Annotated in this window: 205 protein-coding genes, 1 tRNA gene, 3 rRNA genes, 1 other RNA gene, 5 pseudogenes and 1 other annotated feature (1 of these 216 only partly in view); of the genes and pseudogenes, 129 read left to right on the plus strand and 86 right to left on the minus strand. The window is 53.9% G+C overall.

What is annotated here, in order from left to right; all coding sequences use genetic code 11:
• The 4 genes and pseudogenes from K7H21_RS06290 to K7H21_RS06305 all read left to right on the plus strand — a co-directional run.
• Positions 1 to 464 carry the end of a fimbria/pilus outer membrane usher protein gene (locus tag K7H21_RS06290; RefSeq protein WP_004123911.1) on the plus strand. Its footprint begins 2071 nt before the window's first position, so only the last 464 of its 2535 coding nucleotides appear in the window; its start codon lies off the left edge, out of view; its stop codon occupies positions 462 to 464.
• 48 nt (positions 465 to 512) lie between these two features.
• On the plus strand, positions 513 to 1577 hold the full coding sequence (locus K7H21_RS06295) for a fimbrial protein (RefSeq protein ID WP_049114728.1): 1065 nt from the start codon (positions 513 to 515) through the stop codon (positions 1575 to 1577).
• A 135-nt stretch (positions 1578 to 1712) separates the two neighbouring features.
• Positions 1713 to 2507: a CatB-related O-acetyltransferase gene (locus K7H21_RS06300; RefSeq protein WP_112167337.1), complete on the plus strand. Its 795-nt coding sequence runs from the start codon at positions 1713 to 1715 to the stop codon at positions 2505 to 2507.
• Between the two features lie 35 nt (positions 2508 to 2542).
• Positions 2543 to 3295: pseudogene (locus K7H21_RS06305) on the plus strand (transporter substrate-binding domain-containing protein); the annotation flags it as partial.
• A 59-nt stretch (positions 3296 to 3354) separates the two neighbouring features.
• Here K7H21_RS06305 and K7H21_RS06310 read toward each other — a convergent pair.
• On the minus strand, positions 3355 to 4275 hold the full coding sequence (locus K7H21_RS06310; RefSeq protein ID WP_049114725.1) for a LysR substrate-binding domain-containing protein: 921 nt from the start codon (positions 4273 to 4275) through the stop codon (positions 3355 to 3357).
• Positions 4276 to 4419: 144 nt separating this feature from the next.
• On the opposite strand from K7H21_RS06310, the gene K7H21_RS06315 reads away from it, so the two are divergent.
• The 11 genes from K7H21_RS06315 to K7H21_RS06365 all read left to right on the plus strand — a co-directional run bounded on the left by K7H21_RS06315 (position 4420) and on the right by K7H21_RS06365 (position 14599).
• Positions 4420 to 5196, plus strand: a complete 777-nt coding sequence (locus K7H21_RS06315; protein ID WP_004123898.1) for an SDR family NAD(P)-dependent oxidoreductase — start codon at positions 4420 to 4422, stop codon at positions 5194 to 5196.
• Positions 5197 to 5259: 63 nt separating this feature from the next.
• Positions 5260 to 6453, plus strand: coding sequence for an MFS transporter (locus K7H21_RS06320; RefSeq protein WP_087828903.1), 1194 nt, complete (start codon positions 5260 to 5262; stop codon positions 6451 to 6453).
• 387 nt (positions 6454 to 6840) lie between these two features.
• Positions 6841 to 8235 (plus strand): cytochrome-c peroxidase, encoded by a 1395-nt coding sequence (locus K7H21_RS06325; protein ID WP_087828904.1) that lies wholly within the window; start codon positions 6841 to 6843, stop codon positions 8233 to 8235.
• A 10-nt stretch (positions 8236 to 8245) separates the two neighbouring features.
• Complete coding sequence (gene ccmA, locus K7H21_RS06330) at positions 8246 to 8887, plus strand: cytochrome c biogenesis heme-transporting ATPase CcmA (RefSeq protein WP_032741933.1); 642 nt, start codon at positions 8246 to 8248, stop codon at positions 8885 to 8887.
• Positions 8887 to 9543 carry a heme exporter protein CcmB gene (gene ccmB, locus K7H21_RS06335; RefSeq protein WP_223035655.1) on the plus strand — a complete coding sequence of 219 codons (657 nt, stop codon included), beginning with the start codon at positions 8887 to 8889 and terminating at the stop codon, positions 9541 to 9543. Before ccmA ends, ccmB begins: the two co-directional genes overlap by 1 nt.
• A 99-nt stretch (positions 9544 to 9642) precedes the next feature.
• Positions 9643 to 10380 (plus strand): heme ABC transporter permease, encoded by a 738-nt coding sequence (locus K7H21_RS06340; protein WP_004123892.1) that lies wholly within the window; start codon positions 9643 to 9645, stop codon positions 10378 to 10380.
• Entirely contained in the window at positions 10377 to 10580 is a 204-nt protein-coding gene (gene ccmD / locus K7H21_RS06345) for a heme exporter protein CcmD (RefSeq protein WP_004123891.1), read from the plus strand. Before K7H21_RS06340 ends, ccmD begins: the two co-directional genes overlap by 4 nt.
• The gene (gene ccmE, locus K7H21_RS06350; RefSeq protein WP_004123890.1) at positions 10577 to 11056 is read left to right on the plus strand and encodes a cytochrome c maturation protein CcmE; all 480 of its coding nucleotides are present in this window, start codon (positions 10577 to 10579) and stop codon (positions 11054 to 11056) included. Before ccmD ends, ccmE begins: the two co-directional genes overlap by 4 nt.
• Complete coding sequence (locus K7H21_RS06355) at positions 11053 to 12990, plus strand: heme lyase CcmF/NrfE family subunit (RefSeq protein WP_004123889.1); 1938 nt, start codon at positions 11053 to 11055, stop codon at positions 12988 to 12990. The genes ccmE and K7H21_RS06355 overlap by 4 nt, the downstream gene beginning before the upstream one ends.
• Positions 12987 to 13544 carry a DsbE family thiol:disulfide interchange protein gene (locus K7H21_RS06360; protein ID WP_142445162.1) on the plus strand — a complete coding sequence of 186 codons (558 nt, stop codon included), beginning with the start codon at positions 12987 to 12989 and terminating at the stop codon, positions 13542 to 13544. The genes K7H21_RS06355 and K7H21_RS06360 overlap by 4 nt, the downstream gene beginning before the upstream one ends.
• Complete coding sequence (locus tag K7H21_RS06365) at positions 13541 to 14599, plus strand: cytochrome c-type biogenesis protein CcmH (RefSeq protein ID WP_004123882.1); 1059 nt, start codon at positions 13541 to 13543, stop codon at positions 14597 to 14599. The genes K7H21_RS06360 and K7H21_RS06365 overlap by 4 nt, the downstream gene beginning before the upstream one ends.
• Here the strand turns inward: K7H21_RS06365 and K7H21_RS06370 are convergent.
• Genes K7H21_RS06370 through speB form a run of 7 tightly spaced genes read right to left on the minus strand, consistent with a single transcriptional unit; the run spans position 14596 to position 21519 of the window.
• Positions 14596 to 15528 carry a 2-hydroxyacid dehydrogenase gene (locus tag K7H21_RS06370; protein WP_223035656.1) on the minus strand — a complete coding sequence of 311 codons (933 nt, stop codon included), beginning with the start codon at positions 15526 to 15528 and terminating at the stop codon, positions 14596 to 14598. The two genes, K7H21_RS06365 and K7H21_RS06370, sit on opposite strands and share 4 nt — an antisense overlap.
• 5 nt (positions 15529 to 15533) lie before the next feature.
• On the minus strand, positions 15534 to 16262 hold the full coding sequence (locus tag K7H21_RS06375) for a class II aldolase/adducin family protein (protein WP_004123879.1): 729 nt from the start codon (positions 16260 to 16262) through the stop codon (positions 15534 to 15536).
• Positions 16263 to 17783, minus strand: a complete 1521-nt coding sequence (locus K7H21_RS06380; RefSeq protein WP_004123878.1) for an amino acid ABC transporter permease/ATP-binding protein — start codon at positions 17781 to 17783, stop codon at positions 16263 to 16265.
• A 24-nt stretch (positions 17784 to 17807) separates the two neighbouring features.
• On the minus strand, positions 17808 to 18611 hold the full coding sequence (locus tag K7H21_RS06385; protein ID WP_004123877.1) for an ABC transporter substrate-binding protein: 804 nt from the start codon (positions 18609 to 18611) through the stop codon (positions 17808 to 17810).
• A 9-nt stretch (positions 18612 to 18620) separates the two neighbouring features.
• Entirely contained in the window at positions 18621 to 19697 is a 1077-nt protein-coding gene (locus K7H21_RS06390; RefSeq protein WP_004123875.1) for an isopenicillin N synthase family dioxygenase, read from the minus strand.
• A gap of 12 nt (positions 19698 to 19709) precedes the next feature.
• A complete protein-coding gene (locus K7H21_RS06395) occupies positions 19710 to 20558 on the minus strand; it encodes a sugar phosphate isomerase/epimerase family protein (RefSeq protein ID WP_142471556.1) in 849 nt (282 codons plus the stop codon).
• Positions 20559 to 20568: 10 nt separating this feature from the next.
• A complete protein-coding gene (gene speB, locus K7H21_RS06400; protein WP_004123871.1) occupies positions 20569 to 21519 on the minus strand; it encodes an agmatinase in 951 nt (316 codons plus the stop codon).
• A gap of 115 nt (positions 21520 to 21634) precedes the next feature.
• Between speB and K7H21_RS06405 the strand changes: the two genes are divergently transcribed.
• The 7 genes from K7H21_RS06405 (at position 21635) to K7H21_RS06435 (ending at position 31625) form a co-directional block, all read left to right on the plus strand.
• The gene (locus tag K7H21_RS06405) at positions 21635 to 22546 is read left to right on the plus strand and encodes a LysR family transcriptional regulator (protein ID WP_032742189.1); all 912 of its coding nucleotides are present in this window, start codon (positions 21635 to 21637) and stop codon (positions 22544 to 22546) included.
• A gap of 296 nt (positions 22547 to 22842) precedes the next feature.
• On the plus strand, positions 22843 to 23247 hold the full coding sequence (locus K7H21_RS06410) for a hypothetical protein (protein ID WP_004123864.1): 405 nt from the start codon (positions 22843 to 22845) through the stop codon (positions 23245 to 23247).
• Entirely contained in the window at positions 23244 to 25148 is a 1905-nt protein-coding gene (locus tag K7H21_RS06415; protein WP_223035657.1) for an FKBP-type peptidyl-prolyl cis-trans isomerase N-terminal domain-containing protein, read from the plus strand. The genes K7H21_RS06410 and K7H21_RS06415 overlap by 4 nt, the downstream gene beginning before the upstream one ends.
• 285 nt (positions 25149 to 25433) lie before the next feature.
• Positions 25434 to 26342, plus strand: coding sequence for a dihydrodipicolinate synthase family protein (locus K7H21_RS06420; RefSeq protein ID WP_004123859.1), 909 nt, complete (start codon positions 25434 to 25436; stop codon positions 26340 to 26342).
• A 15-nt stretch (positions 26343 to 26357) separates the two neighbouring features.
• On the plus strand, positions 26358 to 28325 hold the full coding sequence (locus K7H21_RS06425; RefSeq protein WP_087828911.1) for a YjhG/YagF family D-xylonate dehydratase: 1968 nt from the start codon (positions 26358 to 26360) through the stop codon (positions 28323 to 28325).
• A gap of 288 nt (positions 28326 to 28613) precedes the next feature.
• Positions 28614 to 29993 (plus strand): MFS transporter, encoded by a 1380-nt coding sequence (locus K7H21_RS06430; RefSeq protein ID WP_004123857.1) that lies wholly within the window; start codon positions 28614 to 28616, stop codon positions 29991 to 29993.
• A gap of 12 nt (positions 29994 to 30005) precedes the next feature.
• Positions 30006 to 31625, plus strand: coding sequence for a glycoside hydrolase family 43 protein (locus K7H21_RS06435; protein ID WP_223035658.1), 1620 nt, complete (start codon positions 30006 to 30008; stop codon positions 31623 to 31625).
• A gap of 4 nt (positions 31626 to 31629) precedes the next feature.
• On the opposite strand, the gene K7H21_RS06440 is transcribed toward K7H21_RS06435, so the two are convergent.
• The 4 genes from K7H21_RS06440 to K7H21_RS06455 all read right to left on the minus strand — a co-directional run bounded on the left by K7H21_RS06440 (position 31630) and on the right by K7H21_RS06455 (position 36383).
• On the minus strand, positions 31630 to 32388 hold the full coding sequence (locus K7H21_RS06440) for an IclR family transcriptional regulator (protein WP_004123850.1): 759 nt from the start codon (positions 32386 to 32388) through the stop codon (positions 31630 to 31632).
• A 113-nt stretch (positions 32389 to 32501) separates the two neighbouring features.
• A complete protein-coding gene (locus tag K7H21_RS06445; RefSeq protein ID WP_004123848.1) occupies positions 32502 to 33272 on the minus strand; it encodes a MurR/RpiR family transcriptional regulator in 771 nt (256 codons plus the stop codon).
• Between the two features lie 193 nt (positions 33273 to 33465).
• The gene (locus K7H21_RS06450) at positions 33466 to 34827 is read right to left on the minus strand and encodes a 6-phospho-alpha-glucosidase (RefSeq protein WP_049114792.1); all 1362 of its coding nucleotides are present in this window, start codon (positions 34825 to 34827) and stop codon (positions 33466 to 33468) included.
• An 11-nt stretch (positions 34828 to 34838) separates the two neighbouring features.
• Positions 34839 to 36383 (minus strand): PTS transporter subunit EIIC, encoded by a 1545-nt coding sequence (locus K7H21_RS06455; RefSeq protein WP_004123842.1) that lies wholly within the window; start codon positions 36381 to 36383, stop codon positions 34839 to 34841.
• A 311-nt stretch (positions 36384 to 36694) separates the two neighbouring features.
• Between K7H21_RS06455 and evgA the strand changes: the two genes are divergently transcribed.
• From evgA to K7H21_RS06490, 7 genes are all read left to right on the plus strand, one after another.
• Positions 36695 to 37324 carry an acid-sensing system DNA-binding response regulator EvgA gene (evgA, locus tag K7H21_RS06460; protein ID WP_004123841.1) on the plus strand — a complete coding sequence of 210 codons (630 nt, stop codon included), beginning with the start codon at positions 36695 to 36697 and terminating at the stop codon, positions 37322 to 37324.
• A gap of 212 nt (positions 37325 to 37536) precedes the next feature.
• On the plus strand, positions 37537 to 40506 hold the full coding sequence (locus K7H21_RS06465; RefSeq protein WP_261365656.1) for a response regulator: 2970 nt from the start codon (positions 37537 to 37539) through the stop codon (positions 40504 to 40506).
• A 459-nt stretch (positions 40507 to 40965) separates the two neighbouring features.
• Positions 40966 to 41484: a helix-turn-helix transcriptional regulator gene (locus K7H21_RS06470; protein ID WP_004123835.1), complete on the plus strand. Its 519-nt coding sequence runs from the start codon at positions 40966 to 40968 to the stop codon at positions 41482 to 41484.
• 102 nt (positions 41485 to 41586) lie between these two features.
• Positions 41587 to 42105 (plus strand): fimbrial protein, encoded by a 519-nt coding sequence (locus K7H21_RS06475; protein ID WP_004123832.1) that lies wholly within the window; start codon positions 41587 to 41589, stop codon positions 42103 to 42105.
• 46 nt (positions 42106 to 42151) lie between these two features.
• Positions 42152 to 42829 (plus strand): fimbrial biogenesis chaperone, encoded by a 678-nt coding sequence (locus K7H21_RS06480; protein ID WP_004123828.1) that lies wholly within the window; start codon positions 42152 to 42154, stop codon positions 42827 to 42829.
• Positions 42830 to 42840: 11 nt separating this feature from the next.
• The gene (locus K7H21_RS06485) at positions 42841 to 45342 is read left to right on the plus strand and encodes a fimbria/pilus outer membrane usher protein (RefSeq protein ID WP_223035660.1); all 2502 of its coding nucleotides are present in this window, start codon (positions 42841 to 42843) and stop codon (positions 45340 to 45342) included.
• Positions 45343 to 45356: 14 nt separating this feature from the next.
• Positions 45357 to 46370, plus strand: a complete 1014-nt coding sequence (locus K7H21_RS06490) for a fimbrial protein (RefSeq protein WP_004123822.1) — start codon at positions 45357 to 45359, stop codon at positions 46368 to 46370.
• A 65-nt stretch (positions 46371 to 46435) separates the two neighbouring features.
• On the opposite strand, the pseudogene K7H21_RS06495 reads toward K7H21_RS06490, so the two are convergent.
• The 3 genes and pseudogenes from K7H21_RS06495 to arsH form a co-directional block, all read right to left on the minus strand.
• A pseudogene (locus K7H21_RS06495) lies at positions 46436 to 46926 on the minus strand (integrase arm-type DNA-binding domain-containing protein); the annotation flags it as partial.
• A gap of 544 nt (positions 46927 to 47470) precedes the next feature.
• Positions 47471 to 47689, minus strand: coding sequence for a hypothetical protein (locus tag K7H21_RS06500; RefSeq protein ID WP_010434242.1), 219 nt, complete (start codon positions 47687 to 47689; stop codon positions 47471 to 47473).
• 300 nt (positions 47690 to 47989) lie between these two features.
• The gene (arsH, locus tag K7H21_RS06505; RefSeq protein WP_189095340.1) at positions 47990 to 48688 is read right to left on the minus strand and encodes an arsenical resistance protein ArsH; all 699 of its coding nucleotides are present in this window, start codon (positions 48686 to 48688) and stop codon (positions 47990 to 47992) included.
• An 85-nt stretch (positions 48689 to 48773) separates the two neighbouring features.
• Between arsH and K7H21_RS06510 the strand changes: the two genes are divergently transcribed.
• The 3 genes from K7H21_RS06510 to arsC are packed head-to-tail and all read left to right on the plus strand — an operon-like array spanning position 48774 to position 50866.
• Positions 48774 to 49094 (plus strand): metalloregulator ArsR/SmtB family transcription factor, encoded by a 321-nt coding sequence (locus tag K7H21_RS06510; protein WP_189095332.1) that lies wholly within the window; start codon positions 48774 to 48776, stop codon positions 49092 to 49094.
• Between the two features lie 44 nt (positions 49095 to 49138).
• A complete protein-coding gene (locus K7H21_RS06515) occupies positions 49139 to 50428 on the plus strand; it encodes an arsenic transporter (RefSeq protein ID WP_024274589.1) in 1290 nt (429 codons plus the stop codon).
• 12 nt (positions 50429 to 50440) lie between these two features.
• Positions 50441 to 50866, plus strand: a complete 426-nt coding sequence (arsC, locus tag K7H21_RS06520) for a glutaredoxin-dependent arsenate reductase (protein ID WP_213751563.1) — start codon at positions 50441 to 50443, stop codon at positions 50864 to 50866.
• A 303-nt stretch (positions 50867 to 51169) separates the two neighbouring features.
• Here arsC and K7H21_RS06525 read toward each other — a convergent pair whose 3' ends face one another.
• The 3 genes from K7H21_RS06525 to K7H21_RS06535 all read right to left on the minus strand — a co-directional run bounded on the left by K7H21_RS06525 (position 51170) and on the right by K7H21_RS06535 (position 52850).
• The gene (locus K7H21_RS06525; protein WP_024274587.1) at positions 51170 to 51574 is read right to left on the minus strand and encodes an H-NS family histone-like protein; all 405 of its coding nucleotides are present in this window, start codon (positions 51572 to 51574) and stop codon (positions 51170 to 51172) included.
• 561 nt (positions 51575 to 52135) lie between these two features.
• Entirely contained in the window at positions 52136 to 52363 is a 228-nt protein-coding gene (locus tag K7H21_RS06530; RefSeq protein WP_010434226.1) for a hypothetical protein, read from the minus strand.
• A gap of 268 nt (positions 52364 to 52631) precedes the next feature.
• Positions 52632 to 52850 (minus strand): cold shock domain-containing protein, encoded by a 219-nt coding sequence (locus K7H21_RS06535; RefSeq protein ID WP_189095330.1) that lies wholly within the window; start codon positions 52848 to 52850, stop codon positions 52632 to 52634.
• Between the two features lie 278 nt (positions 52851 to 53128).
• On the opposite strand from K7H21_RS06535, the pseudogene cspF reads away from it, so the two are divergent.
• The 3 genes and pseudogenes from cspF (at position 53129) to K7H21_RS06550 (ending at position 62325) form a co-directional block, all read left to right on the plus strand.
• Positions 53129 to 53341, plus strand: a pseudogene (cspF, locus tag K7H21_RS06540) (cold shock-like protein CspF).
• Positions 53342 to 53443: 102 nt separating this feature from the next.
• Positions 53444 to 53587 carry a YnfU family zinc-binding protein gene (locus tag K7H21_RS06545; RefSeq protein WP_228961026.1) on the plus strand — a complete coding sequence of 48 codons (144 nt, stop codon included), beginning with the start codon at positions 53444 to 53446 and terminating at the stop codon, positions 53585 to 53587.
• 155 nt (positions 53588 to 53742) lie between these two features.
• A complete protein-coding gene (locus K7H21_RS06550; protein ID WP_213751562.1) occupies positions 53743 to 62325 on the plus strand; it encodes a GH36-type glycosyl hydrolase domain-containing protein in 8583 nt (2860 codons plus the stop codon).
• A 19-nt stretch (positions 62326 to 62344) separates the two neighbouring features.
• Here K7H21_RS06550 and K7H21_RS06555 read toward each other — a convergent pair whose 3' ends face one another.
• Complete coding sequence (locus tag K7H21_RS06555) at positions 62345 to 62578, minus strand: hypothetical protein (RefSeq protein ID WP_004132711.1); 234 nt, start codon at positions 62576 to 62578, stop codon at positions 62345 to 62347.
• 153 nt (positions 62579 to 62731) lie between these two features.
• Between K7H21_RS06555 and K7H21_RS29315 the strand changes: the two genes are divergently transcribed.
• The 5 genes from K7H21_RS29315 (at position 62732) to K7H21_RS06580 (ending at position 66583) form a co-directional block, all read left to right on the plus strand.
• Positions 62732 to 62908 carry a YnfU family zinc-binding protein gene (locus K7H21_RS29315; protein ID WP_213076229.1) on the plus strand — a complete coding sequence of 59 codons (177 nt, stop codon included), beginning with the start codon at positions 62732 to 62734 and terminating at the stop codon, positions 62906 to 62908.
• 69 nt (positions 62909 to 62977) lie between these two features.
• Positions 62978 to 63250, plus strand: a complete 273-nt coding sequence (locus K7H21_RS06565) for a hypothetical protein (protein WP_016247220.1) — start codon at positions 62978 to 62980, stop codon at positions 63248 to 63250.
• Between the two features lie 202 nt (positions 63251 to 63452).
• Positions 63453 to 64361: a kdo(2)-lipid IV(A) palmitoleoyltransferase gene (gene lpxP, locus K7H21_RS06570; protein ID WP_032938037.1), complete on the plus strand. Its 909-nt coding sequence runs from the start codon at positions 63453 to 63455 to the stop codon at positions 64359 to 64361.
• Between the two features lie 773 nt (positions 64362 to 65134).
• Complete coding sequence (locus K7H21_RS06575; protein ID WP_047058004.1) at positions 65135 to 66124, plus strand: glycosyltransferase; 990 nt, start codon at positions 65135 to 65137, stop codon at positions 66122 to 66124.
• A 3-nt stretch (positions 66125 to 66127) separates the two neighbouring features.
• Positions 66128 to 66583 carry a hypothetical protein gene (locus tag K7H21_RS06580; RefSeq protein WP_223226960.1) on the plus strand — a complete coding sequence of 152 codons (456 nt, stop codon included), beginning with the start codon at positions 66128 to 66130 and terminating at the stop codon, positions 66581 to 66583.
• 79 nt (positions 66584 to 66662) lie between these two features.
• Here K7H21_RS06580 and K7H21_RS06585 read toward each other — a convergent pair whose 3' ends face one another.
• The 13 genes from K7H21_RS06585 to K7H21_RS06645 all read right to left on the minus strand — a co-directional run bounded on the left by K7H21_RS06585 (position 66663) and on the right by K7H21_RS06645 (position 75131).
• Entirely contained in the window at positions 66663 to 67037 is a 375-nt protein-coding gene (locus tag K7H21_RS06585) for a TA system toxin CbtA family protein (protein ID WP_032938032.1), read from the minus strand.
• A 38-nt stretch (positions 67038 to 67075) separates the two neighbouring features.
• Positions 67076 to 67435: a type IV toxin-antitoxin system YeeU family antitoxin gene (locus K7H21_RS06590; protein WP_049101822.1), complete on the minus strand. Its 360-nt coding sequence runs from the start codon at positions 67433 to 67435 to the stop codon at positions 67076 to 67078.
• A gap of 22 nt (positions 67436 to 67457) precedes the next feature.
• A complete protein-coding gene (locus K7H21_RS06595) occupies positions 67458 to 67679 on the minus strand; it encodes a DUF987 domain-containing protein (protein ID WP_032938028.1) in 222 nt (73 codons plus the stop codon).
• 13 nt (positions 67680 to 67692) lie between these two features.
• Positions 67693 to 68175 (minus strand): RadC family protein, encoded by a 483-nt coding sequence (radC, locus tag K7H21_RS06600; protein ID WP_032938026.1) that lies wholly within the window; start codon positions 68173 to 68175, stop codon positions 67693 to 67695.
• Between the two features lie 240 nt (positions 68176 to 68415).
• A complete protein-coding gene (locus K7H21_RS06605; protein WP_075206252.1) occupies positions 68416 to 68895 on the minus strand; it encodes an antirestriction protein in 480 nt (159 codons plus the stop codon).
• A 79-nt stretch (positions 68896 to 68974) separates the two neighbouring features.
• Entirely contained in the window at positions 68975 to 69796 is an 822-nt protein-coding gene (locus tag K7H21_RS06610; protein ID WP_071067384.1) for a DUF932 domain-containing protein, read from the minus strand.
• Positions 69797 to 69906: 110 nt separating this feature from the next.
• Positions 69907 to 70119: a hypothetical protein gene (locus K7H21_RS06615; RefSeq protein ID WP_032938024.1), complete on the minus strand. Its 213-nt coding sequence runs from the start codon at positions 70117 to 70119 to the stop codon at positions 69907 to 69909.
• A 109-nt stretch (positions 70120 to 70228) separates the two neighbouring features.
• Positions 70229 to 70702 carry a hypothetical protein gene (locus K7H21_RS06620; RefSeq protein ID WP_189095326.1) on the minus strand — a complete coding sequence of 158 codons (474 nt, stop codon included), beginning with the start codon at positions 70700 to 70702 and terminating at the stop codon, positions 70229 to 70231.
• A gap of 73 nt (positions 70703 to 70775) precedes the next feature.
• Entirely contained in the window at positions 70776 to 71405 is a 630-nt protein-coding gene (locus K7H21_RS06625; protein ID WP_032938019.1) for a hypothetical protein, read from the minus strand.
• A 97-nt stretch (positions 71406 to 71502) separates the two neighbouring features.
• Positions 71503 to 72180: a helix-turn-helix transcriptional regulator gene (locus K7H21_RS06630; protein WP_032938016.1), complete on the minus strand. Its 678-nt coding sequence runs from the start codon at positions 72178 to 72180 to the stop codon at positions 71503 to 71505.
• Between the two features lie 55 nt (positions 72181 to 72235).
• Positions 72236 to 72964: a DUF3944 domain-containing protein gene (locus K7H21_RS06635; protein WP_189095324.1), complete on the minus strand. Its 729-nt coding sequence runs from the start codon at positions 72962 to 72964 to the stop codon at positions 72236 to 72238.
• Between the two features lie 587 nt (positions 72965 to 73551).
• A complete protein-coding gene (locus K7H21_RS06640; RefSeq protein ID WP_224232184.1) occupies positions 73552 to 74715 on the minus strand; it encodes a hypothetical protein in 1164 nt (387 codons plus the stop codon).
• A 191-nt stretch (positions 74716 to 74906) separates the two neighbouring features.
• Positions 74907 to 75131, minus strand: a complete 225-nt coding sequence (locus K7H21_RS06645) for a helix-turn-helix transcriptional regulator (RefSeq protein WP_032938002.1) — start codon at positions 75129 to 75131, stop codon at positions 74907 to 74909.
• 315 nt (positions 75132 to 75446) lie between these two features.
• On the opposite strand from K7H21_RS06645, the gene K7H21_RS06650 reads away from it, so the two are divergent.
• Positions 75447 to 76193: a hypothetical protein gene (locus K7H21_RS06650; RefSeq protein ID WP_032938000.1), complete on the plus strand. Its 747-nt coding sequence runs from the start codon at positions 75447 to 75449 to the stop codon at positions 76191 to 76193.
• A gap of 326 nt (positions 76194 to 76519) precedes the next feature.
• Positions 76520 to 77173 (plus strand): acrylate utilization transcriptional regulator AcuR, encoded by a 654-nt coding sequence (gene acuR, locus K7H21_RS06655; RefSeq protein ID WP_032937998.1) that lies wholly within the window; start codon positions 76520 to 76522, stop codon positions 77171 to 77173.
• 72 nt (positions 77174 to 77245) lie between these two features.
• On the opposite strand, the gene acuI is transcribed toward acuR, so the two are convergent.
• Together acuI and K7H21_RS06665 are read right to left on the minus strand one after the other, a co-directional pair.
• On the minus strand, positions 77246 to 78229 hold the full coding sequence (gene acuI, locus K7H21_RS06660) for an acrylyl-CoA reductase (NADPH) (RefSeq protein ID WP_139512558.1): 984 nt from the start codon (positions 78227 to 78229) through the stop codon (positions 77246 to 77248).
• A gap of 631 nt (positions 78230 to 78860) precedes the next feature.
• Positions 78861 to 79295 carry a winged helix-turn-helix transcriptional regulator gene (locus K7H21_RS06665; RefSeq protein WP_196550652.1) on the minus strand — a complete coding sequence of 145 codons (435 nt, stop codon included), beginning with the start codon at positions 79293 to 79295 and terminating at the stop codon, positions 78861 to 78863.
• Between the two features lie 71 nt (positions 79296 to 79366).
• Between K7H21_RS06665 and K7H21_RS06670 the strand changes: the two genes are divergently transcribed.
• Both K7H21_RS06670 and K7H21_RS06675 read left to right on the plus strand, forming a co-directional pair.
• Positions 79367 to 80320 carry an aromatic alcohol reductase gene (locus K7H21_RS06670; protein ID WP_032937994.1) on the plus strand — a complete coding sequence of 318 codons (954 nt, stop codon included), beginning with the start codon at positions 79367 to 79369 and terminating at the stop codon, positions 80318 to 80320.
• Positions 80321 to 80645: 325 nt separating this feature from the next.
• On the plus strand, positions 80646 to 80981 hold the full coding sequence (locus K7H21_RS06675; protein WP_032937991.1) for a FlxA-like family protein: 336 nt from the start codon (positions 80646 to 80648) through the stop codon (positions 80979 to 80981).
• Between the two features lie 244 nt (positions 80982 to 81225).
• Here the strand turns inward: K7H21_RS06675 and K7H21_RS06680 are convergent, their stop codons facing one another.
• Positions 81226 to 81693, minus strand: a complete 468-nt coding sequence (locus K7H21_RS06680; RefSeq protein ID WP_032937984.1) for a DMT family transporter — start codon at positions 81691 to 81693, stop codon at positions 81226 to 81228.
• 14 nt (positions 81694 to 81707) lie between these two features.
• The gene (locus K7H21_RS06685; RefSeq protein ID WP_189095322.1) at positions 81708 to 83108 is read right to left on the minus strand and encodes an amidohydrolase family protein; all 1401 of its coding nucleotides are present in this window, start codon (positions 83106 to 83108) and stop codon (positions 81708 to 81710) included.
• A gap of 144 nt (positions 83109 to 83252) precedes the next feature.
• Between K7H21_RS06685 and K7H21_RS06690 the strand changes: the two genes are divergently transcribed.
• Positions 83253 to 84143, plus strand: a complete 891-nt coding sequence (locus K7H21_RS06690; RefSeq protein WP_032937982.1) for a LysR family transcriptional regulator — start codon at positions 83253 to 83255, stop codon at positions 84141 to 84143.
• A 141-nt stretch (positions 84144 to 84284) separates the two neighbouring features.
• Here K7H21_RS06690 and K7H21_RS06695 read toward each other — a convergent pair whose 3' ends face one another.
• On the minus strand, positions 84285 to 84866 hold the full coding sequence (locus K7H21_RS06695; protein ID WP_223035661.1) for an NAD(P)H-dependent oxidoreductase: 582 nt from the start codon (positions 84864 to 84866) through the stop codon (positions 84285 to 84287).
• A 71-nt stretch (positions 84867 to 84937) separates the two neighbouring features.
• A complete protein-coding gene (locus K7H21_RS06700; protein ID WP_032937978.1) occupies positions 84938 to 86128 on the minus strand; it encodes an MFS transporter in 1191 nt (396 codons plus the stop codon).
• An 86-nt stretch (positions 86129 to 86214) separates the two neighbouring features.
• Here K7H21_RS06700 and K7H21_RS29320 point away from each other — a divergent pair, with 86 nt between their 5' ends.
• Complete coding sequence (locus tag K7H21_RS29320; RefSeq protein ID WP_032937977.1) at positions 86215 to 87009, plus strand: AraC family transcriptional regulator; 795 nt, start codon at positions 86215 to 86217, stop codon at positions 87007 to 87009.
• 399 nt (positions 87010 to 87408) lie between these two features.
• On the opposite strand, the gene K7H21_RS06710 is transcribed toward K7H21_RS29320, so the two are convergent.
• From K7H21_RS06710 to smpB, 3 genes are all read right to left on the minus strand, one after another.
• Positions 87409 to 88650 (minus strand): integrase, encoded by a 1242-nt coding sequence (locus K7H21_RS06710; protein WP_039077571.1) that lies wholly within the window; start codon positions 88648 to 88650, stop codon positions 87409 to 87411.
• Between the two features lie 204 nt (positions 88651 to 88854).
• Positions 88855 to 89218, minus strand: a transfer-messenger RNA (tmRNA) gene (ssrA, locus tag K7H21_RS06715).
• Between the two features lie 144 nt (positions 89219 to 89362).
• Positions 89363 to 89845: an SsrA-binding protein SmpB gene (gene smpB, locus K7H21_RS06720; RefSeq protein WP_004104655.1), complete on the minus strand. Its 483-nt coding sequence runs from the start codon at positions 89843 to 89845 to the stop codon at positions 89363 to 89365.
• Between the two features lie 149 nt (positions 89846 to 89994).
• Between smpB and K7H21_RS06725 the strand changes: the two genes are divergently transcribed.
• Together K7H21_RS06725 and K7H21_RS06730 are read left to right on the plus strand one after the other, a co-directional pair.
• Positions 89995 to 90432, plus strand: coding sequence for a type II toxin-antitoxin system RatA family toxin (locus K7H21_RS06725; RefSeq protein ID WP_004123817.1), 438 nt, complete (start codon positions 89995 to 89997; stop codon positions 90430 to 90432).
• Positions 90422 to 90712, plus strand: a complete 291-nt coding sequence (locus K7H21_RS06730; protein WP_004123815.1) for an RnfH family protein — start codon at positions 90422 to 90424, stop codon at positions 90710 to 90712. Before K7H21_RS06725 ends, K7H21_RS06730 begins: the two co-directional genes overlap by 11 nt.
• Before the next feature lie 66 nt (positions 90713 to 90778).
• Here K7H21_RS06730 and bamE read toward each other — a convergent pair whose 3' ends face one another.
• The 3 genes from bamE to nadK form a co-directional block, all read right to left on the minus strand.
• Positions 90779 to 91120 (minus strand): outer membrane protein assembly factor BamE, encoded by a 342-nt coding sequence (gene bamE, locus K7H21_RS06735; protein WP_004123807.1) that lies wholly within the window; start codon positions 91118 to 91120, stop codon positions 90779 to 90781.
• A gap of 147 nt (positions 91121 to 91267) precedes the next feature.
• The gene (gene recN, locus K7H21_RS06740; RefSeq protein WP_004123801.1) at positions 91268 to 92929 is read right to left on the minus strand and encodes a DNA repair protein RecN; all 1662 of its coding nucleotides are present in this window, start codon (positions 92927 to 92929) and stop codon (positions 91268 to 91270) included.
• Positions 92930 to 93015: 86 nt separating this feature from the next.
• On the minus strand, positions 93016 to 93894 hold the full coding sequence (nadK, locus tag K7H21_RS06745; protein WP_004123797.1) for an NAD(+) kinase: 879 nt from the start codon (positions 93892 to 93894) through the stop codon (positions 93016 to 93018).
• A gap of 124 nt (positions 93895 to 94018) precedes the next feature.
• Here nadK and grpE point away from each other — a divergent pair, with 124 nt between their 5' ends.
• Positions 94019 to 94609, plus strand: a complete 591-nt coding sequence (grpE, locus tag K7H21_RS06750; protein ID WP_004123793.1) for a nucleotide exchange factor GrpE — start codon at positions 94019 to 94021, stop codon at positions 94607 to 94609.
• Positions 94610 to 94673: 64 nt separating this feature from the next.
• Here grpE and K7H21_RS06755 read toward each other — a convergent pair whose 3' ends face one another.
• Together K7H21_RS06755 and K7H21_RS06760 are read right to left on the minus strand one after the other, a co-directional pair.
• Positions 94674 to 95963, minus strand: coding sequence for an HlyC/CorC family transporter (locus K7H21_RS06755; protein ID WP_004123790.1), 1290 nt, complete (start codon positions 95961 to 95963; stop codon positions 94674 to 94676).
• Between the two features lie 18 nt (positions 95964 to 95981).
• Complete coding sequence (locus K7H21_RS06760) at positions 95982 to 96773, minus strand: cytochrome C assembly family protein (protein ID WP_004123787.1); 792 nt, start codon at positions 96771 to 96773, stop codon at positions 95982 to 95984.
• Between the two features lie 164 nt (positions 96774 to 96937).
• Between K7H21_RS06760 and ffh the strand changes: the two genes are divergently transcribed.
• The 7 genes from ffh (at position 96938) to K7H21_RS06795 (ending at position 102522) form a co-directional block, all read left to right on the plus strand.
• The gene (gene ffh / locus K7H21_RS06765) at positions 96938 to 98305 is read left to right on the plus strand and encodes a signal recognition particle protein (RefSeq protein WP_004123779.1); all 1368 of its coding nucleotides are present in this window, start codon (positions 96938 to 96940) and stop codon (positions 98303 to 98305) included.
• A 215-nt stretch (positions 98306 to 98520) separates the two neighbouring features.
• On the plus strand, positions 98521 to 98769 hold the full coding sequence (gene rpsP / locus K7H21_RS06770; RefSeq protein WP_004123777.1) for a 30S ribosomal protein S16: 249 nt from the start codon (positions 98521 to 98523) through the stop codon (positions 98767 to 98769).
• 18 nt (positions 98770 to 98787) lie between these two features.
• A complete protein-coding gene (gene rimM / locus K7H21_RS06775; protein ID WP_004123774.1) occupies positions 98788 to 99336 on the plus strand; it encodes a ribosome maturation factor RimM in 549 nt (182 codons plus the stop codon).
• 45 nt (positions 99337 to 99381) lie between these two features.
• Complete coding sequence (gene trmD, locus K7H21_RS06780; protein WP_004104636.1) at positions 99382 to 100149, plus strand: tRNA (guanosine(37)-N1)-methyltransferase TrmD; 768 nt, start codon at positions 99382 to 99384, stop codon at positions 100147 to 100149.
• Positions 100150 to 100188: 39 nt separating this feature from the next.
• Positions 100189 to 100536 (plus strand): 50S ribosomal protein L19, encoded by a 348-nt coding sequence (rplS, locus tag K7H21_RS06785; protein ID WP_004104634.1) that lies wholly within the window; start codon positions 100189 to 100191, stop codon positions 100534 to 100536.
• 120 nt (positions 100537 to 100656) lie between these two features.
• Entirely contained in the window at positions 100657 to 101094 is a 438-nt protein-coding gene (locus K7H21_RS06790; protein WP_139529795.1) for a DUF2946 domain-containing protein, read from the plus strand.
• Between the two features lie 54 nt (positions 101095 to 101148).
• Complete coding sequence (locus K7H21_RS06795; protein WP_223035662.1) at positions 101149 to 102522, plus strand: PepSY-associated TM helix domain-containing protein; 1374 nt, start codon at positions 101149 to 101151, stop codon at positions 102520 to 102522.
• A gap of 5 nt (positions 102523 to 102527) precedes the next feature.
• On the opposite strand, the gene K7H21_RS06800 is transcribed toward K7H21_RS06795, so the two are convergent.
• Genes K7H21_RS06800 through K7H21_RS06810 form a run of 3 tightly spaced genes read right to left on the minus strand, consistent with a single transcriptional unit; the run spans position 102528 to position 104747 of the window.
• The gene (locus tag K7H21_RS06800) at positions 102528 to 103010 is read right to left on the minus strand and encodes an OmpA family protein (RefSeq protein WP_004136929.1); all 483 of its coding nucleotides are present in this window, start codon (positions 103008 to 103010) and stop codon (positions 102528 to 102530) included.
• Between the two features lie 11 nt (positions 103011 to 103021).
• Positions 103022 to 104245, minus strand: coding sequence for a diguanylate cyclase DgcN/YfiN (dgcN, locus tag K7H21_RS06805; protein ID WP_223035663.1), 1224 nt, complete (start codon positions 104243 to 104245; stop codon positions 103022 to 103024).
• Positions 104238 to 104747: a regulatory sequestration protein YfiR gene (locus tag K7H21_RS06810; protein ID WP_223035664.1), complete on the minus strand. Its 510-nt coding sequence runs from the start codon at positions 104745 to 104747 to the stop codon at positions 104238 to 104240. The genes dgcN and K7H21_RS06810 overlap by 8 nt, the downstream gene beginning before the upstream one ends.
• A gap of 344 nt (positions 104748 to 105091) precedes the next feature.
• Between K7H21_RS06810 and aroF the strand changes: the two genes are divergently transcribed.
• The 3 genes from aroF to K7H21_RS06825 all read left to right on the plus strand — a co-directional run bounded on the left by aroF (position 105092) and on the right by K7H21_RS06825 (position 108234).
• The gene (gene aroF, locus K7H21_RS06815) at positions 105092 to 106162 is read left to right on the plus strand and encodes a 3-deoxy-7-phosphoheptulonate synthase AroF (RefSeq protein ID WP_004123753.1); all 1071 of its coding nucleotides are present in this window, start codon (positions 105092 to 105094) and stop codon (positions 106160 to 106162) included.
• A 9-nt stretch (positions 106163 to 106171) separates the two neighbouring features.
• Positions 106172 to 107293, plus strand: a complete 1122-nt coding sequence (gene tyrA / locus K7H21_RS06820) for a bifunctional chorismate mutase/prephenate dehydrogenase (RefSeq protein ID WP_223035665.1) — start codon at positions 106172 to 106174, stop codon at positions 107291 to 107293.
• A 68-nt stretch (positions 107294 to 107361) separates the two neighbouring features.
• Positions 107362 to 108234 carry an SMP-30/gluconolactonase/LRE family protein gene (locus K7H21_RS06825; protein WP_223035666.1) on the plus strand — a complete coding sequence of 291 codons (873 nt, stop codon included), beginning with the start codon at positions 107362 to 107364 and terminating at the stop codon, positions 108232 to 108234.
• Here K7H21_RS06825 and pheA read toward each other — a convergent pair.
• The 4 genes from pheA to bamD form a co-directional block, all read right to left on the minus strand.
• Positions 108231 to 109391: a bifunctional chorismate mutase/prephenate dehydratase gene (pheA, locus tag K7H21_RS06830; protein WP_004123744.1), complete on the minus strand. Its 1161-nt coding sequence runs from the start codon at positions 109389 to 109391 to the stop codon at positions 108231 to 108233. The genes K7H21_RS06825 and pheA overlap by 4 nt on opposite strands.
• A gap of 30 nt (positions 109392 to 109421) precedes the next feature.
• Positions 109422 to 109546, minus strand: a sequence feature (Phe leader region).
• The gene (gene pheL, locus K7H21_RS06835) at positions 109498 to 109545 is read right to left on the minus strand and encodes a pheA operon leader peptide PheL (protein WP_101706155.1); all 48 of its coding nucleotides are present in this window, start codon (positions 109543 to 109545) and stop codon (positions 109498 to 109500) included. (Overlaps the previous feature by 48 nt.)
• Before the next feature lie 106 nt (positions 109547 to 109652).
• Positions 109653 to 109988: a ribosome-associated translation inhibitor RaiA gene (raiA, locus tag K7H21_RS06840; RefSeq protein ID WP_004104616.1), complete on the minus strand. Its 336-nt coding sequence runs from the start codon at positions 109986 to 109988 to the stop codon at positions 109653 to 109655.
• Positions 109989 to 110259: 271 nt separating this feature from the next.
• Positions 110260 to 110997, minus strand: coding sequence for an outer membrane protein assembly factor BamD (bamD, locus tag K7H21_RS06845; RefSeq protein WP_004123741.1), 738 nt, complete (start codon positions 110995 to 110997; stop codon positions 110260 to 110262).
• Between the two features lie 132 nt (positions 110998 to 111129).
• Here bamD and rluD point away from each other — a divergent pair, with 132 nt between their 5' ends.
• From rluD to K7H21_RS06885, 8 genes are all read left to right on the plus strand, one after another.
• Positions 111130 to 112110 carry a 23S rRNA pseudouridine(1911/1915/1917) synthase RluD gene (gene rluD, locus K7H21_RS06850; protein ID WP_004123738.1) on the plus strand — a complete coding sequence of 327 codons (981 nt, stop codon included), beginning with the start codon at positions 111130 to 111132 and terminating at the stop codon, positions 112108 to 112110.
• On the plus strand, positions 112107 to 112838 hold the full coding sequence (yfiH, locus tag K7H21_RS06855) for a purine nucleoside phosphorylase YfiH (RefSeq protein ID WP_004123735.1): 732 nt from the start codon (positions 112107 to 112109) through the stop codon (positions 112836 to 112838). The genes rluD and yfiH overlap by 4 nt, the downstream gene beginning before the upstream one ends.
• A gap of 127 nt (positions 112839 to 112965) precedes the next feature.
• On the plus strand, positions 112966 to 115539 hold the full coding sequence (clpB, locus tag K7H21_RS06860; RefSeq protein WP_139529792.1) for an ATP-dependent chaperone ClpB: 2574 nt from the start codon (positions 112966 to 112968) through the stop codon (positions 115537 to 115539).
• A gap of 453 nt (positions 115540 to 115992) precedes the next feature.
• Positions 115993 to 117532 (plus strand): 16S ribosomal RNA (locus K7H21_RS06865).
• A gap of 87 nt (positions 117533 to 117619) precedes the next feature.
• Positions 117620 to 117694, plus strand: a tRNA-Glu gene (locus K7H21_RS06870).
• A gap of 190 nt (positions 117695 to 117884) precedes the next feature.
• A 23S ribosomal RNA gene (locus tag K7H21_RS06875) occupies positions 117885 to 120790 on the plus strand.
• Between the two features lie 200 nt (positions 120791 to 120990).
• Positions 120991 to 121106, plus strand: a 5S ribosomal RNA gene (rrf, locus tag K7H21_RS06880).
• Together the 16S, 23S and 5S rRNA genes with 1 tRNA gene alongside form the textbook arrangement of a ribosomal RNA operon.
• Before the next feature lie 318 nt (positions 121107 to 121424).
• A complete protein-coding gene (locus tag K7H21_RS06885) occupies positions 121425 to 122723 on the plus strand; it encodes an MFS transporter (RefSeq protein ID WP_004123728.1) in 1299 nt (432 codons plus the stop codon).
• 2 nt (positions 122724 to 122725) lie between these two features.
• On the opposite strand, the gene K7H21_RS06890 is transcribed toward K7H21_RS06885, so the two are convergent.
• From K7H21_RS06890 to trxC, 5 genes are all read right to left on the minus strand, one after another.
• Positions 122726 to 123040, minus strand: a complete 315-nt coding sequence (locus tag K7H21_RS06890) for a YfiM family lipoprotein (RefSeq protein WP_411209005.1) — start codon at positions 123038 to 123040, stop codon at positions 122726 to 122728.
• A 52-nt stretch (positions 123041 to 123092) separates the two neighbouring features.
• Positions 123093 to 124448, minus strand: coding sequence for a CDP-diacylglycerol--serine O-phosphatidyltransferase (gene pssA, locus K7H21_RS06895; protein WP_004123725.1), 1356 nt, complete (start codon positions 124446 to 124448; stop codon positions 123093 to 123095).
• Positions 124449 to 124541: 93 nt separating this feature from the next.
• Positions 124542 to 127220, minus strand: a complete 2679-nt coding sequence (locus K7H21_RS06900) for a bifunctional acetate--CoA ligase family protein/GNAT family N-acetyltransferase (RefSeq protein WP_004123724.1) — start codon at positions 127218 to 127220, stop codon at positions 124542 to 124544.
• A gap of 35 nt (positions 127221 to 127255) precedes the next feature.
• On the minus strand, positions 127256 to 127954 hold the full coding sequence (locus K7H21_RS06905) for a tRNA-uridine aminocarboxypropyltransferase (protein ID WP_004123723.1): 699 nt from the start codon (positions 127952 to 127954) through the stop codon (positions 127256 to 127258).
• A gap of 69 nt (positions 127955 to 128023) precedes the next feature.
• A complete protein-coding gene (gene trxC, locus K7H21_RS06910; RefSeq protein WP_004104599.1) occupies positions 128024 to 128449 on the minus strand; it encodes a thioredoxin TrxC in 426 nt (141 codons plus the stop codon).
• A 203-nt stretch (positions 128450 to 128652) separates the two neighbouring features.
• On the opposite strand from trxC, the gene K7H21_RS06915 reads away from it, so the two are divergent.
• Positions 128653 to 129726 carry a tRNA/rRNA methyltransferase gene (locus K7H21_RS06915; protein ID WP_004123719.1) on the plus strand — a complete coding sequence of 358 codons (1074 nt, stop codon included), beginning with the start codon at positions 128653 to 128655 and terminating at the stop codon, positions 129724 to 129726.
• Between the two features lie 55 nt (positions 129727 to 129781).
• On the opposite strand, the gene ung is transcribed toward K7H21_RS06915, so the two are convergent.
• Positions 129782 to 130471, minus strand: a complete 690-nt coding sequence (ung, locus tag K7H21_RS06920) for a uracil-DNA glycosylase (RefSeq protein ID WP_049113002.1) — start codon at positions 130469 to 130471, stop codon at positions 129782 to 129784.
• Between the two features lie 311 nt (positions 130472 to 130782).
• Here ung and grcA point away from each other — a divergent pair, with 311 nt between their 5' ends.
• Positions 130783 to 131166, plus strand: a complete 384-nt coding sequence (grcA, locus tag K7H21_RS06925; protein ID WP_004123715.1) for an autonomous glycyl radical cofactor GrcA — start codon at positions 130783 to 130785, stop codon at positions 131164 to 131166.
• A gap of 55 nt (positions 131167 to 131221) precedes the next feature.
• Here grcA and K7H21_RS06930 read toward each other — a convergent pair whose 3' ends face one another.
• Positions 131222 to 132586 carry a PTS transporter subunit EIIC gene (locus K7H21_RS06930; RefSeq protein ID WP_142481720.1) on the minus strand — a complete coding sequence of 455 codons (1365 nt, stop codon included), beginning with the start codon at positions 132584 to 132586 and terminating at the stop codon, positions 131222 to 131224.
• 284 nt (positions 132587 to 132870) lie between these two features.
• Between K7H21_RS06930 and K7H21_RS06935 the strand changes: the two genes are divergently transcribed.
• Positions 132871 to 134061: an enolase C-terminal domain-like protein gene (locus tag K7H21_RS06935; RefSeq protein WP_032742187.1), complete on the plus strand. Its 1191-nt coding sequence runs from the start codon at positions 132871 to 132873 to the stop codon at positions 134059 to 134061.
• On the opposite strand, the gene K7H21_RS06940 is transcribed toward K7H21_RS06935, so the two are convergent.
• Complete coding sequence (locus K7H21_RS06940; RefSeq protein WP_004123709.1) at positions 134062 to 134781, minus strand: GntR family transcriptional regulator; 720 nt, start codon at positions 134779 to 134781, stop codon at positions 134062 to 134064.
• A 116-nt stretch (positions 134782 to 134897) separates the two neighbouring features.
• A complete protein-coding gene (srmB, locus tag K7H21_RS06945; RefSeq protein ID WP_004123707.1) occupies positions 134898 to 136223 on the minus strand; it encodes an ATP-dependent RNA helicase SrmB in 1326 nt (441 codons plus the stop codon).
• A gap of 132 nt (positions 136224 to 136355) precedes the next feature.
• Here srmB and trmN point away from each other — a divergent pair, with 132 nt between their 5' ends.
• Positions 136356 to 137096 carry a tRNA(1)(Val) (adenine(37)-N(6))-methyltransferase TrmN gene (gene trmN / locus K7H21_RS06950; RefSeq protein ID WP_004123705.1) on the plus strand — a complete coding sequence of 247 codons (741 nt, stop codon included), beginning with the start codon at positions 136356 to 136358 and terminating at the stop codon, positions 137094 to 137096.
• On the opposite strand, the gene nadB is transcribed toward trmN, so the two are convergent.
• Complete coding sequence (gene nadB / locus K7H21_RS06955; RefSeq protein WP_087828477.1) at positions 137081 to 138700, minus strand: L-aspartate oxidase; 1620 nt, start codon at positions 138698 to 138700, stop codon at positions 137081 to 137083. The genes trmN and nadB overlap by 16 nt on opposite strands.
• Before the next feature lie 285 nt (positions 138701 to 138985).
• On the opposite strand from nadB, the gene rseD reads away from it, so the two are divergent.
• From rseD to acpS, 12 genes are all read left to right on the plus strand, one after another.
• The gene (gene rseD / locus K7H21_RS29325) at positions 138986 to 139084 is read left to right on the plus strand and encodes a rpoE leader peptide RseD (RefSeq protein ID WP_157261965.1); all 99 of its coding nucleotides are present in this window, start codon (positions 138986 to 138988) and stop codon (positions 139082 to 139084) included.
• A 39-nt stretch (positions 139085 to 139123) separates the two neighbouring features.
• Positions 139124 to 139699, plus strand: coding sequence for an RNA polymerase sigma factor RpoE (gene rpoE / locus K7H21_RS06965; protein ID WP_004104583.1), 576 nt, complete (start codon positions 139124 to 139126; stop codon positions 139697 to 139699).
• Positions 139700 to 139731: 32 nt separating this feature from the next.
• Complete coding sequence (gene rseA / locus K7H21_RS06970; RefSeq protein WP_004123700.1) at positions 139732 to 140382, plus strand: anti-sigma-E factor RseA; 651 nt, start codon at positions 139732 to 139734, stop codon at positions 140380 to 140382.
• Positions 140382 to 141338, plus strand: coding sequence for a sigma-E factor regulatory protein RseB (rseB, locus tag K7H21_RS06975; RefSeq protein WP_004123691.1), 957 nt, complete (start codon positions 140382 to 140384; stop codon positions 141336 to 141338). Before rseA ends, rseB begins: the two co-directional genes overlap by 1 nt.
• A complete protein-coding gene (gene rseC, locus K7H21_RS06980) occupies positions 141335 to 141814 on the plus strand; it encodes a SoxR-reducing system protein RseC (RefSeq protein WP_004123689.1) in 480 nt (159 codons plus the stop codon). Before rseB ends, rseC begins: the two co-directional genes overlap by 4 nt.
• 185 nt (positions 141815 to 141999) lie before the next feature.
• Positions 142000 to 143799 (plus strand): translation elongation factor 4, encoded by a 1800-nt coding sequence (gene lepA / locus K7H21_RS06985; protein ID WP_004123687.1) that lies wholly within the window; start codon positions 142000 to 142002, stop codon positions 143797 to 143799.
• A gap of 14 nt (positions 143800 to 143813) precedes the next feature.
• Complete coding sequence (gene lepB, locus K7H21_RS06990; protein WP_004123684.1) at positions 143814 to 144788, plus strand: signal peptidase I; 975 nt, start codon at positions 143814 to 143816, stop codon at positions 144786 to 144788.
• Positions 144789 to 145012: 224 nt separating this feature from the next.
• A complete protein-coding gene (rnc, locus tag K7H21_RS06995) occupies positions 145013 to 145693 on the plus strand; it encodes a ribonuclease III (RefSeq protein ID WP_004104573.1) in 681 nt (226 codons plus the stop codon).
• Positions 145690 to 146595 (plus strand): GTPase Era, encoded by a 906-nt coding sequence (gene era, locus K7H21_RS07000; protein WP_004123681.1) that lies wholly within the window; start codon positions 145690 to 145692, stop codon positions 146593 to 146595. Before rnc ends, era begins: the two co-directional genes overlap by 4 nt.
• A gap of 198 nt (positions 146596 to 146793) precedes the next feature.
• The gene (recO, locus tag K7H21_RS07005; protein WP_004134893.1) at positions 146794 to 147531 is read left to right on the plus strand and encodes a DNA repair protein RecO; all 738 of its coding nucleotides are present in this window, start codon (positions 146794 to 146796) and stop codon (positions 147529 to 147531) included.
• Between the two features lie 11 nt (positions 147532 to 147542).
• On the plus strand, positions 147543 to 148274 hold the full coding sequence (gene pdxJ, locus K7H21_RS07010) for a pyridoxine 5'-phosphate synthase (protein WP_004123677.1): 732 nt from the start codon (positions 147543 to 147545) through the stop codon (positions 148272 to 148274).
• Positions 148274 to 148654: a holo-ACP synthase gene (gene acpS / locus K7H21_RS07015; protein WP_004123676.1), complete on the plus strand. Its 381-nt coding sequence runs from the start codon at positions 148274 to 148276 to the stop codon at positions 148652 to 148654. The genes pdxJ and acpS overlap by 1 nt, the downstream gene beginning before the upstream one ends.
• A 28-nt stretch (positions 148655 to 148682) precedes the next feature.
• Here the strand turns inward: acpS and K7H21_RS07020 are convergent, their stop codons facing one another.
• Together K7H21_RS07020 and K7H21_RS07025 are read right to left on the minus strand one after the other, a co-directional pair.
• Entirely contained in the window at positions 148683 to 148943 is a 261-nt protein-coding gene (locus K7H21_RS07020; protein WP_004114478.1) for a YfhL family 4Fe-4S dicluster ferredoxin, read from the minus strand.
• Between the two features lie 162 nt (positions 148944 to 149105).
• Positions 149106 to 149954, minus strand: coding sequence for a MurR/RpiR family transcriptional regulator (locus K7H21_RS07025; protein WP_004123673.1), 849 nt, complete (start codon positions 149952 to 149954; stop codon positions 149106 to 149108).
• 208 nt (positions 149955 to 150162) lie between these two features.
• Between K7H21_RS07025 and yfhb the strand changes: the two genes are divergently transcribed.
• Both yfhb and tadA read left to right on the plus strand, forming a co-directional pair.
• Entirely contained in the window at positions 150163 to 150798 is a 636-nt protein-coding gene (gene yfhb / locus K7H21_RS07030; RefSeq protein ID WP_004123671.1) for a phosphatidylglycerophosphatase C, read from the plus strand.
• A 58-nt stretch (positions 150799 to 150856) separates the two neighbouring features.
• Positions 150857 to 151363 carry a tRNA adenosine(34) deaminase TadA gene (tadA, locus tag K7H21_RS07035; RefSeq protein ID WP_223035667.1) on the plus strand — a complete coding sequence of 169 codons (507 nt, stop codon included), beginning with the start codon at positions 150857 to 150859 and terminating at the stop codon, positions 151361 to 151363.
• Here the strand turns inward: tadA and mltF are convergent.
• Entirely contained in the window at positions 151360 to 152976 is a 1617-nt protein-coding gene (gene mltF / locus K7H21_RS07040) for a membrane-bound lytic murein transglycosylase MltF (protein WP_123828931.1), read from the minus strand. The genes tadA and mltF overlap by 4 nt on opposite strands.
• A 174-nt stretch (positions 152977 to 153150) precedes the next feature.
• On the opposite strand from mltF, the gene purL reads away from it, so the two are divergent.
• From purL to glnB, 5 genes are all read left to right on the plus strand, one after another.
• Entirely contained in the window at positions 153151 to 157038 is a 3888-nt protein-coding gene (purL, locus tag K7H21_RS07045) for a phosphoribosylformylglycinamidine synthase (RefSeq protein ID WP_112165710.1), read from the plus strand.
• A gap of 563 nt (positions 157039 to 157601) precedes the next feature.
• On the plus strand, positions 157602 to 159032 hold the full coding sequence (locus K7H21_RS07050; RefSeq protein WP_112165712.1) for a sensor histidine kinase: 1431 nt from the start codon (positions 157602 to 157604) through the stop codon (positions 159030 to 159032).
• Between the two features lie 20 nt (positions 159033 to 159052).
• Positions 159053 to 159757 (plus strand): two-component system QseEF-associated lipoprotein QseG, encoded by a 705-nt coding sequence (qseG, locus tag K7H21_RS07055; protein ID WP_049112993.1) that lies wholly within the window; start codon positions 159053 to 159055, stop codon positions 159755 to 159757.
• Entirely contained in the window at positions 159744 to 161081 is a 1338-nt protein-coding gene (gene glrR / locus K7H21_RS07060; protein ID WP_004123653.1) for a two-component system response regulator GlrR, read from the plus strand. Before qseG ends, glrR begins: the two co-directional genes overlap by 14 nt.
• Positions 161082 to 161146: 65 nt before the next feature.
• Positions 161147 to 161485 carry a nitrogen regulatory protein P-II gene (gene glnB / locus K7H21_RS07065; protein WP_002914032.1) on the plus strand — a complete coding sequence of 113 codons (339 nt, stop codon included), beginning with the start codon at positions 161147 to 161149 and terminating at the stop codon, positions 161483 to 161485.
• 93 nt (positions 161486 to 161578) lie between these two features.
• On the opposite strand, the gene hmpA is transcribed toward glnB, so the two are convergent.
• Entirely contained in the window at positions 161579 to 162769 is a 1191-nt protein-coding gene (gene hmpA, locus K7H21_RS07070; protein WP_223035668.1) for an NO-inducible flavohemoprotein, read from the minus strand.
• A 324-nt stretch (positions 162770 to 163093) separates the two neighbouring features.
• Here hmpA and glyA point away from each other — a divergent pair, with 324 nt between their 5' ends.
• Positions 163094 to 164347, plus strand: a complete 1254-nt coding sequence (gene glyA, locus K7H21_RS07075) for a serine hydroxymethyltransferase (protein ID WP_004134918.1) — start codon at positions 163094 to 163096, stop codon at positions 164345 to 164347.
• Positions 164348 to 164403: 56 nt separating this feature from the next.
• Here the strand turns inward: glyA and K7H21_RS07080 are convergent, their stop codons facing one another.
• Together K7H21_RS07080 and K7H21_RS07085 are read right to left on the minus strand one after the other, a co-directional pair.
• On the minus strand, positions 164404 to 164871 hold the full coding sequence (locus tag K7H21_RS07080; RefSeq protein ID WP_227631508.1) for a DoxX family protein: 468 nt from the start codon (positions 164869 to 164871) through the stop codon (positions 164404 to 164406).
• A 29-nt stretch (positions 164872 to 164900) separates the two neighbouring features.
• On the minus strand, positions 164901 to 166097 hold the full coding sequence (locus K7H21_RS07085; RefSeq protein ID WP_004123640.1) for an ROK family transcriptional regulator: 1197 nt from the start codon (positions 166095 to 166097) through the stop codon (positions 164901 to 164903).
• A 112-nt stretch (positions 166098 to 166209) separates the two neighbouring features.
• Between K7H21_RS07085 and K7H21_RS07090 the strand changes: the two genes are divergently transcribed.
• From K7H21_RS07090 to K7H21_RS07105, 4 genes are all read left to right on the plus strand, one after another.
• A complete protein-coding gene (locus tag K7H21_RS07090; RefSeq protein WP_142445886.1) occupies positions 166210 to 169485 on the plus strand; it encodes a DUF5107 domain-containing protein in 3276 nt (1091 codons plus the stop codon).
• Positions 169486 to 169555: 70 nt separating this feature from the next.
• Positions 169556 to 170992 (plus strand): sugar porter family MFS transporter, encoded by a 1437-nt coding sequence (locus K7H21_RS07095; RefSeq protein WP_087828484.1) that lies wholly within the window; start codon positions 169556 to 169558, stop codon positions 170990 to 170992.
• Positions 170992 to 171828: an aldose 1-epimerase gene (locus tag K7H21_RS07100; protein WP_087828485.1), complete on the plus strand. Its 837-nt coding sequence runs from the start codon at positions 170992 to 170994 to the stop codon at positions 171826 to 171828. The genes K7H21_RS07095 and K7H21_RS07100 overlap by 1 nt, the downstream gene beginning before the upstream one ends.
• Before the next feature lie 77 nt (positions 171829 to 171905).
• Entirely contained in the window at positions 171906 to 173039 is a 1134-nt protein-coding gene (locus K7H21_RS07105) for a 3-phenylpropionate MFS transporter (protein WP_049115870.1), read from the plus strand.
• Here the strand turns inward: K7H21_RS07105 and csiE are convergent.
• A complete protein-coding gene (csiE, locus tag K7H21_RS07110) occupies positions 173036 to 174313 on the minus strand; it encodes a stationary phase inducible protein CsiE (RefSeq protein WP_223035669.1) in 1278 nt (425 codons plus the stop codon). The genes K7H21_RS07105 and csiE overlap by 4 nt on opposite strands.
• Before the next feature lie 124 nt (positions 174314 to 174437).
• Between csiE and K7H21_RS07115 the strand changes: the two genes are divergently transcribed.
• The 3 genes from K7H21_RS07115 to K7H21_RS07125 all read left to right on the plus strand — a co-directional run bounded on the left by K7H21_RS07115 (position 174438) and on the right by K7H21_RS07125 (position 176981).
• The gene (locus tag K7H21_RS07115; protein WP_223035670.1) at positions 174438 to 175076 is read left to right on the plus strand and encodes a DUF1007 family protein; all 639 of its coding nucleotides are present in this window, start codon (positions 174438 to 174440) and stop codon (positions 175074 to 175076) included.
• The gene (locus K7H21_RS07120; protein WP_223035671.1) at positions 175067 to 176047 is read left to right on the plus strand and encodes a nickel/cobalt transporter; all 981 of its coding nucleotides are present in this window, start codon (positions 175067 to 175069) and stop codon (positions 176045 to 176047) included. Before K7H21_RS07115 ends, K7H21_RS07120 begins: the two co-directional genes overlap by 10 nt.
• Before the next feature lie 367 nt (positions 176048 to 176414).
• A complete protein-coding gene (locus tag K7H21_RS07125; RefSeq protein WP_123828942.1) occupies positions 176415 to 176981 on the plus strand; it encodes a hypothetical protein in 567 nt (188 codons plus the stop codon).
• 45 nt (positions 176982 to 177026) lie between these two features.
• Here K7H21_RS07125 and suhB read toward each other — a convergent pair whose 3' ends face one another.
• Positions 177027 to 177830, minus strand: a complete 804-nt coding sequence (gene suhB, locus K7H21_RS07130) for an inositol-1-monophosphatase (RefSeq protein WP_004123618.1) — start codon at positions 177828 to 177830, stop codon at positions 177027 to 177029.
• A 120-nt stretch (positions 177831 to 177950) separates the two neighbouring features.
• On the opposite strand from suhB, the gene trmJ reads away from it, so the two are divergent.
• From trmJ to sseB, 11 genes are all read left to right on the plus strand, one after another.
• Positions 177951 to 178682, plus strand: a complete 732-nt coding sequence (trmJ, locus tag K7H21_RS07135) for a tRNA (cytosine(32)/uridine(32)-2'-O)-methyltransferase TrmJ (RefSeq protein ID WP_004123616.1) — start codon at positions 177951 to 177953, stop codon at positions 178680 to 178682.
• Between the two features lie 232 nt (positions 178683 to 178914).
• On the plus strand, positions 178915 to 179406 hold the full coding sequence (iscR, locus tag K7H21_RS07140) for a Fe-S cluster assembly transcriptional regulator IscR (RefSeq protein ID WP_004104510.1): 492 nt from the start codon (positions 178915 to 178917) through the stop codon (positions 179404 to 179406).
• 177 nt (positions 179407 to 179583) lie between these two features.
• Positions 179584 to 180798, plus strand: a complete 1215-nt coding sequence (gene iscS / locus K7H21_RS07145; RefSeq protein ID WP_004134936.1) for a cysteine desulfurase — start codon at positions 179584 to 179586, stop codon at positions 180796 to 180798.
• A 26-nt stretch (positions 180799 to 180824) separates the two neighbouring features.
• On the plus strand, positions 180825 to 181211 hold the full coding sequence (gene iscU / locus K7H21_RS07150; RefSeq protein WP_002913991.1) for a Fe-S cluster assembly scaffold IscU: 387 nt from the start codon (positions 180825 to 180827) through the stop codon (positions 181209 to 181211).
• Between the two features lie 19 nt (positions 181212 to 181230).
• Complete coding sequence (gene iscA, locus K7H21_RS07155) at positions 181231 to 181554, plus strand: iron-sulfur cluster assembly protein IscA (protein WP_002913979.1); 324 nt, start codon at positions 181231 to 181233, stop codon at positions 181552 to 181554.
• A gap of 75 nt (positions 181555 to 181629) precedes the next feature.
• Positions 181630 to 182145: a co-chaperone HscB gene (gene hscB, locus K7H21_RS07160; RefSeq protein WP_223035672.1), complete on the plus strand. Its 516-nt coding sequence runs from the start codon at positions 181630 to 181632 to the stop codon at positions 182143 to 182145.
• Positions 182146 to 182160: 15 nt separating this feature from the next.
• A complete protein-coding gene (gene hscA / locus K7H21_RS07165) occupies positions 182161 to 184011 on the plus strand; it encodes a Fe-S protein assembly chaperone HscA (protein ID WP_004123608.1) in 1851 nt (616 codons plus the stop codon).
• A 1-nt stretch (position 184012) separates the two neighbouring features.
• Complete coding sequence (gene fdx, locus K7H21_RS07170; protein WP_004104503.1) at positions 184013 to 184348, plus strand: ISC system 2Fe-2S type ferredoxin; 336 nt, start codon at positions 184013 to 184015, stop codon at positions 184346 to 184348.
• 1 nt (position 184349) lies between these two features.
• Positions 184350 to 184550, plus strand: coding sequence for a Fe-S cluster assembly protein IscX (gene iscX, locus K7H21_RS07175; RefSeq protein WP_004104502.1), 201 nt, complete (start codon positions 184350 to 184352; stop codon positions 184548 to 184550).
• A gap of 107 nt (positions 184551 to 184657) precedes the next feature.
• Positions 184658 to 185944, plus strand: a complete 1287-nt coding sequence (pepB, locus tag K7H21_RS07180) for an aminopeptidase PepB (RefSeq protein WP_004123606.1) — start codon at positions 184658 to 184660, stop codon at positions 185942 to 185944.
• Between the two features lie 96 nt (positions 185945 to 186040).
• Positions 186041 to 186817, plus strand: coding sequence for an enhanced serine sensitivity protein SseB (gene sseB, locus K7H21_RS07185; protein WP_223035673.1), 777 nt, complete (start codon positions 186041 to 186043; stop codon positions 186815 to 186817).
• A 43-nt stretch (positions 186818 to 186860) separates the two neighbouring features.
• Here the strand turns inward: sseB and K7H21_RS07190 are convergent, their stop codons facing one another.
• From K7H21_RS07190 to sseA, 3 genes and pseudogenes are all read right to left on the minus strand, one after another.
• Positions 186861 to 187688 carry a hypothetical protein gene (locus tag K7H21_RS07190; RefSeq protein WP_004123602.1) on the minus strand — a complete coding sequence of 276 codons (828 nt, stop codon included), beginning with the start codon at positions 187686 to 187688 and terminating at the stop codon, positions 186861 to 186863.
• Between the two features lie 68 nt (positions 187689 to 187756).
• A pseudogene (locus K7H21_RS07200) lies at positions 187757 to 188399 on the minus strand (DUF5066 family protein).
• 160 nt (positions 188400 to 188559) lie between these two features.
• On the minus strand, positions 188560 to 189405 hold the full coding sequence (gene sseA / locus K7H21_RS07205; RefSeq protein WP_142470136.1) for a 3-mercaptopyruvate sulfurtransferase: 846 nt from the start codon (positions 189403 to 189405) through the stop codon (positions 188560 to 188562).
• Positions 189406 to 189613: 208 nt separating this feature from the next.
• On the opposite strand from sseA, the gene K7H21_RS07210 reads away from it, so the two are divergent.
• The 13 genes from K7H21_RS07210 to K7H21_RS07270 all read left to right on the plus strand — a co-directional run bounded on the left by K7H21_RS07210 (position 189614) and on the right by K7H21_RS07270 (position 207570).
• Complete coding sequence (locus K7H21_RS07210) at positions 189614 to 194560, plus strand: alpha-2-macroglobulin family protein (protein WP_154922296.1); 4947 nt, start codon at positions 189614 to 189616, stop codon at positions 194558 to 194560.
• Positions 194561 to 196885: a peptidoglycan glycosyltransferase PbpC gene (gene pbpC / locus K7H21_RS07215; RefSeq protein WP_087828492.1), complete on the plus strand. Its 2325-nt coding sequence runs from the start codon at positions 194561 to 194563 to the stop codon at positions 196883 to 196885.
• A 162-nt stretch (positions 196886 to 197047) separates the two neighbouring features.
• Entirely contained in the window at positions 197048 to 197479 is a 432-nt protein-coding gene (gene ndk, locus K7H21_RS07220) for a nucleoside-diphosphate kinase (protein WP_004114414.1), read from the plus strand.
• A 409-nt stretch (positions 197480 to 197888) separates the two neighbouring features.
• On the plus strand, positions 197889 to 199055 hold the full coding sequence (rlmN, locus tag K7H21_RS07225; RefSeq protein ID WP_004123586.1) for a dual-specificity RNA methyltransferase RlmN: 1167 nt from the start codon (positions 197889 to 197891) through the stop codon (positions 199053 to 199055).
• A gap of 277 nt (positions 199056 to 199332) precedes the next feature.
• Positions 199333 to 200298, plus strand: a complete 966-nt coding sequence (gene rodZ / locus K7H21_RS07230) for a cytoskeleton protein RodZ (protein ID WP_004123583.1) — start codon at positions 199333 to 199335, stop codon at positions 200296 to 200298.
• A 26-nt stretch (positions 200299 to 200324) separates the two neighbouring features.
• Positions 200325 to 201446: a flavodoxin-dependent (E)-4-hydroxy-3-methylbut-2-enyl-diphosphate synthase gene (gene ispG / locus K7H21_RS07235; protein WP_004123581.1), complete on the plus strand. Its 1122-nt coding sequence runs from the start codon at positions 200325 to 200327 to the stop codon at positions 201444 to 201446.
• 91 nt (positions 201447 to 201537) lie between these two features.
• On the plus strand, positions 201538 to 202812 hold the full coding sequence (gene hisS / locus K7H21_RS07240; protein ID WP_004123579.1) for a histidine--tRNA ligase: 1275 nt from the start codon (positions 201538 to 201540) through the stop codon (positions 202810 to 202812).
• Between the two features lie 34 nt (positions 202813 to 202846).
• Complete coding sequence (locus K7H21_RS07245; RefSeq protein ID WP_004123578.1) at positions 202847 to 203467, plus strand: YfgM family protein; 621 nt, start codon at positions 202847 to 202849, stop codon at positions 203465 to 203467.
• A gap of 10 nt (positions 203468 to 203477) precedes the next feature.
• Positions 203478 to 204656: an outer membrane protein assembly factor BamB gene (gene bamB / locus K7H21_RS07250; protein ID WP_004104478.1), complete on the plus strand. Its 1179-nt coding sequence runs from the start codon at positions 203478 to 203480 to the stop codon at positions 204654 to 204656.
• A 114-nt stretch (positions 204657 to 204770) separates the two neighbouring features.
• The gene (gene der / locus K7H21_RS07255; RefSeq protein WP_004123577.1) at positions 204771 to 206249 is read left to right on the plus strand and encodes a ribosome biogenesis GTPase Der; all 1479 of its coding nucleotides are present in this window, start codon (positions 204771 to 204773) and stop codon (positions 206247 to 206249) included.
• Between the two features lie 158 nt (positions 206250 to 206407).
• Positions 206408 to 206785, plus strand: a complete 378-nt coding sequence (locus K7H21_RS07260) for a TonB family protein (RefSeq protein ID WP_004123575.1) — start codon at positions 206408 to 206410, stop codon at positions 206783 to 206785.
• A 58-nt stretch (positions 206786 to 206843) separates the two neighbouring features.
• Positions 206844 to 207236, plus strand: a complete 393-nt coding sequence (locus tag K7H21_RS07265; protein ID WP_004123572.1) for a cell envelope integrity TolA C-terminal domain-containing protein — start codon at positions 206844 to 206846, stop codon at positions 207234 to 207236.
• A 118-nt stretch (positions 207237 to 207354) separates the two neighbouring features.
• Positions 207355 to 207570, plus strand: a complete 216-nt coding sequence (locus tag K7H21_RS07270) for a zinc ribbon domain-containing protein (RefSeq protein WP_004123550.1) — start codon at positions 207355 to 207357, stop codon at positions 207568 to 207570.
• Here the strand turns inward: K7H21_RS07270 and K7H21_RS07275 are convergent.
• The 3 genes from K7H21_RS07275 to xseA all read right to left on the minus strand — a co-directional run bounded on the left by K7H21_RS07275 (position 207567) and on the right by xseA (position 210391).
• A complete protein-coding gene (locus K7H21_RS07275) occupies positions 207567 to 207911 on the minus strand; it encodes a protealysin inhibitor emfourin (RefSeq protein ID WP_004123545.1) in 345 nt (114 codons plus the stop codon). The genes K7H21_RS07270 and K7H21_RS07275 overlap by 4 nt on opposite strands.
• A complete protein-coding gene (locus tag K7H21_RS07280; RefSeq protein WP_223035674.1) occupies positions 207908 to 208936 on the minus strand; it encodes a M4 family metallopeptidase in 1029 nt (342 codons plus the stop codon). Before K7H21_RS07280 ends, K7H21_RS07275 begins: the two co-directional genes overlap by 4 nt.
• 81 nt (positions 208937 to 209017) lie before the next feature.
• Positions 209018 to 210391 carry an exodeoxyribonuclease VII large subunit gene (gene xseA, locus K7H21_RS07285; protein ID WP_004123541.1) on the minus strand — a complete coding sequence of 458 codons (1374 nt, stop codon included), beginning with the start codon at positions 210389 to 210391 and terminating at the stop codon, positions 209018 to 209020.
• A gap of 158 nt (positions 210392 to 210549) precedes the next feature.
• Between xseA and guaB the strand changes: the two genes are divergently transcribed.
• The 3 genes from guaB (at position 210550) to K7H21_RS07300 (ending at position 214152) form a co-directional block, all read left to right on the plus strand.
• Positions 210550 to 212016: an IMP dehydrogenase gene (gene guaB / locus K7H21_RS07290; RefSeq protein WP_004123540.1), complete on the plus strand. Its 1467-nt coding sequence runs from the start codon at positions 210550 to 210552 to the stop codon at positions 212014 to 212016.
• Positions 212017 to 212084: 68 nt separating this feature from the next.
• Positions 212085 to 213662 (plus strand): glutamine-hydrolyzing GMP synthase, encoded by a 1578-nt coding sequence (gene guaA / locus K7H21_RS07295; protein ID WP_004123537.1) that lies wholly within the window; start codon positions 212085 to 212087, stop codon positions 213660 to 213662.
• Positions 213663 to 213993: 331 nt separating this feature from the next.
• Positions 213994 to 214152, plus strand: coding sequence for a helix-turn-helix domain-containing protein (locus tag K7H21_RS07300; protein ID WP_049112977.1), 159 nt, complete (start codon positions 213994 to 213996; stop codon positions 214150 to 214152).
• Here the strand turns inward: K7H21_RS07300 and K7H21_RS07305 are convergent.
• The 5 genes from K7H21_RS07305 to mdlC form a co-directional block, all read right to left on the minus strand.
• Positions 214149 to 215057: a ketopantoate reductase family protein gene (locus K7H21_RS07305; protein ID WP_142468029.1), complete on the minus strand. Its 909-nt coding sequence runs from the start codon at positions 215055 to 215057 to the stop codon at positions 214149 to 214151. The two genes, K7H21_RS07300 and K7H21_RS07305, sit on opposite strands and share 4 nt — an antisense overlap.
• The gene (locus tag K7H21_RS29330) at positions 215054 to 215314 is read right to left on the minus strand and encodes an OprD family outer membrane porin (RefSeq protein ID WP_049112975.1); all 261 of its coding nucleotides are present in this window, start codon (positions 215312 to 215314) and stop codon (positions 215054 to 215056) included. Before K7H21_RS29330 ends, K7H21_RS07305 begins: the two co-directional genes overlap by 4 nt.
• A gap of 132 nt (positions 215315 to 215446) precedes the next feature.
• Entirely contained in the window at positions 215447 to 216925 is a 1479-nt protein-coding gene (locus K7H21_RS07315) for an aldehyde dehydrogenase family protein (protein WP_112165517.1), read from the minus strand.
• Between the two features lie 34 nt (positions 216926 to 216959).
• Positions 216960 to 218294, minus strand: a complete 1335-nt coding sequence (locus K7H21_RS07320) for an MFS transporter (protein WP_004123524.1) — start codon at positions 218292 to 218294, stop codon at positions 216960 to 216962.
• Positions 218295 to 218364: 70 nt separating this feature from the next.
• Positions 218365 to 219954 (minus strand): benzoylformate decarboxylase, encoded by a 1590-nt coding sequence (gene mdlC / locus K7H21_RS07325; RefSeq protein ID WP_004123521.1) that lies wholly within the window; start codon positions 219952 to 219954, stop codon positions 218365 to 218367.
• Between the two features lie 119 nt (positions 219955 to 220073).
• Between mdlC and K7H21_RS07330 the strand changes: the two genes are divergently transcribed.
• Both K7H21_RS07330 and K7H21_RS07335 read left to right on the plus strand, forming a co-directional pair.
• The gene (locus K7H21_RS07330) at positions 220074 to 220979 is read left to right on the plus strand and encodes a LysR family transcriptional regulator (protein WP_004123517.1); all 906 of its coding nucleotides are present in this window, start codon (positions 220074 to 220076) and stop codon (positions 220977 to 220979) included.
• Positions 220980 to 221069: 90 nt separating this feature from the next.
• Positions 221070 to 221279 (plus strand): annotated as a pseudogene (locus tag K7H21_RS07335) (transposase); the annotation flags it as partial.
• A gap of 720 nt (positions 221280 to 221999) precedes the next feature.
• Here K7H21_RS07335 and K7H21_RS07340 read toward each other — a convergent pair.
• On the minus strand, positions 222000 to 223196 hold the full coding sequence (locus K7H21_RS07340; RefSeq protein WP_223035675.1) for an MFS transporter: 1197 nt from the start codon (positions 223194 to 223196) through the stop codon (positions 222000 to 222002).
• 98 nt (positions 223197 to 223294) lie between these two features.
• Between K7H21_RS07340 and K7H21_RS07345 the strand changes: the two genes are divergently transcribed.
• On the plus strand, positions 223295 to 224182 hold the full coding sequence (locus K7H21_RS07345; protein WP_004123509.1) for a LysR family transcriptional regulator: 888 nt from the start codon (positions 223295 to 223297) through the stop codon (positions 224180 to 224182).
• Between the two features lie 16 nt (positions 224183 to 224198).
• Here K7H21_RS07345 and K7H21_RS07350 read toward each other — a convergent pair whose 3' ends face one another.
• On the minus strand, positions 224199 to 224390 hold the full coding sequence (locus K7H21_RS07350) for a YfgG family protein (RefSeq protein WP_004123505.1): 192 nt from the start codon (positions 224388 to 224390) through the stop codon (positions 224199 to 224201).
• A 370-nt stretch (positions 224391 to 224760) separates the two neighbouring features.
• Between K7H21_RS07350 and K7H21_RS07355 the strand changes: the two genes are divergently transcribed.
• Positions 224761 to 226983, plus strand: coding sequence for an EAL domain-containing protein (locus K7H21_RS07355; RefSeq protein WP_004123503.1), 2223 nt, complete (start codon positions 224761 to 224763; stop codon positions 226981 to 226983).
• 37 nt (positions 226984 to 227020) lie between these two features.
• Here the strand turns inward: K7H21_RS07355 and ppx are convergent, their stop codons facing one another.
• Complete coding sequence (gene ppx, locus K7H21_RS07360; protein WP_004123501.1) at positions 227021 to 228562, minus strand: exopolyphosphatase; 1542 nt, start codon at positions 228560 to 228562, stop codon at positions 227021 to 227023.
• A 3-nt stretch (positions 228563 to 228565) separates the two neighbouring features.
• The gene (gene ppk1, locus K7H21_RS07365) at positions 228566 to 230626 is read right to left on the minus strand and encodes a polyphosphate kinase 1 (protein ID WP_004123499.1); all 2061 of its coding nucleotides are present in this window, start codon (positions 230624 to 230626) and stop codon (positions 228566 to 228568) included.
• Positions 230627 to 230686 lie beyond the last annotated feature (60 nt).

Below are 230686 nucleotides of genomic sequence, written 5' to 3' on the forward strand. Positions count from 1 at the left end.
GCAGCAACGTGCATACCGACTGGCGGGGTTATGCGGTGGTGCCCTCGCTGACGGCGTATCGCAAAAACACCATTACGCTCGATACCGAATCGCTGGCCGACGATGCCGATGTTGAACTTGAAGGACAGACGGTGATCCCCGGCGGCGGGGCGGTGGTGCAGGCAAACTATCAGACCCATATCGGCAACCGAGTACTGTTTACGCTCAGCGATAGCCGCGGTCCGCTGCCGTTTGGCGCCAGCGTTCGCCTGCGTAAGGCTGAAGACGAGCAAGGCGCGGTTCCGGGCGGCATGGTGGCTGATGGCGGGCAGGTCTATCTGAGCGGTATCCCGCAAGAAGGGACGCTTGATGTTGCCTGGAACGCCGACAATATCTCGCGGAAATGCGCGCTGCATTTCCATCTTACCGATACCGTACAGCAGGGACAGAGTCCGGTAAAAACCGTCTCTGGCGTTTGCCAGTAGGTCAGCACTGAGGTGATTTTGCGCATAGTATCGTTTTTATTGCTACTGATGGCCGGGATTTATAGCCACGGCGGGTGGGCGGAAACCTGTAAAGGGGATATCGGTCAGATGACCGTTAACGTCCAGAATATTAAGTATCTGCCTACGCTGCCGCTGAATACGCAGATGACCAGCGTGATGGCGGATAACGGCAGCGGGATTCATTTCACCTGCGATCTTCAACTGCCGAAAGCGGCGGCTAAACGTCTGGTGTATCGGCAGCTTAAAACCGCCTCATCGCCCCTGTCGATCGGCGGCCAGCACGTTTTTCCCTCCGCGCTGGACGGCATGGGCTACACGTTGGGCTTTCAGTGCAGCGGCGGCGCCATTCGCGTGATTGATGGCAGCCATGCGGCCGGTAGCGCGGAGTCCGTGACGGTTTGCGACAGCAATGAAATAGCTAACCTGCTGACGCAGCAGCAGATTGTGGTGAAAGTCTTCGTGACGTTTTATAAGACCGGCGAGGTCGCTCTGGCCAGCGGTAACCACGCTAACGTTCCGGCGCAGCCGCAGATTGGTGAACTGACTATTCAGCAGCAGGCCGATAGCAGCGCCGCTTTTGTCGCCAGCCCGCCGGTCACTCTCGATATGGCCGCGCTGAACGTCGATATCGGCAGCAGCGGCAGTTGTCAGGTCTCAACCGCGAATATTCACGTCAGCCTCGGCGCGGTAAATAAAGCGGAGTTTAAAGGCAAAAACACCGTCGGCGGCAGCGCCAGGAGCTTCTCCATTCCGGTCTTCTGTTCCACGCCGACCGATATCCGTATTGGTTTTTTTGGCGTGACGACGCAAACCGGGGGGACGGATACCCTGGCGCTCAGCAAAGACAATGCCTCCGCGAGCGGGGTGGGCGTCAGGCTGACCTACGGCAATAACAGCGCCCCGGCGCCAGCAGTCGGAACCGGCGTCAAAATCAACGAAGCCAGCAACTTACCTGTGCTCAAGCGAATTACCGCCAGCAGCGCCGGCGCGGCGGAAAATATCAACTTCAACGCCCAGTACATACAGACGGATGACGCGGTAACCGCCGGTACCGCCAATAGCATGGTGACGTTTGCGCTGGAGTATAACTGACCGTCGCTTTCGCGCTGCGGCTCACAAAAAAGAGATGTCATAACGATTTTTCGCACAGTGAGCGGATCGGTACGCTATCAATGATCGAGAGATTAAGCGGCTGACCGGGAGTACTTATGTGCGGGAAAATCGAAAATGAAAATCGCCTTTGGTGAGCTTAAGCCTCTTTTGCAGGCGCAGCGCGTTTTTGTCGGCGGGCAGAAACTGGTCTGCGCCCACGCCTTTTACCGTGATGACCTGCCGATCGATGTACCGGAAAACCTGGCCACCGAGGCCTATACCACCTACTGGGGGCGCTGCGGTGAACGGCTGGCCTCACTGGGTGCTTTTAGCTATACGCGAACCCTGCTGCCAGCGCTCATCAGGGTAGGGCGCTACACCTCGATTGCCGATCGGCTACAGGTGCTGGGCGACCGGCATCCGTTGGAGTGGGCCAGCGCCAGCCCGGTTTTTTATGCTCATCACTCTGGCGTGATGGCGACGCTGGCAGCCGACAGCGGCAGGCCCAACCAGTTTTACCCTTTTGAGAAAACGCCCCGGCCAATAACCATCGGCAACGATGTGTGGATTGGTCAGAATGTCACCCTGGCGCAGGGCATCACGATTGGCGATGGGGCAGTGATTGCCGCCAACGCGCTGGTGGTCAAAGACGTCGCGCCGTACGCCATCGTCGGTGGTCATCCGGCGAAGGTCATCCGCATGCGCTTTAGCGAGGCGATTATCGAGCAACTGCTGGCGCTACGCTGGTGGCGTTACTCTGCCCAGGATATTGCCGTTTGTCCGGTTAATCAGGTTGAACGCTTTTGCGAGCTGCTCGCCGGGCGCGTCGCTGAAGGGACGCTGTCCGCTTTTTCGCCGCCGGTATTGACGGCGACCATGATTAAAGATTTTATGGCGAATAAACAGCATCCGCCGCGCAGCGCGGTGTAATCAGAAACGGTTCACATTTGGACAAGGATAAAAAGATGAAGTTGAAGTCAGGTATTGCTTTCATCATTGCCGCCATCGCCTTTGGCGCTCAGGCGCGCGACATGAACAGCATCCAACAAAGCGGCGAACTTAAAGTCGGCGTGCCGGGAGACTACGCGCCGCTGGCGTTTCACAATAAAGCCGGAGAGCTGCTGGGCTACGATGTGGATATGGCGAAAGATCTCGGCAAGCGCCTTGGCCTGAAGGTGCGCTTCGTGCCGACCAGCTGGCCAACTCTCTCCGCCGATCTGAAGGCCGACAAGTTTGATATCGCCATGGGCGGGGTGACGGAAACCGCGGCGCGGGCGAAAGATTTCGCGTTAAGCCAGCCGGTGGTGCCGAACGGCAAAATTGCGCTGGCTAACTGCGCGGCAGCGCCGGCCCTCGGTAGCCTGGAAAAAATCGACCAGCCGAACGTGAAGGTGGTGGTGAATCCGGGGGGAACCAACCAAAGCTTTGTTGATGAACATATCAAGCATGCGCAAATTATCCGGGTGAAAAACAATATCGATAACCTTGAAGCGCTGCGGCAGAAAACGGCGGATATGATGGTGACCGACCTGATCGAAGGCGTCTATTACCAGAGCAATGAACCGGGCGTATTCTGCGTGGCTAACGAGACGCCGTTCCCGGGAACCGCGAGCTTTAAAGTCTATATGATGAATAAAGATAACCCGCAGCTGCTGGAGAAAGTAAACCAGTGGCTGGATAGCCAGGATAAAAATGTGCTTAAGCAGAAGTGGCGCATTCATGACCAGGTAAACCATAAAGCAATAAAGGTTTTCTATGCGGATCTGGCGGAAGATAATCAGCGCATCGGGTTTTCCGCCAGTACATCGTGAAGCAGCCAGTCATAAAACACCTTCACTTCCGGACGCATGATCGCATGCTGCGGCGTCACGATGTAGTAGGACCAGGTTAGCGGCCAGCGGCGGGTGGCCTGTAGCTGGACGAGTTGCCCCGTGGCGAGGTGCTGCCTTACCAACGCCCGGCGGACGAGGGCGACGCCGCGCCCGCTGAGGGCGGCAAGGATAACCGCCGACGTTGAGTCGATATGCATCCCGCTATCGCGCGCCGTCGGGGCCTGAGCCGCGGCCAGCACATCCTCCCATGAGGGAAAGCTGGCACCGGGATGCGGCGTATCATCATGAATCAGCTTTTGCGCCGCCAGCCACTCGCCGCAGGTGGTTTTGTCTGCCGGGACGATAAGTGGGCTGCACACCAGCAACGCCTCTTCATCCATCAGCCAGGTTTTATCGACCCCGGGCCAGTCACCGCGGCCGCAGCGAATACCTAAATCCGCTTCGCCGTGGGCCACATCCATCAGCTTTTCCGTAACGTTGAGGCGCAGGTCGATATTTTCATGGGCGGCGGAGAAGCGATTTAAGCGCTCCATCAGCCAGTTCATCATCAGCACCTGCGAGGCGGTGATCACCACCACCGAACGCGCCCGGCGGCCGCGAAGCTTATTCAGCCCGCTCTCCAGCTTATCCAGTCCCTGAGTAATATCCTGCAGCGCTTCCTGGGCCTCGCTCACCAGGGTCAGACGCGCTTTACCGGCACGGGTGCGGTGCAGCAGCGGATGGCCGACCCACTCTTCCAGCGCCCTGACCAGCTGCCCGACGGCGGCGGGGGTCACCCCCAGCTCGCGCGCCGCGCCGGTAAAGCTGCCGTGGCGGGCGGTGGCTTCAAAAGCGTGAAGCCATTTCAGTCGGTTAAGCGATCGCATGCTGGATATCCCTCAGTCAAATTTCGCCTCAGTATAGGCCATCAAGATAGATTTTCTTTGCTGCAGGACTATTTCTTCTCATTCGTCAGCGCGGTTCAGGGCAGGCATGCTGAGGCCATACAAGCAACCGTGAAGAGGTGAATGATGAATACGACGTTTATGGGAAAAAAACTGCTCGTGATTGGCGGGACCAGCGGTATGGGGCTGGCGACGGCCAAACGGGTGGTGGAGAATGGCGGCAGCGTGGTGTTGGTGGGCAATCGTCGGGAAAAGGCCGAACAGGCGCGTCAGGCGCTGGCGACATACGGTAAGGTGGATATTCTCGTGGCCGACCTGATGAGCGAGGCCGGTATGCAGCAGGTCATGGCGAACATCAATGCAGAGCATCAGGATATCAGCCTGCTGGTCAACGCTGCCGGCGTCTTCTTCCCGAAGCCGTTTATCGAACATGAAATGGCCGATTACGATCGGTATATGAATCTCAACCGCGCGACGTTTTTTATCACCCGTGAGGTGGTGCGCAATATGCTGGTCAACGGCATCAAAGGCTCGATTGTGAATATCGGGTCGATGTGGGCGCAGCAGGCCATCGGCGCGACGCCGTCCTCGGCATACTCCATGGCGAAGGCGGGGCTGCATGCGCTGACGAAAAACCTGGCGATTGAGCTGGGCGGTAGCGGTATTCGGGTCAATGCGGTATCTCCGGCGGTGGTGCATACGCCAATCTATGAAAACTTTATTCCTGAAGAGGATGTGAAGGCTGTGATGAATAGCTTTGACGGCTTCCATCCCGTTGGCCGCGTCGGCACGCCTGATGATATCGCGCAGACCGTCACTTTTCTCCTCAGCGAGAGCACCCGCTGGGTGACCGGTGCGGTTTGGGATATTGATGGCGGCGTGATGGCTGGTCGGAATGTCTGATTACGTTCATTATGTCAGTCAGGGTATTGGCATAACGAAAACGAATTCAGGATAAAAGAGTCCATGAGCGCTGAGATAACGCTGCCCGTCGGGCAGCAAAACCAGAATATTATTCGCCTGGCGACGGCACAGGCGCTGGCGGGAGCAAACTCGGTGGTGTTTTACGCCACAGGGGCGATTGTTGGCAACGCCATCGCGCCCGTACCGACGCTGGCAACGCTGCCTGTCACCATTTTTGTGCTGGGTATGGCGGCCTGCATACTGCCGTTTGGCGAACTGGCCAGACGGCGCGGACGCAAGACGGTCTTTATGACCGGCACCGGGGCCGGTGTGTTGACGGGAATGCTGGCGGCGCTGGCGGTGGTGCTCGGTTCGTTCTGGCTATTCTGTATCGCGGCCTTTTTCGGCGGCGCCTATGCGGCGGTGGCGGTTTCTTTCCGCTTTGCCGCCACTGATGGCGTCAGCGGCGAGCGGCGCGCCCGGGCGCTCTCCCTGGTTATGGGGGGCGGCGTGGCGGCGGGGGTTATCGGCCCGATGCTGGTGACCGGCACCATGAATCTGTGGCCACCACACACCTTCGCAATGACCTTTATCGCTCAGGGACTGGTGGCGGCGCTATCGGCGCTGGTTTTACTGGGGGTAAAAACCGCCGCGCCGGTGGCGCAGACCCAATCTGGCGGGCGTCCGCTGGGCGAAATCGTACGCCAGCCGGGGTTTTCCCGGACGGTATTCAGCGGCGCAATCTCCTATATGGTGATGAATTTTTTGATGACCGCCGCGCCGCTTTCCATGCACATGCACGGTATCTCGCAGCAGGCATCGAATCTGGGCATTCAGTGGCACGTGATCGCCATGTATGGCCCAGGATTTTTTACCGGCAAGTTGATTAATCGCTTCGGCGCCCGGCGTATTAACGCTGCAGGGTTGATTCTACTGGTGCTGTCGGTGATGGTTGGCCTCGCCGGTATCGACATTATGCACTACTGGCTGTCGCTTATTCTGCTCGGCATTGGCTGGAACTTCGGCTTTACCGGCGCGTCGGCGCAGATTATGGATTTCCACCGCCCGGAAGAGAAAACCCAGGTGCAATCGCTGAACGATTTTATTGTCTTCGGGGTCATGATGATTGGCTCGTTTTCCTCCGGCGCATTGATGAATCTCTTCGGCTGGAATGCCGTGCTGTGGGGGTCACTGGTGCCGGTTGTGGTTGCGCTGATCGCATTATTGTTCGGCAGGCGTCCAACATTAAGAGGATAAGCCGCTTCGCTTTTTAAACGCGAGCGGAAGTATTTTTCCGCTCTTTATTTTTGTCACGACAGCATTTTTCAAATGTGAATTGATTGCATGAAATAGAATTCATATCTCATTTTTTCAGGTGATGGATCTCGTTAATGCGATCCCTCACATCCGCTTATGAACCTTTATAAGATAAAAGGAAATATGTGTGGGTGAGTTTTTATCCCCGGAGTGAGGTGCGGGATAATATTTAGATGATAGGGCTGGCTTATTATATCTATAGGTCCTGCCTGTCGTGGGTTTTGACGTTAATCAATATACGCAGTGCTTTCACCGCTATTATGTTACGTGAAATTATAAGTATAAGACGTCATTATCTCAGCTGCAATGCCTCAAAGGAATGATCTTATGAAGAAAATTGCGACCATTACGGCCTCTGTCATTACCGCAGGCTTGTTATGTTATTTAGGGTTGTCAGGCTATATCTGGTATTACGACAATCAGCGTATTAAAAAAAACGAGCAGCAACTCTCGGCGGTTGACGAAAATAATAAAGTTCTCTCTTTTTTTAGTGAAAAAGGTTGCGACTACTGCCATACGCCAGCGGCGGCGTTGCCCTTTTACGCCTCTTTTCCCGTAGCCAAACAGTTGATGGATTATGATGTGCGGCTGGGATACAAATCCTTTAGCCTGCAATCCGTGCGTACCTCCCTGATTGACGATAAACCCGTTTCACAAAGTGAATTAAACAAGATTGAGTGGGTTATGCAGCATCAAACGATGCCGCCCACGCGTTACGTCGCGCTGCACTGGGCCGGCAGTGTGAGCGACAGCGAACGTATTGAGATACTCAACTGGATAAAGCACCAGCGCGAGCGCTACTACGCCAGCGCGGATACCGCCGCGGAGCATCGTAATGAACCTCTCCAGCCGATCCCTAAAAAACTGCCCGTCGATGAGCAGAAGGTTGCGCTGGGTTTTCGTCTTTATCATGACGCGCGAATATCGGGCGACAGCACAATATCTTGCGCACACTGTCACGCCTTAAACGCGGGCGGGGTAGATGGCAGAAAAACGTCCATTGGCGTAGGGGGGGCTATTGGGCCAATTAATGCGCCAACGGTATTTAACGCTGTCTTTAATATTGATCAATTCTGGGACGGTCGGGCGTCAACGCTGCAGGAACAGGCCGGTGGCCCGCCGTTAAACCCCATTGAGATGGCATCAAAATCCTGGGGAGATATTATTAATAAACTGGATAAAGATCCTGTATTGAAAAAGGATTTTTTAGCCGTTTACCCGCAAGGTTTTAGCGGTGAACGCATTACTGATGCTATCGCTGAATTTGAAAAAACATTAATTACCCCCGATGCGCCATTTGATAATTGGCTGCGCGGTGATGAAGGCGCTCTGACCGCCCAACAAAAACATGGCTATCAGCTATTTAAGGATAATAAATGTGCTACCTGTCACGGCGGTATTATTCTCGGCGGCCGCTCTTTTGAACCTCTGGGGCTGAAGCGTGATTTTGATTTTGGCGAAATAACGGCTGCTGATATTGGCCGAATGAATGTGACTAAACAAGTTCGTGATAAATTACGCCAAAAAGTGCCGGGTCTGCGTAATGTGGCTCTCACCGCCCCCTATTTCCATCGCGGTGATGTTCCGACGCTTGATGGCGCGGTAAAACTTATGCTGCGCTATCAGGTCGGTACTGAATTAGCACAAAAAGATATCGATGATATTGTCGCTTTTCTGCATAGCCTGACCGGTGTCTATACGCCATATCAGCCTGGGCAATAACGGTATGACGATGAGCGAACGTTCCCGGAGTTGGCTGAGGGCCATTAAACTGTACCGCGAATGCGATGGTCGGACGCTGATGAAGGATTTTTCATTCAGCGTTTCGCCGGGCGATTGGGTGCAGATCGCCGGAGGCAACGGTGCGGGGAAAACGACCCTCCTGCGCCTGCTCGCCGGACTGGCTCGCGCGGATGCCGGTGAAATCTACTGGCAAGGCCAACCCCTGCATCGCGTGCGCGACGGCTACCAGCAAAACCTGCTGTGGATTGGCCATAAGCCGGGAATCAAAGCCCGTCTGACTGCCCTGGAAAATCTACGCTTTCTTTATCAACACGACGATATCGCTCAATGCCGGGAGGCCCTGGAACAGGCGGGGCTTGCCGGCTACGACGATACTCCCGTTAACCAGCTCTCCGCCGGTCAGCAGCAGCGCGTGGCGCTGTCGCGTCTCTGGCTGACCCGCGCCCGGCTGTGGATCCTCGACGAACCTTTTACAGCTGTCGACACGGCAGGCGTCGAGCGCCTGATTCAGCGCATGGCGCAGCACACGGAACAAGGCGGCATCGTTATCTTCACCACCCATCAACCCATTACCGCGGCGTCCGGCAGGATACGGCGCATTGCGCTGAGCGGCGAGGGGACGGAACGGTGATGTGGCGGATTTTTTGTCTTGAACTGCGGGTCGCGTTTCGCCATCGCGCGGAAATCGCCAATCCGCTGTGGTTTTTTCTGATGGTCATCACCCTGTTCCCGCTGGCTATTGGTCCGGATCCGCAGCTTCTGGCGCGGCTGACGCCCGGCATTATTTGGGTCGCTGCGCTGCTCTCCTCGCTGCTGGTGCTGGAGCGCTTGTTTCGCGACGACTTTCAGGACGGCAGCCTCGAACAGCTGATGCTGCTGCCTTTGCCGTTGCCGGCAGTGGTGCTGGCTAAGGTGATGGCTCACTGGACGGTGACCGGTCTGCCCCTGCTGATCCTGTCGCCGCTGGCGGCGCTGCTGCTGGGCATGGACGTCTATGGCTGGAAAATTATGGCGCTGACCCTGCTGTTAGGGACGCCAACGCTGGGATTCCTCGGCGCGCCGGGCGTGGGGCTCACCGTCGGGCTTAAGCGCGGCGGCGTGCTGTTAAGCGTACTGGTTCTGCCGCTGACGATTCCGTTACTCATTTTTGCCGCCGCCGCGATGGATGCGGCGGCTATGCATCTGCCCGTTGAGGGGTATATGGCGATTCTGGGCGCGCTGCTGGCGGGCAGCGCAACGTTAAGCCCTTTTGCGACGGCGGCGGCGCTTCGCGTCAGCATGCAGTAGCGCCTGTCTCCCTGATGGCGCTTATCAGGTTTGCGACGGCGGGTGGTTTTCAGGCCCGCGCTTATCAATAGATTCATCTTTATTTCTGGTGACTGAAATATGAGGAAAACAGGGATTCGACTAACGCATCCGCCGCGGCTTTATCAGCTCTGCGGCAGGGTTGCGCCGTGGCTGGGCGGCGTCAGCGCGCTGGTGCTACTCGCGGGCTGGGTCTGGGGATTTGGCTTTGCGCCCGCGGATTATCAGCAGGGCGACAGCTATCGCATTATCTATCTGCACGTGCCGGCGGCCATGTGGTCTATGGGCATTTATGCCCTGATGGCGGTGGCGGCATTTATTGGCGTGGTCTGGCAGATGAAGATGGCGAATCTGGCGCTGGCGGCAATGGCGCCCGTGGGGGCGGTATTTACTTTTGTGGCGCTGGTGACCGGAGCCGCGTGGGGGAAACCTATGTGGGGCACCTGGTGGGTTTGGGATGCCAGATTAACCTCTGAGCTGGTGCTGCTATTTCTTTACGTCGGCGCGATTGCGCTGTGGCACGCTTTTGACGACCGCCGTCTGGCCGGTCGCGCGGCGGGTATTGTGGTGCTTATTGGCGTGGTGAATTTACCGATCGTTCACTACTCGGTGGAGTGGTGGAACACCCTGCATCAGGGTTCGACGAATATGCAGCAAAGCATCGACCCGGCGATGCGCACGCCGCTGCGGCTGGCGATTATCGGCTACCTGCTACTGTTTATCACGCTGGCGCTAATGCGCATGCGGAATCTCATTTTGCTCATGGAAAAACGTCGTCCGTGGGTAAGCGAGCTGATTTTAAAAAGGGGCCGTCGATGAACTGCGCATTTGCAAACTGGAGCGATTTCCTGGCCATGGGCGGCTATGCCTTTTACGTCTGGCTGGCGGCGGCATTGACCGTTATCCCGCTAATGGCGCTGGTCGCGCACAGCGTTATACAGCATCGGATCATCCTGCGTGGCATCGTACAGCAGCGCGCTCGTGAAGCCCGGATGCGCGCGGCGCAGGAGGCAAGATGAATCTTCGCCGCAAAAATCGGCTGTGGGTCGCCCTCACGATCCTCGCCGGGCTCACGTTGACCACCGCGCTGGTGCTCTACGCGCTGCGCTCGAGTATCGACCTGTTCTATACGCCCGGCGAAATCCTCTATGGCAAGCGCGAAACGCAGCAACGGCCCGAGCCCGGTCAGCGTCTGCGCGTCGGCGGGATGGTCATGCCCGGCAGCGTGAAGCGGGATCCGAACTCGCTGCGGGTGAGCTTTAGCATCTATGACGCCGAAGGTTCGGTGGATGTCAGCTACGACGGTATTCTGCCGGACCTGTTTCGTGAAGGGCAGGGCGTGGTGGTGCAGGGCGAGCTTGATGAACAACGCCGGGTACAGGCGAAAGAGGTGCTCGCCAAACACGATGAGAGCTATACCCCGCCGGAAGTGGAAAAAGCGATGGAGAGAAACCATCGCCGGCCGGATAGCGCCTACAGGGATGCCTCCTCATGATGCCTGAAGTCGGCAACGGGCTGCTGTGTCTGGCGCTTGGCGTTGCGCTACTACTTTCCGTCTATCCGCTGTGGGGCGCAGCGCGGGGCGATAGGCGAATGATGGCCTCTTCCCGGATATTTGCCGGGCTGCTGTTTATCCTCGTAATGGGCGCCTTTATGGTGCTGATTAACGCCTTGATTACGAACGACTTTACGCTGAACTATGTGGTCAACAACGCCAATACTCAGCTGCCGGTCTGGTACCGCGTGGCCGCGGCCTGGGGCGCTCATGAAGGTTCGCTGCTGCTGTGGGTGCTGCTGATGAGCGGCTGGACGCTGGCGGTAGCGCTGCTCAGCAGGCGGATGCCGCTCGATATCGTTGCCCGAGTGCTGGCGGTGATGGGAATGATAAGCGTCGGCTTTCTGCTGTTTATTCTGTTCACCTCCAACCCGTTTGCCCGTACGCTGCCGGAATTCGCCATTGAAGGGCGCGACCTGAATCCGCTGTTGCAGGACCCCGGGCTTATCTTCCATCCACCGCTGCTGTATATGGGCTATGTTGGATTTTCGGTCGCCTTTTCCCTGGCGATAGCCTCGCTGTTGAGCGGACGGTTGGATAGCGCCTTCGCGCGCTTTTCACGCCCGTGGACGCTGGCAGCGTGGGTCTTCCTGACGCTCGGTATTGTGCTGGGCTCCGCATGGGCGTACTACGAGCTGGGCTGGGGCGGCTGGTGGTTCTGGGATCCGGTGGAAAACGCGTCGCTGATGCCATGGCTGGCCGGCACCGCGCTGCTGCATTCGCTGGCGGTTACTGAACAGCGCGCCAGCTTCAAGGCGTGGACGCTTCTGCTCGCCATCTGCGCATTTTCACTCTGTCTGCTGGGGACCTTTCTGGTGCGTTCCGGCGTGCTGGTCTCGGTTCATGCTTTTACCTCCGATCCGGCGCGCGGCATGTTTATTCTTGCCTTTATGGTGCTGGTGGTTGGCGGCGCTTTGCTGCTGTTCGCCGCGCGTGGCTATAAGGTGCGCTCGCGGGTAAATAATGCGCTCTGGTCGCGCGAGTCACTGCTGCTTGGCAACAACGTTCTGCTGATTACCGCGATGCTCGCGGTGCTGCTGGGTACGCTGCTGCCGCTGGCGCATAAACAGCTGGGCCTCGGCAGCATTTCGATTGGCGCGCCGTTCTTTAACACGATGTTCAGCGGGCTGACGGCGCCGTTTGCGCTGCTGCTGGGCATCGGCCCGCTGGTGCGATGGGGGCGAGATCGCCCGCGCAGGCTCAGGCGGCTGCTGGTTATCGCCAGCGCAAGCACGTTGGCGCTGGCGCTTCTGTTGCCATGGTGGTTTGGCGATAAGATTGTCGCCATGACGGTGGTCGGGCTGGCGATGGCCTGTTGGGTCTTTACGCTGGCGATGGTGGAGATCGCCTGGCGGGTTTCACGCGGCGCCAGAAAGACACTCAGCTACTGGGGAATGGTCGCAGGCCACCTCGGGCTGGCGGTCACCATTGTGGGCATCGCTTTTAGCCAAAATTACAGCGTGGAGCGCGATGTGCGTATGCGCACGGGCGACAGCGTCGACATCCATGAATACCGCTTTTCCTTCCAGGAGGTCAAAGAGATTCTCGGCCCAAACTATCGTGCTGCCGTCGCGGTCATTGGCGTCACGCGAAACGGCGAACCGCAGGCGATACTGAATGCGGAAAAACGGTTTTACGCCAGCAGCAACGCCATGATGACCGAAGCGGCGGTTGACGGCGGATTTACCCGCGATCTCTATGCCGCGCTGGGTGAGGATCTGGGCAACGGCGCCTGGGCCGTGCGCCTCTATTATAAACCGTTCGTGCGCTGGATTTGGGCGGGAGGAGTGCTGATGGCGTTGGGCGGAGTATTGTGCCTGAGCGATCCACGCTACCGCCGGCGTCGCGGACACCCTACCGCGGAGGTCGGATGAAGCGTGGTATGATGGTGATCCCGCTGGTCATTTTTATGGCCATTATGCTGCTGCTGGTATGGCAGCTGGCGCGTAATGCGCAAGGGGACGATCCCGCCAGCCTGGAGTCGACGCTGATTGGCCAGCCGGTGCCGCTTTTTCGCCTTGAGGCGTTGGAGGATAGCAAGCGGCATTTTCAGGCGGATGTGCTGAGTCAGGGCGAACCGCTGCTGCTTAACGTCTGGGCAACCTGGTGCCCGACGTGTCGCGCAGAGCATCGGTATTTAAATCAGCTTTCCGCGCAGGGGATCCGCGTGGTTGGTCTGAACTACAAAGACGATCGGCTGAAAGCGATAGACTGGCTGAAAACGCTGGGCAATCCCTATGCGCTGAGCCTGTTTGACGGTGACGGAATGCTTGGCCTGGATCTCGGAGTCTACGGCGCGCCGGAGACGTTTTTGATCGATGGGCAGGGGATCATTCGCTACCGCCACGCGGGCGATCTTAACGATCGGGTGTGGGAACGTGAATTCAGGCCGCTGTGGGAGAAGTACGGTAGGGAGGCCGCGCCATGAGATTTCTACTGAGTGCGCTGATGCTGCTGCTTTGCGCGCACGCGCTGGCCGCTATTGATGTCATGCCGTTTAAAGATGAGGAGCAGGAACAGCGGTTTCGCCTGCTTACGGAGCAGCTTCGCTGCCCGAAATGCCAGAACAATAGCATTGCTGATTCCAGTTCCGCGATCGCGGCCGACCTGCGGCAGAAAGTTTTTGCGCTCATGCAGGAAGGGAAAAGTAACGATGATATCGTGGACTACATGGTGGCGCGCTACGGCAACTTCGTCACCTACGATCCGCCATTAACCCCGCTGACTATTCTGCTGTGGGTATTGCCGGCCACCGCGATCGCCATCGGCGGTTGGGCGATAGTGGCCCGTTCGCGCCGCCGCGTCAGGATCGGACTGGAGGCGTTTTCTGCCGGCCGGGCGCCTGAGAGCAAACCCGCCGGGCCGTGGGTTTATATACCCGGCGCGGTCATTGCGTTGGCGGTAGGCGCGGCCAGCTATTGCCATACCGGCCACTATCAGCAGGTGAGAATCTGGCAGCAGGCGGTGGACCAGACGCCGGCCCTGCTGGCGCGGGTACAGGAACCAAAGGCGTTGCCGCTTGATGAAGACGATTTGCGGCGTCTGGCCCTCGGGTTACGCACCAGACTGTGGCAAAACCCGGACGCCAACGTTGAGGAGTGGCTTATGCTCGGGCGGATTGGCAGGATCCTGGACAACGCCGGTATGGTGACTCAGGCTTATGCTCGCGCTTACGCGCTGGCGCCAGAGAACGATCGGGCGGCATTTAGCTATGCGGAGGCGCTACTGCGGGTATCGGACCCACGGGGTGACGCGCTGGTGCGTCAGCTGATGGCGCACCAGCGCGTTAACGCCCGCCTGCTTAATCTGTATGCGCTTAGTGCGTTAGAACAGGCGCATTTTAGCGAGGCGCTGACGGCGTGGAAGACGCTGCTGAACCTATTACCGCCTGACGATGCGCGTCGAGCGGTCATTGAGCGTCACATTAACCAGACGGAGCAACGGTTAACCCATGGCGATCCCGCCGCCGAAGCGCCGGGTTAATAACCGCTCTGTTTATTCACCAGGTTTTTCAGCGGCAGCGCCTGCCGCTGCCGCTGGATGTTATCCAGCAGCTGGCGGGCAATCACCTCCGTCTGCGCGATGGAGGCCATATGCGGAGTGATAACCACCTGCGGATGCTGCCACAGCGGGTCTTCCTGGGGCAGCGGTTCGACGGGGAAGACGTCCAGCAGCGCGCCGGAGAGCTTGCCGCTATCCAGCGCCTCGAGCACGTCCAGATTCACCATATGCTCGCCGCGTCCGCAGTTAATTAGCGCTGCACCGTCAGGTAGTTGCTCCAGTAAAGGGTGGGCAAGGATGCCTCGCGTCTGATCCGTTAACGGCAGGACGTTGATCAGCGCATCCAGTTGGCCAAGAAATTCGCCAGCCTGAGCATCTCCGTGATAACAACGCACGCCAGCAAGGGATTTTTCACTGCGCGCCCAGCCGGAAACCTTATATCCCAATCCGGCAAGCTGCGCGGCGATATAGCCGCCAATTTCGCCGAGGCCCATGACCCCAACGTGATAATCGGCTGCCGCTCGCTGCGGATACATTTTCCAGATGCGCTCGCGCTGGTGAGCCAGCGCCCGGTCAAAGCGCCGCTGAAACCACAGCACGCCCCACAGCGCGTATTCAAACATACCGTGACGAAAATCTTCATCCACCACCCGACAGAGCGGAACATCGCTGGCGAAAACGCTGGCGGGTAAATGGTCGACGCCGGCAGACGCGGCCTGGATCAGCTTCAGTTGAGGCGAGCGCACCAGCAGTTGCGGGTCGGGAAACCAGCAGCAGGCATATTGCGCCTCGCGGGCGGCGGGGTCCTCTGGCAGAACCGCTTTCACTTCCGGGAATAGCGCGAACGCGGCGCAAATCTCCCGGGTATACTGAGGATCGTTACAATCCACGACGAGGGTGAACTGAGTCATAGGCATTAGCTCTTATAAGAAGTATCAAGACGGTCGAGGCGGCGCAGCCACGCCTGCCACACCAGCTGGCGTTCATGTTCAACCCCCATCAACTGCTCGCAGGCGTGCCGGCTCAGCGGCTCGGGTATCGTATGGATGGGGCCGAGCGGCGCCAGCTGCGCGGCGGCCATCTGAATCTCGCAGGCGCGGTTCAGGTAGTACATGATGTAAAACGCATCGGCGACGGTGCGGCCGACCGACAGCAGCCCGTGGCTTTGCAGGATCATGGCGATGTTCTCGCCGAGCGAGCGCTGGATCCGCACGCGTTCATCGAGATCGAACGCCACGCCTTCATAAGGATGGTAGCCGACGCGTTGATAAAATTCGGTGCTGATTTGGTTAAGCTGCAGCAGCCCGTCTGCGCAGGCGGCAACTGCCATCCCCGGCAGCGTATGGGTGTGGATCACGCAGTGGGCGTCTTCGCGGGCCATATGGACCGCGCTATGAATCGTAAAGCCCGCCGAGTTCGCCGGAGCGCTGCCTTCGACGACCTTCCCCTGCATATCGACCACGATTAAGTTGCTGGCGGTGACTTCGTCAAACATCATGCCGAAGGGGTTAATCAAAAACCGCGGCTCGCCGTCGCCGGGCAGGCGTACGGAGAAGTGGGTATACAGCGTGTCTTCCCAGCCGAAGAGCGCCGCCAGACGATAGGCGGCGGCCAGCTGCTGGCGTAGTTCCCGTTCAGTTGCCATTTATTGTACTCCCATAAATTCACGAATGCGGGTCAGGGACGGATCGGCGACATCGCCGCGAATGCGCTGCGGCGGCATATCGCTCTGCACGACGCCGTTTTCCATCATCACCACCCGGTCAGAAATTGATAAGGCGAAGTCCATCTCGTGGGTCACGATAATCATCGTCATGCCTTCGCGGGCGAGGGACTGAATGACCTTCAGCACTTCGCCAACCAGTTCGGGGTCCAGCGCCGACGTGGGTTCATCAAACAGCATGATGTCCGGTTTCAGCGCCAGGGCGCGGGCGATGGCTACGCGCTGCTGCTGGCCACCGGAGAGCTGGTATGGGTACTTTTCGGCGTGCGCCAGCAGACCGACGCGATCCAGCAGCCACAGCGCTTGCTCCCTGGCGGCGGCGCGATCAAGCAGCTTGTGATAGAGCGGGGCGAGCATCACGTTATCCAGCACCGTACGGTGGGGAAATAGGTTGAAGCCCTGGAACACCATGCCGATACGGCGTACGCCGGCGCGCATTTGCTGTTTATCGACAATGGATGCGCCTTTCAGATAATCCTCGCCGTAAAGAATGATCTCGCCGCCGTCGATGCTCTCAAGGGCGTTAATCGTACGGATCAGGGTAGTCTTGCCGGAGCCGGACGGGCCGATGATGCTGATTACCTCGCCGTTTTCCACTTTGAGGTCGATGCCTTTCAGCACGTGGTGCTGGCCCCAGGATTTTTCGATGGCGTGCAGATCCAGCGCCGGTGGGTTGCCGCTGGCGGCCTGCGCTTTTTGCGTCTGTACCGGCGGCTTCAGGTTCTGGCGCAGGGTTGCGCATTCACTCTCATTGAGCGTTTGCGGACGCTTACGCTGAATATCCAGCAGGTTTTCCAGCCCCCTGAACAGCCAGGTAAACACCGTCACTACCATGACGTAATAGACGGCGACCGCCAGCAGCGTCTCCATGACGAGGAAATTCTGCGCATACAGGCGCTGGCCGGTCAGCAGCAGTTCCGGCAGCGAAATAACCGACAGAATTGAGCTGAGTTTGATGATGGTGATGTATTCGTTAATCAGGGTAGGCAGGGAAATACGAAACGCCTGCGGGATAATAATTAAGCGCTGAACGCCGATAAAACTAAAACTTAAGGCATGGCCAGCTTCGCTTTGCCCTTTGGCGACAGAAAGCAGTCCGCCGCGATGGATTTCCGCCATATAGGCCGCTTCGGTCACCGTCATCGATACCAGCCCGGCAATAAACGGAATGCCGAGCAGCGGTTGGGTGGCCGGAAACAGCTGCGGTAGGTTATAGACAAAGACCAGCAGGACCATCAGCGGCACGCTGCGGAAAAACCAAATATAGAGTTCGACGGGAACCTTCAGCCAGCGCGGGCCGGAGAGCTTGGCGCAGGCTAAAAGAAAACCTAATATCAGGCCAATAAACCAGGACAATGAACTGACGACAACGACGGTGACACATGCCTGCCAGAATGCCCCAACGCTAAATAATGAGAAAAAGTATCCCCAATCGAACTCCATACCGACTCCCGTTTCATTATTGTATTAATTGATGCTTTCTAAGTTGTATTTCTTGATGATGGCGTCATATTTGCCGTTGGCTTTAAGGGTGGCTAACGTTGATTTAATGGCCTCGGCCAGCTCGGTGTTGCCTTTGGCGACGTAGATTCCCAGAGGCAGCGGATAGACCAGGCGGCTCGAGCTAATGGCCAGGCGGCCGCGGCTTTTCTCGACGATAATTTGCGCCGCCGGGGCGATTTCTAACTGGGCGTTGATATTTTTCGACAGCAGGGCCTGGGACGCTTCCGGCGCGGTCGGGAATTCCTGAATACTTATGGCCGGTTTGCCGTTTTTCAGACAGTACTCGTCGGAGTGCGTTTTCAGGCTCGAAACCCAGGCGGTGCCCGCCTGCAGACCTACCTTCACGCCGCACAGTTCGTCTTCCGTTTTTGGCTGAATAGCGCTGCTTTTCAGCGCAATGATTGACGCGCCGGACAGGGCATAAGGGATAGCGTCCGCCTGCTTCTGACGCTCGGGCGTCACGTACATACCGGAGATCACCGCATCGTATTTTTTACCGATGCCTAAGATCAGACTGGTGAATTTCGTGTCGATAAGCTGCGGTTTGGCCTTCAGATGTTCAGCGATCAGCGCCGCGAACTCCGGGTCGATACCGACAATATTGTTGTTGCTGTCGTAGGACTCAAAGGGCGGATAGGTCACCTCCATCCCCACTTTAAAGACGCCCTCGGTCAGCAGCTCCGCGGCCTGAGCCAGCGGTGAAAAACAAGCGGTGACGGCGATGGATAAAGCCACACGGCGCGAGAGTTTTTTTAGCGTTTTGTTCATCATTTATCCTCACGGGTTATTTACGGTTTTTTGCTGTGCTTGTTTTTTCAGATGGCCAAAGGTGTTAGTGCCGCGGGCGCGTTCGGGGAGCTGGAGCTCGCCACGGGTGACTTTCTCGCGCAGGTAGCGATAGGTCTGTAACGCCTGGCTCCACATATGCTCACCAATGCTCAGTTCTTGATACTCGCTGGCTTCGCCTGCCTCAAGGAAGCCCGGCAGCGGGCGAATCAGCGTGTGGTAGTCGCAGGCGAAAAACAGCGGGAAGGAGTAGCGTTCCTGCGGCACCTTGCGTACGCGGTGTGCAGTTGCAACAAATGTGCCAGCGCTCAGGACTTCGAGCATGTCGCCGATATTAATCACGAAAGCCTCTTCTCCGGTCGCGTTCTTCAGCGGCGGGGCGTCGATCCAGTCGCTATCCTCATTCAGCACTTCAAGACCCGGCTGGTCGGCGAGCAGCAGGGTGAAGCACTCATAGTCGGTATGTGCACCAATACCGGGAACGTCTTCGGCGCTGGCGTCAAAGGGGTAGTGGATCAGGCGCAGCTTCGATGGTGGGCAGGTGACCATCGACTTGAAATAGCCTTCCGGCAGGCCAAGGGCGAGAGCGAAGGCATCAAACAGGCGATGTCCAAGGGCGAAAACCGCCTCATAGTAGGCCAGCACCCGGGATTTAAACGCCGGCACGTCCGGCCACTCGTTGGCGCCAATCAGCGGCGTTTTCGCCATGACGTACGGGTGGTCGTCAGCGGCCTGAAAGCCGATATCGAACGCTTCTTTGTGATCCGGCTTGCCGGAACCGTAAATCTCTTCGCCTTCCGGAACGTAGCCTTTATGGCTTTTCGACTGCCCGATGTAGTACGCCATCTTGCGTTCCATCGGCAGGGCGAAAATCTCTTTGGCCGCCGCGCGGACCCCAGCAATCAGTTCAGGCGCGATGCCGTGGCCGGTAATGTAGAAAAAGCCGACTTCGCGGGCCGCCTGGCCGATAGCGTCGGCCACCGCCTGGCGTCGGGCGAGATCGTCGCAGTTCAGGTCGCTGATATCGATGGTCGGTAATTCAGTAAAAGAACTTTTTGCAGCGGTCATTTCTCCAGTTCCTTATTCAGTTAGCGAGATGAATTCAACAAAATGCCGCTGTTCACGCTGGGCCATCCAGGCATTCAGCGACCACAGGTCGGCGACCGGAACGTTGGTAAACGGCAGGTGATGCAGGTAGCCATCGGGGCCAAACTCCGGCGTAAGCGTGGTTTGCTGGTAGCCGCGCCGGCGCTGCGATTGCCAGATCTGTTCCCAGAAGCGCTGTTGAAACTGCAGGGCCGACTGATATTCCGGCGCGGCGGGGTGCGGCACCTGCGGTCCCTGGTCGTAGCCGACGCGGGCCTGAATATGGTGAACCCGTTCGATAAAGGCGCTGAAGTCATCGCAGGGGTCATCCAGCAGGCGTTCGCTTACCACGATCCAGTGGCTGATATCGGCGGTAAATCGTAGCTGCGGCAGCTGTTGAACGATCTCCAGCGTTAGCCACGGGCTATACAGCGACGTGGCGCGATGGGTTTCAAAGCTGCAGAACAGCTCATATTCGGCGGCGAGCTCATGCGCCCTGCCGAGAAAATCCACCTGCTGCGCCAGCGGCCAGCGGTCGTTACCGGCCAGCAGGTTGACGAAGCGCGGATTAAGCGCTTTTGCCGCCGCAAAACGTTCTTTTAAGCGCTCCAGGTGCTGCGCGGGCGTTTCGCTCTGGGCCGGAATGACGCCGCCGCCGCTGAAGACAATGGCGATATACTCCAGCGCGGACGCTTCGATGCGTTGGGCCAGCGCCCGCTGCTCTTCCACCGTCAGCGGAACCCGCGCTTCAATGCCGCAGCAGCCGACGTTTTTGAGTTCGTTGACCGTTTGCTGCCACGGGGTGGTGACGCCCCACAGCGTACGAAAGACATTAAGCTGCATGGTTTTTCCTCTATGGGTATTTCACGCCGGGGAGAACGCAGAGCATTTCATACAGCAGGTTGGCGGCCAGCTGGGATGTGTTGCCGCTGACATCGTAGGGAGGCGAGACCTCGACCAGGTCGCAACCTATGAGGTTCAGGCCGCGGCAGCCGCGCACGATTTCCAGCGCCTGAATCGACGTCAGGCCGCCGACTTCCGGAGTGCCGGTACCGGGTGCCCAGATGGGGTCGAGGCTATCGATATCAAAGCTGAGATAAACCGGGCCATCTCCCATCTGCTGGCGAACCTCGGCCATCAGTGGGGCCAGGGATTTGTGCCAGCACTGCTCCGCCTGGACCAGACGAAAGCCGCGATCGACGCCCCACTGGAAGTCGCCGGCGGCGTAGCCCTGCGCGCGTTGGCCTATCTGGACGACGCGTTTGAGATCCAGCAGCCCCTCTTCGACGGCGCGGCGGAAGGTGGTGCCGTGGGCGATCTTTTCGCCGAACATCTCATCGTTGGTATCGGTGTGGGCATCGACGTGAATCAGCCCAACCGGACCGTGCTTTTTGGTCAGCGCGCGCAGTATGGGCAGGGTAATGGTGTGATCGCCCCCGAGAGTCAGGGGGATAAGCGGAAAACTATTTAAACCGGTGTAGTAATCTTCGATAATTTGCACCGATTTGAGCAGATTGTAGGTGTTAATCGGTACGTCGCCGATATCCGCTACCGACAGGGAATCAAAAGGCGCGGCGCCGGTGGCCATGTTGTACGGACGAATCATCACCGATTCGGTGCGAATGTAGCGCGGGCCGTAGCGCGTTCCGGAACGCTGTGAGGTTCCGATATCCAGCGGGATGCCGACAAATGCTGCGTCAAGTCCCTGTAAATTATCAATAAATGGCAGGCGCATCATTGTGGCGCGGCCACCAAAACGCGGCATCTCGTTGCCACCCTGCGGTTGATGAAAGACGTTATCCATTTCAGCTCCTGAATCTGACCAACAAAACTCAACAACTGGGATAGTGCGAAAGATGTGCTGGACTTTAAATCGTCTGCCGCAAATACTTAGTTCATTTATTCGTGAACTAAACGCCATGCTTAACGACGCGACGCTCAACATTCGACAGCTCCAGGTTTTTGAGGCGGTGGCCCGTCTTGAGAGCTATGGCCGGGCCCAGCAGGAGCTGGGGATTTCCGTTTCCGCAATCAGCAATGCGATGTCGCAACTGGAAGGCCAGCTTGGCTTTAGCCTGTGCCAGCGAGGGCGCGGCGGTTTTGCGCTGACCGAAAAAGGGCAGCATTTTTTACAGCAGGCGATCCGCGTGCTGAGTGAACTGAACGAGCTGGAGCGTCAGTCGGCGCTGCTGAAAGGCGAGCATAGCGGTACGATTTGTATCTCAACGCTCGATTCCATCGAAACGGAAACCGCGCTGTCGCTGCCGGTGGTGCTGCGCAGCTTTAGCGATAAGTTTCCCAATGTGCATATCAAGCTGATTATTCGTACCCCGGCGGAACAGCTAAACGGCGTACTGAATAACCATATCGATCTCGCTATCGGCAGCTATAACTCGCGGGTGCACAACATCATCAGTGAACCACTCTATCGCGAGCAGCACTGGCTCTACTGTAGCGACCTGCATCCTATGTTCTTTAGCCGACACCTTGATAAGGATCTGATCAGCCAGTGTCCGCTGGTGACGCGCAGCTACTGGAATACCAGCGATCTGCGGCGGCGTGGCTTCAGCAAAGGCAGCGCGACCGTTGAAACCGTCGATGCGCAGCTGCTGCTGATCCTGTCCGGGAAATATATCGGCTACCTTCCCGAGCACTACGCCTGGCCGTGGATTAAGGAGAATCGCCTGCGCGTGCTGTTACCCAATGAGTTTGGCTTTCAATCTCCTTTCTCAGCGATATGCAAACGCGGGCGCAGCAATGAACCTTACCTGAAGGAGTTTCGCAATCTTCTGAAGAAGAATACGGTGGCCAGACCGAAGTGGAGTGAGTGATCTTTTGGTCTGGATTTAGAAAAAACTTATGCCTGATTTGATTTGGCAAACGCCCGTTGAATATCAGGCATATAAACTGCAGTTTGCTATTAAAAATATGAATTTGAGTAAAATCTCAGATAAAAATATCGCTTTGCACCAGGATAATTCCCATCTATTAATTGGTTAAAAAATAGCCTTTTTGTGTGTTTTTTCTGAATTAATGGCAAATCTAACGCCTGGCGTTGTTTGTTAAAATTTTTTCTGCTGGAATCGACAAATATATTTTTTGAACTTTTTTTCTAATGGATGGGAAAATGATAAGAAATAGCTTATTAGCATTGGTGTGTATTTCTGTAGGTTTATTACAGGGGTGTACTAATGTTAAAAAACCACAGAGCGCACTAATAAAAAAAGATGTGATTCAAAATGAACAGCCAGCTCAGATTCCTGCCCTACAACAGTGTATCCAGGATGCTGACGCTTTGGTTAAGCTCGATAAAAAGTTTCAGCAGGATTCAAACGAGCTGTATGGTTTAATCAACGACGCTAAGTTTTATGCTTCTGTTTCAAGCCAAACGTCGGCCAGCGTAAAGTCAACGATTACTCCACTTTTTGAATACAAGATAAATGATAAGTGTAATAGTATTTCGCAGAAATTAATTAAAGAGTTCGAAAGTCGGGCAAGAAAAGCCGAGCTTAAGGATGGGCTGGCCAGATGATGTACCATAAGGGGAAATTGAATATATATAATCTTCGCGGTTTTGCGATTTTATTGTCTCTCTTTACCCTTATTGTGATGTTTCCCGCTCGTGCTGAGAGGGGAGACTTCCTTGATAATATATCGAAACTCGAAATAAAAAATCCGCCGGCCTCAGACGCCGCCAGTGGAGATTCGGCGTCGGCTAATCAACATAACGATAGCCGTGATAAAAAAGCACCGCAGAAGCAGGACGTCGTCAGAAAGAAAGTGAATCAGACGAAAACTGAAAGTACGCTTAACGCTTTGCGGAAACAGAATGCGGAACTGACCGCTGCGGCCAAAGCGGCAGAGAAAAAGCTCGATGAAACGACGCGCCAGCTGTCGGCGCAGATTGCCGCGCTGAAAGCACAGCGTGGGCAGCAAGAGAGCGGCGATCCTGCCGCCGTTAGCGCGCTAATGAAGAAGAACGCCGAGCTGACCGCCGCCGCTGATATGGCGCAAAAAAAGCTGGATGACACGACCCGCGACCTGTCGGCGCAGATTAGCGCATTGAAGGCTCAGAATGCGCAGCGCGAAAGCGGGCAGAAAACCGCGCTGGATGCGCTAACGAAAAAGAACGCCGAGCTGACCGCCGCCGCCGATACGGCGCAAAAAAAGCTGGATGACACGACCCGCGACCTGTCGGCGCAGATTAGCGCATTGAAGGCTCAGAATGCGCAGCGCGAAAGCGGGCAGAAAACCGCGCTGGATGCGCTAACGAAAAAGAACGCCGAGCTGACCGCCGCCGCCGATACGGCGCAAAAAAAGCTGGATGACACGACCCGCGACCTGTCGGCGCAGATTAGCGCATTGAAGGCTCAGAATGCGCAGCGCGAAAGCGGGCAGAAAACCGCGCTTGATGCGCTAACGAAAAAGAATGCCGAGCTGACCGCCGCCGCTGCCGCCGCGCAGAAAAACCTGGATGACACGACCCGCACGATGTCGGTGCAAATCGCCGCGCTGCAAACCCAGAAGGAGCAGGGGGAGAGCCAGCAAAAAACCACCATCGATACGCTGACAGGAAAGAATCTGGAACTTCGCGCAGCAGCAGCAGCGACGCAGAAAAAGCTGGATGAGACCACCCGCGTGCTGTCGGCGAAGATCGCCGCGCTGAAAAATGAGAATACGCAGGGCAAAAGCCAGCAGAAAACCGCTCTCGACGCGCTGTCGAAAAAGAACGCTGAGCTCATCGCGGCGGCTGAAACGGCGCAGAAAAAATATGATGCTTCAGTCGCTGCTTTGAATGATAAAAATAAAGAATTACAGTCTACGCTCGATAGCCTGGCCATCAAGCAAAGCGATGTAAACCTGGCGGATAAAAGCAACAAAAATGCCTATGCGCTCGGCGTGTTCTACCTGACTCAGGCGCTATCCGATGTAAATAAAATGGCCGACAATAATGTCAAGCTAGCGCCTTCAGCGTTGGTTTCCGGGTTTAACGACGCTTATAATAAAAAACTTAAAATTAAAGAAAATGAAATAGAAAGTATCGTCAATATGCTTAACGAAAAACTATCGTCTAAGTACGTTGATATTGAAAAAAGAATCATGGCTAAAATCAAAAACAAGAAATATGAGGTTTTGCCTAATGGCGTCTATTTTGTGATTGATAAAAAAGGGAAGGCTCCGTACAAGCAGAATGAGACTTTATCCTTGAATATTCTGGAGAAAAAGCTTGATGGTACGCCGATACTTAATACGATGAATTCAACGATGGTGTACGATAAACAAACCGATCCTCTGATGGCGAAGGTATTATCATCGGGTTTTAAAGGCGGAACGGTTACGCTCTATGGTCAGGCCGGTTCGCTCTATAGCAGCACCCCCGATGAGATTAACCCGGACACGCTGATCTCAATTACCTTCGAATTACTTCCATAGCCGAACCAAACGGGCGCTGCGTAAGAAAGCCGCGACGCCCTACCAGGGCTATACCTCCATACAATCGCGGTACTTTGGTCAATACCTTATCGTTCAGCTGGCGCGGGTGGCAAAGACAATACAAACCACTCGATGGTTTTCACTCTTTCTGTGATCCAGATAATAAAAACCAGACTCTTGCGCGTAACCACGTTTACCTTTCCCTTCAAGGCGTCATAGTATAAACGTTAAATTAATGAACGCTGTTCTATAATGTAGAACAAGCATAAACTAAGGGGAAAGGATATGCAGCATAGTGCCCATTTCGCGGGGATTATCCCTCCTGTCTCAACTATTTTTACGCCTGAAGGCGATTTTGATCGACAAGGCACCGGGGCGCTAATTGACAACCTGATCGTGGCGGGCGTTGATGGACTGTTTTTTCTCGGCAGCGGCGGGGAGTTTTCTCAGCTCAACGTAGAGGAACGAAAAAACATTGCCGCTTTCGCCATCGCGCATGTGAATGGGCGTGTTCCGGTGCTGATTGGTACCGGCGGAACGAATGCTCGCGAGACGATCGCGCTCAGCCAGCATGCGCAGCAAAACGGTGCGGATGGGATTGTCGTTATCAATCCCTACTACTGGAAAGTCTCTGAAGCGAACCTAATCCACTATTTTCAGCAGGTGGCTGATAGCGTCACGTTACCGGTGATTTTGTATAACTTCCCGGCCCTGACCGGCCAGGATCTGACGCCGCCGTTGGTGAAAAAACTGGCGGATTCACGTGCGAATATCGTCGGTATCAAAGACACCATCGACTCTATCGCCCATTTGCGCAGTATGATTAGCCTCGTGAAGGCAGAGCATCCGCGCTTCTCCGTACTTAGCGGATATGATGACCATCTCTTCAATACCCTGCTGTTGGGCGGCGATGGCGCTATTTCTGCGAGCGGCAACTTTGCGCCTCAGCTTTCAGTTGGTTTATTGCAGGCTTTTCGCGACGGGGATCTGGCGCAGGCGTCAAAACTGAACCAGACCTTACTGCAAATTCCGCAGATATATCAGCTTGATACACCATTTGTGAATGTTATCAAAGAGGCTATGGCGCTTTGCGGTCAGCCGATTTCAACCTATGTTCTCCCACCCGCTGCACCGCTTAATACAGAGAAAAAAGCGCAGTTAGCCACTCTGCTTCAACGACTTCAACTCTGCTAGCACGCAAGGATAACTATGGCTATTGATAACATCTTCACGCCGCAAAATGAGCGTTTTTACGCCGTTACCACCCATGCTGCTGGCCCTCAGGGGGCGCTGCCTTTAACGCCGCAAATGCTGATGGAGTCGCCAAGCGGCAATCTGTTCGGTATGACGCAGAACACGGGTATGGGTTGGGATGCGAACAAACTGACGGGTAAAGAAGTCTTGATTATCGGGACTCAAGGTGGGATCCGTGCCGGGGACGGGCGGCCAGTCGCACTGGGGTACCATACCGGGCACTGGGAGATTGGTCTGCAAATGCAGGCGGCGGCGAAGGAAATTACGCGCAATGACGGTATCCCATTTGCGGCTTATGTCAGCGATCCATGCGACGGTCGTTCACAGGGGACGCACGGTATGTTTGATTCTTTACCCTATCGTAATGATGCGGCTATGGTTTTTCGCCGCCTGATTCGCTCTTTACCGACGCGTCGTGCGGTCATTGGCGTGGCCACCTGCGACAAGGGGTTACCAGCGACCATGATCGCTCTGGCGTCAATGCATGACCTGCCAACGATTCTGGTACCCGGAGGCGCAACTCTGCCGCCGACCGTTGGCGAAGATGCCGGGAAAGTACAGACTATCGGCGCGCGTTACGCCAATCATGAATTGTCGTTGCAGGAAGCGTCTGAACTGGGCTGCCGTGCCTGCGCTTCGCCGGGAGGTGGGTGCCAGTTTCTGGGAACAGCCGGAACGTCGCAGGTGGTGGCGGAAGCGCTGGGACTGGCTCTGCCGCATTCGGCCCTGGCGCCATCCGGGCAAGATGTCTGGCTGGAGATCGCCCGTCAGTCGGCGAGAGCCGTGATCGATCTTGATCATAGGGGGATTACCACCCGCGAAATTTTGACCGATAAGGCGATTGAAAATGCGATGGTTATTCATGCTGCGTTTGGCGGCTCAACGAACCTGTTGCTGCATATACCGGCGATCGCCTATGCGGCAGGATGCACGATTCCTGATGTTGAACACTGGACGCGCATTAACCGCAAGGTGCCGCGTCTGGTAAGCGTACTGCCAAATGGTCCCGATTATCACCCGACGGTGCGCGCTTTCCTTGCTGGCGGCGTACCTGAAGTGATGCTGCATTTACGCCAACTTGGTCTGCTGCATGAAGACGCTATGACGGTGACGGGCCAGACGGTTGGTGAAAACCTGGACTGGTGGCAATCTTCGGAACGGCGAGAGAAGTTCCGTCAGTGTTTGCGGGATCGGGATGGTGTAGATCCGGATGATGTTATTCTTCCTCCTGCGCTGGCGAAGTCCCGTGGATTAACATCAACGGTGTGTTTCCCGGTCGGAAATATTGCTCCTGAAGGCTCGGTAATTAAGGCAACGGCTATTGACGCATCGGTTGTAGATAGCGATGGCATTTATCGCCATACGGGGAGAGCGCGGGTATTTGTCTCAGAAGCGCGGGCCATCGGCGCTATCAAGAAGGGGGAGATTGAGCAGGGCGATATTATGGTGGTGATTGGCGGAGGTCCTTCGGGCACCGGCATGGAAGAAACCTATCAACTGACCTCGGCGTTAAAGCATATTTCCTGGGGAAAAACAGTTTCGCTAATTACTGATGCACGCTTTTCCGGCGTCTCAACCGGAGCTTGTTTTGGCCATGTTGCACCGGAAGCGCTAGCTGGAGGGCCTATTGGTAAATTACGTGATAACGATATTATTGAAATTATCGTCGATCGTAATGAATTAACCGGAAGCGTTAATTTTATAGGCACGACCGATCGGCCGCTGACGCCCGAGGAGGGGGCGTATGAACTGGCGATGCGCTCCGCGCATCCTGAACTGCGTGCCCATGCGTTTTTACCTGATGATACCCGCCTGTGGGCGGCGTTACAGTCTGTTAGCGGTGGAACCTGGCGAGGTTGTATTTACGATACCGATAAAATTATCGACGTCATTAACGCCGGTAAAAAAGCGCTCGGACTGTAGCTGAATCATAATTATCCGTCTGCGGGATTTATTTCGCGGACGGATTTTCCTTACCCGTTATTTATTATTATTTTCACTTATTCCTATAAAGATGCTCATCACAAAAGCAAAATATCATAATTCATAAATAAGATATGACCATTGCCTCTAAAATATACTCATCAGTAATATCTATCTATATCAATTGTTATATTGGCACACGATATAAGGGTGTATTCCTGATGCGCTAGCGCTCATCCAGGTCCCTCGTTTGCTTTGTATCATCTACTGGCGTTGGGGGATTCAAGAATGCAATTAACGATGAAGGATAAAATCGGCTACGGGTTGGGTGATACCGCCTGTGGCTTTGTCTGGCAGGCGACGATGTTCCTGCTGGCCTATTTCTATACTGACGTATTTGGTTTGTCAGCAGGTATTATGGGAACGCTGTTTCTGGTCTCCCGGGTGCTTGATGCGGTAACCGACCCGCTAATGGGCCTGCTGGTGGATCGTACCCGCACCCGCTATGGTCAGTTCCGCCCGTTCCTGCTCTGGGGAGCTATCCCGTTCGGTATTGTCTGTATGTTAACGTTCTATACGCCTGATTTTTCGGCAAATGGCAAAATTATATACGCCTGCGTAACCTACATCCTGCTCACTCTGGTCTATACCTTCGTTAACGTACCTTACTGCGCAATGCCTGGGGTGATTACCGCCGATCCGAAAGAGCGCCATGCTCTACAATCCTGGCGTTTTTTCCTCGCGGCGGCGGGATCGCTGGCGATAAGCGGTATTGCTTTACCGTTGGTGGGCATTATTGGCCAGGGGAATGAGCAGACAGGCTATTTTGGCGCCATGTGTGTACTGGGCCTGAGCGGAGTGGTGCTGTTGTTTGTGTGTTTCTGCACCACAAAGGAGCGCTATACCTTTGCGGTCCAGCCGGGGGCTTCGGTGGCGAAGGATCTGAAGCTGCTGCTGGGTAACGGGCAGTGGCGAATCATGTGCGCATTTAAAATGATGGCAACCTGCTCAAATGTAGTACGCGGCGGAGCAACGCTGTACTTCGTGAAGTACGTGATGGATCACCCGGAGCTGGCGACGCAGTTTTTACTCTACGGTAGCCTTGCAACCATGTTTGGCTCGCTATGCTCTTCACGTCTTTTAGGCCGTTTCGATCGTGTTAAGTCGTTCAAATGGATCATCGTGGCTTATTCGCTGATCAGCCTGCTGATTTTTGTGACACCAGCCCAGCATATTGCACTTATTTTTGCTCTCAACATCCTGTTCTTATTCGTGTTCAACACCACCACGCCGCTGCAATGGCTGATGGCTTCTGATGTTGTCGATTATGAAGAGAGCCGCAGTGGGCGTCGTCTGGACGGACTGGTGTTCTCAACCTATCTCTTCAGCCTGAAAATTGGTCTGGCTATCGGCGGAGCGGTCGTTGGCTGGATCCTGGCGTTCGTTAACTATTCCGCCAGTAACAGCGTGCAGCCGGATGAGGTACTGAGCACGATAAAAATTCTTTTCTGCGTTGTGCCTGTGGTTCTCTACGTTGGCATGTTCATCATGTTGTCGCTCTACAAGCTGTCCGATGCGCGAGTGGAGGCGATAAGCCAGCAGCTTATTAAACGCCGGGCCACGCAGAGTGAGGAACTCCCTGCCGCCGCCACAGCTATATCCCATTAACAGGAGGTTACCATGTACACTATCATCAACCCGATTCTGACAGGTTTCAATCCGGACCCTTCAATCTGCCGCCAGGGTGAGGATTATTACATCGCCACCTCAACGTTCGAGTGGTTTCCGGGCGTACGTATCTACCACTCGCGCGATCTAAAAAACTGGACGCTGGTGAGCACTCCGCTCAATCGCGTATCGATGCTGGATATGAAAGGAAATCCAGATTCGGGCGGTATTTGGGCTCCCTGTCTGAGCTATAGCGACGGAATGTTCTGGCTGCTGTATACCGATGTGAAAATCGTTGATTCACCGTGGAAGAATGGCCGTAACTATCTGGTTACGGCACCTTCGATTGAGGGGCCATGGAGTGAGCCTATCTCGATGGGTAACGGCGGCTTTGATCCTTCACTGTTTCACGACCGCGATGGGCGTAAATACTATATCTATCGTCCATGGGGGCCGCGTCATCACAGTAATCCGCACAATACTATTGTGCTGCAAGAGTATTTTCCGGCGACCGGGGAGCTTGCAAAACAGCGCAAAACGTTGTTTACCGGGACCGCGCTGGGTTATACCGAAGGCGCTCACCTCTACTATAAAGACGGTTGGTACTATTTGATGGTGGCGGAAGGGGGCACCAGTTACGAACATGCGGTGGTTATCCTGCGGTCCAGGCAGATTGACGGCCCATATGAACTTCACCCAGAAGTGACGATGATGACCAGCTGGCATACACCGGAAAACCCGCTGCAAAAAAGCGGTCATGGTTCGATGCTGGAAACGCATACCGGCGAATGGTATATGGCCTGGCTGACCAGCCGCCCTTTGCGCTTACCCGGCGTGCCGCTTCTTGCTTCTGGCGGACGTGGATATTGCCCGCTGGGACGCGAAACGGGCATCGCTCGCGTCGGCTGGCGTGACGGCTGGCCGTATGTCGAAGGCGGTAAACACGCGCCATTAACGGTTCCCGGGCCGAAAATGACGGAATGTGCGACCGTGAACAATGGCGACTGGCGCGATGACTTTACGCATGGTGCGCTGGATCCTGAGTGGCAAACCTTACGTATTCCCTTTGACGAGACGTTAGGCTCTCTGAGCGCGCGTCCCGGTTTTTTACGTCTTTATGGGCATGACTCTTTGAATTCAACTTTTACGCAGGCTACGGTTGCTCGCCGCTGGCAGCACTTCACATTCCGCGCCGAAACGCGGATGCAGTTTTCGCCCGTTCACTTTCAGCAGAGCGCAGGGCTGACGTGCTACTACAACAGTAAAAACTGGAGCTATTGCTTTGTGGATTTTGAAGAGGGGAGAGGCAGAACGCTGAAGGTTTTACAGCTCGACCATAATGTTCCTTCTTGGCCGCTGCATGACGATCCCATTGTGGTACCGGAACACGTAGAAAGTATTTGGTTACGGGTCGATGTGGACAAGCTGGTATATCGCTATGCGTATTCTTTTGATGGCAAGCAGTGGCATACGGTACCGGTAACCTATGAGGCGTGGAAACTTTCGGATGATTATGTCGGCGGACGTGGTTTCTTTACCGGCGCCTTTGTGGGCCTGCATTGCGAAGATATCAGCGGTGATGGTTGCTACGCTGATTTCGACTATTTTACCTACCAGCCGACGGTAAAGTAGGCATTTAGCCCGGGTAACCCAGCGCGCGCGAAAGCTGGAGCCCGGCTTCCTGAAGCTGCTGGCGAAAACTCGCCAGCTCTTCATCGTTCACCCGCGAGGTCAGCGTAGAGAGGCTTAATGCCGCAATGACGCGCGATTCATGGTTCCAGACAGGGACTGCCACGCAGCGGACGCCCTGTTCATTTTCTTCGTTATCAAACGCGTAACCTTGCTCGCGGGTCAGTGCCAGCGTTTTTCGTAGGGCTTCTGCGGAGGTAATGGTGGCGGGAGTGTAGGCGGTGAAGCAATAATCGATCAGCAGCGTCTCCAGTTCCTCTTTGCTAAGCCATGCCACCAGAACTTTGCCTATTGCCGTTGCGTGGACTGGCAGGCGACGGCCAATACGGGAGTAAGCGATGGCAGCTAGCTTGCCTTCGATTTTTTCAATATAAACACCCTCGCGTCCATCAAGGATGCCGAGGTGAGTGGTCTGGCCGGTGCGTGAAGAGAGCTCAGTCAGCCAGCCTTTCGCTTTCTGGCGAATATCCATGGTACCCACGACAAAGTAACCCCGTTCAACCAGCTTCATGCCAAGCCGGTATTTACCATTTTCAGGGTTTTGATCGATATATCCATGCAGCTGTAGCGTTTTGAGCAGAGAGTGAAGGGTACTTTTACTCAACCCCATTTGTTTGCTGATGTCGGTGATTTTTAGCTCTGTCGTCTGTTCATTGAACAGATTCAGGATCTGTAACGCGCGTTCAACAGATTGAATAATTGGCATGATTTACAACCATCTCCCTGGATTTATGAGGCAACGTACCCGTTTGATCGTTAAAAATCAATCCGGAGCGCGGCACTTTGGCCTGGGGAAGAGTGATTTTGGAAACGGCGTTTTTAACCGGTCGCTTCCAGCAGCAGTAAATCCATCAGCAGGACCAGGTTTGACTCAAAGGAGGTGACGCCTGAGGCCTCCGCAGCAAAATGTACCGCTTCATCATACAGCGCAAAGTGCAGATCGGCGATGCCGGCAAGGGTGTTGGCTGATGCGCGGGTAAACGCGACCACCGTCATGCCGATATTTTTTGCTATCCGCGCTTTATCAAGTACCTGTTCTGTTTCGCCGCTGCGCGATACCGCGATAAACACCTGATACCGTGCGGCATTGCTTAAGAAAATATTGCGGCTATCGCCGGGTCCGGAGATAAACGCCGTTTTGCCCAACACCTGAAGCTTCTTTGTCAGATACTCCGCAAAAAGATAAGAAAATCCGGCGCCATAGAGAAAAAAACTCTCCTTTTCGCGCAGCAACGAGCAAAAGCCATCACGTTTGTCCGCGGTGACCCAGTGAAAAGTTTGCTGATAGTTAGCGATAAATTGGTTGAAAAGACCGGGCAAATCCGCGGCGATTTGTGTTTGAGGAGCAATGTGAGGCGTTTCAGAGAGCAACTGCTTGCAGTGCCAGATAAATTCGCTGTAGCCGCTAAAACCCAGTTTCTGACACAAACGCATAATGGTAGCGGTAGAGACGAAAGTGGCCTTTGCCAACTGGCGAACGGTGATATTGCCGATCAGCAGGGGATGTTCAGTAAGGTACGACAACACCCGATATTCCGCGCGGGTCAGGGCGTTACCGCGCGTTAAAAGCGTCGCCAGCCGGTTACTCATTTCACAACCTGAATGGTGGGGATGAAAAGCAAGATCACCTCTGGAGATTAAAGGGTTACCCGAGACCCGGCTTTCGAAATAGCGTTAACTGCCCTTCATAAACGCGGGGGTGACGTTAGCCTGCGCAAAGATTGTCGTTTTTTTTTGCGCTGCCGACAAGCGGCTCAGGACTGAGCCGCGTTAAAAGCCGCTTTTATATCGCTTCACCCTCGCGCCAGGCTTTATGCAGGGCAGGCCAATACTCGCGGTTGGCGTCGATCATCTCGTCAAGGATTGCTTTCGCATGCGCCATTGTCGGGACGGTGCGATTGAGCGTAAAGGCTTGCAGCGCTTTTTCGTAGCTGCCTTCAATTGTCGCTTCCACCAGCAGCTGTTCTGATGCCAACTGCTGCTGAAGTAAGGTTTGATGAAATAGCGGCACCTGGCCCACACGGATAGGTTCCGGACCTTCTGAGGTGATATAGGCCGGGATCTCAACTACCGCATCGTAGGGCAGGTTGCTTATTGCGCCCCGGTTTTCGACCATCACCAGATGTCGTTGATGCAGGTTGAACGCCAGCGAGCGGGCAACGTCAACGATGAATTCGCCGTGTACTCCGACATGAAACGCATCCGACAGGATACCGGTGCGCTGATACTCTTCGGCGGCGGCAAACAGTTTTTTCTCCCGGCCGTTCATTACTTCATTCGCACGGGTGTAGTCAGGATCCTGATGTTCGACAATCTGGTTTGGCATCAGGTAGTACTGTAAATAGGGGTTTGGCAAATAGTCTGGGAAATTATCCATAATTGGCTGGATATTTCGCCATGTTTTCACCCACGACGGGTCGGAGTGCTGAGGGTCAGTTTTCGCGGCATCTTCAGTTAATAAACCGAATTTGGCGATATGGCGACGTAGCTCCGGCAGTTTATCTTCGCCATCGACCAGAACGCGGGTAAACCAACCAAAATGGTTCAGACCGAAGTAATCGACTTCTAGCTTATGGCGATCGACGCCAAGGATCGCGCCCATATTTCGCATCGCCGCGACCGGCATATCGCAGATGTTGAGCACTCGCGCATTCGGTCGCAGTCGGCGTACGCCTTCGGCTACGATGGCCGCCGGATTGGAGTAGTTAACAATCCAGGCTTTTTCATGCGCATAGCGGGTCACAAAATCAATCAGCTCAACCATCGGCAGGATAGTACGCAAACCGTAAGCTAACCCGCCCGGCCCGCAGGTTTCCTGGCCGACAACGCCGTGACGCAGCGGGATTTTTTCATCCTGCTCGCGCATTTTATACTGGCCCACGCGCATTTGAGCGAAGATGAAATGTGCGCCGCTGAAGGCGGCCTCGGGATCGGTTGTCACGCTAAAGCGGATGGTTGCGCTATGGTCTCGTATCACTTTCTCAACAACCGGCGCGATGGTATTTTGCCGCTTTTCATCAATATCATAGAGGCGGATTTCCGCCAGCGGAAACTCGCTCAGCCGCACCATCAGGCTTTTTACGATGCCTGGAGTATAGGTACTGCCGCCTCCGGCAATGGTCAAAATGAACGGGGGTTTAAACATGATTATCTCCTTCAGAGAAACGTCTCAACGGCTTCTCGCATTTTCTTGACGTGCAGTCCGTAGACCACCTGGACGTTATTACCTTGCTTGATGATGCCTTTCGCGCCTGTTGCCTTGAGCGCGGGTTCATCAATGATGTCGACATCTTTCACGGTGACGCGTAAACGGGTGTAGCAGTTATCAACGACGTCAATATTTTGACGCCCGCCAAGACCAGCGATAATTGATTCGCCCAGTCCGTCGTTTTTTCCTTTGGCCTGATACTCTTGTTTGCTATACAGCCGCGTCTCCTGTTGATCATCCTCACGGCCCGGCGTCTTCATATTGAATTGAAGGATCAGGAAGCGGAATACGACAAAATAGAGCGCGAACATAATGAGACCGACGCCGATATACATCGGCCAGTTTGACTTCTCGGTGCCCAGCGGGAGGTTATAAAGAATGAAATCGATAATGCCATTCGCGCCGATCGCATGAACGCCAAACAGCGAAAAGAGCATCATGCCGAGGCCGGTCAGCACGGCATGGGCAACAAACAGCAGCGGGGCAACGAACAGGAAAGAAAACTCAATAGGCTCGGTCACGCCGACCAGCAGGGAGGTCAACGCTGCCGGGATTAGTATTGCTTTTGCTGCGGCTTTACGCTCTGGCTTTGCGGTCAGGTACATCGCCAGCGCGGCGGCAGGCAGGCCGAACATTTTGCTGATGCCGCGAGCATCCCAGACCACCGTGCTGCTGAGCTGTTTGACCTGCGGGCAGGCCATTTCGGCGAAGTAAATATTACGTGCGCCCTGATAAACCGTGCCGCATACCTCCTGCGTTCCGCCCAGTTCGGTATAAAGGAAGGGGGTATAGACCAGATGATGCAGTCCTGTCGGCACCAAAATACGCTCAAGAAACCCGTAAATCGCTACACCGAAGGGGCCGGAGCCTTTAATCGCCAGGGCCATCGCGCTGATACCGTGCTGAACGAACGGCCACACTTCGCTCATCAGCACGCCAAGCAGCATTGAGACCGGCAGCATGATGATGGCAACGAAGCAGTGGCCAGAGTAGATTGCCATAGCCCCGGAGAACTGCACGGGGGAGTATTTATTGTAGAGATAGCCTGAAAGCGCACCGGTAAGGATCCCGGCGAAGACCCCCATCTCGAGTACCTGAACGCCCAGAACCATGCTCTGACCCGCCGCTTTCATTTGCTCGGGTGCCGCGAGCTTATCCTGTAGCTGAAGCGTGATGTTCATAGCGTTGATAAAGACGATAAATGTCACGAGGCCGATGAGCGCCGCGTAGCCTTTATCGCGCGTGGCCAGGCCAACAGGAATACCCACGGCGAAGATTAGCGCCAGATTCACCAGTACCGATACCGCAGATTTGGCGATTAGCTGGCCGATATTCTGTATGAAAGGATGGCCGAGGAAAGGCAGGTATTCAGCAAGGTTACCGTTACCGAGCACGTTGCCAAAAGCGATAAACAGACCCACTATCGGCAAGATAAGTACCGGTCCATACAGTGATTTTCCAAAGTTTTGTAGGGCGTTCACAGCTCGTTTCATGTTTATCTCTCTTTTAGAACTGCGCACAGGGTGCGTTTCAGGCATAAAATTAGCAGGAGCAGGGGGCGTGAATCTATTTATCTTATTGTTTTAAAAACAAATGACGCGGAAAGTAACATGTAACCTTCCGGGGTGTGAAGGCGGTAACAGTGTCTAAGGTAATGAGTAGCTTAGATTAGTAGAGGCACAAAATTGCGTGAATAACGTGCGTGGGAACAATAAATATTCATTTATAAATCAGTCCGGTGGTGCCGCCAGGCTATTATCGTAAATAGGGTGTTTCTTAAGAAGAAATTCTTTCGGGTGGGCATATGAGCGAGTGTCTATCTTGTAGTGCAATCATTGTGGATGACCATCCCCTGGCGCGCATGGCCATTCGTGGCGTGCTGGAAAAGCAGCGCATTACCATTATCAACGAGTATGAAGACGGGGCTGCGGCCCTAAAGGCGTTGGCAAAAACGGTGGTGGATATCGTCGTTGTGGACGTTGAAATCCCCGGTATTAATGGCGTTGAGCTGGTGGAAAAACTCAGAGCACAGGGTTTTACCGGGATATTAATTGTGGTGTCAGCAAAAAACGATCGTTATTACAGTAAACGCTGCGCTCAGGCGGGGGCGAACGCTTTTATTAGTAAAAGACAGGATATGGATAATATTCTGGCGGCGATTAATGCAGCGCATAATGGTTATAGCTATTTTCCTTTTTTCCTCGAAGAACCGACGGTTGCGCTAACGGATAGCCAACGTCTGGAATCACTCTCGGCGCAGGAAATGAAGGTGATGAGTTATATGCTAAGCGGCTTAGACAATTCGCAGATTGGCGCAGCCATGTTTATTAGTGCTAAAACGGTGAGTACTTATAAAACGCGGCTGATGGAAAAGTTAGGCTGTAAATCGTTGGTCGAACTCCTCTCCTTTGCCCATCAAAATAAGCTGACCTGACGATGAAAGCGTGGCGCGCAATACTCCTTATTATCTGGATAGTTAGCGCTCATGGCGTTCATGCGCAGGGCGAGTCTCCGGTTGAACTGGAGCTGTCTGGCTACAGCTACATCACGCCGGTTCCGGTTTATTTGAGCGAGGATGACAGGCGGTGGCTGCAGCAGAAAAGAGCGCTACGCGTGGGGGTTTATCTACCGGGACAGCCTCCGCTGGTGCAAACCACGCTTACCGGACGCTACCGGGGAATGAATGCGGATTATTTGACGCTAATCCACTACTCGCTGAATATCCGCATTACCGTGCTGGGGTATCAAAATCGCGCCGATGCGATTCGCGCACTTAGGGCGGGTGAAATTGATACGGTGCTGACCGGCCTTGATACCCGGCCCTCTGTGGAAGAGGGGATCCAGCTTTCTGCTTCACTGGTCCATTCCTGGCCGGGGCTGGTGACTTCTCTGGTAAACGTCATGGCCCCCTTACACAGCCCGCAGAGTACGCGCGTGGCGGTTGTTGAAGGTTACCCTGATGCTGATTTTATTCATCAGGCGTTTCCGAATGCCGAGATTGCCAATTACGCCAATTATCAGGAAGCGCTGAGCTCTGTTGCCTACGGGCAAAATGCGTGGTTTATGGGGGACTCGCTGACCACCAGTACCTGGCTGTCGCAGGAGTTCAGCCTGGCGTTGAGTACGGTTAAATTCTGGTCTTCGCCGCAGAAAACGAGCCACTTTTTATTTTTACCAGCGCAGGCGCGTTTGCGGAAGATTATTAACAGCACCATCAGCGCGATAGATGAAAATCTCCACGGGCAAATTGCGCAGTCGACGATTGATAAAGGCAATCTCTCTTTTCTGCTTGAACCGCTCAATCTCACCTCGCGTGAAAAGCAGTGGTTAAAGAGTCACAAGACGCTGCGGGTGATTATTAATCCATGGTTTGCGCCGTATACCATGGCTGATAGTAATCAGGAAATACGTGGGGTGATAGGGGATATTCTTAATCTGATCGGTCTGCAAACGGGAATGCAGTTTGAAACGGTTGTCGTCAAATCGAATGAAGATATGATTTCTGAGATGAAAAAGGGCAACTGGCATATTGTACAGGCTGCAACCTATGATTTGAGCCGCGAAAACGATCTCTCCTTTACCCATCCTTTTATTACCACCCAGTTTGTCATCGTGGTCAGAAAGGAGGATGCACAGGAAACCGCGCTTCAGCCGGGGACCCGGGTGGCAATCAGCGCCGATCACACTCTACTGATGAAAATGAAAACCCGTCATCCGAATATCCACTGGGAGGAAGTCGAGAACTCCAGCGTAGCATTAAATCTTGTTGCAACAGGGAAGGTTGATGCCGCGATTTCCAATCAGCTGACCGCTCGCTACCTTAGCGAGCACTATTATCCTGACCAGCTAGCGTGGCTTCCGCTAGCGGAAGCACAGCCAGCGGCAATCAGTTTTGGTGTTCCTCGTTCTGAGCCTGAATTAAGGCAGATTCTTGATAAAGCGCTTGATGATATTCCGCAGAAAGAAGTTTTGCAGATTGTCAGTAAGTGGATACGCCTGCCGGACGTCCGAATAGATACCTGGGAGCTATATAACCGGCCTTTCTATCTGGTGGCTGCTCTCGCAGCTTTGCTGGTGGTAAGTGCTTTACTCTGGGTGGCCTACCTGGCACTGCAAGTTCGCAGAAGAAAGGCGTCCCAGCGTTTACTCGAGATGGAAAAAAACAAAGCCCAGAAGGCAAATGAAGAGAAGCGTGAATTCCTTTCTTACATGAGCCACGAGATCCGCACGCCGGTAAGTGCGATTGTCGGATTTCTGGAACTTCTGCAGCAGTCTACTACCCACCTCACGCCTGCCGATAAAGCGTCGGTCGAGCATGCCGCGATGGCTTCACGCTCATTGCTAAAACTGATTGGTGAGATTCTTGACCTCGAAAAGATAGAGTCCGGGTTACAAGAGGTGGTTGTGAAGTGGGTGCATACGGATGCCCTGATAAGAGAAAAAATATTGCTCTTTACTGCACTTGCCGCGCAAAAGGGAATAGCGCTGTGCTATGAATCGCATCTGGAACCCAAAGAAGCCATGCAGCTTGATCCTCAGTTGTTGGGACAGGTGCTGACCAACGTGATTGGTAATGCGGTGAAGTTCACCCGTGATGGGCGCGTTCAGGTGTCGGCGAGAAAGCGCGATCGCACGCTGACGATCTCGGTGAGTGACACAGGGCCAGGGATCGGAAGCGAAGAACAAAAGTCCCTGTTTATGCCCTTCAGCCAGGGGAATGTGGGGGAACTTCATCGTGGTTCTGGCCTGGGGCTAGCGATTTCGAGAGCGCTGATGCAGCAAATGGGAGGAACAATTGATCTGCACAGTGAGCTTAATCGGGGGACCCGCGTGGTGCTAAGCCTGCCAGTGCAAACGTCATATGATGCCATTCCTGAATCCGTTGCAACCGAGCCTTCATCGTCGGTCATTGACAGAGCGCTGCGAGTATTAATCGCTGACGATCACCCCTCCAGCCGTCTTCTACTCAAACGCCAGCTCGCCAACCTGGGTATTGCTGCCGATGAAGCCGGAAATGGTGAAGAGGCGTTACGCTATCTCCAGCAGGATCATTACGACCTGGTTATTACCGATCTCAATATGCCGGTGATGGATGGAATCACCTTGACCCGGCAGGTGCGAGGATTTGATAGCAAGCTGCCTATCTGGGGACTGACTGCGACGGCACAGCAGCATGAACGTGAACGCTGTCTTGCGGCGGGAATGACGGGATGTCTTTTTAAACCGATTACGCTTGCGCAAATTTCTCGACTGTTAGCCGAAGTGAGCGAGACGAGCCGGGCTGCGTTTGATGAGAAGCGGCTGGCGGTGCTGGCGCAAGGCAATCGGTCGCTGATGCTCACGGCTCTGCGCGATGCGCAGCGGGAAAATCGACGCGATCTGGAGGCCGCCCGAGTGGCCGCTCGCGAGGAGAACTATCCATCTGTGAAACATCATATTCATCGCCTCAACGGTACTGCCCAGCTTCTGGGGGCTAATGAATTGGTCAATATTGCCCAACGGCTTGAAGACCGGCTGCCCGATGCTATTTCGACGACAGAACTTATCAACGTTTTGGACCAAATAGAAAGTTCGCTTAATAAGCTGGAACAGTCCATCGAATATTTCCAGTCATAATCACTTGTCCTACATCTGTAGGCCCTTCCTGACAGAATTATCAGCGTTCGCTGATGTTACCCTGCGGTTAACCAGGTAAAATTAGCCCTGTTCCGACGCAATATATTTCGTTAACTGTTAAGGGAATATTGTCTAAGAAAAATCTAAAATCATGGTTATTACAGGTTCTGGCTATCAAAGACTAATAGATCATTAAGTTGCACCTATGCATTGTACTAGTTTTAAATTCCATGTTTTTATTTATTATTGGTTTTTTGGTTTGGCCATTAGCGCTCTTCATGGATTAATAATCCATGAAAGATGAAAAGATAGTAGAAACGATCGTTTTTAACTTAATAAGTGAAAACCATTACTTTTATGCTGTCATAAAAAAATATTTTCTGTAAATTTTACATCGAAACACGAAAGGGATTACAGACGCTAAATAACAAAGAGGATTATGTCGGAAAGGTAAGCTTTATGGATTTGTCAGACGCCATTTTTTCTGATGATTACTTTTTTATCGTCGGCATCTGTGCGTTGTTAACGCCGGAGTTGATTGATGAAAACTACTATATTATAGACATTGAAACGATAAACCTGTCAGAGGTGCGAAAGCACATATTTCCCGGCAGGAAAGTTATTGCGTTTATTACCAATGATCTTGACTATTATGCATTAATGCATCTGCCGGATTTCATTTTTATTGATAAAAAATGTCGATTGAATGAGATCCCCTCATGTTTACTGGTTAAGAATTCAAGATATAACTATAGAGTGAAATATTCACTTTCTCGTCGTGAGAAAGAAGTGCTCTCTTGTATGCAGAAAGGCCTGGATGCTAAAGAAATTGGTATTGAGCTAGGGATGACGATGAAAACGTTTTATACCCATCGGCGCAGTCTGATATTTAAGCTTCAGCAGAACAATCGCGTTTCGCTGTATCAAAATATTGTGCGCAGCGAATCCTATAAGTTAAGCACTTGCGAATATAACTGAGTGGTATCACTCGTTAAAAAATTATGGAGGTGAAAGCTACAAAGATTTTTTAGGATTGCTTATTTATTTTCAAAAATTTAATTAATTATCTGGAACTTATATATGAAAAAGATTGCACTGATTTCTGCACTTATGTCTCTGTCCGTATTTCAGGCTGCAAATGCCGCTGACGGAGTTATCAATTTTACCGGAAACATTACGGGGACAGCCTGCGTGGTTGATACTTCCGCTATTTCTCAACCTGTTGATCTCGGCACTATCTCTACCACGGCATTTACCGGTGGTAATGGTGCTACGGCGGCGGCGAAGCGCTTTAACATTGTGCTGAAATCCTGCCCTGCCAGCGTTTCCAGCGCCAGCATTCGTTTTGATGGTACCACCAGTGCCGCGAATCCTTCTATTCTGGCTCTTAGCAACGGGCAAACTGCATCGAATGTTGGCGTGGCCCTTTATGAGCAGGATAGCACGACGCTTATTCCAGTAGGCTCCACCTCGGCAAGCGTGACTTTGCTGGAAGATGTGAATAATACCCTGACCTACTTCGCTAAATATATGGCGACGGGCGCAGTTGGTGCAGGAACAGCAAATTCCTCTACGTCATTTACCGTAACTTATCAGTAACCGCAGGGCCCTTTGTGGCCCTGATTTAGTCTCTCAGGATCTCTTCATGTTTCGGAAAGTATTAAAAAAAATCGCTGTGAGTTTGTTACTTATCTCAACAAGCGCCATCAGTGGTGTGGAAATTGGTGGCACCCGATTAATTTATAATGGCACTGGTCATCAAGCGGCGATCAGCGTAAGTAACCCAGATAATACACCCTATTTAATTCAGTCATGGGTCAGTAAAAATGAGAACAGTGATGATGGTGATAGCCTTTTTGTCACTACGCCACCGCTATTTAAATTAAATCCACATACGCAGAATTCTGTACGTGTGATGTTAGCCGGTAACGCTGTACCTCAAGACCGCGAAAGCGTGTATTGGTTGAATATTAAATCAATACCTTCTTCGTCGGCGGAGGCGAAGAATGAGTTGTTGATTGCTGTAAAAAGTAAAATGAAAGTTTTTTATCGCCCCGCAGGATTAAAAGGCGACCCTTCATTAGCTTATCAGCAATTAACCTTTTCCGCCGCGGGTGGAAAACTCAGTGTGCATAATCCGACTCCTTATAGCGTGTCGCTTTATGATGTAAAAGTTAATGGTAAAGAATTAGCAAAACCTCCAATGGTTTTACCATTCCAGACGCTATCGCTACCTCAGACAACAGTAGCGAGTGGTGAAGTATCGTGGCGTGCGATAAATGACTTTGGAGGCATTACGGCTCAACATAAATTTAAAATTTAGGTTAATTATTCATGCTCCAGTTTAATGCGATGTCAGGTTGTGCAAAATTAACTCAGTTAGCTGCGCTTATTTTTTTATGCATTTATGTCCCAGCGCTACTGGCTGAGGATTATTTTGCCCCGGATTTTATTGAAACTCGCGGAAATCTTCCTCGTGATGTTGATATCTCCCGTTTTAGCAAAGCCGACGGGCAGATGCCCGGCGTGTATCATGTCGATGTTTATCTCAACGGAAATTACGTCGACTCGCGCGACATCGTATTTGTCAGTCATGAAAGCGATTTAATGCCAGTGCTGACCCGTGCAGATTTTACGCAATGGGGCGTGAAGCCAAATGCGCAGCCCAACTGGATGGCGTTGGATGAATCAGCGACGGTTGAAAATATCAGCAACCTACTGCCCGGTAGTCAGCTTCATTTTCAGTTTAATGGAATGCGGCTTGAGCTCTCTGTTCCCCAGGAGTATCTGAGACGGGATCCTCAGGGTTCGGTATCACCGGCTCAGTGGGACGATGGACTAAATATGCTGTTTTTGAACTATAACGTTTCCGCCGCCAATAACCATGGCGGCACTGAATCGCAAAACGATAGTTATTTAAACCTGCGTAGCGGCATTAATGTCGGACCCTGGCGGCTGCGTAATTATTCAACCTATAACAACAACAACGGAATGAGTCGCTGGAACACCATTGCTACCTCCCTTGAGCGGGATATAAAAACGCTGAAGAGCCAGTTTAGCGCGGGTGATGGTTATACCCAGTCCGGGGTCTTCGACAGCGTAAATTTTCGTGGTGTTCAGCTCTATTCGGATGACTCAATGCTGCCAGAAAGCGTACGCGGGTTTGCTCCCGTGGTGCGCGGTATCGCACAAAGTAACGCCCAGGTAACCATACGTCAGGGTGGCAACATTATCTGGCAGTCGTATGTTCCACCAGGCCCTTTTGTGATTGACGACCTATATCCCACTGCCGCCAGCGGCGATCTTGACGTGGCGGTACGTGAAGCGGATGGCTCGGTACATCAGTTTATTCAGCCCTTTTCCGCGGTACCGGTAATGCAGCGGGAAGGCCAGTTTAAATATGCGCTGGCTGTGGGGCAGTATCGGGCGGCAAATGATCAGGATAAGGAACCAACGTTTTTGCAAACGACTCTGAGCTATGGTTTGCCCTGGGATACCACGGTTTACGGCGGAATGCTGACTTCAGCAGATTATTGGGCTGGCGCATTAGGAATAGGGAAAGGATTTGGCGACCTTGGTTCGCTCTCTTTTGATACCACATTTGCCCATTCGCAATTACCCGAGAAGACCCAGGAGGGGGTTTCGTTACGCGCGCAGTATGCCAAGGATTTTGCGACAACCGGAACCTCTCTGAGTTTGATGGGCTACCGCTACTCCTCATCGGGCTTTCGTGACTTTCAGGAAGCAAACGGCGATGTGAATCCGTTCCGCATGGTAAGTGATGAAACGCGGCTTGATGACAACTGGCGCTATCAACGTAATAAACGCAGTAAAGCTCAGGTCACGCTGAATCAAAGGATCGGTGACTGGGGTAACGTAAATCTTTCCGCCTGGCAGCAGGATTACTGGGGAGGTGATAGCGAGCGCAGTGTGAATGTGGGATACAACACCAGCGTTAACAATATCAATTATGGCCTGAACTATAGCTATTCGAAGGGGCCATGGCGCAATGACAACGATCATATTGTCGCTTTTACGATGCAGGTCCCGCTGTCACGTTTCTTGTCGGACAGTTGGATGACGCTCTCTGCTAGCAGCAATAAGAAAGGTGATAGCGTTTCGCAGATGGGATTATCCGGCTCTGCATTGGAAGATAAAAACCTGAGCTGGAACGTGCAGCAGGGCTATAACAGCAAAGGCTCCGATACGATGGGCAGCGCTTCCGTCAACTATAAAGGGCGCCATGGAGAGTATCAGCTTGGCTACAGCTATTCTCGTGATAGCCGCCAGCTTTCAGCAGGCGCGATGGGCGGGTTGGTGGTGCATCCATACGGTATCGCCGCGACTCAGCCGCTCGGCGAGACCATGGCGCTGGTAAAAGCGGATAACGCCGCTGGAGTAAAAGTGGCAAACAATGGTGGGATTTATACCGACAGTAAAGGTTTTGCCGTGGTGCCATATGTGACGCCCTATCGGCAGAACAGTCTATCGCTGGATACCGCCACGTTGAATAACAACACGGATGTTCTCAATGATACTCGTACGGTAGTGCCCACGAAAGGTGCTTTAGCGCTGGCAGATTACCCCACCGTAACGGGATACAAAATCATGCTACAGCTGTCCAGAAAAGAGATCCCGTTTGGGGCGACGGCCAGCATAAAAAATCGCGATAACCTGACGGATGGCATCGTTGACGAGCGCCAGCGGGTCTGGCTAAACGGCGCACCGGAGAAGGGGACCGTGGAGGTGAACTGGGCGGGTGAAAGCTGCCGCGCAACATATCAGATAACCTCGTTTTCAGACACCACGCATTACGTTACTGCACCATGCCATTAAGCAGGAGAGAAAAAATGAAACCGATTGTCATCACCCTGATTTTTGCTGCTCTGGGGATATTTTCTCAAGCTGCTCTGGCCTGGGATTGCACGACCCCAACGCCTTCAACCACCGTCTCGCCGCAGAATATTACGATATCGCGCGATCTCCCTATTGGTGCAGTTATCGGCACTCAGCTTGTGACGCCAACCATCAATGCGTTCAGCTGTTACAACTCTGCTGATGGCGTAATCTCCAATCAGACCTTAGGCGTGATTGCGAACGGCACATTTGATTCGATGGTGAACGGTCGGCGCGTGTATAAAACCAACGTTGCCGGTATTGGCTATGCCATCTCGGGTTCAACGACAAAATGCGCCGGTGGCAGTGCGGCGGTTACCGGCAGCAATACGATCCGGGGCGATATCAATACCGCTAAACTTTGTGAGAACACCAGCGGAATGATTAGCCCGACGTTAAATGGCACCGTAACGGTGACGTTTTATAAAACGGCAACCGAAACCGGATCCGGCACGATAACCGCGAAATCCGTAGGTGCGCTGGTTTTACTGAATAATTCGCTGCTTTGGCAATCCCCTGAGGCGGAGGTCAATATCAACGCCTTCACGGTGACAACTCCGGCCTGTAAGCTGGCGACGGCAGCGATACCTGTTGATATGAGAGAGGTCGATAAACGCGCCTTCAGCGGCAAAGGTTCTACTCCTGGTGACGCCTATACCCAGTCGTTCAATCTCCCGCTCACCTGCAACGCTGGAACCCGGGTTAGCGTCAAAATGGAGGGGAATATTTTTGATGCAACAAGAGGAGTGATCAATACGACCAGCGGCAATAATGCTGCCACGGGCGTGGGCATTCAGTTGCTTTATAATAATCAGCCGATGGCGCTGGGTTCGGATGTCGGCGTGGGGACTTCCTCGGCAAGCGGTGGATTCAGCGTACCTCTAAAGGCGCGTTATTATCAGACTGGGGATAAGATCACTACCGGTACCGCGAACGGCGTGCTGTCATTTACGATGACTTATCAATAACGAGATTGCCGCTTCATGCATGTCTATGTAAGGTGGATTGCTGGGAGCGATTTCATTAGAAAACTGGCCTGTACCGGTTGTACCGCCTGAACCAATACATGGGCTTTGATATCGGTGACGCCTATATTGCCAATTGCAGGAAAAACATCTCTTTCCAGTGAACGCCAGATATCTTCGGCGTAGTCTTCTGTAACGCTGGTTTTCTTGACGTTCCACCAACGTTCAGCGACAAGTTTGAACGTGTTGGTCTTTGCTTCCAGGTATTCCTTGCCAGTTCTTTCTGGTGTTTCTGAGGATCGATCTCTTTTACCAGTAATGCACGAGATTCAGCTCTGAGTTTACGCGCATCGGAAAGTGAGACAGCAGGATAGGCGCCGAAGCTTTGCTTGGTTCTCTGCTTTGTTAAGGGGCGATGATAACGGAACTGCCAGAGTTTGCTTCCACTAGGTTTGATAAGCAGCTTCAACCCATCACCATCGTATAGCTGGTAATCGGTATCTTTAGGTTTGGCGGCTTTGATTTCCGTATCCGTTAACGGCTTGGTTCGTCTTGCCATGAGTCGTCTCCATGCGTTCAGGGCCAACGAAAACAATATAGCTTTATGAGGTGCCTAACAAGGTGCCTAAAAGGTTCGGATTTAATTAGTTCTCTTCGGACTTCGCGGGACAAATTGAGGGCACAAAAAAGCCCGCAGGGCTTGTGCCGTGCGGGCTCTTAGGACTTCATCGGATGACTCTGGTAATCACCGATGGAGAATTTTGGTGCTGGCGGAGTCTGAATTGGTTGTGTAATTCATTGAATTAATTTGAATAACTGCTAGTTCAACTTTTCTTAGGGGCCTATTTGGGTGCCTAAAAGTTTTTTCTCCTTTTGATGAGAAAGAAGACGAGATAGGGACTGTGGGTGGTGATATCTAGTTGAGTCGTCACACTGAAAAACAGATTTGACCTGGTAACCATTTCTTGCGCAGCAAACGCGCCGCGCATATACGGTTTGGGCTTACCTTTTATCAAACGCTTAGACTACTATTCGCCTGCGAAATTTTTTGGATAAAAGCCATCATCACCAATGCAGCATCGAAAAATGCTAATTAAAAATGCTCACGCCTGCATCCCCTTACCCCGTGCCAGGTTAATTCTTTCAACGCATTCCTTAAACGCTTTAAGTTGCTCCGTAGAGAGTTCAGATTCATCAATTTTGACCAGAAGAGCGTTGAGAGAGCGTTCAATATCATTTTTAATTAACCGTAAGCAGATAACCTTAACCCAACGTGGAGAGAGCTTACTGAGGCCAATTGCTCTTGTGATTTGTAATTTCATGCGATGCCTCTCAACCGCCAGTTTGCCGGTTTTCAACCTCGGTTATAACACGCAATGGACAGGACTTCTGTTATTCCTTCGCCTAAAATTTAGCATGAAGCGCTTAGCTTGGGTGCAACCAGGATTTCATTAAACATCAAAATTAGTTTTGCATCATGACGCGCAAGCGCCACGTCATAACCAGAGTTACTAGTTCACCTCAAGGTAGTTTTTCATATTCTGACACAGGATGGGATATCTCCTTTGTGCCATAGTGGATGTTATTAATCTCATGCAGTATGGATTCACGAAAAATATACGTTAAATTTTGTCCTGATTGACACGGGATGAAAGCTCCTGATAGCTCTCTTTTCTCTCGCTGTAACGATCTGCAAGATAACCAGTTTGTCCCTTAAGCAGCACCGTGATTTTAAACAGCTCCTCGGCTACATCGACGATACGGTCATACCATGACGAAGGTTTCATTCGGCCGTTTTCGTCGAACTCTTGCCATGCCTTAGCAATGGAGGACTGGTTGGGGATAGTGAACATCCGCATCCATCGGCCCAGAATGCGCATTTGGTTCACCGCATTAAAGGACTGCGAACCACCGCAGACCTGCATCACTGCAAGTGTCTTGCCCTGCGAAGGACGAACCGCTCCTTCACTTAAGGGTATCCAGTCTATTTGCGCCTTCATCACCGCGCTCATCGTCCCATGCCGCTCAGGGCAACTCCACACCATCCCGTCACACCATCTGACCAGGCCGCGTAGTTCGGTGACCTTAGGGTGCGTGTCTGGCGCATCATCAGGCAGGGGTAAACCAGAGGGGTTAAAGAATTCCACCTCCGCGCCCATTGCAGTCAGAAGACGACCGGCTTCCTCCGCGGCAAAGCGGCTGTAGGAGCGCTCTCTTACTGAGCCATACAGGATAAGAATCCGTGGTGGCGCTTGCAGGTTCAGGCGTTCAGCGATGTGTTGATCAAAGAATTCAATATTAAGGGCAGGAAATTGTTCCATTTTTCTCCTCCGGAGAGAGTAGATGATTTCAAATTTAACACATATGATTTATCGTATATATATTCTAAAGGGAACGGAGTGAAAAATGCTACAACCTGTTCAGCTTTTCAAAATCCTGTCGGATGAAACTCGGCTCGCCATCGTCATGATTCTCCGGGAGTCAGGAGAACTGTGCGTTTGTGATATCTGCGCAGCCATTTCCGAATCACAACCCAAAGTCTCGCGACATATGGCTATCCTTCGTGAGGCCGGGCTGGTTCTGGACCGTCGTGAAGGCAAATGGATCCACTATCGTCTGTCACCCCACATACCGGCATGGGCAGCTGAGACAATCACGACGTCCTGGCAGTGTATGCGGAAGGATTTGTGTAAATGGCTGGATAAATCAGCCTGCACCTCCTGCTGAGAAAAGAAAACAAATTCACATAATCATATATAACGGAGTCTGAGATGCTTTTGGCGGGGAGTATATTTTTACTGACGTTGATACTGGTGATCTGGCAACCCGGAGGCCTGAGTATTGGCTGGAGTGCGAGTATCGGGGCTGTGCTGGCGCTGGTAACTGGAGTCATCCATATCGCTGATATTCCCGTTGTCTGGAATATCGTCTGGAACGCGACAGCGGCATTTATTGCGGTCATCATCATCAGCCTGCTGCTCGATGAGTCCGGCTTCTTTGAATGGGCCGCACTGCACGTCTCCCGCTGGGGTAACGGACGTGGCCGCCTTTTGTTTAGCTGGATAGTCTTGCTTGGGGCTGCTGTTGCTACACTGTTTGCCAATGACGGAGCCGCACTGATCCTGACGCCGATCGTAATTGCGATGCTGCTCGCACTGGGATTCAGTCAGGGCACGACACTGGCCTTTGTCATGGCCGCAGGATTCATTGCAGATACGGCCAGCCTGCCGCTCATTGTTTCTAACCTGGTGAATATCGTCTCGGCGGACTTTTTCGGTCTGGGCTTTACGCAGTATGCCTCCGTGATGATCCCCGTAGATGTGGCCGCGATTACGGCCACGCTGGTCATGCTGCATCTCTTCTTCCGCAGGGATATTCCGGTGACGTATGACGTTTCGCTGCTGAAGACGCCTGCCAGTGTGATAAAGGATCCGGCAACGTTCAGGGCGGGCTGGATTGTCCTGTTTTTGCTGCTTGTCGGTTTCTTTGTTCTGGAACCTCTTGGGATCCCGATAAGTGCGATAGCCGCTACTGGCGCAGCAGTACTGTTCATAGTGGCGAAAAGAGGTCACGCCATCAACACAGGAAAAGTCCTGCGCGATGCACCATGGCAGATAGTTATTTTTTCACTGGGCATGTACCTGGTGGTCTATGGCCTGCGCAATGCAGGGCTCACGGAGTCTCTGTCTGACGTGCTAAACCTGCTGGCAGAAAAGGGGTTATGGGCAGCAACGTTCGGCACCGGCTTCCTGACCGCGTTCCTGTCGTCGGTAATGAATAACATGCCGACGGTGCTGATTGGTGCGCTGTCGATTGACGGAAGTACGGCGACAGGCGTCGTCAAAGAGGCAATGATTTATGCCAACGTGATTGGCTGCGATTTAGGCCCGAAAATCACTCCGATTGGCAGTCTGGCAACCCTGCTGTGGCTACATGTGCTCGCACAGAAAAACATGACCATCACCTGGGGATATTACTTCCGCACCGGCATAATCATGACCCTGCCCGTGCTTTTCGTCACTCTGGCTGTGCTGGCGTGGCGGCTCTCTGTCACCTTGTAGCGAGATATTAATATGAGCAATATTACCATCTATCACAACCCGGCCTGTGGCACCTCACGTAACACGCTGGAGATGATCCGCAACAGCGGCAACGAACCGACAATAATTTATTATCTCGATACTCCCCCGACCCGTGATGAGCTTATTAAACTTATTTCAGATATGGGGATTACAGTGCGCGCCTTGCTGCGTAAAAACGCTGAACCTTATGAACGCCTGGGTCTTGATGAAGAGAAATTTAGTGATGAGCAGTTGATTGATTTCATGCTTCAAGATCCAATCCTGATTAATCGGCCGGTAGTCGTTACGCCGCTCGGTACTCGTCTTTGCCGCTCTTCGGAAATAGTGCTGGATATTCTTCCGGAAGGTCAGAAAGGAGCGTTTACCAAAGAGGATGGCGAGAAGGTCATTGACGAAACGGGAAAGCGGGTTAGGTAATCTGTCCACTTCAAGATATCGGACGCCTGTTTAATCTACGAGGGCGTCCGCTTGCCGTTCACTAAAGACCTCCAGCCTACTAACCCCGTCCGCATTATGCTATGAGAGGAAAAACTGTGGTGTTGGCTGCATTACAACTGCGTAATGTCACCATTAATACCTTCTTTACCCAGTTTATAGCGCAACATAATCTCTTCATGAAACACCTTGTTGAAGCCGGTTACGAACCAGATGCTTCTCGACGATCCTCTAAGGATGGTTGTGGGCTATCCGTAAAAAGAGCCGGGTATGCCCGGCTCTTTTTTAGCTGATTTCGAAATCTTTTAATTCTCCACCTTCAGCAATCAGATTTGAGATCCGCTTCGGCATTCGCCCCTGACCTGACCATGTTTTTGACTCTCCAGTTTCGTCAGTATATCGATACTTCGCGGGGCGGGGGGAGCGCGTCCTTTTAGCCTTACCCGGAGAGCCAATAGCAGCTAAAAGTTCGGAGGGGTCGATACCCTCATCAAGCATCATCTGACGAAGTGTTTCCAGTTTATCGCGGCGCTGACTTTCATTTGCAAGACGTAATGTCTCTTCTTCTCGTCGTTCTATAAGAATAATTTTAAACTTTTCCAGAACATCTTCCAGTACATCTAATGACATTTCACGAGTCTGAGAACGTAAGGTACGGATATTGTTTAACTGTGTAAGAGCATCTGACATAAAGAGACCTTTTAAAGTTTTTTCGTTGTTCAGCAAATACCAATGTCGACGGTTGCTCATCAACCCGATTTTTCTTACTGAGCATTTTAATCCGATTGGTACATATTGTTATTAACGAGGTTTAGACTACTTATATAAATCTCTTATCGCAAGACAAAATTAAGAAGAATGTGCAAGAACTAAATTACAACTCCTACGAAATGTCCATGCATTTTTGAAGGTACTTAAAACTATGATGCCAGGAGTCATCCGGAGAGCCTTTTTATACCTCATAACTTATTGCTTCAGTCACACCTGATGAGATTTAAAATGAGGAGAGACAGCGCCGCCACTTAGCAAGGTTTTCACAAATGGCAAGATGGCACGCAGGGGGGAGACACCTGCATTTTGTCAGAGGGTAGCGAATTACTCTCTCTTTATAGAGACGTTTCTAAAAAAGTGTAATGTAAAAAAAAGCCTGCTGTTAGCAGGCCATAAATGCTTTTAACTCATTTTTTGTTCGATTCTGATAAATAGGGTAAGCATGCAATTAAACGTGGAGCAGAGAGCATGACAAAAATTCTATAAATATTTCCTGGCCGCATCAAGTATCTCCTGTGACGTTAACTCCCTGTCAGTAGCCACGTAAACAATACCATGATCGCCAGTTAAGGAAGGAAAACCTGCAGACATAATCCGAAGATGTGTTTCTTCACCGTTTGGATATTCCTGCCTGATAGAGGATATACCTTCCAGAACGGTCATGACTTTACAGGATTCAGCATTAAAGAAAACAAGGACTTTAATCATATTCTATTACCCTGTTCTCTCGTGGATATTAACTGGCAGATGCCATTAAGGTCAAAGCCATTACGCACTTCTTATTTAACATGTGGTTAGCTTGTGCTTTTAGACTTTTTATGCAGTAGTATTGCACTTCATCACATCGCTTAGCATACTCATAATTTTGAAAAATATGCTGATCAGATATTAAGAATAAACGACTTTCATCTGATTTAAGTTATGGATCTGTCTACTCAGGAATAATCCTTCATCGTTATCGCAGACCCACAATGATTTATTTATCGCAAAGTGTTACATTTGCAGCAACAGGACCCTTGTCTCCGCGGTGAATGGCGAATTCAACTTTCTGACCTTCAAATAAAGTTTTAAAGTTGTCGCCATTAAGTGCAGACAAATGGACAAAGATATCTTTGCTGCCATCAAGAGGAGAGATGAAGCCAAAACCTTTGTCTTCGTTAAACCATTTAACCAAGCCCATAATTCTCGAGGTCATACTGACTCCGTTATACATGATTGTATTGATAGTAAACGTATAAGATTAAACGTATGGACTCAAAAGAGGGGATATCAACGATAGCGCCTGGTAATGAGAACTGCCCGGAAAATTTCTAACTTTCATTAGTACATCGAACTGATGGGATTCATTAAGACACAGGGAATCGATATAAGCAAATTATCTTTTAGCCGTCCAGAGGTCCTGTAGGGAAAATAAAAGTGGCTGAATGCCATTTTCAATGTATAGTCTTTAAGTGTTTTCAATAAGGAATTGACTTGTCCCATAAAATGACAGGAATTGTCAAAAGCTTTGATATTCTTAGTGGTAAAGGCCTCATCATCCCATCTGATGGACGAAAAGACGTTCTGCTTCACATTTCAGCCGTTAACTCTCGCTAATCAGAATTACTCATCCCTGGAAGCCGCATAGAGTCTTGCCGGATAAACGGTCTCAGGGGGCCTGTGGCTGCGAACATTTATCTTTCCTGATTTTCAGTATGTCAAAATAGATAGATTAAAACTTAACCACATGTGGTACGGTGAAGCTCATTCATTGAAAGGTTAATGGTTATGTCTGTTATCAATTACGCAATGAAATTCTTCAGCAGTGCGTCTACTGCCACTGCTGCCTGTCCTGTTTGTGGCTTAAAATCAGTACAACCGTTGTCAAAAATCCGGCTCAACCAAACCATGCTTTGCCCCGGATGTAAGGCTCTGTTTATCTCCCGACGCTAGCTCGACCAAAATCGCAGAACAGAGCTCATGTCCTATACTTATGTTAGATTCCGGCAGCTGTTAAATCCCTGATGCCTGACGCCCATCCTGAGAGAACGTTTCTGAACTGATTTCGCAACTGCTCCTGCGCGCTAACGTCGCATCAGAGCAATGCTATGAAAATGATCCCCAGAGCGTGGTTTAACCGCTCCCGTATTCTGATGAATGCTGCCGAAAACATAACGTTTTCGGCGAACGATCCTGCCGGTGAAAGCTCGCCGCGGTCAGAACTCTTTTCGACCGTCCAGATGGAACGCTACGGCCAGAAGCTGGCGCGGACTCATAAAGTATCACCGGATAGGCATCCTTATTATCTTCTGAAACGGCTTGGCGACAATGAGGCCGTCATTACCCAAAACTGCTATGAGCTTAACGCGGGTAAAAAGACCAGTATCATGCCCGCCGGTGAATGGCTGCTGGACAATTATTATCTGATTGAGGAACAAATCCGCACTGTCCGCCAGCATCTGCCGAAAAGCTTTGGCAAAGGTCTTCCGTCGCTGGTATCGCCGTTGAATTGCCCACGAATTTATCATATTGCATCAGAGGCCATTGCTCACGGCGATGGCCGCTGGGATGCCGCCAGCCTGACCAGCTATCTCACTGCCTATCAACAGGTGACGCCGCTGACGCTGGGTGAAGTCTGGGCGTTACCGGGAATGCTGCGCCTTGCGCTGATTGAAAATCTTCGTCGTATCAGTATGGAAGTGATAAAAGCGCAGCAGGACAGAAACCTTGCTGATACGTGGATAACAAGGATTGTCGAATGTGCAGAGAGTGCGCCTGGTGATTTAATCATGGTGGTTGCCGATATGGCGCGCTTCCGACCTCCGTTAACCAGTGCGTTTGTCGCAGAGCTGGTGCGGCGCCTGCAGGGGCATGGCAACGCGCTGTCGTTACCTCTGACCTGGGTTGATCAGTGCCTTCGGGAACAGGGGATCACCACTGACGTTCTCATACATAGTTTCAATCAGCAGCTTGCCGCCAGCCAGCTGTCCGTCAGTAACAGCATCGCGGGCCTGCGTTTATTGAGTGAAACGGACTGGGCTGATTTCGCCGAAACGATAAGCGTTGTCGAACAGGCATTACGCAATGATCCTGCCGGCATCTATCCCCGGATGCATTTCAATACCCGGGATCATTACCGGCACGTAGTTGAGGTTCTGGCCAGAGACAGCGGTCTCAGCGAGCCTGAGGTTGCTGAGAAGGCGCTGGCGTTTTCAGAGGAAAAAGCGCCTGATACACCGGAACATCATGTTGGTTATTATCTTGCGGGCGAAGGTCGACAGGCGCTGGATATTCATCTCCTGGCAGACGCCTCAAGGCTCATACGCTTGCGGCACAGTTTCAACAGAATAACCCTGCTGTCATGGCTTGGAAGCCTGGCGTTGCTGACAACCGCAGCGACCGCAGCAATATTGCACGAAACCGCCATGCAGGGCGCAGACTGGCTATTGATCGCGGTGATATTACCTCTGATTATCGCATTAACTCAGTTAATGAGCGATTTGCTCAGTGATGCAACCACCCGTTTTCGCGTTCCTCGACCCTTGCCGGGGATGGATTTTTCAGCCGGTATTCCCGCTGACAGTGCCACCATGTTAGTCATTCCCTGCATGTTGACCAGCCACGAAAGTTTCAGCCAGCTCCTCACCAGTCTTGAAGTCTGCTGGTTGGGGAATGAAAACGAAAATCTCAGGTTCGCGCTGCTCACTGATTTTGCTGATTCTGAAAATGAACCCTCGCCGGAAAGTCACGCACTGCTCAGACAGGCTATCGCCGATACGCAGGCGCTTAATCGCCGCTACCCCTCCGGCCGACCACGTTTTTATCTGTTACATCGCCAGCCTGAATGGAACCCCTCGGAAGGCGCGTGGATGGGCTATGAACGCAAGCGGGGAAAACTGGCGTTACTGAACAGCTGGTTGCGCCATCCCGGAACGCAATTCGTCAGCGTTGCAGAGATGCCTGCCCACCTTTTACCGGGTCACATAAAATACGTCATTACCCTGGACAGCGATACGGTGCTCCCGCGCGATACGGCACACAAACTCGTCGCGACGATGGCGCATCCGCTGAATACGCCTGAGTATGATCCGGTACGCCAGAGGGTTGTCAAAGGATTCGGTATTTTACAGCCCGGTCTTGCGGAGGAGATACCACGCAACGGTCAGGGGCGTTACGCAGCCCTGCGCAGCAGCGTACCGGGCAATAACCCTTATTCGATGATGTCTTCGGATATTTATCAGGATCTCTTTGGGGAAGGCTCGTTTGTGGGCAAAGGGATTTACGATGTTGATATTTTTATGCAGGCCACTACGAACATCTGCCCGGAAAATCTGGTACTCAGCCACGATCTGCTTGAAGGATGCTATGCACGTTCGGGTCTGCTGAGCGAGGTGTTACTGTACGAACAGTACCCTAATAATTATCTGTCGGATGTTGCACGACGTTCACGCTGGATCCGGGGTGACTGGCAACTGCTTAACTGGCTAAAACCACGCGTCAGAAAAGCCGATGGAACCCGGGTCAGGAATCCGCTGACCGCGCTTTCTTACTGGAAATTACTCGATAATCTACGTCGCAGTCTGGTCGCCCCCTCCTTACTGATATTGCTGTTCTTCACTCTGCTTTGGGTACCCAATCCGGTTTACTGGCTGGGCATACTGTTGCTGATATGGTTGTTGCCAGCCATCCTCTGCATTAGCCACGACCTTCTGCATAAACCTCTGCGTCGCCGCGTGAAGTCGCATCTGTTACTGGTGGGGGCGGGCGCGCTAAAGCGTCTGTCAGGTATCAGCCTTAATTTTGCGATACTGCCGCACGAAGCCGGATATTCGCTGAAAGCGATCGCCGTGACGCTATGGCGACTGGGGATAAGCAGGCGTCACCTCAGCCAGTGGGTCAGCCACAGCCAGGACAGCAGTCAGGCCAGACCCACTGTTGCACGTTTTTATCAGGCGATGTGGCTGAACGCTGCCGGTGGCGTGGCGCTGACAATACTGACCGGACAATTTGCCCCACAGCTGCTGGGGATTGCGTTACCGATCGGTTTGGTATGGTGTGTGGCACCGCTGCTGATGAGCTGGCTGAGTCGCCAGCCCGTGCGAAAGGTTTTTTCGCCTAATCAGGAACAAAAACAGCTGTTACGCCAGACAAGCCGTGAAATCTGGGCTTTTTTTGAAACATTTGCCACAGCAAAAGAGAACTGGCTTCCGCCTGATAATTATCAGGAAATACCACAACCGACGGTGGCACACCGAACTTCTCCTACCAATATTGGTCTTTCACTTATGGCTAACCTGACGGCATGGGACTTTGGCTACCTGCCTGGCGGAGAGGTGCTCCGGCGCGTGTCGCTCACGCTCGACACGATGGATAAAATGGAGCACTACCGGGGCCATCTCTACAACTGGTATGACACCCGTACGCTGGTCCCCCTCAGTCCACGCTATATCTCCAGCGTCGACAGCGGCAATATGGCCGGGCATTTATTGACCCTGCGTGCAGGCCTGTCCGCCATGCGTCATCAGCCTGTTTTAAGCAACCAACAGATACTGGCAGGACTGAACGATACGCTGGATATTCTGGAAAAACAGTGGGGTAAGAACCCACCTGACAGCCTGAGACTGCTGCGCAAGCATTGCCTGAACGCGGTGTCGCTCTCTCCGCAGGCGCTTTTCAGCGAACTGAAAAGCATGCGCACCCAGTGCAACCATCTGACCAGCGCATGTCATCAGGGATCTCCTCTTCAGATGCGCTGGGCTGGACATCTGGAGCATCAACTGGTTCAGCTTTGCCATGAGTGGTCTCTGTTGCTTGGCTGGTTGCCTGCATCCTGGAATGAACAGACGCTGCCGACGCTGAGCGAGCTTGCCCGTCCGACATTAACCGGTACAGGAACGCCTCCGGCGTCAGTGGCGGAGCAGGCCCGAATGCGACTCAATATTATCACCGAGCTGGAACAGCGGCTGGATGAGCATGCCCGGATGGATTTCGCCTTTCTGTACAGTGAAGCAACCAGTCTGCTCAGCGTCGGTTATAACTGTGACACCAATATGCCTGACAAGAGCCACTACGATCTCCTGCCGTCTGAAATCCGCCTGACCAGTTTTCTTGCCATTGCGACTAATCAGCTGCCTCTTAAAAGCTGGTACGCGCTGGGTCGATTGTTTACCACGATTGATAATGAAACTGCCCTGATGTCATGGAGCGGATCCATGTTTGAATATCTGATGCCGAATCTGGTGATGCCCACCTGGCCCGGCAGCCTGCTCGATGAAATGAGTCAGTCGGCGGTTATGCGCCAGATTCACTGGGGGAAAGAACGCGGGGTACCATGGGGTGTTTCAGAGTCTGGCTATCATGCTTTTGATGTTCAGCATAATTATCAGTATCAGGCATTTGGCGTACCGGGGCTCGGTCTACGCAGGGGACTTGCCGATGACATGGTTGTCGCTCCTTACGCCACGCTGCTGGCGCTGATGGTTTCCCCGCAGAAAGCTTGTGAGAACCTGTTCAGGCTGCAAAAAAATGGTGCATGCGGAGAATACGGTTTTTATGAAGCGCTGGACTATACCCCCTCACGTCTTGCAACCGGTCAGCTCTATGCGGTGGTACAGTCCTGGATGGCGCATCACCAGGGTATGGCATTTCAGGCGCTGGCTCATGTGCTGCTTGATGCCCCCATGACTGAACGCTTTATGTCCAGTACGGTATTCCGGTCAGCGAGTCTGCTGTTACAGGAGCGCGTGCCGGATGCGGTCGATCTGTACAGTCCGCGCCGTCATTTTGAATCTCATGAGGGCATGGTCAAACCCGTTCGCTATGAACCCCGTATTTTCTATAGCGTGGATACCCCCGCCCCGGATATTCAACTCCTGTCCAACGGCCATTATCATCTGATGTTGACCGCGGGCGGCGGCGGTTACAGTCGCTGGAATGATATTGCACTAACGCGCTGGCGCAGTGATACCACCCGTGATAACTGGGGAGCATTCTGCTACATCCGCGATACCCAGACGGGAGATGTGTGGAGCAATACCTGGCAACCAACAGGCTACACCAGCGGACAAGACGAGGAAGTGTTGTTCACCGATGCGGGGGCAGAATTCAGACGCAGCTTAGGGGGACTCAGCGTCAAAACTCAGGTGGTGATCTCTCCGGAGGATGATGTTGAATTGCGACGGCTCACACTGATTCATCGTGGTCGCAAGCCTCGCTCTCTGGAGCTGACAACCTATGCTGAAGTGGTACTGGCACCTGATGCCAGCGATCTGGCACACCCGGCATTCAGCAATTTGTTTATTCAGACTGAGCTGGCTCCTGAGCGTGACGCTATTCTTTGCCACCGGCGCCCGCGCTCACCGGATGAACCGGGCCCTTGCCTGTTTCACATGATGGTGGTGCACGGCGATAACCGACATAACGTGTCGTTTGAAACGGACAGGGCAAGGTTTATTGGACGTGGCAGAAACCCTGCGAATGCACAGGCAATAGAGACGGGAGGGATGCTAGGCAACACGTCGGGCTCGGTGCTGGATCCGATACTGGCAATTCGCAACGCCATTATTCTGCAGCCGGGGCAGCCGGTTACGATTGATATCATTTATGGCATCAGCGAGACCCGTCAGCAGAGCCTGGCGTTGCTGGAGAAATATCGCGATTACCCTATCGCCGATCGCGTCTTTGAACTGGCCTGGTCTCACAGTCTGGTGGTATTGCGCCAGATGAACGCCAGTGAAGATGATGCCACGTTGTTCAATAGTCTCGCCAGCGCTGTGCTTTACCCTGTCCAGGAGCTGCGCGCCGAAGGCCAGGCGATCGGCCGCAACCGGCGTGGCCAGTCCGGACTGTGGGGCTGGGCAATTTCAGGGGATCTGCCGATAGTGCTGCTGAGTATAACCAGCGAGGAAAGTATCACCTCAGTGACCACACTGATTCAGGCACACCGTTACTGGAGACAGAAAGGGCTGGATGTTGATTTAGTTATCCTGAATAACAGCCCCGGCGGCTACCAGCAGGGATTACAAAATCAGATTATGGAGTTAATTTATGCCGGGTCTGAAGCCAGTCTGCTGGATAAAAAGGGCGGGCTTTTTGTCCGCAACGGTGAGCATCTCTCCGCTGAGGATAAGTTGCTTTTGATGAGCGTGGCCTGTCTTTATCTTGATGACCGCGCAGGGGGGATTAATGAGCAGCTTAACCAGCGTATTCATACCCTGAAATCGCCGGCAAGGGCATTCATTCCGCGTGCTGTGCGCGAGCGTAATCAACATACGGACTGGAGCCCTGATACCAGTCAGTTATGCCATTTCAATGGGTACGGTGGATTTTCTCAGGATGGGCGGGAGTATCAGATCGTCCTTCGGGAAAATGCGCTTACACCGGCTCCCTGGTCGAACATACTGGCAAATTCTCGTTTTGGCAGTGTGATCTCAGAGGCAGGGCAGGCCTATACCTGGTATGAGAATGCCCATGAATACCGGTTGACGCCGTGGGAGAACGATCCGGTGAGCGATCGCAGCGGCGAGGCATTTTACCTGCGCGATGAAGAGAGCGGGGAGTGCTGGTCGCCGACGGCTTTACCTGTTCGCGGACACGGTGATTACCTGACCCGCCATGGTTTTGGCTACAGCGTTTTTGCCCATCGTGAGAGTGGTATAGACAGCGAGTTGACGGTCCTGGTTGCTGAAGAAGATCCGGTTAAACTGGTGCTCCTGACGCTCAGTAACTCTTCGGGACGGACACGTCAACTTTCCGTCACAGGCTATGTAGAGTGGACGCTCGGAGAAACACGAACGCGCTCAGCCCCTCACATTGTGACACATGTGGCCAGAACGCCCGGCGGCTGCGGGATACTTGCGAATAACTTTTATGGTGATAATGGTGGCGGCCGAACTACATTTTTTGCCGTCAGCGGTAATGACTGTTCTCTGACAGGGGACCGCCGGGAGTTTATTGGCCGTAATGGTTCCCTTCACGCCCCTTCGGCTATGAAACTGCAAAAGCTTTCTGGTAAGACGGGGGCCGGTCTGGATCCCTGCGGAGCGGTGCAATCGGCGGTTACATTAATTGACGGGGACCAGAGGACGTTTATTTTTATCCTCGGCGCAGAGGAGAATGATGTTTGTGCTCAGGAGACGCTGGCCCGCTACATGAACGAGGATACGGTCCGCCAGGAGCTGAACCGGATTCATAATCACTGGCACAATGTTCTCGATAAAATCGTAGTTAACACCCCCGACACGTCCGTAAATTTACTGGTTAATGGCTGGCTGTTGTATCAGACGGTCGCCTGCCGTCTTATGGCCCGGAGTGGCTACTATCAGTCTGGCGGTGCATTTGGTTTTCGCGATCAGCTGCAGGATACGCTGGCTCTGAGCCACGCTGCTCCGGACCGGATGCGTGAACAGATAATACTCTGTGCATCACGGCAGTTTATCGAGGGGGATGTGCAGCACTGGTGGCACCCGCCACACGGCAACGGTGTGCGTACCCGCTGTTCCGATGACTATCTTTGGCTGCCGCTTGCTGTTTGCCACTATGTTGAAACGACGGGGGATATGGATGCACTGGAAATACGCATTCCTTATCTGGAGGGACGCTCGCTTCAGCCTGGTGAAGAGTCTGTCTATGACACGCCGGTCATCAGCGGCACCGAAGAGACACTCTGGTTACACTGCGTCAAAGCTATTCACTATGGACTTCGCTTCGGGGAGCATGGCCTGCCGCTGATGGGGGCTGGTGACTGGAATGACGGGATGAACCGGGTGGGTATCGAAGGCAAAGGTGAAAGCGTCTGGCTGGGCTTCTTCCTGTACGACATTTTGCAGCGGTTTGCAGCGCTGGCGGAGCGCAGGCTGGATGAAAGCGTCGCCGCGATGTGCCGTTCACAGGCTCTGCGCCTGCAAAGTAATCTCGAAGCCCACGCCTGGGATGGGGAATGGTACCGGCGCGGGTATTTTGACGATGGTACTCCCCTGGGATCGAAAACCTCACAGGACTGCCGGATTGATGCGATTGCGCAGAGCTGGTCTGTATTGTCCGGCGCCGCGAGCCCGGGACGGTGCGCAAAGGCCATGCAGGCGCTGGATAAGCACCTTGTGGATAACGAAGGAGGGCTGATCAAACTGTTAACGCCTCCTTTCGACGGACACGGTCCAAATCCGGGCTACATACAGGGGTACCTGCCCGGCGTGCGGGAAAACGGAGGGCAGTATACGCATGGCGCCATCTGGGCAGTGATGGCCTTTGCCCGAATGGGGAATGCCGGACGAGCCTGGCAACTCTGGTCAATGCTCAACCCTATAAATCATACCCTGAATGCGGACTCTGTCGGGATTTATAAAGCTGAGCCTTATGTCATGAGTGCTGATGTCTACAGCGTCGCTCCCCATACCGGACGTGCAGGGTGGAGCTGGTATACCGGTTCCGCAGGCTGGGCCTGGCGTTTACTTACCGAGGAATTACTGGGGATAAAACGTTCCGGCACTGACTTTAGTGTTCATGCCAGGTTACCGGATGAGTGGTCGTCTTTTTCTATGGCATATCAATATGGTGAAAGCCATTATCAGATTAGTGTTTCACGCGGCGATGCAGAATATTGCGTGACGCTGGATGGTGTTCTCCTCCCTGATGACAGAATACCGCTGAAGGATGATGGACAAAACCATAAGGTTGAGATCATTCAGAACTGACACTGATCCCGGAGGTGCATTAACGTCTGCCGTTAATGCGCTGATTATCCCTGAGAACATCAATCGCAGTCTGCATGGCGATTTTGTCATCCCGCCTTTTTTGTTTGTCCTGCATGACCTGAAGGTATTCCAGCAAGGTGCGGGTATTAATCGGTCGGCCCTGTTTACCCACAGCCAGCACGGCTTCGCCAAGAATAATTTTCACAGGCGGTAGTTGTGCCGGATACCAGTCAAGGGTGTCTTCTGATTTCATCTTAAATTTCTCACGGAAGGGTAGTGTATCATAAATAAGACGTTCAATTTTCAATATCTGATATCCTGATTCAGACACAACTTAACATAACTTATGCCAGTTATTTTTATATTAAAGCGTATAATAATTACTGTATTCCTCAGAGAATTATTTATGTCTTATACAAATGGGCTCAGGTATTTTAAAGAAAGACCGGTTCATGTTGCCTGCCCGGTATGTGCACACAGAGCCGATCAGAAAGCAGGTAAACTAAGAAAAGATGCGGTTCTTGAGTGCCCTGCCTGCGGACTGTTGTTCAGACCTTCAGAATGCTGGTGTATCGGCGGCTGATCACTTAACGTCAGTGATGTCGGAAAATGACAACATTCCTCCTGTACTGCTGTTGTCGAGGGTATGATAATGAAATCTAAAAAATCTGTTTTTATTGAAGGGCATATCATGTCGAACAGCTGTCACGGACAGCCTGGCCAACCTTTCTGTATTCACCGGGTCAGGTTTAGTAATGGTAAATATGCGATTATTCGGGTGGCATCCGGGATATGTTTCAAACCAGGCGAAATTATTCAACGAAACGATTGTGAGTGGTTTTATAAACTTACCAAAATTCGGCTTCTTTCTTTTGAGTACCTTGATGATGATGAATCAAGAAGACAATTCCTTGAGTATCAATGATAAAACCATGGATTTATAACAGAATAAATTTGCTGGCTTACAATTCACCCTTGGCTCTTTAAATTATTCACCAGTCATTGAAAAATATTTTTTCCTGAATTTAGATGAATTTAAATTATCTAAAACAAAATGTATCGCTAAAGACGAATTGCCTCATTGTTTTCCTTTTGCGTTATAACCTTCATTAGCATTAAGGAAATTTATGGCACAGACTTTTACTCATAATTTACTTCATCCTCGCCACTGGCTTACCTGGTCTGGTTTGGGTCTGCTGTGGCTTCTCGTTCAACTTCCTTACCCGGTTTTACATATTCTGGGCTCTGGCCTTGGAAAAATATCCAGACCCTTTCTGAAACGCCGGGAACGGATTGCGATTAGAAATATCGAACTGTGCTTTCCCGAGATGACACCGTTTGCCCGGAGCCAGATGGTCAATAAAAACTTTGTTTCTCTCGGGCTGGGACTGATGGAAACAGGAATGGCCTGGTTCTGGAGCGATGCGAGAGTCAAAAAATGGTTTGATGTCGAAGGGCTTGAAAACCTGACCGGTGCGACAAGAGGAGTAATGGTTGTCGGGATTCATTTTATGTCCCTTGAGTTGTGTGGAAGAGTAATGGGGTTATGCCATCCTATGATGGCAACGTATCGCCCACACAATGATCCATTAATGGAATGGGTACAGACAAAAGGGCGTATGCGTTCAAATAAAGCTATGATTAATCGACGTAATTTATCTGGTTTTGTTCATGCGCTAAAAGCTGGTGAAGCCGTTTGGTTTGCACCAGACCAGGATTATGGGTCTAAAGGAAGCGTTTTTGCACCTTTTTTCTCGGTAAAAAAAGCAGCAACGACGAACGGAACGTATGCCCTTTCAAAACTCGCTGGTGCACCCTTGATCACACTTAGCATGATTCGACGTAGCGATAAAAAAGGTTATCACATGTATATCAGCAATCCGTTATCAGGCTATCCAGGGGAAGACAAGGTCGCCGCAGCGGCTTATATGAACAAGATCATCGAGCGTGAAATTCTCCGTGCCCCTGAGCAATACCTGTGGATGCATCGCAGGTTCAAAACGCGTCCTGAAGGCGAAGTCTCTTTATACAAATGAACAACTCTACTTGTCACGAGCCAGAATCCATCTTTCTTGCCACTGCGTATTTGTAAAAAATGGGACAGGGGATTATTCGATCGGCTTCATGTTAACGATGGCGTAACTGACAACCAAGGTTAATCAATTGAACCTGTTCGGATTTGAAGGTCCGCTTCTCGCTTATAGCTGCCATTCAAAGCGATAATAATTTTTGTATATTTTCTCTTCCACATGATGTCAGTTATCGGGAATGGTTTGACTATCCAGCAGGCATAGCATCCTTTACAGCTCGACAAACCGAACGCTCCGATAGGGTATGCAGGCACACGGATGGCGTGTAAAGCAGAGTGAAAAAGATGATCGATTAAACCGATCGATTTTATAAAATTGATCTGCAAAATGAATTATCCGGCACGCTAGTGCCTGTGCTAAATTCCCAGCAATTCATTTAACGTATTGTTTATTAGTTTATTTCCTGTCTTCTGGTGGGCGCCCTTCTTTTGTCCTGCGGGCACGGCATGGGAATGCGACAGCAGGTGATGGAATGAAAAGATGTGCCCGATGTAACAAGAAAAGAAGCATTCTGGACCGGATTTTCGGGCTGGATAAAGAATTTTGCGATGGCTGTCTGATGGTGGTTAACCTGGAAATCAGAGAAAAACGAGTGGTGTCCACACCAGCACGAAAATCACCGGGACGCTCTTCCTGACAATGTTTCGTACCCCGCAGGTTATTGCCTCTGATGGGGTAACAACTCTGAAGCTTCCCTCTGTTTACATTCCCTTTGATCAATGAAAATCAACATCGATATCAGCGTCATCATTCCTGCCTTCAATGCAGTTGACAGCATCGGGGCTCTGGTCCATACACTGCTTGGCGAAACAACGCTCAGTACTGAAATCATTGTTGTGGATGACGGTTCAACCGACGAAACATGGACGCTACTCAGCGCCATTACAGATGAACGGCTTATTCTCATTCGTCAGGAAAATCAGGGCGTGTATGCTGCCCGTAATGCTGCACTGGCGATTCACCGTGGTGAATGGGTGGTGTTCCTGGATGCGGATGACCGGGTTGCGGCAGATTTTCTGCAGGAGCGGCTGCGCACAGCCCGCGAAGCACAGGCCGATGTCGTCCTTTTCAATGCCCGGCATACAGACAGCGCCGGACATCTGCGGCATACCGTTCACCGCAGACAGCCTTACGGTCAGACGCTGACGGGTCAGCAGTGGATACGCCATTGCGTCAGTCAGAGGGAATGGCCGCATTATCTGTGGCTGCAGATAATCCGTTCAGCGTATATTCGCGAGCATGACCTGCGATTCCAGGAAGGGAAAAGCCACAAGGACATTCTCTGGACGATACAGCTTGCCGCCGCAGATGGCCGATTTTATTTCTCTGACAGACAGGATTACCTGTGGGTGAATAACCCGGCGTCAATTACCCACCGCCCGGATTATTACGATATCCGCGCGTTCAGCTATTGCGACGTGATTGCAGATATTCTGGCACTCAGTACACAGACGCAGTACCGATCTGTCAGACGAGCGCTGGTCAGGCATGCGCTGGTGGAAAGCCGCCATTTTCTGGGCCTGTACCGGCGCAGGGTGAATGACCGGCTGGCGGTCCGGGCGCGTTTTCGTGCGCGGATAGCCTTTCGCCATCTGGTATCCGGCGTGAGCAACCTGAGCGATGTCTTTTTCCTCCTGAAGCTGGTCCGCAATATTTATCTGCCTGGTGTCCGCAATACTCCCGCAGCCGTTTCGCAGGTGCGGCGTTAATCCATGGATATCGCAACGCTTCTGGCGCGGTCGTGGCAAACTGCGACAACGGGTGATGACTCCATTCGCTCCGCCAGGGATATCGTCGAACACTGGTATGATAAAGGCGGTGACCTCACCCGACGGACCCGACGGTTTATGCTGCGGGAATGCCTGTGGATAGCCGCACATTACCGGGACACTGAAACGGTACTCACCCGACAGTTTCGCCTGCTGGCCGTGTTACTGTATCTGGGCGGTTATTTTCCGAAAGGAAATGTCGACGGTATGCTCCCGGAGAAATGTTTCATTTTACTGAACGCCCCGGAATTAAGCCCCATCCTGACAGACGATACGGCCCCTGATGTTCTGGCGGCGTCCTGCCACACCCTCTTCTACCTCAGACGGATATCTCCGTTAAGGTGTTACCACCATACGCGCTGTCTGAGCGAACATCTTTTTCAACTAATGGAGATCTGATAAAAGCGCCAGTCTTTGTACTGGTACCTGAGGGGCTGATCGCTGACGGTGTTGGCGTCAACGATCAGGGCTAACGTCATTATTTCCCTCCGCTGAATCTGCCACCTGTGATGTCAGTAACGGTTTTATATCCCTTGCGGGTCATCAGCCCGGTAGCCTTCCGGTCTCGGAGCATATCAAGGCTGCCGATAAACGGAGACTGCTCTTTCACGCTGAAGCCGTGACGGTCAGTACGCACCAGGTCGTACTTTTCCACGATAAAATTCACAGCGTCACACAGTGAGATTCCCGCATCAATGTGTTTCTGGATCACACTGTCGTTGCCAAACGGTGTGTCGTTGAGGGTAAGGCCGTAGTGTTGCTCCAGCAGATACTCCAGTAATTTTTGCCAGATTTTGACTGATGACAGACGTGACGATGCCGCCCTTTGAGGGGGCAGGGATTGTATTTGCATGGTTTGCACTCTTTTGACGAAGGAAAAGCGTCCGGGGTTTATGCGGTTGTTGCAGACGCCGGATAAATTACGATATACAAATAGCCACAGGAACCGAGCGTATCGGCCTTACATATCAGCCCTTTTGCATGGAGCGTGATGCAGCGCTGAATGCGGGGCATGAGTTCGCTGCTGGTCAGCATGAGCTCCATCTGCTTCATCAGTAACGGAAATGCCTGGTCCAGATGGCGTAAATCTGCGTCATTAAATGTCCCGGTGGTGCTGGCGCGGTCAGCAAGGTAATGCAGGCGGTTACCCTCCTGTACCAGCCGGGCACCAAAACATGGCGTGACGTTGCGTCTGAGGCCCCACCAGGGTTCCGCGATGTTATGGTTGATTACACGGGTTGCTTTCTGCATGTAAGTACTCCTTAACGGTGAGTTAATTCAGGGTGACGCTGCGCAGGATCACATACGGACCGTTGCGGTCCTGTCGACGTTCAGCAAACACGGCCAGTACACCCCGGATATCCTGCACTTCCCTGCCGTAGTAATGGCAGATACTGCCGGACCACTTATATTTCCCGGTACAGAAGCGAAACAGCCGGGACTCAGAATGCTGGCGGTATATCGCCATTGCCTGACGTTTGCTGATGATTTTCATCGTTATTCTCTCCCTAAAGCCAGCCACGCTCGGCAAACGAGACGATGTCCATGCCTCCCACTACCAGGTGGTCCAGCAGACAGATATCCACGAGTTTAAGTGCCTGCTTCAGATGGTCAGTAAGCAATCTGTCGGCATGGCTGGGTTCGGCATAACCTGACGGATGATTGTGTGAAAGCACGATGGCAGCCGCGTTGTATTTCAGTGCTGCCTTTATCACTTCACGGGGATGTACCTGCGTATGGTTGATGGTGCCGGTGAAGAGCGTTTCATGGGCAATAAGACGATGCTGGTTATCGAGGAAGAGCACCATGATTACTTCACGCTCCAGTGTGGCGAGCTGCAGGCGAAGCCAGTCGCGAACTGCATGGCTGGAGGTAAATGCCTCGCCGGGCTCGCGTAACTGGCGTTCCAGCAGGGTCAGAGCGCGTCTGATGGTGCGCTGCGCGGTGGGAGATATTCCCCCGCTGTCAGGGGGACACGTGGTGATATTCATTTGCTTTTCCTGTCTGTTGACGCGTTGGGAGGAGATGTGTTGTACAGTTTTTCGGCAACGACGAACTCGTCGTGCAGGGATTCAAACCATCACCAGATATGGAAGAGAGGGGTACCCGTCAGGAAATGCAGGAAGGGTTCGTCGGTCACAAGGTCACCGTCCTCATCCCTGACCGTTGTATTCCTCAGCGTATCCCACAGGGCATTAAGGTGAGACAGTTCATACGGCATGGCGGGATGCTCAGTCGATAATGCGCATGATGGCGCTGCATTCTGCGTGGTTCAGCGCATAGTCACGCAGACGCCAGTAATGTTCCGTCATGGAGTCGCATTCCGTGCGGCAAGCGTGATGACTGTAAGCGATAAGACAGACTGCAATCCCTGCAGCTTCGGCGCTCATGTCTGAGGCGTTGCCGTTCATGGCGTTGAACAGCGACCAGAAGACATCGTTGTCCGTTTCCGGAACCATGAAGGCCCCGCCGTTGCTGAGAGTATAAAAATTCCAGACACCGCCGCTGTAGTCAGCGCAGAACCGATCCATCCAAGCAAAGACCTGCGGTTCAAGGGTTATCCACTGCGGGATGTTGCCAAAGTGCTGCGGCCAGAACTCCACACGCTGTTCGTCAGGTACGGGCGCGGCTGTCAGAGCATGTGCAGAACCGTTATCGTCAGCCTGCAGAGGTAGCTGATTTTTATCGTTAATATTAATCATGTCGGTCATGTTAATTTTTCCTTATGCATGGAGATGTTGAATGGAAGACTCGGGCCGGGGATTGATTTCGGTGGCGGGGCGCGGGTTATTACCCGCCCAACAGGCCCATCATGTTTTCGGCCATCACCCAGAGCGCACGGTTTAACTTAACGTCGCCATCAATCCCGTTTACTGCGCGGGTATGAGTACGTTTACCCTGCGCGGTACGGCCACTTAGCCCGCCTTTCAGCAGGTTTTCCTGAATGCGCTGGTAGGTAGTCCACAGGTCATCGCTCTCGTCCTGCCAGCGGCGAGGTGCAAGGATTTGCGATTCAGTCACTGGCTGGTACTCTTCCCCAAAACGGTAGGCCAGCGCCGCTTTAGCAAGTGCATGCTGTGCTGGTGACGGGAGTTGCAGGGACTGCATAGCGTCACGTTTCTCTTCCACCCGGTCAAAGACGCTGAGCACCTCATAGGCACCCTCAATCACCTTCCCGACGACATCCCCCCTGTGTGGCACGCGGATCTCGCCAAACGACTGTCCGCAGACGAGCGAATTAGTGCAGACACTTCGGAATATCCCCGGCAGTAACTGAAAACTCGACGCGCCATCGTGCGAATTCAGAATGATGATTTCCGGCACCTGCTGACCGTTTATCTGACCGGCACGACGCAGGCGCAGCATATGCTTTGTATGTTCCCGTCGGCTCTGGTCGCGCACTCGTGACTGACAGGCAAAGAATGGCCGGAACCCTTCGCGTTTAAGGTTCTCCAGCAGGGTGATCGTGGGTATGTAGGTGTACTTTTCGCTTCTGGAGTCGTGCTTGTCTTCCCCGAAGACGCTGGGGACATGCTGCATCAGTTCTTCGTGGGTTAAGGGACGGTCACGGCGAATCTGGTTCACCCGACCAAAACGGCTGGCTAATCGCATAGTTGATTCCTCATCTGATTAATCTGAAGGCATAAAAGCAAAAGCCCCTGCTCCGTGAGGAGGCAGGGGCTGGATGTGTTGTTCTCAATGAACGGATAGGGCGGGCGGGACTACAGCGTATCCAGAATCTTAAGTATCTGCGCCATCAGGGCGGTGATAAGTGCAGTAACCAGCAACGTGACAGCTTCTCTGGCCGTATCAATGCTGCTGTCATCGTAGCCAGCCTGACGGAAGCGGATTTCAATATACTGCCGGGCCTGATGCCCGCCGCACCAGGTCAGCACCTGACCTAAGGCAGTGATTAGAATTTTTAAAAAGGGCATAGGAAAGCCTCAACGCCACCGTAAGGTGGCATGCAAAACGAAATCCATGGGAATGTGAGAGCACCCGTTTCAGACGAAACGGGTGCTGGGACGGTGTATGGAGTTGATGCTAATCCGCCGTGAGGGAGGTACAAGCTGACATATCAGCAAGCACCTTATGAACATTACTGGCTGAGGGTGTGAAACTGGCTACTTTTTTGTCGTTAACCCAGACTTCAAATGATGTTGCTTTTTTGACAGCATCAATGAATGATACCCAGGCATTATCCCCATTACGCCAGCCCAGGGAAGCAGGCACACCATACTGTTCGCCACCGGTGACGAGCGTAATAGCGGTACCGTCATCCTGTGAACTGAGGGTGCGTCCATCCGGCAGGGTGACCAGTACGCTGTGCTGGAGCACCTGGTTCTCATCGGGATTACTGGTACAACTGATGTTGAGTCCGGTATGCTGCGGGCTGGTGATGATGTATTCGGACACGCCCATGCCGAAGCCTGAATGCCAGATATTGGGAACGGCAAACGCTGTGGGTACAGCACTCAGTATCACAGCGGTGAGTGTAACAGCTAATAATATTTTCATGGTTTCTCCTTAATGATTACCGATGAATTAAATTCGTAATCACAGCATTTAAACCCGGTTTGTTACGCCTTTCTTATCGTGTGCGAAACATGGACATTATATCGACAGAATAAAAATCATTTAATGCCAGCTCTCCCCCCTGAGCAGCATAAACTCTTGCCACCGGGCGTAATAACTTATCGCCAATATCCTTAATTGTCTGACTGTTCTCTGGCGTATTACCGACTTCAGTGACAGGATGTCCCTTTGACTGATAGAGGTTATATTCTATTGTGCCTGTGACCTGTCTGGTTCTTGCCATATCCATTGCTGCTTTATTCACATTTGCAATAAATCCTTTATTACTCTCGTAGCCGGGCTCGCTCTCCGCCCTGTGGGTAATGTCATCAATCCTCTGTTTTAAACGGCTAGTTTCATCATCAGATAACATAGCGGTCAAGCGAACCTTACAGGTTAACGATTTAGCATTCGGATTGCTGTCAATAGTCAGGGGGGTATCCCAGTCTACCGTCACTGCCTTGCCAGTCAGGCCTGACTGACTGTATGGGCGAAATGTTCTGAAGTCGCGTTCATTTACAGCGCTACTGACTATAGCCTCATTAACTGATTTTAATACCTCCTCGTTTTCACACGAGAAATTATCCCCACACCCTGTCAGGGTGAAAACGATAATAATAAATATCGCTGATTTGTACGTTTTCATTTCAGGTTCCTTCGTATTGGTTAATAGATTTTTTAATGTGGTCGGGTGAGCAGACATTTTTCACCTTGTTTTTTAATGCAACGTCAGAGAAATAAACTTATTTATGAATAATTCCGCTGATGTAATTAAAATGAGGAAGCGCACGCATAAACCTCGGATCCTGCATGATGTGGTCGATATGTCTGTTCCGTACAAAACTGCTGACAGTCATCACCACATCGGTAATTGTTGAGAGGGTAAAAACCTGAATGCGATCCTTCGAGACAGCCACCAGATACCACTCTCCGTCGTGGCAAATGAGCCTGTAAGGTGCGACTGATGGCTGTTGGCGTTCCTGATGCAGGAAGTGGATAAGGCGATGACGGATGATGGCCTGAACGATGATCTGAAAACCGCCAAATAATGCAGGGGCCTGTTGCGGAGGATCATTCCAGATGATGCAGGGAGAGTCCTGACCACTATCAAGGAGTACTGAAAGCAGCTTAGGATCAAGAGCCGGAAAATAATGTGCAACGCTGGTTATTCGGGCAAAACGCAGAATATCATTGTTGGTGCGAAAAGGTCCTCGTGCATCACGGAGGCTGACGTTTCCGTCGATATATTCTGTGTCGATATAGCGCAGACGTTCACGCAGGTCTCGCTGTACAGTGCGTTCAGATACGCCAAATTCCTGCGCGAGTTGCCTGACACTGAGCGTTTCGCCCATAAAGAGGCGGCTGACCAGTATGGCGAGACGACTGGCTAACCGGTCATAACGGTGTTCCTGTTCAGGCATGGTAACTGCTCCCTGCAGAAAATAGCCGGACCCGCCATCGGTCGGCCAAAGTGGATTAACGGGAAATATGTTGCTGACGGAGCCAGGCCACGATCATGCATGCGGGTATGGTTACCCGGTAGGCCGGACCGGTAATGTCGGAAATCATCCATGCTGAACTGAGTGCAATGGCAACGGGACCGGCAATGACAGACAGAGCCCTTGACGCCACGACCACAGTGCCCCAGGTAGCAATGCCACCCAGTGAGGTAATGATGCCTGCAGACATCACAGTAGCAAGCTCCAGTGCCGCCAGAGAGGAAGTCCGTATCGCTGCCTGTACCGCCATGATGATGAGCTGAGGCGTCGGGTTGGTCAGGTCAAGCTGCATTGTGCGGGAAAAAGCAGACAGCTCTTCCTGCGTCATCTGAGCCAGGCTTTTCTCCAGAACCTTCATTAACAGGGCGAGCTCAATGGTTTCAGTAGCGCTTTTCGTGTTGTAGTTAACATCGAGTTTTTTGCAGACATCTTCGAGAATTTCCCGGTAAACCACGCCCTGCCCAAAACGGGCCATACTCATTAAGGTATTCGCGCCATAGCGCTGAAGCTCAGCGGCTATCAGTTGCCAGTAGCGGCGATGGTCCGGTGCCAGCAGACGGTATTCCGGAGAACTGGTCAGGCTTTCTGTCCAGCGGGTGTCGCCGTCGCGTGGGTCAGTGGTCAGGATGGAAATCAGCAATTGCAGCTCTTCATTGCTGCACTGGCCCAGCAAATGTAAATCTGCATCGTTACGGTAGACAGCCATTATCCGCCCTCAGTCAGTGTGATATGAAGTCACACTGTAAAAGGGACTGCTGCACGGATGTGTCACCGGGAATGGTTAATATATGCTCCATGCTAATGAATTCGGACAGCGTGTGTCTTGAAATATACAGTATTACCCCGACTATAATAATTTTGTTGTATCTGGGTATTGTCAGTATAATGAGGGGGACTTTTGATTTCGGTTATTTTCCTGCTTTGTACTGGTTCATGGTAATTATATATTTATAAAATCTTAATGAGTCCCCCTTGAGTTTTATTGTGTGTTTTTTGGAGAGGTCTGGTAACCCATATCCTTTAGCCTGGTCGTTAACGTAGATTTACATTTCATTGCGATAGTCTATTTGTGATTTTATAAAGGAAATATAAATGCCAGATCTTGCAAAGTAAGATACCAGGCAAGTACCCATCTGGTTTAGGTGGAAAAGCACGTGACGATGTTGCCGTCCGAATTTGTTAAATCTGACTTCTTTATGTTAACAACAGGTCGGTTTTGTCCACTATTTTGCAGAAATAAGGCCGGTCTTAGCTATCTGCATCGGGAGACCCACTCCTGATCCCCGCTTAGCGTCAGAAATGAGGAGATATAACCAAAACCCCATCTTTATCAAGTGGTGGTGCTGTGAAATATGTATTGTAAAATAAAACGCAGGCTTCCTGATTATTCAAGTCAAGACCAAAATAGCGAGCCATATAATCCTCAAGTACGTTTTGGTAATATGCATGAATCAATCTTTCTTTTCGCCTGGCTCGCTCCGTTACGTCTTCGTGCAGCCCGGAAAATATCTCAAGTAAGTTATCTTTATCCCCATTTAACATGGCATGAAAAGCTGCGACTGCAAATAACTCATTTGCAGGGCCAGCTGACAGCCAGTGACTACTTTCAATATGATTAATAGATTCCCTTAAATCCCAGAGCTCCAGGCGCGATGATTCCTCCTTTAAAAGTTTCAATAAAGGTGGATAAGCATAAATATCTGTGCCAAACAGTCTGCGTGGTATACCAGGATCAGCAAATGTCACATTCTTTACAGGAGATAATGCTTCCTGTATTTCAAATGCTCCATATTTCTCTGTGAGTGCTTTCAATAGCGTTGATTCAACAGACAGGGATAAGCCTGCCGCTTTTATGCCGCTGAATGTTCCTCTTGTGTTACAAACAGGCACTGAGTCTTTCATCATTCTGTTAATCAGTGACGGAGCGATAATAATGTTACGTGTGATATTAGCTCCTCCTTTAGAATTAGGATAAATATGGCACAGTTCTAACTCCAGCCAGGGCGTTAAGCGTTTTATTGCCAGCCCCTTTGAGTCAGTCACCCTGCGGCCATTGATCGTGTTATATGCTTTCTGGTGAGCTGCTTTACGCTCGTATAACCTGATAAGTTCAGCGATGTCATCAGGGCAGTTGATACTCCCCAGCCCGAGGGGATTATTCTTAAGCATTGATTCTACGTTAATCCAGTAAGAATGTTTTACCAGACTGACAATGGCATCGTCATCTATAAGTCTTCTGTCTTTGTTACGATGCTCAATACAACAATACCGTTGATTGCGGGTACCAGACAGACTTATACCACAGGGCGGGTACTGGCACGTCAGACCCCACCTTTGGGCTCTTTTAGCTGCATTAGATAGCTTACCCTGATAATGTTTTGGGCATAAGCGCAATTTACGCTCATCTGGTAAATCACCTATTGAGAGATTACAATTATTTCTTTTACAAATAGCCATAATAAGACTCTTATTACATTCAATATTTTTGGATGATAAATAATCAATTGCTCACTAATCATGAGCATAATTGATAGTGTTTCTTAATATATCGTTAGTAATTAAGATGTATTTGTCTCAAATGAGACTGAAATACACTAGCAATTTAATGCATTAATCTAATGCATTGTTAATGCTCTTATTTATGGATGCTAGGCAATATCTGTCGATGATGCCTGATGACGTTTTAACAACCACTCATCCAGTTCCGATTCAAACCAGCCGACAGATTGCATGCCCAGTCTGCGTTGCTTTGGAAAGGTTGCGTCGTAGCGTGGTGACTTCGGATTGATCCAGTCGTAAATGGTTGAACGAGCTATGCCGAGTTTGTTCACAACGGCACGGATGCGTAGTACCTTGAGATTTTGTGCAGCCATGTATGTTTGTCTCTCTTTGTCTCAGTATGGATGCGATCTTACAAGGCAGGAAAAGGGGAGAGTATGTCCGTAGTGAAGGTATTGGAAAAAATCTTTTATTACAATGTGGTAGAGATTTATTTTGGGCGATTTTCACCGTTTTTTGTTGATGTCAGACCTGATTATTTGTGAAAGTTGTAAATACTGGACCAAAAGCTGCCTTGTATCTGGTTCGATGAGTTCAGGGCCGGGGTTTTGGCCCTGAGATATCTACCATGTCAGAGAAGACAATCTGTTTCCGCATGAAAGCTATCATTCAGAATCTGGGAGTTATGAATGGCTGATGTTAAAGAAAACCTTTTATTTGAAGAATTATTAAGCAGATACCGGAAGAAAAAAAAAGCACTATGCTTTCATCTAGGGATCAAACAGAAACATATTGCAAGAACAAGGGTGACAGAAGATGTTGAACTTATTGTGGTGATAAACACAGGGAGGCAAACCAGCTCTAAAGATTTAGCACAGGCACTGGCCTGCCAGCAGGGAGAGAAAAACTGGCGGCGCTACCTTAAAGTATTCAGTCGTTCTGCATGGGTAGAAAAAGGCATCAGGGGCAATCTGGCTGATGCTCAACAAACCTGGGCGCAAGGGAAGGCGATTCTGAAATCGGATCCCGATCATGCGGTGCAATTGATGCAGAATGCCATTGCTCTTCTGGAGTGTGGTCTGAACCGCTGTGCAACTGCAGCAGCTAAAAATCTCAAGGAGCAACATAAACTCAATTCTGCTTTTGGCGGGAAAAGGAAAGCGGCACGTTTTAACGGTATTAAAGAGGAGGTGATAAAATTACTGGGAGCGCGACCCGGGGGATGGAAAACGAAGACGGATGCTATAAGTGACCTCATTAAAGATTTACGTCCCTATATTGAGGATCATGGGTGGCCTTCTGTTAAGGATGAAGACGACTCGCTCGATGAGGCAGAAATCGAGGGGAGGTTGGGTGATTTGTTGCGGGAATGGTCTGTCCCCAGTGGAGATAAGTGTGTCAGTGCAGCGTTTGCAAAAGCAGTAAGAAAACGCTGAGGCAATCAGGGCACCAGTAAGCTATTTTGAATAACAGCTCACCTGTTATAGTTAGTTGTATTAGCTCAAACTTGATCTGGCACTGTTACTGCACAGGGCTTAACCTAAGCTGACAGGCCGCATTGTGCCAGAAGCTGAAGTTTGCAATTCGCCATTGAACTCGATAAGCCAGTTTAAGAACAAAGCCTTCAATGTCGTTAGCGACAGGCTATGCCACTTTTCATTCGTCAGAAGTGACCACTTCGTCAACGACGGGGATAAACTGATTGAAGCTGCCGTACAAAATCACTTATTCTTTTCTATTAATAAGGTGCAGGGGATAAGTCATGACCGGTGAAATTCGCGGAAGGGGAAGACCACGAAAAACAGAAAGTACCTATGCAGATACTCGTAATGACCTGATCCGCAGCGGACTTGAACTGCTAACGCAGAATGGTTTTCTTTCGACGGGAGTCGATGCCATTGTCAAAAATGCCAGTGTTCCTAAAGGCTCATTTTATTATTATTTTAAGAGTAAAGAGGAATATGCTCAGACAGTTCTGAATGCCTATGACAGTTTCTTTCAACATAAACTCAAGAAACATCTTTATGAATCATCCTGCTCACCGATGGTACGTCTGGAAAATTTCATAGATGATGCCTGTGATGGGATTAATAAGTATAACTTCACTCGTGGCTGCCTGGTTGGCAATATGATGCAGGAGAGCCCGGGGCTTCCGCCATCCTTTATTAACCAACTACAGAGTATTCTTGAGCGCTGGCAAGCACTTGTTGCGGCCTGTTTGTCCGATGCGTTATCTTCAGGCGAAATATGTTCCGATATGAATGATACGCAACTGGCGGCCATTTTCTGGAGTGGCTGGGAAGGCGCAGTCATGCGCGCCAAACTTTATTGTTCAATCCAACCTGTGTACGATTTCTGGAACTATTTCAAAACTTCTGTACGCTATCAACCATCGCCGGAAGTGGCGGCTGAATAGTAAAAAGAGGGGCCTAAACCGGCCCCTTAATAAGTCAGCATCAATCTCAGGCAGGACCTTCTATCCATCTAATTAGCTACATTGAATCACTGCCCGGCCACGAATTTTGCCATTGAGAAGTTTTTCGGCCACATTGATGGCCTCACTGAGTGGATAAACGGTAGTCAGGCTATCCAGTCTGGACTCTGGTAAATAATTTACCGCCTGCTGCCAGATCGCCGCTCTTTTTTCTTTCGCAAACATAACACTGTCAATCCCTTTAAGCGTGACACCACGCAGGATAAACGGAGCCACGTTCCCCATCAGTTCCATGCCCTGTGCCATGCCGCAGGCTGCAACAATGCTGCCATATCGCACCCCGGCGCAGGCGTTGCAGAGCGTGTGGCTGCCGACTGTATCAATGGCGGCAGCCCAGCGTTCTTTCTGTAACGGTTTTCCTGGTGAGGAAAGCTCGGAGCGATTAATAATCTCTTCTACACCGACCGTTTTATAAAGCCAGGCGGCTTCTTCCGGGCGACCAGTAGACGCGGTGACGCGGTAACCCATTGATGCCAGGATCATGGCTGCAATACTTCCTACACCTCCGCTGGCACCGGTAACAAGTACCGGACCATCTTCAGGCTTAACACCATGATTTAACAGCGCGTCGACACACAGCATCGCGGTAAAACCAGCGGTTCCGATAGCCATTACGTGCTTGCTGTTTGCGCCAGTCGGGAGCAGGGTCAGCCAGTCTCCTTTTACCCGTGCTTTTTCGGACAATCCACCCCAATGTTTTTCCCCTACACCCCAGCCGGTAAGAAGAACCTTATCCCCGGCCTGATATTCCGGATGTGAACTGGCGGACACCGTACCGGCAAAATCAATGCCTGGCACCATTGGAAAGTGCCGGACGATGGGGCCACGGCCCGTAATGGCCAGGGCATCTTTGTAGTTGATGGATGAATAGTCAATAATGACCTCCACATCACCCTGCGGAAGCTCACTTTCAGCAATTTCAGCAAGTTGCGCACTGTAGCGATCATCTGTTTTGTTGATTAATAAAGATTTAAACACTTTCACCTCGTCTGTCTGGTCGTTTACCGTTCAGTTATTAAGTCGTTCATAAATAATATTGACCGATCGTCTAATAATCAACACAACTATCCCATTGTTTTGTCAGCATTCAAGAATTATTATTCTTTTCATTAGCTTAAAGCTGTTTTTTTGATCTGTATCAAGCTGGGTTCGTGTTTATCTGGTGAAGAGAGGAAAAGTCAGCGGCCATGGACGATGCACAGTTAAGGCTTCTGGACTCGGCTAATGATGCAATAAAACAGACAGGCTTTGATGAGTTGACCTGCTATTCGCTAATAGCAGGCCTTTGAATCAGTTAGCTTCAGCTATGTGTCAGAAGCGGACATAACCAGTTTGGAATAAGTGACTAGTCGAAGCAACTCCGTAATTCATGTCCAAGAAAGCGGTGATTTAGTCCTTATTGACTGGAAAAGGTTTGGCAAAGCGAGTCCTGCTATCTACAGCTCCGTAGAATTGAAACCTCTTTAACTATATCATCCCGGACGAATCCGGTGAGATCGACGTTATTCCTGGACAATTAAAGTTAACATTCATTACGAATGACTTATCCATGTAAATACTAATATTTGTGACGAATCATAATAAGTGATGTTTTTTTACTCAGAATTAATTACGTCATTGGGTTGCTGTTATTTTTGTCATATTTCAACCTGTCTTCACGAAAGCGATCCGCATTTTCGACAATCCAGGTCCATAGCGGGATCATACGAACAAGCAGTTCCATACCAGTATCAGACAGCTCGTATTCGACTCGTGGCGGAACTTCACTGAAATCATGGCGGATAACAAGACCGTCCCGCTCAAGTTGTCGTAATGTGCGCGTCAGCATGCGCTGAGTCACTCCGTGCATACGTCTGCCAATCTCAGCATGACGTAGTCTTCCATAAACGCCAAGCGTGTTGACAACGCCTAATGACCAGCGACTTCCCGCATGGGCCAACACTTCCCGACGCAAACCATCATCATCATCCCGCAGACCTTTACATACCTCCTGCGAATACTGAAGAATTTCATCCCGCCCCATCCTGCTTCCCCCCGGTATCATGCGTGTACCTTCTTTTTTTGCCTTATATGACTTGTTAGAGTGATGTAGTACATTCTTTTACAGGCCAGATTATGAACAAAATGGATCTTAACACCACTTCTAAAAATATCCTCGTATTGGGTGCCGGTGAACTGGGCCTTCCCGTTTTGCGCAACCTTACCCGTCGGGCAAAAGATGTTGAGGGTGCAAAAATCAGCGTGCTTCTACGTGAGAATACCGTAATGTCTGGCGAACCAGCCAAACAGAATCTTATCGCTGAGATCAGAAATCTTGGGGTTGAGATAGTTACGGGTGATCTGGTGAAAAGCACCATTGAGGAGCTCGCAGTCGTATTTTCTCAGTATGACACGGTAGTCGGTTGTGCAGGTTACGCCGCGGGCATTAATACGCCCATGAAACTGGCACAGGCTGCTCTTCAGGCAGGTATCCCCAGATATTTCCCCTGGCAGTTTGGCGCAGATTTCGACGCCATTGGCCGGGGCAGTCCTCAGGACATTTTCGATGCACAGATTGATGTACGTGATTTACTTCGCAGCCAGCATCAGACTGAGTGGGTCATCATTTCGACAGGCATCTTCATGAGTTACCTCTTCGAACCTGACTTCGGGGTTGTTGATCTCCAAAACAATGTTGTACATGCTCTGGGCAGTCTGGATAACACGATGACGCTGACGACGCCGGATGATATCGGAATGCTCACTGCCGAGATTGTATTTTACACGCCCCGTATCCGCGATGAGATTGTGTATATTGCCGGTGATACACTCACTTATTCAGAAGTGGCCGACAGACTTCAGTTTGCTCTTGGCCGGCCTTTCAGCCGTTCAGAATGGACTGAACAATTTTTAATGGACAAACTGGCTCGTGACCCTCAGGACATGATGGGTAAATATCGTGCTGTTTTTGCTCAGGGGCGTGGAGTCGCATGGAACAAGAAAGGTACGTTTAACGAGCAACACAACATCCCGGTCACCGACGTGGCAAGCTGGATAAAAGCAAATCTTCTCCCAGGCAACAGAGAATAATATTGATTGAGCTATCGTAGACAGGTTTAGCCTTTCTTTCCCCATTTTACGGATTTCTGAGTTGGGTGAACCATCATCTTTACTCCGCGCCTTATGTTTCGCCAGACTGGTAAAAGAAGTCGAATTCGCTAACTCAGCTATGGGGAAGCTCAAAGTTGAAACAGAGTTTAATCTTGAGGGTTTTCTTTAGCCAACAGTGATAGTTAATGCAAGAGAAGACAGTGAGCATTACGCGAGAGGGTTTTGGAAAAAGTATTTTAATTAAAAAAATTAAAGCACCCTGTTTTTAATGCCGATTAAATTCATTTAACGGAGGAAATTATCTATGTCAATCACGATTCAAACCAACTCAAATTTAACAGCGCTCAGCAATCACCAGCCAAAAGAGAGTTCGCGTACAGCGCAGATCATGGCACAAATCCAGCAGCTAACCGAGAGGCTCGGCAAGATTTCTTCTGAAAAAGGGATGACAACAGAGCAGAAGAAAGAGATGGCTGAACTGATCCAAAAGCAAATTGAAAGCCTGGAAGCCGAACTGGAACAGTTACTAAGGAAGCAGACTGATAATAAGTCGGAGAAAAAAGGAAATGAACATATGGTACAGGCAGATGAAAATCAGACAAAAGATAATAACAACAATATGATTGACATCTATGTCTAATTTTTGGTTTTGCATGGCCCTTTAAGGGCCATTCTTCCTTTTCCTCATTTCAACACTTTCATTGGAAAAAACTTCCACTTCAGACAGGACACTTTCCCGGAAAATTTCTTACATCAGCAGATACTGTAAACAAGTTAGTTCTTCAGGGGATAAATATAAATGCGAGGCATACATTAACGATAAGGACGTCTGCACCAGTACAAACGTCCGCCATGAGATGGATCACTCATTCATTAAGTTAATGCTAAAAACGCTCAGAAAGCCGATCACCGAAAAGCATGATGGCAAGCCCGACGAGCATGACCAGCATTCCGCCCAGCTTGAGTAGCGAAACCGGTCGCCTTATGGCACCCAGCAGGCCAAAATGATCAATCATCTGAGATGAGAGTAACTGTCCGACAATCGCCAGCCCGAGCAGAGCTGAGAAACCGATTTTTGGTGCCAGCACCACATAGCTAAACAATGCACCGGCTCCGATCAGTCCGCCTGCCAGGCTCCACAGTGGCTGGGAAGGAATTGCCGCAAGCGAGGTGAATAATCCCCCGCGCAGCAGCGAGTAGATCCCCAGCGTAAATGCCCCGGCAGAGAAGGAAAACAACGCGGCGGTGACCGAATCGCCTCCCAGGCCTCGTGCAAGCTGACTGTTCAGGGTTGTCTGCAGGGTGATCCCGAGGCCCGCGGCAAAAGCGATTAGGTAATAAATCATGCTCATGCGTTTTATCCCTGTCAGTGCGCCTGTTCCAGAGGCAGGAAGGTTTCTGAAAACATGTCAGGTTTATACCCGGCGGCTGCAAACAGATGTTCACGCGATTCATCAATCGCTGCATGGAGGCGTGCTCTGTCGACGCCCACGACCATGCCGTTCTGTTTAACAATGCGCCCGCCAATCATGACGGTATCAATATTGCTGCGTTCTGTCGCATGTACCACCGTGCCAAAGGCATTCCCGTTAGGATAGAGGTTAATGTCGCCGGCATTGATCAGGATCAGGTCAGCCTGTTTACCTGGCGTCAGGCTGCCGACTTTATCCTGCAGCCCGGCACAGTAAGCGCCATCGACGGTTGCAGCCTTGAGAAGCTGCGCTGCCGGAAGCATTGTCAGCGAATACTCTGTGCCGCGGCAGTGCTGTCGCTTATGCATGCCCATCACACGCTGTAGGTAAAATGCCACGCGCATCTCCATGAACATGTCGGTGCTGTAGGACGTTTCATTATCGACGCTCAGACCCGGCGTGATACCGTGACGTTGTGCTGCCTCAATAGCAAACATGCCGTCTTCAATACCATAGTGCGCATCAGATCGCGGACAGACGTTCACCCGAACACCGGCTTCGCGCAGGATTTTCCATCCTTCGTCAGGGAGCGCAGTGCAATGATTAAAGATATTGTCCGGTCCCAGCAGCCCCTGTTGATGCAGTGACCGAAGTTCAGCCCCCATTTCCGCACCGAAGAATTCAGTGACGATAGGCAGCCCAAGCCGGCGGGCCTCGGCCCACAATTCGGGCTCGAGCTGAGCCATTACCGCAAGAGACACGAGACTTTCAGGGTTATTCCGGAAATACTTCTCCTGCAGCCGCTGCCAGTTACCCGGCCAGTGCGCTCTGTCCCAGTCACCTGACACCGGCGCACCTGAAGCGTGGATGGCGCGAATACCAGCGTCGAGCAATGCCTCCACTGCTGCGTCTGAATGTGCAGCAGTGCGGCTGTTATGGGAGTTATCAATGATTGTCGTGATACCTGCGTCGATAGCACCCAGCGCGGTCAGCAGGTTACCCACATAGATATCGGAGGGGCGATAGTATTTTGCAAACGAGAAGTGCGTGGCGTTGCTGTAGTCGTCCAGACAGGTGGCGTTCGGGTTGATGCGGCGCAGTTGCCCTTCCCATGAGTGGCGATGAGAATCTACCATCCCAGGCATAGCAATCATGTTCGTGGCATCGATGACATGGGCACCCTCTGCGTTCAGGTACTGACCCACGGCGGTAATGGTTGCGCCCGTGATAAGAATATCACCTCGCTCAAAGTTGCCGACATTCTCATCCATGCTCAGTATGGTCGCGCCACGGATCAGCGTCGCCGATGGGGTTACGGTCTGATTATTCATAATGTTTCTGGCGTAATTCGTCATTTAAACAGTCTCTTTCCTGGTCAATAGGAAAACGATACGTCACTCAATTAATACGAAAAAGATGCTTAACGTGTTTTCATAATTCAATATTTACGAATAATAGTAACTACAACAGACAGACCAGAGATGCTCAGGAGCAGTAAAATGGATCGTATTCAGGCAATGCAGATCTTTATGCGGGTGGCTGAGGGCGGCAGTTTTGTGCGGGCGGCGGAAACGCTGTTACTGCCGTCCTCAACGGTAACAAGTTCGATCAAGAGCCTCGAGAACTACCTGCAGGTACGCCTACTCAACCGTACGACCAGACGGGTAAGCCTAACGCCAGAAGGACTCCACTATCTTGCACAATGCCGGGAAATACTCTCATTAATCGAGCATACGGAATCCAGTCTGACGGATTCCGTCAAACGGCCGCAGGGACGGTTACGCGTCGATATGCCCGGTGGTATCGCCAATTTCATCGTCATGCCCAGGCTGAAAGACTTTTACCAACGTTATCCGGATATCTATCTGATGATTGGGGTGAGCGACCGTCAGGTCGATCTTGTTCAGGAGGGGGTTGACTGTGTGATAAGAACGGGTGAGCTGATTAATTCCACGCTTGTTGCTCGCCCGCTGGGACGGTTACGCTGGGTGACATGTGCCTCTCCGGACTATCTGAAGGAATACGGCATTCCCCGGTCTCCTGAAGACTTATCTCAGCATCGTGCAATTCACTATTTTTCTGGACAGCCCCGTCGTAACGACGAATTGCGTTTGATGAAGGGGTCCGAGACGATTTCCGTATCTGTCAGCGGACAAGGGGCCGTTAACGAAACAGGACTGTATATTAAAATGTGTCTTGAGGGGTTCGGGCTGGCTCAGCTTGCCGAGAATATTGTTTCTGAGCATCTGCAGCAAGGCACGCTGGTCGAAGTGATGTCCGACTGGCAACCACCGTCAGTTCCGGTCGCTTTGCTTTATCCTCATCAGCGCTTTCTTTCTCCTGCAGTACGCGCGTTTGCTGACTGGGTATCCGGGCTTTTCCCGAAGTGATGGCAGGAGGACAGGCACGCCGTATCTGAAAGAAGCATTTTGCTGAATGAGATTAGGTACGAACTGTCGGATAACGTTAACATGCGCCTGACCCCGAACGACTATAGCCCGGCCCTGAAAAACGCCGGGCTATATCATTGTTCAGGAAAAGGTTGCTATCAGATGATCGCTGAAGAGGCGGATTTCATTTTCCACATCCGGCGATTTGACCACGTCATTTGTGATAAAGGTTGGGAGTGATCTCATACCGAGGAACTGATTGGCCTTATGAAGATGCAGGTATAATCCGTCCACGCCGACACCCTCAAAAAACTGCTCCGGATCGTTAAAAGCTTCCAGTGGGGCATTCCAGGTCAGGGATAGCATGTATTTTTTGTTCTGAAGAAGACCACCCGAACCGTATTTTTTTGAGCCATCAGAACGCGTACGACCATCACTTTCATACAAAGAACCATGACCTTCGGTAAAGACTTCATCGATCCATTTTTTTACCGTCCATGGCTCACCCATCCACCATCCCGGCATCTGATATATCAGAATATCACTGTTAAGAATCTTAGAGATTTCGTTCTGTGGATCAAAATTACTGTCTGCCCTGGTAACGGATATCGTGTGTCCGAGATGGCTCAGCACCTCATTTGCGGTGTTGACATAAAGTTCGTTTAGCTCACCTCTGGCAAAGTTAAAACTTTTAGCGCCATTGATAATAAGGATGTTACTCATAGAAATACTGCCTTTTAATGATGTTAGATTCTTGATTTAAAGATTTTTCCAACTGAAGCCTGCTCTCAGAGTCAGCCTGCTGAAGTGGCAGGTTTCAGGTAGACGTTTCGACCTGCAGCCAGCCCGGTTAAGGCGCCGGCTACCGTAATTACAGCCGTCATCAGCAGGGGAATGGTCCAGCCACCGGACCAGTCATGGACCTTACCCAGCAAAAGGGGACCCATTGCAGCCATAAGATAGCCCACGCACTGCGCCATGCCTGACAGTGCTGCAGCATCGCTTGCATTTGTTGTACGTAACCCGACAAAGGTCAGACCCAGCATCATGCTGGCACCGCAGCCGAATCCCAGAATGGCAGCCCACAACATCGACAGGCCCGGTGCGTACAGTATTCCTATAAGAGATATTCCCGAAAGCAAACTGACAACAACAGCCGCCATTTTCTGGTCCTTCAGACGACGCAGCGTAGCCGCCAGCATGAGTCCAGGAATTGCGGTAGTGAACTGCAGCATCCCGTGTACGGCTCCGGCTTTTTCAGGTGAAATCCCATTATCCGTCAGAATGGCTGGCAGCCAGCCCACCGCAACATAAAACGGCATTGCATTCAGTCCCATAAACAGCGTGACCTGCCATGCCAGAGCTGATGTCCAGACGGATACCCCCGTGGTTTGAGTTGGACCTGAGAGCGTATGCTTATGGTGATTGCTCAGTTGTGGGAACCAAAAAGCCAGGGCAAGCACAGGCGCTATCACTAGCAGGGCAAGCGCACTGTCCCAGCCCCATTGCTGGGAAAGTGGAATGATAATGGCGGAGCCTACGGCACCTGCGGCTCCCATTGTGATGGAATATGCGCCCGTCAATGATGCGACGTTTCCGGCAAAGTCACGCTTGATAAGGCCAGGCAACAGGACATTCCCCAGCGCGATACCGGTGCCTATGAGCATCGTTCCGATGTATAGCGCCCACATACTGCCTGCTGAACGTAGCAGAATACCTGCAGAAATCACTATCAGCGCGCCGAACAGTGTACGTTCCAGACCAAATTTTCGGGCAATAATCGCACTCACCGGTGAAAACACTGCAAAGGCAAATAACGGTAATGAGTTAAGCCATCCTACGGACGTTACACTCAGTTGAAAGTGTTCCTGAATGATCTTTAACACCGGTGCTATTGAAGTAAAGGGAACTCGCAGGTTAACGGCGATAAAAAGAATTCCCGTCACAAGGGCGGCAGTGCGCCACTTGTTTGTGATACATGACATATTTCTGACTTTCTCTGAAAAAAGAGAGACTTTAAGATACAGACCGTTTACAAGATATAGATAATCAGACAACATATTTCTAAAATATGCCAAAACATAAAAAAGTAGTTTCGTCGCCCGATGAATTTGACGCTGACATCTTTCTGCAGCCAGCGGTTGCCCTTCACGCTGCACCGGCGCAAGAGTATTCCGGCATAATGCCGCATGCGCACCGGAAGGGTCAGCTTATCCTGTCCTTGCATGGTGCAGTGAGTTGTGAAGTTCAAAATGCTCTGTGGCTTGTCCCTCCCCGACATGCCGTCTGGATACCCGGAAATACGCCTCACCGGTGCCGTGTAACAAATAATGCCCGAACCTGTTTTCTGTTTATAGAACCCGGGGCGGCCGTCATGCCCGAAACATGTTGTACGATTGCCATGACGTCTCTTGTTCGGGAACTTATTCTTTATCTTGCCGAGCAGGAACCCACTTATTCCGCTGGCAGTAAGACGGCCAGGCTGGCTGCTGTGCTCCTTGAACAATTGCCGGACGCACCGGTTGAAGCACTCCACCTGGCAATATCCGACCATCCTAAAATCAGGCAAATGGCTGAAATGCTTTTTGCGGATCCGGGGGACAGGACGACTTTACAGCAGTGGGCTTCCCGCCTTGCAACCAGTGAACGGTCGTTGGCCAGAATGGTGCAGTCAGAGACGGGAATGAGCTTCGGACGCTGGCGGCAACAGTTACATTTGATGATTGCCCTGAATGAGTTGGCTGAAGGCAAATCGGTGCAGAACGTCGCTGGCGCTCTGGGCTATGACTCGGTGAGTGCCTTCATTACCATGTTCAGAAAAGCCTTAGGTAAATCGCCTACACAGTATTTTGCTTCGCTGAATTAAGTTTTACCGTCAGGCTTAAGTTTGACGGTTACGCAATAACTTCGACAAATGAGAAATGATCGTAACTTAATCCATAAGCAGTGAAATTAACCGGAATGTCCGCTCCTCGCTCAAAGCAGACTGTCAGATTTGATTGTGTGCTGCCAGTGAAAATCGTCAGGTCAAGTCTGAGCTAGCACACATAAGGAAACTCTACAGGATCATAGGGTTGCGCTGCAAGATCCGTGATGGCTTGTTCTATTTCTACGGGGTTCATTTGCTAACAACTCTCCATTGGCATGTGACCGTCCTGCTGCTATCGATGTGCAGTGAACTTATGTCATGTCCTAAGTTTTCTTGGAAATTTTTGACAATAAGTTTATCAGAATAGAACTTGGCGCTATAGCGGATTCTGCCCAGTCATCCCACTAAACGTATTCCTTTCATCCCGCCATCAATGATACTTCCACAATCTGCAGCCATTACAAAATCAGCCCACCATTGCATCATTGGGCGACGCTGTTCCAGGTAATCGCTGCGGTTATAAGCACGTCGAACCTCATTCTTATCCACATGAGCAAGTGCTGCCTCAATAACATCAGGCGGAAAGCCTTGTTCATTAAGTGCAGTACTGGCAATTGATCGCAGACCGTGCGATACGAGCACTCCACCAAAACCTGCACGTTTTAGTGATGCGTTAACGGTTTGGCTATTCATGGGCTGGTTGGGCTTGATACGGCTAGGGAATATAAATTCTCGATTTCCACTTAACGGCTTCATCATCTCCAGTATCGCAATTGCTTCATCTGACAATGGAACAGTATGGTCACGGTTCATCTTCATACGTGATGCAGGGATTTTCCATTCTCGCGCTTCCATGTCTACCTCTTCCCAACGGGCTTCGGCCGCTTCGGCAGGGCGGGTTATGGTAAGAAGCTGCCACATGAACAGGCATCGGGTTGAAAGACTAATGCTGGCCGTACGCATCGTCTGCATCAGTTGAGGTAGCTGATCCGGCCGAATACTGGGCATATTTTTCTTCTGTGGTTTCTCAAATGCCTTGCCAATGTTGACACTGGGCACAGCATCTATCAGGCCTGTGTTCTGGGCATATATCATGACCTCATTAATGCGTTGGCACAGGCGACGAACGGTTTCCAGTGCTCCTCTGGCCTGAACCGGTTGGACGGCCTGAACCAGTGTGTGAGCTTTAATATCTGTAACGCTAACGTCGCCAATTGCAGGAAAGATATCTCTTTCAAGAGAGCGCCAGATATCGTCGGCATAGTCCTTGGTTACGCTGGCTTTCTTCACATTCCACCAACGTTCAGCCACGAGTTGGAAAGTATTGGTTTTGGCTTCCAGCGAACTGCGCAATTGTTCTTGCTGATGTTCCTGCGGATCGATTTGTTTTACCAAGAGAGAGCGAGACTCTGCCCGGTAGTTTCTAGCATCGGCAAGGGTAACTGACGGGTAGGGGCCGATGCTCTTCTTCGCTCGTTTCTTAGTAACAGGGCGAATGTAGCGAAACTGCCAAATTTTACTCCCGCTGGGTTTGATGAGTAGCTCAAGGCCATCACCATCATAGAGAACGTAGTCCGCTTCTTTGGGTTTGGCTGATTCGATCTCTTTAACGGATAGAGGTTTGGTTTGTCTTGCCATTGCCGGGTTTCCATAGTTTTAGGCACCTCAAAAACAATAAAGCTTTATGAGGTGCCTAACAAGGTGCCTAAAAGGTTCGGATTTAATTAGTTGGCATCAGACTTCGCTGGACAAATTCAAGGCACAAAAAAACCCGCAGGGCTTGTGCCATGCGGGCTTTCAGGACTTCATCGGATGACTCTGGTAATCACCGATGGAGAATTTTGGTGGAGCTGGCGGGAGTTGAACCCGCGTCCGAAATTCCTACATCCTCGGTACTACATGCTTAGTCAGTCTTTACATTCGCCTGGCACCTGCGGACAGACACGCCACTACCAGACTAGCCTGATTAGTTTTAACGTTTCAACCCCAGGCAGGGCCTCCACGCGATCTCTTTTGGGTTTGACCTCTCTTTGATCCCCGTCTTAAGAGCGGAAGCTAGGGAGAGAGGGCTCAGAGCAGGTTATTAAGCTGCTAAAGCGTAGTTTTCGTCGTTTGCGACTATTTTTTTGCGGCTTTTTACGAGGCCAACCGCCCCTCGGCATGCACCTTGGGTTTCGCAAATCCCGTCGAATCCAGAATCAGCCCCAATGTGTACGTTGAGTATAACAGATTTATGAATGCGCTTACCAGCCCTCGTTTCGAGGATTAAGGCGTCAGGTTGGGTGAAAAATCAGCATCAACAACAATATAGCGCCAGGGTCAGCAAAACTGACCCTGATGGGATGGGGAGTTAACGACCCGCGTGCTTCATAATTCGGGCTTTATCTACTGCCCATTCGCGGTCTTTGATATCGGTACGCTTGTCGTGCTGTTTTTTACCTTTTGCTACGCCGATTTTGACTTTGCACCAGGCATTTTTCCAGTACAGAGAAAGAGCGACCACAGTGTAACCTTCGCGGTTGATACGCCCGTACAGGGTATCCAGTTCACGCTGGTTGAGCAGAAGCTTACGGGTACGCGTCGGGTCGCAGACGTAGTGAGTGGAAGCAACAGCCATTGGCGTAAAGTTGGCGCCAAACAGATAGGCTTCGCCATCTTTCAAAATGACATAGCTATCACCAATATTGGCTTTACCAGCACGGAGAGATTTTACCTCCCATCCCTGCAGAGCAAGACCAGCCTCGTATTCATCTTCAATAAAGTATTCATGACGGGCGCGTTTATTCAGCGCAATGGTGGCTGATCCAGGTTTGTGGGCTTTTTTCTTAGTCATAGTATCCTGAAGTCATCGTCTTAAAACAGTCGTACCTCAATCTTCCCGCGAGGCGTAATGGGCTATCTTAGCACGAGTTGCGGTACAGCGTTTTTTTTAGCAGCAGATAAATGATATTATTTACACCGTGTTTATATGTGGAACCTGCTATGCCTCAGATTAGCCGTACCGCCCTCGTGCCGTTCAGTGCGGAACAGATGTACCAACTGGTAAATGATGTGAAGTCCTACCCTGATTTTCTGCCGGGCTGTACCGGTAGCCGGGTTTTGGAGCTCGGGCCGACACAGATGACCGCGGCGGTTGACGTCTCCAAAGCGGGTATCAGCAAGACCTTCACAACGCGAAATACGCTGACCAGTAACCAGAGTATTCTCATGAGTCTGGTCGATGGTCCGTTTAAGAAGCTGATTGGCGGCTGGAAGTTTATTCCCTTAAGCCCTGAAGCGTGCAAAATTGAGTTTCATCTCGATTTTGAATTCACCAATAAGCTGATTGAAATGGCTTTTGGTCGCATCTTCAAAGAGCTGGCCATGAATATGGTGCAAGCGTTTACGACGCGGGCAAAAGAGGTTTACAGTGTCGGCTAACATCATCGTTGAAGTTGCCTACGCCTTGCCGGAAAAGCAGTATCTGCAACGCGTTAAGCTGGAAGAGGGCGCCACGGTCGAGCAGGCGATCGTGGCCAGCGGTCTTCTGGCGTTACGTGATGATATCGATCTGGCGAAGAACAAAGTGGGTATTTATAGCCGCCCGGCGAAGCTTCAGGATCGGGTCCACGATGGCGATCGAGTAGAGATCTATCGGCCGCTGATTGCAGACCCTAAAGAGCTGCGTCGCCAGCGGGCTGAGAAAAGCGCGGGAAAATAACCGTTTCGCACAAAGCTCAGAGATAAAAAAAAGCGCTCATTGAGCGCTTTTTGCATATTGATAGCCTTACTCCGCCGTCAGGGCAGGTTTGTTATCAATGTTGGTCAGCACACCGCTGCTGTTGAAGGTCAGGGTAAGCGTCTGTTGGGTAACTTTTTCATGCCCAGGCTGCTGACGGAAAACGTAGAACCAGGTATTGGTGCCAAACGGATCTGACATCATCGGGGTACCAAGAGCATAGGCAACCTGTTGTTGCGTCATGCCGACACGAATTTTTGCTACATCGGTTGGTGCCAGATAGTTTCCCTGGTTGATGTCAGGACGGTAAACCACTCGTTCCAGAGTGGAACAGCCTGCGGTCAACATAAGAAGAACCGCTGCGGCAGCAGTCAGCATTTTACAGCGCATAGTGATTTGATTCCTTTTTGGGCCCGAGCAGTACGTGGCTCATCTGTAATATGCCGATGATAATAGACCTTTGCCCGGTTGGGAACCTTCGGCTGCAGGTCTATCGGCAATTTGCTGTTCACTATGACTCTGTGAAAATCAAAAAGTTTAGGCGGCAAGCAACTCTTTCGCGTTTGCCAGAGTATTACGAGTGACTTCACTACCGCCCAGCAGGCGGGCCAGTTCCTGCAAACGAGCGCGTTTATCCAGAGGGTGCATATGCGTCTCGGTCATTTCACCATCCGTTTCTTTGCAGACGAAGAAATGGTGATGTCCACAACCGGCAACCTGCGGTAAGTGGGTAACGCACATTACCTGGGTTGATTCGCCTAATTGACGCAGCAGTTTACCGACGACCGCTGCCGTAGGGCCGCTGATGCCGACATCTACTTCATCGAAAATCAACGCCGGAGTTTCCATCTTACGCGCGGTGATGACCTGAATCGCCAGCGCAATACGTGACAGCTCGCCTCCGGAGGCAACTTTAGCAATCGGCTGCAGCGGCTGACCCGGGTTAGTGGTGACGCGGAATTCGATATGGTCCGCGCCTTCAGCCGTAAGGTGGCGTTCATCAAATGCGACATCAATGGCGAACACTCCGTGCGGCATCGAGAGTGAGTGCATACTCTCCGTAATTAGCCGGGTCAATTCATCGGCGCTATTTTGGCGCAAGGCATGCAGCTGCTTTGCCGTATCCAGCGCCAGCTGATGATGCTCAACGACCAGTTGGCTAAGAGATTCCAGAGAACCGGCGCTATCATCCAGCATACGCTGCTCTTCCAGTAGGGATTGGTAAAGGTCAGGAAGCTCTTCGGGCGTGATTTGGTGCTTCCGCGCGAGGGCGATCTGTCGGGATATACGCTGCTCCAGCTCGAACAGGCGGTTCGGATCGAGATCGAGGCGATCGTGATAATGGCGCAGTTCGTCCGTTGCTTCGCTAAGCTGGATAGACGCCTCTTCAAGCATATCGAGTACCCCGGAGAGGTTACTGTCCATACCTGCCAGCTCGCTGACCAGCTGCTTCGCGGCGTACAGTTGACTCTGCAAGTTGGATTCTTCGCCGTCTGCCAGTACCGTCAGCGCATGCTGGCAGGTCGTCAGCAGCTGACCGCTGTTAGCCAGACGTTTGTATTCTTCATCAATTTGTTCGAATTCGCCCGACTGCGGGTTGAACTCGTTTAGCTCTTTTAATTGATATTGCAGCAGGTCCGCACGGGCTGCGCGCTCCTGACTTTGCTGCTGATGCTGCGCCAGATCGCGACAGCTTTTATGCCACTGACGATAGCGCTCTGCCATTAGCTGAGTAAGCGCATACTCACCAGTATAGCCATCAAGCAGCGTCTTCTGGTGTTCGGGTTTAGTCAGCAACTGGTGGGCGTGCTGGCCGTGGATCTGGATAAGCAGTTGACCCAGATCGCGAAGCTGGGATAAAGGGACTGCCGTGCCGTTAATAAAACCGCGAGAGCGGCCGTCAGCGCTTATGACGCGGCGAAGTAAACACTCACGCCCGCTTTCCAACTGGTTCTGTTCCAGCCAGCGCTGAGCGGCAGGTGTGTCTTTCAGGGAGAAGCGGGCGCATAAATCAGCCCGGTTGGCGCCTCTGCGCACCATATCGGCTTCCGCCCGACCACCGAGGCACAGCCCCAGCGCGTCGATAGCGATCGATTTACCGGCGCCGGTCTCGCCGGTAATGGCGGTCATACCGCTGTGAAAATCGATTTCAAGCTCACGAACAATAGCAAAATTACTAATAGTGAGTTGTGCCAACATAGCTGCCTTCCTGTATGAAAAACCATTACTGTGTTTTCGTACAGTATAATCTGGTTTTTTATCCAGTAAAGGGGCTGGCTATAAAATCAGAACAATTTTTTCGACCAGCCAAGCTTGGTGCTTAATGTGTTGAAATAGCTGTAATCTTTTGGGTGGATGAGATTGAGGTGATAATCACAGCGGCGAATCAGCACATCTTCACCATCCTGAATTGGAAGCGCTATCTGGCTATCGCAGCTAATTTCAAGGTCGCTACAGCGTTGAGAAAAGCGCAGGCGAATGGTGCTGTCGCCATTGATCACCAGCGGGCGTGCCGAGAGCGTATGCGGGAACATGGGGACCAGGGTGATCGCATCCAGTGAAGGCGTGAGGATCGGCCCTCCAGCAGAGAGTGAATAAGCCGTGGAGCCGGTGGGCGTGGAGATAATCAGGCCATCGGAGCGCTGAGAGAAAGCAAATACCTCATCAATGTAAACTTCAAACTCAATCATATGCGCCACTTTGCCGGGGTGCAGGACAACTTCATTAATTGCCGTGCTGATGCGCTTCTGACAATCCTGCTGACACACCTGAGCTTCCAGCAGAAAGCGTTTTTCGGCGATATAGTGGCCTTCAAGCACATCGGCAAGCTGCTGTAGCGCGTTATCCGGGTCGAGATCGGTCAGAAAACCGAGGTTGCCGCGGTTAATCCCAATAACGTTAATGTCGTAGCGCGCCAGCGTACGGGCTGCGCCGAGCATATTGCCATCGCCGCCAACCACGACGGCCAGATCTGCCTGTTGGCCAATTTCGGCCAACGTCCCGGTCTTGACATTGCTGAGCTGAAGTTCATGCGCTATTTGCTGCTCAACCAGCACTTCATAACCTTTGCCGGACAGCCAGCGCCAGAGCATTTCATGTGTGGTCAGCGCGGTTGGGTGACGAGGGTGTCCCACAATGCCTATACACTTGAAGTGGTTCTTCATGATCTGGATGTCCTTGCGTTAAATGAATAGTGACAATCTGGCCGCGTTCCCTTGAAACCAGGAAACTGATCCCCATAATAAGCGAAGTTAGCGAGATGAATGCGAAAAAAACGCGGAGAAATTCATGAGTAGTAAAGAACAGAAAACGCCTGAGGGGCAAGCCCCGGAAGAAATTATCACGGAGCAGCACGACGACGTTGAGGCGGTAGAGCCTGAGGTTTCGGCTGAGCAGGTGGATCCGCGCGATGAAAAAATTGCGAATCTGGAAGCTCAGCTTGCTGAAGCGCAGAAGCGCGAACGTGAAGTATTGCTACGTGCGAAAGCCGATGAAGATAACCTGCGCCGCCGTACCGAGCTGGATATCGAAAAAGCGCATAAGTTTGCGCTGGAAAAATTCGTCAACGAGCTGCTGCCGGTCATCGACAGCCTGGATCGCGCGCTGGAAGTCGCTGATAAAGCTAACCCGGATATGGCGCCGATGGTTGAAGGCATCGAACTGACGCTGAAGTCCATGCTCGACGTGGTACGTAAGTTCGGCGTGGAAGTGATTGGCGATACGAACGTGCCGCTGGATCCGAACGTCCATCAGGCCATTGCGATGGTTGAGTCCGAAGACGTAGCGCCAGGCAACGTGCTGGGCGTTATGCAAAAGGGTTATACCCTGAACGGTCGTACTATTCGCGCGGCGATGGTCACCGTCGCGAAAGCGAAGTAAATAAGCGAAACGGCTACCGTGAGGTGGCCGTTTTTCTATTTCCTTCTGCCAGCCCGCAGGGGGGCTATGACTCAGCCACGCTCTCGCGAATGGGTTTAACCGGCATCACCTTCACCCGTTTGATCATATTCTCCTGAACATCAAGAATATCGATATCATACTGTTCGATGCGTACGCGGGTACCCGGAGCGGGGATCTCTTCGAGTGCTTCCAGGATGATACCGTTAATGGTTCGCGCTTCATCTTCCGGGAGATGCCAGTTAAATGCCTTGTTGATTTCCCGTACGTTGGCGGTTCCATCGATAATCACTGAGCCATCATTAAGCGGCGTCACCTCTTCAGCAAGCGTAGGCGACATTGAAGTCGTAAAATCGCCGACGATCTCTTCGAGGATATCCTCAACCGTAACCAGACCCTGAATGTCGCCATATTCATCAACGACCAGACCCACTTTCTTTTTATTACGCTGGAATTTCACCAGCTGCGTACTGAGCGGCGTTCCTTCCGGCACGAAGTAAATTTCATCGGCGGCGCGCAGCATGACTTCTTTTGTGAACTCTTTTTTCTCGGTCATCAGGCGATAAGCTTCGCGTACCCGCAGCATGCTGATGGCATCGTCCAGCGTGTCGCGGTACAGCACGATGCGCCCGTGTGGAGAGTGGGTCAGCTGGCGGACGATGGATTTCCAGTCGTCGTTAATATTGATACCGACAATATCGTTGCGCGGAACCATGATGTCATCAACGCTGACTTTCTCGAGGTCCAGGACGGAGAGCAGCATGTCCTGATTGCGCCGGGAGATTTGCGAACGTGATTCATTAACGATAGTGCGCAGCTCATCTTTGCTTAATGCCCCGCTAATCACGATGTCGGTTTTAATGCCCATCATGCGCATCAGAATGCGGGTAATCGTGTTGAGCAACCACACCAGCGGCATCATCAGTATTTGCAGCGGCGCGAGCAGGAGGCTGCTGGGATAGGCGACCTTTTCTGGATAGAGCGCCGCGATGGTTTTTGGCAGCACTTCGGCAAACACCAGCACCACAAACGTCAGGACGCCGGTGGCAATGGCGACGCCGGCATCGCCGTACAGGCGCATACCTACAATGGTACCCAACGCCGAGGCAAGAATGTTGACGAGGTTATTACCAATGAGAACCAGGCTAATGAGACGGTCAGGCTTGCGCAGGAGCTTTTCGACGCGTTTTGCCTGACGATTGCCCTGCTTGGCCAAATGACGCAGGCGATAGCGGTTTAGCGTCATCATGCCGGTTTCTGAACCGGAGAAATAGGCGGAGATAACCACCATGACGATCAGCGTCACGATCAGCGTGGTGGTGGAGATATGTTCCACTTGGGATTCCTTAAAGACTTAGCTCATGAACTGTTGCAATACGCGGCTACCAAAGTAGGCCAGCGTCAACAGTCCTGCGCCAGTCACGTTAAACCAGACGACCCGGCGTCCGCGCCACCCTTCATGATAGTGGCCCCAAAGCAGGACGATATAAACAAACCACGCAATAATAGACAGTACTGCTTTATCAATGTTTTCCGCGCTAAACAGGTTGTGCATATAAAACAACCCGGTGCACAGCGTCAGGGTTAACAGCACCACGCCTATCTGGGTGATATGGAACATTTTACGTTCAATGCTCATCAGCGGCGGCATTTCGCTACTGAAGGTCAACTTTTTATTCTTCAGCTGATAGTCAATCCACGCCAGCTGCAGAGCGTAAAGCGCAGCGATAATCAGCGTAGCATAAGAAAAGAGCGACAGGCCGATATGGACCAACATCCCCGGCGTGGTTTCCAGATGCGTGATGTACTCGTTCGGCATAAAGGTCGCGAACGCGAGGTTAATTAAGGCGAAGGTGTAGACAATGGGCAGCAATAGCCAGCCGCGATTACGCGATGCGACGATGGTCATCACCGTACAGATCATCAGGCTGACCAGCGATCCCACGTTTAATAGACTGAGGTTTTGCCCGCTTTCGCCGCCGGGAAAAATGCGTGACTCCAGCGCGAAGGCGTGACAAATCAACGCAATAGTTGCGGAAAGAATCGCCATCCGCCGCCAACTGCTGTTTTTTTGCAGCAGACCAGGGACGATCAGCGCGAGGCTGATGGAGTACGCGACAAGAGCGAGTAGAGCAAAAACAGGCATATGGGCGTCGACTGTTGACTAAATAGTAAAGAGAAGCAGTATAGCGTCACGCGACTCTGGCTCCAACCGTTGCAGCACATTCGCGTTTATGTCGTGTTATACTGCGCCCATTCCGTTTTTGTGTCGCTGCGGCGACCGACCGTTTCCACCTCAGGCGAGAGACAATGTTTGATAATTTAACCGATCGTTTGTCGCGTACGCTGCGCAACATTAGCGGCCGCGGACGCCTTACTGAAGACAACATTAAAGATACCCTGCGCGAAGTGCGTATGGCGCTGCTGGAGGCGGACGTTGCTCTGCCTGTGGTACGTGACTTCATCAACCGCGTAAAAGAAAGCGCGGTAGGTCATGAAGTCAACAAAAGCCTGACCCCGGGCCAGGAGTTCGTCAAAATTGTGCGCAACGAACTGGTTGCCGCGATGGGCGAAGAGAACCAGGCGCTGGATTTAGCCGCGCAGCCGCCAGCCGTGGTGCTGATGGCCGGTTTGCAGGGGGCGGGTAAAACCACCAGCGTCGCTAAGCTGGGTAAGTTCCTGCGTGAAAAGCACAAGAAGAAAGTCCTGGTGGTTTCCGCTGACGTCTATCGCCCTGCGGCGATCAAGCAGCTGGAAACGCTGGCCGAGCAGGTTAGCGTTGATTTCTTCCCGTCTGACGTAGGTCAGAAGCCGGTTGATATCGTGAATGCCGCGCTGAAGGAAGCGAAGCTCAAATTCTACGACGTGCTGCTGGTGGATACTGCCGGTCGTCTGCACGTTGATGAAGCGATGATGGATGAGATTAAGCAGGTCCATGCGTCTCTCAATCCAGTAGAAACCCTCTTTGTTGTCGATGCGATGACCGGCCAGGATGCGGCGAACACGGCGAAAGCGTTTAACGAGGCTCTGCCGTTGACCGGGGTGGTGCTGACCAAAGTGGACGGCGACGCCCGCGGCGGTGCGGCGCTGTCGATTCGTCATATCACCGGTAAGCCGATTAAATTCCTTGGCGTTGGCGAGAAAACCGAAGCGCTGGAGCCGTTCCATCCGGACCGTATCGCCTCCCGTATTCTCGGCATGGGCGACGTTCTGTCGCTGATCGAAGATATCGAAAGTAAGGTTGACCGCGCGCAGGCTGAAAAGCTGGCTTCCAAACTGAAAAAAGGCGACGGTTTTGATCTCACCGATTTCCTTGAACAGCTGCGGCAGATGAAAAACATGGGCGGTATGGCCAGCCTGATGGGCAAGCTGCCGGGCATGGGACAGATACCGGACAACGTTAAATCGCAGATGGACGATAAAGTGCTGGTGCGTATGGAAGCCATCATCAACTCGATGACGCTGAAAGAGCGCGCCAAACCGGAAATTATTAAAGGTTCGCGTAAGCGCCGCATCGCCGCAGGCTGCGGAATGCAGGTGCAGGATGTGAACCGTCTGCTCAAACAGTTTGATGATATGCAGCGCATGATGAAGAAGATGAAGTCGAAAGGCGGCATGATGAAGATGATGCGCGGAATGAAAGGTATGATGCCGCCTGGGTTCCCCGGCGGGCGATAGTATCGTCGCTATTTTGCTGTCGGGGCGCGCTTCTTTTTTTACCCATTGTTGGCGCGCTCTGGCTCAGTTACCCCATTTAGGGGGCCTTCCACGGCAGAGTTTATAACTGCTGATTGCAATTTCCCCAGAAATCAGTAAAATTTTCGGGCTTTTAATATGACACCGGGCTCCGTTCCTCGATGGGGCCCGGTGTTTTATTCACACAAGAGGATGTTATGGTTACTATTCGTTTAGCACGTCACGGCGCGAAAAAGCGTCCGTTCTACCAGGTTGTTGTTACCGACAGCCGTAATGCACGCAACGGTCGCTTCATCGAGCGCGTTGGTTTCTTCAACCCGATCGCTTCTGCGACCGAAGAAGGAACTCGTCTGGATCTGGATCGTATCGCTCACTGGGTTGGCCTGGGCGCTACTGTTTCCGATCGCGTAGCTGCGCTGATCAAAGCCGCTAACAAAGCAGCTTAATCTGTCACGGTGGTCATGATGAGCAAGCAACACACCGCACAAGCACCTGTTGAACCGATTGTATTGGGCAAGATGGGTTCTTCCTACGGTATCCGTGGTTGGCTCAGAGTGTTTTCCTCCACCGAAGACGCCGAAAGCATTTTTGACTATCAGCCCTGGTTTATCCAGAAGGCGGGTCAGTGGCAGGTTGTTGAGCTGGAAAGCTGGCGCCACCACAATCAGGATATCGTCATTAAGCTGAAAGGCATTGACGATCGCGATGCAGCGAATCTTTTGACTAATTGCGAAATTGTCGTGGATTCATCGCAGCTGCCTGCGCTTGAAGAGGGTGACTATTACTGGAAAGACCTGATGGGCTGCCAGGTAGTGACCACTGAAGGTTATGGTCTCGGTAAAGTCATCGATATGATGGAAACTGGATCTAATGACGTTCTCGTCATCAAGGCAAACCTGAAAGATGCATTTGGTATCAAGGAGCGGTTGGTTCCGTTCCTCGATGGGCAGGTTATCAAGAAAGTCGATCTCGCTACTCGTACTATCGAAGTAGATTGGGATCCTGGTTTTTAAATTCTCCGGATAAACGGTAAAAAACGGCACTATGGGGATTGGCTTGTGTTTATAGGTATCGTTAGCCTGTTTCCTGAAATGTTCCGCGCAATTACCGATTACGGGGTAACTGGCCGGGCAGTAAAAAATGGCCTGCTGAGCATCCAGAGCTGGAGTCCTCGTGATTTCGCTCATGACCGGCACCGTACCGTGGACGATCGTCCTTACGGCGGCGGACCGGGGATGTTAATGATGGTACAACCTTTACGGGATGCCATTCATGCAGCAAAAGCCGCGGCAGGTGAAGGCGCAAAGGTGATTTATCTTTCACCTCAGGGACGCAAGCTTGATCAAGCGGGCGTCAGCGAACTGGCAACCAATCAGAAGCTGATTTTGGTGTGCGGTCGTTACGAAGGCGTAGATGAGCGCGTAATTCAGACCGAGATTGATGAAGAATGGTCAATCGGCGATTATGTTCTCAGCGGTGGCGAGCTACCGGCAATGACGCTGATTGATTCCGTTTCCCGGTTTATTCCGGGGGTTCTGGGTCATGAAGCTTCAGCAATCGAGGACTCTTTTGCTGAAGGATTGCTGGATTGCCCGCACTATACGCGCCCTGAAGTGTTAGAAGGTATGGAAGTACCGCCAGTATTGCTGTCGGGAAACCACGCTGAGATACGTCGCTGGCGTCTGAAGCAGTCGCTGGGCCGAACCTGGCTTAGAAGACCTGAACTTTTGGAAAACCTGGCTCTGACTGAAGAGCAAGCAAGGTTGCTGGCGGAGTTCAAAAAAGAGCTCGCGCAACAGCAGCATAAACATGATGGGATGGCGTAAGCCCCCAATATCAGTTTACCCAGGATAAGAGATTAAATTATGAGCAACATTATTAAGCAACTTGAACAAGAACAGATGAAGCAGGACGTACCTTCCTTCCGTCCGGGTGATACCGTGGAAGTGAAAGTATGGGTTGTTGAAGGTTCCAAAAAACGTCTGCAGGCATTCGAGGGCGTGGTTATCGCTATTCGTAACCGCGGTCTGCACTCTGCATTCACTGTTCGTAAAATTTCCAACGGCGAAGGCGTTGAGCGTGTCTTCCAGACTCACTCTCCGGTAGTTGACAGCATTTCTGTCAAACGTCGTGGTGCTGTACGTAAAGCTAAACTGTACTACCTGCGTGAGCGTACCGGTAAGTCTGCTCGTATCAAAGAGCGTCTTAACTAAGATTCGCTTTCGCGACATCCTGAATGAGAGGGCTGGCCTGATGGGCTGGCCCTTTTTTTATCTTTATTTTAACCATTTTATTGTGAATCATTTACAATACGGCCCTCATTTGGAGGGGCGGTGGTCAGCAATATTCTTCATCAATCAGCATCTCAACGGCGAGCCGCATGGCTGGCGCTGTTTGCGATCGCGCTGATCGTGGTGGCGCCGTTGATCTCAGTCGCTTTGCAAAAAGATCCGATGAGCGGAATGCACCACGCAATGATGACGATGGCGGAAGATGCGCCATCACATCAGATGACGATGATGCACACCGACGCTTCGACGCCGCAACGCTCGCACGGCGTGCCGCTCGATCATGCTGAAGCCTGCGGCTACTGCGTGCTCTTAGCTCACGTGCCAGGCTTTATCTTCGCGCTGGTGTTGTTGCTTGCTATGGTGCTTCGACGCCAGCGAGTGCCTGTTAGCCGACCGGTGAACAAACACTGGCATTACTTTCCCTGGCTTTATCCCCTTACCCGAGCGCCGCCTCTTCCGTCTGCTTTCCCCCTTAGATAAAAAAACAACCTGCGCACTGCGCAACGTTCTCTTTTGCTTTTAAAAAGGAAAAGTATGACTACCTGCACCTCGCGCGCAGCATGGCTGAACCTGCTGCGTCGTCTTCATTTCTATATCGGACTGTTTATCGGACCGTTTATTTTTGTGGCGGCTCTGACCGGCACGCTATATGTCGCCAGTCCGCAGCTGGAAAGCTGGCTCTATCAGGATGCGCTTCGCGGTACCCTCAGTGGAGAAAAACAGCCGCTCAGCGCGCAAATTACCGTAGCAACAGAGGCTATTCAGGGAAACCTGCGCCTGCATGCGGTACGTCCGGGGATACTGGCTGGCGATACTACCCGAGTGATGTTTATTGACCCGAGCCTTGGCGAGTCGGAAACACGGGCAATTTTTGTCGATCCGGTGACTTTAAGGGTAAAAGGAGATCTGCCGGTTTACGGTACCAGCGGTATTTTGCCGCTGCGTCAGTGGATTGATTATGCCCACCGCTCATTGCTCCTGGGAAGTGTTGGTCGCCTGTACAGCGAGCTTGCTGCGTCCTGGATGTGGGTTGCCGCTCTCGGTGGGATCGCGCTGTGGTCGATGACCCGCCCGCGTCGTCGCATTAACAATAAGATGCAGAATAGCCGCCGCCTGCATGTGTCTCTCGGATGGGCATTGCTGGTCGGTATGCTCATCTTCTCTGCGACCGGTTTAACGTGGTCACAATGGGCCGGTGGTAACGTCGATAAGATGCGCGCCGCCTTTGGTTGGCTGACGCCACAGGTAAATACGCAGCTGCAAAGCGCCGTTCCGGCAGTTCACGATCCGCATGCGGAACATCATATGGGAAGCAGGATGATGGGCGAGGCGGCAGCATCGCCGCTGCGCGTAGAGGAGTTTGACAAGGTTCTGCTGGCCGCACGCGCGGCGGGGCTGGATGCCGGCAAGCTGGAGATTCGACCGCCGTCGGGTTCCGGGCGCGCGTGGACGGTAAATGAAATCGACAGAAGCTGGCCAACACAGGTTGATGCTGTCGCGATCGAGGGGTCAACGATGCGGATCGTGGACCGTACGCATTTTCCCGACTTTCCGCTCATGGCCAAGCTGACCCGCTGGGGTGTTGATTTCCATATGGGAATTTTGTTCGGCCTTGTTAATCAGCTATTGCTTATCGCGTTCGGAACCGCACTCTGCGTGATGATAGTAGTGGGATATCGCTTGTGGTGGATCCGCCGCCCGGCGCGCGCGGCGTTTAACCCGGCAAATACGTTGATACAAGCGTGGTTTGGATTAGCATGGCCCGCTCGTCTGCTGACTGCCGTCATTGCACTGTTGTTGGGGGTTGCGCTGCCGCTAATGGGGGGCAGCCTCGCGCTATGTCTCGCCGTTGATTATCTGCGCTGGCGCGCAGCAACGGCGATGTTAGAGGCTAAACCAGTCGAATAGGTTGTCTAAGGCGTGCTGATAACCACCGTGACGCGGCGGTTTTCAGCGCGTCCTTTCGCGGTATCGTTACTGGCTATCGGATACTTTTTCCCAAGTCCGCGAGTGGTCAAATTGGCTCGTGGAATATTCGCCCCTTCGGCCCAGGCATCCGCAACGCTGTTGGCGCGCTTAAGCGATAACATTTCGTTGTAGCCGTCTTCGCCGTAATTATCAGTATGGCCTTCGAGACGGCTGTGGGTAATACCGGTGGTGGCCAGCCGTGAAGCCATTGTGCGGATTTGCTGCTTACTATCGGCACGCAGGTGGTAGTCATTTTTATCAAATAAGATGGTATCAGATATTCCTAATGACCAGTCGCCGTTGGTTTCAGTAAAGCCGTATGACTTCATTGCTGCAATTTGTTCTGCAGAGAATTTTCCTTGCGGGGCCTGGCAGCCGCTAAGAAAAATTGCGGCAAGTAAAGCAGGTGCAAAATATTTCCCAATCATGGTGATTCCTTTTATTTTTGCGTTTGCTGCAAGCGCTGGTGTTTCATCCGATACATATTTTGATCGGCAAGCTCTTGCAGATTTTCCGCGGAGGCATGTTCCCAGGTTAAAGCGTATCCAATACTCAGTGACAGACTGGCGGTGTGGCCATTGTGGAGATTAAACGGCGGGATAAACTGTTCGGACAACGCACGGCACAGGGCCTGAACTTCGGCCTCTGAATGAACATCGCGTAGCAGAATGGCAAATTCATCGCCGCCGAGACGCCATGCCTGATGCTGTTTGCCGACAAAGGCCATCAGGCGGCTCGCGACTTCAATTAACACTTTATCGCCAGCTGCGTGGCCCCAGTTATCGTTAATAAGCTTGAAGTTATCGCCATCAAGAAATAACAGCGCGGAACTACTGTGGACGGTTTCGTCTCTCATCAGCTCATTAATGACATTACGGAAAGCCGCTCTGTTAGCCAGACCGGTCAACGGATCGTGCAATGAACTGCGCAGGAGCTGAGCATTTTTAGCCTGAAGCTGTCGCTGCCAGTCCTCCATTTCGCCCAACAGGCTATTAAAGTCCTGGGCAAAAAGGTGGAATTCTTCAATGCGCTCTTCGGGGACCCGGCGAGAAAAATGGCGATTTTCGCGAATGTCATGTACCACTTCGGTAATGCTCTGTAATGCAGCCACAATGCCGCGGTGCAGCGAGTGGGTCAGGAGCAAAGCGATGCAGGAAGCAAGAAAAATGCTGCCGGTGAGCACAATAATTGAGATGCCAAGAAAATAGCTTATCAGCCGGTCCAGCGCGGTCAGACGGAGTTCACCGATGATTTTCCCCTGGTGCCAGATAGGTTGTACCGTGGGTTCAGGAAATAACCATTTGCTGATAATGTCGCTGATTTTATCCTGCCTGACCAGACGTTCGTTATGCCATGAGGCGAAGGGTTTTTGTCGGCCATCGACCAGAATGGCTTTGGAGAATTGCCCCTGTCTTCCCAGCGTGGCCAGCGTATCTTCAGCCGCTGCGCTATCGCCGAAAACAAGCGCGGCTTCCAGGCTGCGACCCATGGTAGCGGCGGTAAGCTCCAGGTTTTTTTGTGCGTACTGCTTAAGTGTGAATATGGAAGCGGCGCAGAGTAACAGCCAGACCAGTGTCATAGAGATCACCACGCTTATCATGCTGATACGGCGAAGCGCTCTTTTAAATGTGGGGCGCGGGGCCTGAGAAAAATCCTTATTCATGTGATGTTTTCCGGGCAAGCATCAGCACCTCGGGATTAACCCGAACGCCGCTGTGCGTCAGTACATCCAGATTTACGGAAAATCTGACTCTCTCATTGTTTATAAGCAGGCAAAAAGCGCTGCCAATAGAGCAATCGGTGTTTTGTTCCGCAATAAGTAATAGGGGCCGGTTTCCATATTTGGCCGTAAATTCAGACTGTTGGATCGGTGATTCACTGCCAAAATAAAAACCATCGCAGGTCGTCTGTAAGGCTTCTTCTGTATTACGAACAATCACGGGTTTGTAAGGCAATATTTCCGGTGCCTCTTCGGCCAGGCTATGGATATAACGTGATGTCGAAAAAATACATAGCCTTGGAGGACCTGATAATTGCGGCCAGCGTGTATAAGTCACGATCCCCGAAACGATCGTCCGAACATTTTCAGACGGCCCGGAGGCAGCAGCAGAGATACCCACGAGTGATAGTACTAAAGTCAAAAAGAGACGGTGAAGAACAGTCATTACGGTTCCGTCAGGTTGTCATAGCGTGGGGGATGCAGATTGCTGAAACCCGGGCGAAGAATAGCATTATTGATGAAAAGCGTCATTAGCCAGCCTCGCCGCTTTAAGATAATTCTCACCAGGATTTTTCGTAAAAGAATGGCTTTAAAAAGGGGAGTCATGGGCGTTAAATCGCTTTGTGTAAACAATAATGTACAATAAAAATGGAATGTAGCGCGATTTAATTTCTTGGTGTAAAGTAAAATTTACGTAATATGGATTGAAATCTTTACTTTGTGTGGTATCGTTACGTCATCCTCGCTGAGGCAATAACTATCGCAAACGAGCTATACAGGATCGCAATCATGCAAAAAGACGCGCTGAATAACGTACATATTACCGATGAACAGGTTTTGATCACTCCGGATCAGTTGAAAACTGAATTCCCTTTGAGCGTTGAGCAGGAAGCGCAGATCGCGCACTCTCGACAGACTATCTCTGACATCATCGCCGGTCGCGATCCGCGCTTGCTGGTGGTGTGTGGTCCTTGCTCGATTCACGATCCTGAAACCGCCATTGAGTACGCTCGTCGTTTTAAAGCTCTTGCCGCAGAGGTCAGCGATAGCCTCTATCTGGTCATGCGCGTCTATTTTGAAAAACCCCGTACCACAGTTGGTTGGAAAGGGCTGATTAACGATCCGCATATGGATGGTTCGTTTGATGTGGAAGGCGGCCTGAAGATTGCGCGTCGTCTGCTGGTTGAACTGGTCAATATGGGGCTGCCGTTGGCGACGGAAGCGTTGGATCCAAACAGTCCTCAGTACCTCGGCGATCTGTTTAGCTGGTCCGCTATCGGCGCGCGTACGACGGAATCCCAGACTCACCGCGAAATGGCTTCAGGCCTGTCGATGCCGGTTGGGTTTAAAAACGGCACCGACGGTAGCCTTGCCACCGCCATTAACGCGATGCGCGCCGCCGCAATGCCGCACCGTTTCGTCGGCATCAACCAGGCCGGGCAGGTGTGCCTGCTGCAAACGCAGGGCAATCCGAACGGTCACGTCATTCTGCGTGGTGGAAAAGCGCCAAACTACGGCCCGGAAGATGTTGCGAAGTGCGAAAAAGAGATGACTCAGGCGGGACTGAAACCTTCTCTGATGGTAGATTGCAGCCATGGGAATTCTAATAAAGACTACCGCCGTCAGCCCGCGGTTGCGGAATCCGTGGTCGCGCAGATCAAAGATGGTAACCGTTCCATTATTGGTCTGATGATTGAGAGCAATATCCACGAAGGTAATCAATCCTCTGAGCAGCCGCGTTGCGATATGAAATACGGCGTCTCGGTGACCGATGCCTGCATTAGTTGGGAAACCACCGATGCGCTGCTCCGCGAACTTGATAAGGATCTGCGAGGCCATCTGGCGGCTCGTCTGGCGTAAGAGGATGATATGGTTGCTGAACTGACCGCGTTACGCGATCAAATTGATGAAGTCGATAAAGCGCTGCTGGAGCTGCTGGCTAAGCGCCTGGAGCTGGTAGCGCAAGTCGGAGAGGTTAAAAGCCAATATGGCCTGCCGATTTACGTCCCTGAGCGCGAGTCGGCGATGCTGGCCTCCCGCCGTGAGGAGGCAGCTGCGCTTGGGGTTCCGCCGGATCTTATCGAAGATGTCTTGCGTCGCGTCATGCGTGAGTCTTATTCCAGCGAAAACGATAAAGGTTTTAAAACGCTTTATCCGAACCTGCGTCCGGTCGTTATTGTCGGCGGCGGCGGGCAAATGGGGCGTCTGTTTGAGAAAATGCTGACGCTTTCCGGATATCAGATTCGTATTCTGGAGAAAGACGACTGGTCGCGGGCGGACGAGATTGTCGCCGATGCCGGCATGGTTATCGTCAGCGTGCCGATTCATATCACGGCGGCGACGATTGCTCAGTTGCCTCCGCTGCCGGCGGACTGCATCCTGGTCGATTTGGCTTCGGTGAAAGCGGAACCGCTGCAGGCGATGCTGGCTGCGCATACAGGTCCGGTATTGGGTCTGCATCCTATGTTTGGTCCTGATAGCGGCAGTCTGGCGAAGCAGGTAGTGGTGTACTGCGATGGCCGCCAGCCTGAGGCGTATCAGTGGTTCCTGGAGCAAATTCAGGTCTGGGGCGCTCGGCTGCATCGCATCAGCGCCATCGAACACGATCAGAACATGGCCTTTATTCAGGCGTTGCGCCACTTTGCTACCTTCGCTTATGGTCTGCATCTGGCCGAAGAGAACGTGCGTCTTGAGCAACTTTTAGCGCTCTCGTCGCCAATTTATCGTCTGGAGCTGGCGATGGTTGGTCGACTGTTTGCCCAGGATCCGCAGCTCTACGCTGACATTATTATGTCCTCGGAAAATAACCTGGCGCTGATTAAGAGATACTACCAGCGTTTCGGTGAAGCTATCGGCCTGCTGGAGCAGGGGGATAAACAGGCGTTCATCGATAGCTTCCGTAAGGTTGAACACTGGTTCGGTGACTATGCCCAGCGCTTCCAGAGCGAAAGCCGAACGTTGCTGCGCCAGGCGAATGATAATCGGCAGTAAGGCGTAAAACACGTATACAATAAAGCCAGAGGGGTGACCCGCTGGCTTTTTTTATAGGGATGAAAACGATGGCTGAACCACAACCGCTGTTTGATTACACCGGGCATTTACCGGAATGTCCGACCTGGAGCGAAGCCGAACAGGCATTGTACTGGGCCGATATTATGGAATGCGAAATTCATCGCTACGACGTGCAGACGGGTGAACATCAGGTTCTACAATTTCCCGAGGAGCCCGGCTGTTTTGCCCTGCGCGAAAAGGGCGGTTTTATCGTCGCTTTACGCAGCGGTATCTGGCTCACTGATGCGCATGGTCTTCTACAGCGAAAAGTCTGCGATAACCCCAGCAATCCGCAATTAGCGCGCTTTAATGATGGTGGAACCGATCGCGACGGCCGCTTTTATGCCGGGACTTTCTGGGGACCGGGAGATTTTAACGGCGCGCTCTTAGTGCGCATCAATAACGATCTCTCCCCGCAGGTTATCCAGTGCGATATTCACGGCGCTAACGGTCTGGCGTTTAGCGAAGACAAGCGTTGGATGTATACCTCGGATACGCCAAATGCTGTTATCTATCGAACACCTCTCGATGAGCGGGGCGAGGCGGGTAAACGCCAGGTCTTCCTGCGCTTTCAGCCGGGAGAGGGGATTCCAGACGGCGCGGCCATCGATGCCGAAGGTTGTTACTGGAGCGCGATGTTTGACGGCTGGCGTATTGCGCGCTTCTCGCCGACGGGCGAGCAGCTGGAGGAGCATCGTCTACCGGTGCGTTGCCCGACGATGGTCTGTTTTGGCGGAGCGGATATGAAGACGCTCTACATTACCACCACGCGGGAGAATATGGATGCTGAGGAAGTGGCGAAATATCCGCTTTCTGGCGCCATCTTCACCCTGCCTGTTAGCGTGGCAGGGATGAAGAAATTGCCGTTTATAGAGCGTTAAACCGGCTCGACCGGTACCACGTTTTCGCTGGCATAACAGCCCAGCACCTTCATTGAACGTGTTATCTCGGCCAGCTCTTTTAAAGCTTTACGCATGGGCAGTGATTCCAGGTTGGCCTGGATATCCAGATAAAACATCTCTTCCCACGGATTACCGTGAATGGGACGCGACTCCAGCTTGGTCATAATCAGGTTATGGTTTCGCAGTACCAGCAGTGCTTCTACCAGGGCCCCGGCTTGCTGGCCGGTGGCCATCAACAGCGTGGTTTTCGCGGGGACCTGATCGGAGACTTCCACCGCTTTACGCGCCAGAACCAGGAAGCGGGTGATATTTTGCGTTTGGTTAGCCTGACAATGTTCCAGTACCTGCAAACCGTGCAGCGCCCCGCCTGCTTCGCTGCCCAGCGCGGCAACGGTCGGCGATTTAGCCTGAGCGACTTTTTCCATCGCTGAGGAGGTGCTATCGGTATATTCAATATTCCAGTGCGGATAGCGGCTGAGGTACTGGCTGCACTGCTGGAACGGCTGTGGATGGCTGTAGACCGTCGTAATCTGTTGCGCGTCGGTGGATGTTGAGACCAGCACGCAGTGATCGATAGGCAGAGTCAGCTCGCCGACGATGGATAAGCTGGTGTGCTGCAGAAGATCGTAAACATCATTGATGCCGCCGGAGCTTGTATTTTCAATGGGGACGACGGCATAGTCGGCCTGGCCCGTCTCCACTTGCTCAAAGATATCGGCGAATTTCGCACAGCCGCTTTCGATAAACTGTTCAAAGTGGCGGGCGGCATACTGGCGGGCCGCAAGATGCGAATATGAACCTTTCGGTCCGAGAAACGCCACGCGCGCGGAGTGCGGATTGATTTTATTGAGGTGCTGCTGCAGTAGCGTTTGTTGGGTAAGGACCGAGTCTTCAATGATCAGCTGGAACAGGCGCGTGATGTAGTGGGCATCGAGATGATGTTTTTTCCCCAACGTCATCAAGCGTTCCAGTAAGTCCCGCTCGCGGTCGATATCCCGCACCGGACGGTGCGAGGCCAGCTTGGCTTTTCCTACCTCTACGGCCAGGCCGCGGCGCTCTGCCAGCAGCGCCAGCAGCTTCTCATCCAGAGCGCTGATCTTATCGCGTAGCGCCAGTAATGGGTTTTCCTCGGTCATATGTGTTGCCTTTCTTGTTATTGATTATCAATAAAAAAGGCCTCCCGTTTGGGAGGCCTTGTTGTTCGTCTTCGCATTCTTTATCACACGACGAATTGCCTCCCATTCAGGGGAAGGTAAAAAAGAATGCGAAGAAGAACGGGATCAGTTTCACGATGAATTCCTTGAGTTAGTGGGGATTACAGTACCTGTACTGTTTTCACTCTGTCAATAAAAAACGCGCCCGGAGGCGCGTGGCATGACACAAGCTTAAGTTAAGGATTACTCTTCTTCTTCCACAAAGCCTGCCTCTTTCACCGATGTCGCGGCGCGGCGGGCTTCCCCTTTGTGTTGCACTTTATTGAGCTGCCGTTCCAGCTTGTTGATCAATTCGTTGATTGCGGCATACATGTCTTCGTGCCGTGCGCTGGCAACCAGGTGTCCGTTTGGCGTATTGATGGTGGCGTCAGCGACAAAACCCTGCGGCTCCTTAGAGAGGATGATGTGCGGGTTAATTAAGTGGGTTTGCCATTTATCCAGTTTGGCGAGACGGTCTGCGACGTGCTGGCGGATTGCCGGAGTAATTTCCATTTGTTTACTGGTAATGTTCATTGTCATAAATTTTACCTCTTGTCTTTCCCGTCTTGGTGAACTCAGCATACCTCGCCCAATGTCAAAATGCGTGATTTAAATCACATTTTATTGTCACTTTTTGTCAACAAATCTGTTTTGTGAGACAGGACAGGAACAGGTGAGATTTTGCTTGTGGAAAGGAAGAAAGGGAGCCATATTTGATGAGTTAACTCGGCGCTAAACCGCTTCAGCTAAGCAATTTAACGAATAAAAAAACGGCAGCCATCTGGCTGCCGTTTTGCTTATCTAAGGGCTATCAGGTGTTCTTGCTATTGGCTGCAATGATTTTCGCAACTTTGTCAGCCTGCGCGTTCATCTGCATCTGACGGTAGGCGTTTTCCATCTTCGGCAGCGCATCGCGGGTGGCCTGCGTATCCGGATAGTTACGCAGCATGCCGTCTACGCGGTTAACTACCGCAACCCATGCGCCACGATCGGTGTAGTAATCCACAACCGACAGCTCGTACTTCGCCAGACGATCCTTCAGGAACACCATACGTTTATAGGCGTCAGTAGAGTACTGGCTGTTGGGATAGCCACGAACCAGTTTGGAGAAGTCGTTAAAGGCATCGCGCGCGTGTTGTGGGTCGCGGTCAGAACGGTCGACGCCGAAGAAGCCCTGCAGCGCACTGTCATCCAACGCCATATTTGTCAGACCACGCATATAAATAACGTAATCAATGTTAGGATGAGTCGGGTTCAGGCGCACAAAGCGATCGATGGCGGCCTGAGCCAGCGGTAGATCGGCGTTTTTGTAGTACGCATAAATCAGGTCCAACTGTACCTGTTGGGAATAAGGTCCAAAGGGATAACGGTTATCCAACGCTTCCAGTTGCGTTATTGCCTGTTTCCAGTTACCGTCCTGCAGCTTTTGCTGAGCGGTCGCGTAGATCTCATTCGGCGGATTATCGGGCACCTCCTCCTTTGAGCCAGAGCAACCCACCAAAGCCAGGCTCAGTGTGGCTGCTGCCACCAGGTATTTCATGCGCGTCATGACGTTTTGACTTCCTCAAAATGTTTATGCGGGAGAATCTCTGTTCCTGCTCCCGATTAAGACCAGCTACAATAGCACACTATATTAAACGGCAAAGCCGTAAAACCCAACGTTAAAACGAAGAAGCTGTATATGGCACAACGAGTACAACTCAACGCAACGGTGTCCGAAAATCAACTCGGACAACGCTTAGATCAGGCTTTGGCCGAATTGTTCCCGGATTATTCGCGTTCGCGCATAAAAGAATGGATCCTTGACCAGAGAGTGCTGGTAAACGGCTGCGTCAGCGACAAGCCGAAAGAAAAAGTGCTGGGGGGAGAGACGATTGCTATCGATGTTGAAATCGAAGAAGAAGTCCGTTTCCAACCGCAGGATATTCCGCTCAATATCGTTTATGAAGATGATGACATCCTCGTAATTAATAAACCGCGCGATTTAGTTGTGCACCCCGGCGCGGGCAACCCTGACGGTACTGTGCTGAATGCGCTGTTGCACTACTATCCCGCCATTGCTGACGTGCCGCGGGCGGGGATCGTGCACCGTCTTGATAAAGACACCACTGGTTTAATGGTGGTAGCAAAGACTATCCCGGCGCAAACCCGACTGGTGGAATCCCTGCAGCTGCGTGAAATTACCCGTGAATATGAAGCGGTAGCGATTGGTCATATGACGGCTGGCGGAACGGTTGAAGAACCGATTAGCCGTCACCCGACCAAGCGTACGCATATGGCGGTACATCCCATGGGGAAACCGGCGGTGACGCACTATCGGATCATGGAGCATTTTCGCATTCATACTCGTTTGCGTTTGCGCCTCGAGACCGGTCGTACGCACCAGATTCGCGTGCACATGGCGCACATCACCCATCCGCTGGTGGGCGATCAGGTTTATGGAGGGCGCCCACGTCCGCCTAAAGGTGCGTCGGAAGAGTTCATCACTGCTCTGCGTAAGTTCGACCGCCAGGCTCTTCATGCCACGATGCTGCGCTTATACCATCCGATCAGCGGTATTGAGATGGAATGGCATGCGCCAATTCCGCAGGATATGGTTGATTTGATCGATGCCATGCGCGCTGATTTTGAAACTCATAAAGACGATATCGACTGGTTATGACTAAAGTGATTGTACCGCAATGGCCGATGCCGGAAGGCGTTGCTGCCTGTAGTTCCACGCGCGTTGGCGGGGTAAGTTTATCGCCATACGATTCACTTAACCTCGGCGCTCATTGCGGAGACAATCTGCAGCACGTAGAAGAGAACCGTCGGCGCATGTTTGCCGCCGGCGGTCTGCCGTCATACCCGGTGTGGCTGGAACAGGTTCACGGTACGGCAGTGTTAAAACTCGACGGCGGGCCGTACGAGTCAAAGCGTGCGGATGCGTCATACTGTAATGTGCCGGGTACGGTATGCGCGGTGATGACCGCTGATTGCCTGCCGGTGCTTTTTTGTAACCGCGCGGGTACGGAGGTTGCGGCGGCTCATGCCGGCTGGCGAGGTCTTTGCGAAGGCGTGCTGGAAGAAACCGTTGCCTGTTTTGCCGATAGTCCGGAAAATATCATGGCCTGGCTTGGCCCCGCTATCGGGCCGGACGCGTTTGAGGTTGGCCCGGAGGTGCGTGAGGCCTTTATGGCAAAAGATACCCAGGCGGAGCGCGCATTTCGCCCTGCGGGTGAGAAGTATTTTGCTGATATCTATCAGCTTGCCCGTCAGCGTCTGTCGAGCGTTGGCGTTGAGCAGATTTTTGGCGGAGACCGCTGTACCCTCAGCGAAAAAGATGATTTTTTCTCTTATCGTCGCGACAAGACGACGGGTCGTATGGCAAGTTTCATCTGGCTGATATAACCTGCCGAACTAAGACGATCCAGAAGGCAAACTTATTTTTGCATAGTTCAGGTCTTTAACCTTGAATAATTGAGGGATGACCTCATTTAATCTCCAGTAGCAAATTTGACCTGTTATGGGAGGAGTTATGCGTCTGGATCGTCTTACCAATAAATTCCAGCTTGCTCTTGCCGATGCCCAGTCTCTTGCGCTTGGGCACGACAACCAATTCATCGAACCTCTTCATCTAATGAGCGCCTTGCTGAATCAGGAAGGGGGATCGGTACGTCCTTTATTAACTTCGGCTGGCATCAACGCCGGAGAGTTACGCACCAATATTGAACAGGCGTTGAGCCGATTGCCGCAGGTGGAAGGTACCGGTGGCGATGTTCAACCTTCTCAGGATTTAGTGCGTATCCTTAACCTTTGCGACAAGCTGGCGCAAAAGAGAAAGGACAACTTTATTTCGTCAGAACTGTTCGTTCTGGCTGCGCTTGAATCACGCGGCACGCTGACCGACCTTTTAAAATCCGCCGGAGCCACAACCGTTAACGTGAGTCAGGCGATTGAACAAATGCGCGGAGGTGAAAGCGTGAACGATCAGGGAGCCGAGGACCAACGTCAGGCTTTGAAAAAATTTACCGTCGATCTGACCGAACGTGCCGAGCAGGGCAAGCTTGACCCGGTAATTGGCCGTGATGAAGAAATTCGTCGAACGATTCAGGTTCTGCAGCGTCGTACCAAAAATAACCCGGTGCTGATTGGTGAACCCGGCGTAGGTAAAACGGCCATTGTTGAAGGGCTGGCGCAGCGGATCGTCAACGGTGAAGTACCGGAAGGGTTGAAGGGGCGTCGAGTCCTGGCGCTTGATATGGGCGCGCTGGTGGCGGGTGCCAAGTATCGTGGTGAGTTTGAAGAACGTTTAAAAGGCGTGCTAAACGATCTCGCCAAGCAGGAAGGCAATGTCATCCTCTTTATCGATGAGCTGCACACGATGGTGGGCGCAGGTAAAGCAGACGGTGCCATGGACGCCGGGAATATGCTGAAACCGGCGCTGGCGCGTGGTGAGCTGCACTGCGTGGGCGCCACGACACTGGATGAGTATCGTCAGTACATTGAGAAAGACGCCGCGCTGGAGCGTCGTTTCCAGAAAGTGTTCGTTGCGGAACCGACAGTTGAAGATACCATTGCGATTTTGCGTGGTCTGAAAGAGCGTTATGAACTGCACCACCACGTGCAGATCACTGACCCGGCGATTGTAGCGGCGGCTACGCTGTCTCACCGTTATATCGCCGACCGACAGCTGCCGGATAAAGCTATCGACTTGATCGATGAAGCTGCGTCCAGCATCCGCATGCAGATTGACTCAAAACCGGAAGAGCTGGACAGACTCGATCGACGCATCATTCAACTCAAGCTGGAACAGCAGGCGTTGAAGAAAGAGTCTGACGAAGCCAGCATTAAGCGGTTGGATATGCTGAATGAGGAACTGGCGGATAAAGAACGTCAATATTCAGTCTTAGAAGAAGAGTGGAAGGCTGAAAAAGCGTCGCTCTCTGGTACCCAGACGATTAAGGCCGAGCTGGAACAGGCTAAAATCGCGATTGAGCAGGCGCGTCGCGTCGGCGATCTGGCGCGGATGTCCGAGCTGCAGTACGGTAAGATCCCTGAACTGGAAAAGCAGCTGGCGGCGGCAACGCAGTCTGAAGGCAAGACCATGCGTCTGCTGCGTAATAAAGTCACGGATGCGGAAATCGCGGAAGTGCTGGCTCGTTGGACGGGGATTCCGGTTGCGAGAATGCTCGAAGGCGAACGTGAGAAGCTGCTGCGTATGGAGCAGGAGCTGCATAGCCGCGTTATTGGTCAGAACGAAGCGGTTGAAGCGGTATCGAACGCGATCCGCCGTAGTCGTGCCGGGTTATCCGACCCTAACCGTCCGATTGGCTCGTTCCTGTTCCTTGGCCCTACCGGGGTAGGTAAGACAGAACTCTGTAAAGCGCTGGCTAACTTTATGTTTGATAGCGACGATGCGATGGTACGTATCGACATGTCAGAGTTTATGGAGAAACATTCCGTTTCACGTCTGGTTGGGGCACCTCCGGGATATGTCGGTTATGAAGAAGGCGGTTATCTCACTGAGGCGGTCCGCCGTCGCCCTTATTCCGTCATCCTGCTGGATGAAGTGGAAAAAGCGCATCCGGATGTCTTTAACATTCTGCTGCAGGTACTGGACGATGGACGTTTAACTGACGGGCAGGGGAGAACGGTCGACTTCCGCAATACGGTGGTCATCATGACCTCCAACCTCGGTTCGGATCTCATTCAGGAACGTTTTGGTGCGCTGGATTATAGTCACATGAAAGATCTGGTGCTGGGCGTGGTTAGTCAAAGCTTCCGCCCGGAATTTATCAACCGTATTGATGAAGTGGTTGTCTTCCACCCGTTAGGTGAAAAACATATTGCTTCTATTGCGCAGATTCAGCTGCAGCGGTTGTATAAACGACTGGAGGAGCGCGGCTACGAAGTCCACCTCTCTGATGAGGCGCTGAAGCTGCTTAGCGAAAACGGCTACGATCCGGTTTATGGCGCACGTCCTCTAAAACGTGCTATCCAGCAGCAGATCGAAAACCCGCTGGCACAGCAGATTCTTTCCGGTGAGCTGATTCCGGGTAAAGAAGTACGGCTGGTCGTGAAAAATGACCGGATAGTGGCAGTGCAGTAAATCACAAAACAGCAAAAACGGGCCAACTCGGCTCGTTTTTGTTTAAAAACCAGGCAATAATTTAATCTCAGTCGATGTTTTGGCTGAAAATTGAGCGGGTGAGATTTTTTTTTAAAATTCCCCTTGCCACTTCAGAATTACTCCCTATAATGCGCCTCCACTGACACGGAACAACGGCACGCAAGCCGCCGGGTCAGCGGGATTCAGCGATGAATGCCGGCAGAGGAAAGCGAAATTAAACGCTTGACTCTGAATGAGGAAAACGTATTATACGCCACCTCGCAACGGTGAGCGAAAGCCGCGTTGCACTGCTCTTTAACAATTTATCAGACAATCTGTGTGGGCACTCAAAGTGACATGGATTCTTAACGTCCTCGGACGAAAAATGAATACCAAGTCTCTGAGTGAACATACGTAATTCATTACGAAGTTTAATTCACGAGCATCAAACTTAAATTGAAGAGTTTGATCATGGCTCAGATTGAACGCTGGCGGCAGGCCTAACACATGCAAGTCGAACGGTAGCACAGAGAGCTTGCTCTCGGGTGACGAGTGGCGGACGGGTGAGTAATGTCTGGGAAACTGCCTGATGGAGGGGGATAACTACTGGAAACGGTAGCTAATACCGCATAACGTCGCAAGACCAAAGAGGGGGACCTTCGGGCCTCTTGCCATCAGATGTGCCCAGATGGGATTAGCTAGTAGGTGGGGTAACGGCTCACCTAGGCGACGATCCCTAGCTGGTCTGAGAGGATGACCAGCCACACTGGAACTGAGACACGGTCCAGACTCCTACGGGAGGCAGCAGTGGGGAATATTGCACAATGGGCGCAAGCCTGATGCAGCCATGCCGCGTGTATGAAGAAGGCCTTCGGGTTGTAAAGTACTTTCAGCGGGGAGGAAGGCGATAAGGTTAATAACCTTGTCGATTGACGTTACCCGCAGAAGAAGCACCGGCTAACTCCGTGCCAGCAGCCGCGGTAATACGGAGGGTGCAAGCGTTAATCGGAATTACTGGGCGTAAAGCGCACGCAGGCGGTCTGTCAAGTCGGATGTGAAATCCCCGGGCTCAACCTGGGAACTGCATTCGAAACTGGCAGGCTGGAGTCTTGTAGAGGGGGGTAGAATTCCAGGTGTAGCGGTGAAATGCGTAGAGATCTGGAGGAATACCGGTGGCGAAGGCGGCCCCCTGGACAAAGACTGACGCTCAGGTGCGAAAGCGTGGGGAGCAAACAGGATTAGATACCCTGGTAGTCCACGCTGTAAACGATGTCGACTTGGAGGTTGTTCCCTTGAGGAGTGGCTTCCGGAGCTAACGCGTTAAGTCGACCGCCTGGGGAGTACGGCCGCAAGGTTAAAACTCAAATGAATTGACGGGGGCCCGCACAAGCGGTGGAGCATGTGGTTTAATTCGATGCAACGCGAAGAACCTTACCTACTCTTGACATCCAGAGAACTTAGCAGAGATGCTTTGGTGCCTTCGGGAACTCTGAGACAGGTGCTGCATGGCTGTCGTCAGCTCGTGTTGTGAAATGTTGGGTTAAGTCCCGCAACGAGCGCAACCCTTATCCTTTGTTGCCAGCGGTCCGGCCGGGAACTCAAAGGAGACTGCCAGTGATAAACTGGAGGAAGGTGGGGATGACGTCAAGTCATCATGGCCCTTACGAGTAGGGCTACACACGTGCTACAATGGCATATACAAAGAGAAGCGACCTCGCGAGAGCAAGCGGACCTCATAAAGTATGTCGTAGTCCGGATTGGAGTCTGCAACTCGACTCCATGAAGTCGGAATCGCTAGTAATCGTGGATCAGAATGCCACGGTGAATACGTTCCCGGGCCTTGTACACACCGCCCGTCACACCATGGGAGTGGGTTGCAAAAGAAGTAGGTAGCTTAACCTTCGGGAGGGCGCTTACCACTTTGTGATTCATGACTGGGGTGAAGTCGTAACAAGGTAACCGTAGGGGAACCTGCGGTTGGATCACCTCCTTACCTTAAAGAACCTGCCTTTGTAGTGCTCACACAGATTGTCTGATAGATGTAAAGAAGCAAGACGGCTGCGAAGTCGTGACACCTCGTGTCCCCTTCGTCTAGCGGTTAGGACTCCGCCCTTTCACGGCGGCAACAGGGGTTCGAATCCCCTAGGGGACGCCACTTGCTGGCTGTGAGTGAAAGGCACAACCAACCGATATCTCAAAACTCATCTTCGGGTGACGTTTGAGATATTTGCTCTTTAAAAATCTGGATCAAGCTGAAAATTGAAACGACACACATGTTATGTGTGTTCGAGTCTCTCAAATTTTCGCGACACGATGATGTTTTACGAAACATCTTCGGGTTGTGAGGTTAAGCGACTAAGCGTACACGGTGGATGCCCTGGCAGTCAGAGGCGATGAAGGACGTGCTAATCTGCGAAAAGCGTCGGTAAGGTGATATGAACCGTTACAGCCGGCGATGTCCGAATGGGGAAACCCAGTGCAATTCGTTGCACTATCGTTTGATGAATACATAGTCAAACGAGGCGAACCGGGGGAACTGAAACATCTAAGTACCCCGAGGAAAAGAAATCAACCGAGATTCCCCCAGTAGCGGCGAGCGAACGGGGAGCAGCCCGGAGTCTGAATCAGCTTGTGTGTTAGTGGAAGCGTCTGGAAAGTCGCAGGGTACAGGGTGATACTCCCGTACACTAAAACACACAGGCTGTGAACTCGAAGAGTAGGGCGGGACACGTGGTATCCTGTCTGAATATGGGGGGACCATCCTCCAAGGCTAAATACTCCTGACTGACCGATAGTGAACCAGTACCGTGAGGGAAAGGCGAAAAGAACCCCGGCGAGGGGAGTGAAAAAGAACCTGAAACCGTGTACGTACAAGCAGTAGGAGCCCACTTGTTGGGTGACTGCGTACCTTTTGTATAATGGGTCAGCGACTTATATTCTGTAGCAAGGTTAACCGTATAGGGGAGCCGCAGGGAAACCGAGTCTTAACTGGGCGTTAAGTTGCAGGGTATAGACCCGAAACCCGGTGATCTAGCCATGGGCAGGTTGAAGGTTGGGTAACACTAACTGGAGGACCGAACCGACTAATGTTGAAAAATTAGCGGATGACTTGTGGCTGGGGGTGAAAGGCCAATCAAACCGGGAGATAGCTGGTTCTCCCCGAAAGCTATTTAGGTAGCGCCTCGTGAATTCATCTTCGGGGGTAGAGCACTGTTTCGGCTAGGGGGTCATCCCGACTTACCAACCCGATGCAAACTACGAATACCGAAGAATGTTATCACGGGAGACACACGGCGGGTGCTAACGTCCGTCGTGAAGAGGGAAACAACCCAGACCGCCAGCTAAGGTCCCAAAGTCATGGTTAAGTGGGAAACGATGTGGGAAGGCCCAGACAGCCAGGATGTTGGCTTAGAAGCAGCCATCATTTAAAGAAAGCGTAATAGCTCACTGGTCGAGTCGGCCTGCGCGGAAGATGTAACGGGGCTAAACCATGCACCGAAGCTGCGGCAGCGACACTATGTGTTGTTGGGTAGGGGAGCGTTCTGTAAGCCGTTGAAGGTGGCCTGTGAAGGTTGCTGGAGGTATCAGAAGTGCGAATGCTGACATAAGTAACGATAATGCGGGTGAAAAACCCGCACGCCGGAAGACCAAGGGTTCCTGTCCAACGTTAATCGGGGCAGGGTGAGTCGACCCCTAAGGCGAGGCCGAAAGGCGTAGTCGATGGGAAACAGGTTAATATTCCTGTACTTGGTGTTACTGCGAAGGGGGGACGGAGAAGGCTATGTTGGCCGGGCGACGGTTGTCCCGGTTTAAGCGTGTAGGTGTGTGTTCCAGGTAAATCCGGTTCACTTTAACACTGAGGCGTGATGACGAGGCACTACGGTGCTGAAGTGACAAATGCCCTGCTTCCAGGAAAAGCCTCTAAGCATCAGGTAACATCAAATCGTACCCCAAACCGACACAGGTGGTCAGGTAGAGAATACCAAGGCGCTTGAGAGAACTCGGGTGAAGGAACTAGGCAAAATGGTGCCGTAACTTCGGGAGAAGGCACGCTGATATGTAGGTGAAGTGGTTTACCCATGGAGCTGAAATCAGTCGAAGATACCAGCTGGCTGCAACTGTTTATTAAAAACACAGCACTGTGCAAACACGAAAGTGGACGTATACGGTGTGACGCCTGCCCGGTGCCGGAAGGTTAATTGATGGGGTTATCCGTAAGGAGAAGCTCTTGATCGAAGCCCCGGTAAACGGCGGCCGTAACTATAACGGTCCTAAGGTAGCGAAATTCCTTGTCGGGTAAGTTCCGACCTGCACGAATGGCGTAATGATGGCCAGGCTGTCTCCACCCGAGACTCAGTGAAATTGAACTCGCTGTGAAGATGCAGTGTACCCGCGGCAAGACGGAAAGACCCCGTGAACCTTTACTATAGCTTGACACTGAACACTGGTCCTTGATGTGTAGGATAGGTGGGAGGCTTTGAAGCGTGGACGCCAGTCTGCGTGGAGCCATCCTTGAAATACCACCCTTTAATGGCTGGTGTTCTAACGTGGGCCCCTAATCGGGGTTGCGGACAGTGTCTGGTGGGTAGTTTGACTGGGGCGGTCTCCTCCTAAAGAGTAACGGAGGAGCACGAAGGTCAGCTAATCCTGGTCGGACATCAGGAGGTTAGTGCAATGGCATAAGCTGGCTTGACTGCGAGCGTGACGGCGCGAGCAGGTGCGAAAGCAGGTCATAGTGATCCGGTGGTTCTGAATGGAAGGGCCATCGCTCAACGGATAAAAGGTACTCCGGGGATAACAGGCTGATACCGCCCAAGAGTTCATATCGACGGCGGTGTTTGGCACCTCGATGTCGGCTCATCACATCCTGGGGCTGAAGTAGGTCCCAAGGGTATGGCTGTTCGCCATTTAAAGTGGTACGCGAGCTGGGTTTAGAACGTCGTGAGACAGTTCGGTCCCTATCTGCCGTGGGCGCTGGAGAATTGAGGGGGGCTGCTCCTAGTACGAGAGGACCGGAGTGGACGCATCACTGGTGTTCGGGTTGTCATGCCAATGGCATTGCCCGGTAGCTAAATGCGGAAGAGATAAGTGCTGAAAGCATCTAAGTACGAAACTTGCCCCGAGATGAGTTCTCCCTGACCCTTTAAGGGTCCTGAAGGAACGTTGAAGACGACGACGTTGATAGGCCGGGTGTGTAAGCGCAGCGATGCGTTGAGCTAACCGGTACTAATGAACCGTGAGGCTTAACCTTACAACGCCGAAGATGTTTTGGCGGATTGAGAAGAGAACAATTTCAGCATTGATTCAGAGTTGAGTACGCAATAATTTGCGCAGCAGCAAGGCGACAAGCGAAGGAAAGGAAGGAGCATACTGAGGTATGTGACTGACTTTACGAGCGCGGGCAACGCGGCAGATGCGATAAAGAATTGCGTACTGAGCACAAAGAATTTGCCTGGCGGCGATAGCGCGGTGGTCCCACCTGACCCCATGCCGAACTCAGAAGTGAAACGCCGTAGCGCCGATGGTAGTGTGGGGTCTCCCCATGTGAGAGTAGGGAACTGCCAGGCATCAAACACGTGAAGAGCCCATCCTGACGGATGGGCTTTTTGCGTTTCAGATAAGCAAAATCGTTCTGTCCAGCCATGCATTCCCCTCCTTCCTTGTAATATAAAAGCCTGTTCAGATGGACTTACCCTCATATTTCACTTCATCCCAGCCTGTCCGTTCGCGTTAATCTTGAATAGCCACAGTAAGAAATAAAATGTGATATTTATCACATATAAAATGATAACAACTATATAACATTTGGTTCACTAATTAATTTGTCTGAGTGAGTTGGGCCATCCAACACAGCAGATTGCAGTCTTTGCTGGAGCAGAATTACAATGACAGAAAGCAGTATTAGCGAACGTGAATCCCAGGATCACGGTGATACCCGGCGCCGTATATGGGCAATCGTAGGGGCATCGTCAGGGAATTTAGTTGAATGGTTTGATTTCTACGTCTATTCATTTTGCTCACTCTACTTTGCGCACATCTTCTTTCCTTCAGGTAATACCACAACTCAATTATTACAAACTGCTGGGGTATTTGCTGCTGGTTTTCTGATGCGTCCGATCGGAGGCTGGATATTCGGGCGCATTGCTGACCGCCGCGGACGTAAAACCTCTATGCTTATCTCCGTATGCATGATGTGTTTTGGTTCACTGGTGATTGCCTGCCTGCCGGGTTATGCAACGATAGGTACTTGGGCTCCGGCTCTGCTATTGCTGGCTCGTTTATTTCAGGGTCTGTCCGTTGGCGGAGAATACGGTACCAGCGCGACCTATATGAGCGAAGTTGCGGTAGAAGGTAAAAAAGGTTTCTATGCCTCATTTCAGTACGTCACGCTGATTGGCGGCCAACTTCTGGCTGTACTTGTTGTTGTTGCGTTACAACAGATCCTCAGCGATGAGGAGCTGCATGCCTGGGGATGGCGGATCCCCTTCGCTCTCGGCGCAGTATTAGCCATCGTTGCCCTGTGGCTGCGTCGGCAGTTGGATGAAACTTCAAAACAGGAAACTCGCGCATTAAAAGAAGCGGGATCGTTTAAAGGATTATGGCGTAACCGCAAAGCATTCATTATGGTGTTGGGGTTTACGGCCGCCGGCTCATTAAGCTTTTATACCTTTACAACCTATATGCAGAAATATCTGGTCAACACCGCTGGCATGACGGCGGGTACCGCCAGCATGATTATGACCGCGGCTTTATTTGTTTATATGCTGGTTCAGCCACTTTTTGGCGCGCTCTCGGATAAGATTGGCCGCCGGACCTCAATGCTCTGTTTTGGCGTACTTGTTACCGTTTTTACTGTTCCAATTCTCAATGCATTACAGAACGTGAGTTCGCCGTATGCGGCATTTGCTTTAGTGATATGTGCCCTGCTGATAGTGAGCTTTTATACCTCAATTAGCGGAATTCTGAAGGCTGAAATGTTTCCGGCACAGGTACGCGCCCTGGGGGTTGGGCTATCTTATGCGGTGGCGAATGCGCTATTTGGCGGCTCGGCTGAGTACGTCGCGCTGTCGTTAAAATCGGCAGGAATTGAGCACGCTTTTTACTGGTACGTGACCGTAATGGGAGCAATCGCATTCCTGGTGTCCCTAACGCTACATCGTAAAGGTAAGGGTCTACGTTTGTAGGCTTACTGATGTGCCAGCTGCCATACCGCATAGCCGGTAGTGGCACCTGCCACATCCCATGCGAAGTCCTTCCAGCTCCAGCCGCTCCCGGACGGGCGGCTGTCCCATAGCTCCTTCGATGCCCCTAAACTCACGGAAAACATAAAGCCAATGGCGGCACTACGGTCGCGGCTATAGCCCTGATGCTGGGCGTATTCGTTGCCTGCGGCAGAGAGCATGGCTGAAGCGAGGAAGTGTTGGGCTTTATCCTGGCCACTCCATGCATCATTAGCCATATGGCTGCAGCCGGTCAGTAATAATAGTGGGGTGATAAGCATGATGATGCGCATACTAATTCCAGAAAAAAGCCCCGCTGAGCGGGGCGGGAATTCAGAGAATACGGCTGATAAGGCGATCGATTCGAATACGTCGCAGGCGCCTGATCAGTTTGCGTACTTTTATCGGGTAATCGGCAATACTCTGTAGATCGCGATAGTGCTGAACGATCGTAGTATGTTTGCGGATGAGATTGAGCTCTTTTTCGCGCATTGCGCCAAGCTGATGTTTCGGGTCGTGGATAAGAATCGCGTTCTCCAAATCCAGTCGCCATGCGCGCGGGTTCAGGTTATTGCCGGTCAGCAGCATCCATTCGTCATCAACCCACATGCCTTTCAGGTGGTAGCTGTTATCGTCATCCTTCCATAAACGGACAATTAGCTGATCGGTGTTGACATAATACTGCAGCCGGCTCAGAAAACGCCGCAGATTGATTTCATAAAGGTAGGGCAGCGCGCCGATAATTTTAAACGGCTGATCTTCCGGAATATAGAAATCATTAGCGGTTTTATCACCAACGATAATTTCAACTTTCTTCCCGCTGCGTAGCAGCTGAATGATATTACGGACCAGCAGAGCGGGCAGGTTGAAATAAGGGGTGCAGATAGTCAGCTTGTGCTCAGCGCAGGGCATCAGATGGAAAATGGTTTTATTCAGCAGGCTGGTCTTCCCCAGACCAACTAAAGGGGTAACCGACAGCTGCTCTTCATCAGCATTGCCGAGAAAATGATAGCCGCTATCGCGGAGCTCCTGGCGATACTGACGGATGTCATTTTTAATTTCCGGACTTTTTGGCCGATCGGCCCTGTCAAGGCGGTTAACTCCACGCCCTTGCACCAGGTTATTCTCAACCCAGTCGAACATCACATCGGCCATTTTACCGTTGCGAATGCACTGGTAGCGGTCATAACGATATTTATCGTGCTGATGCAGGTAAACGTCATTCAGACTGGCGCCGCTGTAGAGCACGCTGTCATCAATGATAAAGCCTTTGAAATGGAGAACGCCGAGCGCTTCCCGGGTATTGACCGGAACGCCATAAACCGGGATGTCGACACCGGGGTTTTCCTGAGCCATGCGGCAGTACCAGTCGGCATTGGTGTTTGACGCCGCGGCGCCAATACGTCCGCGCTGGGCGCGATGCCAGTCGACCAGCACCTGCACATCTAATTCTGGACGCTGACGCTTAGCGTCGTATAGCGCCTGCAAAATTCCTTTGCCGCCATCATCCTGTTCCAGATAAAGCGCAATGATGCAAATACGCTGGGTGGCTTGAGCTATCCTGGCCAGTAACGCTTGCCGAAAATCTGCCGGCGCGTAAAAGAACTCGATATCATCAACTGACTGAGAAAGCTTAGGGAGTTGGGCAAGGTGTTGTTGATGTTTATTGCGTTTAAATTTTGACAACATCACAGTGCGTTTCTTCTCTGTTTATTGAAGGGTCTTCTGTACCATGCAGACGACGTAAGCGGGCAATAATACCATTACTGCCCGTTAAAGTAGTCAACAATTGCGGCCAGCCGTTTGTAATTGCTCATGTACAAGCTGTAGAGACAAACTGACAATCCCATCTTCAAGCTGAATATCAACCGAGAATCCTAGCTTTCTGGCAAGGCCGATCATGCCTTTATTATTCGGCATGGTAATGCCATTCAGCCGCTGCAGGCCGTGGTTTTGCGTATAGGCAATCAGCTTTTCCAGAAGCTTGCGGCCTAAACCCATACCTTTCAGGTCGGAGCGCACCAGGACGGCAAACTCGGCATCGATATTATCAGGGTCGGAGATCGCCCGCGTCACGCCGAGGATCTCATTCCCTTCGACCGTGGTGCGTACAGCAACAAAGGCCATTTCTCGATCGTAGTCGATCTGCGTCATATTGGCTAAATCATCATGGGTAAATTCGTTGATTTCGCTGAAGTAACGATAGTAGAGATCTTCCTTTGTGACCTGAGCGATAAAGGCCATCAGCTGCGGCTCATCTTCCGGGAGTATGGGACGGAAAAGGCAGCGTTCGCCATTCTTCATCACCACCCACTCCTCCTGTTGTTGTGGATAAGGGCGTATGGCGAGGCGGCTTTCGCTGTCGCCGGTGAAGGGGGCGAGCGTTAATGTTACGTCAAGCGCGGTGAACTCGTGGCCGGAAGCCAGAAGAGGGTGAATATCCAGGCGCTGTATTTCCGGGCAGTCGACGATCAAATTCGATACCTGTACCAACAGCTGGCTCAGGCCGGGAATATCCAGAGGGCGCAACGCGCTGCGGCCGCGCACTTTTTTACTTTTGACGGCCTGGATAACCAGGTAGCGCGCAAGGTTCATATTCAGCGGCGGGAGCGCGACGGCGGCCTGATCCTCAGCCCGCCATTCGACGCCGCCTTCTCCCAGCATGATCAGCGGCCCAAAAACCGGATCGTGCTCAACGACAACCCGCAGTTCCTGCGCCCCGGCGCGATTAGCCATGCTTTGCACCAGCAGTCCGTGAATACGCGCCTGAGGCCAGGTCATTTTGACGCGATCGATAATCGCGTCCGCAGCCTGCTGTACCTCGGTAGCCGTACGCAGATAAAGCATAACCCCCTGAACTTCTGACTTATGCGGAATATCAGGCGAGCGCAGCTTCAGAGCGACGGGGTAGCCAATCTGCTCGGCAATATGTACAGCTTCGGCGCTATCGGCGGCAATCCACGTCGGCAGGGTATGAATACCGTAAGCGCGCAGAACAGGGCTCACTTCATGGGTATCCAGCGACGTTGCGCCTTCATTCATTGCGCGTTGCAGCAGGCTGTGCGCTTCGGCAGTGTTAGTGGTTAACGAATCTGACAGGACCGGGGTTTCCCTGAGCTGTTTCTGGTTACGCCGGTACTCCACCATGTGCATAAAAGCGGTAATGGTTCCTTCAGGCGTTCGATAGGTCGGCAGCCCCGCATCGCTAAACAGGCGCCGCGCTTCTTGTGAAGAGAACTCACCGCACCAGTTGGTGAGAACCGTAACGTATTTGCCGCGCGGATGGCGCTTCAGGGCGTCAATCAGCGCCAGCGCGCTTTCTGTCCCCGGCGCAGCAGCGCTGGGGGAATGGATCACCAGCAGCGCATCGTAGTCATGGCTATCCAGCAGTACGTTCAGCGCTTTGAGGTAATGTTCGCTGCTGGCGTCATCGCGGAGATCCAGCGGGTTGGTGATATCGATGGTTTCCGGTAATGCCTGACGGAGAGCGCTGCTGGTCTCTTCGCTGAGCGCGGCGAGTTTGCCGTTACGCAGCCAAAGTTCATCCAGCGCCAGTGCTGCCGGAGCGGCACCGTTGCTGATAATCATCAGTTTCTCGCCGCGCAGCGGGCGCATGTGGCTAAGGGTTTCGACCGCAGAGAACAGCTCGTGCGTATCCTGTACCCGCAATAAGCCTGCGCGCTGAATAGCTGCATCCCACGCCGGATCCATACCGGAATTGACGTGCAGGAGCTTCTGCGCAGCCGGACTGCGTCCGCTTTTAATCACCAGGATCGGCTTATTACGCGATGCGCTACGGGCCGCCGAGACAAAGCGGCGGGCATCACTGAGGTGTTCGAGATAGAGCAAAATAGCGCTGGTTTTACTGTCGCGAGCGAGGAAGTCAAGCAGGTCATCAACGTCAATGTCCAGGCTATCGCCCAGCGCAATAAAGTAAGAAAACCCCATTTCACGCTGCTGAGCCCAGTCCAGGATGGTATTGGAGACCGCCGCCGATTGCGAAATAAACGCCAGTTTACCTCGATGAATAGGCACCGGCGAAAAGCTGGCGTTAAGACCCTGCCACGGCGCAAGCAGGCCCAGACTATTTGGGCCGAGCAGCCGCATCTGATAGCGGGCGGCACATTCCAGCAGAGCGGGATACTGTTCGGGTATAGAAGAGAGGATGATGCAGGTTTTGCACCCTTTTTGCCCCAGCGCTTCCAGCAGCTCAAGGTTTCTGCGGGCGTTGGTGCAAAGCACGGCGAGATCGGGCGTGAAGGGCAGGCTATCGACGTCAGGCCAGGCCAGTACGCCCTGAACCGCTTTCCACGCTGGCGTAACGGGGAGGACGGGGCCGTTAAACCCGCCAGCCAGCAAGTTGCGCATCATCAGATAACCGGCGCGCTGTGGTTTCATTGACGCGCCAATAACGGCGATCGACTTTGGCCGCAGCAATGCTTCCAGGCCTCGTTGGCTCATACCGGTCTCCTTTGATCCCCAGTGACCGAATGATTTTAAACGTTTTCTCTCAGTTGTGCTGTGATACTGCCCTTATGCTGGGTTTTTCCTGCCAGGTAGCGCGTTCTGAATAGGCTGAAGTGATTGCCAAGAGCCGCGGCCGCGGTTTTATCCCCCGCCAGATCCAACAGCGCAATCGCGACTTCGGCGGTACAGTATTGACCCTCTGCGTGCGCTTCCCGCAGGTGATAAGCGGAGATGCGCGACAAATCGACGGAAATCATCGGCAGCGCGTCAAGCCAGGGGCTTTTGCGGAACATTTTTCGCGCTTCGGGCCAGGTGCCGTCGAGCATGATAAACAGCGGTGGTTTACCCGGGAGCGGGGAATCAAGAACCTGACGCTCTGCGTCGGCATAAGACGCAGGAAAAACCACCATCGGCTGATATTGCGGGTCGGCGACTAAATCCAGCAGCGCCTGCGGCGGTTCGGTTCGTGACCACTGAAAGGCTTCGGTATCCGGCAGGGTATCGGCAATCAGGCGTCCAGTATTGCTGGGCTTCATTGGCTCGGTATCGAACATCACCAGGCAAAAACGGCTGGTAGCAGCAACCGGGTTGAGGGTGGCGCAGAGGCACTGTTTCAACGGCAGCAAGCAGCGCTGGCAGCGGTGGATACGGTTGCCGCGAGCAAGAAAAGGCCGGGTGGCGCGCGCGAGGCGTTCGGCTCGAAGGCGGAGGACGGCGTTATCAGTCATGATGATCGCTAAGAAAAAACGCCATTGTCGCAGAGGAGAAAACGGGGCACAAGTCGTGCCCCGTGAGGTTTACTGCTGGCCTGCTTCGTTTAGCCAGCTATCGAAAGGCGCTTTGGGGACGGCGCCATTGAGCATGTCGATAACTTCGCCATTTTTAAACATCATAATGGTCGGGATGCTGCGAATGCGGAAGCGAGCGCTCAGTTCGCGTTCCATTTCGGTATTCACTTTCACGAAACGCATTTCGCCGCTGCGTTCTTCAGCCACGTCTTCAAAGATTGGCGCAAAGTTACGGCAGGGGCCGCACCAAGGCGCCCAGAAATCAACAACAACGGGCAGATCGTCCTTCAGCAGTTTATCCAGCGTTGCCCCGGTCGCGTTGATCACATCGCCATCAAAAAGATCGTGACCGCAGCGCCCGCATTTCGCGCCATCGGCGCTACGATCGTCGGGGATGCGGTTCAGAGCCTGACAACTGGCACAAACGGTATTCATAACTAACCTCTGGTTATGGGTTGCAGCGCGGCACGTGGCCGATTTGTTTCTGTAATGTTACATATTATCGATGCACAGCTAATAAAGGACAATGAGTTTTATTCAATGAATACGATAGACTCAGGCTTTTAAATGAAATAATGGCTAACTGGTGACACATCGGGTAATCTGCGCGCTTCGCGCAGCGCAGGTGGAGAAAATGAATGAGCGACGACGAACTGAAAAATAAAAGCGGCAAGGTCAAAGTGATGTATGTCCGCAGTGATGATGATTCTGACCGACGTACCCATAACCCGCGTACCGGGAAGGGCGGGGGACGTCCAGGAAAGTCTCGTGTTGACGGTCGTAACCGCCCTGCGCGCGATGAAAAAGAGAGCCGCGGTGGCGATCGGAAACGTGACGATCGCAAGCGTGAAGGCTTTGGCGGTGAGGGTTCCTCTCCGTGGCGTACCGTATCCCGCGCGCCGGGTGATGAGGCGCCGGTGAAAGCGGATCACGGCGGGATCAGCGGAAAAAGCTTTATCGATCCTGAAGTGTTGCGTCGCCAGCGCGCGGAAGAAACCCGCGTCTATGGTGAAAACGCTTGCCAGGCGCTCTTCCAGAGCCGTCCGGACGCTATCGTTCGCGCCTGGTTTATTCAGAGCGTGACCCCGCGCTTCAAAGAAGCTCTGCGCTGGATGGCGGCGAATCGTAAAGCCTATCACGTGGTCGATGAAGCAGAGCTGGCGAAAGCGTCCGGCACTGAACACCATGGCGGGGTTTGCTTCCTGATTAAAAAGCGCCATGGCACTTCCGTTGAGCAGTGGGTAGCTAAAGCCGACGCTGAAGATTGTGTCCTGGCGCTGGAAGATGTCGGTAACCCGCATAACCTCGGCGCGATTATGCGCAGCTGCGCGCACTTTGGCGTCAAGGGCGTGATTGTGCAGGATGCCGGCGTTATGGAGTCCGGCGCCGCGATTCGTACTGCGGAAGGCGGCGCGGAGCACGTTGAACCGATTACGGGCGACAGCTTTATCGACACGCTTGAGCGCTTCCGTAAAGCGGGCTACGCGATTGTTTCTACTTCCAGCCATAACGGGACTCCGCTGTTTAAAGCTGAGCTGCCGAAGAAAATGGTACTGGTGTTAGGCCAGGAGAGTGACGGTCTTTCCGACGCCGCTATTTCCAGCGCCGATCTGAACATCGCGATTGAAGGCACCGGCAACGTTGAAAGCCTGAACGTGTCCGTAGCAACCGGCGTGTTGCTGGCTGAATGGTGGCGTCAAAACAAGGCGTAACACCTTGTTTCAGAGTCAAAATGCCAGCGTGATGCTGGCATTTTCATTTTCAGAGCTATTCGCTTTCAGCCGGCAGCCTGGGGACCCAGTCAATCGGCGCTTCGCCGCGTTCGGCCAGCCACTGATTCGCCTGCACGAAATGATTACTGCCAAAGAACCCCCGGTGGGCGGAGAGCGGCGACGGGTGCGGGGCTTTGAGCACGCAGTGGCGTTGGCGATCGATTATCGCGCCTTTCTTCTGCGCATGCGAACCCCATAGCAGAAATACCACGCCTTCCCGATGCTGGTTAATCAATGAAATCACTTTATCGGTAAAGGTTTCCCATCCGAGGCTAGCGTGCGAGTGCGCTTGCCCGGCACGAACCGTTAATACGGTATTGAGCAGCAAAACTCCCTGACGTGCCCAGCTTTCGAGATAGCCGTGAGTCGGGCGCTGAAAGCCCGGTATTGTCCCTTCCAGCTCCTTGTACATATTCAGCAGCGACGGCGGTATCTGAATACCTGGCAGAACCGAGAAGGCCAGTCCGTGCGCCTGTCCGGGTCCATGATAGGGATCCTGGCCGAGAATCACCACTTTGACGTCGCTTAGCTCGGTATAACGAAACGCGTTAAAGACATCTTTTTGCGGGGGATAGATAGTGACTCCCGACTGGCGTTCTTCAGCTACGATTTTAAGGGTATTAACAAAATAGGGTTGCTGCTTCTCTTCTGCCAGCACGTCATGCCAGGTTAATGAGGTGGTCATTTTGCTCTCCTGCAAAGTGTCATCGACATAGCTTAACTGCATCTTTCAACATCACAAAATTTGCTCCGCGCGATTGGCGTTCCCCATGCAAAAAAAATTGAAAATTTACAAATTTATTTGGTGTTTGGCACGGCGTAACTTGATGTAAAACAATAATATCCACCTATGACCACTTTTGTGATGTGGTTTTTGTTGATTTAAATCAAAGAATGCCGGGTGCCCGGCTGATATATATACACTCATAGAACAATGGTTTTACCAATTGGCCGCGAAGGCCAATAATCGAACAAACCCTGCCTGGGAGGCAAAAAATGATTACTGGTATCCAAATTACTAAAGCTGCAAACGACGACCTGCTGAACTCTTTCTGGTTGCTGGATAGCGAAAAAGGCGAAGCCCGCTGCCTGTGCGCAAAGGCCGGTTTTGCTGAAGATGATGTGGTTGCTGTGAGCAATCTGGGCGAGATCGAATACCGTGAAATTCCGGTAGACGTGAAGCCTGAAGTCCGCGTTGAAGGCGGTCAGCATCTGAATGTTAACGTGCTGCGTCGCGAAACTCTGCTGGACGCGGTTGAAAATCCGGAAAAATACCCGCAGCTGACCATTCGCGTGTCTGGCTATGCGGTACGCTTTAACTCTCTGACTCCGGAACAGCAGCGCGACGTTATTGCACGTACTTTCACTGAAAGTCTGTAAGCGTTAGCAAAAACCCCCGGTTCAATCGAGCCGGGGGTTTTTTTATTATCTCAGGCTAGCGCTCCTGCCTTACCAACAGCGTGGTGAGGGTGAACGACAATACGATGGCGATCGCCACGCCCGACAGCGCAAAGATAAAGTAGGGGCCGATGTAAGCCGGCAGGCTAAAAATGCTCGACAGAATGTAGCCATACAGTCGTACGCCGAAGAAAGCGATAAAGGCTGAGGCCAGCGAGCTGGCAACAGTGGCCGCGACGAACGCTTTTTTATAGCGCGTTAAGACGCCAAACAGCGCGGGCTCGGTGATCCCTAGCAGCGCGGAAATTGCCGCAGACAGCGTAACCGTGCGCTGCTGGCGGTTTTTACTCACGCGCCAGATAGCAAAGGTCGCGCCCGCTATCGACATGTTGGCCATAAACATCATCGGCATCAGCATGTCGTAACCGCGATCGCTGAAGTTTTGCAGGGCAATGGGCGTCATGGCGTGATGCATTCCGGTCAGGATCGCGACCGGGCGAATAGCACCCACCACCAGTCCGGCAAAACTCGCGGAGATGCCGAACAGACCTTCAATAAACCACGCCAGCGCTTTGCCAAGCCAAATGCCAACCGGACCAATAATCACCAGCGCCGCCAGCGCGCCGATAAACAGCGCCAGCGTCGGCGTGAAAACGGTTTTCAGCACCTCGGGCATAATGCGATCGACCCAGGCATAGATATATTTCAGCGCCAGCACGGAGAAAATAACCGGGATTACGCTGGAGGCGTAGTTGAATACGGGGATCGGGACGGCGTTTAGAAGCCACAGCGCGGAAACCGCTCCATCATGATGGGCCGCCAGCGCCTTCGCGGCGTCAATCAGCGTCGGGTACATCAGGCAGGCGGCAACGGCGACGGCCAGATACTCGTTGGTCTTAAAAATCTTTGCCGCCGAGACGGCAAGGAAAAAGGGCAGGAAATAGAATACGCCGCTGGCGATAAGGTCGATTATCATCACGGTATCGCTATTTTGCGGTACCGCTTTCAGCGCGATCAGTCCGGCCAGCAGGCCTTTTATCATCCCGGCTCCGGCAATGGCCGGCACGATCGGGCCAAAAACGCCCGATACGGTATCCATAAACAGCGATACCAGCCCCTTACGCTGGTGGGGTTTTTCCGCAGCCTCTTCGCCGACGGGACCTAATACCGCGAGCAGGCGTTCATACCAGCTACTGACTTTCGGCCCGATGATGATTTGGAACTGATCGCTCTGCAGCTGCGCGCCGAGCACGCCGGGTAGTTTCTTAATCTCTTCTTTTTCTACTTTGTTATCATCAATTAAATCAAAGCGTAATCGGGTCATACAGTGCCAGACGTTATTAATATTTTCTTTTCCGCCAATCAGAAAAATAATTCTGCTGATTGCATCTTGCATCTCCATACCGGCTCCTGGATTAATGTGTGGTGCTGCTTGCGTCGTGAAATGGTAAATAAGCCAAACTATAAAAACAAACCAATAAAATATGATTTCAGTCACAAATTGCATTGGTTATGGTGGTTGTTGGCGGTTTATGTCTAAATTGGTACGGTTTTTAATGAAATTAAATTCGTTTTTCGGACCAAAATTTTATTAAATAAAAAGGTTTACCTTGTCTAATAAATAGGGCGAAGATAATTGGCATCATCTTTTATTATTTTGCCGCAGGGAGCCTTGCCGTGAACGCTATGCTAATTACTGATATTGAGTGTTTTATCACCCGCCCCGATCGTCATAACCTGGTCACGGTACGCGTTACCACCGACAAAGGCACCGTGGGCCACGGCTGCGCGACTTTCCAACAGCGTCCGCTGGCGGTCAAAACGATGGTTGATGAATATCTTCAGCCGCTGCTGCTTGGTCGTGATGCCAACAATATCGAAGACCTCTGGCAGATGATGAACGTCAACGCCTACTGGCGAAACGGGCCGGTAATGAATAACGCGATCGCCGGCGTTGATATGGCGCTATGGGATATCAAAGCCCAGTTGGCGGGAATGCCGCTGTATCAGCTCTTTGGTGGTAAATCACGTGACGCTATTCCGGCGTATACCCATGCCAGCGGCGAGACGCCGGAAGCGCTGTTTATCGCCGTTGAACGTCTGCTGGAAGAGGGCTATCGCCATATCCGCTGCCAGCTCGGTTTTTACGGCGGAACGGCGCAGGAGATGCACACGCCGGAAAACCCGACGCCGGGAGCTTATTACGATCAGGATGAGTACATCAGGAATACGGTAGAGATGTTCCGGCTGCTGCGAGCGCGCTACGGACACCGTTTCCATATCCTCCATGACGTCCACGAAAGGCTCTTCCCGCAGCAGGCGCTGCAGTTGGCGAAGCAGCTCGAGCCCTATCAGCCGTGGTTTATTGAGGATATTTTAGCGCCGCAGCAGAGCGCATGGCTGGCGCAGATCCGCCAGCAAAGCGCGATCCCGCTCGCAATGGGGGAGCTGTTTAATAATCCGGCTGAATGGCATGACCTGATTGTTAAGCGACAGATCGATTTTATTCGCTGCCACGTTTCCCAGATTGGCGGGATTACGCCAGCCCTGAAGCTGGCGGTTCTCTGTCAGGCCTTCGGCGTGCGCGTGGCGTGGCACGGGCCAGGCGATATGACGCCTATTGGGGTTGCGGTCAATACCCACCTGAATATCTACCTCAGCAATGCCGCAATCCAGGAGTTTATACCGCGTTCTGGCGCGACCGATACGGTATTCCCCGGCGCGCCGGTTGTCAAAAACGGGTTTATCTATCCCCCTAAGGCGGCGGGGATTGGCGTCGGCTTTAATCAGCAGATGGCGCAGGCATATCCGGTGGTCTATCGTCCGCATGAATGGACGCAGAGCCGCCTGCCTGACGGCACGATCCATACGCCATAGCTAGTCCGAGGGCGCCTGGCGGAAGATTAAGTTGTCGCGGTTATGCGGTATAACGTAGGTACAGGAGTAGTTGATATCGATGATATCGCTGATTTCATACACCTGCCCGCCGTTGAGAATCCCCCGATTGTTAATATGCATGGCCGGGATACCCTTTTTGCAACCCAGCAGGGCAGCCTGCTCCCGGCTGACGCTCACCGCCTGATAGGTGGTGAGTAAATGTGAAATTTGATAGCCCTTGGCCAGCACATACTGCTGCAGGGATTTCTCAATAACCTCCCGGCTAAGATCGGCAAAGGCGGCGGCCGGCATACGCGATATCTCAATCTGCAGCGCCACGTTATCGACGAAGCGCAGGCGGCAAAATTGCCAGATAAAATCCTCATCCGTAATACCGAAAATCTGCTGCTCCTCGCGGTCGGGGCGCTTTTTATGCAGGCTGATTGTCCGATAGCACATCCGATCGAAGCGCTTTTCGGTGATGGAGTTATAGACCAGCGGATTGTTGCTCATCCGCTCGTTTATCCAGATCCCCGAGCCCTGCACGATGCGTATGACGCCGATGTCGGCGAGTTTTTCCAGCGCCTGGCGGATAGTAAACCGCGAGACGCCATACTCCTCCGCCAGCCGACGTTCAGGCGGGAGCTTGCGGGGGCCGGGGTCATTGTGCTGGTAGATTTTGCTGAGTAGATCCTGGGTGACGAAATCTTTTTTTTTCATAATGATGACTTCCTGACTCACCGGCCCAAAGGAGCGCGCCCGATACCACCCCCCGCGGCACTGTTTCCGCAGGCGTAAATGCAAAAACGCCGGAATATCCCGGCGCTCTTTTACTCTTAGCTCGACTGCTGCGGCGTATCGCTGCCGCTCGGCTTACGACGCTTGCCGACATTTTTAGCATCGCGATGGCGTTTTTTCACGCGCGGTTTCTCTTTTTCTTTCTCTTTTTTCTCTGCACGCTTGGCTAAAACCTTCTTGGAAGGTTTACCGGTTTGCTTCTCGCTGGGGGCGCGAGTGGTCGGGCGCAGTTCATCGATGACGCGGGCTTTTAACGGCTCTTCAATATAGCGACCAATTTTACCCAGCAGCAGATGGTCGTGGGCTTCAACCAGAGAAATGGCGGTTCCTTTTTTACCCGCGCGCCCGGTACGACCGATACGGTGCAGGTAGATATCCGCCGTGCGCGGCAAATCGAAATTGAAAACGTGACTCACATCCGCAATATCAATACCGCGGGCGGCAACGTCGGTAGCGATTAATACATTAATACGGCCATCGGTGAGACGGCTGATCGCTTCATTACGTTTCGCCTGCACCATCTCGCCTTCCAGCCAGCAGGTGTTGATACCCGCTTCACGCAGCCAGCCTGCCAGTTCATGCACGCGCTCGCGCTTACGTACGAAGACGATAGAACGCGTCGCTTCCGGCTGCTTCAGAAGATGCACGAGGAGGGCGGTTTTATGCTTGATGTCATCCGCGCGGTAATACCACTGATGGATCTTTTTACGTTCGCGAGTGGAAGGCGTCGCCGAAACTTCCGCCGGCTCTTCCAGCAGACGCTCGGCAAAATCTTTAATGGCGTCGCCTTCGAGGGTTGCGGAGAACAGCATGGTCTGCTTACGCCAGCGGGTTTCGCCGGCGATATGTTCGATATCCTGCGCGAAGCCCATGTCCAGCATGCGGTCAGCTTCATCAAGGATCAGCGTTTCAACGGCGCGGCAATCAAAGTTTTCTTCTTTAATATATTGCAGCAGGCGACCGGTGGTGGCGACCACGATATCCTGGTTCTCGCTGAACACTTCGGCATGGTTCATATAGGCGACACCGCCGGTGATCGTGGCGATATCCAGATGAGTGTGTTTTGCCAGTTCACGCGCATGGTCGGCAACCTGCATCGCCAGTTCGCGAGTAGGGGTCAGGATAAGGATACGCGGCGGACCAGACTTCTTGCGCGGAAAATCGAGCAGATGCTGCAACGCTGGCAGGAGATACGCCGCCGTTTTACCGGTGCCGGTCGGGGCTGAACCGAGAATATCACGGCCATCAAGCGCAGGCGGAATAGCGGCGGCCTGAATGGCTGTCGGGCGTGTGAAACCTTTATCCTGGAGGGCGTCCAGCAGGTTTTCGTCGAGTTCAAGTTCGGAAAAAGTCGTTACAGTCATGATCTACCTCTGAGTGGACCGCCGATTATAGACGTTACGGACGCAATGTTCATCTGTTTGTAAGGCTATCTGTTCTCCGGTATTGTGCATAGCCTTAAGCTCAGGAGTTTTTTGCCCGCAAGGTTATCGAGGATGTCCCAGTCGAAGTTCGCGCTGCCGCGCAATGGTTTTACGTTTAAGCAGTTTTTTGTCGCCCACGATCGCTGTGCGATGAAAGTGGGTACCGACGGTATTTTACTTGGCGCATGGGCGCCGATCGCTCAGGTTAAACGCGTGCTGGATATCGGCGCCGGCAGTGGTCTGTTAGCGCTGATGCTCGCGCAGCGAACTGGGGAGACGGTGATCGTTGATGCCGTGGAGCTGGATGAAGAGGCGGCAGCGCAGGCGCAAGAAAACGCTGAGGATTCTCCATGGGCCGGGCGTCTGCACATTCATCAGGCGGATATTCAGCAATGGCAGCCGCCGCAAACCCGGCGCTATGAGCTGATTGTCAGCAATCCTCCCTTTTTTGCCGACGGCGTACCTTGCGCAACCTCGCAGCGCGAGCAGGCTCGTTATACTTCCTCACTCGATCATTCGACATTATTAACCTGCGCCGCCGAGTTGATTACGGAGGAGGGATTTTTCTGCGTCGTGCTTCCGGTCGACATTGGCAACGCCTTTGTGCAACGGGCGCAGAATATGGGCTGGCATCTGCGTCTACGTACCGATGTAGCGGAAACGGAAATGCGTCCGCCGCATCGGGTTCTGTTGGCTTTTTCTCCAACGGCGGGAGACGAGTGCTTTAGCGACAGATTGATTATCCGTGGGCCGGAGCAGCAGTATTCCGAAGGTTTTACCGCTTTGACCCAGGATTTTTATCTTTTTATGTAAGCCAGCGGCGAGAGCACAGATGGCCCGCTATCCGGCAGCTGTTCCGGATAGTCGAGTGTATAGTGCAGCCCTCGGCTCTCTTTACGTAGCATGGCGCAGCGCACAATCAGCTCGGCAACCTGCACCAGGTTACGCAGCTCCAGTAAATTATTGGAGACGCGAAAGCGGGCGTAGTATTCGTCCAGCTCCTGCTGCAGCATATTAATGCGGCGCAGGGCGCGCTCGAGGCGGCGGGTGGTGCGCACGATGCCGACATAATCCCACATCAGCAAACGCAGCTCATGCCAGTTGTGCTGAATCACGACCAGTTCATCCGGTATTTCGACCTGACTTTCGTCCCACGATGGCAGTTCGTTGACCGCCTGCGCGAAAGGCATGCGCTTGACAATATCCTCGGCGGCGGACCATCCGTAGACAAGGCACTCAAGCAGCGAGTTTGATGCCATGCGGTTCGCGCCGTGTAATCCGGTATAGCTCACTTCGCCGATGGCATACAGTCCATCCACGTCTGTACGCCCATTATCATCAACCATGACGCCGCCGCAGGTGTAGTGCGCTGCAGGCACGACGGGCACCGGCTCTTTGGTCAGATCGATGCCCAGCCCCAGTAGCTTCTCGTAGATCATCGGGAAGTGGTGGCGAATAAATCCTGCGGGTTTATGGCTGATATCAAGATACATGCAGTCAGCGCCCAGGCGCTTCATCTCATGATCGATGGCTCTGGCGACGATATCGCGCGGGGCCAGCTCGCCGCGTTCGTCAAAGTCCGGCATAAACCGCGTGCCGTCCGGGCGTTTCAATAGGGCGCCCTCGCCGCGCAGCGCTTCCGTCAGCAGGAAGTTGCGCGCTTGCGGATGGTACAGCGCGGTAGGGTGAAACTGATTAAATTCGAGATTGGCGACCCGACAGCCGGCACGCCAGGCCATCGCGATACCATCGCCGGAAGAGACGTCAGGATTCGTTGTATACTGGTAAACTTTCGCCGCGCCGCCGGTTGCCAGCACGACGGCTTTTGCGCTACAGGTTTCAACCGCTTCTTTATTACGATTCCAGATCCACGCGCCCACCACGCGGCGCGTTCCGGGCAGACCGATTTTATCGGAGATAATCAGGTCAACGGCGTTGCTGCGCTCCAGCACGCGGATGTTGGGGTGGGCCAGCGCCTGGCTCACCAGGGTGGTTTCAACGGCTTTACCGGTCGCATCGGCGGCATGAAGGATTCTGCGGTGACTGTGCCCCCCCTCGCGGGTCAGATGGTAGCTCTCCTCGCCGTTCGCCTGAACCTGGGTATCGAACAAGACGCCCTGATCGATCAGCCACTGAACGCAGGGTTTGGCGTTGCTCGCCACAAACGACACCGCATGGCGATCGCAAAGACCTGCCCCGGCGATCAACGTATCCTCAATGTGGGATTCTACGCTGTCGGTTTCATCAAACACGGCGGCAATTCCGCCCTGCGCGTAGAAAGTAGAACCTTCACTGATAGGGCCTTTGCTGAGAACCGTAACCGTGCAGCGCTCCGCCAGGCGTAAGGCAAGGGATAATCCGGCAGCGCCGCTGCCAATAATCAGCACATCACAGGAGGAATCGGAAGTTGTTTTCATAGCCTTTGTTTAATTTACTAAACACAATAAGCGAACAATAGCACCAGCCCGCGAGAAATCGTACATTTTTTTTACTCATTGTTGTGAGGGCTAAACATAACGGCTTAATGATACGGGCGGGGAAGCGAAAAAAGGTTTTGCGAAGCGGCTCGTTAGCTTCAGATTTTATAGTGAAATAAAAGCCGGGTTACGTTACCCTTCTGGCGGGTCTTGCGCTTTTTCTTATTATCTTACATATCGTTTAGCTACCGGGACATATAATGAGAGATAACAATCCGTCAGCCGGTGCCGGACGAAAAACTAAGGCGTAACGGAACTTTATTGTTTTCAGACACTCCAACCCTCTGCTTGCTCATTTATGCAGTAATTGGGTGGTGTTTTTGAATACGCATGGGAATTGGGTTTGGGGAGACATTACCTCGGATGAGCGAGCAGTTAACGGATCAGGTCCTCGTTGAACGGGTCCAGAAAGGAGATCAGAAAGCATTTAACCTGCTGGTGGTGCGCTATCAGCATAAGGTTGCAAGCCTGGTCTCCCGCTACGTGCCGCCGGGCGATATCGCTGACGTTGTTCAGGAATCGTTCGTCAAAGCATGGCGTGCGCTGGATTCTTTCCGGGGGGATAGCGCTTTTTACACCTGGTTATATCGCATCGCCGTCAACACGGCGAAGAATTATCTGGTTGCTCAGGGCCGCCGTCCGCCATCCAGCGATGTTGACGCAAATGATGCTGAAAACTTCGAAAGTGGCGGGGCATTGAAAGAAATTTCGAACCCTGAGAACTTAATGTTGTCAGAAGAGCTGAGACAAATAGTTTTTCGTACCATTGAATCGCTCCCGGAAGATTTACGCATGGCAATCACCTTGCGGGAGCTGGATGGCATGAGCTATGAAGAAATAGCCGCCATCATGGATTGTCCGGTGGGCACAGTGCGTTCGCGCATCTTCCGGGCGCGAGAAGCTATTGATAATAAAGTTCAACCGCTAATCAGGCGTTGACGATAGCGGAATACTGGAAAAGGGTATCAGGCATGCAGAAAGAAAAACTTTCGGCCTTAATGGATGGTGAAACGCTGGATAACGAACTGCTCAACGAGCTGGAGCGTTCATCTGAAATGCAAAAAACCTGGGAGAGCTACCATCTCATCCGCGATACGCTGCGAGGCGATACGAGTGAGGTGCTCCATTTTGATATCTCAGCTCGCGTCATGGCCGCCATTGAAAACGAGCCCGTTCGTCAGACGGTTCCTCTTATTCCTGAATCTCAGCCCGCGCCGCACCAGTGGCGACAGATGCCTTTCTGGCAAAAAGTACGCCCATGGGCCAGCTCGCTCACCCAGATGGGCGTTGCCGCGTGCGTATCCCTCGCTGTGATTGTCGGCGTCCAGCAGTATAATGGCCATTCTGATTCATCTCAGCAGCCGGAGGCGCCGGTGTTTAACACTATGCCGATGATGGGCAAGGCCAGCCCGGTTAGCCTGGGCGTACCGGCTGAGGCTTCAGCGGGTAGCGGTCAGCAGGCTCAGGTGCAGGAACAGCGCCGCAGAATTAATGCTATGCTGCAGGACTATGAATTGCAGCGTCGCCTGCATGCGGAACAGCTCCAGTTTGGTCAGGCCCAGACTCAGCAAGCCGCCGTTCAGGTACCGGGCTATCAAACTTTAGGAACGCAATCGCAGTAATGAAGCAACTTTGGTGTGCCATGTCGCTCATGGCAGGCAGCCTGTTCTTCTCCGTCAACGCCTCGGCTGATACATCGTCCGGGGCGTTGTTGCAGCAGATGAACCTGGCCAGCCAGTCCCTCAATTACGAACTCTCTTTCGTCAGCATCAACAAGCAGGGCGTTGAGTCGCTGCGGTATCGACACGCTAAACTGGATAATCGCACCCTGGCTCAGCTCCTGCAGCTTGACGGACCTCGTCGCGAAGTAGTGCTGCGCGGAACGGAAATCAGCTACTTTGAACCCGGGCTCGATCCTTTTACCCTGAACGGCGACTATATCGTTGATTCGCTGCCATCGTTGGTCTATTCCGACTTTAAACGTCTGTCGTCCTATTACGACTTCATTTCCGTAGGGCGGACGCGTATTGCCGATCGTTTATGCGATGTCGTGCGCGTCGTGGCTCGCGATGGCACCCGCTATAGCTATATCGCATGGTTAGACGCTGAAACTAAGCTGCCTCTGCGCGTTGATCTGCTTGACCGCGACGGCGAAACGCTTGAGCAGTTCCGGGTCGTCTCGTTCAACGTGGGGGATAACGTGAGCGCCAGCATGGAAACCCTGTCTAAAGCGAATCTGCCTCCGCAGCTGTCGGTGCCGGAGGGGGGCAATAAGGCCAACTTCAACTGGGCGCCAACATGGCTGCCGCAGGGGGTTGCCGAAGTGTCCAGCAGCCAGCGTCGTCTACCCACCTTCGATGGTCCGGTTGAGTCCCGTTTGTATTCCGATGGGCTGTTTAGTTTCTCTATCAATATTAATCGCGCCACCGCGAATAGCAGCGATCAGCTGCTGCGTACCGGGCGTCGTACCGTGGCGACTACCGTGCGTGATAATGCAGAGATAACCATTGTTGGCGAGCTACCGCCGCAAACGGCGAAGCGTATTTCCGACAGTATTAAATTCAGGGCAGTCCAATGATTAAAGAGTGGGCGACGGTTGTTTCCTGGGATAATGGCGTTGCGCTGGTTCATTGCGATGTGAAAGCCTCCTGCAGCAGCTGTGCTTCCCGCGCAGGCTGCGGAAGCCGGGTGCTGAATAAGCTTGGGCCGCAAACCAGCCATACCATTAGCGTTCCCTGCGAGCAGCCGCTGTCGGTCGGGCAAAAAGTGGAACTGGGCATTGCTGAGAGTAGTCTGCTTGGGTCGGCAGTACTGGTATATATGGCGCCGTTAGTCGGATTGTTCGTGATGGCATCGATATTCCAGGTGCTGTTTGCCAACGACTTTGCCTCGCTATGCGGGGCAATTCTGGGCGGCGTGGGCGGGTTTCTGGTCGCACGCGGTCTTTCGCCGGGTCTAGCCTCCCGGCAGTCGTGGCAGCCGGTTATTATCAGCGTCGGCTTGCCGCCAGATTTAGTCCGCATCGAGACGCCTTCCTCCCAACTGGGTCAGTGATTTCACTGGCCCTTATCTTTATTTACAACTCCCGCAAGAACTCATCATTTACTCCGGTTATGCTAGCGGTAAGAGCATTTCCTGGTTTCGTGGATGTAGTGTAGAATGCGGCGTTTTCGGATTAAAAAACGTCAGGCACAGAACAGCGGCCTCATGATTCGCGTAAGGCATAATTAACTCTAAATATGAAGAATATACGTAACTTTTCAATCATCGCTCACATCGACCACGGTAAGTCGACGTTGTCTGACCGTATTATCCAGATTTGCGGTGGCCTTTCCGATCGTGAAATGGCAGCCCAGGTTCTGGACTCCATGGATCTTGAACGTGAGCGCGGTATCACTATCAAGGCGCAGAGCGTCACCCTGGATTACAAAGCGGCCGATGGCGAAACCTATCAGCTGAACTTTATCGACACCCCCGGCCACGTCGACTTCTCTTATGAAGTTTCTCGTTCGCTTGCCGCCTGTGAAGGCGCTCTGCTGGTGGTTGATGCTGGCCAGGGTGTAGAAGCCCAGACGCTAGCTAACTGCTATACGGCGATGGAAATGGACCTGGAAGTGGTTCCGGTCCTGAACAAAATTGACCTGCCCGCGGCCGATCCGGAACGCGTGGCGGAAGAGATTGAAGACATTGTCGGTATTGATGCCACCGATGCGGTACGCTGTTCAGCGAAGACCGGCGTTGGCGTCCCAGATGTGCTGGAACGCCTGGTGCGCGATATTCCGCCGCCGGAAGGCGATCCGGAGGCGCCGCTGCAGGCGCTGATCATCGACTCCTGGTTTGATAACTACCTCGGCGTCGTTTCTCTGGTGCGTATCAAAAACGGCACTATGCGCAAAGGCGATAAAATTAAGGTGATGAGCACCGGGCAGGTGTATAACGCCGACCGTCTGGGGATTTTCACGCCGAAACAGGTTGACCGTACCGAGCTGAAATGCGGCGAGGTAGGCTGGCTGGTTTGCGCCATTAAAGACATCCTCGGCGCGCCGGTCGGCGATACGCTGACGCTTGCGCGCAACCCGGCAGAGAAAGCGCTACCTGGCTTCAAAAAGGTGAAACCGCAGGTGTATGCTGGCCTGTTCCCGGTAAGCTCAGATGATTATGAGAACTTCCGCGACGCGCTGGGCAAACTGAGCCTCAATGATGCTTCACTATTCTACGAGCCGGAGAGTTCTACCGCGCTGGGCTTCGGTTTCCGCTGCGGCTTCCTCGGTCTTCTGCATATGGAGATCATCCAGGAGCGTCTGGAGCGTGAATATGACCTGGATCTGATCACCACGGCGCCGACGGTAGTCTATGAAGTCGAAACCACCTCGAAAGAGGTTATCTACGTCGATAGCCCGTCGAAGCTGCCGCCGCTGAACAATATCCAGGAGCTGCGCGAGCCGATCGCTGAGTGTCACATGCTGCTGCCGCAGGAGTTTTTGGGCAACGTCATCACCCTGTGTATCGAAAAACGCGGTGTGCAGACCAACATGGTCTACCACGGCAATCAGGTGGCGCTGACCTATGAAATTCCGATGGCGGAAGTGGTGCTCGACTTCTTCGACCGTCTGAAGTCCACCTCCCGCGGCTATGCGTCGCTGGATTACAACTTCAAGCGCTTCCAGGCTTCCAACATGGTGCGTGTAGATGTGTTGATTAACGGCGAGCGCGTGGATGCGCTGGCGCTGATCACGCACAACGACAATGCGCCGTACCGCGGCCGCGAACTGGTAGAGAAGATGAAAGAGCTGATCCCGCGTCAGCAGTTCGATATCGCTATCCAGGCTGCCATCGGTAACCACATTATTGCCCGTTCTACCGTGAAGCAGCTGCGTAAAAACGTCCTCGCGAAATGCTATGGCGGCGACGTCAGCCGTAAGAAAAAGCTGCTGCAGAAGCAGAAAGACGGTAAGAAACGCATGAAGCAGGTCGGCAACGTTGAGCTCCCGCAGGAAGCGTTCCTCGCCATTCTGCACGTTGGTAAAGACGGCAAATAACCTAAGGAGTTGGCATGGCGAACATGTTTGCCCTGATCCTGGTCATCGCGACTTTGGTGACGGGTCTGTTGTGGTGCCTGGATAAGTTTATCTTTGCGCCAAAACGTCGCGAAAGTCAGGCTGCTGCCCAGGCGGCGACCGGCGACCAGTTAGACAAGAAAACGCTGAAAAAAGTTGGCCCGAAACCGGGCTGGCTGGAAACCGGCGCTTCGGTATTCCCGGTTCTGGCGATTGTGCTGGTGGTTCGCTCATTTATTTATGAGCCCTTCCAGATCCCATCCGGGTCGATGATGCCGACGCTGCTGATCGGCGATTTTATTCTGGTTGAGAAGTTTGCCTACGGCATTAAAGATCCGATTTACCAGAAAACGCTGATCGAAACCGGGCATCCGAAACGCGGCGATATTGTGGTCTTTAAATATCCGCAAGATCCGCGCCTGGATTATATCAAGCGCGCGGTCGGTTTGCCGGGCGATAAAGTGACCTACGATCCCATTGCTAAACAGGTCACTATCCAGCCGGGCTGTAGTTCTGGCCAGGCCTGCGGCAACGCGCTGCCGGTCACTTACTCCAACGTTGAGCCGAGCGATTTCGTTCAGACCTTCTCCCGTAGCAACGGCGGGGAAGCGACCAGTGGTTTCTGGCAACTGCCGAAAGGCGAAACCAAAGCCGATGGTATCCGCCTGACCGAACGTAAAGAAACGCTGGGCGAAGTGACGCACCGTATTCTGACCGTACCGATTGCTCAGGATCAGGTGGGGATGTATTACCACCAGTCCGGCTTGCCGCTGGCGACCTGGATTGTTCCGCCGGGCCAGTATTTCATGATGGGTGACAACCGCGATAACAGCGCCGACAGCCGTTATTGGGGCTTTGTGCCGGAGGCGAATCTGGTGGGTAAAGCGACCGCAATCTGGATGAGTTTCGAAAAACAGGAAGGCGAATGGCCTACCGGTGTGCGTTTATCGCGTATCGGCGGTATCCAGTAATTTTCCTGCCTTATTCACGCTGCCGCCGCAATAACGGCAGCGTGAATTATTTAAGATTTAAATCTATTCAAACTAACGACATCCCTTGTCGTTGCGTATAGAATATCCCCCCGAAGTTTTAGGTTGTCTCTCGTAAGATTGACACAGCACACGAAACCGCGTTGGTTTTTACTCAGGTCGGTTTCGTGTGCTGCATTTTTGACGCATTCATCTATTGGTAACGCATGAACCCCATCGTAATTAATCGGCTTCAACGGAAGCTGGGCTACACTTTTCATCATCAGGAGCTGTTGCAACAGGCATTAACTCATCGCAGTGCCAGCAGCAAACATAATGAGCGCCTGGAATTTTTAGGTGACTCAATATTGAGCTTTGTGATCGCAAACGCGCTCTATCATCGTTTCCCTCGGGTAGACGAAGGTGATATGAGTCGCATGCGCGCGACGCTGGTGCGAGGCAACACGCTGGCAGAAATTGCCCGTGAGTTCGAATTAGGCGAATGTCTGCGTCTTGGGCCGGGTGAATTGAAAAGCGGGGGCTTTCGCCGTGAATCGATACTGGCGGACACCGTTGAAGCTCTAATCGGCGGGATTTTCCTCGACAGCGATATTCAGAACGTTGAGCGTCTTATTCTCTCCTGGTACCAGAGTCGTCTGGATGAAATCAGCCCTGGTGACAAGCAAAAGGATCCGAAGACCCGCTTGCAGGAATATCTGCAGGGGCGTCATCTGCCGCTGCCGTCGTACCTGGTGGTACAGGTTCGCGGTGAAGCGCACGATCAGGAATTTACTATCCACTGCCAGGTTAGCGGCCTGAGTGAACCGGTGGTTGGCACGGGTTCTAGCCGTCGCAAGGCGGAGCAGGCTGCCGCCGAACAGGCGCTGAAAAAGCTGGAGCTGGAATGAGCGAAGAAAAAAACTACTGCGGATTTATTGCCATCGTTGGTCGTCCAAACGTGGGCAAATCCACATTGCTGAACAAGTTGCTCGGGCAGAAGATCTCTATTACTTCCCGAAAAGCACAGACGACGCGTCACCGCATCGTCGGTATTCATACTGAAGGCCCGTACCAGGCGATCTACGTCGATACCCCGGGTCTGCATATGGAAGAAAAACGCGCGATAAACCGCCTGATGAACAAAGCGGCAAGCAGCTCCATTGGCGACGTTGAGCTGGTTATTTTCGTCGTTGAAGGTACCCGCTGGACGCCGGACGACGAGATGGTGCTCAACAAGCTGCGCGACGGCAAAGCGCCGGTGATTCTGGCGGTCAACAAAGTCGATAACGTACAGGAAAAAGGGGATCTACTGCCGCATCTGCAGTTCCTCGGCAGCCAGATGAACTTTCTCGATATTGTGCCGATTTCCGCGGAAACCGGGCTGAACGTTGATACTATCGCCGGTATTGTGCGTAAGCATCTGCCGGAAGCGATTCATCACTTCCCGGAAGATTACATTACCGACCGTTCTCAGCGCTTTATGGCTTCCGAGATCATTCGCGAAAAGCTGATGCGTTTCCTCGGCGCTGAACTGCCCTATTCCGTCACCGTTGAAATCGAACGTTTTGTGACCAATGAACGCGGCGGTTACGATATCAACGGTCTGATCCTGGTTGAGCGTGAAGGCCAGAAGAAGATGGTGATTGGCAATAAAGGGGCCAAAATCAAAACTATCGGTATCGAAGCGCGTAAAGACATGCAGGATATGTTTGAAGCGCCGGTTCACCTCGAACTGTGGGTGAAAGTGAAATCCGGCTGGGCTGATGACGAACGCGCGCTGCGCAGTCTCGGTTACGGCGACGATCTCTAAGTTTGGATACTCTATGGCTTTCGAGGTGCAGGACAAAACACAAAGTGTTTTGAACAGCGCTTGCGCTGGCTCCGAAGGAGCGAGGCCGGAGGCTGAGTCACGCGGCAAGACCGCGAGTACCCGGGAGCTTACTTCAGTAAGTGACTGGGGGGAGTGGGCGCAGCCAGCGCACCTGCGGCTTGAAAGACGACGAGTATGATGGAAGGCTGGCAACGCGCTTTCGTACTGCATAGTCGTCCCTGGAGCGAAACCAGCCTGATGCTGGACGTCTTCACGGAAGAATCCGGCCGCGTGCGCCTTGTGGCTAAAGGCGCACGTTCCAAACGTTCCAACCTCAAAGGCGCGCTTCAGCCCTTTACTCCCTTGCTGCTTCGCTTTGGCGGGCGCGGCGAAGTCAAAACGCTGCGCAGCGCGGAAGCCGTCTCGCTGGCCCTCCCTCTCAGCGGTATCACGCTCTACAGCGGCCTTTACGTCAACGAACTGCTCTCTCGCGTGCTTGAGCATGAAACGCGCTTCTCCGAACTCTTTTTCGATTATCTACACTGTATCCAGTCTCTGGCTGGCGCAAGCGGCTCGCCGGAACCGGCGCTACGGCGTTTTGAACTGGCGCTGCTTGGGCACCTGGGGTATGGCGTGGATTTCCTGCATTGCGCCGGCAGCGGAGAAGCGGTTGACGATGCGATGACCTATCGCTACCGTGAAGAAAAAGGCTTTATCGCCAGCGTGGTTATTGATAACAGCACCTTTACCGGGCACCATCTTAAGGCGTTGGCGAGCCGTGAATTTCCGGACAGCGATGCGCTGCGCGCGGCAAAACGTTTCACACGTATCGCCCTGAAGCCCTATCTGGGCGGGAAGCCGCTAAAAAGTCGCGAGCTTTTTCGTCAGTTTTTGCCCGCGCGGGCAGCGCGAGCCGATAAAACAAATAACGATTAACGAGGATTGTCATGGCTGAATTACTGTTAGGGGTCAACATTGACCACATTGCGACATTACGCAACGCCCGCGGTACCGCTTATCCTGATCCGGTACAGGCGGCATTTATCGCCGAACAGGCCGGCGCCGACGGTATTACCGTCCACCTTCGCGAAGATCGTCGCCATATTACCGACCGCGATGTCCGTATTTTGCGCCAGACGCTGGATACCCGCATGAACCTTGAGATGGCGGTTACAGAAGAGATGCTGAATATCGCTTGTGAGACTCAACCTCATTTCTGCTGTCTGGTGCCGGAAAAGCGCCAGGAAGTGACCACCGAAGGCGGGCTGGACGTGGCGGGCCAACTCGATAAAATGCGCGATGCCTGTAAGCGTCTTGCCGACGCCGGCATCCTGGTTTCGCTGTTTATTGATGCGGACAACGCGCAAATTAAGGCGGCAGCGGACGTGGGCGCACCCTATATCGAAATTCACACCGGCTGCTACGCCGATGCGCAAACCGACGCCGAGCAGGCAAAAGAGCTGGAGCGTATTGCCAAAGCGGCGACCTATGCCGCCAGCCTGGGGCTGAAGGTCAATGCCGGTCACGGCCTGACCTACCATAATGTAAAAGCCATTGCGGCGCTGCCGGAAATGCACGAGCTGAACATCGGCCACGCGATTATTGGCCGTGCGGTGATGAGCGGCCTTAAAGAGGCGGTTGCGGAAATGAAGCGCCTGATGCTGGAAGCTCGCGCCTGATGGCTATTCTCGGACTGGGTACTGATATCGTTGAAATCGCCCGTATTGAAGCGGTGATTGCCCGCAGCGGTGACCGTCTGGCTCGTCGCGTACTGAGCGATCACGAGTGGGCGATATGGCAACAGCATCAGCAGCCGGTCCGTTTTCTGGCTAAGCGTTTCGCCGTTAAAGAAGCGGCGGCCAAGGCGCTTGGCACCGGCATCCGCAATGGCCTGGCATTTAACCAGTTTGAGGTTTACAACGACGAGCTGGGTAAGCCAAAGCTACGGTTGTGGGGCGAAGCGAAGAGTCTGGCTGAGCGACTGGGCGTCAGCAGCATTCACGTGACGCTGGCCGACGAACGTCACTATGCCTGCGCTACGGTGATTATCGAAAGCTAGACTGGCCGGATAACTCCATCCGGCAATATCACAGTTTGTCCGCGTGGTGCAGCAGGACAAACTTATCCCACAGCTGCTCTTCATTTTCGTTATGGGCCGGATCTTTCAGGATGGTATTTGGGATCGGACACACCTTCTGGCAGGTCGGCGTATCATAGTGGCCAACGCATTCGGTGCAGCGGTCGCTGTTAATTTCATAAATGCTATCACCCATGGATATCGCCTCATTCGGGCACTCAGGCTCGCACATATCGCAGTTGATACATTTTTTGGTGATTAACAGCGCCATCAGGAAATTCTCAGAAACAACACAAACAGGGCGGGCATTATACGCCTATTTTCTGCCCGGACCAGCTCTTTTCAACCGCGGGGCGACCATCCGTAGCGGAGAAATTTTGTCCGGCTTGAGCCAATAAGAGAGAGCTTCTGCCAGTGGGCAGGACACTCGGAGTTACACCAGCTTTTTCACCAGCGCTTCGCTGTGGCGAATCCGCTCCGGAGCGTGCTCAAGATCCTGCTGCACCAACCCCATAAACAGGAGATCGGTCAGCATCATCTGCGCGCTGGTGGAGGAGATCGCGGCGCTGCGCGTGGCCTGCTCCTCCGCAATGGTGTACAGGCACAACGTAGCCTGCTGCTGAAGCGCGTTGGGGTTAAAACCGGTGATCGCCAGGATCTGGCTTCCTACCCGTAACGCTTCACCCGCCGCCATATTGATCTCGCGTCGTTCACCGGAGTAGGAAATGGCCAGCAGCAGATCGTCCGGGGACATCGCCTGTACCGTTGCCAGCAGCGCGTGCATATCCTGTTCAGAGACGGCGTTAATACCGATTTTCATCAGCTTCCAGCTAAAGTTTCTCGCCACCAGGCCCGATGCGCCGATACCGGTAATGATCACCCGTCGGGCGTGGCGCAGCAGCGTGACGGCTTCCAGCAGCTTCTCTTCGGTGTTGACGTCCAGCGAGGCGTGCATAGCCGCGATGTTATCCTTAATCAGCTTTTCGCCAACCAGCCGAAGAGGATCGTCGCCGCGAATCTGATTATGTACCGGTACGGACTGCGGCGTAGGGGCGCTTGCCAGGGCTTCGCTCAGCGCCAGCTTTAACGCCGGGAAGCCTTTGAATCCCATCTTCTGCGCAAATTTCACTACGCTTGACTGACTGACGCCGGCTTCGCCCGCCAGCTGCTGTGAACTGAGGTGGCGGGTTTGATCCGGTTGAGCCAGAATGAAATCGGCCAGTTTTTTATCGCTTGCGGCCAACGTAGGGTAGCGCTGGCGAATACGGGTCAAACAGTTCATAGCGGCTCCGGAGGACAGCTTCACCCTCGGCTGAAAGAATTTTGTATTCGATTATAAGAGGATTATCGCGAATTAAAAATTCTATCCTAAGATTTCTCTGCAAGCGCGTTTTCTTAATCCGGATTCAACGACAGCGTATGTTTTCGCTATTCGCGACGTAAGGCTGTTAAGCTACTGGTTATCGGGCGATCGTACATGGGAGTAGGTTTTGAATAGCAGCACGCGGAGAGTGGTTTTTTTTGATCTGGATGGAACCTTGCATCAGCAGGATATGTTCGGCAGCTTTTTGCGCTTTGTCCTGCGCCATCAGCCGCTGAATGCGCTGCTGGTGCTTCCTTTATTGCCTGTCATTGCCGCCGGGCTGATGTTGTACGGTCGCGCCGCGCGCTGGCCGATGAGCCTGCTGCTGTGGGCTTCAACCTTCGGACGCAGCGAGCGTCACCTTAAACGGCTGGAGGCGAGTTTTGTTCGCTGGTTTCGCCAGCACGTTACGGCATTCCCGGTTGTTCAGGCACGGCTTAGCCATTATCTGTCCAGCACGGACGCCGACGTCTGGCTGATTACCGGTTCGCCGCAGTCGCTGGTTGAGCAAGTCTATTTTGATACCGCCTGGCTACCGCGGGTCAATCTGATTGCCAGCCGGATGGAGCGGCGCTGCGGCGGCTGGGGCTTAACCCTTCGCTGCCTTGGCAACGAAAAGGTGGCGCAGCTGGAACAGAAAATAGGCGCTCCGCTGCGATTGTATAGCGGCTACAGCGACAGCGAGCAGGACAACCCGCTGCTCAATTTTTGCCAGCATCGCTGGCGGGTGACGCCGCAGGGCGATCTTCAGCAGTTAGAATAGTGTGCAATACATAGCGCCCATGTATAATGCGCCCCGCTTTTCTGCAGGAGTGCTCGTTTTGTCTGACCATGAATTAAATGATGAATACTGGATGCGTCACGCCCTGACGCTGGCCAAACGCGCCTGGGAAGAGGGCGAAGTGCCGGTCGGCGCCGTGCTGGTGCATAATCATCAGGTCATCGGCGAGGGCTGGAACCGGCCAATCGGCCGCCACGATCCGACCGCGCACGCCGAGATTATGGCCCTGCGTCAGGGCGGACTGGTGCTGCAAAACTATCGCCTGATTGACGCAACGTTGTACGTTACCCTTGAGCCCTGCGTGATGTGCGCCGGAGCGATGGTGCACAGCCGTATTTCCCGGCTGGTATTTGGCGCCAGGGATGCGAAAACCGGCGCCGCCGGGTCGCTGATGGATGTGCTGCATCATCCGGGCATGAATCATCGGGTAGATATAACGGAAGGAATTATGACGGAGGCCTGTTCCGGCATGCTGAGCGATTTCTTTCGCTGGCGGCGCGAAGAGAAAAAAGCGCTGAAGCGATCTGGCCAGCAGGCGCAGGATTAATGCCCGGCGCCGGGAATTTTTAATTTTGCGTTATCAACCAGCGTTTCGGCGCGAAAGTTGAAAAAGGACGAGGCGTACTGTTCCGGTTTATCCAACTCATCCGGCATGACCGCTGGGTAGTGTTCACCCAGGGCCGCCATCTGCGCGTCTTTTCTCTCTTTTTCAGAGAGATAGCCCACAAGGCTAATATGATATTTGCGGATGTTTTCAACGTAGGCGTAGGCTTCGTGCCCGCGCGCAAAGCCGTACTTCAGGCGGCTATAGTAGTTTTTCTGGCTTAACAGCGGCAGACGCTGTTTTACATCGGCCCAGCTATTCGGGTCGCCTTTCTGCTTTTTCGTCAGCGCCATCGCGTCAAGCATGTGCGCGTAGCCCATATTGTAAGCCGCCAGCGCAAACCAGATGCGCTCGTCCTGCGGCACCGACTCCGGCACTTTATTCATCATATCCTGCAAATAACGCATACCGCCGTCGATGCTTTGTTCGGCGTCGGTGCGATCCGTCAACCCCAGGCTTTGGGCCGTATTGCGGGTCAGCATCATTATTCCGCGCACGCCAGTAGGGGAGGTGGCCTGCGGATCCCAGTGCGATTCCTGCCACGAGATGGCCGCCAGCAGCCGCCAGTCTATCTGCCGGGCATATTTTTCAAACATTGGCTGCAGGTCCGGGAGAACGCTTTCCACGGCGCGCAGGAAGGTGCGGGTATCAACGTAATCAAAATCGTTGCCGTGGCCGAGGTATTTCTCCTCCAGCCTCGCGAGGGTGCCGTCTTCATTAATATTATTGAAGAAATCGAGCATTGCCGCCGACAGGGAATTATCTTCGCCTTTTTCGCTAAACCAGGTGACCGGCTGCTCGTCGCTGATATCGAGGGCGACGGCCAGCTCCGGGTGAACGCGCTGGAACAGGCTGACGGCGACCGAATCCGCCACGGTATAGTCGAGCTTGCCATCGATGACCGCCTGCATTAGCGCCGTCGTCCCGCGCTTATCGTCCACGCGCCAGTCGAGGTCGGGATATTTTTGCTCTTTCAGCCCCTGGAGATCGTTAATCGCCACGTGCCCGGGAGCGATCGCCAGCTGCGCCGCGGTAAGATTTGCCAGGGTGCGCGGGCGCAGGTTGCCTTTGCGATACACCAGCTGTTGCGAAACGGAATAGTAGGTCGGCCCGACCTGATAGTTTTTCACCCGTTCGGAGTTGTAGACCAGACCGGCAGCCAGCATGTCGGCTTTGCCTTCATCGAGATCGTCGAAGAGCTGGCTGATATTCTGCCTGACGGTGACTTTGAGCTCGACGCCGAGGTAGTCGGCAAACTGCTGCGCCAGCTCATAATCAAAACCGTAGGATTTATCATTGAGGGTCGCGAAGGTCATCGGCGAATTAATGGTGCTGATGCGCAATTCTCCGCGCGCAATGATCCCCGCCACGCGGTTTTCTGGTTTACCCATCCACGGGAGAGACGGCCACAGGGCGGCCGCCAGCAGGAGGGTCACAATGCCGATGAGCAGATAATTAATCTTTAGTTTTTTCAGATAGTTAATCTTCTGCAGCTTTGGGTTCCTCAGCAGATTATGACCAGAAAAAGTAAAAGGTTGTCTTTGAATGAGCGGCATTTTGCTTAAGAATGCGTCAGTTGGCAACTTATTCGCGAGATGAGTCACATTAATTGATAAACCCCGGCAATCATTTTATTTCTACGCAAACGGTTTCGTCGGGGCGCAGGATTCACTATAATGGCGCCCGTTTCCCCCCTGGCTCACCATGAAAGCTTCGAAGACGAGAGACTTATGATGGAAATTTTGCGTGGTTCACCTGCACTGTCGGCATTCCGTATCAATAAACTGCTGGCACGTTTCCAGGCGGCCAACCTTCCGGTCAGCACGATATATGCCGAGTACGTTCATTTTGCCGACCTTAGCGCCCCGCTCAGCGGCGACGATCGCGAGAGTCTGGCAAGGTTGCTCAAATATGGCCCGAACTTAAGCAGCCATACCCCAACCGGCAAGCTACTGCTCGTTACCCCCCGTCCTGGCACCATCTCTCCCTGGTCTTCTAAAGCTACCGACATCGCCCATAACTGCGGCCTGTCTCAGGTGGTGCGCCTGGAACGCGGCGTGGCGTATTACGTCGAAGCGGGCAGCCTGAATGACCAACAGTGGTCACTGGTGGCGGCCGAACTGCATGACCGCATGATGGAAAGCGTCTTCACGGCGCTGGAAGAGGGTGAAAAACTCTTCGCCCACCATCAGCCAACTCCGGTCACCAGCGTTGATCTGCTGGGTCTTGGCCGTCAGGCGCTGATCGACGCCAACCTCCGTCTGGGGCTGGCGCTGGCGGAGGATGAAATCGACTATCTGCAGGATGCTTTCCAGAAGTTGGGTCGCAACCCGAACGATATCGAACTCTATATGTTCGCGCAGGCTAACTCCGAGCACTGCCGACACAAGATTTTTAACGCCGACTGGGTCATTGATGGCGAAAAGCAGCCGAAGTCGCTGTTCAAAATGATTAAAAACACCTTCGAGAAAACCCCGGACTACGTGCTGTCTGCTTATAAAGACAACGCCGCGGTAATGGAAGGTTCAGCCGTGGGTCGCTACTTCGCCGACCACGAAACCGGCCGCTACAACTTCCACCAGGAAGACGCGCATATTCTGATGAAGGTCGAAACCCATAACCACCCGACGGCGATTTCTCCGTGGCCGGGCGCGGCGACCGGTTCCGGCGGTGAAATTCGCGATGAAGGCGCCACCGGACGCGGGGCGAAACCGAAGGCGGGTCTGGTGGGCTTCTCGGTTTCCAACCTGCGTATACCCGGTTTTGAACAGCCGTGGGAAGAGGATTTCGGCAAGCCGGATCGCATCGTCACCGCGCTGGATATCATGACTGAAGGCCCGCTGGGCGGCGCGGCGTTTAACAACGAGTTCGGTCGTCCGGCGCTCAATGGCTACTTCCGTACTTATGAAGAGAAGGTTACCAGCCACAACGGCGAAGAGCTGCGCGGCTATCACAAGCCCATTATGCTGGCGGGCGGTATCGGCAACATTCGCGGCGAACACGTGCAGAAGGGCGAGATTGTCGTCGGCGCGAAGCTGATTGTTCTCGGCGGCCCGGCGATGAACATCGGCCTCGGCGGCGGTGCGGCCTCTTCAATGGCCTCCGGCCAGTCTGATGCCGATCTGGATTTTGCCTCCGTACAGCGCGACAACCCGGAGATGGAGCGTCGCTGCCAGGAAGTTATCGACCGCTGCTGGCAGCTGGGCGACGCCAACCCGATTCTGTTTATCCACGACGTCGGCGCCGGCGGTTTGTCTAATGCGATGCCGGAACTGGTGAGCGACGGCGGACGCGGCGGTAAATTCCAGCTGCGCGATATCCTCAGCGATGAGCCGGGTATGAGCCCGCTGGAAATCTGGTGTAACGAATCTCAGGAACGTTATGTTCTGGCGGTCGCGCCGGAGCAGCTGCCGCTGTTTGATGAGCTGTGCCGCCGCGAACGCGCGCCGTACGCGGTCATTGGCGAAGCCACCGAAGCGCTGCATTTGAGCCTCGATGATAGTCACTTTGACGATCGCCCGATCGACCTGCCGCTTGACGTGCTGCTGGGTAAAACGCCGAAAATGACCCGCGACGTGCAGACCCTCAAAGCCCAGGGCCAGAGTCTGGAACGCCAGGGCATCACTATTGCCGACGCGGTGAATCGCGTGCTGCACCTGCCGACCGTGGCGGAGAAAACCTTCCTCGTTACCATCGGTGACCGCACCGTCACCGGTATGGTGGCGCGCGATCAGATGGTGGGGCCGTGGCAGATCCCGGTGGCTAACTGCGCGGTGACAACCGCCAGCCTTGACAGCTATTACGGCGAAGCCATGTCTATTGGCGAGCGCGCGCCGGTTGCACTGCTGGACTTTGCCGCTTCTGCCCGTCTGGCGGTCGGCGAGGCGCTGACCAACATTGCTGCGACGCAGATTGGCGCGCTCAATCGCGTGAAGCTGTCGGCAAACTGGATGGCTGCAGCCGGTCACCCGGGCGAAGACGCCGGTTTATATGAAGCGGTAAAAGCGATTGGCGAAGAACTTTGTCCGGCCCTGGGACTGACGATTCCGGTGGGTAAAGACTCCATGTCGATGAAAACCCGCTGGCAGGAAGGTACCGAACAGCGCGAGATGACCTCCCCGCTGTCGCTGGTGATTTCCGCTTTTGCCCGCGTGGAAGACGTACGCCGTACCGTCACTCCGCAGCTCGCAACCGTTGACAACGCCCTGCTGCTGATTGATTTAGGCAAGGGGAACAATGCGCTGGGCGCGACCGCGCTGGCGCAGGTTTATCGTCAGCTTGGCGATGTGACTGCCGACGTTCGCGATGTCGCGCAGCTGAAAGGCTTCTGGGACGCAATGCAGGCGCTGGTAGCTGAAGGTAAGCTGCTGGCGTGGCACGACCGGTCTGACGGCGGCCTGCTAGTCACGCTGGCCGAAATGGCCTTTACCGGCCACTGCGGCGTCAAGGTTGATATCGCCGCGCTCGGCGAGGATCGTCTGGCCGCGCTGTTTAACGAAGAGCTTGGCGGCGTGATTCAGGTTCGTGCCGCTGACCGCCAGGCAGTCGAAGCGCTGCTGGCCGCTCATGGTCTGGCGGATTGCGTTCACTATCTTGGCCAGGCCACGACGGGCGATCGCTTTGTCATCGAGGCCGACGGTCACCCGGTATTCAGCGAAAGCCGCACAACGCTGCGTATGTGGTGGGCAGAAACCACCTGGCAAATGCAGCGTCTGCGCGATAACCCGGAGTGCGCCGACCAGGAGCACGAGGCGAAAGCCAACGATGCCGATCCGGGCCTCAACGTGAAGCTCTCCTTCGATATTAATGAGGATATTGCTGCGCCTTATATTGCCACCGGCGCGCGTCCGAAGGTTGCGGTGCTGCGCGAGCAGGGCGTGAACTCTCACGTTGAAATGGCGGCAGCGTTCCATCGTGCGGGCTTCGATGCCATTGACGTGCATATGAGCGACCTGCTGGCGGGCCGTACCGGTCTTGCTGACTTCCAGGCGCTGGTGGCCTGCGGCGGCTTCTCCTACGGTGACGTTTTAGGCGCCGGTGAGGGCTGGGCGAAATCAATCCTGTTCAATGAACGCGTTCGCGACGAATTTGCCACTTTCTTCCATCGTCCTCAGACCCTGGCGCTGGGCGTGTGCAATGGCTGCCAGATGATGTCTAACCTGCGCGAGCTGATCCCGGGCAGCGACCTGTGGCCGCGCTTTGTACGTAACCAGTCCGACCGCTTTGAAGCGCGCTTCAGCCTGGTTGAAGTGACGCAGAGCCCGTCGCTGCTGCTGCAGGGGATGGTGGGGTCCATGATGCCAATTGCCGTATCTCACGGTGAAGGGCAGGTGGAAGTTCGCGATGGCGCGCATCTGGCGCAGCTGGAAAGCAAAGGCCTGGTGGCGCTGCGCTTCGTCGACAACGTCGGTAAGGTGACGGAAAACTATCCGGCTAACCCGAACGGGTCGCCGAACGGCATCACCGCAGTGACCAGCGAAAGCGGGCGCGCGACCATCATGATGCCGCACCCGGAGCGCGTGTTCCGCACCGTGTCGAACTCATGGCACCCGGAAAACTGGGGCGAAGACAGCCCGTGGATGCGTATTTTCCGCAACGCGCGTAAGCAGCTGGGCTAAAAATCGCTCACAAATCGCATTAAGCCTCCTGCCCGCGCAGGGGGCTTTTTTATTGGTGAGGCATATCGAGAGTAGGTGTCGGGGATCGCCGACAAACGCGGCATAGCGGTGTCGTCAAAAGGTGACACTTAACCAATTGATTTATAATAGCATTGCTAAACCATTCATCCAGTGTTGCTAATCAGCGACACTTTGCGTGAAAACCGACCATCATCATTCATGTCCATGAATAGTAAAAAAGTATTATATTTCATTGTGTTAATAAAATGTTTTGAGATATGGCATAGTTCGTGCATAATTATAACCAGTGGCTCATTCACCTTCTTATGTCAGCCCCTTCGGGACGCGCTACATAAACTTCGAATGACGCACAAACAGGTGCCTGCCGTCCAACTCCTGATAACAGCTCTGCTTTATCAGTCATCGGGCGAAACGTCGAGTAAGGCACCGCCTCATTCCTTAATAAAGCCAGGCTCCCGTAGCCTGGCTTTATTATTTCCGGCGTAGATGTTTATTGCGTCCTCGGTTAGCATCGTCATGAGCTAATGATTGAGACCCTATCCGTGAAGCGACTCTCCCTTTTCCCCCGTTCGCTGCGCCAGCTGGTCACGTTATCCTTCGTGCTGATCCTGCTGCCGCTGCTGGTGCTGGCATGGCAGGCGTGGCAAAGCCTCAACGCGCTGAGCGCGCAGGCGGCGCATATCAACCGTACTACCCTTATCGACGCCCGCCGCAGCGAAGCGATGATTAACGCATCGCTGGAGATGGAACGTAGCTACCGTCAGTACTGCGTGCTGGACGATCCGACGCTGGCGCGGGTCTATCAGAATCAGCGCCAACGCTACAGTGAAATGCTCGATGCTCACGCGGGCGTCCTGCCTGATGAGAAAATTTGGCGGGCGCTGAGGCAGGATCTCGACGATCTGGCCGAGCTGCAGTGTAAAAATAGCGGTCCGGCGGCGAAGTCTGCCGCTAGCCTGGAAGCGTTTGCCTCCGCCAATAGCGACATGGTTCAGGCGACCCGAACGGTGGTCTATTCGCGCGGGCAGCAGCTGCAGCAGGAAATCGCTGAGCGCGGTCAGTTCTTCGGCTGGCAGGCGCTGGTGCTGTTTCTGCTCAGCCTGGCGCTGGTTCTGCTTTTTACCCGTATGATTATCGGCCCCGTGAAGGGCATTGAGAGAATGATCAACCGACTGGGCGAGGGGAAATCGTTGGATGACGCCGCGCTGTTTACCGGTCCGCGCGAGCTGCGCTCCGTCGGCAAACGCATTATCTGGCTGAGCGAACGCCTTGCCTGGCTGGAATCCCAGCGACATCAGTTCCTGCGCCATCTTTCCCATGAGCTGAAAACGCCGCTGGCCAGCATGCGCGAAGGGACGGAGCTGCTTGCCGACAGGGTGGCCGGGCCGCTGACGCCCGAGCAGCAGGAGATCGTTGAGATTCTGGATAACAGCAGCCGCAACCTGCAAAAGCTGATTGAGCAGCTGCTGGACTACAACCGTAAACAGGCCGATGGCCCGATTGCGCGTGAGACGGTGAATCTGGCCGAGCTGGTGGAAAATGTGGTTTCCGCCCACAGCCTGCCGGCAAGAGCTAAAATGATGCATACCGATCTGGTGCTCAGCGAGCGTTTTTGCGAAGCGGAGCCTGCTCTGCTGGTGAGCGTACTGGATAATCTCTACTCCAATGCGGTGCACTATGGTGCTGAATCCGGTAACATTCGAATCCATAGCTATCGGCACGGCGAGCAGGTTTGCATTGACGTTATTAACAACGGCGAGCCGATCCCGCCCGCAGAGAGAAACATGATTTTTGAGCCTTTTTATCAGGGAAGTCACCAGCGTAAAGGGGCGGTAAAAGGCAGCGGTCTGGGGCTGAGCATTGCCCGCGACTGCGTACGGCAAATGCAGGGCGAGCTGAGCCTGGTTGATGATAAATCCGGGCTTATCTGTTTTCGTATCACGCTCCCCGTCGCCGAGTCTGGAAAAAAATAACGTATAACTATCGGGTGAATATGTCCCACTTCTTCGCACTTGTCCGTCCCCTCAGGGGATGGCTGCTGTCAGGCATTTCGTGCCTGGCGCTGGCGGGATGTTCCGCCTCTACATCACCACACGCCGCGGATGGCAAAACGCTCTCTGCGCTGCCGCAGCATCAGGTCGCCGATTTTCTTTCGGTAGAGTGTGCCGACATCTGGACCCTGCAGAGTGAGGCCAGCGATAAAAACCCGCTTTACTGGCTGCGGGGAATTGACTGCGCGGATCGCCTTGCTCCGGTACAGGCGCGGGCTGAAGCCCGGCTGCACGATGACAACAGCTGGCAGGATGCCTTTAAGCGCGGCATTTTGCTGGCAGATGCCAAGATTACGCCCAATGAGCGTCGCGATCTGGTGGCTAGCCTGGATACCTTCAGCCCGCAAATCGCCGCCCAGGTTCGCCCGCTCTATCAGCTCTGGCGCGATGCCCAGGGCCGGCAGCTTCAGCTGATTGACGAGCGCTCCCGCTACGCCAAACTGCAGCAATCAAGCGATGCGGAGCTGGAGACGCTGCGTCAGCAGGAAATTGAATTACGCAATCAGCTCGAACTGACGACCCGCAAGCTGGAGAATCTCACCGACATTGAGCGCCAGCTCTCCAGCCGTAAACCCGGCGGGAACTTTAGCTCAGACGCCGGGCACGGCAGCGATAAAGTCCCGGAGGTGATTCATGACGATCCGTAAACCCGCCCGCCTGCTGTTGGTGGACGACGATCCGGGCCTGCTGAAGCTGCTGGGCATGCGTCTTGTCAGCGAAGGATACAGCGTGCTGACCGCCGAGAGCGGGCCGGAGGCGCTGCGCACGCTGGGCCGTGACAAAGTGGATCTGGTGGTCAGCGACCTGCGGATGGACGAGATGGACGGCCTTCAGCTGTTCAGCGAAATCCAGAAGGTGCAGCCGGGAATGCCGGTGATTATTCTCACCGCGCACGGTTCCATTCCGGACGCCGTCGCCGCCACCCAGCAGGGCGTGTTTAGCTTTCTCACCAAGCCGGTGGATAAAGACGCTCTGTATAAAGCCATTGATGACGCGCTGGAGCAGAGCGCGCCGACGACCGATGAGCGCTGGCGCCAGGCGATTGTGACCCGCAGCCCGCTGATGGAACGCCTGCTGGAGCAGGCCGGGATGGTGGCGCAGTCGGACGTGAGCGTGCTGATTAACGGCCAGAGCGGTACCGGCAAGGAGATTATCGCCCAGGCCATCCATAACGCCAGCCCGCGCCGGGACAAACCTTTTGTCGCCATTAACTGCGGCGCGCTCCCCGAACAGCTGCTGGAGTCGGAGCTATTCGGCCACGCGCGCGGCGCCTTTACCGGTGCGGTCAGCAACCGGGAGGGGCTATTTCAGGCCGCAGAAGGCGGTACGCTGTTTCTGGATGAGATCGGCGATATGCCGGTTGCGTTACAGGTAAAACTGCTGCGCGTTTTACAAGAGCGTAAAGTGCGCCCGCTGGGCAGCAATCGCGACATCGACATTGATGTGCGGATTATTTCTGCGACCCATCGCGACCTGCCAAAGGCGATGGCGCGCGGCGAGTTTCGCGAAGATCTGTTTTACCGCCTGAACGTGGTGAACCTGAAAATCCCGCCGCTGGCCGAGCGTACGGAAGATATTCCGCTGCTGGCTAACCATCTGCTGCGCCAGTCTGCCGATCGCCACAAACCCTTTGTGCGCGCGTTCTCCACGGATGCGATGAAGCGGCTGATGGCCGCTAAGTGGCCGGGCAACGTGCGCCAACTGGTGAACGTGATTGAGCAGTGCGTGGCGCTGACCTCTTCGCCGGTCATTAGCGACGCCCTGGTGGAGCAGGCGCTGGAAGGGGAAAACACCGCGCTGCCGACGTTTGTCGAGGCGCGGAACCAGTTTGAGCTCAATTACCTGCGCAAGCTGCTGCAAATTACCAAAGGCAACGTCACGCATGCGGCGCGGATGGCGGGGCGCAACCGCACCGAATTCTATAAACTGCTGTCGCGCCACGAGCTCGACGCTAACGACTTTAAAGAGTAGCTCCGTAGGATGACGCAAGTTATGATACGGTTAGCAACCGGTTACGCGACAAAGACAGGAACACCATGAAAAAGATTGATGCGATTATTAAACCTTTCAAACTGGATGACGTGCGCGAAGCGCTGGCCGAAGTCGGCATCACTGGGATGACGGTAACGGAAGTGAAAGGCTTTGGCCGCCAGAAGGGGCATACCGAGCTGTATCGCGGCGCGGAGTATATGGTGGATTTTCTGCCGAAAGTAAAAATCGAAATCGTTGTCACCGATGATATCGTCGACACCTGCGTGGATACCATTATCCGTACGGCGCAGACCGGCAAAATCGGCGACGGTAAGATCTTTGTCTTCGATGTCGCGCGCGTGATTCGTATCCGCACCGGCGAAGAAGACGACGCGGCGATTTAAGCTTAAAAAAAACGGATGATGGCTTAAGAAGTTCAATTCCATCCAGATTTGTAGCCCCGGTAAGCGCACCGCTACCGGGGTTATTATGCTGGGTTACAGCACCTTATGCGGCCCGAAACATTCGTAATGGATGTTGTCCTTATTGACGCCCAGTTCAACCAGCTGCTGTGCGGCAAACTGCATAAACGCCACCGGGCCACAGAGATAGAACTGCATCTGCGGGTCGCCAATCCTGTCGGCCAGGGCCGATAAATCCATCAAACCTTCGCTATCAAACGCGCCGGCTTCACGGTCCCCTTCGCTCGGACTGCGGTACCAGACGTGAGACGTAAACCTCGGCAGGGTTTCACCCAGAGCTTTCACTTCGTCCGCGAAGGCGTGCACGTCGCCGTTCTCTGCCGCGTGGAACCAGTTCACCTGCGCCGGATGCTGTGCTTTTGCCAGCGTGTCCAGCATCGCCAGCATCGGCGTCTGACCGACGCCGCCGGAGAGCAGCGTGACCGGCGTTTCCGGCGCCACGTTGAGGAAGAAATCGCCGGCCGGCGCGGCCAGATAAATCACGTCGCCTTCTTGCGCGGAACCATGCAGCCAGTTTGAAACCTGCCCGCCCTTTTCGCGTTTAACCGCGATACGATAGCCTCTACCATCGGATTTACGGGTCAGGGAGTATTGACGAATCTCCTGATGCGGGAAACCTTCCGGCTTCAGCCAGACCGCCAGGTACTGGCCCGGATGGTATTCAGCGACCGCGCCGCCGTCGATCGGCTCAAACTCAAAGCTGGTAATCAGCGCGCTGCGCGGCGTTTTTCTGACAATACGGAAGGCGCGGGTGCCTTCCCAGCCGCCGGCTTTGCTGGCGCTTTCGCGGTAGATTTGCGCTTCACGGTTAATAAAGACGTTGGCCAGTACGTCGTAGGCCTTGCCCCAGGCATCCAGCACTTCCTGGCCGGGGCTGAACATCTCGTCAAGGGTGGCCAGCAGGTGGGTACCGACAATATTGTACTGCTCAGGCTGGATCTGAAAGCTGGTGTGCTTCTGGGCGATTTTTTCCACCGCCGGCAGCAGGGCGGGCAGGTTCTCAAGATTGCTGGCATAGGCGGCAATGGCGTTGAACAGCGCCTCGCGCTGGTCGCCGTTGCGCTGATTACTCATATTAAAGATTTCTTTGAGTTCGGGATTATGAGCAAACATGCGGTCGTAAAAATGGGCGGTCAGTTTCGGACCGGTTTCAACCAGCAGGGGGATGGTGGCTTTCACCGTAGCGATGGTTTGCGCGTCGAGCATAGCAGCTTCCTTGTATGTTATCTTAATAATGTATTTTAAATGCATCTTATAAAAATACCCCTGCTTTGTAAATGGTTCTTTAACGCTTTGCCCTACGGCAGTGGCAACATGAATTATTTGCATCACAAACCTGAAAACAAATCCGTTGATAATTGCAGGAGCTTTATTGCTCAAAGCCTTGTGTTATGCGGAGCCAATCGTTTGCGTAAAATCCTTTGTCAAGACCTGTTATCACAGAATGATTCAGTTATACTGTGGGCCGTTGTCCAATCGGACCGCCTTTTAAGGCCGAAATTCTATTGTTAGCTGAGTCAGGAGATGCGGATGTTAAAGCGTGAAATGAACATTGCCGATTATGATGCCGAACTGTGGCAGGCTATGGAGCAAGAAAAAGTACGTCAGGAAGAGCACATCGAACTGATCGCCTCCGAAAACTACACCAGCCCACGCGTTATGCAGGCGCAGGGCTCTCAGCTGACTAACAAATACGCTGAAGGCTATCCGGGTAAGCGCTACTACGGCGGCTGTGAATACGTCGATATCGTAGAGCAGCTGGCTATCGATCGCGCGAAAGAGCTGTTTGGCGCTGACTACGCTAACGTGCAGCCGCACTCCGGCTCTCAGGCTAACTTCGCGGTCTATACCGCTCTGCTGCAGCCGGGTGACACCGTGCTGGGTATGAACCTGGCGCAAGGCGGCCACCTGACTCACGGCTCCCCGGTCAACTTCTCCGGCAAACTGTATAACATCATTCCTTACGGCATTGATGAGTCCGGTAAAATTGACTACGAAGATATGGCGAAGCAGGCTCAGGAACACAAACCGAAGATGATTATCGGTGGTTTCTCTGCCTACTCCGGTATCGTTGACTGGGCGAAAATGCGCGAAATCGCTGACAGCATTGGCGCATACCTGTTCGTCGACATGGCCCACGTTGCCGGCCTGATTGCCGCAGGCGTGTACCCGAACCCGGTTCCGCATGCGCACGTGGTGACCACCACTACCCATAAAACCCTGGCGGGTCCGCGCGGCGGCCTGATCCTGGCGAAAGGCGGTAGCGAAGAACTGTACAAAAAACTGAACTCAGCCGTATTCCCGAGCGCCCAGGGCGGCCCGCTGATGCACGTTATCGCGGCGAAAGCGGTTGCGCTGAAAGAAGCGATGGAGCCAGAGTTCAAAGTTTACCAGCAGCAGGTAGCGAAAAACGCCAAAGCGATGGTCGAAGTGTTCCTGAACCGCGGCTACAAAGTGGTTTCCGGCGGCACTGAAAACCACCTGTTCCTGCTGGATCTGGTCGATAAAAATCTGACCGGTAAAGAAGCTGATGCTGCACTGGGTCGCGCTAACATCACCGTGAACAAAAACAGCGTACCGAACGATCCGAAGAGCCCGTTTGTGACCTCCGGTATCCGCATCGGTTCTCCGGCGGTCACCCGTCGCGGCTTTAAAGAAGCGGAAGTGAAAGAGCTGGCTGGCTGGATGTGCGACGTACTGGACAACATCAATGATGAAGCGGTCATTGAGCGCGTGAAGGGCAAAGTGCTGGACATCTGCTCCCGCTTCCCGGTTTATGCATAATCGTTAGCCGTTGAAATTAAAAAGGCCGCAATTGCGGCCTTTTTTGCGTCTGAAGATTAGCGTCGATCGAGCGAAATGGCGCCGGGCCCGGTTATTGCTAACAGCAGGAAGGCGCCGGCAATGCTAACGTTTTTCCAGAAGTTAATCATGTTCGGCAGCACTGCATCGCCGGACATATCCCAGTAGTGATGCCCAATAACTGCGGTACCCAGAGTATAAAAAATAAAGATCACCGCCAGCGGTCGGGTGAAAAAGCCCAGCACAATCAAAATAGCCGCAGGCACTTCCATAATGATGGCAATAATGGCCGCAAGCGTCGGCATTGGCGCGCCGGAGGAGGCCATGTACTGCACCGTGCCGCTAAAGCCGAGCAGCTTGGGATAGCCGAAAAGAATAAACAGCACCACCACCGCGATACGGGCGATCAATAGCAGCAGGGAGCGGGAAGAGCCAAAATCAAAATAGCGTAGTGTGTTCATAATCAGCTCGTTATGAGAGACGTGTGATTTAAACGTAATACACAAATTTGCGCTCCGCCACGTCCCCCTGATGATTAACGCAGCGTCTGTAGTTGCTCCTCAACGTAGAGATAACCGATACCCATCAACTGCTGCGCGCGGGTTAGCTTGCCAAAGCCGATTTGGGTGGCGTGCGCTCGCGGCGTATCGCCGTGGTCAAAGGGATTAAAGCCGGTTTGTTTAACGATACTTTCCAGCCATTGTTCGCCAAAGGCGCAGCTGCGTCCGTATAGCCAGATCTGATTAATATTCAAAATATTTAAGAAATTATAAAGGCTTAAGCCAATGGCGTTGGCCGCGCTATCAACCCATGCGCGGATATGCACGTCTCCCTGTTCCCAGGCTTCAATGAGCGATGCCGTGGTTAATTGCTCGGGAGAGCGCTGCGCTTCCGGCTGGGTTTTGAGCCACATCCGCGCCTGCTTTTTCAACGCGCTGAGGGACGCTACGGTTTCGAGGCAACCGTATCTCCCGCAGTCGCAGGCCTTGCCGTCAGGATTCACAATCGTGTGTCCTATCTGCCCGCTGCCGTAGAGGCTTCCTCGATAAATCTGATCGTTAATCACAAACGATGATCCAATACCGTAATCGACGTTGATCACGCAAAAATCCGGTTGTGGACCCGGATGCTGCCATTTCTCCGCCAGCGCCAGCATCACGCAGTCATTATCTACCCGTACTTGCACGCCGAGTTGTTCCTCAAGCAGATACTTTATTTCAATCGGCGTTTTCCAGCGCGCCTGGGGCATGGTTTGTGACACCCCGGTTACGGGATCAACTTGCCCATGAACGCCAAGCGCGAGATTGATGCTGTGCTGCGGGTAGCGGCGGTGAATACGTCGCCAGCATTCCACAATGGCCTCCAGAAGAGCCTGCGGCGTGGGTGCATTGATGGGCAAATGCTGGTGGCCATCAACCGCCAGCAGTCGGGCATCGGCAAGCTGATACTCAATGCTGGTCGGCGTGATATTCATGCATAGCGTCCAGGCACCGTGTTCGGGGATCTGGTAGCTTCCGCTGTTCACGCCGCGCTTGCTCATTTTTTCCGTCGAATGGCCGATCAATCCCTCGCTAAGCAGTTCTGCAAGAATGTTGCTCACAGCCGGAATAGAGAGCCCAGTGAGCTGGGAAAGCTGGGATTTACTGAGTTGTTTCTCCCGCCAGAGGTGGGAGAGAAAAATAGATTTGTTGACCTGCCTGACCCGGGCGTTATTTAAACCGGTGCGCTGCATACACTTAACTCCCTTAACTATATTGCGTGAGCGTTGCGCATTTTAGCAGCTAAATGGCGATATAAACTCCTCTTATAGAGATTTTTACTTTATTTTGTTTAGTGGAGGCGTCATGTACGGTTCGGTTAAGGTCTGGCAGGAAACAATTACATTACCTACGTGGACGACGGGGACGGAGGATCCGAACCCTATGTTTCTGGAAAAACGCGTTTATCAAGGTTCCTCCGGCAACGTCTATCCCTACGGCGTGATCGATACGCTGACCGGCGAGCGTGAAATGCGCGATTATCAGGCAGTATGGATGGAGAATGATTTCATTCGTATCATGCTGCTGCCGGAGCTCGGCGGACGTATTCACCGGGCGTATGACAAAGTCAACCAGCGCGATTTCGTCTATTACAATGAAGTCGTTAAACCCGCCCTGGTAGGGCTACTGGGGCCCTGGATCTCCGGCGGTATCGAGTTCAACTGGCCGCAGCATCACCGCCCGACGACCTTTATGCCGGTCGATTTTTCGATCCAGCACGGGGAAAACGGCGTGCAGACCGTATGGATGGGGGAAGCGGAGCCCATGCGCGGTTTGCAGGTCATGACCGGGTTTACTCTCTATCCTGACCGCGCGCTGATTGAAATCACCGGTAAGGTTTTTAATGGTAACGCCACGCCGCGTCATTTCCTGTGGTGGGCCAACCCGGCGGTAAAAGGCGGCGATGCTCACCAGAGCGTTTTCCCGCCCGATGTCACCGCTGTATTCGATCACGGCAAGCGCGATGTTTCCGCTTTTCCCATCGCCACCGGCACCTACTACAAAGTGGACTATTCTGCCGGCGTCGATATCTCTCGTTATAAAAACGTTCCGGTACCCACCTCGTATATGGCGGAGAAATCGGACTATGACTTTGTCGGCGCTTATCACCACGACGAGCGCGGTGGGCTACTGCATGTTGCCGACCACCACGTTTCGCCGGGCAAAAAACAGTGGAGCTGGGGCTATGGCGACTTTGGCCAGGCATGGGACCGCAATCTGACCGACGAAAATGGTCCCTATATCGAGCTGATGACCGGCGTCTACACCGATAACCAGCCTGACTTTACCTGGCTTGCGCCTTACGAAGAGAAGATTTTTGTACAAAATTTTCTTCCCTATAGCGAGCTGGGGATGGTGCAAAATGCCAATACGCAGCTGGCGCTGAAGCTGGTTCGCGAGTCGGAGCAGCTGCAGCTCGGTGTTTACGCCATTGCGCCGCTGGAAAATATCGTTGTTGAACTCAGCGCGGAAAAGCAGCCGCTGTATGAAACTCAGCTTACGCTGAAGCCCGGCGAGAGCTGGCAGCATACGCTGCCGGAAAATGACCCCCGGCGTTTAACCATTAAGGTGAAAACCGCAGACAACCAGCTGCTGCTGGATTATCAGGAACATATTACTCAGCAGACGCCCCTGCCCGAACCGGCCTGCGCGCCGGCGATGCCGGAAGAGATTCACAACGGCGATGAGCTCTATTTTATCGGCCAGCATCTTGAACAATACAATCACGCCAGCCGCTATGCCGCAGATTACTATCGTCGGGCAATAGCCCTCGATCCGCAGGATTACCGCAATAATGTTGCCCTCGGGACGCTGGCGTTTAATTGCGCCGACTGGGGGCTGGCGGAGCAATGTGCCCGGGCCGCGCTACTTCGCGCCCATCGTCTGAATAAAAATCCGCGCGATGGCGAAGCCAGTATGCTGCTTGCCAGCGCGCTGGAAAGGCAGGGCGATGAAGCTGGAGCATGGGATTGCTATTACAAAGCGTCCTGGAGCGGTAACTGCCGCGATGCCGCCTGGTGGGCGCTGGCAAGGCTGGCGATGAAGCGGGGTGATACCGTCGACGCGCTGGAAAAGGTCAACACCAGCCTGCAGTTTAACGCCAGCAACCATCTGGCTATGGGGCTGAAAGCGCTGGCGTTAGCGAACAGCGGGCGGACGAAAGAGGCGCAGGCGTATATTTTCGCCTGTCTTAAACAATACCCGTTGAGCTATCCGCTGCACTGCGCGCGCTGGATGATTGCGCCGGGCGATGAAGCGCGAGAGAACCTGCTGCGGGTAACGGGGCGCAGAGGGATCAACGGCAGCCTTCTGGCGGGCTGGCTGCTCTCCATCGGTCAGAAGCAGGCGGCGAAGGAGGTGCTTGAGGTTCTGGATTGCCAGGAAGCGCTGCCGATGCTGTGGCGCGCCTCGTTAAGCGATGATGCGAATAAACGGCAACGGTTAATTGCCGAAGCTGAGCGCTGCCATGCGCGAAAAGTGCGTTTCCCCAACACGCTTGATGAAGTCCAGATGCTGCAAATCCTGAGTGATAGCGCTTTTGCCCGCTATCTGCTCGGTTGCTTCTGGTACAGCAAACGTCGCTATGAAGAGGCGGTACGCTGCTGGCGCGAGACGCTGGAAAAATCTCCCGACTATGCGCCCGCTTATCGTCTGCTGGGGGTCTACGCCTGGAACAAACAACAGGATGCCGCGCAGGCGCTGGCTTATCTGCAACGGGCCGTAGAGCTTGAGCCCGAAAACGCGCGCTTCCTCTTTGAGCTTGATTTCCTGAAAAAATCACTGGGAACGCCGGTAAACGAACGACTGGAAACGCTGGCGGCGCGCAAAGCGGTGGTGCTGAAACGGGATGACCTGACCGCTGAGCTGTTAAGCCTGTGGAACGCGGCCGGTCATTATGCCGATGCCGCCGCTATTCTCGATACGCGCGTATTTCATCCCTGGGAAGGCGGGGAGGGGAAAGTTACCGGCCAGTATTTGCTCAATCAGCTTCATCGCGCTTTACAGTTGATCGAACGTGAGGCGTTTACGCAGGCTGCGGACTGTCTGAAAGACGCGTTACGCTATCCCGATAACCTGGGGGAGGGGCGGCTGCCCGGGCAGACGGACAACGATATCTGGTATTTGCTGGGCTATTGCGCGGAACAGGCAGGGGATGCGCAGCAGGCAGCGGAATATTACCAGCTTGCCCTGCAAGGGGGCTCAACGCTGGACGCCGGGCGTTACTACAACGATCAGCCCGCTGATTACCTTTTCTGGCAGGGTATCGCGCTGCGTAAGAGCGGTAACTCGGCGCAGGCCGAGCAGCACTTCCACAGTTTTATCGTCTGGGCCGCGCAGCATCGGGATGACGTTCCGCAAGCCGACTTTTTTGCCGTCTCGCTACCAGATCTTGTGGTCCTCGATGTATCGGCACAGCAGTTGCACCGTCAGCACTGCTTGTTTATTGAAGCGCTTGGCTACCTGGGACTAGGCAACCAACCCGCCAGTCAGAAAGCGATGCAACAGCTTCTGCAAATCAACCCCGTTCACGATAAGGCGCATCTAATTCAGCATGCCCTGCAAAGCGGTATTTTTTCCTGAACCTTAAATAGGCGGGTCTGGCCCGCCTGAACCCTACTGTTCCCTGCGTTTCCCTTATAGAGGAATCATTATGAATAACGCGCAGACACATCTGAAAATGGGCTACGTCTGGACTATCTGTCTGGTCGCCGCCTGCGGTGGTTTACTCTTTGGCTATGACTGGGTGGTGATTGGCGGCGCAAAGCCGTTTTATGAAGCCTGGTTTTCCATTACCGACCCGGCGCAGTCTGGCTGGGCAATGAGCTCGGCGCTGGTGGGCTGCGTTTTCGGCGCATTAATCTCGGGATGGTGCGCCGATAAACTGGGGCGCAAGCTGCCCTTAATACTGTCCGCCGTGCTGTTCAGCGCCTCGGCGTGGGGGACGGCGGTCGCCAGCAGTTTCGACATGTTTGTGGTTTACCGCATTGTGGGCGGCGTGGGGATTGGTCTGGCATCCGCGCTCAGCCCGCTTTACATAGCGGAAGTCAGCCCGGCAGAAAAAAGAGGGCGCTTTGTTGCGATAAACCAGCTCACTATCGTGATTGGCGTGCTGGCCGCTCAGCTTATCAACCTGATGATTGCGGAACCCGTAGCGACGGGGGCGACGCAGCAGATGATTGTGGAGACCTGGAACGGGCAGATGGGCTGGCGCTGGATGTTCGGCGCGGAACTGGTGCCGGCGCTGGCGTTTCTGGTGCTGATGTTTTTTGTTCCTGAGTCGCCGCGCTGGCTCATGAAGGCCGGTAAGCCGGATCGCGCCCGGGCCGCGCTGGAGCGCATTGGCTCCGCCGACTATGCCGACAGGATATTACGCGACATCGCGCACACGCTGGAAAAAGATAACCATAAAATCTCCTACGGCGCGCTGCTGGCTCCGCAGGTTAAACCGATCGTTATCATTGGCATGGTCCTCGCCGTCTTCCAGCAGTGGTGCGGAATTAACGTCATCTTTAACTACGCGCAGGAGATTTTTGCCTCGGCGGGATTCGATATTAACAGTACGCTGAAATCGATCGTCGCAACGGGGATCGTCAACCTGGTGTTTACCCTCGCCGCGCTGCCGCTGGTGGATAAAATCGGCCGCCGTAAATTAATGCTGCTCGGTGCCTCAGGGTTGACGCTTATCTATGTTCTGATTGCCGCCGCCTATGGCATGGGCATCATGGGCTGGCCCGTTCTGCTGCTGGTGCTGGCGGCGATTGCTATTTACGCCTTGACCCTGGCGCCGGTTACCTGGGTACTGCTGGCGGAAATCTTCCCCAACCGCGTTCGCGGACTCGCGATGTCCTTAGGCACCCTGGCGCTGTGGATTGCCTGTTTCTTGTTAACCTACACTTTCCCGCTGCTTAATGCCGGACTGGGCGCGGCGGGCAGTTTCCTGCTGTATGGCGTTATTTGCGCAGTCGGCTACCTCTATATTCTGCGCAACGTGCCGGAAACGAAGGGGGTCACTCTCGAAGCCCTGGAAGAGCAGCTGGCGAAACGTCATGCGGGCGCTCAGGCGATGAAGCAGGAGCAGACGCGCTAATGGCGGAAGAGTGGATTCTGGAAAACGCGCATCTGCGGATGCGCGTCGCTTCTCTGGGCGGCAAAGTGCAAAGTTTGTACTCGCGGCAATATCAGGCGCCGGTGCTATATGAAAACCCCACCGGCGGCATGTTTCCGATGCTGCCACTGGCCAATCGCGTCGCCGGGAACCGCTTTATTTTTCAGGGATGTGAGATAGCTCTGCCTCGCCACCACGCCGACGCGCATTTTTTTCTCCACGGCGACGGTTGGCTGCAGCGCTGGGATATGATTGCGCGCGGCAGCGACTATTGCGTGTTACAGCTGCGTCGGCAGCATGTCTGCGGTTTCGATTACCTGGCGCAGATCCGCTACCAGCTGCTGCGTAACCAGCTGGTGGCTGAGCTGACGCTTACCCACTGTGGTAGCGCCCCCATCCCCTATGGCTGCGGTTTTCATCCGTTTTTTCCTTTTGATAAGCGCAGTAAGGTGCAGTTTGCAGCCGCTGGCTACTGGCCTGAAGGGGAGCAGCATCTTCCTCTCGGCTGGCAAGGCCAACTGCCCGACTATGCCGATTTCAGCCATGCGCAGTACGGTAAGGATCGCTGGCTGAACGTGGGCTATTCTGGCTGGAGCGGGCGGGCGAGGGTGATTAGTGATGTGATGGATATCACAATTTTTTCGCAAACTCCGTGGTTGATGCTCTTCAGAATGCAGGGTGAACCGTTCCTTTGTCTTGAGCCGCAAAGTCATCCGGTAAACGCCCATAACATGGACGGACAGCCGGGGCTGCGGGTTTTAGGTGCAGGAGATACGCTGAATTTTTCGCTGAAAATAGACGTGCAGGGGGGCGAATAGCACCATATTTGAGGCGAGGGTATCTTGCACCCGCCACGCTTTATCGCCAGACTGTCGCCTCCATTCGGGAGGGAATCATGGTCTTGCACTCCACGCGCTGGCTGGCGCTTAGTTACTTCACTTACTTTTTTAGCTACGGCATCTTCCTGCCTTTCTGGAGCGTCTGGCTTTCCGGACTTGGCCTGACGCCGGAAACCATCGGCATGCTGCTCGGCGCCGGGCTGGTGTCTCGCTTTCTTGGCAGCTTGCTGATTGCGCCGCGGGTCAGCGACCCGTCCCGTCTTATCTCTTCTCTGCGCATTCTGGCGCTGCTGACGCTGCTCTTTGCGCTCGCATTTTGGATCGGCCACCAGGTTGTCTGGCTGATGGTGATTATCGTCGGCTTTAACCTTTTTTTCTCGCCGCTGGTGCCGCTGACCGACGCGCTGGCGAATACCTGGCAAAAGCAGATCACCATGGACTACGGGCGCGTGCGCCTGTGGGGGTCGATAGCTTTCGTCATTGGCTCGGCGCTGACTGGGAAGCTGGTCAGCCTGTATGACTACCGGATGATACTGGTGATGCTCAGCGTCGGTATAGCCTCCATGCTGCTCGGGATGCTGTTGAAGCCGTCGGTGCAGCCGCAGGGAGAATCCCGCCAGCAGGAAGCGGCCGGGCTGTCGGCCTGGGTCACTCTGGTGCGGCAAAGCTGGCGCTTCCTCGCCTGTGTCTGTTTGCTGCAGGGGGCGCACGCCGCCTACTATGGGTTCAGCGCAATCTACTGGCAGGAGGCGGGGTATTCCGCCTCCGCCGTGGGCTATTTGTGGTCGCTTGGCGTGGTGGCGGAAGTGGTGATTTTCGCGCTGAGCAAAAAGGTCTTCCGCCGCTTCAGCGCCCGCGATCTGCTGCTGCTTTCCGCGGTGTGCGGAGTGATTCGCTGGACGCTGATGGGCTGGACGACGGCGCTACCCTGGCTTATCGTCGCGCAGATCCTCCACTGTGGCACCTTTACGGTCTGCCATCTGGCGGCGATGCGCTATATCGCGGCTCGCCAGGGAAGCGAAGTCATCCGCCTGCAGGCGGTCTACTCCGCGGTAGCGATGGGCGGCAGCATTGCGGTAATGACGGTATTTGCCGGCTTCCTCTACCAGCATCTGCACCAGGGCGTTTTCTGGGTGATGGCGCTGGTGGCCTTACCGGCGCTGGTGGTGCGGCCAAAAGCGGTGGCTTAGGCCTCGAGCATCTTGCAAATCTGCTGCTGCTGGTGATCGCTGAACGTCTCGTCGGCGTGAAACAGCGGCGGTGAAAACAGCGGTAGCGCCGTGGTATAGGGGGTGACGATCAGCGTCACTTCCTTCGGCGCGCCCTCTTTCTGGAAGGTGCTTACGCTCAAATACTTAATATTGAGCGGTAGCAGGGTTAGCTCGCGCAACTGCTGCTCCAGCGACTGCTCAAGGTCTGGATTATCATCGGTAAGCAAAACCACCTGTTTCTCTTGCAGATCGCTTTTTTGCATCAGCCACGCGCCGAAAATCACCGCGATTAAACTGACTTCCTCCTGGCTAAAGCGAACCTGCCAGCTGGCTTCGAACTCCTCCAGCGCCGCCTGCGCGGTGCGCATCAAACGGGGATACAGACGTCCAATCTCCTCCGGCAGCGCGTTATCGATACCGATAGCGAAGACGCTGCGGTGTAGCGCCTGTGAGAGGTGTATATAGAGCTGATCGCTAAGCCCCTGCTCATCGCTGAACGGCCGCCCCGCCAGGTTCTGAAAGCGGTGAATCAGTCTGGAGATGGCCAGATGCAGGCGCCGGTCATGCTGGTGCCCGTCGCGGATGGGATCGGGGGTTTTCAGCAGCATAAATAGCAGGGTCAGAAACAGCTGTTCTCCGGCATGGGGCGTCGCCGCCACCCGACGCTGCCAGTGGCGAACAATCTCCTCCGCGAGGGTAAACTCGGCGGCGGCTTGCGCCCAGCGCTGCTGCTCGTGGGTGAAAGAGGGGCTCTGCCCAAGGTGGTGCTGCAGTAAACAATACTGTAAATAAAGACGCAGAAAATGCACGTCGCGGCAGTCAAACTGCCGGTTCAGAGTTCGGGCGCACCGGTTCACCAGGGCCTGGAGATTGGTGTCGTCATATAGCGTGCGTGCGATACCCTGCTGTTTAAGCTGCGTTTTTAACGCCGGGGTAAAATGGTGGCTGACAAAATGCGGGCACAGGCGCAGCCCGCGGCGCAGAGCGTGCAGCAAGCACAAGCGTTGATCGAGCGCGGCGCCTTCCATCCGATAGCTGCCGTCCGCTTGTGAAGTCAGGGTTAAGCGGTGATAACGCTGAATTTCGCGTCCCGTCTCCGCGATGTCCTGCCTGGCGGTATCCTCATCAACCTGAGTGAGGCTACCCAGCCATTCGGGCGTCACGGATTGCCCGGGCAGATAAAACATCAGGAGCACCTGGCTACGGCGCTGTGGACTGGAAAGCACAGATGGTGGTTCAATCACTGTCATCATCCGGTTAGTTCCAGTTAGGGTTTTCGTTAAGCGTAGTTAATGTATTCAGGGTGAGCAGGGCACTCCCGCGTCTTTACATCAGGATTGCTGGCGCGGTTCACAGAATTTTTCACGTGAGGAACAGATGAAGAGAGTGAAACAATGCGTCAGCGTAGCGTTTTTCATGTTTTTATCGCTAACCGCGGCGGCACATCCGCACAGTTTCATCAGCTTACAAACGGAGGCTGTGGCGGAAAATGGCCTGCTCACCGGCTTTAAAATGCGCTGGACGATGGATGAAATCACCTCCGCCGATCTGCTCTATGATGCGGGCAGCGCCAAACCTGGTAGCGAAATCTGGAAAAAGCTGGCGGCGGAAGTGATGGCGAACGTGCTGGGCCAGCACTATTTCAGCGAGCTATGGCATAACGGCCAGCGGGTAAAGTTTGATAATCGACCCGACGGCTATGGCCTGGAGCGCAGCGGCCACCAGGCGGTGCTCACTTTTACTCTGCCGCTGGCGAAGCCGCAGCCTCTGGCCGGGCAAACCTTCACCTTTTCCACCTACGACCCGACCTATTATGTTGATATGTATTATGACAAAGACGCTGATTTTGCTCTGCCGGCGGTGATGAAAACGAGCTGCACGGCAAACGTGATGACGCCGAAACCGAATGAAAAAATGTTGTCCTATGCGCAGTCGCTGGATAAAGCGGATGCGCCGCCGGAGGATATGGAACTGGGGAATTATTTCGCGCAAAAGGTGACGCTGCAATGTCGCTGATTTTTACTCAAAACAGCCGTTCACCGCGCTGGCGTCAGCTTTGGCCGCTGGCGCTCTTTTTGCTGCTGGCGGCAGGGGCTGGCTTCTGGCTATGGCTGGCCTGGCCGCAGGTGCTGCTGCAAAGCGCGGTCTGGCAGCGCGCGCTGAATGTCGAACTGAGTCGGCTTCTGCAGGCGGTAGCGGAGAATCCTTCCGCCGCCGGGCTGTCGCTGCTGGGGTTTAGCTTCGCCTACGGCGTCCTGCACGCGCTGGGGCCGGGGCACGGTAAGGTGGTTATAACAACCTGGCTGGCGACCCATCCGTCAAAGCTGAAATCCAGTATTGGCCTGACCCTGGCCGCCTCGTTGCTGCAGGGGCTGGTGGCCATCGCTTTAGTGGTAGTGGTACTGACGCTGCTACAGCTTCCGGCAAGACAGTTGCACCTGAGCAGCTTCTGGCTGGAAAAGGGAAGCTATCTGCTGGTCGGCGCGCTGGGCCTTTTGCTGTGCTGGCGGGCGCTAAAAAAGCTGCGCATACTGCTGCGCCGGCCTAAATTCACTGCCTTCACCGCGCATCACGTTCATCACGCCAGCTGCGGCTGCGGACACCAGCATCTGCCGGCGCCGGAACGGCTGCAAAGCGGCGACGACTGGCGGGCCCGGCTGGCTATCGTGCTGTCGATGGGAATGCGCCCCTGTTCCGGGGCTATTATGGTTCTGTTGTTCAGTAAGGTTATCGGCGTATTTGGCTGGGGGATGGCGGCCGCGATGGCGATGGCGGCGGGAACCTCGCTTACCATTAGCGCGCTTGCTCTGCTGGTTCACGGTTTTCGCCAGCTGGCGGTCAGGCTGAGCGCCAGACAGGCGCCGGTACTATGGAAGCGGGTGGGCTGGGCAACCCTGGCGCTGGCCGGTGGCGTGATTTTGCTGGCGGCGGCGGTGGTTATGTGGAGCAGTGCAGTGCCGAGCGGCGGGGGATTAAGGCCGTTTTAATACCTTTGGACCGGGCTGAAATCTTAAAGTGTTGGCGGCTGTTTGTGGCTTATCCTCCAATGCTTTAGCTTTCAGTTTTCTTTCCTGGTCGTGACAAGGAGTCATAATGACCGTTAATCAATCCCCAACCTCAGGGTACACACTGGTTCTATCCGCAGCGGCAGGGCTGCTGGTCGGCTTATCAATCATCTTCTTTTGGCCCGAGCTGGCGAGCTGGTGGCCTGCCGAGCTCCCCCGCATATATACGGCTCTGTATAATCTTATTGGGCTGGGACAAACGAGTGTAGAAAGCGTTCCGGTTGCTGTTTACGGCCAGCTGCTGATTGCCGGTTTTATACTGGCTTTTTTGCACCCCGGGTACAGTAAGATGCCCATTGTTGCGTGGATGTTGCATAACCAGCCGTCGCGCAGAGATTTCTTCAGCTGGATAGTTCGTAGCTGGATCCTGCAGTGCGGTTTCCTGATGACTCTGTTCTGGCAAGTCGGGTTTATGCGTTATCTCCAGGGCGATACGCTGCTGCGTTTCGTCTCAGTTTTCAATTACATCTGCTATTTTGCCACGCTGGTACTGGGGCTGACGCTGGTTCGCGATGCCTGGCGGCTGGTGAAAACGCCAGAAATCCCGGTGAGCAATCTGCGACTGCCGCTCATTTTCGCACTGGGGTTCTATTTACCGTTTCAAATCGTTTTATTGCTGCACGGCGCACGCGAAAACGACTTTGTGCAGTTGGGATGGTTACTGTTTGCACCGGCGATGCTCGGGATTCTGTTGTCCAGGTTAGTGACCGGCGGTATCGCTTGTTTCATTCATCATCTGATAGGCGACGCGGATTGTCCGAAATGGCGCGCGCATTCTGCCCTGTTTAACGGCGCAGCAATATTGTGCATGGCGATAAATACCACCGTGCGGATTGTAGTGAATCTGATGAAATAATAAAAAAGGGAAGCGCAAGGCTTCCCTTTTTACTCAACGATAAAATTAACGCTTCAGCGCTTCGCTCAGCTGCTCGCGCATATTCGCCAGCATGGCTTTTACAACGCGCGGGTTGCCTGCAACGATGTTGCCGGTCAGCAGGTAGTTATGGCCGCCGGTAAAGTCGCAGACGATAGCGCCTGCTTCACGAGCGATCAGCTCGCCTGCCGCGAAATCCCACGGTTTCAGCGCGATTTCAAAGTAGCCGTCAACGCGGCCAGCGGCAACGTAGGCCAGATCCAGGGCAGCGGAACCGGTGCGGCGGAAATCCGCGCATTCGGTATACATGTTGCCGAGGATATTCATGTAAGAGGTCGCGTGCTGTTTTGCTTTGAACGGGAAGCCGGTGGCGATGATCGTGCCATCCAGATCGCGAGCGCTGCTGCCGCGCAGGCGGTAGCCGTTCAGCTGCGCGCCCTGACCGCGGGTTGCGGTAAACAGCTCGTTACGCATTGGATCGTAAACCACGGCAACTTCAGTACGGCCTTTAATGCGTACGGCGATGGAGACGGAGAAGTGCGGCAGACGTTTTACGAAGTTGGTGGTGCCATCCAGTGGATCGATAACCCATTGAACATCCTGATCTTCACCCTCATGTTCACCGCTTTCTTCGGTGATGATGGTGTGCTGCGGGTAAGATTTGCGAATGGTTTCGATAATAATCGCTTCAGCGGCTTTATCGACGTTGGTCACGAAATCATTGCTGCCTTTCTGGCTTGTTTCTACGGAATCAGGGGTTTCGTAGTGCTTGGCAATTAAATTACCCGCCTTGCGCGCTGCGCGCACGGCGATGTTCAGCATCGGATGCATCGGTCTCTCTCACTGGATGTTAAAGAACGGGAAAAAACGGCGCATATAGTAACAGTGAAATCTGCCCATGTCTCCGTTTTATGATAGCATGCACGAATAATCTTTAGCCGAAGAACCATAATGCTGCAAAATATTCGAATCGTACTGGTAGAAACCTCACACACCGGCAATATGGGCTCCGTCGCCCGCGCAATGAAAACCATGGGGTTAACCAACCTGTGGCTGGTCAATCCTCTGGTCAAACCCGATTCTCAGGCCATCGCTCTGGCGGCCGGGGCCAGCGACGTCATTGGCAATGCCCACATCGTTGATACCCTTGATGAAGCGCTAGCGGGCTGTAGCCTCGTCGTGGGGACCAGCGCGCGCTCCCGCACGCTGCCGTGGCCGATGCTCGATCCGCGCGAATGCGGCCTGAAAAGCGTTGCCGAAGCGCAGCATGCGCCGGTTGCGCTGGTATTTGGCCGTGAACGCGTCGGCCTGACTAACGAAGAGCTGCAGAAGTGTCACTATCACGTGGCGATTGCCGCTAACCCGGAATACAGCTCGCTGAACCTGGCGATGGCGGTGCAGGTCATCGCCTATGAAGTGCGTATGGCATGGCTGGCGGCGCAGGAGCAAAATGAGCCCGTCGTCGAGCATGAAGAAACCCCGTATCCGCTGGTGGATGATTTAGAGCGTTTCTACGGCCATCTGGAGCAGACGCTGCTGGCGACCGGCTTTATCCGCGCCAGTCATCCGGGCCAGGTGATGAACAAACTGCGCCGTTTGTTTACCCGCGCCCGCCCGGAAAGCCAGGAGCTGAACATCCTGCGCGGTATGCTGGCGTCAATTGAGCAGAAGAATAAAGAGTAGTACCGTCTGTTTGCCGGGTGGCGCTGCGCTTACCCGGCCTACCGATCGCCTCCCCTATGGGAGAGGGCATCAGATCGCGCTTAAGTAAAACGGCACGGAAAGCCAAATACCTGACTAAAACAGTCAAGTAAATAGTTGACCAATTTACTCGGGAATGTCAGACTTGCCTTGCTATGCAATACCCATATTAATAAAAAGCCCGGGCAGGGGCGAGTTTGAGGTTAAGTAAGACATGAGACTGACATCTAAAGGGCGTTATGCCGTGACCGCGATGCTTGACGTTGCGCTCAACTCTGAATCGGGTCCGGTTCCGTTGGCTGATATTTCAGAGCGTCAGGGAATTTCGCTTTCCTATCTGGAACAGCTGTTCTCTCGCCTGCGCAAAAATGGTCTGGTTTCCAGCGTACGTGGCCCAGGCGGCGGTTATCTGTTAGGTAAAGAAGCGGGTAGCATCGCGGTTGGCGAAGTTATCAGCGCAGTAGACGAATCCGTTGACGCCACCCGTTGTCAGGGCAAAGGCGGCTGCCAGGGCGGCGATAAGTGCCTTACTCACGCGCTGTGGCGCGATCTGAGCGAGCGACTGACCGGTTTTCTGAATAACATCACGCTGGGCGAACTGGTGAATAACCAGGAAATCCTTGATGTCTCCGGTCGTCAGCACAACCATGAATCCCAGCGTAATACCCGCGCTCAGGACGCTATCGACGTTAAACTGCGCGCGTAGTTCTCGTTCAATTTCATCTTGCAGCTATTTGGCTGCAAGCTGAAACGAGCTGAGCCAAAAAGATAAAAAAGATTTTCGAATCAGGCCGGGATGCTCCGCCATCCTGTGTACTCGGTCGTACATCCAGCCGGTTGCCTGATTCCTTGCATTGAAGCGATGTACGGAGTTTATAGAGCAATGAAATTACCGATCTATCTCGATTACTCCGCAACCACGCCGGTGGACCCGCGTGTTGCCGAGAAAATGATGCAGTTCCTGACTCTGGACGGGACCTTTGGTAACCCGGCCTCCCGTTCCCACCGTTTTGGCTGGCAGGCTGAAGAGGCGGTAGATATCGCCCGTAATCAGATTGCCGAGCTGGTCGGTGCCGACCCGCGCGAAATCGTCTTTACCTCCGGCGCGACGGAATCCGATAACCTGGCGATTAAAGGTGCAGCCAACTTTTATCAGAAAAAAGGCAAGCACATCATCACCAGCAAAACCGAACACAAAGCCGTGCTGGACACCTGCCGTCAGCTGGAGCGCGAAGGGTTTGAAGTCACCTACCTCGCCCCGCAGCGTAACGGCATTATCGATTTAAAAGAACTGGAAGCCGCGATGCGTGATGACACCATCCTTGTTTCCATTATGCACGTGAATAACGAAATCGGCGTGGTGCAGGATATCGCTACCATCGGCGAGATGTGCCGCGCCCGCGGTATCATTTACCACGTTGACGCGACCCAGAGCGTGGGCAAACTGCCTATCGACCTGAGCCAGCTGAAAGTTGACCTGATGTCCTTCTCCGGCCACAAAATCTATGGCCCGAAAGGCATCGGCGCGCTGTACGTGCGTCGTAAACCGCGTATTCGTATCGAAGCGCAGATGCACGGCGGCGGTCACGAGCGCGGCATGCGTTCCGGTACGCTGCCTGTCCACCAGATCGTCGGTATGGGTGAAGCTTACCGTATCGCGAAAGAAGAGATGGAAAGCGAAATGGCCCGCCTGCGCGGCCTGCGTAACCGTCTGTGGGACGGCGTGAAAGATATGGAAGAGGTTTATCTCAACGGTGACCTTGAGCAGGGCGCGCCGAATATCCTCAACGTCAGCTTTAACTACGTTGAAGGCGAGTCGCTGATTATGGCGCTGAAAGACCTGGCGGTCTCTTCCGGTTCAGCCTGTACTTCCGCAAGCCTTGAGCCGTCCTACGTGCTGCGCGCGCTGGGGATGACCGACGAGCTGGCGCATAGCTCTATTCGTTTCTCTTTAGGTCGTTTTACTACCGAAGAAGAGATTGACTACACCATCAATCTGGTCCGCAATTCCATCGGTCGTCTGCGCGAACTCTCTCCGCTGTGGGAAATGTTCAAGCAGGGCGTGGATCTGAACAGCATTGAATGGTCACATCACTAATTCGGCACCAATAAGGAGAATTCATCATGGCTTACAGCGAAAAAGTTATCGATCATTACGAGAATCCGCGCAACGTCGGCTCTTTCGACAATAGCGACGAAAACGTCGGCAGCGGTATGGTTGGCGCACCGGCGTGCGGCGACGTGATGAAGTTGCAGATTAAAGTCAACAATGAAGGTATCATTGAAGATGCGCGTTTCAAGACCTACGGCTGCGGTTCCGCTATTGCTTCCAGCTCCCTGGTGACCGAATGGGTAAAAGGGAAATCGCTGGACGAAGCTCAGGCGATTAAAAACACCGATATCGCAGACGAGCTCGAGCTGCCGCCGGTGAAAATTCACTGCTCTATTCTGGCGGAAGACGCGATTAAAGCCGCGATTGCGGATTACAAAAGCAAACGTGAAGCAAAATAATTAAGAGTTGAGGTTTGTTATGTCGATTACTTTAAGCGACAGTGCAGCAGCGCGAGTCAACGCCTTTCTGGCCAACCGCGGTAAAGGGTTTGGCCTGCGCCTGGGAGTCAGAACTTCCGGCTGTTCAGGTATGGCTTATGTACTGGAGTTTGTTGACGAACCAGCGGCTGAAGACACCGTGTTTGAAGACAAAGGCGTGAAAGTCGTGATCGACGGCAAAAGTTTGCAGTTCCTCGACGGTACGCAGCTGGACTTCGTCAAAGAAGGTCTTAACGAAGGGTTTAAGTTCACCAACCCGAACGTGAAGGACGAGTGCGGCTGCGGCGAAAGCTTTAACGTGTAATTGCAATGTAATCTAAACCCCACTGCGGGCGCCCGTAAGTGGGGTTTGCTTTATCTCGTTAACCCTGAGGTTGCTATGGACTATTTTACCCTCTTCGGGTTACCGGCCAGCTATACCCTTTCGTTAGAACCCCTGGCTGCCCGGTACCAGGAACTACAGCGCCAGTATCACCCCGATAAGTTCGCCAGCGGCAGCGCGGCCGAACAGCTCGCCGCGGTGCAGCAGTCCGCCACCATTAATCAGGCGTGGCAAACCCTTCGCCACCCGCTGACCCGCGCCGAATATCTCCTTTCGCTTCATGGTTTCAATCTCGCCAGCGAGCAGCACACCGTGCGCGATACCGCGTTCCTGATGGAACAGCTGGAACTGCGCGAAGAGCTCGATGAGATAGGCAAGGCGAAAGATGAAGCGCGGCTGGAAAGCTTTATCAAGCGGGTCAAAGCGCAATTTGATATCCGGCATCAGCTGATGGTTGAACAACTGAATAACGAGACGTGGGAGGCGGCGGCGGATACCGTGCGCAAGCTGCGTTTTCTCGATAAACTGCGAAGCAGTGCGGAACAACTCGAAGAAAAACTGCTCGATTTTTAATTTTCGGAAGCAATTATGGCCTTATTACAAATTAGTGAGCCCGGGCTGAGCGCCGCGCCGCACCAGCGACGTCTGGCGGCGGGTATCGATCTGGGCACCACCAATTCACTGGTGGCTACCGTACGTAGCGGCCAGGCCGAAACTCTGCCCGACCATCAAGGGCGCTATTTGCTGCCGTCGGTGGTGAACTATCAGGCTTCGGGTTTGACGGTGGGCTATGACGCGCGGCAAAACGCCGCTCAGGATCCGGTCAACACCATCAGCTCCGTCAAACGCATGATGGGGCGCTCTCTGGCCGATATCGAGGCCCGCTACCCGCATCTGCCTTATCAGCTGCAGGCAAGCGAAAATGGCCTGCCGATGATTCAGACTACGGGTGGTTTGCTCAATCCGATCCGCGTGTCTGCCGACATTCTAAAAGCGCTGGCCGAACGCGCCACCGAAGCGCTGTCGGGCGAGCTCGACGGCGTGGTGATTACCGTGCCGGCCTACTTCGATGATGCTCAGCGTCAGGGAACCAAAGACGCGGCGCGTCTGGCGGGCCTGCACGTGCTGCGTCTGCTGAACGAACCCACCGCGGCGGCGATTGCCTACGGCCTGGACTCCGGCCAGGAAGGGGTCATCGCGGTTTACGATCTCGGCGGCGGCACCTTTGATATCTCCGTGCTGCGCTTAAGCCGCGGCGTGTTTGAAGTCCTGGCTACCGGCGGCGATTCCGCGCTCGGCGGCGACGATTTCGATCACCTGCTGGCCGATTATCTGCGCGAGCAGGCTGGCCTGAGCGATCGCAGCGACAACCGCCTGCAGCGCGAGCTGCTCGACGCGGCGATCGCGGCGAAAATCGCCCTCAGCGATGCCGAAACGGCATGGGTGAACGTCGGCGGCTGGCAGGGGGAAATAACCCGCAGCCAGTTTAATGCGCTGATCGCGCCGCTGGTAAAACGCACTCTGCTGGCCTGTCGTCGCGCGCTGAAAGACGCCGGCGTTGAGGCGCAAGAGGTGCTGGAAGTGGTGATGGTGGGCGGCTCGACCCGCGTGCCGCTGGTGCGCGAGCGCGTCGGTGAGTTCTTTGGCCGTACGCCGCTGACCTCAATCGATCCGGATAAAGTCGTCGCCATCGGCGCGGCGATTCAGGCGGACATTCTGGTAGGCAACAAGCCGGATAGCGAACTACTGCTGCTCGATGTGATCCCGCTCTCCCTGGGGCTGGAAACCATGGGCGGTCTGGTGGAGAAGGTTATCCCGCGCAACACCACCATTCCGGTGGCGCGCGCGCAGGAGTTCACCACTTTCAAAGATGGCCAGACGGCGATGTCTATTCACGTTATGCAGGGCGAGCGCGAGCTGGTACAGGACTGCCGCTCCCTGGCGCGTTTTGCGCTGCGCGGCATTCCGGCATTACCGGCGGGCGGGGCGCATATTCGAGTCACCTTCCAGGTGGATGCCGACGGCCTGCTGAGCGTGACGGCGATGGAGAAATCGACCGGCGTCGAGGCCTCTATCCAGGTGAAACCGTCCTACGGTCTGACCGATGGCGAGATCGCCAGCATGATTAAAGATTCGATGAGCTACGCCGAACAGGACGTCCAGGCGCGTATGCTGGCCGAGCAAAAAGTTGAAGCCGCGCGCGTACTGGAAAGTCTGGTCAGCGCGCTGGCCGCCGACGCCGCGCTGTTAAGCGCCGCAGAGCGTCAGGCTATCGATGACGCCGCGGAGCAAGTGCGCGCCGCTGCGGCAGGCGATGATGCCGATGCAATCAAAGAAGCGATTAAAAATATCGACACACAAACCCAGGAATTCGCCGCACGTCGTATGGATCAATCGGTCCGTATCGCGCTGAAAGGCCAATCCGTGGACGAGGTTTAAAATGCCAAAAATTGTTTTTCTGCCCCACCAGGACCTATGTCCGGATGGCGTAGTTGTGGAAGCTGAGACCGGTGAAACCATTCTTGATGCTGCGCTGCGTAGCGGTATTGAGATTGAGCACGCCTGCGAAAAATCCTGTGCCTGTACCACCTGCCACTGCATCGTGCGTGAAGGTTTTGACTCGCTGGCGGAAAGTACCGAAGATGAAGACGACATGCTGGATAAGGCTTGGGGGCTTGAGCCCGACAGCCGTCTGAGCTGCCAGGCGCGGGTGACTGACGAAGATTTGGTCATCGAAATTCCGCGTTACACTATCAACCACGCACGCGAGCATTAATATGGGACTGAAATGGACCGACAGTCGCGAAATCGGCGAAGCGCTGTACGACGCCTTCCCGGATCTCGACCCGAAAACCGTTCGCTTCACCGATCTGCATCAGTGGATATGCGACCTGGAAGAGTTTGATGACGATCCAAACGCATCCAATGAAAAAATTCTTGAGGCGATTCTGCTAGTCTGGTTAGACGAAGCCGAATAATTTTCGCGTTATGATTTACCCGGTGGTTATCAGCCGGATAAATCAACAGGCGAAAGAACTTTACGGGCTGCCATACGGCGGCCCGTTTGCTAAGAAGGATAATGATAATGACCGAAGCTATGAAAATTACGCTTACCGCTCAGCCAGCCGATGCGCGCTGGGGAGAAAAAGCGTCTTACAGCATTAATAACGACGGCATCGCCCTGCACCTGAACGGCAAAGACGACCTGGGCTTGATTCAGCGCGCGGCGCGGAAAATTGACGGCATGGGCATCAAACACGTTGCGCTTGATGGCGAAGGCTGGGACACCGACCGCGCATGGGCGTTCTGGGCGGGTTATAAGGGGCCGAAAGGCAGCCGCAAAGTTGAGTGGCCGGCCCTCGACGATGCGCAGAAAAGCGAACTGGATAACCGCCTGACCATTATTGACTGGGTCCGTGACACCATTAACGCCCCGGCGGAAGAGCTGGGGCCTGAACAGCTGGCGCAGCGTGCGGTAGACCTGCTGTGCAGCGTGGCCTGCGATAACGTCTCTTATCGTATCACCAAGGGTGAAGACCTGCGCGAGCAGAACTATCTGGGCCTGCACACGGTTGGTCGCGGTTCCGAGCGCCCACCGGTCCTGCTGGCGCTGGACTATAACCCAACCGGCGATAAAGAAGCCCCGGTGTACGCCTGTCTGGTCGGTAAAGGCATCACCTTTGACTCCGGCGGATACAGCATCAAACAGAGCGCCTTTATGGACTCAATGAAGTCCGACATGGGCGGCGCGGCAACGGTGACCGGCGCGCTGGCGTTTGCCATCACTCGCGGCCTCAATAAGCGCGTGAAGCTGTATCTGTGCTGCGCCGATAACCTGATTAGCGGCAACGCCTTTAAACTTGGCGATATTATTCACTATCGCAACGGTAAAACTGTGGAAATCATGAATACCGATGCGGAAGGTCGCCTGGTGCTGGCTGACGGCCTGATTGATGCTTCTGCGCAAAAGCCTGAGCTGATTATTGATGCCGCCACGCTGACCGGCGCCGCGAAAACCGCGTTGGGCAATGATTATCACGCGCTGTTCAGCTTTGACGATGGTCTGGCAAATCGCCTGCTGGCGAGCGCGCAGGCTGAAAACGAGGCCTTCTGGCGTCTGCCGCTGGCGGAATTCCACCGCGGCCAGCTGCCGTCGAACTTCGCCGAGCTGAACAATACCGGCAGCGCGGCCTATCCGGCGGGCGCCAGCACCGCAGCGGGTTTCCTGTCCCACTTCGTGGAGAACTATCACCAGGGCTGGCTGCATATCGACTGTTCGGCGACCTACCGTAAATCTGCCGTTGAGCAGTGGTCGGCAGGCGCGACCGGTCTTGGCGTGCGCACCATTGCCAACCTGCTGACGGCAGAGTAATGGATCTTGCCGGGTGGCGCTGCGCTTACCCGGCCGACAAAACTCGTGGGCCCGTGCGAGCGCAGCGCCGCCGGGCGATTTTGAAGTAGCGAAACTATGTCCGAAACTAAAAATGAGTTAGAAACCCTGCTGGAGAAGGCGGCGACCGAGCCAGGCCACCGTCCGGCGTTTTTCCGTACTTTGCTGGAAGCCACCGTTTGGGTGCCGGGGGCCGCTGCCCGGGCCGAGCAGGTTGTGGAAGACAGCGTACTGGACCTACAGCACTGGGAAAAAGATGACGGCACATCGGTTATTCCTTTTTTCACCTCGCTGGAAGCGCTACAGCAGGCCGTTGAGGACGAACAGTCTTTCGTGGTGATGCCGGTGCGCACGCTGTTCGCTATGACCCTCGGCGAAACGCTCTACCTCAATGCCAAACTCCCCACCGGCAAAGAGTTTGCGCCGCGTGAAATTAGCCATCTGCTGGGGGAAGAGGGCAGCCCGCTCAGTACCCAGACCGTGCTTGAGGGCGGCGAGTCGCTGCTGCTGTCTGAGGTTGCCGAACCGCCCGCGCAGATGGTGGACTCGCTGACCACGCTGTTCAAGACGCTGAAAACGGTGAAGCGCGCGTTTTTATGCTCTATTAAAGACAGCGCCGATGCCCCGGCCAACCTGCTGATCGGTATTGAAGCCGAAGGCGATATTGAAGAGATAATTCAGGCCACCGGCAGCGTCGCGACCGACACGCTTGTAGGCGATGAGCCGATTGATATCTGCCAGGTGGTGGAGGGTGAAAGGGGAATTAGCCACTTTATGATTGCCCACATTACGCCATTCTATGAAAAGCGCTGGGGCAGCTTCCTGCGCGACTTTAAGCAGAAGCGAATTATCTAAACACAACGGGGGCTTATGCCCCCGTCTGATTATTGGTCTGGCTTTATTTCAGGTAATACGACACCAGGCCAAACACCCCTTTCCCCGTTACGCACAAAATAATCATTCCATTAAACAGTGCGAACTGCCCACGCCAGGCCCGGCAATTTTCATCGCCCAACATCCTGCACACCCCCCATGCCAGTATGGCAGTCAGTAAAAAAGCCAGCAAAACGCCGATCATCAGCGCGGCGGTGAAAGCCCATCCCGCAGGCAGAGAGTCGAAATTACGAGCGTTAAGTAAGGTAATTTGCATGGGCCAGTGGAGCTGAAACCCTAATATCAGTACCATCAGCAGGCGCAGATCGCTCAATGGCGCATCAGCAGATCGCGCCAGTCGGCAGGCATCGCCTACCAGCAGCCCTCCTAATACAACAGATGCCAGGATACTCACGTGTTGAAGAATAAAACTATATAAACTTAGCGCTGTGGAAGGGACATATCGCAAAAAGAACAGATTGCAGAAGACAAGGACCAGAACACCGCATTTGACCCCCCAGGCGCGCAGTATCCAGTTAAAAAACGTTCCGCCCGATGGCTGGTTATGGAGCATCCATGCGGCAATGGGAAGCTTGCCGTAGCCGGGAAAAAGGAATACCAGAAGAAAGCCGAACAGGAGCAGCTTGCCGTATGCATGGAGCGGAACTTCCCCCAAATCAATGCCCTTGACCAGCATATACGGCGACATCTCCTCAGGGAGGTTGCCCGGCCACCAGTGAGTCCACTCTGACCAGTAATAGAGCATCGTCAAACCGACCGCCAGGCCAACAATCCCCCCGAACCAAGGGATACCTTTTCTATCAGCGCTATTATTTCCTGATACAATCGCCATTATTACTCCTTGTAGTCATACATTCCTGAAAATTAGCCATAAGGATTTCAGTACCGTGATTCAATAATTTACTCAGCGCAACCCTCAAATTTTCTGTAGAGATCGTTGTGTATAAATTCTAGCTCCAGCAGTGCGCCATCACGTATTTCGTTGGTTTTTTACGCGCCTCTCATTCCGACCTCGTTTCTCTTTGCGTTGAAAATATCCCATGTAAATACTCAATCAGCGAGGATTCTGAAAGCCATAGCTCCTGATCGTCCACACGGGCAATCGGATATTCACCGTTCTCATCACGTTCAGTGATATAAATAAAGACGCCCTGGTCACCAATATGGTTGATGGGAATCAAAGCCGGAAGACTGGATCGTTATTCCACCGAGGACTTAGCTCCTCACTTGATTTTCCGGTCATATCCAGACCGTTGCGGTAGTACACGTCCTCATCCAGATTTTCAGAGTGCAGAATACCATTAACATCAATGTTTTTTTGCAACCATTCAATGACCGGCTGATCATGTGGGCTAATAAGCTGTCGATCGTAAGCCAGTAAGGCTTTTAAACTTTCCGGTAGCTCAACGGTTTCTTCATTTTGCGGGGCACGGTATTTTCTGACGCGCAGGTGAGAGATTTCATCAACAGGCATCGGGTCAGGGGATTTATTACGATTATTTTTTATGACTAATTCCATTAAGTCTTTCATTGAATCTTCCATTGTATTTTCATATTAAATAATTATTAATAATAAAAATTCATTTGCCTGTAAAATGGCGGAGGAGTGCATGAGATGATATCCTGGCTAAATGATAGGAAAAAGAGAATTTATTAAATTATTGCGGAACATATAGCTCCGCAATAATTATCATCAAACCGTTTTACTGCGCGGGTTCAATCGGCAAATCCGTTCGTGCCCCCCATTCGCTCCAGGAGCCGTCATACAGACTAACGCCATTAACGCCTAATGTGGTGAGCGCTAGTACTACGACCGCCGCCGTCACGCCGGATCCGCAGCTGGCAATAATCGGCCGCTCAAAGTCGATGCCCTGGCGAGCGAAAATCTCGTTCAGTTCATCGGTGGTTTTGAGTTCGCCGTTAATCACCAGTTCGTTCCAGGGAACGTTTAGCGCGCCGGGAATATGCCCGCTGCGCAAACCCGGGCGCGGCTCGGCCACCAGACCATTAAAGCGCCCGGCCGGGCGAGCATCGACGATCTGCGCCGATCCCTCATGGCTTACCAGCAGAACGTCGGTTAACCGTTTGATCACTTGAGGATCGAAATTAACGTCAAACTCGCCTTCCGGCAGCTCCGGTAGACCTTGCTCCAGCGGCAGCTCATCACGACGCCAGCCTTCCAGTCCACCGGCTACAATCGAAACTCTTTCGACACCGAAGGTGCGCAGCATCCACCAGGCGCGCGGCGCGGAGAAGAGATTGCCTTCATCGTATACCACCAGATGCTTATCGCTGCTTACGCCCAGTTCGCGCATGGCGACGGCAAATGCCTCGGCGCGCGGCATCATGTGCGGCAGCGGGCTGGTATGGTCGGAGAGGGCTTCGATATCGAAAAAAACGGCGCCGGGAATATGGCCAGCCTGATACTCAGCATTCAGATTGCGCTGTTCCTGTCCCGGCGGAGCCATACGGGCGTCAATAATCTGGATTTCCGGGTCATCAATATGTTCCGCCAGCCAGTCGGCAGCGACAAAAAACGAGGTAGACATCGGCGTCTCCTTTTTTATTGTTCAAGAATGAATTGTCGACGTTTTCCGGGAGAGTGACAAGTTATGGATCCCAGAGTGGCGACCGTATCACGGATGATTGACTCTCGGGAGTTTGATTCTATTCTCGTCGCTGTTGGTAATGATATTGTTAACGCATAATAATGTGTTCACTTAATGTATCTGGCCTGCGGGCCGAGGGGTTAGAAGGATGAAACCATTTCGTTTGGCGGCACTATCTCTGGCGCTACTCACCGCGCTATCGTTGACCGGCTGCGACGACAGCGGCAAACAGCAGGCGGCTGCGCCCGCGGCGTCTACGGCGACGGATAAAGCTAGCGCGAAGCCGGATGCCAGCCAACTGGCGGCGCTGGCGGACAAAAGTAAAGGCAAAGCGCTAACGCTGCTGGATGCCTCGGAAGTACAGCTCGACGGTGCGTCGACGCTGGTGCTGACCTTCTCAATCCCTCTGCAGCCGGATCAGGACTTCTCCCGTAGCGTACATTTGGTCGATAAAAAAAGCGGCAAAGTTGATGGGGCCTGGGAGCTGGCGCCTAACCTGAAAGAGCTGCGGCTTCGCCATCTTGAGCCAAAACGGGAGCTGATTGTATCGGTAGATCCAACCCTGGCGGCGCTGAATAAAGCGACCTTTGACAGCAGCTTTGAAAAAACTATTACCACCCGCGATATTGCCCCGAGCATCGGCTTTGCCAGCCGGGGTTCGCTGCTGCCAGGGAAAGTGGTGGCCGGATTGCCGGTGATGGCGCTGAATGTCGATAACGTCGACGTCAATTTTTTCCGTATTAAACCAGAATCACTTTCGGCCTTCGTCAGCCAATGGGAATACCGTAATTCATTGAGTAACTGGGAGTCGGATGAGCTGCTGAAGATGGCCGATCTGGTCTATACCGGCCGTTTTGACCTCAACCCCGCGCGTAATACGCGTGAAAAACTGCTGCTGCCGCTGGCGGATATCAAACCGCTGCAGGAGCCGGGCGTGTATATTGCGGTGATGAACCAGGCGGGCCGCTACAGTTATAGCAACGCCGCGACGCTGTTCACCCTCAGCGATATCGGCGTATCCGCGCACCGTTACCACAACCGGCTGGATGTCTTTACCCAAAGTCTGGAAAACGGCGCGGCGCAGTCCGATATCGATGTTCAGCTCTTGAACGCCAAAGGGCAGATGCTTGCGCAGGCGAAGAGCGACGGCCAGGGCCATGTGACGCTGCAAACGGACAAAGAAGCGGCGCTGCTGCTGGCGCGTAAGGACGGGCAAACCACCTTGCTGGATCTCAAACTCCCGGCGCTGGACCTGGCTGAATTTGCCATCGCCGGCGCGCCGGGTTTCAGCAAGCAGCTATTTATGTTTGGTCCACGGGATCTCTATCGTCCGGGCGAAACGGTAATCCTCAACGCTTTACTGCGCGATAGCGACGGTAAACCGCTCCCCGAGCAGCCGGTGAAGCTGGAAGTGGTACAGCCGGACGGGCAGGTCATTCGTTCGACGGTCAGCAAACCGGTTAACGGCCTGTACCAGTTTACTTATCCCCTTGATAGCGGCGCGGCGACCGGAATGTGGCACATTCGCGCCAGCACCGGCGACAACCAGCCGCGCGAGTGGGATTTTCACGTTGAAGATTTTATGCCTGAGCGCATGGCGCTAAATCTCACGCCGCAAAATGCGCCCGTCTCTCCGGCAGCGGATGTTAGCTTTGCCGTGACCGGCGCTTATCTGTACGGTGCGCCGGCCAGCGGCAACCCGCTGCAGGGCAAACTGTTCCTGCGTCCGCTGCGCGACGCCGTGCCTGCGCTGCCGGGCTTCCAGTTTGGCGACATTGCCGAAGAGAACCTTTCCCGCAGCCTGGATGAAGTACAGACCACTCTGGACGATCGAGGCCATGCGGAAGTCATCGCCGCCAGCCAGTGGCAGGAGAGCCGCTCTCCGCTGCAGGTGATCCTGCAGGCCAGCCTGCTGGAGTCCGGCGGACGTCCGGTTACGCGCACCGTCAGACAGCCAATCTGGCCTGCCGATACGCTGCCGGGTATCCGGCCAGAATTTGCCCTGAAAGAGGTTTACGACTACCGCACCGACAGCACCGTCAAGCAGCCGGTGGTGGATGAAAACGGCGCCGCCGCGTTTGAGATTGTGTATGCCGATGCGAAAGGTGAGAAGAAGGCGGTCTCCGGGCTACAGGTGCGGTTAATTCGCGAACGCCGCGACTATTACTGGAACTGGTCCGATAGTGAAGGCTGGCAGTCGCAGTTCGATCAAAAAGATCTTCAGGAAGGCGAGGAGACGCTGGATATTTCAGCCGGACAAACGGCGAAAGTGAGCTTCCCGGTCGAGTGGGGTTCTTATCGCCTGGAAGTCAAAGGGCCGGATGATGTGGTCAGCAGCGTGCGCTTCTGGGCCGGATACAGCTGGCAGGATAACAGCGACGGCCAGGGGGCGGCGCGTCCGGACCGCGTCACCATGAAGCTGGATAAACCGGCCTATAAACCGGGCGATACCATCAAGCTGCATATCGCCGCTCCGGCAGCCGGTAAAGGCTATGCGCTGGTGGAATCAAGCGAAGGGCCGCTGTGGTGGCAGGAGATTGACGTCCCGGTGGACGGGATGGACTTATCGATCCCGGTGGATAAAGCGTGGAATCGTCACGACCTATACCTCAGCGCGCTGGTCATTCGTCCGGGGGATAAATCCCGCTCCGCGACGCCAAAACGGGCGGTGGGGCTGCTGCACCTGCCGCTCGGCGACGAAAACCGTCGTCTGAATCTGGCGCTGGAGGCGCCGGCTAAAATGCGTCCGAACCAGCCGCTGACGGTGAAGGTTAAGGCCAGCGTCAAAGAAGGCGAGACGCCGAAACAGGTTAACGTTCTGCTCTCCGCCGTGGATAGCGGCGTACTGAATATTACCGACTACGCGACGCCGGACCCGTGGAACGCTTTCTTCGGCCAGAAACGCTACGGGGCCGATATTTACGATATCTATGGCCAGGTGATTGAAGGGCAGGGGAGACTCGCCAGCCTGCGCTTCGGCGGCGACGGCGATGAACTTAAGCGCGGCGGCAAACCGCCGGTTAACCACGTAACGATTATCGCCCAGCAGGCGCAGCCTGTGGTGCTGGATGAGAAAGGCGAAGGAACGGTGACTCTGCCGATTGGCGACTTTAACGGCGAACTGCGGGTGATGGCCCAGGCGTGGACCGCTGACGATTTTGGCAGCAGCGAAGGGAAAACGATCGTAGCTGCGCCGGTCATTGCCGAGCTGAACATGCCGCGATTCCTTGCCAGCGGGGATACCACTCGTCTGGCGCTGGATCTCAGTAACCTGACCGATAAGCCGCAAACCCTCAACGTTGCGCTGACCGCCAGCGGTCTGCTGCAGCTTGTAGGGGGAGAAATACCGCCGGTGCAGCTGGCGCCCGGCGCGCGCAGCACCCTGTTTATACCCGTCCGCGCGCATGAAGGTTTCGGCGATGGTCAGGTGAATGCCACTATCAGCGGCCTGAACCTGCCAGGTGAAACCTTCGCGCCGATGCAGAAGCAGTGGAAGCTCGGCGTGCGTCCGGCTTTCCCGGCGCAAACCGTGAATTCCGGCGCCGTTCTCCAGCCGGGTGAAAGCTGGCAGGCTCCGGCGACGCAAAGCGAGGGCTTCTCGCCGGCGACGCTGCAGGGACAGCTGGTGTTAAGCGGCAAGCCGCCGCTGAACCTGGCGCGCTATATTCGCGACCTGAAAGCCTATCCCTATGGCTGCCTGGAGCAGACCACCAGCGGGCTGTTCCCGTCGCTCTATACCAACGCCGTCCAGCTTAAAGCGTTGGGCATCAGCGGCGATAGCGATGAAAAACGACGCGCGGCGGTGGATATCGGCATTTCTCGCCTGCTGCAGATGCAGCGCGATGATGGCGGTTTCGCCCTGTGGGATAAAGAGGGGCCGGAGGAGTACTGGCTAACGGCCTACGCGATGGACTTCCTCGTCCGGGCAGGGGAGCAGGGCTATAGCGTCCCGACTAACGCCGTCAACAGCGGTAACCAGCGTCTGCTGCGTTATTTACAGGAACCGGGGCTGATGACCGTCCGCTATAGCGATGATGCCCAGGCCAGCCGCTTTGCCGCTCAGGCCTACGCCGCGCTGGTGTTGGCCCGGCAGCAGAAAGCGCCGCTCGGCGCGCTGCGCGAGATCTGGAGTCGTCACGACCAGGCGCGTTCCGGTCTGCCGCTGCTGCAGCTGGGCGTAGCCTTGAAATTGATGGGCGATGCGCCGCGCGGCGACGAGGCCCTGAAGCTGGCGATGGCCACGCCGCGTCAGGATGCGAACCGCTGGCTCGGCGATTACGGCAGCGAACTGCGCGACGATGCGCTGAAGCTGGCGCTGCTGGAGGAGAACAAACTGCTGCCGGAAGCGCAAAATACGCTACTCAGCAATCTGGCGGAAGAGGCATACGGCCAGCGCTGGCTTTCGACGCAGGAGAGTAACGCCCTGTTCCTGGCCGGGCGTACGTTGCAGGACCTTCCTGGCAGTTGGCAGGCGCAAACCTCCGTGCAGGCCGAACCGCTCTCCGGCGATAAAGCGCAAACCCGCAACCTGACCGGCGACCAGCTGGCGGCGCTGCAGGTCACCAACACCGGCCAGCAGCCGCTGTGGCTTCGCCTCGACAGCAGTGGGTATCCGCAAAGCGCTCCGCAGCCGGGAGGCAACGTGCTGGGAATCGAACGGCAAATTTTCGATACTCAGGGCCAGCAGAAATCGCTCGCATCGCTGCGCAGCGGCGAACTGGTGCTGGTGAAGCTGGAAGTGACGGCCAAACGCAACGTGCCGGACGCGCTGGTAGTAGATTTACTTCCGGCCGGGCTGGAGCTGGAAAACCAGAATTTGGCTAACAGCAGCGCCAGCCTGCAGGAGAATGGCGAAGCGGTGCAGAACCTGCTTAACCAGATGCAGCAGGCGGATATCCAGCACATTGAGTTTCGCGACGATCGCTTCGTCGCCGCGGTGGCTATCAATGAAGGCCAGCCGGTGACGCTGGTTTATCTGGCGCGCGCGGTGACGCCAGGTACTTATCTGGTACCGCAGCCGCAGGTCGAGTCAATGTACGTGCCGCAGTGGCGGGCAACCGGCGCGGCCAGCGGACCGCTAACCGTTGCGCCCTAAATGCGGGTATTGAAGCGTATAAAACGCCGCTGGCGCTGGCTGGCGGCGTTTATTTTTTTGCTGTGGCTATTGTTGCTGGCGGCCGATCGGCTGTGGCCGCTGCCGCTGCATGAGGTTACGCCTGCCAGAGTGGTGGTGGCGGAAGACGGCACGCCGCTGTGGCGTTTCGCCGATGCGCAGGGCGTCTGGCGCTATCCGGTGACGCTGGCTGACGTTTCGCCGCGCTATTTACAGGCGCTGATCCACTATGAAGATCGTTGGTTCTGGGATCATCCCGGCGTCAATCCGCTCTCGATCGCTCGCGCCGCCTGGCAGGATCTCACTTCCGGAAGAGTGATCTCCGGGGGCAGCACCCTCACCATGCAGGTAGCTCGCCTACTCGATCCTCATCCTCGCACCTTTGGCGGCAAGCTGCGGCAGCTATGGCGAGCGCTGCAGCTGGAGTGGCATCTGTCAAAAAACGAGATCCTCACGCTCTATCTCAACCGGGCGCCCTTCGGCGGTACGCTGCAGGGGATCGGCGCGGCCAGCTGGGCCTATCTGGGTAAATCCCCCGCGCAGCTCAGCTACGGTGAAGCGGCGCTGCTGGCGGTATTGCCGCAGGCGCCGAGCCGCTTACGCCCCGACCGCTGGCCCGAACGGGCGCAGGCGGCACGCGATAAAGTCCTGCTGCGAATGGAAAGCCAGGGCGTGTGGCCGTCGCAGCCGGTGCGAGAAGCTCTCGAAGAGCCCGTCTGGCTGTTTCCGCGGCAGATGCCGCAGCTGGCGCCGCTTTTTGCCCGCCGCGCGCTGGCGAGCAGCCGCGCAGAGAAGGTGGTCACGACGCTGGATGCCGGGCTACAGCGGCAGCTGGAAGATCTGGCGCTGAACTGGAAATCGCGCCTGCCGCCGCGCAGCTCTTTAGCGATGATCGTGGTCGACCATACCAATATGAAGGTTCGCGGCTGGGTAGGATCGGTGGATATTGGCGATGATAGCCGCTTTGGTCATATTGATATGGTCTCGGCGATCCGCTCCCCTGGCTCGGTACTGAAGCCGTTTGTCTATGGTATGGCGCTGGATGAAGCGCTGATCCATCCGGCCTCTTTACTGCAGGACGTGCCGCGACGCTTTAGCGACTACCGCCCGGGCAACTTTGATAGCGGATTTCACGGGCCGGTGAGCGCCAGCGACGCTCTGGTTCGCTCGCTGAACCTTCCGGCAGTGCAGGTGCTGGAGGCCTACGGGCCGAAGCGTTTTGCCGCCAGGCTACGCAATGCCGGATTGCCGCTAATGCTGCCCGCCGGCGCGGAGCCGAATCTGTCGCTGATCCTCGGCGGCGCCGGCGCGCGTCTGGCGGATATCGTGGCGGCTTACAGCGCGTTTGCCCGCCACGGCAAGGCGGGACAATTGCGCATCACGCCGGACTCGCCGCTGGTTGAGAGGGCGCTGCTGTCGCCGGGGGCGGCGTGGATTGTGCGACGTATCATGGCTGGCGAAGCGCAGCCGGTTCCCGATGCGTCGTTGGTGCAGGTGGTGCCGCTGGCGTGGAAAACCGGCACCAGCTACGGTTATCGCGACGCATGGGCGATCGGCGTGAATGCCCGCTATCTGATTGGTATCTGGACCGGACGACCCGACGGTACGCCGGTTGTTGGGCAGTTTGGTTTCGTAAGCGCGGTGCCATTGCTGAATCAGGTCAATAATCTGCTGCTGGCGCGACCAACCATCAGCCGCGGCGGATTACCGGCCGATCCTCGCCCGTCGTCGGTCAGTGCCGGGACCGTGTGCTGGCCCGGAGGGCAGAATTTACCGGCGGGCGACGTGAACTGCCGCCGACGGCTGGCAACCTGGCTGCTCGACGAGAGCCAGCCGCCGACCCTGCTGCTGCCTGGTCAGGAGGGTATTCGTGGAATTCGTTTTCCGGTATGGCTGAATGAGAAAGGGGAGCGGGTGGCGGCAGATTGCCCCGGCGCGGTGGCGAAAATCCTCGACGTCTGGCCGCTGCCGCTTGAACCCTGGCTGCCCGCGGGCGAACGGCGTCGCGCAAGGCTGCCGGCGGTTTCGGCGGACTGCCCGCCGGCGCAAACCGCCGATGCCGCCCCGCTGGCGCTATCCGGCATCCGTGAAGGCGCGGTGGTTAAACGTCTGCCCGGCGAGCTGAAGGTGATTCTGCCGCTGCAAACGACCGGTGGGGAAGGGCGGCGCTGGTGGTTTCTGAACGGCGAACCGCTGATCGCGGAAGGCGCCAGCGCCACCCTTAACCTTGAGCGCCCCGATAGTTATCAACTGGTGGTGATGGATGAGGCGGGGCAGGTTGTTGCCGCCAGCTTCACCGTGCAATAAACAAAACTTACCTGAATTGGCCGGATTTGTTGTTTAAGGTCGCTTTTTTTTAAAAAAATGTTACCTAAACACATAGGCAACCGCCTTAGATGATGATTATAATTCGCGCCGTATTTATCGGTCTCATCTGCGAAACAGAACAACATATATAAAGAGGTTATCATGGCTATTGAACGTACTTTTTCCATCATCAAACCAAACGCGGTGGCAAAAAACGTTATTGGCGGCATCTTTTCTCGCTTTGAAGCTGCAGGGTTCAAAATTGTTGGCACCAAAATGCTGCACCTGACCGTTGAGCAGGCTCGCGGCTTCTATGCTGAGCACGAAGGTCGCCCGTTCTTTGACGGTCTGGTTGAATTTATGACTTCCGGTCCGATCGTGGTTTCCGTGCTGGAAGGCGAAAATGCGGTCCAGCGTCACCGCGATCTGCTGGGCGCAACCAACCCGGCAAACGCGCTGGCGGGTACCCTGCGCGCAGACTACGCTGACAGCTTCACCGAGAACGGCACCCACGGTTCCGATTCTGTTGAATCCGCCGCGCGCGAAATCGCGTTTTTCTTTGCTGAAGGCGAGGTTTGCCCGCGCACCCGCTAATCTCCCGCGTCTTTCACGCCACCGCTTTGTTGGCTTCACTCGCGCACCCCGGTCACATAGTTATCTATGCTCCCGGAGATTTGCGAACTCGCCGCCTCGCCGTGACGTAAAATACTGTGGAGATACCCATCCTCGTCGTCTTTTCGACTATCGCGGTGTTGGCTGCGCGCGTTCAGCCCGGTCGCTTATCTATGCTGCCGGGGCTTCACTTGCTTGCCGCCTTGCGACAAACGAAAATCCTTAGAGGATTGGCAGTTACAGATTTTTTCATCATTGCAGCGTGCAAACGTGGTATTGATGGGCCAGAATTTGTAGAATACAGCGCCCCGGATGAGCAGTCGCTCCCGGGGCGTTTCTTTTTTCAACCCTCCAGGGGCCATAACGTGTAATAACGAGGCCGGAATCAATTATGTCTGAACAAATAGTCACGCCTGATAGCGCCGCTCTGACGGTGCCGAACAAAGATGCCAAAATCAACCTGCTGGATTTGAACCGTCAGCAGCTGCGCGAGTTTTTCAAAAACATGGGCGAAAAGCCTTTCCGCGCCGATCAGGTGATGAAATGGATGTATCACTACTGCTGCGACAACTTTGATGAGATGACCGACATCAACAAGGTTCTGCGCGGCAAATTAAAGGAAGTCGCGGAGATCCGCGCGCCGGAAGTCGTGGAAGAGCAGCGCTCGAGCGACGGCACCATCAAGTGGGCCATTGCCGTTGGCGATCAGCGCGTCGAAACCGTGTATATTCCGGAAGACGATCGCGCCACCCTGTGCGTTTCATCCCAGGTGGGCTGCGCGCTGGAGTGTAAATTCTGTTCTACGGCCCAGCAGGGTTTTAACCGCAATCTGCGGGTTTCGGAAATTATCGGCCAGGTCTGGCGCGCGGCGAAAATCGTCGGCGCGGTGAAGACCACCGGCGTACGTCCAATTACCAACGTGGTGATGATGGGGATGGGCGAGCCGCTGCTGAACCTGACTAATGTGGTTCCGGCCATGGAAATCATGCTTGACGATTTCGGCTTTGGTCTTTCTAAGCGTCGCGTCACGCTCTCCACCTCCGGCGTGGTGCCGGCGCTTGATAAGCTTGGCGATATGATTGACGTCGCGCTGGCCATCTCTCTGCACGCGCCGAACGATACCATTCGCGACGAAATCGTGCCGATCAACAAGAAATACAACATCGAGACCTTCCTGAACTCGGTGCGCGGCTATATTTCGAAGTCCAACGCCAACCAGGGCCGCGTCACTATCGAATACGTCATGCTGGATCACGTCAACGACGGCACCGAGCATGCGCACGAGCTGGCCGCGCTGCTGAAAGATACGCCGTGCAAGATCAACCTGATCCCATGGAACCCCTTCCCTGGCGCGCCATATGGCCGTAGCTCCAACAGCCGTATCGACCGTTTCTCCAAAGTGTTAATGGAGTATGGTTTCACCACGATCGTGCGTAAAACCCGCGGCGACGATATCGACGCCGCCTGCGGTCAGCTGGCCGGCGACGTTATCGACCGTACCAAGCGTACGCTGCGTAAACGTATGCAGGGCGAAGCGATCGACGTGAAGGCGGTCTGATAATAAATGATGCAGCGCGCAGCCTATGCGGTGCGTTGCATATTTATGTGGAATCGCCGGGCGAAATACGCTGTTGTGGTTAATAATTACGGTGCGTTTTTGTCGACTTTGAGGCAGTATGTAGCGGTACAACAACCGCTTAGCATTCAATTTTGATAAGTCTCTGTGATACCAGGTCATACGGACTTATACTGTTTGTCTGACGTTGAGCAGATGTCTCGCGGCGCGGGGTAACCGGCGCTGAATTTTAAATTTCACGTACCAGTAGTTGTAGCGAATGAATACTGAAGCCACTCAAGACCATCAAGAAGCAAATACCACGGGCGCGCGTCTGCGTAATGCCCGCGAACAACTCGGGCTCAGCCAGCAGGCGGTGGCTGAACGCTTATGCCTGAAGGTTTCCACGGTTCGTGATATTGAAGACGATAAGGCACCCGCCGATCTTGCTTCAACCTTCCTGCGCGGCTATATCCGCTCTTATGCCCGCCTTGTGCACATTCCGGAAGAAGAGCTGCTGCCGATGATGGCCAAGCAGGCTCCGATTCGGGCGGCGAAAGTTGCCCCCATGCAGACCTTCTCGCTGGGTAAACGTCGCAAAAAGCGCGATGGCTGGCTGATGAGTTTTACCTGGCTGGTGCTGTTCGTGGTGATCGGCCTCAGCGGCGCCTGGTGGTGGCAGGACCACAAAGCACAGCAGGACGAGATCTCCACGATGGCCGATCAATCCTCCGCTGAGCTGAATTCTGGCGATAGCAACAGCCAAAGCATCCCGCTGGATAATCAATCGGCGAATTCCGCACCGGATACCGCTGCCAATAGCGCGCCTGTCGAGACTTCTCCGGCGCCGACTACGGCACCGGCCCCGACTCCGGCTCCGGTCGAGAATAACGCCGTGGTTGCGCCTTCGCAGGCAAACGTTGATACGGCGGCAACTTCGCCGTTACCGACCGATCAGGCAAACGTGACCGCTGCGGCGGCCTCCGCGCAGGATCTGGTGCTGAACTTCACCGCCGACTGCTGGCTGGAAGTGAGTGATGCGACCGGTAAAAAGCTGTTCAGCGGTTTGCAGCGTAAAGGCGGCAACCTCAACCTGAGCGGCCAGGCACCTTATAAACTGAAAATCGGCGCCCCGGCAGCGGTACAGATCCAGTATTTGGGTAAACCTGTCGATTTAAGTCGTTTTATCAGAACTAACCAGGTTGCACGTCTGACCCTTAATGCCGAACAATCACCGGCGCAGTAACAGACGGGTAACGCGGGAGATTTTTCATGCATAACCAGGCTCCGATTCAACGTAGAAAATCAAAACGAATTTACGTTGGGAATGTGCCGATTGGCGATGGCGCCCCCATCGCCGTACAGTCGATGACAAACACGCGCACCACCGATGTGGCGGCGACGGTAAATCAAATTAAAGCCCTTGAGCGCGTTGGCGCGGATATCGTTCGCGTTTCGGTGCCGACGATGGATGCGGCGGAAGCGTTCAAACTTATCAAACAGCAGGTTAACGTCCCGCTGGTTGCCGATATTCACTTCGATTACCGCATTGCGCTGAAGGTAGCGGAATACGGCGTTGATTGCCTGCGTATTAACCCTGGCAACATCGGCAACGAAGAGCGTATCCGCATGGTGGTGGACTGCGCTCGCGATAAAAACATTCCTATTCGTATCGGGGTAAACGCAGGTTCTCTGGAAAAAGATCTCCAGGAAAAATACGGCGAACCGACCCCGCAGGCGCTACTGGAATCGGCAATGCGCCATGTCGATCATCTCGATCGTCTCAACTTCGATCAGTTTAAAGTCAGCGTAAAAGCCTCCGATGTGTTCCTCGCGGTTGAATCCTACCGCCTGTTGGCGAAACAGATCGATCAGCCTTTGCACCTCGGGATCACCGAAGCGGGCGGTGCGCGCAGCGGCGCGGTGAAGTCCGCGATCGGACTCGGCTTACTGCTATCTGAAGGGATCGGCGATACGCTGCGCGTCTCTCTGGCGGCGGATCCGGTTGAAGAGATCAAAGTGGGTTTCGATATTCTCAAGTCGCTACGTATTCGCTCTCGCGGGATCAACTTTATTGCCTGCCCGACCTGTTCACGTCAGGAGTTTGACGTTATCGGTACTGTTAACGCGCTGGAGCAGCGCCTGGAAGATATTATTACGCCGATGGATGTTTCGATCATTGGTTGCGTGGTAAACGGTCCCGGCGAGGCGCTGGTTTCCACCCTCGGCGTAACCGGCGGCAACAAGAAAAGCGGCCTGTACGAAGACGGCGTACGTAAAGACAGGCTGGATAACGACGATATGATCGATCAGCTGGAAGCGCGTATTCGCGCTAAAGCATCGATGCTGGATGAGGCGCGTCGCATCGATATTCAGCAGGTTGAAGCGAAATAACGTGTTGGGAAGCGATACGCTTCCCGTGTATGATTGAACCTGCGGGCGCGAGGCGCCGGGGTTCATTTTTGTATATATAAAGAGAATAAACGTGGCAAAGAACATTCAAGCCATCCGTGGCATGAACGATTATCTGCCGGGCGAAACCGCTCTCTGGCAGCGCATTGAAGGCTCACTGAAGCAGGTGCTTGGTAGCTACGGTTACAGCGAAATCCGTTTGCCGATTGTAGAGCAGACCCCGTTATTCAAACGCGCTATCGGCGAAGTGACCGACGTGGTTGAAAAAGAGATGTACACCTTTGAGGACCGTAACGGCGATAGCCTGACTCTGCGTCCGGAAGGTACCGCTGGTTGCGTACGCGCCGGCATCGAACATGGTCTCCTGTACAATCAAGAACAGCGCCTGTGGTATATCGGACCGATGTTCCGCCACGAACGACCGCAAAAAGGGCGTTATCGCCAGTTCCACCAGATTGGCGCCGAAGCGTTCGGTCTGCAGGGGCCGGATATTGATGCAGAGCTGATTATGCTGACCGCCCGCTGGTGGCGCGAGCTGGGCATCTCCAGCCACGTTGCTCTGGAGCTGAACTCTATCGGTTCGCTGGAGGCTCGTGCCAACTATCGCGACGCGCTGGTGGCCTATCTTGAGCAGTTTAAAGATAAGCTGGACGAAGACTGCAAACGCCGCATGTACACCAACCCGCTGCGCGTGCTGGATTCTAAAAACCCGGACGTCCAGGCGCTGCTGAACGACGCCCCGACGCTGGGCGACTATCTTGATGAAGAGTCCAAAACGCATTTTGCCGGGCTGTGCGCGCTGCTGGATGATGCGGGTATTCGCTATACCGTGAATCAGCGTCTGGTGCGCGGTCTCGACTACTACAACCGCACCGTGTTTGAGTGGGTCACCACCAGCCTCGGTTCCCAGGGCACCGTCTGCGCCGGCGGCCGTTACGATGGTCTGGTTGAGCAGCTTGGCGGTCGCGCTACCCCTGGCGTCGGCTTTGCGATGGGGCTGGAACGTCTTGTTTTACTGGTTCAGGCAGTGAATCCGGAATTTAAAGCCGATCCTGTTGTCGATATATACCTGGTAGCCTCCGGAACTGACACCCAGTCCGCAGCAATGCGTCTGGCTGAACAGGTACGCGATGCGTTACCCGGCGTTAAGCTGATGACCAACCACGGCGGCGGCAACTTTAAGAAGCAGTTTGCGCGCGCTGATAAATGGGGCGCTCGCGTTGCGCTGGTGCTGGGCGAGTCAGAAATCGCCGACGGAAACGTGGTAGTGAAAGATTTACGCTCAGGTGAGCAAACTACCGTAACGCAGGATAGCGTTGCCGCGCATTTGCGCACACTTCTGGGTTAATCTCCCGGGAATCATTAGTCAGGAGAAGGACTGCGTGGAACTTTACAATAACGAAAACGATCAGGTCGATGCGTTAAAGCGTTTCTTTGCTGAAAATGGCAAGGCGCTGGCCGTCGGGGTGATTTTGGGCGTTGGCGCGCTGGTTGGCTGGCGCTACTGGACCTCCCATCAACTGGACACCGCCAGGGGCTCGTCTCTGGCTTATGAAAATGCGATTTCCGCGCTCAAATCGGATAAACCAGAAGCGCTGAACGCTGCGCAGAAATTTGCCGCCGATAGCAAAAACACCTATGGTGCGTTTGCGTCTCTTGAGCTGGCGCAGCAGTTTGTCGATAAAAACGACCTGCAGAACGCTGAAAAGCAGCTTCAGCAGGGGTTGGCAGCCGCTTCTGATGATAACCTGAAATCGGTTATCAATATGCGTCTTGCTCGCGTACAGCTGCAGCTTAAGCAGCCTGATGCCGCGCTGAAAACCCTGGATGCCGTGAAAGGCGAAGGCTGGACCGCGATTGTCGCCGACCTGCGCGGCGAGATCCTGCTGAGCAAAGGCGATAAGCAAGGGGCGAAAGCGGCATGGGAAGCGGGCGCGAAAAGCGATGCTTCACCGGCGCTCAGCGAAATGATGCGTATGAAAATAAATAATTTGTCCATCTGAGAGGGACTCGATGCAATTGCGTAAATTACTTTTGCCAGGGCTGCTTTCCGTTACCTTATTGAGCGGTTGTTCGCTGTTTAACAGCGAAGAAGATGTGGTGAAAATGTCGCCACTGCCGACGGTGGAAAACCAGTTTACGCCGTCCACGTCCTGGAGCACCTCCGTTGGCGGCGGTATTGGCGAATTCTACTCTAACCTGCACCCGGCTTTTGCTGATGGCGTTGTATATGCCGCCGATCGTAAAGGCACCGTTAAAGCCCTGAATTCAGGCGACGGCAAAGAGGTGTGGTCGGTTAACCTGGCCGAGAAAGACGGCTGGTTCTCCCGCGCGCCTGCGCTGCTCTCCGGCGGCGTGACCGTCTCCGGCGGCCATGTTTATATCGGTAGCGAAAAAGCGAAAGTTTACGCGCTGAACACCAGCGACGGTACCGTCGCATGGGAAGCGAGCGTGGCGGGTGAAGCGATTTCCCGTCCGGTCGTCAGCGACGGTATGGTGCTTATTCATACTACTAACGGTCAGCTGCAGGCGCTGAACGAAGCTGACGGCGCGGTGAAATGGACCGTTAACCTGGATATGCCAGCGCTCTCTCTGCGCGGCGAATCCGCACCGGCTACCGCGTACGGCGCAGCGATTGTGGGTGGCGATAACGGTCGCGTCAGCGCGGTGCTGATGCAGCAGGGCCAGATGATTTGGCAGCAGCGTATCTCTACCGCCACCGGCCCGACTGAAATCGACCGTCTTAACGACGTCGATACGACGCCGGTTATCGTGAACGGTGTGATTTATGCGCTGGCCTACAACGGTAACCTGACGGCGCTGGATCTGCGCAGCGGCCAGATTATGTGGAAACGCGAGCTGGGTTCAGTGAACGATTTCATCGTCGACGGCAACCGTATTTACCTGGTTGATCAAAACGACCGTCTGCTGGCGCTCACCACCGACGGTGGCGTGACGCTGTGGACGCAAAGCGATCTGCTGCACCGCCTGTTGACGGCGCCTGTGCTGTATAATGGCAACCTGGTTGTTGGCGATAGCGAAGGCTATATGCACTGGGTCAACCCGGAAGATGGTCACTTTGTGGCTCAGCAGAAGGTAGACAGCTCAGGCTTCCTGACCGATCCGGTTGTTGCTGACGGCAAACTGCTGATTCAGGCGAAAGACGGGACGCTGTACGCGATTACGCGTTAACAACAGCGGTAGTCTATTTTTGAGAAACGGCCCCTGACAGACAGGGGCCGTTTTGGCTTTTTTAAAAACGCCATGAAAATGGCGTTGTATCGATTTTAGTATGAGGCATTTAACATGATACCTGTGGTCGCGCTTGTCGGGCGCCCTAACGTTGGAAAATCCACGCTTTTTAACCGCTTAACGCGCACTCGCGATGCGTTGGTCGCGGATTTCCCGGGGCTGACTCGTGACCGTAAGTACGGTCGTGCTGAAGTGGAAGGCCGCGAATTTATCTGTATCGATACCGGCGGGATCGACGGTACCGAAGATGGCGTAGAAACGCGGATGGCGGAACAGTCGCTGCTGGCAATCGAAGAAGCGGACGTGGTGCTGTTTATGGTCGACGCGCGTGCGGGCCTGATGCCGGCGGATTCGGCAATTGCTAAACATCTGCGCTCTCGTGAAAAGCCGACCTTCCTGGTGGCAAACAAAACTGATGGCATCGATGCCGATCAGGCGATTGCCGATTTTTGGTCGCTGGGGTTAGGCGAGATTTACCCGATCGCCGCTTCGCACGGCCGCGGCGTCACCAGCCTGCTTGAGCACGTGCTGTTACCGTGGGTTGACGAGGTGAACCCGCCGGAAGAAGTGGACGAGGACGCGGCATACTGGGCGCAGTTTGAAGCGGAGCAGAACGGCGAAGCAGTTGAAGAGCCGGAAGATGATTTTAACCCGCAGGATCTGCCGATTAAGCTGGCGATTGTGGGCCGCCCAAACGTGGGTAAGTCAACGCTCACCAACCGTATTCTGGGCGAAGATCGTGTGGTGGTTTACGATATGCCGGGAACCACTCGCGACAGCATCTACATCCCGATGCAGCGCGATGAGCGTGAATACGTCCTTATCGATACCGCAGGCGTGCGCAAGCGCGGCAAAATCACTGACGTCGTCGAAAAATTCTCGGTGATCAAAACGCTGCAGGCGATTGAAGATGCCAACGTGGTGCTATTGGTCATTGATGCGCGCGAAGGGATTTCCGATCAGGACCTCTCCCTGCTGGGCTTTATCCTCAACAGCGGCCGCTCGCTGGTGATTGTCGTCAATAAATGGGACGGCCTGAGCCAGGAAGTTAAAGAGCAGGTGAAAGAGACCCTCGACTTCCGTCTGGGCTTTATTGACTTTGCCCGCGTGCACTTTATCTCCGCGCTGCACGGCAGCGGCGTAGGCAACCTGTTTGAATCCGTGCGCGAAGCGTACGACAGCGCCACCCGTCGTGTGGGCACCGCTATGCTGACCCGCATTATGACTATGGCTGCCGAAGACCATCAGCCGCCGCTGGTGCGCGGCCGTCGCGTGAAGCTGAAATATGCCCACGCCGGTGGTTATAACCCGCCGATCGTGGTTATTCACGGTAACCAGGTTAAAGACCTGCCGGATTCGTACAAACGCTATCTGATGAACTACTTCCGTAAATCGCTGGAAGTGATGGGCACGCCGATTCGTATTCAGTTCAAGGAAGGGGAAAACCCGTTTGCCAACAAACGTAATACCCTGACGCCGAACCAGATGCGTAAGCGTAAGCGCTTGATTAAGCACATCAAGAAAAGTAAATAAGCTATCCGCTAGCATCAAAAACCTAAAGCCCGCACCCGTCGGGCTTTTTTATTATCGCCATTGTACATGCGCAGAATAATAATAAACTCGCTTGAGGCCGGGTTATAAATGTGAGAAAAACCAAGGAGGATAAATATTTTTGTGACAATGAGGTCAGAATGAAAACCCTTTTAACTCTCCTGATGCTGTTTCTTATTCCTATAGCCTGTGCCGCTGAATCACAACCGATTGAACCACGCGTTAAGCCTGCTTATCCCGCGAAAGCCGAAAAAAAAGGGATACCGGGTCAGGTTAAAGCGCAATTTGACGTTGATGAGAATGGGCGGGTGACTAACGTTCAGTTATTAAACTCCGATCCTTCCGGAATGTTTGATAATGAAGTCAGGGCCGCAATGGAAAAATGGCGATACGTCAAAGGGAAGCCTTCCAGCAATAACATCATTACCATTTATTTCACGCCGGGGCCGTCTTGCGTAGAGGTGCCAGCGCCAAACCAGCCCGGCAGTATTCAAAGCAGGGGCGTTCCTTTTCGCTAAAGTAGAACGCACGTAAATGAACGTAGGGAGAATCGTATCAAACGATGGGGGCAGGGATATGAAAAAAACAATAGTGATGGTCGGTTTGGTTATTTTAACCAGCAGCTGTACGCCGTTTCATCCTTCTGACTGTCATAAAACATCAGCGCTTGGGAGCTGTAGCTCCGGACGCTTCAGTGATAACGATAAATATGGCAAACAGGCGCGAGCGATAAAAGAGTCTATTGATTCCCAGTTATCCAATCGCTACGGCTGGACGGGTAAAAAATGCACGATACATCTGAGTTTTAGCGATGAGGGGAAACTGAATAGCGTGACAACGAGTGAAGGTCATAAAGCCTATTGTGCCGCGCTGGTAGATGCCGCTAAACGGGCCACTTTTCCGCCGTTTACCGATAAGCAGGTCTATGATGCTTTTGCTCAGTCCCGATTCAGTATGCAGGGTGAATAAAATTAAAGGCGACGGACCGCAGGGGGCGAATAACCTGCTGGAGGCTAATGACTGGCAGCAGCCACAGATTGTGCAACCGTGATAAAATAAAGCGATATACCCGTCGTCAGGAGTCACCATGGAATTTGATTGCCCCGTATGCCATGCGCAGCTTGCTGTGCAGGGCAATAGCGCCCATTGCGAGCATTGTGCGAAAGATTATGTTGTTGAAGCCCGCTGCCCGGATTGCCACAAGCCGCTAGAAGTTTTGAAAGCCTGCGGCGCGGTGGATTATTTCTGCCAGCACGGTCACGGGCTGATTTCAAAAAAACGCGTCGAGTTTGTGCCGATTTAATCTTTATCGCTGACGCAGCCTTCACCGTCGCGCCAGAGCTCAATCAGTGAACTTGGCGCACGCTCCTCGGGAATGAGGATAATCAGGCTGTGATAATACTGTTCGCTAATTATCTGAATGCGGAAGAAACGCTGGTCGCCGCTCCCCGGCGAGTCTGGCTGACCTGGCGGCTTGCCCAGCGGTAGCGACTGTTGGAGAATTGTCGCGATCCGCTGCCTTTGTTGCTCGTTAAGCCGGGCAACGACAATCTTACGCATCCCGCTGAGCGCTGGGATCCAGGCGACACCGCCCTCGCGCGCCAGCTCAATGACCGCGTCATCGCTGAGATCGGGGAGATTCATAGCGCGACTCCGACCCGCTCCCAGGCCTGAGTAATCGCATCAGCGGCCTCTTTGCCAGAGCGTTTCTCGCCATGGTGAATCGTCAGTCTGGCAAAGGCCGAGAAGTCGGCGTCTTTTGCCAGAGATTGATCGCACACCGCGTCGTACCAGGCATATCCCGCTTTTTCCCATGCAAAACCACCGATTGCGCTGGCGGCGAGATAAAAGGCGTGATTAGGAATACCGGAGTTAATATGAACGCCGCCGTTATCCTGCTGGGTATGAACAAAGTCTTTCATATGCGCGGGTTGCGGGTCTTTGCCAAGGATAGGGTCATCATAAGCGGTGCCAGGCTGCGACATAGAGCGCAGACCTTTACCGTGGATGCCTTTCGCGAGTAGCCCCTCGCCAATGATCCAGTCCGCTTTGTCTGCCGTCTGCTGGCGCTGATACTGTTTGACCAGCGATCCAAAGACATCTGATAGTGATTCGTTGAGCGCGCCGGATTGTTCGAAATAGATGAGACCGGCTTCGCTCTCCGTCACGCCGTGGCTTAGCTCGTGCGCCACCACGTCAATAGCGATAGTAAAACGATTAAAAATCTCGCCATCCCCGTCGCCAAATACCATTTGCTGGCCGTTCCAGAACGCGTTTTGATATTCGTGACCATAGTGGACGCTGCCGGTAAGCATCAACCCGCGGTTATCCAGCGAATCTCGCTGGTAGCTCTTCCAGAAAAAATCATGGGTGATGCCGAGATAGTCATAGGCTTCATCAACGGCTACGTCGCCGTTGGAGGGCTGTCCCTCAAAACGAACCTGGGTACCCGGCAGATCCTGGGTCTGCCCGGCATCATAAATGTCGCGCTCAAGCAGGCCCGGCGTCGTCACGTGGGCCGCGGCGGGGCGGCCCGGAACGTGCGCCATCAGGGTCTGAACATGGCTGAGGGTGTTCCGCGCGCAGCGCTGTTGCTGAAGAGAACCACGATCGACAATACGACGTAAGATGTAGGGCGGAATCACATAACGGGGATAAGCTTCTGGCATATCACGCTCCTTAGCCGGATAAAACCGTTTTAAAAGGGCATGACAGCAGTATAGTTATCCCCTGCCGAAAAGGCAGGATAATCAGGCTTTTTTGCGAGTACGGGTTTTCTTCACCGGCGTGATGTTCTTCACTTCGCTCTCTACCCAGCCGTCGTTCAGGCGGGTCGTGAGGAGGTCACCTTCGCGCACCTGCGTCGTTTGTTTCAGCACTTTGCCGTCGCTGGCGGAAGTGACGCTATAGCCGCGGGCGAGCGTCGCCAGCGGGCTGACGGCTTCCAGATGCGTGACCATATTACCGAAGCGTTCACGTTGTTCGCCAAGACGCGCGCGAATGTTTTCCGCCAGCCGGTATTCCAGCTGTTGAATACGGCTCTGGACGCGGTGAATGCGCGGCTGCGGATTTTGTTGATTCAGGCGCTGCGCGGCGCGCTGCTGGCGCTGGTCGGCGCGCTTCATCTGCGTCTCAAGAGCGAAACGCATGCGTTGGCGCAATCTTTCCAGTTCCGTTTGCTGACGGGCCAGCCGCAGCTGGGGGTGCTGCTGCTGCAGGCGGTGAAAAATCTGGGTAAAGCGGCGATGGCGGTTGGCAAGGAAGTAGTCCATCGCCATTTCAAGACGCTGCTGCCCGGACTGGAGCTGACGCAGCAGCTCTTGCTGGTTGCGGCTGACAATTTCCGCCGCAGCGGAGGGCGTTGGCGCGCGCAGGTCGGCAACAAAATCGGCGATAGTGACGTCGGTCTCATGGCCTACGGCGCTGACGATGGGAATAGGGCTGGAGAAAATCGCCCGCGCCACCCGCTCGTCGTTAAAGCTCCATAGATCTTCCAGCGAACCGCCGCCGCGCCCGACAATCAGCACATCGCACTCATGGCGCGCGTTGGCCAGTTCAATGGCGCGAACGATCTGCCCCGGCGCATCTTCACCCTGTACGGCGGTCGGGTAGATAACGACCGGCAGGGAAGGATCGCGGCGCTTGAGCACGTGTAAAATATCATGCAGCGCAGCGCCGGTTTTAGAGGTGATGACGCCGACGCAGTGCGCGGGGGAGGGGAGCGTTTTTTTATGCTGCTGATCGAACAAGCCTTCCGCCGCCAGCGCTGCCTTAAGCTGTTCATATTTCTGCTGCAGCAGACCTTCGCCCGCAGGCTGCATGCTTTCCACGATGATCTGATAATCGCCGCGCGGCTCGTACAGCGTGATGTTGGCGCGGACCAGCACCTGCTGCCCGTGCTGCGGACGGAACGTCACGCGGCGGTTGCTGTTGCGGAACATCGCGCAGCGCACCTGGGCGTTATCGTCCTTTAAGGTGAAGTACCAGTGACCAGAAGATGGCTGGCTGAAGTTTGAAATCTCGCCGCTAATCCACACCTGCCCCATTTCACGTTCCAGCAGCAGCCGAACCGACTGATTGAGGCGGCTAACCGTGTAAATTGAGGGGGATTGAGATGGCAACATGTGAGCAAGATCAAATTTTAAATCAGCAGGTTATTCAGTCGATAGTAACCTGCTGGGAGGGGATCGCAAGTATTATTTGCAAAAAAGGGTAGATGCAATCGGTTACGCTCTGTATAATGCCACGGCAATATTTATCCACCCTGGTCGAGATATTGCCCATGCTACGTATCGCTAAAGAAGCCCTGACGTTTGACGACGTCCTCCTCGTTCCCGCTCACTCAACCGTTCTGCCAAATACCGCCGATCTCAGCACTCAGCTGACGAAAACCATCCGTCTGAATATTCCTATGCTTTCCGCTGCAATGGATACCGTGACTGAAGCGCGTCTGGCAATTGCCCTGGCACAGGAAGGCGGCATCGGCTTTATTCATAAAAACATGTCCATTGAACGCCAGGCGGAAGAAGTAAGGCGCGTGAAAAAGCATGAATCCGGCGTGGTGACCGACCCGCAGACCGTCCTGCCAACCACTACCCTGCGCGAAGTTAAAGTGCTGACCGAACGCAACGGTTTTGCTGGCTATCCGGTAGTCACCGAAGACAACGAGCTGGTCGGCATCATTACCGGCCGCGATGTGCGTTTCGTCACCGACCTGAACCAGCCGGTTAGCGTATATATGACGCCGAAAGAGCGTCTGGTTACCGTTCGTGAAGGTGAAAGCCGCGAAGTGGTTTTTGCCAAAATGCATGAAAAACGCGTTGAGAAAGCGCTGGTTGTGGATGACAGCTTTCATCTTCTCGGCATGATCACCGTTAAAGATTTCCAGAAAGCGGAGCGTAAACCGAACGCCTGTAAAGATGAGCAAGGTCGCCTGCGCGTTGGCGCAGCGGTTGGCGCGGGCGCGGGCAACGAAGAGCGCGTTGATGCGCTGGTTGCCGCGGGCGTAGATATTCTGTTGATCGACTCTTCGCACGGCCACTCTGAAGGCGTACTGCAGCGTATCCGTGATACTCGCGCTAAATATCCTGACCTGCAAATCATCGGCGGTAACGTGGCGACCGGCGCGGGTGCTCGGGCGCTGGCGGAAGCCGGCTGCAGCGCGGTGAAAGTGGGTATCGGTCCTGGCTCCATCTGTACGACTCGTATCGTGACCGGCGTGGGTGTTCCGCAGATCACCGCCGTTTCTGACGCGGTTGAAGCGCTGGAAGGCACCGGTATCCCGGTTATTGCCGACGGCGGTATCCGATTCTCCGGCGATATCGCGAAAGCGATTGCCGCAGGCGCAGCCGCAGTCATGGTTGGCTCAATGCTGGCCGGTACCGAAGAATCCCCGGGTGAAATCGAACTCTACCAGGGCCGTTCTTACAAATCCTACCGCGGTATGGGTTCCCTGGGCGCGATGTCTAAAGGTTCCTCCGATCGCTACTTCCAGACCGATAACGCCGCCGACAAACTGGTGCCGGAAGGTATCGAAGGTCGCGTCGCCTATAAAGGCCGTCTGAAAGAGATTATTCACCAGCAGATGGGCGGCCTGCGCTCCTGTATGGGTCTGACCGGTTGTGGTACCATCGACACCCTACGGACCAAAGCGGAATTCGTGCGCATCAGCGGCGCGGGTATCCAGGAGAGCCACGTTCACGACGTGACCATCACTAAGGAATCCCCGAACTACCGCATGGGCTCCTGATTTTCATCGCCCGGCCACGCGCCGGGCGATTTATTTAACCTGTATCACTTGCCTCGGAATTATCGTCAATGACGGATAACATTCATAAACATCGTATTCTTATCCTGGACTTCGGTTCTCAGTACACCCAGCTGGTTGCGCGTCGCGTTCGTGAATTAGGTGTCTATTGCGAACTGTGGGCATGGGACGTGACTGAAGCTCAAATTCGTGAGTTTAATCCTAACGGCATTATTCTTTCCGGCGGCCCGGAAAGCACCACCGAAGATAACAGCCCGCGCGCGCCCCAGTATGTCTTCGAAGCCGGCGTGCCGGTATTCGGCGTATGCTACGGCATGCAGACCATGGCTATGCAGTTGGGCGGACACGTTGAAGCGTCTAATGAGCGTGAGTTTGGCTATGCGCAGGTTGAAGTTCAGACCGATAGCGCCCTGATCCACGGTATTGAAGATGCGCTGAGCGCGGATGGTAAGCCGATGCTGGACGTCTGGATGAGCCACGGCGACAAAGTTACCGCCATCCCGTCTGACTTCGTCACCGTCGCCAGCACCGAAACCTGCCCGTTCGCCATTATGGCTAACGAAGAGAAGCGCTTTTACGGCGTGCAGTTCCATCCGGAAGTGACCCACACCCGTCAGGGTCTGCGCATGCTTGAGCGTTTCGTACGCGATATCTGCCAGTGTGAGGCGCTGTGGACGCCGGCCAAAATTATCGACGATGCCATCGAACGCATTCGTCAGCAGGTTGGCGACGATAAAGTGATTCTCGGCCTCTCCGGCGGCGTGGATTCCTCCGTTACCGCTATGCTGCTGCACCGCGCCATCGGCAAAAACCTGACCTGCGTCTTCGTGGATAACGGTCTGCTACGTCTGAATGAAGCCCAGCAGGTTATGGACATGTTTGGCGACCGTTTCGGCCTGAACATTGTTCACGTTGAAGGCGAGGCGCGTTTCCTGACCGCGTTGGCGGGGGAAAACGATCCGGAAGCGAAGCGTAAAATCATCGGCCGTGTATTCGTTGAGGTTTTCGACGAAGAAGCGCTGAAGCTGGAAGATGTGAAATGGCTGGCGCAGGGGACTATCTACCCTGACGTGATCGAGTCTGCGGCTTCCGCAACCGGCAAAGCGCACGTTATCAAATCTCACCACAACGTGGGTGGTCTGCCGAAAGAGATGAAGATGGGCCTCGTTGAGCCCCTGCGCGAGCTGTTCAAAGATGAAGTGCGTAAGATTGGCCTCGAGCTGGGTCTGCCGTACGACATGCTGTATCGCCACCCGTTCCCGGGACCGGGCCTCGGCGTGCGCGTGCTGGGCGAAGTGAAGAAAGAGTACTGCGACCTGCTGCGTCGCGCTGATGCCATTTTCATCGAAGAGCTGCACAAAGCCGATCTGTACAACAAAGTGAGCCAGGCATTCACCGTATTCCTGCCAGTTCGCTCCGTTGGCGTCATGGGCGATGGCCGTAAGTACGACTGGGTGGTTTCCCTGCGTGCTGTCGAAACCATCGACTTTATGACCGCGCACTGGGCGCATCTGCCGTACGATTTCCTCGGCCGCGTGTCCAACCGCATCATCAATGAAGTCAACGGTATTTCCCGCGTGGTGTATGACATCAGCGGTAAGCCGCCGGCGACCATTGAGTGGGAATGATTTCACGTCTGGCAACAGCCTGCACGTAAAAGCAGTAAAGTACCTGTAAGCCCGCGTAACAGCGGGCTTTTTTGTTTTTGTGTCTGGCACTTTCTGGCAGCTGTTAGCAACGGGAAGCACGGTTTTTTCAATGGAATTTTTGATGGTACTCTCTGGTTTTGAATTTTGATCTCCTCCCTGAAAACAGTACCAGGGTCACCTTGCTGGTGTGGATTTCACAGCGCTCACGAGAGTGCTACCAGTTGGCCGCCAAGCCCAGGGAGCGCGGCCTGCAGTATCTGGAAAACCTGACGCTGCTGATCGAAAGTACTTCAGGGAGCCCCAGCGCATCATGACCGAAGCCAAGCGCAATCTTATCTACACCTCGATGACGGTTGGCCAGGTCGCCGACAGCCTGGGGTTCGTCGAGCAGGCTTACTTCTCACGGTTCTTCAAGCGCACAACGGACCTGACCCTGAAGGCGTTTCGCCTTCAGCGCCGGGAAATCTAGCCTTCGCTCAACTTCACCAGGCTGAACAGCATCTCCAGCACTGGCGTGGCGACGCCCAGGCGCTTGCCACGCTCGACCACCGCGCCATTGATGAAATCGATCTCGGTTTTGCGACCTGCCTCGACATCCTGCAGCATCGACGGTTTGTGCTGCTGGTGATTGCGAAAGGCATAGTCGACAGCAGCGATAACCCGCCGCTGATCAGCATCAACGCCAGCAGCCTGTGCAACCGCCACGGTTTCGCTGACGATGCGGGAGGTCACCTGCCGTCCCTCTTCAGCGTGGCCGACCGCGCCCACGGTCCGGCGGGTCACCGCGCAAACCGAATTGAGCGCTGCGTTGAACGCCACCTTCTCCCAGATCGACACCTGCACCTGCGGATCGGCCTTGCACGGCAAACCGGCCTGGCTAAAATTCGCCGCGATTTCGTGCACGGTCGGGCTGTCCTTACCATTGCCTGTCCAGATATTGATGTGCCCTTCGCCGTGGCTGTGCACCACGCCAGGCGCGACAAGGTCTGCCGGCAAGTTGGTCATGCCGACGATGATGCGCTCGGCCGGAACCACGCGGGCGATGAGCTCGGCATTGCCCAGCCCGTTCTGCACCGAAAGCGCCCAAGTCTTCGGCCCCACCAGGTGGCGCACTGACTCGATGGCGGCGGCGGTATGAAACCCCTTGGTAAAGATCACCAGCAGGTCGAAGTGGCCTGTCACTTGGTGTGCACGAGAGATCGGCACCCTGACGCTTTCCTGTACGTCAGGCGTCTCCAGGCGCAAGCCCTGGCGAGAGATGACCTCGATGGTCGTCTCCGACGCCTCCACGAAAGACACGTCCTGTCCAGCCAAGGCCAGGCGCGCACCAAACAGTCCGCCCATCGCCCCTGCGCCCACTATTGCAATTTTCATTGCTGCTCCTTCGAGTAAATGAATGGCCACTTCAGGAAGCCATTCTCTGTCTCACAAATAAATGCGTACCCGGCAAAACATAAATGCCGTCTATGTCCTGAGGCATTGCACCACCGCTGACCCACGCCATGCCCGCCGATTGTCAGGGTGGTCATGGCGCCGTAACTCTTGTTGTCGATATCGCCATACAATGCTTTGCCGTCTTCACGGTTCTGGGAGTGGCGCAACTCGGTCTGCAGCGAGTAGCCGGTCGACAAGACGGACGGTTGGACAAGTCCAGGTAATGCTGCTGATAAATATCCTCGATCTGGCCGTAGAAAACAGAAGAATCACGGCGTCAGTGGATTCGCAGGACCAGGCGCAAGCCGAAAGGAACCTGCGCCAGTATGCTAGAACGGGTATTTGCGTGGTGTCATCTGCACGCTGATCCAGTGATCGGTGGTGAATTCCTCGATTGCCCACTCACCGTTGAAACGCCCCAGCCCCGAGTTCTTCTCACCGCCAAAGGGAGCGTGTGCCTCGTCGTTGACCGGAATGTCGTTCACATGGGTCATGCCAGCCTTGATTCGACGCGCGAAACGCGCGCCGCGCTCCAGGTCGGCGGTGAACACGGCGCTAGATAGCCCGAACTCGCTGTCGTTCGCAAGCGCCAGCGCGTGGGCCTCATCTCGCGCGCGCTGAATGCCGACCAGCGGGCCGAAAATTTCGTCGCGGGTGATCTCCATTTCTTCCGTCACATCGGCGAACACGTGAGGCGGCAGCAGTTGCCCACGCACGTCACCTTCGACGACTGGACGGGCACCCTCCTCCCTGGCCCGCGCTACCTTGCTCAGCAACGTGTCCAGTTGCTTGCGGTTGATGATAGGCCCGACCACGGTATCCGGCTCGCTGGGGTCGCCCACCTTCAACGCCTTGACCCTTTCGGCATAGCGCTCGACGAAGCGGTCATACAGTGCGTCCTCGACGATGATGCGGTTGATCGCCATGCAGATCTGCCCCTGGTGCAGGAACTTGCCCATCACCGCCGCTGCTACCGCCTGCTCCAGGTCGGCATCGGCCAGCACCACGAACGGGCTGTTGCCGCCCAGCTCCAGTGCCACGTGCTTGAGGTGCTTGCCACCGCTGGCGATACGGCCAATGTTGGCGCCCACAGGGGTCGAGCCCGTGAAGGAGATGAATTTGGGTACCGGATGCTCGACGAACGCATCACCAATCTCGGCACCAGAGCCGACCAGCACGCTAATCACGCCTGCCGGAACGCCGGCTTCCTCGAAGATGCGCGCGGCCAGCAGGCCGCCCGTCACGGGGGTATCGCTCGCGGGCTTGATCACCACGGCATTGCCCAGGGCCAATGCCGGTGCCACCGAACGCTGGGTGAGGTGGAGCGGGAAGTTCCATGGGCTGATCACCCCCACCACACCCAGAGGCTCTCGGTAAACGCGATTTTCCTTGCCTGGGACGTTGGACGGCAGAATGCGCCCGTGCACCCGCGCCGGAAAAGAGGCTGACTCCAGGGTGATGCTGCGCGCAGCGCCCCACTCGATTTGCGCCTTGATGCGGGTACTGCCCGACTCGCGGATGATCCAGCCGATGATCTCCTCGCGACGCTCATCGAAGATCTGCACCGCACGGTGCAGGATGGCCGAGCGCTGCCCCGGTCCTATCATCGCCCACTCGACCTGGGCGCGCTGCGCGGCCTGATAGGCTTCGTCCAGGTCATCGCGGGTAGCCTGCTTGATCTGCAGCAGGGTTTCTCCGTTGTACGGATCGCTGACCTGCAGTGATTGCGGCGCACTGCCTTCACGCCATGCGCCGGCAATCGGCAGCAGGTGAAGATCGCGATACGGCGTGTGATTGACTTGACTCACGGAATATCTCCTTTATCAGCATTGGGCACGTTGTTCAGTGATGGGTGTCTGCCGGCTGGGCATTCAAGCCCACGCTGGCAACGGCCCTTCTTTTGATCATGGCAATGGCGAAAATCGCCACCAATCCGGGGACCGCGCAGAGAATGAAATTGATCTGCAGTGGCAGGTTTATGCTCAGCATCAGGCCGCCCATTGCCGGGCCAGCCACGGCCCCGAAACGGCCAATTGCCGAACACCAACTCACGCCCGTCGCACGGATCTCGCTCGGGTACTGCTGTGCAGCGAAGGCGTGGATGACGGCCAGGGTGCCGATGGTGGTGGCACCGGCGATCAGCAACATAGCGTTGAGCAACAGCGGGCCAGGCTTGATACCCAGCGTGCAGAGTGAGATCACCGCCAGCAGAAAGAACAGTATCAACGTGGGCTTGCAGCCCCAGCGATCGGCGAGCCAGCCACCACCCAGGGCGCCGAAGGTGGCGCCAATGTTCAAGGTCACCAGGAACATCAGGCTCGAACCCAGCGGGAAGCCACCGGCGACCATGATCTTCGGTAGCCAAGTATTGAGCCCATAGACCATCAGCATGCACATGCCAAACCCCAGCCACAGGAACATCGTACCCACGCCACGTCCTTCGGTGAACAGACGCGACAACGGTGCCGCGCTCGAAGTGCGTACGGGCGCATCGAAACGTACCTGGTCAGCGTCGACGGCGGGATCGATGCGTTTGAGCAGCGCACTGGCCGCGGCCTTGTCCTTTTTCAGCAGGAAGTTCAGCGACTCGGGCAGCTGGCGGTACATCCACGGCAGGAACAGCAGCGGGATGCCGCCCACCAGAAACGTTGCCTCCCATCCAAAGCGAGGAATGATAAACATGGCTACCAGAGCAGAAAAAATTGCCCCGATCGAGTAGAAGCTGAGCATGATAGTGGTCATTCGGCTGCGACGTGCTTTCGGTGTCAGATCATTCATCAACGCGACGATGTTGGGGATCGCTCCCCCCAGCCCGACGCCGGTGACGAAACGCAGAGTTGCGAAACTCTCCGCATCCCAGGCCCACGCGGTACCCAGCGTGCAAACACTGGCCAGCGTCATGGCGCTGAGAATAACTTTGCGCCGTCCCAGGCGATCAGCCAGCGGGCCGATGACGACAGCGCCGAACATCATGCCGAACAGCGCGGCACTGCCCATCCAGCCGGCAATGACCGGAGTCAATGCCCAATGCTCCATCAATTGCGGCACGACAGAGCCGTAGATGACCAGGTCATAGCCATCGAACAGCATGATGAAGGAACACCAGAAAAGTAGGGTATAGTGGAGTTTTCCAAGCGGAGCGGAGCCCGCGACATCCAAGGCACGTCGTTGAGTCATTGTTGTATCTCTTATTGTTGTTATCGAGATTAGTGAGCGAGGCGCCGGCGGCGACCACGTTCACATGAGGTCAGTGAGGCTGGATGGTCAGGGTCGGCACCTCGATGACGGTGGGTTCATTGGCGTCCAGCGCAGTTCGTAGTGCCGCCTTGAAGCTGTCCCGGGTATCGGTGTGTACGGCCTTGACCCCATAGCCTTTGGCAATGGCACAGAAGTCCAGGCCGGGAACGTCAAGGCCAGGGGAGTCCTCGGCCTTGAGCACCCCGGCAAACCAGCGCAGGGCACCGTAGGTGCCGTTCTTGAGGATGATGAACACCACGGGTACCCGGTATTGCGCGGCCGTCCAGAGCGCGGTGATGCCGTAGTTGGCAGAGCCATCACCGATCAGTGCGACAACTCGGCGCTGCGGTTGGGCGAGCTGCACGCCAACGGCGGCCGGCAGGCCGAAGCCCAGGCCACCCGCTGCCGGGAAGTAATAGCTGCCTGGATGACGCAGGTTCATGCGCTGCCAGAATGCCGTGGTTGTCGAGGTTGATTCCTTGACATAGATGGCATCGTGCGGGGCGACTGCATCGAGTACATCGAACAGCGTTTCCGGGTGCAGGTGGTGCGGCTCGTCGGTGACACACTCAGGCGCAGCGAGTGCTTCTGGATACGGCCGGGACTGCTGGACGACTTCTTCGGCCAGCACGCGCAGGGTTTCCTTGATGTCGCCGACCAGCGCATGGCCCATGGGTGCTCGTGCAGCCTCTAGCGGATCGGAGGTGATGTGCAGCAGTTGCGCCCCGACCGGCAGGTAATCACCGGGGGCAAACTGGTGATAACGGAACACCGGCGCACCCACCACGATGATCAGGTCATGGCCTTGCAGGGTCTTGCTGATGCCAGCGATAGCCGCTGGCAGCACGCCCCGGAAGCTGGGGTGACGGGTAGGGAACGGGCAGCGCGACGCCGACGGGGCGATCCAGACGGGCATGCGCAGCTTGTCAGCCAGGGCCACTGCGTGGTCGTTGGACAGCGTCGCATCGACATCGGGGCCCAGTACCAGCACCGGATTGCGTGCGTCTTGCACTTGCTGGACCAGCACCTGCAGTTGCCGAGCGTCTGGCGTACCTGCCGTCTGCACGTCGCGCTCGATCAGGTGCTCGACGCCGGGTCCCGAAGGCTGATCCCAGTCATCGTAAGGAATCGACAGGTACACCGGTGCTTTCGGCGTGGTGTTCGCATACTGGATCGCCTGGCTCAGGGCACGCGGTACGTCCTGGGCGTTGGCTGGTTCGTAGCTCCACTTCACCAACGGCTTGGGCAGTTGCGTAGCATCTACGTTGGCCAGCATGGCCTCTACCCCGATCATCGGTCGCACTTGCTGACCCGCGGTGATCACCAGGGGGCTGTGCGAGTACCAGGAGTTGGTCAGCGCGCCCATACCGTTCCCCGTGCCTGCCGCAGCATGCAGGTTGACGAACGCCGGCTTGCCGCTGGCCAGCGCATAACCGTCGGCCATGCCCACCACCGCACCTTCGTGAAGGCCGAGTACGTACTGAAAGTCTTCCGGGAAGCTCTTCAGGAACGGCAGTTCGTTGGAGCCGGGGTTGCCAAAGATGGTGGTCATGCCGTGGCGGCGCAGTAGCGCATATGCAGCGGAGTGAATTGTTTTCATAAAGTTAATATTTAGTAAATGTCATGTAGTTCAACTGTAGAGAGATGACTAAAATCGATCAAATAAATACTTTGACTTCAGCGCATAAACACTATCTATATACAACGGGAGATTAGCCAATGGCCGGTTTCGACCTCAACCTGATCACGACTTTCGTCACGCTCTATGAAACCCAGAGTGTCACCGTGGCTGCTGAGCGACTCTGCGTGACTCAGCCATCAGTGAGCTATGCATTGGCCAAACTCAGGGAACAGTTCGATGACGCCTTATTCGTACGTAACCAACAAGGCATGCAACCTACGCGGCTGGCTACTCAGCTCTATGAGGGATTCAAGGAAGCCAGCCGTAGCATCAATGATGCCGTTTCCGAGGCACGCAAATTTTCCCCATCAACCTCAAAGCGACGTTTTCGCCTTGCCTTGTCGGATTTGGGGGAAATTGCTTTGCTGCCAAGAGTGCTCGACCGTCTCAACCAGATGGCGCCGAGTATCGAGCTTGACATCGTGCCGCTTGAGATCGACCAGGTCGCAACATGGCTGAACGATGGGCATATCGACGCGGCTATCTGTAGTCAGATATTGCCGGGGGCCGGCATTACCCACCAAAGGCTGATGAGCGAGCAATACTGTTGCCTGGTCGATGACGCTCATCCACGTATTGGCACGCAGATGAACATGCAGCAATTTCTCGCCGAACCCCATGCAATTGTCACCCGAACATCCGGCCATGGCATGGTAGAAGACGTCCTGAAAAAAATGGCCGTCGAGCGCCGAGTGCGGCTACGCATCCCACATTTTTCGGTACTGCCAAAGATCATCCCCGGGACTGAGATGATCACTATCTTGCCCTATCGCATTGCCTGGAGCTTTTGCGAATTTCCAGGAGATAAGCCATTGAAAGTCGTCGATCTACCTTTCGAGGTACCATCTTTCGAAGTGACCCTGCACTGGCATTCGCGAAGTGAAAAATCCACTTCGCTGAAGTGGTTCTGCGAGCAGATTGAGGCTGCACTTGGTGAGCCTTAAGACCGCTACCGGCAGATTCTGTTGAAAAAGTAGCGACCTCTCCGTGCCGACGGCAGAATCACTCTGTCGGTGAACGCGGGGACGAACAGCATGATGGGACCGCTACCGGGTGGACGGCTGCGCCTGTTCTACTCGTTCAATCTGGAAGACCATATCCCAGTCCAACACCTCCTGCGCAGTATCGACCAGTGTCTGGATCTGCGTGATCTACTCAGCTACCTTGCGGATTTCTACAGCTCCATCGGACGCCCCTCGATCGACCCAGAGTTGATGATGCGGATGCTGGTCATTGGCTACTGCTAAGTGGGCGATCGCTAATGGAGACAGGGATTTGTCCCGCGTAGCTCTCTCCGTTCTGGCAAAGGTAGCAGTCGTAATATCGCAAGATTTAAAGTGCTTAGTCGATGACCCTGCTGTCGTTACTTTGCCCTGCCACCAAGCATACCGCAGCAATATTGATTACCAGCGGCTTAGGTACTGGTGCCGTGAAAGTCGCAAGATCGTTATCGTTTACCAGGATAGAAACGGTATCGAGACGCAGCGTACCGTCTGGCCGTTCATGATGGGCTTATGTCACAGGAGCGCAAGTGGTGATCGCATGGTGTGAAATGCGTGAAGACTTTAGGGTATTCCGAGACGAGCGGATCAAGGTCGTCAAGTTTTGTGAGATGCAATACCCAGTCCTCACAGCCGTACTACGTAGAGACTGGATGCAGCGTCAAGCGCTGTTGGCAGTTCAGACAGGCTCTCAAAAGTGATGTTGATCCTTTATGGTATTTGTCATGGTTTTAAAGTTTTTCGTGCCTTGTAGGCTTCGGATTTACTGGTCTGTGCGGGGCTATTGATAATTGAGTGGGAATAAATTGTATTCTTTGCGTTAATTGAATAAAAAATAATGCCATTAGTGATTGACGTCATTAATGGCATTTTTCATAACAATATCGCCGGATTACGGCATTCCCTGAGACGATAAATACGGTTTGTCTTACCGAGAAATCAAAAGTCACAGGGGTCATACTGTCAGCCCCGTTCTTCAATCGCCGCGGGCGAACTCTCACGTTGATACCATGCAATTGACATCGCCAGGCCGAAAACCACCAGCGCCAGCGCGGCGGAAATCGCTAAACTGCCTCTCATCCCAAGATGATGATTCAGCCACGCGTAGGCAAACGGCGAGGCGGCGGCCAGCAGCTGCGCGGGAATCAACAAAATGCCGGTTCGCCGGGCATAATCCTCCGTGGCGAAAAGCTGCAGCGGCAGGGTGGCTTTAAATACGGTCGTCAGGCCGTTGATCGCGCCGTAACCCAGAACAAATCCACCAGCCGCCCAGGAGAGATATGACCCGCTTAGACCGAGCGCAAAGCAGAGCGGCATCGCCAGGGTGGTCAATATCGTTAGCCTTAACGGCGTAAGGGCGGAACCGGACGCGACTTCGAGAAAGCGCGCGCCGGTTTGCCCAATCCCCCACAGCATTCCCACTGCGACAGGTAGCCCAACGCTGGCGATAAACTCCGGGAGATGCGTCGAGGTACCGTTGGAAACGAAGGTCACCAGCGCAATCAGCGACGCGTAGAGCAGGGCGGAGCGCTTATCGCGGCCAGATAGCCGCTGGCGTTTAATCGCCAGCTGGGGTGGCGGCAATTTATGATTTGGCATTTTCCACAGCAGCATAGCGCTAAGCAGGCCGAACAGGGCATAGATCAGCAGCGCATGCCGCCAGTCCATCTGCGTCAGCAACCCTGCGCCGAGCGGCCAGAACAGAGCCGAAGCCAGCCCTCCGGCCAGCGTCACGCGCGAGATGATGAGTCTGGCGCTTTGCCCATAGATATTGACCAGCGCGGCAAACAGCGCGTCATAGAGCGCCAGGCGCATGCCGAACCCGGTCAGGGCCCAGGCGGCGAACCAGGCCGACAGGCTATGGACGTAAGCCATGATCAGGCAGCCTGCTGAAATCATCAGCGTACCTGTGACCACTATCCGTTGGCCGCCAAAGTGGGCCAGTAGCCGGGCGACAAATGGGGAGAGCATTGCCATCATGAGCATGGCGATAGTCAGGCCGAAGTAGATTTCCGTTGCGGCCCAGCCGGTCTCTAGGGCGATAGCTCTGGCGAAAGTGCCAGGCATATAAAACGATATTCCCCAGTTAATCAACTGGTTGCACCCGGCGGCAAGGGTGACAAAGCCCGGCGCGGAGAGTGATTTTGCAGGTGTTTTCATGATCGTCCATTTTGTTACGCTGTTGTCGGCAGCATACCCTGCACGCTATTGTGGAGGCAGGCCGGTCCATTTATGACCCTTATAAGAGAAACTTTGTGATGACGACGCTCAATCTGGGAAATCTGGCGACGTTCCGCCTGGTGGTACAGCGCGGAAGCTTCTCAGCCGCAGCTGACCTGCTGGGGTTGTCGCAGCCCGCGGTAAGCCTGCAGGTACGTCAGCTGGAACAATTTCTGCAGACCAGACTGCTTGAGCGCACCGGGCGAGGCATTAAGGCGACGGCGGCGGGAATCGCTTTGCTGGCGCATAGCGATCGGATTGAGCAGACGGTGAGCGCGGCGGTGCAATCGGTTAGCGAATTCAACCGTGAAATTAGCGGTTCGGTGACGCTGGGTACCGGGGCAACCGCCTGTATCCATCTATTACCTCCGCTGTTGCAGAAGCTGCATCAGGATCATCCTCTGCTGACGGTCAGGGTCACGGTTGGCAATACGCTGGAGGTCGTTCGGGCTATCGAAGAGAATCGGCTCGATCTTGGGCTTTGTACGCTACCGGCGAACGGACGCAGCCTGGCGGTAACGCCGGTATTAAATGAAGAGTTTGTCTGTATCTTCAGCGATGGGCAAGACGAGCTGTCCTCGCCGCTGACGCCAGAGATTCTGCAATCATTGCCGCTAATTGCTTTTGAAGCGGGTAGCGGAACCCGGGATCTGATTGACGGCTGGTTTCGCCATAATGGACTAATGGTCGTGCCCGTCATGCAGTTAGGCAGCATTGAGGCGATTAAGCGCATGGTGCGCGCGGGACTGGGATACAGCATTGTGCCGCGTATGGCGGTAGAGCATCCGCAGGATAGCATCGGCCTGAAGGTGCAATCGTTGACTCCGCTGCTGTATCGTCAGCTAGGCGTCGTTATGCGCCAGGATAAAATCATCAGCAAAGGCATTGCTGAATTGCTGCGTTTGCTACCTCAAATCGGTTGCTGAACGCGGTACGCAGCGCTTATTTTTGTACGGGCGTTTTCAGCGAGTCGGCAGGTTCAACAGTAATGGTGGATTGCTGCGACTGCTTCTTATCCTGATGATGATACCAGGCGCCGATGGAGGAGTAGACAAAGCGTCCAAAGAAGAAGATAAAGCTGATAAGCAGTACGATACGGGTCATGCGACGGTTAAATCGATGTCGTTTACGCATACTGGGTGCCTGACTCACAAAAGGTTCCTTAAAGTATACCCAAAGGATGGGCGATGTGCGTATTAAGGCACAGTAAAGCGGAAGGGTCAATTGATGAGAATGTAAAAATCCCAAGGCTAAAACATTAATAAATGTTATATAAGATAATCCTCGTATTTACATGCTTTCTGCTTATCGCAGATTGATGTTAAAAAAAAAGCATTATTAATATTAGCCTCGAGATTTCTTGATTTATATCAATCGTCTATTTTTTTCGACATCTAAAATCATCAGCAAGTTACGCGTTGTTATTCCTTGCGCGATTATGATGGTTGGTTGGATGCCTGCCTGAATATACCCTGCAGGATTTAGGGTTATCCGTAGAGCATCTATGAAAATAATTAAACTATACAGACAATATCGGGATAAATGGTGGGCGTTGCCGCTGATCTTGCCCATTCTTTTACTCCCTCTGGCAAGATGGGCTAACACCGATGCATTACTCAATGGTAATGAAGTTTATCTTTACTATTTACCCCTGGCGTTAGTACTGAGCCTGATGCTGTTTTTCGGCTGGGCCGCTTTGCCGGGCATCGTTCTCGGTTTGTTACTTACCATTACGCGCGGCATGACGCTGGAAGATTCCATCGGCGTGATTTTTCATTTTCTTATTCCGACGGTTCTTTGCTGGGGCGGGTATCGCGTTTTTGTCCCGCGCAGGCAGCAAATCTCGCACGGTAATGTGCGACTGATGCCTCAACGTTTATTCTGGCAGATGCTGCTACCATCGCTGATCTTTCTTATCCTTTCCCAACTCGCCGAGTATTTGGGGATCCATCCGCGCGCAACCGGTTTGATTGGGGTCAACCCCTTAAGTTTGCGTTCGCTTATCACCTTTCAGGCCCTGATGGCCGGATGTTTGACCGGCGTGCCGCTATGCTACTTTCTGATTCGAATTATCCGCAACCCGCTCTATATTCGGGGTTTTGTTTCTCAGATTCGCCTGCAGATCGATCCAAGAATAAAGCGCTTAGAATTTATTTTATGGGTGGCAGTGCTGATCTTTTTATTGGTGCTGCTATTAATGCCGTTGAATAGTACGAGCACTATTTTTAGCACGAATTATACCTTGTCCTTGGTTATGCCCGTGATGCTGTGGGGGGCGATGCGTTTTGGCTATCGCTTCATTTCATTGGTTTGGTCCCCTATATTGATTGTTATTATCCACTTTCATTATCAATATCTCCCGCATTCACCGATTTACAGTAATCAGCTAGCTATTATCTCCTCAAGCTATCTGGTGTTTTCATTTATTATCGCCTATATGGCGATGCTGGCGACGCAGCAGAGAATTTTTTATGCGCGCATGCACAGGATGGCCTTTATGGATCCGGTTGTACGCTTGCCCAATATCCGGGCGCTAAGTCGGGCGTTAAATAAATTCTCCTGGTCAGTGGTGTGCTTCTTACGCATTCCCGAGCTGGAAATATTGGGCCGCCATTACGGCGTTCTGTTGCGTATTCAGTACAAACAACTGCTGGCCGAGTCGCTCAGCGAGCTATTGCAGCCTGGTGAGGATATCTATCAGATGGCCGGGCACGAGCTGGTTATCCATCTGCACAGTGAAGACCATCAGCAGCGAATCCCCCTGCTGTTTGACCACCTCAAAAAGTTTCGCTTTGTCTGGAATGGTATGCCGCTGCAGCCGCCCGTGGGACTCAGCTATTGTAACGTTCGCTCTCCGGTGACGCATCTGCATTTACTGCTTGGAGAACTCAGCGGCGTGGCTGACCTTTCGCTGGCGACCGGAAGTCCTGAAAATTTACAGCGCCGTGGCGCCATTAATACGCAGCAGGAGCTGAAAGACAAAGTCACGATAATGAATCAGCTGGTAAAGGCGCTGGAGCACGATCGCTTTATTCTGATGGCACAACAGATAGTCGGCATCCGGGGGGATAGCTATCATGAAGTTCTGCTGAGAATGCTGAATGACAACGATGAAATCATCATGCCTGATGTCTTCTTACCGGTGGCGCACGAGTTTGGACTGTCGGCGCGCATCGACAGTTGGGTCCTCGAACATACGCTGATCTTTATGGACAAGCGGCGCAAAAAGCTTCCTGGAATGCGTCTGGCGATAAATATTTCACCTTTTTCTGTGAGTAACAGCCATTTCCATCAGCAGGTAAAAACGCTGCTGGAGCATTATGACATCGAACCCTGGCAGATTATTTTTGAGCTGACGGAGAACCATTCGCTTACCAATCCCGAGCAGGCACGGAAAACCCTGGCGCAGCTTCAGGACCTGGGCTGTCGGGTCGCGATTGATGATTTTGGCACCGGCTATGCCAGCTATGCGCGGCTGAAAACGCTGAATGCGGATTTGCTGAAAATTGACGGCAGTTTTATTCGTAATCTGGTGACCAGCAGTCTGGACTATCAGGCCGTTGCCTCTATTTGCCTTCTGGCGAGGATGAAAAATATGCAGGTGGTGGCTGAATATGTCGAAACGCCAGAGATTCGTCAGGCCGTGGTTTCACTGGGGATCGATTATATGCAGGGCTATGATATCGGCAAGCCGGCCCCGCTTGAGGCGTTGGTTGAGGATGAATAAGCGAATGGGCCGGATTTTCCGGCCCATATGAGTGAAGCTAGCTTGCCGCGTCAGGCTTCTCTTCTTCGCTGATTTTCAGCCACCAGTCAGGTACGCCTTCCCAGTACTCCTGCTCTTTTTCCAGATCGAGCAATACCAGCGCATTCTGGCTAAACCAGTCATGCGGGAAGGTCAGCGTCCAGTGGTTCGCCTCGGTTTTCAGCGTAAGGGTTGGCGGCGTGGTCGTCGCCTGTCGCTGGTTATTCAGCAGCACCCCAAGGCGCAGCAGCTGTATTAACGGCAGAAACTGCTTTTTCTTAAACAGCGTAAAACGCGGTAAATCATCCAGCTTAATCGCTTTACGGTGATAGCGAACTAAGGTGGCCATCAGCATCTGCTGTTCCTGATTAAAGCCCGGCAGATCGCTGTTTTGCAGGATGTAAGCCGAATGGCGGTGCATGCCGCTGTGGTTAATATTTAAGCCGACTTCATGCAGCATGGTCGCCCATTTCAGCAGCGCCGCCAGATGAGGGTTCGCAAGCTTGGGATTCTGCTCCTGCCATTGCTCAAAAATATGCGTGGTGGTCTCCAGTACCCGACGCGCCTGCTCGCGGTCGATATTGTACTGGTTCGCCAGACTTTGTGCGGTGCGGCTACGGATATCCTGGTGACGGAAACGTCCTTCCATCTCGTACAGTACGCCTTCGCGCAGCGCGCCGTCGGATAAGCGCAGCTCTTTAATCGCCAGCGCGTCAAACACCCCGCAAAGAATCGCCAGGCCGGGAGCAAAAACGGCTTTACGATCTTCCGAGAGTCCAGGCAGGCTCAGCGAGTCGAAGTTTTTATACTTCAGTAGTTCTTCGACCAGCATCTCAAGGCGCTCTGGGGTGATAAAGCCGTCTTTCTCACCCATGGCCACCAGCACTTCGTGAGCGGCTTTAATGGTGCCCGATGCGCCGAGGGCGACGTTCCACCCCTGGATGCGGAACTGCCAGGCCAGGGTTTCCAGCTTTTGCACGGCCGACAGACGCGCGCGCTGGAAATTCTCTTTGTTGATGACGCCGCCAGCAAAGTAGGCCTGAGAGAAGCTCACGCAGCCCATACGGCGGCTTTCCACCAGACGAGGCTCGAAATCCTCGCCGATCACCAGTTCGGTAGAGCCGCCGCCGATATCGATGACCAGCTTACGGCCTCGCTCCGGCTGCGTATGCTCCACGCCCATAAAAATCAGACGCGCTTCCTCGTTGCCGGGGATGATTTCAATGGGGTAGGGGATGACCTGCTCCGCGCGCTTAAGGAACTCTGCGGCGTTTGTCGCCTGGCGCAGCGTGTGCGTGCCGACGATGCAGACGCTTGACGGGTCAAAACCCTGCAGGCGCTCGGCGAACAGCGACAGGCAGTTCAGCCCGCGCGTCATAGCCTCTTCGCTCAGTACAGAGTTTTCATCCAGACCATCGGCCAGATGTACCCGCTGTTTCAGACGACCGATGATCTGCATAGCCCCGTCAACGACACGGGCGATCACCATATGAAAACTGTTCGAACCGAGGTCGACCGCAGCGAACTCCTGCGGCCGAGGGGCATTTTCGTTTATTGGCATAGGTTAGTCGGGCTGTTCAAGTGATTTGAGGTAGTCGTATATCGCCATCTGTGCACGGACTTTGCGGCGATTGCCGCGCGGCACGTAGCGATTGCTCAGTTCTTTATCAAGATAGCGCGCTTTCACTGTATCGTTGAAGAGGAGATCGAAAATATCCAGCACCCGCTGCTTCAGGCGCGGATCCAGCAGCGGCGCGGCCACTTCGATACGATAGTCAATATTGCGCGTCATCCAGTCCGCGGACGATAGCCAAACCTGTTTATCGCCGCCGTTTTCAAAGCAATAAACGCGGTCATGCTCAAGGAAACGGTCAACAATGCTGGTCACGCGAATATTTTCGCTGATTCCTTCCAGACCGGGGATCAGCGAACACATACCACGAATAAGCAAATTAACCGGCACGCCGGAGCTTGAAGCGGCGTAGAGACGGTCTACCAGACCTTTATCGACCAGGTTGTTCAGCTTCAGCATGATGCCCGACGGCTGACCATTTTGCGCGTTGGCGATTTCACGATCGATCATCTCATAAAGCAGACGACGTGAGTTTTGCGGCGACACTAGCAGATAATCGAAGCTGACCGGGCGGTAGGGGTTTTCAATAAAGTTAAATACCCGGCGGACTTCATTGGTGATGCGCGCATCGGCGGTCAGCAGCGAGTAGTCGGTATAAAGCCGCGCGGTTTTTTCGTTGAAGTTGCCGGTGCCGATATGCGCATAGCGCACGACTTCATCGCCCTCTTTTCGCGAAACCAGGAACAGCTTGGCGTGGATCTTGAGGCCCGGCGCGGAGAAGATAACGTGCACGCCGGCTTCGGTCAGGCGCTTAGCCCAATGAATATTGGCTTCTTCATCGAAACGCGCCTGCAGCTCAACGACCACCGTCACTTTCTTACCGTTGTGGGCGGCATGAATCATCGAATCGATAATCCGTGAATCTTTCGCGACGCGGTAGATGTTGATTTTGATAGCCAGCACGCTTGGGTCGAAAGAGGCCTGGCGCAGCAGCTCAAGGACGTGTTCGAACGTATGGTACGGGTAGTAAAGCAGCACGTCGCGTTCGCGGATTGCGTCAAAGCCGTTGCGGAATTTATCGAACCACAGATGACGCAGACGCGGCATCGGTTTGTTGACCAGATTCGCTTTGCCCACGTTGGGGAAGCCGATAAAGTCTTTAAAGTTGTGGTAACGACCGCCCGGCAGCATCGAATCGTAGTTGGAGATGGAGAGCTTATCGCGCAGCATTTCGACCATTGCGTCGGGCATATCGCGCTGATAAACGAAGCGCACCGGCTCGGCGGTCAGACGCTGTTTCAGGCTGGAGGACATCAGCTCCATCAGGCTCGATTCCATCTCGTGCACCAGATCGTATTCGGCGTCACGGGTCATTTTCATCGAGTAGGCGTTCAGCGCGTCGTAATCGAAAAAGCCCTTGAAGATATCATCCAGGCAGTAGCGCAGGATGTTATCTAGCAAAATCATCGGTTTGCGCCGGCGAGGCGCTTCCGGCGGCAGGTTAACAAAACGCGGCACCTTGTCAGACGGAATCTCAAGCAGCGCGTAATTAATGGTATCTCCGCGGATAATTTCGACGGCCAGGTAGGTGTAATCATCCTTCAGAAACTGCACTAAATCCGTTTCGCGGTTAATCAGGATTGGCGTGATGTGCTGACGAAGATACAGCTTGAAGTAGTTACGCAGCCAGGACTGCTGGTTGACGGAGAGCTGGCGTTCGTTGATCAGGAAAATCTGGTTACGCGCCATTTCCAGCAGCAGCTCGTTGTATAAACCGTCAAACTCCTGATCGGCCTTGAGCACGCGAGCCTGGATTTTGCCTAGCAGGTGACGTGAGTGGGCGGTACTGCCTTGTTCTTCGCTAATGATGATGCGGCGCTTAAGCTCGGCGAACCGCACTTTATAAAATTCATCGAGGTTATTGGAGTAAATCCCCAAAAAGCGCATGCGCTCGATCAGCGGATTGCTTTTGTCCGCCGCTTCCTGAAGTACGCGTTCGTTAAAGGACAACCAACTGAGTTCTTTTTCGATGTATAGCTTTTCCTGGCCCATTACAGCTCACACTCCGTTTTACTCACAGGACATAGACTATTATGACGAAATTTTCCGCAT

The organism is Klebsiella sp. CTHL.F3a, from assembly GCF_019890895.1.
Classification (GTDB): Bacteria; Pseudomonadota; Gammaproteobacteria; order Enterobacterales; family Enterobacteriaceae; genus Klebsiella; species Klebsiella grimontii.

Bases quoted from the DNA above. Each gene is read 5' to 3' on its own strand.
- K7H21_RS06295 (WP_049114728.1), top strand. From the start codon at position 513: ATGGCCGGGATTTATAGCCACGGCGGGTGGGCGGAAACCTGTAAAGGG.
- K7H21_RS06300 (WP_112167337.1), top strand. From the start codon at position 1,713: ATGAAAATCGCCTTTGGTGAGCTTAAGCCTCTTTTGCAGGCGCAGCGC.
- K7H21_RS06310 (WP_049114725.1), bottom strand. From the start codon at position 4,275: ATGCGATCGCTTAACCGACTGAAATGGCTTCACGCTTTTGAAGCCACC.
- K7H21_RS06315 (WP_004123898.1), top strand. From the start codon at position 4,420: ATGAATACGACGTTTATGGGAAAAAAACTGCTCGTGATTGGCGGGACC.
- K7H21_RS06320 (WP_087828903.1), top strand. From the start codon at position 5,260: ATGAGCGCTGAGATAACGCTGCCCGTCGGGCAGCAAAACCAGAATATT.
- K7H21_RS06325 (WP_087828904.1), top strand. From the start codon at position 6,841: ATGAAGAAAATTGCGACCATTACGGCCTCTGTCATTACCGCAGGCTTG.
- ccmA (WP_032741933.1), top strand. From the start codon at position 8,246: ATGAGCGAACGTTCCCGGAGTTGGCTGAGGGCCATTAAACTGTACCGC.
- ccmB (WP_223035655.1), top strand. From the start codon at position 8,887: ATGTGGCGGATTTTTTGTCTTGAACTGCGGGTCGCGTTTCGCCATCGC.
- K7H21_RS06340 (WP_004123892.1), top strand. From the start codon at position 9,643: ATGAGGAAAACAGGGATTCGACTAACGCATCCGCCGCGGCTTTATCAG.
- ccmD (WP_004123891.1), top strand. From the start codon at position 10,377: ATGAACTGCGCATTTGCAAACTGGAGCGATTTCCTGGCCATGGGCGGC.
- ccmE (WP_004123890.1), top strand. From the start codon at position 10,577: ATGAATCTTCGCCGCAAAAATCGGCTGTGGGTCGCCCTCACGATCCTC.
- K7H21_RS06355 (WP_004123889.1), top strand. From the start codon at position 11,053: ATGATGCCTGAAGTCGGCAACGGGCTGCTGTGTCTGGCGCTTGGCGTT.
- K7H21_RS06360 (WP_142445162.1), top strand. From the start codon at position 12,987: ATGAAGCGTGGTATGATGGTGATCCCGCTGGTCATTTTTATGGCCATT.
- K7H21_RS06365 (WP_004123882.1), top strand. From the start codon at position 13,541: ATGAGATTTCTACTGAGTGCGCTGATGCTGCTGCTTTGCGCGCACGCG.
- K7H21_RS06370 (WP_223035656.1), bottom strand. From the start codon at position 15,528: ATGACTCAGTTCACCCTCGTCGTGGATTGTAACGATCCTCAGTATACC.
- K7H21_RS06375 (WP_004123879.1), bottom strand. From the start codon at position 16,262: ATGGCAACTGAACGGGAACTACGCCAGCAGCTGGCCGCCGCCTATCGT.
- K7H21_RS06380 (WP_004123878.1), bottom strand. From the start codon at position 17,783: ATGGAGTTCGATTGGGGATACTTTTTCTCATTATTTAGCGTTGGGGCA.
- K7H21_RS06385 (WP_004123877.1), bottom strand. From the start codon at position 18,611: ATGAACAAAACGCTAAAAAAACTCTCGCGCCGTGTGGCTTTATCCATC.
- K7H21_RS06390 (WP_004123875.1), bottom strand. From the start codon at position 19,697: ATGACCGCTGCAAAAAGTTCTTTTACTGAATTACCGACCATCGATATC.
- K7H21_RS06395 (WP_142471556.1), bottom strand. From the start codon at position 20,558: ATGCAGCTTAATGTCTTTCGTACGCTGTGGGGCGTCACCACCCCGTGG.
- speB (WP_004123871.1), bottom strand. From the start codon at position 21,519: ATGGATAACGTCTTTCATCAACCGCAGGGTGGCAACGAGATGCCGCGT.
- K7H21_RS06405 (WP_032742189.1), top strand. From the start codon at position 21,635: ATGCTTAACGACGCGACGCTCAACATTCGACAGCTCCAGGTTTTTGAG.
- K7H21_RS06410 (WP_004123864.1), top strand. From the start codon at position 22,843: ATGATAAGAAATAGCTTATTAGCATTGGTGTGTATTTCTGTAGGTTTA.
- K7H21_RS06415 (WP_223035657.1), top strand. From the start codon at position 23,244: ATGATGTACCATAAGGGGAAATTGAATATATATAATCTTCGCGGTTTT.
- K7H21_RS06420 (WP_004123859.1), top strand. From the start codon at position 25,434: ATGCAGCATAGTGCCCATTTCGCGGGGATTATCCCTCCTGTCTCAACT.
- K7H21_RS06425 (WP_087828911.1), top strand. From the start codon at position 26,358: ATGGCTATTGATAACATCTTCACGCCGCAAAATGAGCGTTTTTACGCC.
- K7H21_RS06430 (WP_004123857.1), top strand. From the start codon at position 28,614: ATGCAATTAACGATGAAGGATAAAATCGGCTACGGGTTGGGTGATACC.
- K7H21_RS06435 (WP_223035658.1), top strand. From the start codon at position 30,006: ATGTACACTATCATCAACCCGATTCTGACAGGTTTCAATCCGGACCCT.
- K7H21_RS06440 (WP_004123850.1), bottom strand. From the start codon at position 32,388: ATGCCAATTATTCAATCTGTTGAACGCGCGTTACAGATCCTGAATCTG.
- K7H21_RS06445 (WP_004123848.1), bottom strand. From the start codon at position 33,272: ATGAGTAACCGGCTGGCGACGCTTTTAACGCGCGGTAACGCCCTGACC.
- K7H21_RS06450 (WP_049114792.1), bottom strand. From the start codon at position 34,827: ATGTTTAAACCCCCGTTCATTTTGACCATTGCCGGAGGCGGCAGTACC.
- K7H21_RS06455 (WP_004123842.1), bottom strand. From the start codon at position 36,383: ATGAAACGAGCTGTGAACGCCCTACAAAACTTTGGAAAATCACTGTAT.
- evgA (WP_004123841.1), top strand. From the start codon at position 36,695: ATGAGCGAGTGTCTATCTTGTAGTGCAATCATTGTGGATGACCATCCC.
- K7H21_RS06470 (WP_004123835.1), top strand. From the start codon at position 40,966: ATGGATTTGTCAGACGCCATTTTTTCTGATGATTACTTTTTTATCGTC.
- K7H21_RS06475 (WP_004123832.1), top strand. From the start codon at position 41,587: ATGAAAAAGATTGCACTGATTTCTGCACTTATGTCTCTGTCCGTATTT.
- K7H21_RS06480 (WP_004123828.1), top strand. From the start codon at position 42,152: ATGTTTCGGAAAGTATTAAAAAAAATCGCTGTGAGTTTGTTACTTATC.
- K7H21_RS06485 (WP_223035660.1), top strand. From the start codon at position 42,841: ATGCTCCAGTTTAATGCGATGTCAGGTTGTGCAAAATTAACTCAGTTA.
- K7H21_RS06490 (WP_004123822.1), top strand. From the start codon at position 45,357: ATGAAACCGATTGTCATCACCCTGATTTTTGCTGCTCTGGGGATATTT.
- K7H21_RS06500 (WP_010434242.1), bottom strand. From the start codon at position 47,689: ATGAAATTACAAATCACAAGAGCAATTGGCCTCAGTAAGCTCTCTCCA.
- arsH (WP_189095340.1), bottom strand. From the start codon at position 48,688: ATGGAACAATTTCCTGCCCTTAATATTGAATTCTTTGATCAACACATC.
- K7H21_RS06510 (WP_189095332.1), top strand. From the start codon at position 48,774: ATGCTACAACCTGTTCAGCTTTTCAAAATCCTGTCGGATGAAACTCGG.
- K7H21_RS06515 (WP_024274589.1), top strand. From the start codon at position 49,139: ATGCTTTTGGCGGGGAGTATATTTTTACTGACGTTGATACTGGTGATC.
- arsC (WP_213751563.1), top strand. From the start codon at position 50,441: ATGAGCAATATTACCATCTATCACAACCCGGCCTGTGGCACCTCACGT.
- K7H21_RS06525 (WP_024274587.1), bottom strand. From the start codon at position 51,574: ATGTCAGATGCTCTTACACAGTTAAACAATATCCGTACCTTACGTTCT.
- K7H21_RS06530 (WP_010434226.1), bottom strand. From the start codon at position 52,363: ATGATTAAAGTCCTTGTTTTCTTTAATGCTGAATCCTGTAAAGTCATG.
- K7H21_RS06535 (WP_189095330.1), bottom strand. From the start codon at position 52,850: ATGACCTCGAGAATTATGGGCTTGGTTAAATGGTTTAACGAAGACAAA.
- K7H21_RS06545 (WP_228961026.1), top strand. From the start codon at position 53,444: ATGAAATTCTTCAGCAGTGCGTCTACTGCCACTGCTGCCTGTCCTGTT.
- K7H21_RS06550 (WP_213751562.1), top strand. From the start codon at position 53,743: ATGAAAATGATCCCCAGAGCGTGGTTTAACCGCTCCCGTATTCTGATG.
- K7H21_RS06555 (WP_004132711.1), bottom strand. From the start codon at position 62,578: ATGAAATCAGAAGACACCCTTGACTGGTATCCGGCACAACTACCGCCT.
- K7H21_RS29315 (WP_213076229.1), top strand. From the start codon at position 62,732: ATGTCTTATACAAATGGGCTCAGGTATTTTAAAGAAAGACCGGTTCAT.
- K7H21_RS06565 (WP_016247220.1), top strand. From the start codon at position 62,978: ATGAAATCTAAAAAATCTGTTTTTATTGAAGGGCATATCATGTCGAAC.
- lpxP (WP_032938037.1), top strand. From the start codon at position 63,453: ATGGCACAGACTTTTACTCATAATTTACTTCATCCTCGCCACTGGCTT.
- K7H21_RS06575 (WP_047058004.1), top strand. From the start codon at position 65,135: ATGAAAATCAACATCGATATCAGCGTCATCATTCCTGCCTTCAATGCA.
- K7H21_RS06580 (WP_223226960.1), top strand. From the start codon at position 66,128: ATGGATATCGCAACGCTTCTGGCGCGGTCGTGGCAAACTGCGACAACG.
- K7H21_RS06585 (WP_032938032.1), bottom strand. From the start codon at position 67,037: ATGCAAATACAATCCCTGCCCCCTCAAAGGGCGGCATCGTCACGTCTG.
- K7H21_RS06590 (WP_049101822.1), bottom strand. From the start codon at position 67,435: ATGCAGAAAGCAACCCGTGTAATCAACCATAACATCGCGGAACCCTGG.
- K7H21_RS06595 (WP_032938028.1), bottom strand. From the start codon at position 67,679: ATGAAAATCATCAGCAAACGTCAGGCAATGGCGATATACCGCCAGCAT.
- radC (WP_032938026.1), bottom strand. From the start codon at position 68,175: ATGAATATCACCACGTGTCCCCCTGACAGCGGGGGAATATCTCCCACC.
- K7H21_RS06605 (WP_075206252.1), bottom strand. From the start codon at position 68,895: ATGACCGACATGATTAATATTAACGATAAAAATCAGCTACCTCTGCAG.
- K7H21_RS06610 (WP_071067384.1), bottom strand. From the start codon at position 69,796: ATGCGATTAGCCAGCCGTTTTGGTCGGGTGAACCAGATTCGCCGTGAC.
- K7H21_RS06615 (WP_032938024.1), bottom strand. From the start codon at position 70,119: ATGCCCTTTTTAAAAATTCTAATCACTGCCTTAGGTCAGGTGCTGACC.
- K7H21_RS06620 (WP_189095326.1), bottom strand. From the start codon at position 70,702: ATGAAAATATTATTAGCTGTTACACTCACCGCTGTGATACTGAGTGCT.
- K7H21_RS06625 (WP_032938019.1), bottom strand. From the start codon at position 71,405: ATGAAAACGTACAAATCAGCGATATTTATTATTATCGTTTTCACCCTG.
- K7H21_RS06630 (WP_032938016.1), bottom strand. From the start codon at position 72,180: ATGCCTGAACAGGAACACCGTTATGACCGGTTAGCCAGTCGTCTCGCC.
- K7H21_RS06635 (WP_189095324.1), bottom strand. From the start codon at position 72,964: ATGGCTGTCTACCGTAACGATGCAGATTTACATTTGCTGGGCCAGTGC.
- K7H21_RS06640 (WP_224232184.1), bottom strand. From the start codon at position 74,715: ATGGCTATTTGTAAAAGAAATAATTGTAATCTCTCAATAGGTGATTTA.
- K7H21_RS06645 (WP_032938002.1), bottom strand. From the start codon at position 75,131: ATGGCTGCACAAAATCTCAAGGTACTACGCATCCGTGCCGTTGTGAAC.
- K7H21_RS06650 (WP_032938000.1), top strand. From the start codon at position 75,447: ATGGCTGATGTTAAAGAAAACCTTTTATTTGAAGAATTATTAAGCAGA.
- acuR (WP_032937998.1), top strand. From the start codon at position 76,520: ATGACCGGTGAAATTCGCGGAAGGGGAAGACCACGAAAAACAGAAAGT.
- K7H21_RS06665 (WP_196550652.1), bottom strand. From the start codon at position 79,295: ATGATACCGGGGGGAAGCAGGATGGGGCGGGATGAAATTCTTCAGTAT.
- K7H21_RS06670 (WP_032937994.1), top strand. From the start codon at position 79,367: ATGAACAAAATGGATCTTAACACCACTTCTAAAAATATCCTCGTATTG.
- K7H21_RS06675 (WP_032937991.1), top strand. From the start codon at position 80,646: ATGTCAATCACGATTCAAACCAACTCAAATTTAACAGCGCTCAGCAAT.
- K7H21_RS06680 (WP_032937984.1), bottom strand. From the start codon at position 81,693: ATGAGCATGATTTATTACCTAATCGCTTTTGCCGCGGGCCTCGGGATC.
- K7H21_RS06685 (WP_189095322.1), bottom strand. From the start codon at position 83,108: ATGACGAATTACGCCAGAAACATTATGAATAATCAGACCGTAACCCCA.
- K7H21_RS06690 (WP_032937982.1), top strand. From the start codon at position 83,253: ATGGATCGTATTCAGGCAATGCAGATCTTTATGCGGGTGGCTGAGGGC.
- K7H21_RS06695 (WP_223035661.1), bottom strand. From the start codon at position 84,866: ATGAGTAACATCCTTATTATCAATGGCGCTAAAAGTTTTAACTTTGCC.
- K7H21_RS06700 (WP_032937978.1), bottom strand. From the start codon at position 86,128: ATGTCATGTATCACAAACAAGTGGCGCACTGCCGCCCTTGTGACGGGA.
- K7H21_RS29320 (WP_032937977.1), top strand. From the start codon at position 86,215: ATGCCAAAACATAAAAAAGTAGTTTCGTCGCCCGATGAATTTGACGCT.
- K7H21_RS06710 (WP_039077571.1), bottom strand. From the start codon at position 88,650: ATGGCAAGACAAACCAAACCTCTATCCGTTAAAGAGATCGAATCAGCC.
- smpB (WP_004104655.1), bottom strand. From the start codon at position 89,845: ATGACTAAGAAAAAAGCCCACAAACCTGGATCAGCCACCATTGCGCTG.
- K7H21_RS06725 (WP_004123817.1), top strand. From the start codon at position 89,995: ATGCCTCAGATTAGCCGTACCGCCCTCGTGCCGTTCAGTGCGGAACAG.
- bamE (WP_004123807.1), bottom strand. From the start codon at position 91,120: ATGCGCTGTAAAATGCTGACTGCTGCCGCAGCGGTTCTTCTTATGTTG.
- recN (WP_004123801.1), bottom strand. From the start codon at position 92,929: ATGTTGGCACAACTCACTATTAGTAATTTTGCTATTGTTCGTGAGCTT.
- nadK (WP_004123797.1), bottom strand. From the start codon at position 93,894: ATGAAGAACCACTTCAAGTGTATAGGCATTGTGGGACACCCTCGTCAC.
- grpE (WP_004123793.1), top strand. From the start codon at position 94,019: ATGAGTAGTAAAGAACAGAAAACGCCTGAGGGGCAAGCCCCGGAAGAA.
- K7H21_RS06760 (WP_004123787.1), bottom strand. From the start codon at position 96,773: ATGCCTGTTTTTGCTCTACTCGCTCTTGTCGCGTACTCCATCAGCCTC.
- ffh (WP_004123779.1), top strand. From the start codon at position 96,938: ATGTTTGATAATTTAACCGATCGTTTGTCGCGTACGCTGCGCAACATT.
- rpsP (WP_004123777.1), top strand. From the start codon at position 98,521: ATGGTTACTATTCGTTTAGCACGTCACGGCGCGAAAAAGCGTCCGTTC.
- rimM (WP_004123774.1), top strand. From the start codon at position 98,788: ATGAGCAAGCAACACACCGCACAAGCACCTGTTGAACCGATTGTATTG.
- rplS (WP_004104634.1), top strand. From the start codon at position 100,189: ATGAGCAACATTATTAAGCAACTTGAACAAGAACAGATGAAGCAGGAC.
- K7H21_RS06795 (WP_223035662.1), top strand. From the start codon at position 101,149: ATGACTACCTGCACCTCGCGCGCAGCATGGCTGAACCTGCTGCGTCGT.
- K7H21_RS06800 (WP_004136929.1), bottom strand. From the start codon at position 103,010: ATGATTGGGAAATATTTTGCACCTGCTTTACTTGCCGCAATTTTTCTT.
- dgcN (WP_223035663.1), bottom strand. From the start codon at position 104,245: ATGAATAAGGATTTTTCTCAGGCCCCGCGCCCCACATTTAAAAGAGCG.
- K7H21_RS06810 (WP_223035664.1), bottom strand. From the start codon at position 104,747: ATGACTGTTCTTCACCGTCTCTTTTTGACTTTAGTACTATCACTCGTG.
- aroF (WP_004123753.1), top strand. From the start codon at position 105,092: ATGCAAAAAGACGCGCTGAATAACGTACATATTACCGATGAACAGGTT.
- tyrA (WP_223035665.1), top strand. From the start codon at position 106,172: ATGGTTGCTGAACTGACCGCGTTACGCGATCAAATTGATGAAGTCGAT.
- K7H21_RS06825 (WP_223035666.1), top strand. From the start codon at position 107,362: ATGGCTGAACCACAACCGCTGTTTGATTACACCGGGCATTTACCGGAA.
- pheA (WP_004123744.1), bottom strand. From the start codon at position 109,391: ATGACCGAGGAAAACCCATTACTGGCGCTACGCGATAAGATCAGCGCT.
- raiA (WP_004104616.1), bottom strand. From the start codon at position 109,988: ATGACAATGAACATTACCAGTAAACAAATGGAAATTACTCCGGCAATC.
- bamD (WP_004123741.1), bottom strand. From the start codon at position 110,997: ATGACGCGCATGAAATACCTGGTGGCAGCAGCCACACTGAGCCTGGCT.
- rluD (WP_004123738.1), top strand. From the start codon at position 111,130: ATGGCACAACGAGTACAACTCAACGCAACGGTGTCCGAAAATCAACTC.
- yfiH (WP_004123735.1), top strand. From the start codon at position 112,107: ATGACTAAAGTGATTGTACCGCAATGGCCGATGCCGGAAGGCGTTGCT.
- clpB (WP_139529792.1), top strand. From the start codon at position 112,966: ATGCGTCTGGATCGTCTTACCAATAAATTCCAGCTTGCTCTTGCCGAT.
- K7H21_RS06885 (WP_004123728.1), top strand. From the start codon at position 121,425: ATGACAGAAAGCAGTATTAGCGAACGTGAATCCCAGGATCACGGTGAT.
- K7H21_RS06890 (WP_411209005.1), bottom strand. From the start codon at position 123,040: ATGCTTATCACCCCACTATTATTACTGACCGGCTGCAGCCATATGGCT.
- pssA (WP_004123725.1), bottom strand. From the start codon at position 124,448: ATGTTGTCAAAATTTAAACGCAATAAACATCAACAACACCTTGCCCAA.
- K7H21_RS06900 (WP_004123724.1), bottom strand. From the start codon at position 127,220: ATGAGCCAACGAGGCCTGGAAGCATTGCTGCGGCCAAAGTCGATCGCC.
- K7H21_RS06905 (WP_004123723.1), bottom strand. From the start codon at position 127,954: ATGACTGATAACGCCGTCCTCCGCCTTCGAGCCGAACGCCTCGCGCGC.
- trxC (WP_004104599.1), bottom strand. From the start codon at position 128,449: ATGAATACCGTTTGTGCCAGTTGTCAGGCTCTGAACCGCATCCCCGAC.
- K7H21_RS06915 (WP_004123719.1), top strand. From the start codon at position 128,653: ATGAGCGACGACGAACTGAAAAATAAAAGCGGCAAGGTCAAAGTGATG.
- ung (WP_049113002.1), bottom strand. From the start codon at position 130,471: ATGACCACCTCATTAACCTGGCATGACGTGCTGGCAGAAGAGAAGCAG.
- grcA (WP_004123715.1), top strand. From the start codon at position 130,783: ATGATTACTGGTATCCAAATTACTAAAGCTGCAAACGACGACCTGCTG.
- K7H21_RS06930 (WP_142481720.1), bottom strand. From the start codon at position 132,586: ATGGAGATGCAAGATGCAATCAGCAGAATTATTTTTCTGATTGGCGGA.
- K7H21_RS06935 (WP_032742187.1), top strand. From the start codon at position 132,871: ATGCTAATTACTGATATTGAGTGTTTTATCACCCGCCCCGATCGTCAT.
- K7H21_RS06940 (WP_004123709.1), bottom strand. From the start codon at position 134,781: ATGAAAAAAAAAGATTTCGTCACCCAGGATCTACTCAGCAAAATCTAC.
- srmB (WP_004123707.1), bottom strand. From the start codon at position 136,223: ATGACTGTAACGACTTTTTCCGAACTTGAACTCGACGAAAACCTGCTG.
- trmN (WP_004123705.1), top strand. From the start codon at position 136,356: ATGTCCCAGTCGAAGTTCGCGCTGCCGCGCAATGGTTTTACGTTTAAG.
- nadB (WP_087828477.1), bottom strand. From the start codon at position 138,700: ATGAAAACAACTTCCGATTCCTCCTGTGATGTGCTGATTATTGGCAGC.
- rpoE (WP_004104583.1), top strand. From the start codon at position 139,124: ATGAGCGAGCAGTTAACGGATCAGGTCCTCGTTGAACGGGTCCAGAAA.
- rseA (WP_004123700.1), top strand. From the start codon at position 139,732: ATGCAGAAAGAAAAACTTTCGGCCTTAATGGATGGTGAAACGCTGGAT.
- rseB (WP_004123691.1), top strand. From the start codon at position 140,382: ATGAAGCAACTTTGGTGTGCCATGTCGCTCATGGCAGGCAGCCTGTTC.
- rseC (WP_004123689.1), top strand. From the start codon at position 141,335: ATGATTAAAGAGTGGGCGACGGTTGTTTCCTGGGATAATGGCGTTGCG.
- lepA (WP_004123687.1), top strand. From the start codon at position 142,000: ATGAAGAATATACGTAACTTTTCAATCATCGCTCACATCGACCACGGT.
- lepB (WP_004123684.1), top strand. From the start codon at position 143,814: ATGGCGAACATGTTTGCCCTGATCCTGGTCATCGCGACTTTGGTGACG.
- rnc (WP_004104573.1), top strand. From the start codon at position 145,013: ATGAACCCCATCGTAATTAATCGGCTTCAACGGAAGCTGGGCTACACT.
- era (WP_004123681.1), top strand. From the start codon at position 145,690: ATGAGCGAAGAAAAAAACTACTGCGGATTTATTGCCATCGTTGGTCGT.
- recO (WP_004134893.1), top strand. From the start codon at position 146,794: ATGGAAGGCTGGCAACGCGCTTTCGTACTGCATAGTCGTCCCTGGAGC.
- pdxJ (WP_004123677.1), top strand. From the start codon at position 147,543: ATGGCTGAATTACTGTTAGGGGTCAACATTGACCACATTGCGACATTA.
- acpS (WP_004123676.1), top strand. From the start codon at position 148,274: ATGGCTATTCTCGGACTGGGTACTGATATCGTTGAAATCGCCCGTATT.
- K7H21_RS07020 (WP_004114478.1), bottom strand. From the start codon at position 148,943: ATGGCGCTGTTAATCACCAAAAAATGTATCAACTGCGATATGTGCGAG.
- K7H21_RS07025 (WP_004123673.1), bottom strand. From the start codon at position 149,954: ATGAACTGTTTGACCCGTATTCGCCAGCGCTACCCTACGTTGGCCGCA.
- mltF (WP_123828931.1), bottom strand. From the start codon at position 152,976: ATGCCGCTCATTCAAAGACAACCTTTTACTTTTTCTGGTCATAATCTG.
- purL (WP_112165710.1), top strand. From the start codon at position 153,151: ATGATGGAAATTTTGCGTGGTTCACCTGCACTGTCGGCATTCCGTATC.
- qseG (WP_049112993.1), top strand. From the start codon at position 159,053: ATGTCCCACTTCTTCGCACTTGTCCGTCCCCTCAGGGGATGGCTGCTG.
- glrR (WP_004123653.1), top strand. From the start codon at position 159,744: ATGACGATCCGTAAACCCGCCCGCCTGCTGTTGGTGGACGACGATCCG.
- glnB (WP_002914032.1), top strand. From the start codon at position 161,147: ATGAAAAAGATTGATGCGATTATTAAACCTTTCAAACTGGATGACGTG.
- hmpA (WP_223035668.1), bottom strand. From the start codon at position 162,769: ATGCTCGACGCGCAAACCATCGCTACGGTGAAAGCCACCATCCCCCTG.
- glyA (WP_004134918.1), top strand. From the start codon at position 163,094: ATGTTAAAGCGTGAAATGAACATTGCCGATTATGATGCCGAACTGTGG.
- K7H21_RS07085 (WP_004123640.1), bottom strand. From the start codon at position 166,097: ATGCAGCGCACCGGTTTAAATAACGCCCGGGTCAGGCAGGTCAACAAA.
- K7H21_RS07090 (WP_142445886.1), top strand. From the start codon at position 166,210: ATGTACGGTTCGGTTAAGGTCTGGCAGGAAACAATTACATTACCTACG.
- K7H21_RS07095 (WP_087828484.1), top strand. From the start codon at position 169,556: ATGAATAACGCGCAGACACATCTGAAAATGGGCTACGTCTGGACTATC.
- K7H21_RS07100 (WP_087828485.1), top strand. From the start codon at position 170,992: ATGGCGGAAGAGTGGATTCTGGAAAACGCGCATCTGCGGATGCGCGTC.
- K7H21_RS07105 (WP_049115870.1), top strand. From the start codon at position 171,906: ATGGTCTTGCACTCCACGCGCTGGCTGGCGCTTAGTTACTTCACTTAC.
- csiE (WP_223035669.1), bottom strand. From the start codon at position 174,313: ATGATGACAGTGATTGAACCACCATCTGTGCTTTCCAGTCCACAGCGC.
- K7H21_RS07115 (WP_223035670.1), top strand. From the start codon at position 174,438: ATGAAGAGAGTGAAACAATGCGTCAGCGTAGCGTTTTTCATGTTTTTA.
- K7H21_RS07120 (WP_223035671.1), top strand. From the start codon at position 175,067: ATGTCGCTGATTTTTACTCAAAACAGCCGTTCACCGCGCTGGCGTCAG.
- K7H21_RS07125 (WP_123828942.1), top strand. From the start codon at position 176,415: ATGCCCATTGTTGCGTGGATGTTGCATAACCAGCCGTCGCGCAGAGAT.
- suhB (WP_004123618.1), bottom strand. From the start codon at position 177,830: ATGCATCCGATGCTGAACATCGCCGTGCGCGCAGCGCGCAAGGCGGGT.
- trmJ (WP_004123616.1), top strand. From the start codon at position 177,951: ATGCTGCAAAATATTCGAATCGTACTGGTAGAAACCTCACACACCGGC.
- iscR (WP_004104510.1), top strand. From the start codon at position 178,915: ATGAGACTGACATCTAAAGGGCGTTATGCCGTGACCGCGATGCTTGAC.
- iscS (WP_004134936.1), top strand. From the start codon at position 179,584: ATGAAATTACCGATCTATCTCGATTACTCCGCAACCACGCCGGTGGAC.
- iscU (WP_002913991.1), top strand. From the start codon at position 180,825: ATGGCTTACAGCGAAAAAGTTATCGATCATTACGAGAATCCGCGCAAC.
- iscA (WP_002913979.1), top strand. From the start codon at position 181,231: ATGTCGATTACTTTAAGCGACAGTGCAGCAGCGCGAGTCAACGCCTTT.
- hscB (WP_223035672.1), top strand. From the start codon at position 181,630: ATGGACTATTTTACCCTCTTCGGGTTACCGGCCAGCTATACCCTTTCG.
- hscA (WP_004123608.1), top strand. From the start codon at position 182,161: ATGGCCTTATTACAAATTAGTGAGCCCGGGCTGAGCGCCGCGCCGCAC.
- fdx (WP_004104503.1), top strand. From the start codon at position 184,013: ATGCCAAAAATTGTTTTTCTGCCCCACCAGGACCTATGTCCGGATGGC.
- iscX (WP_004104502.1), top strand. From the start codon at position 184,350: ATGGGACTGAAATGGACCGACAGTCGCGAAATCGGCGAAGCGCTGTAC.
- pepB (WP_004123606.1), top strand. From the start codon at position 184,658: ATGACCGAAGCTATGAAAATTACGCTTACCGCTCAGCCAGCCGATGCG.
- sseB (WP_223035673.1), top strand. From the start codon at position 186,041: ATGTCCGAAACTAAAAATGAGTTAGAAACCCTGCTGGAGAAGGCGGCG.
- K7H21_RS07190 (WP_004123602.1), bottom strand. From the start codon at position 187,688: ATGGCGATTGTATCAGGAAATAATAGCGCTGATAGAAAAGGTATCCCT.
- sseA (WP_142470136.1), bottom strand. From the start codon at position 189,405: ATGTCTACCTCGTTTTTTGTCGCTGCCGACTGGCTGGCGGAACATATT.
- K7H21_RS07210 (WP_154922296.1), top strand. From the start codon at position 189,614: ATGAAACCATTTCGTTTGGCGGCACTATCTCTGGCGCTACTCACCGCG.
- pbpC (WP_087828492.1), top strand. From the start codon at position 194,561: ATGCGGGTATTGAAGCGTATAAAACGCCGCTGGCGCTGGCTGGCGGCG.
- ndk (WP_004114414.1), top strand. From the start codon at position 197,048: ATGGCTATTGAACGTACTTTTTCCATCATCAAACCAAACGCGGTGGCA.
- rlmN (WP_004123586.1), top strand. From the start codon at position 197,889: ATGTCTGAACAAATAGTCACGCCTGATAGCGCCGCTCTGACGGTGCCG.
- rodZ (WP_004123583.1), top strand. From the start codon at position 199,333: ATGAATACTGAAGCCACTCAAGACCATCAAGAAGCAAATACCACGGGC.
- ispG (WP_004123581.1), top strand. From the start codon at position 200,325: ATGCATAACCAGGCTCCGATTCAACGTAGAAAATCAAAACGAATTTAC.
- bamB (WP_004104478.1), top strand. From the start codon at position 203,478: ATGCAATTGCGTAAATTACTTTTGCCAGGGCTGCTTTCCGTTACCTTA.
- der (WP_004123577.1), top strand. From the start codon at position 204,771: ATGATACCTGTGGTCGCGCTTGTCGGGCGCCCTAACGTTGGAAAATCC.
- K7H21_RS07260 (WP_004123575.1), top strand. From the start codon at position 206,408: ATGAAAACCCTTTTAACTCTCCTGATGCTGTTTCTTATTCCTATAGCC.
- K7H21_RS07265 (WP_004123572.1), top strand. From the start codon at position 206,844: ATGAAAAAAACAATAGTGATGGTCGGTTTGGTTATTTTAACCAGCAGC.
- K7H21_RS07270 (WP_004123550.1), top strand. From the start codon at position 207,355: ATGGAATTTGATTGCCCCGTATGCCATGCGCAGCTTGCTGTGCAGGGC.
- K7H21_RS07275 (WP_004123545.1), bottom strand. From the start codon at position 207,911: ATGAATCTCCCCGATCTCAGCGATGACGCGGTCATTGAGCTGGCGCGC.
- K7H21_RS07280 (WP_223035674.1), bottom strand. From the start codon at position 208,936: ATGCCAGAAGCTTATCCCCGTTATGTGATTCCGCCCTACATCTTACGT.
- xseA (WP_004123541.1), bottom strand. From the start codon at position 210,391: ATGTTGCCATCTCAATCCCCCTCAATTTACACGGTTAGCCGCCTCAAT.
- guaB (WP_004123540.1), top strand. From the start codon at position 210,550: ATGCTACGTATCGCTAAAGAAGCCCTGACGTTTGACGACGTCCTCCTC.
- guaA (WP_004123537.1), top strand. From the start codon at position 212,085: ATGACGGATAACATTCATAAACATCGTATTCTTATCCTGGACTTCGGT.
- K7H21_RS07300 (WP_049112977.1), top strand. From the start codon at position 213,994: ATGACCGAAGCCAAGCGCAATCTTATCTACACCTCGATGACGGTTGGC.
- K7H21_RS07305 (WP_142468029.1), bottom strand. From the start codon at position 215,057: ATGAAAATTGCAATAGTGGGCGCAGGGGCGATGGGCGGACTGTTTGGT.
- K7H21_RS07320 (WP_004123524.1), bottom strand. From the start codon at position 218,294: ATGACTCAACGACGTGCCTTGGATGTCGCGGGCTCCGCTCCGCTTGGA.
- mdlC (WP_004123521.1), bottom strand. From the start codon at position 219,954: ATGAAAACAATTCACTCCGCTGCATATGCGCTACTGCGCCGCCACGGC.
- K7H21_RS07330 (WP_004123517.1), top strand. From the start codon at position 220,074: ATGGCCGGTTTCGACCTCAACCTGATCACGACTTTCGTCACGCTCTAT.
- K7H21_RS07340 (WP_223035675.1), bottom strand. From the start codon at position 223,196: ATGAAAACACCTGCAAAATCACTCTCCGCGCCGGGCTTTGTCACCCTT.
- K7H21_RS07345 (WP_004123509.1), top strand. From the start codon at position 223,295: ATGACGACGCTCAATCTGGGAAATCTGGCGACGTTCCGCCTGGTGGTA.
- K7H21_RS07350 (WP_004123505.1), bottom strand. From the start codon at position 224,390: ATGCGTAAACGACATCGATTTAACCGTCGCATGACCCGTATCGTACTG.
- K7H21_RS07355 (WP_004123503.1), top strand. From the start codon at position 224,761: ATGAAAATAATTAAACTATACAGACAATATCGGGATAAATGGTGGGCG.
- ppx (WP_004123501.1), bottom strand. From the start codon at position 228,562: ATGCCAATAAACGAAAATGCCCCTCGGCCGCAGGAGTTCGCTGCGGTC.
- ppk1 (WP_004123499.1), bottom strand. From the start codon at position 230,626: ATGGGCCAGGAAAAGCTATACATCGAAAAAGAACTCAGTTGGTTGTCC.